At 64.7% G+C, this 230,686-nt stretch carries 200 protein-coding genes, 1 tRNA gene and 1 riboswitch (1 of these 202 cut by a window edge); of the genes, 135 read left to right on the top strand and 66 right to left on the bottom strand.

The genetic code is table 11. The features are described from left to right. From secA to B5F70_RS05100, 4 genes are all read left to right on the top strand, one after another. Positions 1–863 carry the 3' end of a preprotein translocase subunit SecA gene (secA, locus tag B5F70_RS05115; RefSeq protein WP_087204479.1) on the top strand. 2,047 nt of this gene lie to the left of the window's left edge, so only the last 863 of its 2,910 coding nucleotides appear in the window; its start codon lies off the left edge, out of view; the stop codon is at positions 861–863. 6 nt (positions 864–869) lie between these two features. After that, positions 870–2,009 (top strand): peptide chain release factor 2, encoded by a 1,140-nt coding sequence (gene prfB / locus B5F70_RS05110; protein ID WP_087204478.1) that lies wholly within the window; start codon positions 870–872, stop codon positions 2,007–2,009. A gap of 198 nt (positions 2,010–2,207) precedes the next feature. Further along, complete coding sequence (locus B5F70_RS05105) at positions 2,208–3,095, top strand: YitT family protein (RefSeq protein ID WP_087204477.1); 888 nt, start codon at positions 2,208–2,210, stop codon at positions 3,093–3,095. A 151-nt stretch (positions 3,096–3,246) separates the two neighbouring features. Continuing rightward, positions 3,247–3,801, top strand: coding sequence for an ATP-binding protein (locus B5F70_RS05100; protein WP_087204476.1), 555 nt, complete (start codon positions 3,247–3,249; stop codon positions 3,799–3,801). A 179-nt stretch (positions 3,802–3,980) separates the two neighbouring features. Here the strand turns inward: B5F70_RS05100 and B5F70_RS05095 are convergent, their stop codons facing one another. Beyond that, the gene (locus B5F70_RS05095) at positions 3,981–4,652 is read right to left on the bottom strand and encodes an ABC transporter ATP-binding protein (RefSeq protein ID WP_087204475.1); all 672 of its coding nucleotides are present in this window, start codon (positions 4,650–4,652) and stop codon (positions 3,981–3,983) included. Further along, positions 4,645–5,814 carry a hypothetical protein gene (locus B5F70_RS05090; protein ID WP_087204474.1) on the bottom strand — a complete coding sequence of 390 codons (1,170 nt, stop codon included), beginning with the start codon at positions 5,812–5,814 and terminating at the stop codon, positions 4,645–4,647. Before B5F70_RS05090 ends, B5F70_RS05095 begins: the two co-directional genes overlap by 8 nt. Before the next feature lie 556 nt (positions 5,815–6,370). Here B5F70_RS05090 and B5F70_RS05085 point away from each other — a divergent pair. Both B5F70_RS05085 and B5F70_RS05080 read left to right on the top strand, forming a co-directional pair. Beyond that, positions 6,371–6,616, top strand: a complete 246-nt coding sequence (locus B5F70_RS05085; RefSeq protein ID WP_087204473.1) for a helix-turn-helix transcriptional regulator — start codon at positions 6,371–6,373, stop codon at positions 6,614–6,616. A 229-nt stretch (positions 6,617–6,845) separates the two neighbouring features. Beyond that, entirely contained in the window at positions 6,846–8,159 is a 1,314-nt protein-coding gene (locus tag B5F70_RS05080) for a PQQ-binding-like beta-propeller repeat protein (protein WP_158094936.1), read from the top strand. A 108-nt stretch (positions 8,160–8,267) separates the two neighbouring features. Here the strand turns inward: B5F70_RS05080 and B5F70_RS10605 are convergent, their stop codons facing one another. Then, complete coding sequence (locus B5F70_RS10605) at positions 8,268–8,408, bottom strand: hypothetical protein (RefSeq protein ID WP_158094935.1); 141 nt, start codon at positions 8,406–8,408, stop codon at positions 8,268–8,270. 126 nt (positions 8,409–8,534) lie between these two features. On the opposite strand from B5F70_RS10605, the gene B5F70_RS05075 reads away from it, so the two are divergent. The 3 genes from B5F70_RS05075 (at position 8,535) to B5F70_RS05065 (ending at position 9,817) form a co-directional block, all read left to right on the top strand. Continuing rightward, positions 8,535–8,828 (top strand): PQQ-binding-like beta-propeller repeat protein, encoded by a 294-nt coding sequence (locus B5F70_RS05075; RefSeq protein WP_087204471.1) that lies wholly within the window; start codon positions 8,535–8,537, stop codon positions 8,826–8,828. Between the two features lie 21 nt (positions 8,829–8,849). Continuing rightward, on the top strand, positions 8,850–9,545 hold the full coding sequence (locus B5F70_RS05070; protein WP_087204470.1) for a hypothetical protein: 696 nt from the start codon (positions 8,850–8,852) through the stop codon (positions 9,543–9,545). Between the two features lie 77 nt (positions 9,546–9,622). After that, entirely contained in the window at positions 9,623–9,817 is a 195-nt protein-coding gene (locus B5F70_RS05065) for a hypothetical protein (protein WP_087204469.1), read from the top strand. A 98-nt stretch (positions 9,818–9,915) separates the two neighbouring features. Here the strand turns inward: B5F70_RS05065 and B5F70_RS05060 are convergent, their stop codons facing one another. After that, positions 9,916–10,311, bottom strand: coding sequence for a hypothetical protein (locus B5F70_RS05060; protein ID WP_087204468.1), 396 nt, complete (start codon positions 10,309–10,311; stop codon positions 9,916–9,918). Positions 10,312–10,480: 169 nt separating this feature from the next. Next, entirely contained in the window at positions 10,481–10,657 is a 177-nt protein-coding gene (locus B5F70_RS10600; RefSeq protein ID WP_158094934.1) for a hypothetical protein, read from the bottom strand. Positions 10,658–10,952: 295 nt separating this feature from the next. On the opposite strand from B5F70_RS10600, the gene B5F70_RS05055 reads away from it, so the two are divergent. The 10 genes from B5F70_RS05055 to B5F70_RS05010 all read left to right on the top strand — a co-directional run bounded on the left by B5F70_RS05055 (position 10,953) and on the right by B5F70_RS05010 (position 20,612). After that, complete coding sequence (locus tag B5F70_RS05055) at positions 10,953–11,852, top strand: transketolase (RefSeq protein ID WP_087204467.1); 900 nt, start codon at positions 10,953–10,955, stop codon at positions 11,850–11,852. Between the two features lie 3 nt (positions 11,853–11,855). After that, positions 11,856–12,782, top strand: coding sequence for a transketolase C-terminal domain-containing protein (locus B5F70_RS05050; protein ID WP_087204466.1), 927 nt, complete (start codon positions 11,856–11,858; stop codon positions 12,780–12,782). Positions 12,783–12,944: 162 nt separating this feature from the next. Further along, positions 12,945–14,081, top strand: coding sequence for a cell division ATP-binding protein FtsE (gene ftsE / locus B5F70_RS05045; protein ID WP_087204465.1), 1,137 nt, complete (start codon positions 12,945–12,947; stop codon positions 14,079–14,081). Then, positions 14,071–15,021 (top strand): permease-like cell division protein FtsX, encoded by a 951-nt coding sequence (gene ftsX / locus B5F70_RS05040; RefSeq protein WP_087204464.1) that lies wholly within the window; start codon positions 14,071–14,073, stop codon positions 15,019–15,021. Before ftsE ends, ftsX begins: the two co-directional genes overlap by 11 nt. Before the next feature lie 301 nt (positions 15,022–15,322). Beyond that, on the top strand, positions 15,323–17,395 hold the full coding sequence (locus B5F70_RS05035; protein WP_241145904.1) for an RNB domain-containing ribonuclease: 2,073 nt from the start codon (positions 15,323–15,325) through the stop codon (positions 17,393–17,395). A gap of 30 nt (positions 17,396–17,425) precedes the next feature. Beyond that, the gene (locus B5F70_RS05030) at positions 17,426–18,361 is read left to right on the top strand and encodes a hypothetical protein (protein ID WP_241145903.1); all 936 of its coding nucleotides are present in this window, start codon (positions 17,426–17,428) and stop codon (positions 18,359–18,361) included. Beyond that, complete coding sequence (gene smpB, locus B5F70_RS05025) at positions 18,354–18,824, top strand: SsrA-binding protein SmpB (protein ID WP_087204462.1); 471 nt, start codon at positions 18,354–18,356, stop codon at positions 18,822–18,824. Before B5F70_RS05030 ends, smpB begins: the two co-directional genes overlap by 8 nt. 18 nt (positions 18,825–18,842) lie before the next feature. Further along, positions 18,843–19,742, top strand: a complete 900-nt coding sequence (locus tag B5F70_RS05020; RefSeq protein WP_087204461.1) for an ankyrin repeat domain-containing protein — start codon at positions 18,843–18,845, stop codon at positions 19,740–19,742. A 76-nt stretch (positions 19,743–19,818) separates the two neighbouring features. Continuing rightward, positions 19,819–20,322 (top strand): flavin reductase family protein, encoded by a 504-nt coding sequence (locus B5F70_RS05015; protein WP_087204460.1) that lies wholly within the window; start codon positions 19,819–19,821, stop codon positions 20,320–20,322. Between the two features lie 146 nt (positions 20,323–20,468). Beyond that, positions 20,469–20,612: a rubredoxin-like domain-containing protein gene (locus B5F70_RS05010; protein WP_019129171.1), complete on the top strand. Its 144-nt coding sequence runs from the start codon at positions 20,469–20,471 to the stop codon at positions 20,610–20,612. A 127-nt stretch (positions 20,613–20,739) separates the two neighbouring features. On the opposite strand, the gene B5F70_RS05005 is transcribed toward B5F70_RS05010, so the two are convergent. The 3 genes from B5F70_RS05005 to B5F70_RS04995 form a co-directional block, all read right to left on the bottom strand. Further along, positions 20,740–21,432, bottom strand: coding sequence for a hypothetical protein (locus B5F70_RS05005; RefSeq protein ID WP_087204459.1), 693 nt, complete (start codon positions 21,430–21,432; stop codon positions 20,740–20,742). A gap of 265 nt (positions 21,433–21,697) precedes the next feature. Then, positions 21,698–22,177: a hypothetical protein gene (locus B5F70_RS05000; protein ID WP_206383504.1), complete on the bottom strand. Its 480-nt coding sequence runs from the start codon at positions 22,175–22,177 to the stop codon at positions 21,698–21,700. Positions 22,178–22,345: 168 nt separating this feature from the next. Continuing rightward, positions 22,346–23,185 (bottom strand): ATP-binding cassette domain-containing protein, encoded by an 840-nt coding sequence (locus B5F70_RS04995; RefSeq protein WP_087204457.1) that lies wholly within the window; start codon positions 23,183–23,185, stop codon positions 22,346–22,348. A 198-nt stretch (positions 23,186–23,383) separates the two neighbouring features. Between B5F70_RS04995 and ilvA the strand changes: the two genes are divergently transcribed. After that, positions 23,384–24,604: a threonine ammonia-lyase gene (gene ilvA / locus B5F70_RS04990; protein ID WP_087204456.1), complete on the top strand. Its 1,221-nt coding sequence runs from the start codon at positions 23,384–23,386 to the stop codon at positions 24,602–24,604. Positions 24,605–24,704: 100 nt separating this feature from the next. Here the strand turns inward: ilvA and B5F70_RS04985 are convergent, their stop codons facing one another. Further along, entirely contained in the window at positions 24,705–25,928 is a 1,224-nt protein-coding gene (locus tag B5F70_RS04985) for a DUF4143 domain-containing protein (RefSeq protein ID WP_241145906.1), read from the bottom strand. 1,440 nt (positions 25,929–27,368) lie between these two features. On the opposite strand from B5F70_RS04985, the gene ilvD reads away from it, so the two are divergent. The 8 genes from ilvD to B5F70_RS04940 all read left to right on the top strand — a co-directional run bounded on the left by ilvD (position 27,369) and on the right by B5F70_RS04940 (position 37,452). Further along, positions 27,369–29,027 carry a dihydroxy-acid dehydratase gene (gene ilvD, locus B5F70_RS04975; RefSeq protein ID WP_087204454.1) on the top strand — a complete coding sequence of 553 codons (1,659 nt, stop codon included), beginning with the start codon at positions 27,369–27,371 and terminating at the stop codon, positions 29,025–29,027. Next, positions 29,024–31,147 carry a biosynthetic-type acetolactate synthase large subunit gene (ilvB, locus tag B5F70_RS04970; protein WP_343283722.1) on the top strand — a complete coding sequence of 708 codons (2,124 nt, stop codon included), beginning with the start codon at positions 29,024–29,026 and terminating at the stop codon, positions 31,145–31,147. The genes ilvD and ilvB overlap by 4 nt, the downstream gene beginning before the upstream one ends. Positions 31,148–31,149: 2 nt before the next feature. Beyond that, positions 31,150–31,635 carry an acetolactate synthase small subunit gene (gene ilvN, locus B5F70_RS04965; protein WP_087204453.1) on the top strand — a complete coding sequence of 162 codons (486 nt, stop codon included), beginning with the start codon at positions 31,150–31,152 and terminating at the stop codon, positions 31,633–31,635. A gap of 199 nt (positions 31,636–31,834) precedes the next feature. Continuing rightward, the gene (gene ilvC, locus B5F70_RS04960) at positions 31,835–32,863 is read left to right on the top strand and encodes a ketol-acid reductoisomerase (RefSeq protein WP_256363448.1); all 1,029 of its coding nucleotides are present in this window, start codon (positions 31,835–31,837) and stop codon (positions 32,861–32,863) included. A gap of 593 nt (positions 32,864–33,456) precedes the next feature. Further along, positions 33,457–34,464, top strand: coding sequence for an ABC transporter substrate-binding protein (locus B5F70_RS04955; protein WP_087204451.1), 1,008 nt, complete (start codon positions 33,457–33,459; stop codon positions 34,462–34,464). Positions 34,465–34,505: 41 nt separating this feature from the next. Further along, positions 34,506–35,528, top strand: coding sequence for an ABC transporter substrate-binding protein (locus B5F70_RS04950; protein WP_087204450.1), 1,023 nt, complete (start codon positions 34,506–34,508; stop codon positions 35,526–35,528). 169 nt (positions 35,529–35,697) lie between these two features. Then, positions 35,698–36,654: an ABC transporter permease gene (locus B5F70_RS04945; RefSeq protein ID WP_087204449.1), complete on the top strand. Its 957-nt coding sequence runs from the start codon at positions 35,698–35,700 to the stop codon at positions 36,652–36,654. A 3-nt stretch (positions 36,655–36,657) separates the two neighbouring features. After that, the gene (locus B5F70_RS04940; protein WP_087204448.1) at positions 36,658–37,452 is read left to right on the top strand and encodes an ABC transporter ATP-binding protein; all 795 of its coding nucleotides are present in this window, start codon (positions 36,658–36,660) and stop codon (positions 37,450–37,452) included. Between the two features lie 143 nt (positions 37,453–37,595). Here the strand turns inward: B5F70_RS04940 and B5F70_RS04935 are convergent, their stop codons facing one another. Next, the gene (locus B5F70_RS04935; RefSeq protein ID WP_087204447.1) at positions 37,596–38,411 is read right to left on the bottom strand and encodes a tyrosine-protein phosphatase; all 816 of its coding nucleotides are present in this window, start codon (positions 38,409–38,411) and stop codon (positions 37,596–37,598) included. A 199-nt stretch (positions 38,412–38,610) separates the two neighbouring features. On the opposite strand from B5F70_RS04935, the gene B5F70_RS04930 reads away from it, so the two are divergent. Continuing rightward, positions 38,611–39,165 carry a PTS glucose transporter subunit IIA gene (locus B5F70_RS04930; protein ID WP_087204446.1) on the top strand — a complete coding sequence of 185 codons (555 nt, stop codon included), beginning with the start codon at positions 38,611–38,613 and terminating at the stop codon, positions 39,163–39,165. 160 nt (positions 39,166–39,325) lie between these two features. Next, entirely contained in the window at positions 39,326–40,765 is a 1,440-nt protein-coding gene (gene asnS / locus B5F70_RS04925) for an asparagine--tRNA ligase (protein WP_087204445.1), read from the top strand. 253 nt (positions 40,766–41,018) lie between these two features. Here the strand turns inward: asnS and B5F70_RS04920 are convergent, their stop codons facing one another. Beyond that, positions 41,019–43,160: a TIM-barrel domain-containing protein gene (locus tag B5F70_RS04920; RefSeq protein WP_158094933.1), complete on the bottom strand. Its 2,142-nt coding sequence runs from the start codon at positions 43,158–43,160 to the stop codon at positions 41,019–41,021. A 158-nt stretch (positions 43,161–43,318) separates the two neighbouring features. Here B5F70_RS04920 and B5F70_RS04915 point away from each other — a divergent pair, with 158 nt between their 5' ends. Both B5F70_RS04915 and B5F70_RS04910 read left to right on the top strand, forming a co-directional pair. Then, entirely contained in the window at positions 43,319–44,293 is a 975-nt protein-coding gene (locus B5F70_RS04915) for an AraC family transcriptional regulator (protein WP_158094932.1), read from the top strand. Positions 44,294–44,454: 161 nt separating this feature from the next. Then, positions 44,455–45,669, top strand: a complete 1,215-nt coding sequence (locus B5F70_RS04910; protein ID WP_087204443.1) for an aminotransferase class I/II-fold pyridoxal phosphate-dependent enzyme — start codon at positions 44,455–44,457, stop codon at positions 45,667–45,669. A gap of 268 nt (positions 45,670–45,937) precedes the next feature. Here B5F70_RS04910 and B5F70_RS04905 read toward each other — a convergent pair whose 3' ends face one another. Then, positions 45,938–46,561: an HAD family phosphatase gene (locus B5F70_RS04905; protein ID WP_087204442.1), complete on the bottom strand. Its 624-nt coding sequence runs from the start codon at positions 46,559–46,561 to the stop codon at positions 45,938–45,940. Positions 46,562–46,723: 162 nt separating this feature from the next. On the opposite strand from B5F70_RS04905, the gene feoB reads away from it, so the two are divergent. Together feoB and B5F70_RS04895 are read left to right on the top strand one after the other, a co-directional pair. Beyond that, the gene (gene feoB / locus B5F70_RS04900) at positions 46,724–49,081 is read left to right on the top strand and encodes a ferrous iron transport protein B (protein ID WP_087204441.1); all 2,358 of its coding nucleotides are present in this window, start codon (positions 46,724–46,726) and stop codon (positions 49,079–49,081) included. Positions 49,082–49,308: 227 nt separating this feature from the next. Then, complete coding sequence (locus B5F70_RS04895) at positions 49,309–49,680, top strand: hypothetical protein (RefSeq protein WP_087204440.1); 372 nt, start codon at positions 49,309–49,311, stop codon at positions 49,678–49,680. A gap of 21 nt (positions 49,681–49,701) precedes the next feature. Here B5F70_RS04895 and B5F70_RS04890 read toward each other — a convergent pair whose 3' ends face one another. Continuing rightward, positions 49,702–50,232 carry an isochorismatase family cysteine hydrolase gene (locus B5F70_RS04890; protein WP_087204439.1) on the bottom strand — a complete coding sequence of 177 codons (531 nt, stop codon included), beginning with the start codon at positions 50,230–50,232 and terminating at the stop codon, positions 49,702–49,704. Positions 50,233–50,442: 210 nt separating this feature from the next. On the opposite strand from B5F70_RS04890, the gene B5F70_RS04885 reads away from it, so the two are divergent. From B5F70_RS04885 to rplL, 3 genes are all read left to right on the top strand, one after another. Next, entirely contained in the window at positions 50,443–51,027 is a 585-nt protein-coding gene (locus tag B5F70_RS04885) for a uracil-DNA glycosylase family protein (protein WP_087204438.1), read from the top strand. A 306-nt stretch (positions 51,028–51,333) separates the two neighbouring features. Next, a complete protein-coding gene (gene rplJ, locus B5F70_RS04880) occupies positions 51,334–51,855 on the top strand; it encodes a 50S ribosomal protein L10 (RefSeq protein ID WP_087204437.1) in 522 nt (173 codons plus the stop codon). A 100-nt stretch (positions 51,856–51,955) separates the two neighbouring features. Then, positions 51,956–52,336, top strand: coding sequence for a 50S ribosomal protein L7/L12 (rplL, locus tag B5F70_RS04875; RefSeq protein ID WP_087204436.1), 381 nt, complete (start codon positions 51,956–51,958; stop codon positions 52,334–52,336). Positions 52,337–52,486: 150 nt separating this feature from the next. On the opposite strand, the gene B5F70_RS04870 is transcribed toward rplL, so the two are convergent. Then, positions 52,487–53,341 (bottom strand): MurR/RpiR family transcriptional regulator, encoded by an 855-nt coding sequence (locus B5F70_RS04870; protein WP_087204435.1) that lies wholly within the window; start codon positions 53,339–53,341, stop codon positions 52,487–52,489. A gap of 179 nt (positions 53,342–53,520) precedes the next feature. Here B5F70_RS04870 and B5F70_RS04865 point away from each other — a divergent pair, with 179 nt between their 5' ends. The 3 genes from B5F70_RS04865 (at position 53,521) to B5F70_RS04855 (ending at position 56,653) form a co-directional block, all read left to right on the top strand. Then, positions 53,521–54,921, top strand: coding sequence for a 6-phospho-beta-glucosidase (locus B5F70_RS04865; protein WP_087204434.1), 1,401 nt, complete (start codon positions 53,521–53,523; stop codon positions 54,919–54,921). Positions 54,922–55,195: 274 nt separating this feature from the next. Further along, positions 55,196–55,453: a hypothetical protein gene (locus tag B5F70_RS04860; RefSeq protein WP_087204433.1), complete on the top strand. Its 258-nt coding sequence runs from the start codon at positions 55,196–55,198 to the stop codon at positions 55,451–55,453. Between the two features lie 246 nt (positions 55,454–55,699). Then, a complete protein-coding gene (locus B5F70_RS04855) occupies positions 55,700–56,653 on the top strand; it encodes a hypothetical protein (protein ID WP_087204432.1) in 954 nt (317 codons plus the stop codon). Between the two features lie 165 nt (positions 56,654–56,818). Here B5F70_RS04855 and B5F70_RS04850 read toward each other — a convergent pair whose 3' ends face one another. Beyond that, positions 56,819–57,133: a zf-TFIIB domain-containing protein gene (locus B5F70_RS04850; protein WP_087204431.1), complete on the bottom strand. Its 315-nt coding sequence runs from the start codon at positions 57,131–57,133 to the stop codon at positions 56,819–56,821. Between the two features lie 140 nt (positions 57,134–57,273). On the opposite strand from B5F70_RS04850, the gene thpR reads away from it, so the two are divergent. Then, positions 57,274–57,810, top strand: a complete 537-nt coding sequence (gene thpR, locus B5F70_RS04845) for an RNA 2',3'-cyclic phosphodiesterase (RefSeq protein ID WP_087204430.1) — start codon at positions 57,274–57,276, stop codon at positions 57,808–57,810. Positions 57,811–57,953: 143 nt separating this feature from the next. Then, complete coding sequence (locus tag B5F70_RS10745; protein WP_206383503.1) at positions 57,954–60,569, top strand: Sau3AI family type II restriction endonuclease; 2,616 nt, start codon at positions 57,954–57,956, stop codon at positions 60,567–60,569. A gap of 100 nt (positions 60,570–60,669) precedes the next feature. On the opposite strand, the gene B5F70_RS04830 is transcribed toward B5F70_RS10745, so the two are convergent. Beyond that, a complete protein-coding gene (locus B5F70_RS04830; protein ID WP_158094931.1) occupies positions 60,670–61,713 on the bottom strand; it encodes an HNH endonuclease in 1,044 nt (347 codons plus the stop codon). Positions 61,714–61,882: 169 nt separating this feature from the next. On the opposite strand from B5F70_RS04830, the gene B5F70_RS04825 reads away from it, so the two are divergent. The 3 genes from B5F70_RS04825 (at position 61,883) to B5F70_RS04815 (ending at position 64,750) form a co-directional block, all read left to right on the top strand. Next, entirely contained in the window at positions 61,883–62,224 is a 342-nt protein-coding gene (locus B5F70_RS04825) for an HIRAN domain-containing protein (RefSeq protein WP_087204428.1), read from the top strand. 161 nt (positions 62,225–62,385) lie between these two features. After that, entirely contained in the window at positions 62,386–63,561 is a 1,176-nt protein-coding gene (gene dcm, locus B5F70_RS04820; RefSeq protein ID WP_087204427.1) for a DNA (cytosine-5-)-methyltransferase, read from the top strand. Beyond that, the gene (locus tag B5F70_RS04815) at positions 63,539–64,750 is read left to right on the top strand and encodes a type II restriction endonuclease (protein ID WP_087204426.1); all 1,212 of its coding nucleotides are present in this window, start codon (positions 63,539–63,541) and stop codon (positions 64,748–64,750) included. Before dcm ends, B5F70_RS04815 begins: the two co-directional genes overlap by 23 nt. Before the next feature lie 75 nt (positions 64,751–64,825). On the opposite strand, the gene B5F70_RS04810 is transcribed toward B5F70_RS04815, so the two are convergent. After that, complete coding sequence (locus B5F70_RS04810; protein ID WP_087204425.1) at positions 64,826–65,875, bottom strand: YeiH family protein; 1,050 nt, start codon at positions 65,873–65,875, stop codon at positions 64,826–64,828. Positions 65,876–65,986: 111 nt separating this feature from the next. Between B5F70_RS04810 and B5F70_RS04805 the strand changes: the two genes are divergently transcribed. Then, the gene (locus B5F70_RS04805; RefSeq protein ID WP_087204424.1) at positions 65,987–66,922 is read left to right on the top strand and encodes a LysR family transcriptional regulator; all 936 of its coding nucleotides are present in this window, start codon (positions 65,987–65,989) and stop codon (positions 66,920–66,922) included. Positions 66,923–66,942: 20 nt separating this feature from the next. Further along, positions 66,943–68,547, top strand: coding sequence for a DUF2130 domain-containing protein (locus tag B5F70_RS04800; RefSeq protein WP_087204423.1), 1,605 nt, complete (start codon positions 66,943–66,945; stop codon positions 68,545–68,547). A gap of 56 nt (positions 68,548–68,603) precedes the next feature. Here B5F70_RS04800 and B5F70_RS04795 read toward each other — a convergent pair whose 3' ends face one another. The 3 genes from B5F70_RS04795 to B5F70_RS04785 form a co-directional block, all read right to left on the bottom strand. Then, a complete protein-coding gene (locus tag B5F70_RS04795) occupies positions 68,604–71,288 on the bottom strand; it encodes a DEAD/DEAH box helicase (RefSeq protein ID WP_087204422.1) in 2,685 nt (894 codons plus the stop codon). A 65-nt stretch (positions 71,289–71,353) separates the two neighbouring features. Continuing rightward, positions 71,354–72,202: a methyltransferase domain-containing protein gene (locus B5F70_RS04790; protein ID WP_087204421.1), complete on the bottom strand. Its 849-nt coding sequence runs from the start codon at positions 72,200–72,202 to the stop codon at positions 71,354–71,356. 46 nt (positions 72,203–72,248) lie between these two features. Next, a complete protein-coding gene (locus B5F70_RS04785; protein WP_087204420.1) occupies positions 72,249–73,076 on the bottom strand; it encodes a class I SAM-dependent methyltransferase in 828 nt (275 codons plus the stop codon). A 188-nt stretch (positions 73,077–73,264) separates the two neighbouring features. Between B5F70_RS04785 and B5F70_RS04780 the strand changes: the two genes are divergently transcribed. Together B5F70_RS04780 and B5F70_RS04775 are read left to right on the top strand one after the other, a co-directional pair. After that, positions 73,265–75,292: a tRNA uridine(34) 5-carboxymethylaminomethyl modification radical SAM/GNAT enzyme Elp3 gene (locus B5F70_RS04780; RefSeq protein WP_087204419.1), complete on the top strand. Its 2,028-nt coding sequence runs from the start codon at positions 73,265–73,267 to the stop codon at positions 75,290–75,292. Further along, a complete protein-coding gene (locus B5F70_RS04775) occupies positions 75,279–76,262 on the top strand; it encodes a fused MFS/spermidine synthase (protein WP_241145902.1) in 984 nt (327 codons plus the stop codon). The genes B5F70_RS04780 and B5F70_RS04775 overlap by 14 nt, the downstream gene beginning before the upstream one ends. An 84-nt stretch (positions 76,263–76,346) precedes the next feature. On the opposite strand, the gene B5F70_RS04770 is transcribed toward B5F70_RS04775, so the two are convergent. From B5F70_RS04770 to B5F70_RS04745, 6 genes are all read right to left on the bottom strand, one after another. After that, positions 76,347–76,787: a hypothetical protein gene (locus B5F70_RS04770; RefSeq protein ID WP_087204418.1), complete on the bottom strand. Its 441-nt coding sequence runs from the start codon at positions 76,785–76,787 to the stop codon at positions 76,347–76,349. Then, positions 76,784–77,776, bottom strand: coding sequence for an oligopeptide/dipeptide ABC transporter ATP-binding protein (locus tag B5F70_RS04765; RefSeq protein ID WP_087204417.1), 993 nt, complete (start codon positions 77,774–77,776; stop codon positions 76,784–76,786). Before B5F70_RS04765 ends, B5F70_RS04770 begins: the two co-directional genes overlap by 4 nt. Further along, positions 77,773–78,870: an ABC transporter ATP-binding protein gene (locus B5F70_RS04760; RefSeq protein WP_087204416.1), complete on the bottom strand. Its 1,098-nt coding sequence runs from the start codon at positions 78,868–78,870 to the stop codon at positions 77,773–77,775. Before B5F70_RS04760 ends, B5F70_RS04765 begins: the two co-directional genes overlap by 4 nt. A 24-nt stretch (positions 78,871–78,894) precedes the next feature. Beyond that, the gene (locus tag B5F70_RS04755; RefSeq protein WP_087204415.1) at positions 78,895–79,854 is read right to left on the bottom strand and encodes an ABC transporter permease; all 960 of its coding nucleotides are present in this window, start codon (positions 79,852–79,854) and stop codon (positions 78,895–78,897) included. A 12-nt stretch (positions 79,855–79,866) separates the two neighbouring features. Next, entirely contained in the window at positions 79,867–80,826 is a 960-nt protein-coding gene (locus B5F70_RS04750; protein ID WP_087204414.1) for an ABC transporter permease, read from the bottom strand. Between the two features lie 138 nt (positions 80,827–80,964). Further along, positions 80,965–82,671, bottom strand: a complete 1,707-nt coding sequence (locus B5F70_RS04745; RefSeq protein WP_087204413.1) for a peptide ABC transporter substrate-binding protein — start codon at positions 82,669–82,671, stop codon at positions 80,965–80,967. Between the two features lie 332 nt (positions 82,672–83,003). Between B5F70_RS04745 and B5F70_RS04740 the strand changes: the two genes are divergently transcribed. The 3 genes from B5F70_RS04740 to B5F70_RS04730 all read left to right on the top strand — a co-directional run bounded on the left by B5F70_RS04740 (position 83,004) and on the right by B5F70_RS04730 (position 85,523). Further along, positions 83,004–84,287: a CapA family protein gene (locus tag B5F70_RS04740; protein ID WP_087204412.1), complete on the top strand. Its 1,284-nt coding sequence runs from the start codon at positions 83,004–83,006 to the stop codon at positions 84,285–84,287. A 214-nt stretch (positions 84,288–84,501) separates the two neighbouring features. Next, a complete protein-coding gene (locus B5F70_RS04735) occupies positions 84,502–85,032 on the top strand; it encodes a type II toxin-antitoxin system RelB/DinJ family antitoxin (protein WP_239463058.1) in 531 nt (176 codons plus the stop codon). Continuing rightward, positions 85,029–85,523, top strand: coding sequence for a type II toxin-antitoxin system VapC family toxin (locus tag B5F70_RS04730; RefSeq protein ID WP_087204411.1), 495 nt, complete (start codon positions 85,029–85,031; stop codon positions 85,521–85,523). The genes B5F70_RS04735 and B5F70_RS04730 overlap by 4 nt, the downstream gene beginning before the upstream one ends. Positions 85,524–85,601: 78 nt before the next feature. Here B5F70_RS04730 and B5F70_RS04725 read toward each other — a convergent pair whose 3' ends face one another. The 6 genes from B5F70_RS04725 to B5F70_RS04700 all read right to left on the bottom strand — a co-directional run bounded on the left by B5F70_RS04725 (position 85,602) and on the right by B5F70_RS04700 (position 93,255). Then, a complete protein-coding gene (locus B5F70_RS04725; protein WP_087204410.1) occupies positions 85,602–87,959 on the bottom strand; it encodes a DEAD/DEAH box helicase in 2,358 nt (785 codons plus the stop codon). Between the two features lie 17 nt (positions 87,960–87,976). Beyond that, positions 87,977–88,570 carry a pyridoxamine 5'-phosphate oxidase family protein gene (locus tag B5F70_RS04720; RefSeq protein WP_087204409.1) on the bottom strand — a complete coding sequence of 198 codons (594 nt, stop codon included), beginning with the start codon at positions 88,568–88,570 and terminating at the stop codon, positions 87,977–87,979. Between the two features lie 93 nt (positions 88,571–88,663). Continuing rightward, complete coding sequence (locus tag B5F70_RS04715) at positions 88,664–90,094, bottom strand: ATP-binding protein (protein ID WP_087204408.1); 1,431 nt, start codon at positions 90,092–90,094, stop codon at positions 88,664–88,666. Beyond that, entirely contained in the window at positions 90,091–91,908 is a 1,818-nt protein-coding gene (locus tag B5F70_RS04710) for a TerB N-terminal domain-containing protein (protein ID WP_087204407.1), read from the bottom strand. Before B5F70_RS04710 ends, B5F70_RS04715 begins: the two co-directional genes overlap by 4 nt. A gap of 126 nt (positions 91,909–92,034) precedes the next feature. Beyond that, positions 92,035–92,889 (bottom strand): LytTR family DNA-binding domain-containing protein, encoded by an 855-nt coding sequence (locus tag B5F70_RS04705; RefSeq protein WP_158094930.1) that lies wholly within the window; start codon positions 92,887–92,889, stop codon positions 92,035–92,037. Between the two features lie 90 nt (positions 92,890–92,979). Beyond that, positions 92,980–93,255, bottom strand: coding sequence for a hypothetical protein (locus tag B5F70_RS04700; RefSeq protein ID WP_087204405.1), 276 nt, complete (start codon positions 93,253–93,255; stop codon positions 92,980–92,982). A 355-nt stretch (positions 93,256–93,610) separates the two neighbouring features. Here B5F70_RS04700 and B5F70_RS04695 point away from each other — a divergent pair, with 355 nt between their 5' ends. Genes B5F70_RS04695 through B5F70_RS04685 form a run of 3 tightly spaced genes read left to right on the top strand, consistent with a single transcriptional unit; the run spans position 93,611 to position 97,276 of the window. Continuing rightward, a complete protein-coding gene (locus B5F70_RS04695) occupies positions 93,611–95,263 on the top strand; it encodes an FAD-binding oxidoreductase (protein WP_087204404.1) in 1,653 nt (550 codons plus the stop codon). Positions 95,264–95,267: 4 nt separating this feature from the next. After that, entirely contained in the window at positions 95,268–96,074 is an 807-nt protein-coding gene (locus tag B5F70_RS04690) for an electron transfer flavoprotein subunit beta/FixA family protein (protein ID WP_206383502.1), read from the top strand. Further along, positions 96,074–97,276 carry an FAD-binding protein gene (locus B5F70_RS04685; protein ID WP_087204403.1) on the top strand — a complete coding sequence of 401 codons (1,203 nt, stop codon included), beginning with the start codon at positions 96,074–96,076 and terminating at the stop codon, positions 97,274–97,276. The genes B5F70_RS04690 and B5F70_RS04685 overlap by 1 nt, the downstream gene beginning before the upstream one ends. A 48-nt stretch (positions 97,277–97,324) precedes the next feature. Here the strand turns inward: B5F70_RS04685 and B5F70_RS04680 are convergent, their stop codons facing one another. The 8 genes from B5F70_RS04680 to B5F70_RS04645 all read right to left on the bottom strand — a co-directional run bounded on the left by B5F70_RS04680 (position 97,325) and on the right by B5F70_RS04645 (position 107,635). After that, a complete protein-coding gene (locus tag B5F70_RS04680; RefSeq protein WP_239463560.1) occupies positions 97,325–97,651 on the bottom strand; it encodes an AzlD domain-containing protein in 327 nt (108 codons plus the stop codon). Beyond that, positions 97,648–98,412 (bottom strand): AzlC family ABC transporter permease, encoded by a 765-nt coding sequence (locus B5F70_RS04675; RefSeq protein ID WP_087204402.1) that lies wholly within the window; start codon positions 98,410–98,412, stop codon positions 97,648–97,650. The genes B5F70_RS04680 and B5F70_RS04675 overlap by 4 nt, the downstream gene beginning before the upstream one ends. A 76-nt stretch (positions 98,413–98,488) precedes the next feature. Then, the gene (locus tag B5F70_RS04670) at positions 98,489–99,241 is read right to left on the bottom strand and encodes a cyclase family protein (RefSeq protein ID WP_087204401.1); all 753 of its coding nucleotides are present in this window, start codon (positions 99,239–99,241) and stop codon (positions 98,489–98,491) included. Between the two features lie 90 nt (positions 99,242–99,331). Beyond that, positions 99,332–100,411 carry a hypothetical protein gene (locus tag B5F70_RS04665; RefSeq protein WP_087204400.1) on the bottom strand — a complete coding sequence of 360 codons (1,080 nt, stop codon included), beginning with the start codon at positions 100,409–100,411 and terminating at the stop codon, positions 99,332–99,334. Between the two features lie 226 nt (positions 100,412–100,637). Next, a complete protein-coding gene (locus tag B5F70_RS04660; protein ID WP_087204399.1) occupies positions 100,638–101,591 on the bottom strand; it encodes an HD domain-containing protein in 954 nt (317 codons plus the stop codon). Between the two features lie 174 nt (positions 101,592–101,765). Then, positions 101,766–103,163: a serpin family protein gene (locus B5F70_RS04655; protein WP_087204398.1), complete on the bottom strand. Its 1,398-nt coding sequence runs from the start codon at positions 103,161–103,163 to the stop codon at positions 101,766–101,768. 97 nt (positions 103,164–103,260) lie between these two features. Continuing rightward, on the bottom strand, positions 103,261–103,692 hold the full coding sequence (locus B5F70_RS04650; protein ID WP_087204397.1) for a DUF1810 domain-containing protein: 432 nt from the start codon (positions 103,690–103,692) through the stop codon (positions 103,261–103,263). 163 nt (positions 103,693–103,855) lie between these two features. Beyond that, positions 103,856–107,635 (bottom strand): phosphoribosylformylglycinamidine synthase, encoded by a 3,780-nt coding sequence (locus B5F70_RS04645; RefSeq protein ID WP_087204396.1) that lies wholly within the window; start codon positions 107,633–107,635, stop codon positions 103,856–103,858. 1,070 nt (positions 107,636–108,705) lie between these two features. Between B5F70_RS04645 and B5F70_RS04630 the strand changes: the two genes are divergently transcribed. After that, positions 108,706–110,181, top strand: coding sequence for a PTS transporter subunit EIIB (locus tag B5F70_RS04630; RefSeq protein ID WP_158094929.1), 1,476 nt, complete (start codon positions 108,706–108,708; stop codon positions 110,179–110,181). A 227-nt stretch (positions 110,182–110,408) separates the two neighbouring features. Here the strand turns inward: B5F70_RS04630 and B5F70_RS04625 are convergent, their stop codons facing one another. Further along, positions 110,409–111,755, bottom strand: a complete 1,347-nt coding sequence (locus B5F70_RS04625) for a homoserine dehydrogenase (RefSeq protein ID WP_087204392.1) — start codon at positions 111,753–111,755, stop codon at positions 110,409–110,411. Between the two features lie 282 nt (positions 111,756–112,037). Between B5F70_RS04625 and B5F70_RS04620 the strand changes: the two genes are divergently transcribed. The 19 genes from B5F70_RS04620 to B5F70_RS04525 all read left to right on the top strand — a co-directional run bounded on the left by B5F70_RS04620 (position 112,038) and on the right by B5F70_RS04525 (position 135,645). Next, positions 112,038–113,300, top strand: coding sequence for an ABC transporter substrate-binding protein (locus B5F70_RS04620; protein WP_087204391.1), 1,263 nt, complete (start codon positions 112,038–112,040; stop codon positions 113,298–113,300). A gap of 89 nt (positions 113,301–113,389) precedes the next feature. After that, complete coding sequence (locus tag B5F70_RS04615; protein ID WP_087204390.1) at positions 113,390–114,271, top strand: branched-chain amino acid ABC transporter permease; 882 nt, start codon at positions 113,390–113,392, stop codon at positions 114,269–114,271. A 9-nt stretch (positions 114,272–114,280) separates the two neighbouring features. Beyond that, the gene (locus tag B5F70_RS04610; RefSeq protein ID WP_087204389.1) at positions 114,281–115,378 is read left to right on the top strand and encodes a branched-chain amino acid ABC transporter permease; all 1,098 of its coding nucleotides are present in this window, start codon (positions 114,281–114,283) and stop codon (positions 115,376–115,378) included. Continuing rightward, positions 115,371–116,249 (top strand): ABC transporter ATP-binding protein, encoded by an 879-nt coding sequence (locus B5F70_RS04605; RefSeq protein ID WP_087204388.1) that lies wholly within the window; start codon positions 115,371–115,373, stop codon positions 116,247–116,249. Before B5F70_RS04610 ends, B5F70_RS04605 begins: the two co-directional genes overlap by 8 nt. Next, positions 116,250–116,951 carry an ABC transporter ATP-binding protein gene (locus tag B5F70_RS04600; RefSeq protein ID WP_087204387.1) on the top strand — a complete coding sequence of 234 codons (702 nt, stop codon included), beginning with the start codon at positions 116,250–116,252 and terminating at the stop codon, positions 116,949–116,951. It abuts the gene before it with no gap. 208 nt (positions 116,952–117,159) lie between these two features. Further along, positions 117,160–118,890: a VWA domain-containing protein gene (locus B5F70_RS04595; RefSeq protein ID WP_206383500.1), complete on the top strand. Its 1,731-nt coding sequence runs from the start codon at positions 117,160–117,162 to the stop codon at positions 118,888–118,890. Between the two features lie 9 nt (positions 118,891–118,899). Further along, the gene (locus tag B5F70_RS04590) at positions 118,900–119,568 is read left to right on the top strand and encodes a hypothetical protein (RefSeq protein WP_087204386.1); all 669 of its coding nucleotides are present in this window, start codon (positions 118,900–118,902) and stop codon (positions 119,566–119,568) included. Beyond that, on the top strand, positions 119,565–120,653 hold the full coding sequence (locus tag B5F70_RS10595; protein WP_158094928.1) for a substrate-binding domain-containing protein: 1,089 nt from the start codon (positions 119,565–119,567) through the stop codon (positions 120,651–120,653). Before B5F70_RS04590 ends, B5F70_RS10595 begins: the two co-directional genes overlap by 4 nt. A gap of 60 nt (positions 120,654–120,713) precedes the next feature. Beyond that, positions 120,714–121,895 carry a toxic anion resistance protein gene (locus B5F70_RS04575; RefSeq protein ID WP_143753920.1) on the top strand — a complete coding sequence of 394 codons (1,182 nt, stop codon included), beginning with the start codon at positions 120,714–120,716 and terminating at the stop codon, positions 121,893–121,895. Positions 121,896–121,980: 85 nt separating this feature from the next. Then, positions 121,981–122,664 (top strand): copper homeostasis protein CutC, encoded by a 684-nt coding sequence (locus tag B5F70_RS04570; protein WP_087204384.1) that lies wholly within the window; start codon positions 121,981–121,983, stop codon positions 122,662–122,664. A 9-nt stretch (positions 122,665–122,673) separates the two neighbouring features. After that, positions 122,674–123,984: a GNAT family N-acetyltransferase gene (locus B5F70_RS04565; RefSeq protein WP_087204383.1), complete on the top strand. Its 1,311-nt coding sequence runs from the start codon at positions 122,674–122,676 to the stop codon at positions 123,982–123,984. A gap of 180 nt (positions 123,985–124,164) precedes the next feature. Beyond that, positions 124,165–127,530, top strand: a complete 3,366-nt coding sequence (recJ, locus tag B5F70_RS04560) for a single-stranded-DNA-specific exonuclease RecJ (RefSeq protein ID WP_087204382.1) — start codon at positions 124,165–124,167, stop codon at positions 127,528–127,530. A gap of 11 nt (positions 127,531–127,541) precedes the next feature. Beyond that, on the top strand, positions 127,542–129,890 hold the full coding sequence (locus B5F70_RS04555; protein ID WP_087204381.1) for a bifunctional (p)ppGpp synthetase/guanosine-3',5'-bis(diphosphate) 3'-pyrophosphohydrolase: 2,349 nt from the start codon (positions 127,542–127,544) through the stop codon (positions 129,888–129,890). Between the two features lie 3 nt (positions 129,891–129,893). Continuing rightward, positions 129,894–130,574, top strand: coding sequence for an MBL fold metallo-hydrolase (locus B5F70_RS04550; RefSeq protein WP_087204380.1), 681 nt, complete (start codon positions 129,894–129,896; stop codon positions 130,572–130,574). A 45-nt stretch (positions 130,575–130,619) separates the two neighbouring features. Then, positions 130,620–132,116, top strand: a complete 1,497-nt coding sequence (locus B5F70_RS04545) for a family 1 glycosylhydrolase (RefSeq protein WP_087204379.1) — start codon at positions 130,620–130,622, stop codon at positions 132,114–132,116. Positions 132,117–132,236: 120 nt separating this feature from the next. After that, on the top strand, positions 132,237–133,103 hold the full coding sequence (fba, locus tag B5F70_RS04540; RefSeq protein ID WP_087204378.1) for a class II fructose-1,6-bisphosphate aldolase: 867 nt from the start codon (positions 132,237–132,239) through the stop codon (positions 133,101–133,103). Positions 133,104–133,324: 221 nt separating this feature from the next. Then, positions 133,325–134,755 carry a transglutaminase-like domain-containing protein gene (locus B5F70_RS04535; protein WP_087204377.1) on the top strand — a complete coding sequence of 477 codons (1,431 nt, stop codon included), beginning with the start codon at positions 133,325–133,327 and terminating at the stop codon, positions 134,753–134,755. Positions 134,756–134,799: 44 nt separating this feature from the next. Beyond that, positions 134,800–134,886 (top strand) — tRNA-Leu (locus B5F70_RS04530). A gap of 198 nt (positions 134,887–135,084) precedes the next feature. Next, the gene (locus B5F70_RS04525; RefSeq protein WP_087204376.1) at positions 135,085–135,645 is read left to right on the top strand and encodes a ferritin family protein; all 561 of its coding nucleotides are present in this window, start codon (positions 135,085–135,087) and stop codon (positions 135,643–135,645) included. Positions 135,646–135,779: 134 nt separating this feature from the next. Here the strand turns inward: B5F70_RS04525 and B5F70_RS04520 are convergent, their stop codons facing one another. Further along, entirely contained in the window at positions 135,780–136,958 is a 1,179-nt protein-coding gene (locus tag B5F70_RS04520; protein ID WP_087204375.1) for a cation diffusion facilitator family transporter, read from the bottom strand. A 155-nt stretch (positions 136,959–137,113) separates the two neighbouring features. Here B5F70_RS04520 and B5F70_RS04515 point away from each other — a divergent pair, with 155 nt between their 5' ends. Then, complete coding sequence (locus B5F70_RS04515) at positions 137,114–138,052, top strand: AEC family transporter (RefSeq protein ID WP_158094927.1); 939 nt, start codon at positions 137,114–137,116, stop codon at positions 138,050–138,052. Between the two features lie 412 nt (positions 138,053–138,464). Here the strand turns inward: B5F70_RS04515 and B5F70_RS04510 are convergent, their stop codons facing one another. The 3 genes from B5F70_RS04510 to B5F70_RS04495 form a co-directional block, all read right to left on the bottom strand. Then, entirely contained in the window at positions 138,465–139,340 is an 876-nt protein-coding gene (locus tag B5F70_RS04510; protein ID WP_275052097.1) for a YaaA family protein, read from the bottom strand. Positions 139,341–139,491: 151 nt separating this feature from the next. Next, positions 139,492–140,889, bottom strand: coding sequence for an aminopeptidase (locus B5F70_RS04505; RefSeq protein ID WP_087204373.1), 1,398 nt, complete (start codon positions 140,887–140,889; stop codon positions 139,492–139,494). Positions 140,890–141,289: 400 nt separating this feature from the next. Then, complete coding sequence (locus tag B5F70_RS04495; protein WP_087204371.1) at positions 141,290–141,571, bottom strand: hypothetical protein; 282 nt, start codon at positions 141,569–141,571, stop codon at positions 141,290–141,292. 302 nt (positions 141,572–141,873) lie between these two features. Here B5F70_RS04495 and B5F70_RS04490 point away from each other — a divergent pair, with 302 nt between their 5' ends. The 10 genes from B5F70_RS04490 (at position 141,874) to B5F70_RS04440 (ending at position 154,593) form a co-directional block, all read left to right on the top strand. Continuing rightward, the gene (locus B5F70_RS04490) at positions 141,874–142,248 is read left to right on the top strand and encodes a hypothetical protein (protein WP_087204370.1); all 375 of its coding nucleotides are present in this window, start codon (positions 141,874–141,876) and stop codon (positions 142,246–142,248) included. A 50-nt stretch (positions 142,249–142,298) separates the two neighbouring features. Further along, on the top strand, positions 142,299–142,766 hold the full coding sequence (locus B5F70_RS04485) for a hypothetical protein (protein WP_087204369.1): 468 nt from the start codon (positions 142,299–142,301) through the stop codon (positions 142,764–142,766). A 272-nt stretch (positions 142,767–143,038) separates the two neighbouring features. After that, on the top strand, positions 143,039–143,629 hold the full coding sequence (locus tag B5F70_RS04480; protein WP_087204368.1) for a hypothetical protein: 591 nt from the start codon (positions 143,039–143,041) through the stop codon (positions 143,627–143,629). Next, a complete protein-coding gene (locus B5F70_RS04475) occupies positions 143,626–146,853 on the top strand; it encodes an HsdR family type I site-specific deoxyribonuclease (RefSeq protein WP_087204367.1) in 3,228 nt (1,075 codons plus the stop codon). The genes B5F70_RS04480 and B5F70_RS04475 overlap by 4 nt, the downstream gene beginning before the upstream one ends. Positions 146,854–146,861: 8 nt before the next feature. Beyond that, positions 146,862–148,103, top strand: a complete 1,242-nt coding sequence (locus tag B5F70_RS04470; RefSeq protein WP_087204366.1) for a restriction endonuclease subunit S — start codon at positions 146,862–146,864, stop codon at positions 148,101–148,103. Positions 148,104–148,114: 11 nt separating this feature from the next. Then, the gene (locus tag B5F70_RS04465) at positions 148,115–149,767 is read left to right on the top strand and encodes an RNA-binding domain-containing protein (RefSeq protein WP_087204365.1); all 1,653 of its coding nucleotides are present in this window, start codon (positions 148,115–148,117) and stop codon (positions 149,765–149,767) included. Between the two features lie 28 nt (positions 149,768–149,795). Continuing rightward, complete coding sequence (locus B5F70_RS04460) at positions 149,796–151,382, top strand: type I restriction-modification system subunit M (protein WP_087204364.1); 1,587 nt, start codon at positions 149,796–149,798, stop codon at positions 151,380–151,382. Positions 151,383–151,483: 101 nt separating this feature from the next. Further along, positions 151,484–152,311: a GIY-YIG nuclease family protein gene (locus B5F70_RS04455; RefSeq protein WP_087204363.1), complete on the top strand. Its 828-nt coding sequence runs from the start codon at positions 151,484–151,486 to the stop codon at positions 152,309–152,311. Positions 152,312–153,011: 700 nt separating this feature from the next. Continuing rightward, the gene (locus B5F70_RS04445; RefSeq protein WP_206383499.1) at positions 153,012–153,506 is read left to right on the top strand and encodes a restriction endonuclease subunit S; all 495 of its coding nucleotides are present in this window, start codon (positions 153,012–153,014) and stop codon (positions 153,504–153,506) included. A 160-nt stretch (positions 153,507–153,666) separates the two neighbouring features. Next, positions 153,667–154,593, top strand: a complete 927-nt coding sequence (locus B5F70_RS04440) for a site-specific integrase (protein WP_087204362.1) — start codon at positions 153,667–153,669, stop codon at positions 154,591–154,593. A 70-nt stretch (positions 154,594–154,663) separates the two neighbouring features. On the opposite strand, the gene radC is transcribed toward B5F70_RS04440, so the two are convergent. After that, on the bottom strand, positions 154,664–155,308 hold the full coding sequence (radC, locus tag B5F70_RS04435) for a DNA repair protein RadC (protein ID WP_204573296.1): 645 nt from the start codon (positions 155,306–155,308) through the stop codon (positions 154,664–154,666). Between the two features lie 290 nt (positions 155,309–155,598). On the opposite strand from radC, the gene B5F70_RS04430 reads away from it, so the two are divergent. The 14 genes from B5F70_RS04430 (at position 155,599) to B5F70_RS04365 (ending at position 171,508) form a co-directional block, all read left to right on the top strand. After that, on the top strand, positions 155,599–156,081 hold the full coding sequence (locus B5F70_RS04430; RefSeq protein WP_087204361.1) for a MarR family transcriptional regulator: 483 nt from the start codon (positions 155,599–155,601) through the stop codon (positions 156,079–156,081). A gap of 90 nt (positions 156,082–156,171) precedes the next feature. Continuing rightward, complete coding sequence (locus B5F70_RS04425) at positions 156,172–157,080, top strand: transporter substrate-binding domain-containing protein (RefSeq protein ID WP_087204360.1); 909 nt, start codon at positions 156,172–156,174, stop codon at positions 157,078–157,080. Next, positions 157,080–157,865: an amino acid ABC transporter permease gene (locus tag B5F70_RS04420; RefSeq protein ID WP_087204359.1), complete on the top strand. Its 786-nt coding sequence runs from the start codon at positions 157,080–157,082 to the stop codon at positions 157,863–157,865. Before B5F70_RS04425 ends, B5F70_RS04420 begins: the two co-directional genes overlap by 1 nt. After that, entirely contained in the window at positions 157,849–158,583 is a 735-nt protein-coding gene (locus B5F70_RS04415; protein ID WP_087204358.1) for an ATP-binding cassette domain-containing protein, read from the top strand. The genes B5F70_RS04420 and B5F70_RS04415 overlap by 17 nt, the downstream gene beginning before the upstream one ends. Beyond that, positions 158,583–159,557 (top strand): hypothetical protein, encoded by a 975-nt coding sequence (locus tag B5F70_RS04410; protein ID WP_239463561.1) that lies wholly within the window; start codon positions 158,583–158,585, stop codon positions 159,555–159,557. Before B5F70_RS04415 ends, B5F70_RS04410 begins: the two co-directional genes overlap by 1 nt. Positions 159,558–159,705: 148 nt before the next feature. Continuing rightward, positions 159,706–160,389 (top strand): 4Fe-4S binding protein, encoded by a 684-nt coding sequence (locus B5F70_RS04405; protein WP_087204357.1) that lies wholly within the window; start codon positions 159,706–159,708, stop codon positions 160,387–160,389. Between the two features lie 625 nt (positions 160,390–161,014). Then, a complete protein-coding gene (locus tag B5F70_RS04400; RefSeq protein WP_204573297.1) occupies positions 161,015–161,842 on the top strand; it encodes a PRD domain-containing protein in 828 nt (275 codons plus the stop codon). A 183-nt stretch (positions 161,843–162,025) separates the two neighbouring features. Further along, positions 162,026–163,444: a PTS transporter subunit EIIC gene (locus B5F70_RS04395; RefSeq protein WP_087204355.1), complete on the top strand. Its 1,419-nt coding sequence runs from the start codon at positions 162,026–162,028 to the stop codon at positions 163,442–163,444. Positions 163,445–163,552: 108 nt separating this feature from the next. Further along, the gene (locus tag B5F70_RS04390; RefSeq protein ID WP_158094926.1) at positions 163,553–165,016 is read left to right on the top strand and encodes a glycoside hydrolase family 1 protein; all 1,464 of its coding nucleotides are present in this window, start codon (positions 163,553–163,555) and stop codon (positions 165,014–165,016) included. A 241-nt stretch (positions 165,017–165,257) separates the two neighbouring features. Continuing rightward, complete coding sequence (locus B5F70_RS04385) at positions 165,258–165,965, top strand: hypothetical protein (RefSeq protein WP_087204354.1); 708 nt, start codon at positions 165,258–165,260, stop codon at positions 165,963–165,965. A gap of 3 nt (positions 165,966–165,968) precedes the next feature. Then, entirely contained in the window at positions 165,969–166,589 is a 621-nt protein-coding gene (locus tag B5F70_RS04380) for an SOS response-associated peptidase family protein (RefSeq protein ID WP_087204353.1), read from the top strand. A gap of 115 nt (positions 166,590–166,704) precedes the next feature. Further along, positions 166,705–169,485 carry a DNA polymerase I gene (gene polA / locus B5F70_RS04375; RefSeq protein WP_087204352.1) on the top strand — a complete coding sequence of 927 codons (2,781 nt, stop codon included), beginning with the start codon at positions 166,705–166,707 and terminating at the stop codon, positions 169,483–169,485. Positions 169,486–169,529: 44 nt separating this feature from the next. Continuing rightward, positions 169,530–170,849: an MFS transporter gene (locus tag B5F70_RS04370; protein ID WP_158094925.1), complete on the top strand. Its 1,320-nt coding sequence runs from the start codon at positions 169,530–169,532 to the stop codon at positions 170,847–170,849. Positions 170,850–171,040: 191 nt separating this feature from the next. Then, positions 171,041–171,508 carry a GNAT family N-acetyltransferase gene (locus B5F70_RS04365; RefSeq protein ID WP_158094924.1) on the top strand — a complete coding sequence of 156 codons (468 nt, stop codon included), beginning with the start codon at positions 171,041–171,043 and terminating at the stop codon, positions 171,506–171,508. A 73-nt stretch (positions 171,509–171,581) separates the two neighbouring features. On the opposite strand, the gene B5F70_RS04360 is transcribed toward B5F70_RS04365, so the two are convergent. Together B5F70_RS04360 and B5F70_RS04355 are read right to left on the bottom strand one after the other, a co-directional pair. After that, positions 171,582–171,905, bottom strand: coding sequence for a type II toxin-antitoxin system RelE/ParE family toxin (locus tag B5F70_RS04360; protein ID WP_087204349.1), 324 nt, complete (start codon positions 171,903–171,905; stop codon positions 171,582–171,584). Next, a complete protein-coding gene (locus B5F70_RS04355) occupies positions 171,880–172,155 on the bottom strand; it encodes a type II toxin-antitoxin system prevent-host-death family antitoxin (protein ID WP_087204348.1) in 276 nt (91 codons plus the stop codon). The genes B5F70_RS04360 and B5F70_RS04355 overlap by 26 nt, the downstream gene beginning before the upstream one ends. Before the next feature lie 156 nt (positions 172,156–172,311). On the opposite strand from B5F70_RS04355, the gene B5F70_RS04350 reads away from it, so the two are divergent. The 10 genes from B5F70_RS04350 (at position 172,312) to B5F70_RS04305 (ending at position 184,153) form a co-directional block, all read left to right on the top strand. Continuing rightward, positions 172,312–173,025 (top strand): response regulator transcription factor, encoded by a 714-nt coding sequence (locus tag B5F70_RS04350; protein WP_087204347.1) that lies wholly within the window; start codon positions 172,312–172,314, stop codon positions 173,023–173,025. Continuing rightward, positions 173,015–174,343: an ATP-binding protein gene (locus B5F70_RS04345; protein WP_239463562.1), complete on the top strand. Its 1,329-nt coding sequence runs from the start codon at positions 173,015–173,017 to the stop codon at positions 174,341–174,343. Before B5F70_RS04350 ends, B5F70_RS04345 begins: the two co-directional genes overlap by 11 nt. A 176-nt stretch (positions 174,344–174,519) precedes the next feature. Continuing rightward, positions 174,520–175,362, top strand: coding sequence for a C39 family peptidase (locus B5F70_RS04340; protein WP_087204346.1), 843 nt, complete (start codon positions 174,520–174,522; stop codon positions 175,360–175,362). 421 nt (positions 175,363–175,783) lie between these two features. Beyond that, positions 175,784–178,006: an anaerobic ribonucleoside-triphosphate reductase gene (nrdD, locus tag B5F70_RS04335; protein WP_087204345.1), complete on the top strand. Its 2,223-nt coding sequence runs from the start codon at positions 175,784–175,786 to the stop codon at positions 178,004–178,006. A 103-nt stretch (positions 178,007–178,109) separates the two neighbouring features. After that, positions 178,110–178,709, top strand: a complete 600-nt coding sequence (gene nrdG, locus B5F70_RS04330) for an anaerobic ribonucleoside-triphosphate reductase activating protein (RefSeq protein WP_087204344.1) — start codon at positions 178,110–178,112, stop codon at positions 178,707–178,709. A 79-nt stretch (positions 178,710–178,788) separates the two neighbouring features. After that, a complete protein-coding gene (locus B5F70_RS04325) occupies positions 178,789–179,334 on the top strand; it encodes an HD domain-containing protein (RefSeq protein ID WP_204554967.1) in 546 nt (181 codons plus the stop codon). A gap of 136 nt (positions 179,335–179,470) precedes the next feature. Further along, positions 179,471–179,959: a dihydroneopterin aldolase gene (gene folB, locus B5F70_RS04320; protein ID WP_087204343.1), complete on the top strand. Its 489-nt coding sequence runs from the start codon at positions 179,471–179,473 to the stop codon at positions 179,957–179,959. A 106-nt stretch (positions 179,960–180,065) separates the two neighbouring features. Beyond that, on the top strand, positions 180,066–181,061 hold the full coding sequence (locus B5F70_RS04315) for a LacI family DNA-binding transcriptional regulator (RefSeq protein ID WP_087204342.1): 996 nt from the start codon (positions 180,066–180,068) through the stop codon (positions 181,059–181,061). 214 nt (positions 181,062–181,275) lie between these two features. Beyond that, complete coding sequence (locus tag B5F70_RS04310; RefSeq protein ID WP_087204341.1) at positions 181,276–182,694, top strand: PTS transporter subunit EIIC; 1,419 nt, start codon at positions 181,276–181,278, stop codon at positions 182,692–182,694. A 4-nt stretch (positions 182,695–182,698) separates the two neighbouring features. Further along, positions 182,699–184,153 carry a glycoside hydrolase family 32 protein gene (locus B5F70_RS04305; RefSeq protein ID WP_158094923.1) on the top strand — a complete coding sequence of 485 codons (1,455 nt, stop codon included), beginning with the start codon at positions 182,699–182,701 and terminating at the stop codon, positions 184,151–184,153. 54 nt (positions 184,154–184,207) lie between these two features. Here the strand turns inward: B5F70_RS04305 and B5F70_RS04300 are convergent, their stop codons facing one another. Then, a complete protein-coding gene (locus B5F70_RS04300) occupies positions 184,208–184,870 on the bottom strand; it encodes a SprT family zinc-dependent metalloprotease (RefSeq protein WP_087204339.1) in 663 nt (220 codons plus the stop codon). A gap of 207 nt (positions 184,871–185,077) precedes the next feature. Between B5F70_RS04300 and B5F70_RS04295 the strand changes: the two genes are divergently transcribed. Continuing rightward, positions 185,078–185,506, top strand: coding sequence for a peptidylprolyl isomerase (locus B5F70_RS04295; protein WP_087204338.1), 429 nt, complete (start codon positions 185,078–185,080; stop codon positions 185,504–185,506). A gap of 107 nt (positions 185,507–185,613) precedes the next feature. Here B5F70_RS04295 and B5F70_RS04290 read toward each other — a convergent pair whose 3' ends face one another. Genes B5F70_RS04290 through rnhA form a run of 3 tightly spaced genes read right to left on the bottom strand, consistent with a single transcriptional unit; the run spans position 185,614 to position 187,704 of the window. Continuing rightward, the gene (locus tag B5F70_RS04290; RefSeq protein WP_087204337.1) at positions 185,614–186,033 is read right to left on the bottom strand and encodes an acylphosphatase; all 420 of its coding nucleotides are present in this window, start codon (positions 186,031–186,033) and stop codon (positions 185,614–185,616) included. A 48-nt stretch (positions 186,034–186,081) separates the two neighbouring features. After that, the gene (locus tag B5F70_RS04285) at positions 186,082–187,173 is read right to left on the bottom strand and encodes a Gfo/Idh/MocA family oxidoreductase (protein WP_087204336.1); all 1,092 of its coding nucleotides are present in this window, start codon (positions 187,171–187,173) and stop codon (positions 186,082–186,084) included. A 42-nt stretch (positions 187,174–187,215) separates the two neighbouring features. Continuing rightward, positions 187,216–187,704: a ribonuclease HI gene (gene rnhA, locus B5F70_RS04280; protein WP_241145901.1), complete on the bottom strand. Its 489-nt coding sequence runs from the start codon at positions 187,702–187,704 to the stop codon at positions 187,216–187,218. Between the two features lie 188 nt (positions 187,705–187,892). On the opposite strand from rnhA, the gene B5F70_RS10935 reads away from it, so the two are divergent. The 9 genes from B5F70_RS10935 to B5F70_RS04240 all read left to right on the top strand — a co-directional run bounded on the left by B5F70_RS10935 (position 187,893) and on the right by B5F70_RS04240 (position 196,446). Beyond that, positions 187,893–188,024, top strand: coding sequence for a hypothetical protein (locus tag B5F70_RS10935; RefSeq protein ID WP_256363447.1), 132 nt, complete (start codon positions 187,893–187,895; stop codon positions 188,022–188,024). 91 nt (positions 188,025–188,115) lie between these two features. After that, entirely contained in the window at positions 188,116–189,306 is a 1,191-nt protein-coding gene (locus tag B5F70_RS04275) for an aldo/keto reductase (RefSeq protein WP_087204334.1), read from the top strand. A gap of 127 nt (positions 189,307–189,433) precedes the next feature. After that, entirely contained in the window at positions 189,434–190,153 is a 720-nt protein-coding gene (locus B5F70_RS04270) for a PAS domain-containing protein (protein ID WP_087204487.1), read from the top strand. Positions 190,154–190,267: 114 nt separating this feature from the next. Further along, positions 190,268–190,651 carry a Rid family detoxifying hydrolase gene (locus B5F70_RS04265; protein ID WP_087204333.1) on the top strand — a complete coding sequence of 128 codons (384 nt, stop codon included), beginning with the start codon at positions 190,268–190,270 and terminating at the stop codon, positions 190,649–190,651. Next, the gene (locus B5F70_RS04260) at positions 190,648–192,306 is read left to right on the top strand and encodes a PTS transporter subunit EIIC (RefSeq protein ID WP_087204332.1); all 1,659 of its coding nucleotides are present in this window, start codon (positions 190,648–190,650) and stop codon (positions 192,304–192,306) included. Before B5F70_RS04265 ends, B5F70_RS04260 begins: the two co-directional genes overlap by 4 nt. Positions 192,307–192,442: 136 nt before the next feature. Continuing rightward, positions 192,443–192,775, top strand: a complete 333-nt coding sequence (locus B5F70_RS04255; RefSeq protein ID WP_087204331.1) for a PTS lactose/cellobiose transporter subunit IIA — start codon at positions 192,443–192,445, stop codon at positions 192,773–192,775. Beyond that, complete coding sequence (locus B5F70_RS04250) at positions 192,772–194,217, top strand: 6-phospho-beta-glucosidase (protein ID WP_343283721.1); 1,446 nt, start codon at positions 192,772–192,774, stop codon at positions 194,215–194,217. The genes B5F70_RS04255 and B5F70_RS04250 overlap by 4 nt, the downstream gene beginning before the upstream one ends. Then, entirely contained in the window at positions 194,218–195,408 is a 1,191-nt protein-coding gene (locus B5F70_RS04245) for a pyridoxal phosphate-dependent aminotransferase (RefSeq protein ID WP_087204329.1), read from the top strand. 138 nt (positions 195,409–195,546) lie between these two features. Continuing rightward, positions 195,547–196,446, top strand: coding sequence for a deoxyribonuclease IV (locus tag B5F70_RS04240; protein WP_087204328.1), 900 nt, complete (start codon positions 195,547–195,549; stop codon positions 196,444–196,446). Here the strand turns inward: B5F70_RS04240 and B5F70_RS04235 are convergent. The 4 genes from B5F70_RS04235 to B5F70_RS04220 form a co-directional block, all read right to left on the bottom strand. Further along, entirely contained in the window at positions 196,443–197,675 is a 1,233-nt protein-coding gene (locus B5F70_RS04235) for a glycoside hydrolase family 3 protein (RefSeq protein ID WP_087204327.1), read from the bottom strand. The genes B5F70_RS04240 and B5F70_RS04235 overlap by 4 nt on opposite strands. 100 nt (positions 197,676–197,775) lie before the next feature. Then, complete coding sequence (locus B5F70_RS04230; RefSeq protein ID WP_087204326.1) at positions 197,776–199,020, bottom strand: iron-containing alcohol dehydrogenase; 1,245 nt, start codon at positions 199,018–199,020, stop codon at positions 197,776–197,778. Positions 199,021–199,094: 74 nt separating this feature from the next. Then, positions 199,095–199,415 carry a hypothetical protein gene (locus B5F70_RS04225; RefSeq protein ID WP_087204325.1) on the bottom strand — a complete coding sequence of 107 codons (321 nt, stop codon included), beginning with the start codon at positions 199,413–199,415 and terminating at the stop codon, positions 199,095–199,097. Next, positions 199,408–200,736, bottom strand: coding sequence for a DNA repair protein (locus B5F70_RS04220; RefSeq protein WP_241145905.1), 1,329 nt, complete (start codon positions 200,734–200,736; stop codon positions 199,408–199,410). Before B5F70_RS04220 ends, B5F70_RS04225 begins: the two co-directional genes overlap by 8 nt. Before the next feature lie 250 nt (positions 200,737–200,986). On the opposite strand from B5F70_RS04220, the gene pgi reads away from it, so the two are divergent. From pgi to B5F70_RS04205, 3 genes are all read left to right on the top strand, one after another. Then, entirely contained in the window at positions 200,987–202,681 is a 1,695-nt protein-coding gene (pgi, locus tag B5F70_RS04215) for a glucose-6-phosphate isomerase (protein ID WP_087204323.1), read from the top strand. Positions 202,682–202,863: 182 nt separating this feature from the next. Next, the gene (locus B5F70_RS04210) at positions 202,864–203,700 is read left to right on the top strand and encodes a Cof-type HAD-IIB family hydrolase (protein WP_087204322.1); all 837 of its coding nucleotides are present in this window, start codon (positions 202,864–202,866) and stop codon (positions 203,698–203,700) included. A gap of 3 nt (positions 203,701–203,703) precedes the next feature. Beyond that, positions 203,704–204,381, top strand: coding sequence for an HAD family phosphatase (locus B5F70_RS04205; protein ID WP_087204321.1), 678 nt, complete (start codon positions 203,704–203,706; stop codon positions 204,379–204,381). A 27-nt stretch (positions 204,382–204,408) separates the two neighbouring features. On the opposite strand, the gene B5F70_RS04200 is transcribed toward B5F70_RS04205, so the two are convergent. Beyond that, positions 204,409–205,194, bottom strand: coding sequence for a TatD family hydrolase (locus B5F70_RS04200; protein ID WP_087204320.1), 786 nt, complete (start codon positions 205,192–205,194; stop codon positions 204,409–204,411). 5 nt (positions 205,195–205,199) lie between these two features. Next, on the bottom strand, positions 205,200–205,997 hold the full coding sequence (locus B5F70_RS04195; RefSeq protein ID WP_087204319.1) for a tRNA threonylcarbamoyladenosine dehydratase: 798 nt from the start codon (positions 205,995–205,997) through the stop codon (positions 205,200–205,202). A gap of 351 nt (positions 205,998–206,348) precedes the next feature. Between B5F70_RS04195 and B5F70_RS04185 the strand changes: the two genes are divergently transcribed. The 3 genes from B5F70_RS04185 (at position 206,349) to B5F70_RS04175 (ending at position 209,734) form a co-directional block, all read left to right on the top strand. Further along, positions 206,349–206,723 (top strand): hypothetical protein, encoded by a 375-nt coding sequence (locus tag B5F70_RS04185; protein ID WP_087204317.1) that lies wholly within the window; start codon positions 206,349–206,351, stop codon positions 206,721–206,723. A 190-nt stretch (positions 206,724–206,913) separates the two neighbouring features. Beyond that, positions 206,914–208,593, top strand: coding sequence for an energy-dependent translational throttle protein EttA (gene ettA, locus B5F70_RS04180; RefSeq protein WP_087204316.1), 1,680 nt, complete (start codon positions 206,914–206,916; stop codon positions 208,591–208,593). Between the two features lie 244 nt (positions 208,594–208,837). Continuing rightward, complete coding sequence (locus B5F70_RS04175; protein WP_087204315.1) at positions 208,838–209,734, top strand: ROK family protein; 897 nt, start codon at positions 208,838–208,840, stop codon at positions 209,732–209,734. A 176-nt stretch (positions 209,735–209,910) separates the two neighbouring features. Here the strand turns inward: B5F70_RS04175 and B5F70_RS04170 are convergent, their stop codons facing one another. Beyond that, positions 209,911–211,188, bottom strand: coding sequence for a hypothetical protein (locus tag B5F70_RS04170; protein WP_087204314.1), 1,278 nt, complete (start codon positions 211,186–211,188; stop codon positions 209,911–209,913). A gap of 112 nt (positions 211,189–211,300) precedes the next feature. After that, complete coding sequence (locus tag B5F70_RS04165) at positions 211,301–212,296, bottom strand: hypothetical protein (protein WP_087204313.1); 996 nt, start codon at positions 212,294–212,296, stop codon at positions 211,301–211,303. Positions 212,297–212,522: 226 nt separating this feature from the next. On the opposite strand from B5F70_RS04165, the gene B5F70_RS04160 reads away from it, so the two are divergent. The 5 genes from B5F70_RS04160 to B5F70_RS04140 all read left to right on the top strand — a co-directional run bounded on the left by B5F70_RS04160 (position 212,523) and on the right by B5F70_RS04140 (position 219,495). After that, positions 212,523–214,619 carry an NAD(+) synthase gene (locus B5F70_RS04160; protein ID WP_087204312.1) on the top strand — a complete coding sequence of 699 codons (2,097 nt, stop codon included), beginning with the start codon at positions 212,523–212,525 and terminating at the stop codon, positions 214,617–214,619. 30 nt (positions 214,620–214,649) lie between these two features. Continuing rightward, on the top strand, positions 214,650–215,813 hold the full coding sequence (locus tag B5F70_RS04155; RefSeq protein WP_087204311.1) for an aminotransferase class I/II-fold pyridoxal phosphate-dependent enzyme: 1,164 nt from the start codon (positions 214,650–214,652) through the stop codon (positions 215,811–215,813). A 165-nt stretch (positions 215,814–215,978) separates the two neighbouring features. After that, complete coding sequence (locus tag B5F70_RS04150) at positions 215,979–216,929, top strand: L-lactate dehydrogenase (RefSeq protein WP_087204310.1); 951 nt, start codon at positions 215,979–215,981, stop codon at positions 216,927–216,929. A gap of 99 nt (positions 216,930–217,028) precedes the next feature. Beyond that, complete coding sequence (locus B5F70_RS04145) at positions 217,029–218,381, top strand: Mbeg1-like protein (protein WP_087204309.1); 1,353 nt, start codon at positions 217,029–217,031, stop codon at positions 218,379–218,381. Between the two features lie 109 nt (positions 218,382–218,490). After that, positions 218,491–219,495: a nucleoid-associated protein gene (locus B5F70_RS04140; protein WP_087204308.1), complete on the top strand. Its 1,005-nt coding sequence runs from the start codon at positions 218,491–218,493 to the stop codon at positions 219,493–219,495. A gap of 261 nt (positions 219,496–219,756) precedes the next feature. On the opposite strand, the gene dapD is transcribed toward B5F70_RS04140, so the two are convergent. Genes dapD through B5F70_RS04120 form a run of 4 tightly spaced genes read right to left on the bottom strand, consistent with a single transcriptional unit; the run spans position 219,757 to position 223,511 of the window. Beyond that, positions 219,757–220,485, bottom strand: a complete 729-nt coding sequence (gene dapD / locus B5F70_RS04135) for a 2,3,4,5-tetrahydropyridine-2,6-dicarboxylate N-acetyltransferase (RefSeq protein ID WP_087204307.1) — start codon at positions 220,483–220,485, stop codon at positions 219,757–219,759. 12 nt (positions 220,486–220,497) lie between these two features. Continuing rightward, positions 220,498–221,247, bottom strand: coding sequence for a 4-hydroxy-tetrahydrodipicolinate reductase (gene dapB / locus B5F70_RS04130; protein ID WP_239463565.1), 750 nt, complete (start codon positions 221,245–221,247; stop codon positions 220,498–220,500). Continuing rightward, positions 221,240–222,130, bottom strand: coding sequence for a 4-hydroxy-tetrahydrodipicolinate synthase (dapA, locus tag B5F70_RS04125; RefSeq protein WP_087204306.1), 891 nt, complete (start codon positions 222,128–222,130; stop codon positions 221,240–221,242). The genes dapB and dapA overlap by 8 nt, the downstream gene beginning before the upstream one ends. A gap of 4 nt (positions 222,131–222,134) precedes the next feature. After that, complete coding sequence (locus B5F70_RS04120) at positions 222,135–223,511, bottom strand: diaminopimelate decarboxylase (RefSeq protein ID WP_087204305.1); 1,377 nt, start codon at positions 223,509–223,511, stop codon at positions 222,135–222,137. 9 nt (positions 223,512–223,520) lie between these two features. Next, positions 223,521–223,686: riboswitch (Lysine riboswitch) on the bottom strand. A 166-nt stretch (positions 223,687–223,852) separates the two neighbouring features. Here B5F70_RS04120 and B5F70_RS04115 point away from each other — a divergent pair. The 4 genes from B5F70_RS04115 to B5F70_RS04100 all read left to right on the top strand — a co-directional run bounded on the left by B5F70_RS04115 (position 223,853) and on the right by B5F70_RS04100 (position 228,937). After that, entirely contained in the window at positions 223,853–225,022 is a 1,170-nt protein-coding gene (locus tag B5F70_RS04115; RefSeq protein ID WP_087204304.1) for an amidohydrolase, read from the top strand. Positions 225,023–225,532: 510 nt separating this feature from the next. Beyond that, positions 225,533–226,726 (top strand): CDP-glycerol glycerophosphotransferase family protein, encoded by a 1,194-nt coding sequence (locus tag B5F70_RS04110; RefSeq protein WP_087204303.1) that lies wholly within the window; start codon positions 225,533–225,535, stop codon positions 226,724–226,726. A 9-nt stretch (positions 226,727–226,735) separates the two neighbouring features. Beyond that, positions 226,736–227,275, top strand: coding sequence for a glycerol-3-phosphate cytidylyltransferase (tagD, locus tag B5F70_RS04105; RefSeq protein ID WP_343283720.1), 540 nt, complete (start codon positions 226,736–226,738; stop codon positions 227,273–227,275). A 183-nt stretch (positions 227,276–227,458) separates the two neighbouring features. Continuing rightward, positions 227,459–228,937, top strand: coding sequence for a family 1 glycosylhydrolase (locus tag B5F70_RS04100; protein WP_087204302.1), 1,479 nt, complete (start codon positions 227,459–227,461; stop codon positions 228,935–228,937). Between the two features lie 377 nt (positions 228,938–229,314). Here the strand turns inward: B5F70_RS04100 and B5F70_RS04095 are convergent, their stop codons facing one another. Together B5F70_RS04095 and B5F70_RS04090 are read right to left on the bottom strand one after the other, a co-directional pair. Beyond that, positions 229,315–230,046 (bottom strand): DUF6198 family protein, encoded by a 732-nt coding sequence (locus tag B5F70_RS04095; protein ID WP_206383498.1) that lies wholly within the window; start codon positions 230,044–230,046, stop codon positions 229,315–229,317. Between the two features lies 1 nt (position 230,047). Further along, entirely contained in the window at positions 230,048–230,497 is a 450-nt protein-coding gene (locus B5F70_RS04090) for a MarR family winged helix-turn-helix transcriptional regulator (protein WP_087204301.1), read from the bottom strand. Positions 230,498–230,686: the final 189 nt, after the last annotated feature.

Genomic DNA, 230,686 nt, shown 5'->3' with positions numbered 1-230,686 from the left:
TCTCCATGCGCAAGAACGTGCTCGAGTACGACGACGTCATGAACAAGCAGCGCCAGGTCATCTACGCCGAGCGCAACAAGATTCTGGACGGCAAGGACCTTACGGCGCATATCGCCGAGGTCGTGGACGACACGGTGGCGCGCTGCGTGGCCGAGTTCTGCCCGGCGGACGCCCGCGCCGGAGAGCGCGACCTCGACGGGCTCCACAGCTGGGTGGTGGGCCTCACGGGCCGCGCCGACGCGCCGCGCTTTGAGGACAAGCCGTTCGAGGAGCTCAAGGCGGAGGTGCTCGCCTACGTGAAGCGCTGCTACGACGAGCGCGTCGAGAGCCTCGGCGAGGAGCTCATGGCAAAGCTCAACCGCCAGGTGATGCTGCGCGTGATCGATACCCGGTGGATGACGTACCTGCAGGAGATGGATTACCTCAAGCAGGGCATAGGTCTCCGCGGTTTTGGCCAGCGCGACCCCTTGGTGGAGTACAAGGGCGAGGCCTTCGCGGCGTTCCGCACGCTTGTGGACACCATGTACGAGGACTACCTGCGCACGGTGCTGCGCATCGAGGTGCGCCGCGCCCCGGCTGCGACCGAGCGCCAGCCGGAGGGGCCCGCGCTCGAGCGCGCGACGTACTCCGGGCCCACCGAGGTCGACGGCGCCCAGGCGGCTGCGACCTCGACGCTTCGCCAGCAGGCGGCAGCCCAGGCAGCGGGTGCCGCGGGAGGCGCCGCGCCGCAGCCGGCGGCGGGCCCCGTGCGGCCGTACGTCAAGGCGGAGAGCGGCGACCCCTATGCCAACGTGGGACGCAACGACCCGTGCCCCTGCAACAGCGGCAAGAAGTTCAAGAACTGCCACGGCAGGAACCGGTAGGCGCGCATGGCAGATACCACCGAGAAGACCGTCGTGACCCCCGAGGAGCTCGATGCTCTGGAGGTGCGTCTCGACGAGGTAGAGCAGTACCTGCATCTGGACGAGAAGCGCGGCCGCGTGGCCGAGCTCGAGCGCGAGAGCGCCGCACCCGGGTTTTGGGATGACGGCGACCGCGCCCGCGCGCTCATGGCCGAGCTATCAGCGGCGCGCGACGACGTGCATTCCGTGGAGAACGCGCGCACCGCGCTCGACGATGCACGCACCGCGCTGGAGTTCGCCGCGGAGACCGAGGGTGCGGAGGCCAACGAGTTCGCAACGGAGGCCACCGCGTCCGCCCGCGCCCTCGAGCGCGCCGTCGATGAGCTGGAGCTCTCGAGTTGGTTTACCGGCGAGTTCGACCACGGCGACGCGATTCTCACCATCAAACCCGGTCAGGGCGGCCTTGAGGCGCAGGACTGGACGTTCATGCTCTTCAAGATGTACATGAAGTACTGCGCGCGCCGCGGGTGGAAGGTCACCGTCAACGACTGCCCCGCTGCCGAGGTCATCGGTATCGACCGGGCGACCATCACCGTCGAGGGCAAGGACGCCTTCGGCATGCTTCGCGCCGAGGCGGGGGTGCACCGTCTGGTGCGCATCTCGCCCACCGATGCCAAGAAGCGCCGTCAGACGACGTTCGCCGGCGTGGAGGTCATCCCCGTGCTGCCGGACGACATCGATATCGAGATCGGCCCGGACGACATCCGCGTGGACGTGTACCATGCGAGCGGTCCCGGCGGCCAGGGCGTCAACACCACGGACTCCGCGGTGCGCGTGACGCACCTGCCCACGGGCATCGTGGTTACGTGTCAGAACGAGCGCAGCCAGATTCAGAACAAGGCCGCCTGCATGCAGATCTTGAAGGCGCGTCTGTATGAGCTGGAGCTCGAGAAGCGCGCCGAGCAGCTGGACGAGATTCGCGGCCCCAAGACCGAGATCGGCTTTGGCAACCAGATTCGCAGCTACGTGCTCTATCCCTACCAGATGGTGAAGGACCTGCGCACGGGCGTGGAGACGGGCAACGTCGACGCGGTGCTCGAGGAGGGCGATCTCGACCCGTTTATCATCGGTTATCACCGTTGGGTCACCGGTAACGCGGACGCGTAGGCGACGTGATCGGGTATTTGGGATAGTTCGCGCGAACTCAAGGCCCGGCGCTGCGCGGGGGAGGGCTGCGGCCGCCCCGAGCGCCCGTGTTACAATACATGCGATCAATTCATCGACCATGCGCCTGTTAAGGTTCGGCGTCGTGCGGGCGGTTCTCGGGGCGGGAGCCGCGTGCGGCGTGCGCAGAAGGGACGGGCCATGGTAACCCGGAGCATCAGCACTATCATCCGCTCGCAGTTCGTGCGCGATCTGCCGCTCGTCATCTTTGGCTGCGCCGTCGCCGCCCTCGCGACCGATATGTTCCTCATCCCCAACGGTCTCGCTGCAGGCGGGGTGACCGGCATCGCCACCATCATCAATGAGCTTGCGGCGCGTCAGGGCATCAACCTGCCCGTCGGCTTGCAGACCATCGTCATGAATGCGGCTATCATGCTTCTGGTGGTGCGCTCGGGCGGCGCGCTTTACGCCATCCAGACGGCAACGGGCTTTCTGCTCTTTGGCTTCTTCACCGACCTCTTTGCCCCCTTCGTGGTGCCGCTTGCCCATGCGGAGCTTCTGGTGCCCGCACTCTGGGGCGGCATCATCATGGGTCTCGGCCTTGGCTTCTCGTTTCGCTGCGGCGTTTCGACGGGCGGCTCCGATACCGTTGCGCAGATCATCGCGCGTAAATTCTCGCTGCCGCTCGGCACCACGGTCATGGTGATCGACTGCCTGATCTGCGCCGCATCCGCACCGGTGTTCTCGGTGGACAACGCGCTCGCGGCGGCGCTCTCCATGGTGGTTACGGGCATTGTGGTCGACCGCGTCATCGACGGCGGCAACACGCAGCGTGCGGCCTTCATCATCTCGGAGCGCTACGAGGACATCGCGCACGACGTGCTCCACGGACTCGACCGCGGCGTGACGCGCATCCAGGCGCGCGGCGAGTGGACGGGGGAGGAGCGCCCCATGCTCTTCATCATCCTCGACAAGCGCGAGATTCAGCTGCTCAAAGCCGTCGTCGCCGAGCACGATAAGGATGCCATCATGGTCATCACCGATGTGAACGAGGCGCTGGGCGAGGGCTTTGGCGAGCTCGGTGCGTAACGGAACGGCGCCTTTTCTGACGCCGCCCGCGCGTTACTGTCGGCCGTGCCTTGCAAGCTCGGGGAAACCTAGAACTACTTAGAAGTCCGTCCTCATCACGCTACGCTGGACCTAGCGACAAAACTGGAGTCGTTGCTTGAGGAGGTGCCCCATGGAGCTCGAAAACCCCTTCACTCCTTCGTTCAGCGAGATTCCCGCTCACATGACGGGACGCCGAGATATCGTTGCGTCCCTTGAGCGGGCGTTCCGTAGCGAGCGTAGGCGCCCTGAGCTCACAACGCTCTTTTGCGGAGCGCAAGGCATGGGCAAGACCTCGCTCATGACACTGCTCGCCCACAAAGCCGAGGCGCTCGGCTGGATTGCTGTAAGCGTGACGGCGCTCCCGGGCATGTTGGCCGACATCGAGATTGGGACACGCCGTGTCGCCCGGCATCTTCTCCCCGAGCGAGAGGGCCGACATGTGTCGGGCATCGGGATCGCATCGGTGGGGAGTGTGCGGTTCACGCGTGAAGAACAGGCGGGAAACAACTGGCGCTATCATCGCGCTTCGGTTGCCGACGGGGTGCTCGGTGAGCCTAAGCTGGTCTTCGACGATGAGGGCCGCAATCGCGACGTGTGGGAGCAGCGGCTACTTACCGCATACGATATGTTGTTTTTTACGGGTGGCCCCTACGGCGAGCGACGTCTATTTACGGTGGGCGTGTAGCCTTCTCCGCCTGCGTATAAAAGCTTTGGACTACGGTCCACGCAACAGGTTCTTGTCACGGTGGAGACTCAAACCGATGCTAGGACCTGATTGAATATCTGCGGACGTATGGCTACACCTTCGCACTAAGGGTTCAATGACTCGTGACTTTGCTCACATATGGTTAGTTACCTGATCTTTTATTCGTAATACTGCAGAAAGAGATTCCGAGTCGAATCGTCAATGCGGGTCTCATTGAGTCGCTTGTCTTTAATGAGAAGAACGTTATCGCAAAGGGTGTCGAGATTTTCAAGGATGTGGGACGAAATCAAAATGCCTGTTCCCGTGCAAGACATCTCCTTCAAAAGGTCGGTGGTAGCTTGAACGTTGATGGGGTCGAGCGCGTTAGTAGGCTCATCAAGGAGCAGATAGTGTGGGGAGCAAAGATAGGCGATAGCGAGCGTCACCTGCTGCTTCATGCCTTGCGATAGATGCGCAACGCGTTTGTGCATAAACGCTGCGATGCCGCATCTGTCTGCGGCGGAATCGATGTCCGTCGGCGTGTTCCAAAGAGATGCTGCGAAGCGCAAATGATTAGCTACAGTGAGATACGGATAGAGAAACGAGGAGTCGCCGGGAACGTAGAGCACCTCGGGGGAACGGAAATCACTCTGATGCGCGGCGCCATCGATGCGAACAATACCGCGCTTCAGGGGGCCGAGTTCGCCGGCGAGAATGCGCATAACCGTTGTTTTCCCGTAGCCATTGGGAGCAACAAATCCCTTAATCGACCCTCTTCCAAGGGCAAGGTTCGCATCGCGCAGGAGGAGATGGGATCCGAATCGGATCGTTGCGTGCTCCAACTTAAGCATCGTAATTCACCCTCCTGTGTGCTCGATAGGCGCTTACAAGGTGCGAGGCACTGAGGGCAATAGCTACGACGACTGCGGCGCTGACGAGTAAAACAGCGACGCCTGTTTGAAACGACGCTCCCTCAAAAGGCAAGATGTCGAGCGATGGAAATGCTCCCGGGTAGCCTGCGATGTGCCCAAAGGAAAGGTAGGTAAGTGGCAAGAACGTTTTGAGTTGTGCCGTCATATCGTTTTGATAGAGAACATTAAAGTACGAATCCATAGTGGGCAGCAGGCAGAGGCACGCTGTAACTACCAGAGAAAAGACAGCGTTTTGCGAGACTTGCGAAAGCAATAGGGTAACCGAGGAGATAAAAACGCAGGCACAGAAAAAGAGGGACAACTGACAAAGCAGGGTCGTTCCCACTGTCGTTTGAATGACCTGACAATTCTGAACAAAGACCACAGGATACAGGGTTGATCCGAATCCTTCCCTGCTCCCCACAAATAGAAAAGCTGGAAGAAGCGCAACCATAAGGAGAGTAGGAGGCAGAAGGGAGGGGACTGCTAGATCGGCTATAGTTGCCTCTGGGGTTGAGACGGGGGCGCCGCCCAGTAAGTGGGGTCGTTTGGTGATGGCTTGAATAAAGGCGGCACATGTTAGGGGCAGTATGAGCCAGATGATGGGCGATATTTGAGCAAATACGTAGCACGTATAGGGAAGCGCGGGCATCTCAGAGGAGTCGTGGTATAACTGCGGATCGTCGAGCTTCGAAAGCGCGCTATACAGGTTTTTTTCTGCTACTAGTGACTGTCGATCGGTTCCAACAAGGTTGCCGTTGTCGTAGGTTGCGATGAGGGTGTCGGTGTACTGCGCTATGCCCGCGTAATACGCTTGCGAGTCAGATGCGTTTACGACGGAATCGAGCGCCCGAGTTTGCTCGCGAGTGATCTCTTGAAGATATGCGGGCATATCGTCAATGAGTCCGGTTTCAATGTAGTCCTGTTGTTCTTGATAGAGCTCTTGATAGTAGTCAGGCTCTTCCGCCGAAAACGAGACAATGGAATGTTGAGGAAAAGCGGGTAGCAGGGAGCTGATTGCCAGAATGAGGAGCACAACGGGTGCGATGCCGCTTTTGAAGTAAGCGACGACCAAGTGCAGAGAGAATTTGCCCGCTTGCATATCTGCCCCTTCCTTAATGTAAAAGCCGCCCGTCGAGAGCCAATGGGCGGCCTGGTAAGTGCTGAGGCTTTTCTAGTAGATTGTATAGATATTCTGATAGATGTAGACCGTGCCCGAACCGCATCCACACAAATCTGCTGGCCATGAATTGAGAGTTCGACGGCTGCTTCGCTTGTAGCCATTTTGGAAGGTCAAAAGCTTGTAAGTATAATTGTAGTCCATGTTGTGCGAGCTATTCTTGGAACAAGCATAGTGATAATAAGTGTCTACAACCTGTTCGCTTTTAATTCGGGCAGGGGAGATTCCTGGTTCTGCAAATGCGGTTGCGGGTGCCATTGTAGAAAGGGTAACGGCGAACAGTGCCACCCCCAACAGGCTCGCGAACACGCGGAATCGTTTCAGTGCTCGCATCGCTTCTCCTCTCCACGAGGAATACCTTGATATAATCATAGATATAGTAAAGACAAAATAAAATATTGTTCTATAGACGGTTAATTTTCTTTCGCAAACGGCGATTCAAATTCAAGGATTGCAAAATGTCCAATGGAGGACGTCTGTGCCCATCGTCATGCGTCTCGATAGAGCTATGGCAGATCGCAAGATGTCCTCCCTCGAGCTGGCCGAGAGGGTCGGCATCTCGCCCGTGAACATTTCGCGTATCAAGACGGGCCGTCTGAAAGGCATCCGCTTTTCTACGCTGACCGCCATGTGCGAGGCTCTTCATTGCAAGCCGGGCGACATTATTGACTGGATGGACGACGAATATCTTGAGGCGTTTGGCAAGCTCCCCGACAAGGAATAAGCGCGAGCTAGGGTCGCGCGTTATTGGGCTTTCCGCCTCGTGACAATATGTTTTGAGATTGCTCTGAATCTCATGCTGATGATTAGGGTGGTGCGATATGGGTGGGGTCATCGAACTGAGTCGCAGGGGTCTGATCTGCACGGCGTTTGCCGGCCTGTCGGCATGCCTTATGGGCTGCGATGGAGTTGCGCGGGAAGAGGCTGTCTCTGCTGCGCCCGGGGCCCGCGCTGTGTCGAACTTTCCAACCGGCACGATCGTGTGGCAGGTCGATGCGGTGGAGAGCGCGTCGGAGACCGACGCCGCGGAATCTCTGCCTGTCGCTATCGCTCATTCGGCCAACACCTCTAACCTCGTTTGTACGGATGATACGGTCTATGTGGGAGCAGGATGGTCTGTCTGCTCCCTCGACCGTGAGACCGGAGCCTTTGTGGCACGGGGCACCGAGGGCAATGCGTACTCGCCCCTCGTGCGCTCATTGGCGTTTGTGCAGCGTTCGGGGGAGGGGGACGAGGGCATCGTGCTTGCGGCCCGTGCAGACGGGACGCTGACTGCCCATGGGGCAGGAGACCTCGCCCAACGGTGGAGCGTTGCCTGCGCGTCGGGCGAGCATGTGGTCGGGCGGCGGGAGAGCCTGCAGGAGGACGGTTCTTGGGATGTGACGTACTCGTACGCACCCACCAAGTGGCAGGCGACCGATATCGTCGTGCACGACGGCTTCGTTTACGCAGGCTTTTCCAGCTACGCGACGGACGAGCCCCGCTCGCGCCTAGTCTGCACGAACCTCGACACCGGCGAGCTGGCGTGGACCGTCCCCTACAACGGCTGCTTCTCGTTCACCGGCGGCGCCTGCCATCCCGCTCTTGCGGCAGACGGTTTGGTTGTCCCCGTTCCCGAGGAGCCCGCTGTGGCGCTGCTCGACTATGCGACGGGTGAGGAGCTCGCGCGCTGCGCCCTCGATGCCCCGGCGGGATCCGGCTTTACCACGGTGCCGGAGGGGGTGCCGGGCGCGGGAGGCCTGCTCGTGCTCTCGCAGGCGGGAACCCTCCATGCTCTCGATGTGCACGAGGGGGCGTTGGACGTTCGAGCGTCCTCTGCGGTCGCCGCCGCAGGTTCGACGGTGCGGGACGAGGGCGCGACGGGCGATGCCGCGGCGCTTCCCTCCTGCGCGCGACCGGTCGTCGTGGGCGGGACGGCTTTGGTGAACCAAGCCGTGTCGGAGGGCGGCGAGTGGCATCTCATCGCTGTGGACCTGGAGACGTTCGAAGCGCGGGACACCAATACCGCGTTTGCCTTTGGTTCGACCCCGGTGGTGCTCAGCACTCCCGAGGAGGAGGGCATCGTGCTGGTTACCGTGGCGAGTGACGGTCTGTGGCGGCTCGGCGTTTCCGCGGACGGCTCAAAGATCGGTTCAACCGTTCTGCTGACCGACGAGGTGACACTCACGACCCCCGCCGTGGATATGCCCCCTGTGGTAGATGAGGCGGGCAGGCTGTACATCGCCTCGGGGACCAGCGAGGTGCAGAGCGTGTTCTGCATCGCGTAGCGAAGTCGCTCTCGGGGGTACGGCCGAGACAGATGCCTGCGCTTCCGAGGGTGAAGTTACCCGATCGGGCAAACGCCAGATAGGCTCTATGTCGAGATGCCCGAGCGGCTACCGACCGCTCTTCTTGAGCTCGTCTCTCACGGCCTTGCGCACCACGAGATAGGTGATCACCAGGAACACGAGCGCGAAGACGATTCTGGGCAGGAGGAGGAACAGGATTGCGTAAAGGTCCATACCGGTAGGCGCCATGGCATCCTCCCATCACTAAACGATATAGAGGTAACGTAGCACATATCAGATGCGGGGATTTGCGGGGAGGTCGCGCATCAGTTTTCCGTCGTAGACAGCGATGAGGAAGATCCCGTAGGGGATATCATGAGCATTGCTGCATCACAGGATGTGATGTATGCGGCAACGTCGGGAGGCTATGTCGTTGCGTTCGATCTCGCCTCGGGCGCGCAGCTGTGGGCGACGCTTTGCTGCTCGACGCGTTCGCCGGGCATTACGTCATGGGGCGGTGGCGAGACGCTGTACTTTTCCGATGCTCCTTGGCGTTGCACGAGCTTGGCGATGGACGGCACTGCGATTGTTGTCGGCTATTCGAGCTATCAGTTGCATAATATGTCGTTGCTTGCCTGCGTTGAAGCGTCTACGGGTGCGGTACGCTGAACCCGCCAGCTCGAGGGTCGCTTGGATACGGCCGGCGGACTTGGGTATCCCGTTGCGGTTGATGCGGGCCTTCTCCTGCCCATGCCGGATGGCTCCGGTTTCGGTCTGCTGAGCATGCAGACAGGCGAGACGCTCGATTTTCTTGAGACGGACAGTCTTGTTTACATGGGCCTCACTATGAGCGACGGGGGTGGGCTGCCGTGTTTCTTCCAGTCTAAGCTCAGTACGCTCTATCGCGTGGATGCGGAGGGTAGCGTTCTAGTTGCCACGAGCGCGCAAGACGCTTGCACGGATTCCGCCAAACGCGTTCCCTCGGGCGCGCGACCGCTTCTTGCGGACGGACACGTGATCATGAACGCGGCAACGCAGGATGAAGACGCGAAGCGCTTCGACGGGGATTACAATCCGTCGGCAGGGGAGTGCGTGGTCTTTGATGCCGAGACGCTCGTGGTGCTGGAGCGCCACGATGCGCCGGAGATCGAGTCGACGCCTGTGCGCGTGGGCGAGGGGATGTACTACCTTGGCCGCGCCGGCATCTATTACGCAGCACTAGAGGGCGGCGTGCCGGGCGAGCCAGAGCTTGTGATTGATGCCGAGGGGCGCGATCGCGACGTATGGGAGCAGCAGCTACTCGCGGCGGACGGCATGCTCTACTTTGTGGGTGGGCCCTACGGCGAGCGGTGGCTGTACGCCATCGGCCCTGCGGATGATGCTTAAGAGAAGGCAAAGGCCTGAAAAAAGGGAGAAGGGCATCGAGATAAAGGGGAAACCTCGGGACGTATATGGGAGCTGCCATGGAGAAGGATAAGCGTTTTAAGGTGTTCGACGTGGTCGCAATCGTCTGCGGGCCTATCGGTGGGGAAGTAGCGGCGATGCTCTTTGCCCCAAACGGTCCCACGATCTCGCGCGTTATTGCTTGGCTAATCGGTGCGTTTGTTGTTACCACGCTGATAGTCGTTGTCGGATCGCTGCTTCGTCGCGAGTCGTAGGCTAAGGCCGTATAAGACAAACCGAGCCCGTAGCTGTGGTGGCTCAGTGAACGCGTCTCTTGTGCCGCCGGTCTCTCGCGCTGCCGCCCCGAGCATTTCTATCGTTTGGTGCGCGTCCAGTACACCGCTGAGAGGCCGAGGACGATGCCAAAGGCCAGCGCGCACATTTGGCCGAGCAACATGCCGGAAGCAATGTAGAACACGCATAGGGCGGCAGATAGAACGGCAAGCACCGCGCCGACCATTTGGCGTGCACGCTCCGGGAGCCGACCGACTACCAGGACGGCGAGGACGAGGGCGAGCGCGGCGCCGAGGAGATTTGTGGCTAGAATCGCCTCGAGGCTGTACGCCTCGTTTGGTGGCTGGAAGTACCAGACGGTCCACCGCACCGCCACCGGCTCGGTGGCAAAGGGCACGGCAAGGCAGACGTATCCCCAAGAAAGCGCAATGGTAAAGGCCTGAGCGGTGCGTTTAAGTGAGGTCGGGAGCTTCATGGCAAGCCTCTATTCTTCCAGTATGATGGCCCACTTATGGTTATTCCCAAAGGCTAGATACTCGGATTGCGTAGACAAAAACTAATCGCGAGACGCCGAGCCGCAGGAGCGCCCCCGTTGCGGTTAGGTGTTCGTGTTGAGTGGTAGATTGGCGCTGAGAGCGTAACGGCTAGTTTTGAGGGTCATGAGGTGGCTGACGTTTCACATCCTTGAAGGCGTCACGCACCGCTTTACGGATGACGAAGTAAAGCGCGGCGAGGAAGACGATTGCCGGAATTGCTCTGAAAAGAATAAGGTTGTAAACGATTGCAACGATCTCTGCAGAACTAGGGTACATGACCTCCATGGTGCCTCCCAACAGTCGCAACGTAACCTTATCCGGCTCCTACCCAGCGCGATAGAAGCCATGCAACGATCCATCGGATAATTCGGCGAGTGCGGGGGGTCACCGGTAAACGGTTGCCGTGACGGTTCTGTGAACGCGCCGCACACGCCCCTCGCGCACCACGCATGATGAAACGTTATATCGCGCACTGCGACCATTAAAAGTTGGGCGATATGGGATGTGTTTACTAAACATGGCGTCTGAGCTGCTATGATGAGTTGGCTTTGCCCCAGACCTAACCCAGAGAGGGATGTTCATGGCAACAGATGCACTGAGACAGGCCAGCGCGCGGAGCGACGCGGAGATCGCGCTCATCGCCAACCGCATGCGGCACGACATCATCGAGATGCTGGGGGCTGCGGGCTCCGGTCACCCCGGCGGTTCGCTCTCGGCGACCGATATCATGGCGACGCTCTTCTATTCGGGGCTGTTTGCCGCCGACCCCGCCGATCCCGAGAACCTCGAGCGCGACCGCTTCGTGCTCTCCAAGGGCCATGCGGCGCCCGCGCTCTACGCGCTTTTGGTGCAGCTCGGCTACATCCCCCACGATGAGATCCTCACGCTCCGCCAGGTGGGCAGCCGCCTGCAGGGCCACCCCGACCGCCACGCCTGCCCGGGCGTGGAGGTCTGCACGGGCTCGCTCGGCCAGGGGCTCTCGGTGGGCGCCGGCATGGCGCTCGGCCTTCGCCTCGACGCCGAGCGCGACGGCGAGGATCCCCGCCGCGTCTTCGTGCTCCTCGGCGACGGTGAGATGCAAGAGGGCGAGAACTGGGAGGCCGCTATGTTTGCCGGCAACCAGGCGCTCGACAACCTCGTCGCCATCGTCGACCTCAACAATCTGCAGATCGACGGCCATGTGACCGACGTCAACAACATCGAGCCCGTGGCGGACAAGTTCCGCACCTTCGGCTGGGAGACGTTTGAGGCCGACGGGCACGATATCACGAGCGTGCGCGCCGCGTTCGAGGCCGCGGTTGCCTGCGAGGGCAAGCCAGCTGTCATTGTCGCCAAGACCATCAAGGGCAAGGGCGTTTCGTTCATGGAGGACCAGGTGAGCTGGCACGGCAACGCACCCTCGCCCGAGCAGACCGAGGTCGCCCTCGCCGAGATCGATGCCGCGTACGAGGCGCTCCTCGCAGCGCAGAAGGAGGCCTAAGACATGGCTAAGGCAACCCGCGCCGCTTTTGGCGAGACGCTTATCAAGCTCGTTGACGAGGGTCAGGACATCATGGCAGTGGACGCGGACCTCTGCGGCTCCACCACCACCGGCGCTTTTGGCAAGGCGTATCCCGATCGACTCGTTGATGTGGGCATCGCCGAGCAGAACATGATCGGAGTGGCGTCCGGCCTCGCGCTCACCGGCCGCACGGTCTTTACCGGCTCATTTGCTGTCTTTGGTACGGGGCGCTGCTGGGAGCAGATTCGCAACACCGTCTGCGACTCGGGCCTCGACGTCAAGATCTGCCCCACGCACGCCGGCATCACCGTTGGCCCCGACGGCGCCACCCATCAGGCGCTCGAGGACATCGCGCTCATGCGCGTGCTCCCCGGCATGCGCGTGCTCGTGCCGGCGGACTACGCGAGCGCCTGCGCCGCGATCCGTCTGGCCGCCACGACGCCGGGGCCCTTCTACGTGCGCTTGGGCCGCGAGCCCCTGCCCGAGATCTACGATGACGGCTTCACCTGCGACGTCGCCTTCGCCAACGTGGTGCGCGAGGGCGCCGACATCGCGATCATGGCGTGCGGCGTCGAGGTGGCGCATGCCCTGAAGGCGGCCGAGGAGCTCGCCCGAGAGGGTATCGACGCCGAGGTCGTCGACGTCATGAGCGTAAAGCCGCTCGACGAGGAGGCCATCGTCGCCTCCGCCTCAAAGTGCGGGCGCGTTCTCACGGTAGAGGAGCACAGCGTCTATGGCGGCATGGGCTCCGCCGTGGCCGAGCTCCTCGGCGAGAGGTGCCCGATGCCCGTGACGCGCATGGGCATGACCGGCTTTGGCCAGTCGGGAACCGCCGCCGAGCTCCTCGCGTACTACGGGCTCGACGCGCCGGCTATCGCGCGGCGCGTGCGCGAGGTCCTCACCAAGTAACCGGGCTGCAGAGAATCATCGCGCGCCCGCGCAGCCGCCGTGCTGCGCGGGCGCTTGCATACCGCGGCGAGGTGTCAGTCTGTGCCGCTTGTGTGCAGGGCCGCCGACGCTGGTAAAATACAATCCGACTGTAGTTTAAACGTACGATTTGAAGGAGCGCTTGTGGCCAACCACTTCCGCAAACCAGAAGACGGGCAGGACGAGTTCGTAACGCCGTCAGCGGAACCCGTCGCAGCTTCGCATTTCGCCCTTTCACCCGATGCCGCTCCGGCGCCCGCAGCGCCGGCGGATGCCGACGGGTCGCTGTTTGACGCGGCGACGCCCGCGCCGGCCCCGGCAGCGCCCGCGGCGTCTTCGCTCGATCCGGGCGATACCGGCGCCTTCCTCGCGAGCGCCGGCGTCACGACGGTTCCCGCGGCGCTGAACGTGCCCGAGGTGCCCGCCGTCCCCGAGGTCTCGGCGGAGCCCGAGTCCGAGGTGACGCCCGACCAGGCGGAGGAGATCGCCGACCTCAACGCGGCCCTCGCCGACCCGGGCTTCACCACGGTCTTCGCCCCGGTCGAGTCGCCGCGCAAGCAGGCGCGCGAGGCCGGTGTCGAGCCCGTCATCCTCTTCGAGCACGTCACCAAGGTCTATCCGGCGCAGCCCAACAAGCCCGCGCTCGATGACGTCAACATCGAGATCTATCCCGGTGAGTTCGTCTTCCTCGTCGGCCACTCCGGCTCCGGCAAGACGACGCTTCTGCGCACCATGACGCGCGACGTCAAGCCCACCTCCGGCCGCGTGCTCGTGGCGGGCCAGGACCTCATGAAGCTCAAGAACCGCAAGGTCCCGTTCTTCCGTCGCCAGATCGGCACGGTGTTCCAGGACTTCAAGCTGCTGCCCGGCAAGACGGTGTACGAGAACGTCGCCTTCGTGCTGCAGTGCATCGGCAAGCCGCGCGGCGTCATCCGCACGCAGGTGCCCGAGGTGCTGCGCCTCGTGGGCCTCGGCGATCAGATGGATTCCATGCCCGACCAGCTCTCCGGCGGCGAGCAGCAGCGCGTGTCCGTCGCCCGCGCCATGGTCAACCGCCCGCCGCTGCTCATCTGCGACGAGCCCACGGGCAACCTCGACCCGGCGATCTCGCTCGGCATCATGAAGCTGCTCGAGCGCATCAACCGCACGGGCACCACGGTCATCGTGGCGACGCACGACCGCGAGATGGTCGACTCCATGCGCCGCCGCGTCATTTCGCTCGAGGCGGGCCATGTGGTCCGCGACCAGGAGAGGGGAGGCTACGGCAACTATGGCGCCTAGCAATCTTGGGTATTCGCTAAAGGAGGCGGGAAGCCACTTCTTCCGTAACTGGACGTCCTCGCTGGGCGCGGTCTTTACCATCTTCCTTTCGCTCTTCATCATCGGTCTCTTCATCATCGGTTCGGCCATGATCACCTCGATCATCGGCGATGTTGAGCAGACGGTCACCATCACGGCGTTCATCTCGGACGATGCGTCCGATGAGGATGTCCAGGCGTTCCGCGACGAGCTCGAGACCTGGGACAACGTCGCCAGCATCGAGTTCAAGACCAAGGAGGACGCGCTCGCCGATTACCGTGCGACCATGTCCGACCATGCGGAGGCCACCATCAGCGCGCTCGACGGTGAGAACCCGCTGCCGCGCTCCTTTGTCATCCAGATGGAGGATTCTTCGCAGGTGGAGGACACCGCCAACCGCATCAAGGAGGACCCGCTCTTCCGTCAGATTGTCGACGATGACGACCCCGAGGTGGACGATGTCGACGCCGATGTCAACGCCGGCGTGCGCTGGGGCCAGGAGGAGGTCTCCGTCCTCTTTGAGGTGACGGGCTACATCCGCATCGCTGCCGTGGTGCTCGTGGCGCTCCTCACCTTCATCGCGTTCATCTTCATCAACAACACCATTCGTCTGTCCATCACGGCGCGCCGTCGCGAGATTGCCATCATGCGCCTGGTGGGCGCCTCCAACGGCTTCATCCGCGGGCCGTTTGTGACCGAGGGCGTTATCCAGGCGATTCTGGGCGCGATCCTCGCGGTGGGCGCGCTCGAGCTCATGCGCAACATCCTGGTGCCGACAGCCCAGGCCGCGCTCGGCTCGCTCTTCAACATCACCATCCCGCTCGATGTGTACCTCGCCACCTACGGTGCGCTCGCGCTCGTGGGCGTGGTGATCGGCCTCTTTGGCTCGGCCATCGCGATGCGTCGCTACCTCAAGGTATAGCCGCAGCACTCAGACGGGTTTATAGATCGCTTGCGGGGTCGGGGGCCGTTTCGCCCTCGGCCCCTTTGCGTTGAGCAGGACGACGGCCGCTCGGGCGGCCGTTTGAGGCACATTTGGGGACGGGGTCAAAATGTGCATCCTTGCCAGCGTGTTGTTTGCTGCCTTTACCCCATAAGACCCGTCGGAGGGGAGGTGCGCCGTGGGGCGCCGACGTCGACATAGATCTCATCGCGGGCCGGCGCGCAGCGTTCGTCGCCCGAGCCTTACCGGTACCGTGGTCCTGCGCGAGCACGGTGCCCTGGTGGAGACGGCCGAGGGTTCGTTCAGGTTGGCTGGCCGCTCTCTGCGCGAGGTGATGGGCGGCGACACGGTTGCCGTGAGCCTACACCGCGGCCAGCGCGGCGAGCGTCGTGCCGTGGTGGAGAGTGTGATCGAGCGCGCCGCCGTGACGGTGGTGGGCACCTATGCCGCCGCTGGCCCGCTCGGGGCGATCCGCCCGCTCGACACGCGCCTGCATGCGGACTTCTTCGTCTTGCCCGGCGACCTCTCCGCGCAAGATGCGCATGTTGCGGAGGGCGACGTGGTCCTCGCGCGCATTGTCTCTTACCCTACGCGCTACGAATCCGGCGTGGTGACCATCGAGCGGAGGCTCGGCGGCGCGGATGCTCCCGACCTCGGCGTTCAGTGCATTATGGCGCGCTACGACCTTGTGGAAGGCTATCCCAAGGCTGCGGAGCGCGAGGCCGAGGGGCTTGCGCTCGACGTGGAGGCGGCGCTTGCAGATCCGCTGCGCCGCGATTTGCGCGACCGTTTTGTCCTCACCATCGACCCGGTCGACGCGCGAGACTTTGACGACGCCATCTCGCTCGCGCGTACGACAGACGGCGGCTACGCCCTCGGAGTGCACATTGCCGACGTGTCCCACTACGTTGCCTGGGACGGTTCGATCGACCTCGAGGCGCGCCGCCGCGGGACCTCGGTCTATCTTGCTGATCGCGTGCTGCCGATGCTGCCCGAGCGCCTCTCGAACGAGCTCTGCTCGCTTGTGGCGGGCGAGGACCGCTTAGCGTTCACGGTGGATATGGAGCTCGACCGCGCGGGGCGTCCGCGTCGCGTGCGCATGTATCCGAGCGTCATTCGCTCGCGCGTCCGTTTGTCCTACGACCAGGCAGATGCGCTGTTGGAGGGCGCCGCTGCGAGCCGGGACGACGAGGCGGGCCAGGGCGCCGCTACGGGCCAAGACGCTGCCGCGGGCCAAGGCGCCGCTGCACACCGCTCGGAGCCGCCGTGCCCGCACGGCGGCCTGTCGCTGTCGGAGCAGATTACCCGCGCTGCGGCCGAGGGCGTGGACCTTGCCGCGTTTCTCGCCTTGGCGCACGAGCTCGCCCAGAAGCGCACAGCAATTCGCCTCGCGCGCGGCGCCATCGACTTCGACACCGTCGAGGTGCATGCGCTCATGGGCGAGGGCGGTGTGCCGCAGGCGCTCGTCTCGCGCGAGCGCACCGCTGCGACCTCGCTCATCGAGGAGGCGATGCTGCTTGCCAACGAGTGCGTGGCGGAGCGCCTGGCCGTCCTGGATACGCCGTGCGCCTATCGCGTGCACGAGCCGCCTTCGCCCGACCATCTCCACGCCGCGGCGGAAACCTTAAGCGAGCTGGGCGTGATCGACCGCGCCGGTGCCCGCCGGATCGAGGTAGGCGACCAAGCGGCCATGCGGGCCGCGCTTGCGCATGCGGAGCGCACCGGAGCGGGCGAGATTGCCAACGCGCTTCTCCTCCGCGCCATGCAGCGCGCCCTCTACAAGCCCGCTAACGAGGGGCACTATGCCCTCGGTGCTCCTGCGTACTGCCACTTCACAAGTCCCATTCGCCGCTACCCGGACCTCATCGTCCACCGGGTCCTCAAGCAGGTTCTGGCAGCGGAGCAGCTCGGCGCTCGTGAGGCCCGCTCGCGTGCCGCGCATCTTACCGGTAGCGGGCGCGACGCGCTCGAACGCGTGCTGCCACAAATATGCCGGGGCGCGAGCGACCGCGAGCGCATGGCGGACGCCGCCGCGCACGCCTCGCAAAAGGTCATGGTGGCAACCTACTACGCCTCGCGCGTGGGCGAGCGCGCCGCGGGGCGCATCGTCTGGATGGACCAGATGGGCCTTTTTGTGCGCCTCGACGACACGCATGCAGAGGGCCTCGTCCGACTGTCTGCCGTGGGCGACGAGTGGTTCGATTTTGACGAGCGAACCCTCTCCATCACCGGTGCCTCGACGGGTCGCGTGGTACGCGTGGGCGACCGCGTCATCGTAGAGGTCGCTTCCACCAACGTGCTGCGCGGCCACCTCGATCTCAAGCTCGTGCACGTCGTGTGTGCGCTACACTAGGGGCCTGACCGAATGGGAGGACATGCGAACATGGACCAGATGAGGGACCTTCCCTTTACGCTCGACGACCTCGCCCATGCCGAGAACTTCCTCGCGCAGGGCGACATCGACCGCGCCCTGCCGTACCTGCAGGATCTGCGCGATGCCGCCGAGGAGTACATAGCGAGCGCCTGCGTCACCACCGACGAGGTGCAGTACTTTAGCTTTGCCGATGAGTTCGAGTGGCTTGCGTACCGCCGCGTCGAGCGCGACCCGCGCCGCCTCGTGCCGGCGCCGCTGCCCTTCGACCGTCTCTACGCCGCCCTCGGCTTTGCCTATATCCGCCAGAACGAGTACACGCTTGCGCGCGACTCCCTCATGCAGGCGGTCCGCTGGGACCCCATGAACTGCGCGCACCGGCTGAACCTCGCCGGCGTCTTCCGCACGCTCGGCAATGCGCAGGAGTGGGCGTCGCTCTCGCACTCGGTTATCGAGCGGGCGAGCGACCCGGTCTCGGCTGCACGCGCCTACGTGAACCTCGCCCTCTTCTTTATGGACGAGGAGAACGCCGCCGCTGCCGAGGGCTGCGTGCGCGCCGCGCGTCGCCTGGCCGAGGACGACGCCCTTGTTGCGCAGGCGGCGGACCGCATGGCTGCAGAGCATCCCGAGGCTGCCGAGCTCACCGATGCCGAGGCCGCGGGCGCCCTGGAGAGCGCGGGCGTTTCCGCCGAGCCCAACGCCGAGATGGCGGTCTGCCTTATCATGTGCGCGACCGATGCGGCCGCCCAGGGCAAGACCGACGAGGCCACGCGCTTCACCATCCGTGCGCGCGACCTGGTGGGTGCACCTGCTGCCAAGGCCCTCATCCAGCTTGTGCGCGAGGCCGATGCCGAGCTCCGCGCGGAGCGCGAGGGTGCCGCGCCTGCTGGCGCAGCCGGCGTTTCCGCGACCGATGGCGCTGCGGAGGAGGGGAACCAGGATGCCTAGCCGCCGCGAGCGCAAGACCATCGCCAAGAATCGCTCCGCGCGCCACGAGTACACCATCGAGGAGACGTTTGAGTGCGGCATCGAGCTTGCCGGCACCGAGGTCAAGAGCCTGCGCGAGCGTGCGTGCCAGATTACCGACACGTTCGCCCTCATCCGCCAGGGGGAGTGCTGGCTCGTGGGCGTGCACATCCATCCGTACAGCCATGGGTCTATCTTCAACCGCGACCCGGATCGGCGCCGCAAGCTGCTGCTGCACCGCAAGGAGATCGACTACCTCGACGCGAAGCTTCGCAACCGCGGCTACGCTCTCGTCCCGCTCGAGCTCTACTTCGATACCAACGGGCGCGTGAAGCTCACGCTGGGTCTCGGCCGCGGCAAGAAGCTCTACGACAAGCGCGAGGACATGGCGCGCCGCGACGTCGACCGCGAGATCGCCCGCGCCCTCAAGGAGCGCAGCCGCTAACGGGAAGGGACGTGCCGTATGGGAGGATGTTCGGTTCTTGTTTTGCTGAGCGCCCTGTTTGCGGTGGGTGCGGCGTTTCTCGCCATCTTTCTGGGCGCTCTCGGCCTCTTTCTCGTGGCGGTCGTCCTCACGATCGTGTTTGCCGTGCGCACGCCCCGACGCCGCGCCGCCGGCAAGAAGCTCGGACCGCTTATCGCCATCCCCATCGTGCTCTACGTCATCAGCGTGCCGGTGCTGGCGCTTTCGCTCACGCAGGTCATCGTGCCTGCCGCGGTGGACTACACCACGGCAAGTTACGTAGACGCCTGCGACGCGGTGCGCCACGACAACCCCGACGAGCTTAAGCGCTGCCTCTCGGCAACCACCTTCCGCTTTGATGAGGATAGGGGCGACACGCCCGAGAACCTGCTTGCGCTCGCGTTTGAGTACCGCGCGGCGCGCGTCGTGGGGCCGCTTCTTGACATGCTCGATAAGCTCGGCCTATCGATAGACGTAAACGCGCCGCTCGACCGCACCGATGCCGCGGGAGATGCCTATCGCTCTCAGTATCCGCTGCTTTGGGTGTGCGAGGAGGGCAATGCCGAGCTCGAGTCGGTGCAAGCCCTTGTCGAGCGCGGTGCGGATATCAACGTGCGTGACGACGCCACGGGCTGGACGCCTCTTATGTGGGCGTGCTCGGGCGCCTTTGAGGGCTACTGGGACGCGTATAAGGGGGACGACGCTGCTCGCCTTGCTCAGACGGAGGAAGCAATCGACTACCTGCTCGATATGGGGGCGGACCCGGGCATCGTAAGTGTGGAGGGCGACACGGCGTGGTCGCTTTTTGAGGTCTACGTGGGGGACCGCACGATCGGGGACCTTTCTGAAGACGCTGCTGCCGAGGCTCTCTCTACCTACGAGTCCCGCCTCAATCCGTAATCTCCGTCTCATCTGCCGGGCCTGGCTCCGCGCGGGTATAAGGGCCTCAACAACCCTTCGATGAGGGGAGAGCCTCATGGATATGACTGCGTTTTTCAAGATGAGCTACGGACTTTACGTGGTGTCCGCTCAGGCAGATGGCGAGCGCGCTGGCTGCCTCATCAACACCGCTGTGCAGGTGACGGCGGAGCCGCCGCGCATCTCGGTCGCCGTAAACAAGGAGAACGTTACGGCGGATGTGATCGCGCGCGCGGGCGCCTTCGCCGTCACGGCGGTCGATATCACGGCCGACATGCCCTACATCGGCAACTTTGGGTTCCGTACGAGTGCGGGTTACGACAAGTTTGAGAAGTATGGGTGCGAGGTAACCGAGCTGGGAAGCCCGTATGCACCCGAGCATGCCTGCGCCGTGTTCTCCTGCCGCCTCATCGACACCGTCGACGTGGGTACGCACTATCTCTTTATAGGGGAGGTCGTCGACGCGCAGAAGCTCTCCGACGAGGAGCCGCTCACCTACACGTACTACCACACGGTTCTGAAGGGAAAGACACCGCCCAAGGCGAGCTCGTACCAAGGGTAGTCGCAGAGAGCCACGGGTGCTCATGATATGCAACCATATTTGTAGCAATTATGATTCACACATGATTTCACGGGCACCTGTTTGAGATGTTGACGGTTTGGCTATACTAGCGATACCGATTCATCGCCTGTGAAAGGACGGTTGTCATGAGTGACGAGAAGAAGACCTACAAGTTCGTGTGCGTCGTGTGCGGCTACGAGGTCGAGGTCGATACCCCCGAGCTTCCCGAGGACTACGTCTGCCCCGTGTGCGGCGTCGGCCCGGATCAGTTCGAGCTCGTCGAGGAGTAGGTTTCCCCTCACATAGCAGCGAACAGCAGCAAAGAGCGCCCCTCCCATCGGAGGGGCGCTCTTCGTTTGTGCAGAAGCTCTTTTCGTGGGGCTCATCCCCGCGTTCTACAGCGTTGCTTATGCGCACTTACGGCATCGCCTGCGCTACCCCATATGTCGCGCCTGCGCGATAGCGCCCCTCCCTTCCGGCGATATCGCGCACAAGACGCAGGTAAAACCCCAGATATGCCCCTTCGGGCTTGCGCGTTCGGTCCTCGGGGTGAAACATCCCCGGGCCATCCTCGTCGGTGGCCTCGTGTGGGGCGCGGTCGTACAGGTGGACCCGGCCGATGCCCCGCCACATGCCATCGACGCGTGCGATTCGCTCGGCGATGGTGCCCGTGTTCCAGCGCTCCACCGAGCAAAGGTAGGGGTCGTAGACAGCGTAGCGCGCGTTGTCGCACACGTCGCGCAGCGTGCAGATGAGGCGCTCGGTGTCCTTGCCGAGGATCTCGAAACGCGAGAAGAACTGCGTGTCGGCGATAGCCGTGAGCCGCTCCTGCGTCTCGGGGCTGAGATGGGGCTTGCCTGCGACGTGGTGCCGTACAAAGTGCTCGAAGGGCGTTTTGCCCGCGAAGTACGGAAACTCGAAGAGCGCCCATTCGGCAAAGAGGGGGAGAAGCGCCCCCTCGTCGAGCGGCGCATCCGGTTCCGTGAGATAGGCGGGCTCGACGTATCCCATGAAGACGGTCTGCGCGGCCCACGCAACCTCTTCTTGATGATCTTGCCAGTAGGCGCGTACCTGCGCGATTTCCTGCTCGATGATGTGCTCGTCTACCATGGTGCCTCCCCGTGCCCCGGGGCGCCTCCCTGCGCCCGCCTGTCACTAACGGTAGAGGCCGCATCTCACCGTCCGCTGACCGGAATCCAGCCCGAGCGCATGCGGGGCCGACCGATTTCCACGTGCAGCGAACCGCGCTGGTAGGTCCTACTAAGGAAAAGCCCCGTTTAGCCGAGGGGCCAAACGGGGTGTGCGTCAATCTCCACAGGGTCTCTAGATTGCCAGGCGGGTGAGGGATGTCGCTGGGCTGCCGCCTGCCGAGCGGTTACGACTTTGTCTCCATGCGGGCGTGGCATTTGGGGCAGGTGACGATGATCTTGCCCTTGCCGCGCGGGACGGAGAGCATGGTGCCGCAGTTGGGGCACTTGAGGAACGCCTTCTCCTTGCGCTCCTTCCACATCTTCTTGGCCGTGCGGGCCTGGCGCTTGAAATCGGCCGTCGCCGTCCCCGCCGCGGAGCCCGTCCCGCTGCGCCGCGCGCCCGCGTTTGTCTGGCGGTTGCGCGCAAACGAGCCGCCGCCGGGGAGCTTCGCCATGACGGAGTGGAACCAGTCGTTCTCGCGCTCGCGCGCGGCGAGGTTCTTGGAGAAGGCGCGGAACAGCGCCACCAGAAGGATAGCGAGGGCGATGTAGGACGCGATGCGCCAGGTGAAGATGGTGCCGAGGAGCGCGAGCACGACGCCTATGCCGCCGAGCGCGGCGGAGAGGTCGTCGACGCCGTTGCGGCCGTTCATAAAGTTCTGCATGAAAACCTGCTCTTTCGCTGGCTGGAATGCCACGGTGTCCAACGTTGACCAGAGCATCTTACCCATAAGAGCGCGGGGAGTGCGCGCGGTTTGAACAGGTAGGGAAAACAGCGCGGAGTGTCCATGCGCGCTTGTGCGGCGGATGGGGTGCCCCCTGCGCCCGCTTGCTCAGTAGCGTCCCCTCAGAGCGTACCAGCCCTCGCGCTCCTCCACCTCGAGCGGCACATCAAAGAGGTCGGAGAGCGTGTCGCTCCTTAAGAGCTCAGCTTTGGGCCCGTCGGCAAAGACCTCGGCGTCCTTTATCAGCATCACGCGGTCGATGGCGGGGATGATGTCCTCGGGGTAGTGCGTCACGAGCACGACGGAGCGGCCCTCTGCCGCCAAGAGGCTCATGGTGCGGCGGACGTGGTACATACCCTCGGGGTCGAGGCCCGTGCAGGGCTCGTCGAAGATGAGAACCTGCGGGTCGCTCATGAGCTCGCGTGCGACGAGCACGCGCCGCACCTGGCCGGTGGAGAGCGTCATGACGTCGCGGCGGGCGAGGTCGGCGATGCCCAGGCGGTCGAGGGCGTCGAGCGCGCGCGGACGCGCGTCTTTGGGCAGGGCGGCGTGCTGAGGGAGCCCGAGCGTGCCCGAGATGCCGCCCATCACGATCTCCTCGACGGGCAGGTGTACGCGCACCTGGTCGTGCATGGTGGCGGAGACGATGCCGAGGGCCCGCTTGATGTCGCTCAAGAGCGGGCGCGCCTGCCCGCGAAAGCGGACGGGCGGCTCGTCGCGGTGGAGCGGGAAGACCTCGCGCGTGAGGAGCTGGATAAAGGTCGACTTGCCGGCGCCGTTGGGCCCGAGAAGCGCCACATGCTCGCCCTCGGCCAGGTCGAACCGGTCGATGGCGAGGATGGTGCGCCCGGCGCGGACGACGCGCGCGTCGCGAATTTGAAAGAGCGGTGCGGGGGAGGATGTCGACGTTGCGGGTGTCGATGGTGTGGATTGTTGGGGATCGGCCATGATGCCTCCGGGGTCGTACGGGTTGCCGATACGGTACTACGCTTCGCCCGCGCGCCCGCGCAGGGTGCGCGTTTGTTTCGAACCTTTTACCGGTCGCGCACGGTATCTGCTAAGATGCTACTTTAGTCTACTGGAGTATATCGCGGTGTTTGCGGGCTATCTGCCCGAGCGCCCGAGGGTATAGGGGAGGGCTGCGCCATGACCGAGATGCTGACGCTCGACGCGTTTGAGGAGGCCTCGCAGAAGGTCAAGGAGGTCACGCAGGAGACCAAGCTCGTCGAGAGCCCGTACTTCTCGGCGCAGTGCGGCAACCGCGTATGGCTCAAACCCGAGAACATGCAGCGCACGGGCGCCTACAAGGTGCGCGGCGCGTACTACAAGATCTCGACGATGAGCGCCGAGGAGCTCGATCGCGGCATCATCACGGCGAGCGCCGGCAACCACGCGCAGGGCGTCGCCTTCGCCGCCACGCGGGCGCACGCTCGGTCGGTGGTCGTCATGCCCACGACCACGCCGCTCATCAAAGTCGAGCGCACCAAGGGTTACGGCGCCGAGGTCGTGCTCTCCGGCGACGTGTACGACGAGTCGTGCAACTTTGCCCTCGAGCTCGCCGAACGCGAGGGGATGACCTTCATCCACCCCTTCAACGACCCCGTGGTCGCAACCGGTCAGGGCACCATCGCGATGGAGATCGTGCAGGAGCTGCCGCTCGTCGACACCATTCTCGTCCCCGTGGGCGGCGGCGGTCTCTCCTGCGGCGTGGCGACGTTCGCGAAGCTCTACAATTCCAAGATCCGCGTCATCGGCGTCGAGCCGGCGGGCGCGCCGAGTCTCACGGCGGCGCTCGAGGCGGGGAGCCCCGTGAAGCTTCCCGGCGCGAACACCATCGCCGACGGCACCGCGGTGCTCGAGGTCGGCGACAAGGTGTTTCCGTATCTGCAGCAAAACCTCGACGACGTCATCACCGTGCCCGACGACGAGCTCATCGTGGCCTTCCTCGACATGGTCGAGAACCACAAGATGATCGTCGAGAACTCGGGGCTTCTCACCGTGGCCGCCTTGAAGCATCTGCCCGCCGAGAACCGCCGCGTGGTTTCGATTCTCTCGGGCGGCAACATGGACGTGATCACCATGAGCTCGGTGGTGCAGCACGGTCTGATCCAGCGCGGGCGCATCTTCACGGTGAGCGTGCTGCTGCCGGATCGGCCGGGCATGCTCGTGAAGGTCGCCTCGGCTATCGCCGATGAGAACGGCAACGTCATCAAGCTCGAGCACAACCAGTTTGTGAGCACGAACCGCAACGCCGCGGTGGAGCTGCGCGTGACGATCGAGGCGTTTGGCGAGGACCACAAGCGGCAGATCGTGACGGCGCTCGAAGCCGCCGGGTTTGCCCCCGAGCTCGTGCAGACGGCGCTCTAGGGGAGCGTGGCGGCGCGGTTTGTGCAGACGCGGGTTGAGGATATGCCGAGACTCGGGTTCAGTCTGATGTGTCTCCCCGAGCGCCACGGCAGGTTGCATATCAGAGGAAGCGAGCCATGTACGTAGGGATGCACACCACTTCCCTGTCCTTTCTCATATTTTTGGTGTATACGAGATATTGCCTTCCGATTCGAGAGGAAAACTTGTCAGCAAAGGCATCGAGAGAGGCGTGCGTCTTGTATCTCGACGCTTTCACCTCGATGGGGCAGATTTTCTTGCCGTCGGGAAGGATGAAATCAATTTCGTAGTTGTGGTTTGACGTCCCTTTTGGCCACGTGTGGTAAAAGAGGCCGTATCCGTCAGCAGTCAGCTCCTGAGCGACCACGTTCTCGTAGATCATTCCAAGGTTGACGGGCAGTTTGTCGGCAAAAAGTTTCTCATACACGATATTTTCGGTAAATGCCGCATCTTTGAACATGAGCGTGACGAACAGCCCGGTGTCTGCCAAATAGAGTTTGAACTTCTCCAGATCGACGCTTGAGGACATGCCGACATTGGGGTCGTTTGCATGATATGCCATCAGCACCGTTTTGGACTCCCGGAGCTCGGCCAGCTCCTCGCGGATGTCTGAAGCTTGGCGATTGGCAAGCACGCTTGAGACGTGGAAGCGCGACGACTTGTTTGCGAGCTGGGCTGGGATGGCATCGAACAGCATCGAGAGGGCGCCCGAGGGGTCCAGTTTGTAGAAGTCCTCCTCGTAGAGGTTGATGATTGTTCGTTTGACATCGTCGACTACCTGTAAGTTGTTTGCGCTCAGATAGGCATCGACCGCTTGGGGCATCCCCCCGACGAGCATATAGAGCCTGAAGTCGCGCATCAGCTTTCTATTGAGGTCATCTCCGAGGCTAGTTCCTGTTGCAAATGCGGACCGGAGAAGAGGGATAGTCGCTTCGTCCCCACAAGCCCAACGGAACTCTTCGAAGTCCATGGGGCGCATCTGCACGCGCTCCTCCTCGCTCGGCATGAGGATGCCTGCGGTGTTCTTGCGAATCGAGATGAGCGACCCCGTCTCGATATAGTCGTAGCGCCCATCCTTCACGAGTGTCTTTATCGCCTGTCTGGCAAGCGGACACAGCTGGACCTCATCGAAGATTATGAGAGACGCGCGCTTGTGGAGTTGCGTCTGGTAGCGCAGCTGAAGCTGCAGGAACAGGTAGTCGAGGTCGGACACGTCATCAAAGAGACGTCGAACGTCAAGCGGCGCCTCTGCAAAGTCAACGCGGATGTAGCTGCGGTACTCCTTCTTGGCGAACTCCTCTTCGATGGTTGACTTGCCTACACGGCGAGCTCCCTCGAGAAGCAGGGCGGTATCGCCGTTGGATTATTCTTTCCAAGCGAGAAGTTTGTCGTAGACCTTTCTCCTGAACATCTCATCCTCCGAAATCCGCATTTTTAATAAGGCTAGTATTACCGAAATCCGCACATTCTAATATCGCTGATTAGCCGAATCCCGCATCTTTTGCATGACAGTGGGGGAGGCTTTCTTTAATCCGGTATGACAGGATGTCTATAGGGACGGAGGGACAACTTGGGCACCATTGGTCTGTGTGAGCTGCTGGGCGAGCACGATCGGCGGACGATCCGCGCGGTGGTGCAGAAAATGCAGGACATTCCCTTGGAGGCGTGCACGGCATGCCGCTATTGCTGCGAGAGCTGCCCCGTGGCGATCGCGGTTCCCGACATCTTCTGGACGCTGAGCACCGCGCGACTCTACCCGGGGACAGCCGTCCCAAGATGTGGTTTCAGGTGAATCTCGCATCTCCAGCGGGAAAGCTCGCACGGGAACGGGCGACAGCATTTCTCGATCGGTTCTGCCCGAGCTTGGGGTACGGGCGTCGCAGGACCCCATAATGCACGGGGGCGGCGGGTCCATATCCGGGCTGTTACCTAGTCCTTCCTCCTCGGTATACACAACTTTGCGTTTTATGTATACCGGGCTGACTTGTGTATACCTAACCAGGGGGTTAGTTCTATCTCGCTTTAACGTTCCCGCAGGTACAGGGCTTGTGTGGTTTCAGCGGGTGTTCGGGAGGGGGAGTTAGGTATACACAAATCAGTTTGGTATACGCAACTCTCGGATTTGCGTATACCTAAGTTGGCAAAGTATACGCAAACGGGGGAATTGCGTATACCCAGCTCGGTCGGGTATACACAATTGGGAGATTCGCGTATACCCGAGTTGCTCGGCATACACAAACGGGAGAATTGCGTATACCCAAGGCGACGGCCGGAGGCGGCGGGGCGCATCCTTGCGTCGCTGTTCTGTTCACCGGATGCGGTCAGACGCGCCCGCACCGCTTACCGGTCGAGGGAGCGCTTTCGCCGACTAAAGCGTTTCCAGTCTGTTTCGTCTTCGTTCTCTCCTAGGGCGGCGAGCCGGCCCGCGCGATACTAGCCAGACTCAGCAAATGCGATGACAGGGCGAGTACCCGCCTGCCGTCCCCCAGCGAGCGGGGAGCGTGAGAACCCGCGGCGGCCGGTGGAGAACATACCCTCGAGCAGCTCGGCTGAACGCGAAGTGCCGCGCGCGGGAGACCCCCGTGAAGCGGCGCGCGCCAGTACGCCGCGCCGGATCCCCCGTTACGGGCATCGAAGATCGAGGGGCAGACCACCCGTCCCACCTCGCATTTCTCGGGTACACCGCCTGCACGGGGCGCACCGCTCAGGACGCGCTCCATCCGCCGAGGGAAAGCGAGGTTCGCCTATGAGAAGCGATGCCGTGAAGAAAGGGCTGGCGCGCGCTCCGCACCGCAGCCTGCTTAAGGCCGATGGACTCACCGACGAGGAGCTCGACCGGCCGCTTGTCGCTGTCGTCTCCGCACAGAACGAGGTCATCCCCGGCCACATCCACCTCGATAAGATCGCCGACGCCGTCAAGGCGGGCATCCGTATGGCCGGCGGTACGCCGCTGCAGGTCAACACCATCGGCGTATGCGACGGCATCGCCATGAACCACGAGGGTATGCGCTACTCGCTCACGAGTCGCGAGGTCATCGCCGACTCTGTCGAATGCGCGATCCAAGGGCACCAGTTTGATGCGATGGTGCTCATACCCAGCTGCGACAAGATCGTGCCCGGCATGCTCATCGCCGCGGCGCGCCTGAACATCCCCACCATGCTCGTGTCGGGCGGCCCCATGCTCGCCGGGCACGACAAGTGCGGCAACCAAACCGATCTCAACACGCTCTTCGACGCCGTGGGCGCCGTCACCGCCGGCACCATGACCGAGGAGGAGTGCGCTTGGCTCGAGAGCACGGCCTGCCCCACCTGCGGCAGCTGCTCGGGTATGTTCACCGCAAACTCCATCTGCTGTCTGGCCGAGGCACTGGGGCTCGCGCTGCCCGGCAACGGCACGGTGCCCGCCGTCTACTCCGAGCGCATCCGCCTTGCCAAGCGGACGGGCATGCAGGTGATGAAGCTCCTCGAAGAGGGTACGACCGCGCTCGACATCTTAAACGAGGCCTCCGTCTACAACGGCATGGTGCTCGACATGGCCTTCGGCGGCTCCACCAACACTATGCTCCATCTCACGGCCATCGCTCACGAGGCGGGCTGCGACATCTCGATGCGGGATTGGGACGAGGTCTCGGCGCGCACGCCCAACATCGTGCGGATCGCGCCGGCCTCGAACCTCCATATCGAGGACCTGAACGCCGTCGGCGGTATCTCCGCCATCATCGGCGAGCTCGGCCGCGCCGGGCTTCTGCGCGATGATGCGCGCACCTGCCAAGGGACGATGGCGGAATGGGTCGCCGCATGCCCGGAACCGGACGGAACCGTGGTCCGCACCGTGGCGAACGCCTACTCTCCCACGGGCGGCCTCAAGGTCATGCAGGGCAACCTCGCCCCCGACTGCGGCGTCGTCAAGAAGAGCGCCGTTGCGCCCGATATGTGGCGCTTCGAGGGGACGGCGCGCGTGTTCGACAGCGAGGAGAGCGCGTGCGAGGCGATCTTCGGCGGGCAGATCCATGCGGGCGACGTGGTGGTCATCCGCTACGAGGGGCCTGCCGGCGGTCCGGGCATGCGCGAGATGCTGACGCCCACCTCTGCCATCTGCGGCATGGGGCTCGATCATTCCGTCGCCCTTATCACCGACGGCCGCTTCTCCGGCGCGAGCAAGGGCCCGTGCATCGGCCACGTCTCGCCCGAGGCGGCGGCGGGCGGCCCCATCGCGCTGGTGGAAGAAGGGGACCGCATCGCCATCGACATCGAGGCGGGCACGCTCGAGCTGCGCGTTTCCGACGAGGAGCTCGCACGCCGCCGCGCCGTCTGGCAGCCGCCCGCACCCAAGTACACCCGTGGCGTGCTCGCGCGCTACGCCAAGCTCGTTACCTCTGCCGACAAGGGGGCGTATCTCCAATGACCGACCAGATGAATGCGGCAGCGCGCGCCGGCAGCCCGCGCACGGCCGATATGCCCGACGATATCCGCCAGCACCGCTGCGCGAGCGCCGCGGCGCGGGCGCCCAAAGACGGTAAGGGCGACGGCACCACCCGTGCCGAGCGCCTGGCCCTGAAGGAGCGCGCCGTTTCGGGCAGGCCCTTCGGCCCCGGGAGCGCGACCGAGCATGAGGGCAAAACCATAACGGGCGCGCAGGCGGTCATCGCCTCGCTCGAGGCTGAGGGCGTCGATGTGCTCTTCGGCTATCCCGGCGGCCAGGCCATCAAGATCTACGACGCGCTGTACGACTCGACCAAGATCCGCCACATCCTCGCCCGCCACGAGCAGGCGGCCGTGCACGAGGCCGACGGCTACGCCCGCGCGACGGGCAGGGTCGGGGTGGCCCTCGTGACCTCGGGCCCCGGCGCCACCAATACGGTGACGGGCATCGCGACGGCCTACATGGACTCCGTGCCGCTCGTGATCATCACCGGCCAGGTCACCCGCGGCGTCATCGGTACCGACGCATTCCAAGAGGCGGACATCGTGGGCATCACCATGCCCGTGGTGAAGCACAGCTTCCTCCTTCAGAGCAACGACGACCTCACGCGGACGTTCCGCGAGGCGTTCTATATCGCCTCGACCGGCCGGCCCGGCCCCGTGCTCATCGACATCCCGAGCGATCTGGCGGGCGAGGAGATGGTCTTCCACTATCCCGACCAGGTGAACATCCCGAGCTACCGGCCCACCTACCGCGGCAACGCCAAGCAGGTGCGCCAAGCGGTCGAGCTCATCCGGGCGGCCGAGCGCCCCGTGCTCTACGTGGGTGGCGGCGTGGTGACGAGCCATGCGTGCTCCGAGGTGGTCGAGCTCGCCGAGAAGATGCGGATCCCCGTGGTGACGACGCTTCTGGGCAAAGCGGCCGTGCCCTGCTCCAACCCGCTCAACCTGGGGCCCGTCGGCATGCACGGCTCGAAGTACGCCAACATGGCCATGACCGAGGCGGACCTCATCATCGCCGTGGGCGCGCGCTTCTCCGACCGCGTGACGGGCAAGCTCTCCGAGTTCGCCCCGCACGCGACGTTTATCCACATCGACATCGACCCCGCCGAGATCGGCAAGGTGGTGGATCCCAAGGTTCCTATCGTAGGAGACGCGCGCAACATCGTGGCCGCCATCAACGAACGGCTCGACCGCGTGGGCGCCGAGCCGCAGGACGAGGCGTGGGTCGAGACGGTGTTTGCCTGGCGCGAGCGCTGGCCGTTCTACACCGAGGATTTTGCCGACTACCCCGACCGCATCGCGCCCGAGCAGGTGCTCGAGGCGCTCTCGGCCAAGCTCGACCCGCACGCGAGCGTGGTGACGACCGAGGTGGGCCAGCACCAGATGTGGGCGCACCAGCACATCCATCGCGAGGAGTCGCGCACGTTCATCAGCTCCGGCGGCCTCGGCACCATGGGCTTCGGTTTTCCGGCGGCCGTCGGCGCCAAGATCGGGCGCCCGGGCGCGCAGGTGGTCTGCATTGCGGGCGACGGCTCGATCCAGATGAACATCCAGGAGATGGCGACGGCCATCGGCAACGGCATCGCCGTGAAGGTCCTGCTCATCGACAACAACGCACTGGGCATGGTGCACCAGTGGCAGAGGCTTTTCTATCATGAGCGCTACAGCTGCACCGAGTTCACCGCCAACCCCGACTTCGTCAAGCTCGCCGAGGCGTACGGATGGGACGCCGCGCGCATCACCCGGCCGGACGAGGTCGATGCGGCGCTCGACCGCATGCTCGCGAGCGACAAGCCCTATCTGCTCGACGTCATCATCCCCACGGCGCAGACCGTCTACCCGATGGTCGCGCCCGGCGCCGCCATCGACGACATCATCGGCGCCATTGACGTGACCCTGGGCGGTGTCCGCGTGACGGAGAAGGGCATGAGCCCCGCCGGCGAGACGGCGGGTGCCATCGCCGAGCCGCTGCCGCTCAACGCCCGCACCGACGGCGCGGCGCGTACGGGAGGCGCGACCCGGCAGTCGGCGCCCGCGATGGGGGCCGAGGCGCACCCACAGATCGCTGCCGACGATGCGGACCGAAAGGGAGGCGAGTGACGATGAAGTACATTCTCTCGGTCCTCGTGGAGAACAAGCCCGGCGTGCTCAGCCGCGTGACGGGCCTCATCAGCCGACGTGGGTTCAACATCGACTCGCTGACCGTCGCGCCCACCGAGGACGTGACCATGAGTCGCATGACCATCATCGTCAACGCCGACGAGGTCGCCTACGAGCAGCTCACCAAGCAGCTCCACAAGCTCGTGTCCGTCTACAAGATCTCGGACCTCACGGAGGAGGACGCCATCGAGCGCGAGCTCGTGCTCTTCAAGGTGGTGGCTCCGCCCGACCGCCGGCACGAGATCATCGAGATCGCCAACATCTTCCGCGCCAACATCGTCGACGTGGGCAAGAACTCGCTCACCGTGGAGGCGACGGGCACGGCGAGCAAGCTGGATGCCATGGAGGACCTCTTCCGAAGCTACGGCATCCGCCAGCTCACGCGGACGGGCAAGATCGCGATGAGCCGCGGTGCGCGCGACGCATAAATCGCAGCGAGGCTGTCCGCGGGCTTGTCGTCACCCGCTGCGGACAGTCCTGACTCGCGCGGAGGCGCCACCGGCGCCTCCGGCTCGTGCGGAACTTGCGGGTGATGACAAGCCCGCGGACAGCCGGCCACGCCGAGTGTTCTCCGCAGGGTAACAAGACAGGGTTTAACCGCGCTCGGCGCGGTGACCATACAAGACAGTGTTCTATAACCGCAAGGTAAGGAGTACGAACATGGCAGTAACCATCTATTACGAGAGCGATTGCAAACCCGAGGTCATCCAGAACATGAAGGTGGCCGTCATCGGTTACGGCAGCCAGGGTCACGCGCATGCGCTGAACCTGCTCGACTCGGGCTGCGACGTGCGCGTCGGCCTGCGCGAGGGTTCCAGCTCCTGGGCCAAGGCCGAGGAGGCCGGTCTCAAGGTCATGAGCATGGACGACGCCGCCGAAGAGGCCGACCTCATCATGATCCTCACGCCCGACGAGACCCAGCCCAAGGTCTACGAGGAGCACATCAAAGACCACCTCAAGCCGGGCAACACCCTCGCCTTCGCCCACGGCTTCAACATCCACTTCGGCTACATCGTGCCGCCTGAGGACGTCAACGTCATCATGTGCGCGCCCAAGGGCCCCGGCCATATCGTGCGCCGTCAGTTTACCGAGGGCTCCGGCGTGCCCGACCTCGCCTGCGTGGCGCAGGATGCGACCGGCAATGCGTGGGACATCGCGCTCGCGTACTGCTGGGGCGTGGGCGGTGCCCGCTCCGGCATCATCAAGGCCACCTTTAAGGAGGAGACCGAGGAGGACCTCTTCGGCGAGCAGGCCGTGCTCTGCGGCGGCCTCGTGGAGCTCGTGAAGGCCGGCTTCGAGACCCTCACCGAGGCGGGGTATCCGCCCGAGCTCGCCTACTTCGAGTGCTATCACGAGATGAAGATGATCGTGGACCTCATGTACGAGAGCGGCATCCACTTTATGAACTACTCCATCTCCAACACCGCCGAGTACGGCGAGTACTACGCCGGCCCCAAGGTGATTAACGCCGAGAGCCGCGCGGCCATGAAGCAGATTCTGGCGCGCATCCAGGACGGCAGCTTTGCGCAGGAGTTTGTGGACGACTGCAACAACGGCCACAAGTGGCTCCTCGAGCAGCGCGAGAAGATTAACGAGCACGAGATTGAGAAGACGGGCGAGAAGATCCGCTCGATGTTCACTTGGATCAAGAAGTAGCCCGCTCGTTTTTTGTCGTTTGGTCAAATCGGTGCGCGAGGGGGCAATCGCGCGCCCGGAAAAGCGTCCTCTGCGGTTGGCGGAGGACGTTTTTCTTCTGGCGATGGGGCATATGGGGCGTGCGTTTGAGGCAAAATGCGCACCTCGGCCGGTTCGCCCTCGTGGGAAATGCCCTCTCGCGGGGTGATTTGACCAAACAGGCGCCTGCGAACGCGCGCTGTGGCGGTAGACAGGGAGCAGGACAGACGGAGGGGGAGCGGCTCGTTGCGGCCCGCGCTGCGTTTGCCGAGCGGTGTGCTCCCCGGCAGCCGTCGTACCGCATTTGAGCGGGGCGCAAGAGGTCCATACCTCGCTATTGGGTATCGATGGCGCAAATTCGGCGAACGGTATCTTGGGCGCGCGGAGCGTGCGCGCTAGGTTAACACTTGGTGACACCCCCGGCGACGCCGGGGGCTTGTCTATTATGGACAACACCCGGCAAGAGCGCGCGCCGGCCTTTGGCCGATGAGCGCGTGCAGACGGCGGCTCGCATATGCACGGTGCCGCACGGAGCCGGTGGGAAGTATTCGTCTTCGAATGAAGGAGCTCGCACCATGAAGCGACTCAAGACCTTTGGCGCGGCACTTGCCACGGGGGCCCTTGCTCTCGCGCTTGCTGCCTGCGGCGGAAACGGCGGTACGGTAGGGGGCTCGTCCGCGGCATCGGACGACGCTGCTACCGGTACTACGTATAAAATCGGCGTCCTGCAGCTCACCGAGCACGCGGCGCTCGACGCGGCCAACGAGGGCTTCGTCGCCGCGCTCGACGACTCCGGCATCGACTACACCATCGACCAGCAGAACGCGCAGAACGACCAGCCCACCTGCCAGACCATCGCCTCCAAGCTCGTGAACGATGGCGACGACCTCATCCTCGCCATTGGCACCCCGGCGGCCCAAGCGGTGGCTTCCGCCACGACCGATATCCCCATCATCGGCACCGCCATCACCGACTTCGCCGAGTCCGGCCTCGTGGCCGACAACGAGGCGCCCGGCGGCAACGTGACTGGCTCCTCCGATCTGACGCCCGTGGCGGACCAGATCGACCTTCTGCAGGAGCTCCTGCCCGACGCCCAGACCGTCGGCCTCCTCTACTGCACGGCCGAGGCGAACTCCGAGGTCCAGATCGCGATGGCCGAGGAGGCGCTCGACGCCGCCGGCATCGCCCACGAGCGCTACACCGTCTCGAGCTCCAACGAGATCCAGCAGGTCGTCGAGTCGATGGTGGGCAACGTCGACGCCATCTACACGCCGACGGACAACACCATCGCCGCAGGTATGGCCACCGTCGCCATGGTCGCCAACGAGCATCAGCTGCCCGTCATCGTGGGCTGCGACACCATGGTTGAGGACGGCGGTCTTGCCTCCTACAGCATCAACTACTACGATCTTGGGTACAAAGCCGGCCAGATGGCCGTGCGCATCCTCACCGAGGGCGCCGACCCGGCCGAGATGCCCATTGAGTACCTCGAGGCCGAGGATTGCCAGCTCATCGCCAACCAGCAGACGGCAGATGAGGTCGGCGTCGATATCTCGGGTCTTGAGGGCGCAGAGATCGTCTAGCGCACCCCCGCCCTTTGGGGCTTCCAAGAAAGGATTTCACCATGGCTACGATTATCGATCGCCGCATGTTTGCTAAGGGTTTTGCCGCTACCGCCGTAGCGACGGGCGCCATCGCGCTCGCCGGTTGCAGCGGGGAAGAGGCGCCCGCAGGTTCCGGCGCCGCCTCCGGCACCTCCTACAAGATCGGCGTGCTGCAGCTCACCGAGCACAGCGCTCTTGATGCCGCCAACGCCGGCTTTGTGAAGGCGCTCGACGACTCCGGTATCACCTACGAGATCGAGCAGCAGAACGCGCAGAACGACCAGTCCGCCTGCCAGACGATTGCGCAGACGCTCGTGAACGACGGCTGCGACCTCATCCTCGCCATCGCTACCCCCGCCGCCCAGGCGGTTGCGGGTGCGACGAGCGACATCCCCATCATCGGCACCGCCATCACGGACTTTGCCGCCTCCGACCTCGTTGCCGACAACGATGCGCCCGGCGGCAACCTCACCGGCACCTCCGACATGAACCCCGTTGCCGATCAGATCGACCTGCTCCAGAAGCTCGTCCCCGAGGCAAAGACCGTCGGCCTGCTCTACTGCACCGCCGAGTCCAACTCCGACATCCAGATCGCCATGGCTAAGGAGGAACTCGAGGCTATCGGTCTCACCGGGGTCGAGTTTACCGTCTCGAGCTCCAACGAGATTCAGTCCGTGGTGGAGTCCATGGTTGGCCAGGTCGACGCCATCTACACGCCGACGGACAACACCATCGCCGCCGCGATGACGCAGGTTGCCTCCATCGCCAACGAGGCCAAGGTGCCCACCATCTGCGGCGAGGTTGGCATGGTGGAGAACGGTGGCTTGGCATCGGTTTCCATCAACTACGAGGAGCTCGGTTACCGCGCCGGCGAGATGGCTGTCGAGATCCTCACCGAGGGCGCCGACCCGGCGGAGATGCCCGTCGAGACCATGAGCGCTGCCGAGTGCGACCTCGTCTTCAACCAGGTGACGGCTGATGAGATCGGCGTCGATGTCTCGGCGCTCGTGGACGAGGGCGGCGAGGACGTGAGCGCGGCGTAAGGCGCCTGAGCGTTTCCACTCCATTTCGCGACGAGCTCCGGTGGCAGGCTCCCGCGGTCCCTGCTACACTGTCACATTATCTGCGCCTCGACGGGAACTCCCCCGTCGAGGCACATTTGGCTGAACGGAACGGACGGGGCGTCCGTGCAACGATAGGGAGGCTTTCGCTATGGGACTCGCGCTTCTGGGTGCCGTATCCCAAGGTATTCTCTGGGGCATCATGGTGCTCGGGGTGTTTATCACCTATAAGCTGCTCGACATCGCGGACTTGACGGTCGACGGCAGCTTTGCGCTCGGCGGTTGCGTGTGCGCCGTCATGGTGGTCGGCGGGATGGACCCGTTGCTCGCCATCGTGGTCGCCATGGTCGCCGGCATGGTCGCGGGCGCCGTCACGGGCTTTCTGCACACCGTGTTTGAGATCCCTGCGATCCTCGCGGGCATCTTGACGCAAATCGGCCTGTGGTCCATCAACCTGCGCATCATGGGCAAGTCCAACACGCCGCTGCTCAAGAACGAGACCATCTTCAGCTCCGTGACCGATGCCACGGGTCTTTCCACCAACGTGGGCGCCATCATCGTGGGCGTTGTCATTGCGGTGGTCATCATCGTGGCGCTGTACTGGTTCTTTGGCACCGAGATTGGTTCGGCCTGCCGCGCCACCGGCAACAACGAGGCCATGGTGCGCGCGCTCGGCGTCAACACCAAGATCACCAAGATGATCGCGCTCACGCTCTCCAACGGCCTCGTTGGCCTCTCCGGCGCGCTCATCTGCGAGAGCCAGAAGTATGCCGACATCGGTATGGGCACGGGTGCCATCGTCATCGGCCTTGCCGCCATCGTGATCGGCGAGGTGCTCTGGCGCGTGCTGCCGGGCGCCAAACTCCACGCTTTCGGCGGCCGTCTGACCTCTGCCGTGGTCGGCTCAATTGTGTACTTCCTCATCCGCGCTATCGTGCTTCAGATGGGTATGGACGCCAACGACATGAAGCTGCTCTCCGCCATCATCGTGGCGCTTGCGCTCTGCGTGCCCGTGGTGTGGGAGAAGTACCAGCTCCGTCGCGCCTACGCCCGCGCCTCGCGTGAGCTGCCCGAAACCGAAGGCGCCACCACCGAAGGGGGGCGATAGGCGATGCTGACACTCTCTCACGTCTCCAAGACTTTCAACGCCGGCACCATTAACGAGAAACGTGCCCTTGTGGACTGCAACCTCCACCTCGCACCCGGCGACTTTGTGACGATCATCGGTGGCAACGGCGCCGGCAAGTCGACGCTCATGAACATGGTCGCCGGCGTCTACCCCATCGACGCGGGCACCATCACGCTCGACGGCAAGAACATCTCGCGCCTGTCTGAGCCGGCGCGCGCCAAGTACCTCGGCCGCGTGTTCCAGGACCCGATGATGGGCACCGCGGCTGACATGCAGATCATCGAGAACCTCGCCATGGCCAAGCGCCGCGGGCGCGCCCGCACGCTCGCCTGGGGCGTCACGCGCGCCGAGAAGGAGGAGTACGCCGACCGTCTGCGCGAGCTCGGGCTCGGGCTGGAGAAGCGCCCGACCGCCAAGGTGGGCCTGCTCTCGGGCGGCCAGCGCCAGGCACTGACGCTTCTTATGGCTACGCTCACCGAGCCCAAGCTGCTGCTGCTCGACGAGCACACCGCCGCGCTTGACCCCAAGACGGCGGCCAAGGTGCTCGACCTCACCGAGAAAATCGTGGCCGAGAAGAACCTCACCACGCTCATGGTCACACACAACATGAACGATGCCATCCGCATGGGCAACCGCCTCATCATGATGCACGAGGGCCGCATCATCTACGATGTTCGCGGTGACGAGAAGCGCTCGCTTACCGTGAAAGACCTGCTGCAGAAGTTCGAGGAGGTCTCGGGCGGGGAGCTCGCCAACGACCGCATGCTGCTGTCGTAGCCCGGCTTTCACCAAGGACGTAGACAACAAACGGCACCCCGCGGGGTGCCGTTTTTTTGCCGACAACCGCGCTTGAGCGGCTGCCTACCACCGCTGGTACCGGGGACGTGGGGCGGGTAAGGCCGGCTGCGCGCAAGAAGCCGTTACTTCTCGAGGTAACGGTTCCGCAGCGTGGCGCGGTCATCCTCCGTAACGCCGAGCGCCTGCTTGAGGTAGCCGTCGATGCCACCGTACTCGCGCTTAAGGAAACGGACGGCAGAGTTTAGCGCCGCCATGCGCGCAGCGAAGTCGATCGAGTACTCGAGCGGCGCGAAGAGGTTCGTGGCGAGGTAGTCACTCTCAATCTGGTCCCAGGACACGCCGAGCACCCACTCCACGAGCATGGACGCCATGCCGCAACGGTCGCGCCCCACCGAGCAGTGCCAGAGCGCTGCGCCCTCCTCGCAGGCAAGAAGCGCTTCGAAGAACTGCCGGTATCCCTCAAGACCGCCCGGACCTGCCAGGATAAAGGGATAGAACGCCTCCATAAAGGCATCGGGGTTCTGCGACGCCTGTGCCTTTTGCATGGCGACGGTCGCTTTGGTGGCACGTTCCTGCGTAATGCCCGCCGCCTCCTCGGGCAGGATGTTGGCGTGCACATAGCGCACACCGGGGAAGTAGCGGACGGGGTCGGGGAGCTCGGAGAGCTCGATGTCGTTGCGCAGATCGACGATGAGGGAGAGGTGGTAGTCGTCGCGCAGGCGCGCGAGGTCCCCGTCGCTCGCAAAGCCGAGCGCGCCCGAGCGCAGCAGCAGGCCTGGCTTGACGCGCCGTCCGTCGGCACCAACGAGCTCACCAAGGTCGCGTGTGTTGGGGAGCACCTCAAAATCAATGCGTCCGTAGCCCTCGCGGCCAGCGGGGCCGGGCAGCGCCGGGCGTTCGACGTAATCGGGAAGGTTCTCGGTCAGACCGGTTATCACGCAATGCTCCTTTGACGGTTCCGCGCGGGCGCTGCCGGGCGCGGTGGTTTCTCACGGTTATGTATTGTGCCACCACCGTCCGCCGCGAATGTTAGGGAACTGTATGGAATAGCGTCTAGAGCTTGAGTAAGATAGAGGCGAGCAAAACGCTCAGCGACAACGAGCGGCTCAACCGCTCTGGTATGGCGAGGAGGCCTCCATGAAGCTGTGGGACAAGATCAGAAAGACCGGTACGTCCGAGGAAGCCTATCGCCCCGAGCAGGCGACGTTTGCCGTGCGACCGGATACCGTGTACGCTCCGGTCTCGGGCGTGCTCGTGAGCATCGAGGAGATTAACGATGAGATCGTCTCCTCCAAGTTGCTGGGCGAGGGCTACGGCATCCTGCCCGTCGGTGACGCTATCTACGCGCCGGCAGACGGCCGTGTGGTCATGACGACCGTCACCAACCATGCCATCGGCCTTCTTACCACGACCGGCGCCGAGGTTATCATCCATATCGGCCTGGGTACCGTGGCGATGAACGGCAAGGGCTTCACCAGCTATGTCAACCAGGGCGACGAGGTCCGTGCCGGCACGCCGCTCATTGGGTTCGATTCCGCGGCGATCAAGGACGCCGGTTTTGAGGATGTGGTGACCGTGGTGGTGTCCAATGCACCCCAGGTGGGGCACATCGAGCATGCCGCCGTCTCCAACACGCTCATCGGCGACCGTTCCCTCGTAAAGATCGGCGACCCGCTGCTCGTCATTCGCTAACGGCGACAGCGCTCTTTACCCTGAACCCTGGCGCCCCGACGGCACGTCTCCGTCGGGGCGCCGTGTTGTCACGCGCGCTTCGGTCGCGCCTTGTCGGTCGCACCTGCTATCATGGTGTGCGCACAACATCGCCCGCACGGCGGGCTCGGAAAGGAATCGTATGGATCGCACCAAGATCGCGCAGCTCTACGCGGATGCCGAGGAATTTGGCGGTAAAAGCGTCACCGTCGCCGGATGGGTCAAGTCCGTCCGCGACATGAAGAACTTTGGGTTTGTCACCATCAACGACGGCAGCTGCTTCCGCGACCTGCAGGTCGTTATGAACCGCGATGCGCTCGCCAACTACGACGAAATCGCGCACCAGAACGTCTCGGCGGCGCTCGTCTGCACGGGCACGGTCAAGCTCACGCCCGAGGCGCAGCAACCCTTTGAGCTCACGGCGGAGACCATCCGCGTAGAGGGTCCCTCGGCGCCGGACTACCCGCTGCAGAAGAAGCGCGCCACCGTCGAGTTCCTGCGCACCCAGCAGCACCTGCGTCCCCGCACGAACCTCTTCCGCGCGGTGTTCCGCGTGCGCAGCGTCGCTGCCGCCTCGATTCACGCGTTTTTCCAGGAGCGCGGCTTTGTCTACGTCAACACCCCCATCATCACCGCAAGCGACTGCGAGGGTGCGGGCGAGATGTTCCGCGTGACCACCATCGACCCGGCAAACCCGCCGCGCGTGACGGCCGAGCAGGCCGCCGCCTCGGGCGGCACCCTCACCGAGGGGGATGTTGACTGGAGCCAGGACTTCTTTGGCGTGCCGGCCTCGCTTACGGTCTCCGGCCAGCTCAACGCCGAGAACTTTGCCATGGCCTTTGGCGACGTCTACACCTTTGGCCCCACGTTCCGTGCCGAGAACTCCAACACCACCCGCCACGCCGCCGAGTTCTGGATGATCGAGCCCGAGATCGCCTTTGCAGATCTTGCCGACGATATGGACCTTGCTGAGGCCATGCTCAAGCGCGTCATCCGCGACGTACAGGCGAAGTGCCCCGATGAGCTCGGCATGCTCAACCGCTTTGTGGACAAGGGCCTGATCGAGCGCCTGGAGCACGTGGCGAGCTCCGACTTCGCCCGTGTGACCTACACCGAGGCCATCGAGATTCTGGAGGAGGCCGTCGCTGCCGGCCACAAGTTCGACTACCCCGTGAGCTGGGGCATCGACCTGCAGACCGAGCACGAGCGCTTCCTCACCGAGCAGCACTTTAAGAAGCCGACCTTCGTGACCGATTACCCGGCCGAGATCAAGGCCTTCTACATGCGCCTGAACGACGACGGCAAGACGGTCGCCGCGGCGGACTGCCTGGTGCCCGGCATCGGCGAGATCATCGGTGGCAGCCAGCGTGAGGAGCGCTTGGACGTGCTCGAGCGCCGTATCGCCGAGCTCGGTATGGACGCCGAGCAGTACAAGTACTATCTGGACCTGCGCCGCTTTGGCACCTGCAAGCACGCGGGCTTTGGCCTTGGCTTCGAGCGCCTCGTGATGTACCTCACGGGTGTGGGCAACATCCGCGACGTCATTCCGCATCCGCGGACCGTCGGTAACGCCGAGTTTTAAACTCCCCTCAACCAGAACGGCCCCTCTAGGCACCGTATCTTCGTCCTCAATCGTCGGTCGCCGCCCTAAGGCGTGCTCCCTCCTCTTTCGGACGAATCTACGGCACCTGGGGGCCGTAACTTTGGGCGGGATGAGAATGGCCTCCCCGGCGCTGTGCCCTTGTGGGCGGCGCCGGGGAGGCCTGTTTTCACGGTCGGGCGTGGCCGCGTTCGCAACCGGGCGTGGTCGCGTTGGCTAACGGGTGCGGTCGCGCCTAGCCGATGAGCTCGACCTGCTTGGTGGCACAGCGGGCGCCGCTCGCGGTCACCTCGATGGTATGGAAGTGCTCGGGCGCGTCGATATCGGTGGTGTAGCCGTCATCGTCGTAGAGCGTGTAGGTGATGCGCTCGGCGTCGCCCGGGTTGGCGAGCACGCGCAGATGGTCGAAGTCCATCGCCTGCGTACTCGGCGCGGGCTTTGCAACGGGCACCGCGTGCCCGGGGCGGATGAAGAAGACCATCTCGTTGAGGTCGGCGCTCACGTAATGGTCGCCCGCGGCGAGGTTCTCAGTGTCGTAGTCATCAAGCGCGCGGTAGCGCACCATGCGCATGGGCTCGGGTAGGTACACCATGCGGCCGCGCGCGTTCTCCTCGATCACGGGCGCGATCATAAGGGACTCGCCCACAAGCAGCTGGTCCTCGACGCGGCGTGCGCGCTCGTCGCCTGCAAACTCAAAGGCGAGCGGCTTGAAGTAGAGATCATCGGCAAGCGATGCCTTTACAAACTCGCTGTAGAGGTAGGGGAGAAGCGCGTAGCGCAGCTCCACGATGTGGCGCATGGTATCGACGTGCTTGAACGTGTCGAGCTCCTGTGCGCGGCGGCTCGCGGAGTGGTTGCGCATAAGCGGGGTGAAGACCGAGAACTGCAACCAGCGCGTCATGAGCTCCTCGTTGGTATCGCTGCCAAAGCCGCCGAGGTCGGGGCCGCAGTAGAGGAAACCGCACATCTGGATGCCCGGCATCTGGCAGACGGCGAGCCTCAGGTGCGACCACCATGCCATGTTGTCGCCCGTCCAGATGCCGCTCACGCGGTGCATGCCGATCATGGAGCTGCGCGAGAAGAGCAGGATACGCTTCTCGGGCGAGAGACGGCAGAACGCCTCGCCCGCGGCGCGCGAGAGGTTCGAGCCATAGAGGTTGTGCACGCGGTCGTGGCGCACGCGCTTGCCGTCGATGGTGTGGTAGAAGAGCTCGTAGTCGGCGGGGTTGTTGGAAAGGCCAGAGAAGGTGGCGACCATGTCAAAGAACGTGTTGAGGTCGAGCTCGCCCTGGCGCAGCTCGTCCACCTTGGCGTACGCCTCGGCGAGGCGTTCCTCGGTATAGAAGATTGAGGGCTCGTTCATATCGTTCCAGAAGCCGTCGATCCCGAGGTCGAGGAGCTTCTTGTACTGGTCGCCAAACCAACGGCGGTTGTCGGGGTCCATGACGTCGACCAAGTGGCAGTGGCCGGGCCACACGCCGAGGGTGAAGTCCTCGCCGGCGGCGTTCTTGCAGAAGCGGTTCTCGGCCACGCCCTCCTCGTACACGTCGTAGTCCGGCTCGACCTTGAGGCCCGCGTCGATGATGGGAACGAGGTGGATGCCGTCGCCCTTGAGCTCGGCGGTGAGCTTCTCAAAGTGTGGGAAACGCTCGCGGTCGACGGTGAAGCTCTTGTAGCGCTCCATGTAGTCGATGTCCATGTAGATGGCATCGAGGGGGATGCCCGCCTCGCGGTAGCGGCGCGCGATGTCACGGAAGTCATCCTCCGTCTTATAGGCCCAGCGGCTCTGCTGGTAGCCGAAGGCCCACTTGGGCGGGATGTAGCTTCTGCCCACGAGCGCGCGGAACTGGCGGACGATGTCGGTGGGGTCCTCGCCCTCGATAAGGTAGAGGTCGCAGTCGGGGTATTCGAGCGCGACCTGGATGCGATCAATGTCGGTCTCGCCCATGTCGAAGGAGATGATGCCCGCGGTGTCAAAGAAGGCGCCGAAGGTCTCGCGCCCGCTCACGATAAAGAAGTTGTGGGCGCTGTAGAGGCTGTGGCGGTCCTCGGTGTGGCGCGCGTTGTCCATGCAGCGCGAAACGTAGGTAAAGTTGCGCTTGTTGATGCCGCGCACCTGCTCGCCAAGACCGTAGACGATGTCATCGGGATCCATCGTGTAGGTGAAGAAGAGCAGATCGGTGAGGTTGCTGGCGTCGAGCGGGTTTCCCTCCACCTCGCCGGGGTTGCTTACCTCGGTTGAGCGGTCGTGCTCGTGCTCGACGGGCTCGCCGGGGCGATGCACGGTGAAGCGGCGCACCTCGCCTGTCTCGGCCGCAGGCTTTGTAAGCACGGCATCTGTCTCGATGGGTTGTCCAAAACGATAGCGAACGATCATGGCCGCCACACCTTTCTTGTCTCTGCGCCTCGGCGATGCGCCTTGGCTGTACGTGGGATGTTGCGCCACAAGATACCCCAGAGAGCCGGGTGGATTCTTGCGTGATTCGGCGGTATAACTATAACGATTATGACTTTTTGGCATGGAGGACGGTGCATATGCTCGCTCGCCTCAAAGAGGGTAGGGAACACGGGTCGGACCTTTTTCCGCTTGATACCTTTGACCAGCGTGCCCAAGCGGGGTGCGACATCGGCTACATCCACTGGCACGATGAGGTGGAGTGGGTCTATGTAGCCGAGGGTGCGATTGACGTGTTTGAGGACGGCAGCACGCGCCGCGTGGGCGCCCGCGAGCTCTTTGCCGTTGAGCCCCGCACCCTTCACCGCTACAGCGCCGTGAGCGACTGCCACCTCTTTGTGATTGTATTTGACGGTGGGCTTTTGGAGTTTGCGCAGGCAGACGTTGCATCGCGCCGTTATATCGACCCGTACCGCGCTGGTACCCTGACGGTGAGAAACCCGGTGCGCGACGAGGGCGGCGCCATCGGCGCGGCGTTTGAGCAGATTCTCTCCGACTGCCGCGATCTACCCCCGTGTTTTACGCTTGACGTGCGGATTTGCCTGCTGCGCATCTTCCAGGAAATCGTCCGCACCGGGAGCCTCGTGGAAAACGAGCGCGACCGTCACAGCCTCGCGGCAGCGGAGCGGGCGGTTCGCTACGTGCAGGACCATTACGCCGAGCAGATATCAAGCGCCACGCTCGCCCAGGTGAGCGGTTACCAGCCGCAGTACTTCTCGCGCTTCTTCAAGCGTGCGACCGGTCTCACTCCCACGGCCTTTATCAACCGCTATCGCATCGAGCGAGCCTGCGACGAGCTGTTGGATACCGACCGCTCGATTATCGATATCGGCCTTTCGTGCGGGTTCCAGTCCACGAGCTACTTCATCAAGAAATTCAAGGAGTTCAAGGAGGTCTCGCCCCAGCGGTACCGTAAGACGGTGCTCGGGAGCTACCGGGCGAACCACGAGCATTACCAGGCAATCGAGGTCGGCAGATTGCGCGTGGAGGACACGCTTGCGGTGCCGGATGAGGCGGACGCGACCGGTACCCTGCAGGTTGCCGGCGGCAGGTAGATAGAGGACGCCCGGCAAACGGCTGGCGCTCGGTGGGTCACCGACGCCCCTGCGGCTGCTTTCTTGAAGGCGTTGACTTTGCATCACTGGCTGGCAAAAATAGCGTTTGTGTCGCACGAAGACTTGCCGCCCGGTGCGGCTAGGTACGGAAGAGGGAGCGCATGAAGTACGATTTCACGACCATCATGGACCGCCGCGGGCAGGATGCCGTTGCGGTGGACGGCCTGACCGACACGCCGGCCGGCATGGCACCCACCAAGCCCGCCGAGGGCTTCGACGCCATCCCCATGTGGGTCGCCGACATGAACTTCCCTGTGGTTCCTACCGTGCCCGAGGCGCTTATCGAGCGCGCCCGTCAGCCGCACTTCGGCTACTTCGAGCCGCGTGACGAGTACTTCCAGTCCATTATCCGCTGGCACGAGACCCGCAACGGCGTCACCGGCCTACGCCCTGAGCATATCGGCTACGAGAACGGCGTGCTCGGCGGTGTGGTGTCGACGCTCCAGGCGTTCGCACGTCCGGGCGATGCGGTGCTGCTGCATAGCCCCACCTACATCGGCTTTACCGGCAGCATCGAGAACGCCGGCTTCAAGATCGTGCACTCGCCGCTCGTGCAGGACGAAGCGGGCGTTTGGCGCATGGACTACGCCGACATGGAGCGCAAGCTCGCCGAGCACAAGATTCACGTCGCGGTGATGTGCTCGCCGCACAACCCCTGCGGACGCGTATGGGAGCGCACCGAGCTCGAGCAGGCGATGGAGCTCTACCGCAAGTACGACTGCGTGGTCATTTCGGACGAGATTTGGTCCGACATCATTCTTCCCGGGCACACCCACACGCCCACCCAGTCGGTCTCCGAAGACGCACTCCAGCGCACGGTTGCCCTCTATGCGCCGAGCAAGACCTTCAACCTCGCGGGACTTGTGGGAAGCTACCACATCATCTACAACGACTACCTGCGCGATCGCGTGGTCGCCGCCTCGTCCAAGGCGCACTACAACGAGATGAACGTGCTCTCCATGCACGCCCTCATTGGCGCCTACAAGCCGGAGGGCTACGAGTGGGTCGATGAGCTGTGCGAGGTGTTGGGCAAAAACGTTGACTGGGCGTGCCGCTATATCGACGAGCACTTCGAGGGCGTGCGCGTAACCAAGCCCGAGGGCACCTACATGCTTTTCCTCGACTGCACCGAATGGTGCGCCGCACATGAGCGCGACGTCGACTGGCTGCTTACCGAGGGCTGGCGCGTGGGCGTCGACTATCAGGACGGTCGCCCCTTCCACGGCCCCTGCCATATCCGCGTGAACCTCGCGCTGCCGCTTTCGCGCGTGCAGGAGGCGTTCGAGCGCCTCGACCGCTACGTGTTCAACGCGTAGGGGCGTTCGCGATCGGGGTAGGATGTGCCGCGCGGAGCGAATGACACCCCTCTGCGCAAAATGCGTTTGCTGACCTCCCGTGAGCCCCAATGAGCTGGGATTTCTTTAGTGCCCTTTCGCCCCGGTGGGCAAAGGGCACTCTTTTGGGTAACAAAAGCCCAGATAAGCAGGGGGTTATTTTATAGATAGAGCCTTCAAAAGGGTCAGCAAATCAATTTTTGCGCAGAGCGACCACGGCCCACCGCGCGCCAAGCCTCGTTTGAAGGTTTTATCGTTGCGGTGACACGCCGATCGCCGCAGCGAGCGCCGCGACATCGCCCGTGAAGTGGAACGCCTGCATGCCCACCACCTTGGCGCCCACACAATTGTCCGCGTTGTCGTCGACAAAGAGGCATTCCGCCGGTACGAGCCCGTAGCGCTTGCAAAGCAGCTCGTAAATGGCGGGGTCCGGCTTCATGAGCTTTTCCTCGGCGGAGACCACACGCCCTTTCATGAGAGGGTAGGCGGGGCAGTGGTCGAGCTGCTCATCGATACGGGTGCCAGCATTCGAAAGCAGGTAGAGGTCATAGCCTTGCTCGTAGAGGCGCCGGGCAAGGTCGTTTACCTCAGGGATAGGTTCGGAGTAGCGTGCCCAGTGCGCCGCCATATCGTGCAGGTTGGGCCAGAGCCGCTCCGGCAGGTGCGCCTCGGCGATGCGCATCATGGTGGGGTAGCCGATGACACCCGCGTCGAGGAGCGCCCATTCGCCGCGGCCAAAGTATGCCGCCTGCAAGAGCGCGGCGTCCTGGTCGTTATCAGAGAAGCGCGTCGCAAAGTGCGGCCCGTTGAAGGTCATGAGCACGTTGCCCATGTCAAAGACGATGTTTTTGATGGGGCGAGCGGCTGCGTTCATGGGCTCCTCCTGAGGGCGTGTTGTCCCGTACAAAAATATGATAACGATTGGCGAGCGCCGTCGCGAAAGTTTGCCTAGGTGTGTATAGTAAGGCGGAATCACGTGATACTGATACCCGGCGCACACGCGGCTGGGGCAATTAATAGGGATGGGGGACCGAGCATGACGCTCGATGAACTCGAGATTGGCAAGGATGCCATCGTTGCGTCCGTGGACTGTGACGACCCGTCGCTTCGACAGCATATCTTCGATATGGGCCTTACGCCTGGTATCGAGGTCACCATGATCAAGCTTGCCCCTATGGGCGATCCCATGGAGATTCGCTTGAGGGGCTACGAGCTCACGCTCCGGCGCGACGACGCCGCCCGCATCAGCCTGCGCGACGTTCACGATGCACACGACCTGCCCGCCCGGGGAGCCGCGCCTGCGCAGACCGCGCATCCGGCGCTTGGCGAGGAGCCGGCGCGCCCGCGGCGCGAGGGCGCGGCGCTCGCCGAGGGCGCTCCGCTCAGCTTTGCGCTCGCCGGCAACCAGAACTGCGGCAAAACCACGCTTTTCAACCAGCTCACCGGCTCCAACCAGCACGTGGGCAACTTTCCCGGCGTCACCGTCGACCGCAAGGACGGCCAGATCCGCGGGCACACCAACGCCACGGTGACCGACCTGCCCGGCATCTACTCGCTCTCGCCGTATACGAGCGAGGAGGTGGTGAGCCGCCGGTTCATCTTGGAGGAGCATCCCAACGCGATCATCAACATCGTTGACGCCACCAATATAGAGCGCAACCTCTACCTGACGCTCCAGCTCATGGAGCTCGATTGTCCCATGGTGCTCGCGCTCAACATGATGGACGAGGTCTCGGCCAACGGCGGCACCGTCGACGTGAATGCGCTCGAGGCGGCGCTGGGCATTCCCGTCGTGCCCATCTCGGCCGCCAAGAACCAGGGTATCGACGAGCTTGTCGAGCACGCCCTTCACGTTGCGCGCTTTCGCGAGCACCCGGGCCGCATCGATTTCTGCGCCGAGGACGGACCCGACGGCGGCGCGCTCCACCGCTGCATCCACGGTCTTATCCACCTCATCTACGACCATGCGGCGGCCGCAAAGATTCCGGCGCGCTTTGCCGCAACCAAGCTCATCGAGGGCGACCGGCTCGTCACCGAGGCGCTTGCGCTCGATGAAAACGAGCTCGATGCGATCGAGCACATCATTTCCCAGATGGAGGACGAGGCGGGCGTCGACCGTCTGGCGGCACTCGCGGACATGCGCTTCTCCTTTATCGAGAGCGTCTGCGAGCGCTGTGTGGTGAAGCCGCGCGAGAGCCGCGAGCACAAGCGCAGCGTCGCTGCCGACCGTATCCTCACCGGCAAGTACACCGCTATTCCCGTCTTCCTCGGTATCATGGCGCTCGTGTTCTGGCTTACGTTCGACGTCATCGGCCAGCGCCTATCCGACCTGCTCGCCGCGGGGATTGACTGGTTTACCGGCGTGGTCGACGTGGCGCTCACCGATTTTGGGACCAACCCGGTGGTGCACGCCCTCGTGATAGACGGCGTCTTTGCCGGCGTGGGGAGCGTGCTCTCGTTTCTGCCCATCATCGTCGTGCTGTTCCTGCTGCTCTCCATCCTCGAGGACTCGGGGTATATGGCCCGCGTCGCGTTTGTGATGGACAAGCTGCTGCGCAAGATCGGCCTTTCCGGCAGGAGTTTCGTGCCCATGCTCATCGGGTTCGGCTGCTCGGTGCCCGCCATCATGGCCACGCGCACCCTGCCCTCCGAGCACGACCGCAAGATGACGGTCATGCTGACGCCCTTTATGAGCTGTTCGGCAAAGCTCCCGGTCTACGCCCTCTTCGCAGGGGCGTTCTTCCCCGAGGCGGCGCCCGCCGTCATGCTCGCGATGTATGTCATGGGCATGGTCGTGGGCGTGGTGGTGGCGCTCGTGCTCAAGGGGACGGCCTTCCGCGGCGATCCGGTGCCCTTTGTGATGGAGCTCCCCAACTACCGCCTGCCGAGCGCCAAGACGACGCTTCGTTTGGCGTGGGACAAGGCTAAGGGCTTCGCCACCAAGGCGTTTACCATCATCTTTGTGGCGAGCGTGGTCATCTGGGTTCTCCAGACCTTCGACATCCGCTTCAACGTGGTGGCAGACCAGGCGGATAGCATGCTCGCCGGCGTGGGGGCGCTGCTCGCCCCCGTCTTCGCCCCGCTCGGCTTTGGCAACTGGATGGCTGCGGCGGCGCTTGCGGCCGGTTTTGGTGCGAAGGAGAACGTCGTTGCGACGCTTACCGTCCTCATGGGCGGCTCGACGGCGGCGCTCGTGGGGCTGTTCACGCCGCTCACCGCGTTTGGCTTCCTCACGTTCACCCTGCTCTACACGCCGTGCGTGGCGGCGGTTTCGGCGGTAAAGAACGAGCTCGGCACCAAGATGATGTGGGCGGTCATAGCCATGCAGTGCGGTGTGGCGTGGGTGGTCGCGCTTCTGGTCCGCCTCGTCGGGATGGCGCTCGGCCTCGCGTAGGCGCGCCCCTCGCCTCAGGGGCACCGGCGCGCCCGATGCCCCGCGTGTCCGTGCCCCAAGGCAGATGTCCTCTTCCTGCCGTTCACGGAGTATCTCCTACCGTTTGCACGGTCGTTACACACCGGTTCTCTGTTGGAAATAAAGGGCGGTAACGATAGATACAAGCCTGCGGTGCATGTTCGCCGATGCGGGCCGCCGTGGGCGGTGTGCTCGAAAGGAGGGCAATCATGATTCGTCTTGCTACTTCTGCCGATGGCGCTCGTGTGTTCCGACTGGTGTGCTGTGCCAAGGGGACACAATGCCCGTACCCGACTTTCGAGCGTGCCTACGGGGCGCTTCTCGGCTCGGCGCGCGATGTCAATCTCGTGGCCGAGGATGCCGAGGGGCGGGTCTGGGGGTTCATCTCGCTGCACGCGCAGAACCCCGAGGACGCCGATGACCCTATGGCCATTTCGCAGATAGTGGTATCGCCGCAGATGCACGGCATGCACGCGTGGCTCGTCGCCCGCTCCTACCGGCTCGTCCATGCGCTGCGCCACTACGCGCGCGCCCTGGCGGCGGACGGCGGGCTCGATGGCCGCGAGCTCCTCACCGCATAGCCCCCTCTGGCCCGTGATCGCCTACTTGACGGCGACCTGACAGCTTCGCATGGTTGCGAGCGCTGCGTCGTGCGCCGCCGGTGTCACGCCCGCGCAGAGCGCCGCATCCACGCTCACGGGCACCTCGGGGAGGACCGCCTTGATGAGAAGCGCGTTGGAGACGACGCAGATGTCGGTGCACACGCCGACGAGCTCGATGCTCTCGATGGGGTCCGCCTCGTTTTGCGCGGCGAGCCAGCGCGCGAGCTCCGTCGAGCCAAACGTCGGCTTCTCAAAGGACCGCGCCTCCCGTTCGCGCCGGACGGTGTCGAGGGCGGGGATGAGCTCCCAGCCCCGTGTGCCCTTGATGCAGTGGGGGACGGGCAGGTTCGCGCCCTCCTGCGTGTCAAGGTAGTCCTGCCCGTGCGTGTCGTAGGTAAAGACGACCTCGCCGTCGAAGGCACGGGCCTTCTCGACCACGGCGTCGGCGATCGAGGCCGCCTCGGGTGTGCCGAGGGCACCGTCCACAAAGTCGTTCTGCATATCGATAACGATGAGATACCGGTTGGCCATAAGGTCCTCCAAAGACGGGGGAGCGCGCCGCGGCCGATGCGCATCCCGTGAATTGATGCCGCCGAGCGCGGCCGTTACCGCCATTCTACGGTACCGCGGGACACTTCGCGCTAAGATGGCGGCATGGCAAAGCGGCGGTAACCGGAAAGGCTGGCGCGCATGCGGCGCCGGTGCGCCGTGTGCGGCGAACGAGGGCGAGGGAGGGGCGGCATGGCGGTGTATCAGCACATCGAGCACGGTTTCGAGCCGGTGTTCGACGCGCGTGCGCGCATCCTCATCGTGGGCTCGTTTCCATCGGTGCTCTCCCGTGCGAACAGCTTCTATTACGGCAATCCGCAGAACCGCTTCTGGCGTGTGATCGCGGCGGTTGTGGGGGAGCCGGTGCCGCCCCGCGAGGGGGAGCCGCAGGGGCCAAAGGGCACGCCGTCGACGCTCGCGGAATCCATCGGGGCCAAGCGCAGGCTTCTTATCGAGCACGGCATAGCGCTGTGGGACGTGATCGAGAGCTGCGACATCAAGGGCTCGTCCGATGCGAGCATCAAAAACGTGGTGCCCGCGCGCATCGAGCGCATAACCCGGGCGGCGCCCATCGAGCGCGTGTTTGCCAACGGCGCGACGGCGGGCCGTCTCTGGCACAGGTATCTGGAGGGGCGGACGGGGCTCGCGGCAGAGGTGCTGCCCTCGACGAGCCCTGCCAACGCGAGCTGGAGCACCGAGCGTCTGGTAGAGCGCTGGACGGCGGCGCTCGCGGTGTCCGACGGGCCCGGCGGCGCGCGCCCCGGCTGCCGGCGCTAGCCGCGTTTTTTGGCTCGCCCGCACTCCCGTGGAGATGTGTGCACCCCGTGCGGCCCTTGACACGGCCCGCGTCATTTCCGATACTATGTCGCGTTAACGCACGATTCCGCTGCCAGAGACAGCCGGTGCCGCGGGGCCGCAAGGTTCCAACGCTCAAAGGGGCAACCCGCCAGCCGAGGTGGTTGAGAGCCAAGACTTGCTTCTCGCCCCCGTCGCTCTTGCAGCACGGGGGTTTCTTTTTTCGAGGCATCCCCGTCACGTCCTGCACGGGTCGTGCCCGGAAAAGAACGAGAAGGAGGTGTACCCATGCCCGCAGCATACAAAATCGAGAAGGTTGCCGAGATCGAGCAGCGTGTCGAGGCCAACAACGGCGTGTTTGTGGTGAACTACCGTGGTCTTACGGTCAAGCAGTCCGAGGACCTGCGCCACAAGCTCCGTGAGGCCGGCGCCGAGATGAAGGTCTACAAGAACAACCTCGTCCGTCTTGCCCTCAAGAACCAGGAGCAGCCGGAGATCGACGATATCCTCGTCGGCCCCGTCGCCTATGTGTTCTATGAGAACGAGCCGGTGGAGTCTGCCAAGGTCCTCAAGGAGTTTGCGCAGAAGTCCAAGGGTGTTCTCGAGATCCGCGGTGGTATCTCCGAGGGTAAGGCTGTCACGGCCGAGGAGGTCAGCGCTATCGCCGACCTGCCGACCAAGGACCAGCTGCTCGGTCAGATCGCCGGTCTCATCAACGGCTTCGCCCGCGACATCGCCGTGTGCGTCAACGGCGTCTCTTCGGGTCTTGCTCGCCAGATTTCCCAGATCTCCGAGCAGAAGGCCGCCTAACAGGCGTCCCGCGCGGGCGACCGCGCACGTGGCATTCGTGCCGCACCGTAGTTTTTAAGCTCCGCGCCACGGAGGCGCGGGAACCGAAAGGATTTGCACCATGGCTAAGCTTACCAATGAGGAGATCATTGAGGCCCTCAAGGAAATGACCCTTCTCGAGGCTTCCGAGCTCGTCAAGATGATCGAGGACACCTTCGGCGTGTCCGCTGCTGCTCCGGCTGCCGTCGTGGCCGCTGGCCCGGCTGCCGGCGCCGCCGAGGAGGAGGAGAAGACCGAGTTTGACGTCGTGCTCGAGGGCTTCGGCGACAACAAGATCCAGGTCATCAAGGTCGTCCGCGAGCTCACCAGCCTTGGCCTCAAGGAGGCCAAGGAGGTCGTCGAGAGCGCTCCGAAGGCCGTTCTCGAGGGTGTCAAGAAGGAGGACGCCGACGCTGCCAAGGAGAAGCTCGAGGCTGCCGGCGCTGCCGTCTCCATCAAGTAACTTCTTGCGGGTCTGGTACCTGCTCGCGGCCGCATAACACCGGCGGTCGTATACAAGGGGCCGAAGGCGATTGCCTTCGGCCCCTTTCTGCTGCCGAGCGAACGCACATTTGGGGACGGGGTCGTTTTATGCATGCGCACCCCCGCGCGGTTAACGGGAGCGCAGCGCCGTATAGGGGAGCGAGCGTTGCAGAAACGCCATGTTCTTGCGGTAGTCTCGCGCAAACACGCAGCAAAAGAGCGAGTCGAGTACAAACTGCACGGCGATATGGCTCGCAAACTGCGTGATGCGGTGCTGCAGGCTCTCGCGATCGCTCACCATGAGATAGGCGTCGAGGCTCGGCAGCGCCCGGCGAGCCCGCTGCGAGCCCACGAGGATGATGGGCGTGCCCTGTTCCCTCAGCACCGAGATGATGCGCCGATAGCTCGCCTGCAGGCCCGAGTAACTGATGATGATGGCCGCATGCGTCTTATCTGAGGCGAGGGCGAGCCTGCTCATACGCTCACCCGAAAGCGGGCAGACGGCGCGTTTGCCGGCCGAGAGCAGCCGTTCCTCAAACATCTGCGCCGGGTAGACATTGTGCGAGCCGGTGTACATCTCTACGCTCTTTGCCTGGGAGACAAGGCGAGCGGCCCGCTCGAGCTCGCTGGGCTCCAGGAGCTTTACCGTGTCGGCAACCGTGGTCTCGTAGAGCGTGGACATGTTGGCGACGATGGTGCGCTGCGTATCGCCCGGGGCAAAGGGGAAGTTCACGTCGACCGTGGCAATGGGCTCGGGTCGCGCGGCTTGAATCTTTCCCATCTCCAGTTTGAGCGCCTTAAAGCCGGAGAGGCCGAGCTTCTTGCAGAGGCGCTGGATGCTTGCCTTTGAGGTCGAGGTCGCCTGCGCGAGCTCCTCCAGCGTGTAGCCACCAAGGCGTGCCCCCAGGTCCAACACCGCGTGGGCGAGCTGGAGCTCGGTGGGGGTGAGGTTCTCCGCTTGGGCGATGCGCTCTTCGATGGTCATGGGCGTCCCTCTCAGAAATACCAAAACGATTCAATCTGAGTATAATCTAAGGCAATTCTGCCCTAAAAAGATGCAGAACATCTCAGACTTGCTGCGCCGCGTGCGAGCGACAGGCACACTGGAGATGTTCGGAAACGCGCGGCGCCACACGGTGCCGCTGGGGCAGAAAGGACACCCACATGGCAGACAAGCAAGGCGTAAAGATCGTAACGATCGGCGGCGGCTCGAGCTACACGCCCGAGCTCATGGAGGGCTTCATCAAGCGCTACGACCGCCTGCCGGTGCGCGAGATCTGGCTCGTTGACATTGAGGACGGCCGCGAGAAGGTCGAGACCGTCGGCGCCATGGCGCAGCGCATGTGGGATGCCTCGCCCTACGACGTCAAGGTACACATCTCCTTCGACCGCCGCGAGGCCCTGCCGGGCGCCGACTTTGTGACCACGCAGTTCCGCGTGGGTCTGCTGTATGCTCGCATCAAGGACGAGCGCATTCCGCTGTCCTACGGCATGCTCGGCCAGGAGACCAACGGCGCCGGCGGCATGTTCAAGGCCTTCCGCACCATTCCCGTCATCGGCCAGATCATCGCCGACATGCGCGAGCTCTGCCCGGATGCCTGGCTCATCAACTTCACCAACCCCTCCGGCATGGTGACCGAGGCCGCCATCAAGCACTTTGGCTGGAAGAAGACCATCGGCCTTTGCAACGTGCCCGTGGGCTCCATGATTAACGAGCCCAAGCTCATTGGCTACGAGGAGAACGACCCGCGCCTCACCTTCCGCTTTGCCGGCCTCAACCACTTCCACTGGCACCGCGTGTGGGACGAGAACGGCCGTGAGGTCACCCACGACATCATCAGCCACCTGAACGACCGCGACAACGGCATGCCCGCCAACATCGACGAGGTCGAGCTGCCGCTTGAGATGCTCCACTCCATGGGCATGATCCCTTGCGGCTACCACCGTTACTACTACATGCACGAGGAGATGCTCGCCCAAGAGGTTCGCGACTTTGGCAAGGGCGAGTGCCGCGCCGAGGTCGTGAAGAGGACCGAGGACGAGCTCTTTGAGCTCTACAAGGACCCGGAGCTCGACCACAAGCCCGAGCAGCTCGCCAAGCGCGGCGGCGCCCACTACTCCGATGCCGCCTGCGAGACCATCGCCGCCATCTACGGCGACACCAACACTCACATGGTCGTCTCCACGCAGAACAACGGCGCGGTGCCGGACCTCGCCCCCGATTCGATCGTCGAGGTCTCCGCGCTCATCGGCCGCCACGGTGCCGAGCCGCTCGCCTGGGGTCCCATGCCCAGCCAGGAGCGCGGTTGGCTGCAGTGCATGAAGGCTATGGAGGAGTGCGTCATCGAGGCCGCCATCACGGGCGACTACGGCAAGGCACTCGAGGCGTTCTGCCTGAACCCGCAGGTGGAGAATGGCAAGAAGGCCCAGTGCGTCCTGAACGAGCTCCTCGTGGCGCATGAGAAGTACCTGCCGCAGTTTGCCGAGAAGATCGCGGAGCTCAAGGCTGCTGGCGTGACGGTCACCGACGAGACCGCCGCCCGTCTGGTTGCCGAGGGCAAGTAGCGGCTGCGCGGGGCACGCTGGTGCCCTGCGCCCCGACATAGCGCATCCCTCTTCTGGACGCGTCCGTCACTTAGACGGGCGCGTTTTTCATCACCGCCGGGTCCTGAGCGGCGGTGGACGGTTGCTCGGGCGTGGTGGATGGCGGCGACCTTACCCAATCCTGATGGTGCGCTCACACAAACCGGTGGGTTGCGGGGTAATCCTGATACCAAAGAGGGGGTTACTTGGAAGGCCCGCGACGCCCGGGGCGCCGCGTCCGAGGGAAGGAGCGACCATGAGCTGGTTCGATAATCTGGTTGGTGAGCGCGAGAGCGAGTTCACGGGGCTCAAGGGCGCCATCCTCCGGTATGCGGGCAACGCCTACACGCTCGTACTCGTAGGCCTCTTCTTCCTGGCGTTCGCCGAGGCGTACCCCGGTGCGGCCGTGCCCCTGCGCATAGCCGCCGGCATCTCCTTCGTGCTCGCGGTAATCATCCGTCCCCTCAAGACATGGCTGCGCGACCGCCAGAGCGTTGGCGCCTCGCGCGGGTGATCTATCGCGCGGCTGTGACGGCCCGAATTCCCGCCATGTGTCTTGCCGGGCATGGTTGCGAGGGCGCACGTCCCCATGACGTGCGCCTTTTGTGCGCGCCGAAGTTCTAGCGGTCCGGCGCGGCTAAAGCCCCTAAACTGAATGGTCGCCGCCGGAAGGCGGCTTGTTTGAGAAGGCCGGAAGGCCCCGATGGCGCGGAAGCGCCCAGATGACGCGCCGAGGCGGCGCAGAAAGTGGAAGGTCTGTATGGACGAGATGAACGAGACGATGAACGAGACCGTAGACGAAGCGATCGAGACGCCGGCTGCCGAGGTTGAGGCCACCGAGGTTGAGGCTGCCCCGGCTGAGGTCGCTGCCGAGACCGTGGTTGCCGAGGCGGATGACGCCGAGGCCGATGATGCCGCCGAGGATGCGGATAAGAAGGACGTTCCCGAGGACCTGGACGGCCAGCTCCTCGATAAGCTCAACCGCGCTGCGCGCCTGATGCGCAACCGTCGCAGCGCGCTCGAGCAGGAGGCCGAGGTCGATCGCGAGCGCAACGACAACCTCATGCGAGCCCTCAAGCTTCTGGAGCTCAAGCCCCGTATGGAGCAGAAGGAGATGGCCGACCTCATGGGCATGCGCCTGCGCGAGCTCAACGGCATTCTCGCCGAGGCTGAGAAGCACGACATCGTGGGCCGCATCGAGCCCGAGGACAACGATATGCGCGCCGTGGTGGTCTTTGCGAGCGAGGACGCCGAGGAGCTTGCCAAGGCGCAGGGCGAGAAGCGCAAGAAGTACATCCCCACGCTCTCCTCTGAGGACGCCATCGCGCTCCTCGAGATGCTCGATAAGGTAATCGACCCGCTCGTGGGCATGGGCCTCGATGAGGATCGCGGTCCGCGCGGCGGCTTCGGCGACCGCGGCGGCCGCGGTGGCGACCGCGGCGGACGTGGCGGCTTCGGTGACCGCGGCGGGCGCGGCGGCGACCGTGGCGGCCGCGGCGGCTTCGGCGGTGGCCGTAGCGGCGATCGCGGCGGCCGCGGCGGCTTCGGCGGCGGCCGTGGTGGCGACCGCGGCGGCTTCGGCGGTCGCGGCGGCGATCGCGGTGGCCGTGGTGGCTTCGGCGACCGTGGCGGTTCGCGCGGCGGTTTCGGTGGCCGTGGCAACGATCGCGGCGGCCGCGGCGGCTTCGGCGATCGCGGTGGGTTCCGCGGCTAAACGCACAAGACCTCGAGCGCTCGCAATGAGCGCGCTCATCATCCAGATGGAAAAGAAAGGCGCCTTACGGGGCGCCTTTCGCATGATACGCGGAATACGGTGCGGGCGGATGGACTGCATCGCGACGCAGCGCTCTGCCATGGGCGAGCGGCGCCGCGCTACATGCTATTCGCCGCCAAAGATCTCCATGATGTCCGACAGCGCGGAGATGGGGCTCGACTTCTTCTTTTTATGCTCCTTGTAGTAGCGCTCCTCCTCGCGCTTGCGGTCGTAGGAGCGCTCCTCGCGCCGACGGTCGTCTGCGTGCTCACGGCGCTCTTCCTCATAGTAGGCGCTGCGGGCGCCCTGTGCGCGCTCGATGATCTTGTCGAGTTCGCCGCGGTCGAGCCAGATGCCGCGGCATTCGGGGCAGTAGTCAACCTCGACGCCGTTCTTCTCGGTCATAAGCAGCGTCACGTCTTTGCAAACCGGGCATTTCATGGGTGCCTCCTGTTCGTAGGGCGGATGTGCATGTGTTCGCATATGCCCCAGCTGCGCGCGGGCTATTCCTCGCTCGGCAAGCGGTGCCAAACGAGCGGGGAGCGGGTATCATCGGGTCATCGTCTATGTGGAGGTGGCCTGTGAGAACCTTTATCGCCATCGAGGTACCTTGCGATTTTAGAGACGAGCTGGCGCGCCTGTCGCGGCAGCTGGCCTGTACGGTCCCCGGGCGCTTCATGCGACGGGAGACCTACCATCTCACGCTTGCGTTTCTGGGCGAGATAGGCGAGATGGAATCGCATCTTGTCATCGAGGCGATGGACGAGGTGGCAGGGGACGGGCGCCTCCTCGGGCTCGCTCCTACGGGCTTGGGCACGTTCGGCAAGCCTGCCGACTGCACGGTTTGGCTCGGCATATCGCCCGCACCGGAGCTGATGGGGACGGCAGCGGACTTGCGCCGTGCCCTCACCGAGCGCGGTATCGCCTTCGATACAAAGCCGTTCCGCCCCCACATCACGCTGGTGCGCCGCGCCAAGTTGCCGCGAGGTGCCCTTCCAGCGCTCGATTTTCCCGCGCCCGCACAGGCTCAGTACATGACGTTCTACAAGAGCACGCTTTCCGCGGAGGGTGCAACCTACAAGCCGCTCTACAGCGTGGACCTAGCTTCCGAGAGCTGAGAGACAACGGGGGCTCGTGCTGCATGACGCCGATGGCAAGTCGCTCCGTCGGATGCTTGATATATGGCGCGTGATCCACAGAGAACATATGATCGATCGGTACAATCGCGCTGATCGAACTCATGTTCTTTGGGGAGGGCGCGATGCCGGCTCAACAACGTGATTACGATGCCTCGTCTTTGGCGTCAATTGCGGCGTACGCCAAGCAGCTGGAAGGTACGACTCTGCGTAATGCGTGCCACATCGACGCATTGACGGATCCTCACGTGCGGCGCGGCGCCTTCGGCAATGCGGTCGAGCAGTACTTCTTCCATTATGCCCCCAACTCAAAAAGCGCTCCGGATTTTGAAGAGGTGGGGACCGAGCTCAAGACGACGCCGCTTAAGCGTCGGAAGAACGGTGGATATTCAGCCAAGGAGCGCCTCGTTATCAGCATGATCAACTACATGAAGGTGGTTGATGAAACGTGGGAGAGCAGCTCTCTGCTCAAAAAGCTCCATAAGATTCTGCTTATTGCCTATCAGTACGACAAGGACCTCAATCCGGTTGATTATCTGGTCAAATTGGTTGAGCTCTGGCATATTCCGCCAGAGGACGTTCCAACGTTCAAGAAGGATTGGGATACCGTTGTTGGTAAGATTCGCGCAGGTCATGCGCACGAGCTTTCCGGTTCGGACACGCTCTATCTAGAGGCTGCAACTAAGGCGTCATCCTCAAAAGCGCGAACACCGCAGCCGTATTCAACCATTCCGGCAAAACCACGAGCGTGGGCGCTCAAATCATCGTACATGACAGCGACGTTCAATCATTTACTCGATGCGCAGCGAATACAGCGCAAGCGTGGCGAGGCGCAACTTGATTTGTTGGAACTTGTGCGGCATCGCTTCGAACCGTATATCGGACTTACCGAGGAGGAGCTTGCATCCTGCTGTGGATATCATGTGGCTCACGGTAGGAAGCCGAAGAACCTGTGCGCCCTTATCACTCGTTCGCTCCTGGGCGTTGATGAAAAATCCAAAATTGCCGAGTTTGAAAAGGCAGGGATAAAACCCAAGACCATCCGGTTGAAATACGACGGCATACCGAAGGAGTCCATCTCATTTCCCACCTTTAGCTATATGGAGTTAGCACAACAGGAATTTGAAGAGAGCGATTTCTACGACTATCTACACCAGAAGTATCTGTTTGTCATATTTAGGGAGTCGTTCGAACATCGCGGACGCTATCAGTTGGCTGAAGTGCTGTTTTGGCAAATGCCCGACAAGGATCTTCTAGAGGCGAAGCGGTGCTATGAGGAGATGCGGCGCCGTGTACGAGCGGGGCGGGCCGATCGGTCTGTCAGATCGACGGAGAATCGCTGCTGCCATGTGAGACCGCATGGAAGGAACAAAAACGATGTCCTCCCTACGCCGTATGGATCCTTCGAAACAAAAAAGTGTTTTTGGCTCAATGCGCGCTACATCGGTCAGGAGATCGATAGAGTAAAGCGGGAACTTTGGGCCTCGACGTCGAGGGCGATTGAGGAAAAGATTGATCGGAGCAGCGTGTCGGGAAACGTAATTCGAGTAGCAGAACTGTTCGCCGGTGTGGGTGGTTTTCGTTTGGGTCTTGAGGGATACAACCGAGCGGACCATCCCGAGTTCTCTCTACCGGCAGCGGGGCCTTTCGTGACGGTTTGGGCTAATCAATGGGAGCCACAGGGTTCTCCTGCTAAGCAATTTGCCGCCCGCTGCTACGAGACGCGCTTCGGATACGGTTCAGTGGTTAATGAAGACATTCACCGCGTGCTGGATGAGTACGAGGCGGGAAAGATTGACATTCCAGACGTTGATATGGTGGTCGGAGGCTTTCCGTGCCAAGATTACTCGGTTGCAAAGCCGCTAGCCCAGGCAAATGGCATCGAGGGCAAGAAGGGCGTGCTCTGGTGGGATATTTACCGGTTTCTCCGGCTTAAGAACTGTCCCAAATACGTACTACTGGAGAATGTGGACCGGTTACTTAAGAGCCCGGCAAGCCAACGCGGCCGCGACTTCGCCATTATTCTTTCCTGTCTGGCCGCGCTTGGCTACGCGGTCGAGTGGCGTGTTATCAACGGTGCGGATTACGGTTTTCCTCAGAAAAGGCGACGGGTATACATTTTTGCTGAGAAGACTGAAGGGCAGTGGGATCTTGAAACGCGTCTCGAGGACGGTATCTTTGCCGATGCGTTCCCCGCTGAGGTGACGGAGGACGCCTCGTCGTTCTCGTTGTTTGCAGATCCTTACGAGAACTCCGAACACTTTGGCCTCGGCCTAAAGAAATCCCCCTTCATGCGCGCCGGTGTGATGCAAGATTGTCGGGTTTTGACGGCTGAAGTTCTGCCACGTTACGTCGGTGCGCATCACGTGCTGGGAGATGTTCTCGTTCCCGATGAGGAGGTTCCGGAATCTTTCTACGTGGAGGACGAGAAGCTCGAAAAATGGCGTTACCTCAAGGGCGGGAAAAATGAGCCGCGCGTTAACAGGAGCACGGGTTTCACCTATACCTATTCTGAAGGTGCTATGGCTTTTCCCGACCCCGTAGACGCGCCGGCAAGAACAATCCTTACAAGTGAGGGGGGGGGTCTGCTTCTCGGAGCAAGCATATCGTGCGGACTGCCGACGGCAGGTATCGCCGGCTGGTTCCCGACGAGCTCGACCAGCTGCAGGGGTTCCCGAAAGGCTGGACGGATACCGGGATGTCAGATATCAACCGAGCATTTTGTATGGGCAACGCGCTGATCGTCGGCATTCCCCATCGCGTGGGCATGGCAATTGCTAGGCGACTGTAGAGCCCATTCAAATGCGGTGGTCTTTGCCTCGTGGATGCAAAACGCAGTTCTTATGGGGTGCCGTCTCGTTCTAGGAACTCAGCGTAGTGCGCAGCGAGTCTAGAGTATGAGGGTAGCTTCTTTTTGTCGGCGGGAAGGAGCAGCGACCTTCCGTTGAGGTTTCGATATTCGCTTTGCATGAGAGGCAAAGAGACCCGTACGGTTAGGTGCTCGGGATTGATTGAAAGAAGGTGGCGGTCAAAGAGCTGTCGAATATCAGCGCGCAGGCAGAGACCGTTTGAGGGGCGGTTACTGGCTGCCCCCAAATAGGATACGATGCGTCCCGCCTGCAGCGCATTGCCCTCGCAGCATCCTGTGATTGCGCAGCGGCTTTGATATGTTTCAAAGAGTGCATCGCGATACTGGCGTTGGCGAGCGGCGCGAACGAGCGGTATGAGATCGCCCTTGTCATCGTTAAGCTGGCCGGTAGTGAGAGCTCGATCTATCTCATCGGCAAGTACTCCGTTGACGCTTCCGTTATACGCAATCAGAACATGTTCGATTGTGGGTCTATTGATCGATTCGGAAACGATGGGCGATAGTGCTTTGCCGGTTTCGGTGGTTACGGGACCATGTAGCAGAAACGCTCTCGCCTCGTTGTCGTAATGTTCAACGAATGCCAGTCCAAGGCAGAGGAATGACCCATAGTTCTGCTTGATGAAGATCCCGACGGGAAGCCCGTCGTGCAGGCAATTGTGCAGTGCTTCGTTATATACCGTATTGGTGTCGCTGCTTCCATCGTTTTGACGCTGTTCACTATAGGAAACCACCCAAGTGTCGCCATCGAGCCGATGGATCCTATCGGTGCTGTAGAACGGATTGGCAGTTGAGGTTATCGATAGAGCATAGCGAAATTGACCTTTCGGTTTGTGTATGCCGCGTTGAGCGCACAAGGTGATGCCCACATCTTTTGGGGCGTTAGTCCCATAGGGGCGTGGTCCTATCTCGCCGGCATGCTTCATGAACCAGTCGTAGGCCTTAGAGTAGTCAGTTGGGGCGATACGCTTTGCTCTCTCTAGACTGAGAGTGGGGCCTTGAAAAAACTGAATAGTCATATACGCTCCCAACGACTCTTTCATTAGATCACGGCTGTGTTTCCTGATCAAGTGAACAATGGCCAAACGACATATTCTGGGTGCACATTCTTTGTCCGCACGACGCCATATGCTGTTTATAGGCAGGAAGGCGCGGCAAAAGCCGCGCTGGAATTACGAGGAGGCAGCTATGTATGAACCGTCGCGCGTGTTGGCAACGTTTTATATCGCAGGGTTCCAGTTTGGCGAGGGTGCTCTTGTGCTTGACGCACTCAAGCCCGGGATGCGCCTTCAGATGGTCGCCGAGCCTGACAACCCGCACGATTCCTCGGCTATCGCATTGTATTTCGAGGGAAAGCGTCTCGGCTATATTCCGGCAGACCATAACGAGCTGTTCGCCGTTATGATGCATTACGGGCATGCAGATGCGTTCGAGTGCGTCGTACAACAAGTTGCGCCGGAGCGGAGCCCATGGCATCAGGTGCGCGCTGCTGTGTATGTCGCCGACTCGCGTTCGTCCACCGGACGATAATCCAAAAGACCACCTCGTTTCTGATTGCGTTCCTTGGGGTGATGGTTTTGAGTACGGGCATTTCTGCAGCGGTCTTGCCGCCTATTTCGCCGCACGATACACTACTCTCTGGGTTAATAGGAGGACATAATGTCCTGCAATCGTTCCAGAGACTGAGGACCATGGCAGAAGATTCGAATGAGATTAAGGCGAAACGCATCGAGCTTGGCCTTACGCAAAAAGAGTTTGCCGCTGCACTGGGGCTGGGGCCGCATGGGGACCGTACAGTGCGTCGCTGGGAGCTTGGCGAGTGCAGGCCGACCGCTGCAGACTTGAAGCTGATAAGGTCACTTGGCTACACGGCTCCCTTTGCATCGGACTGCTCTGATGACGCAGCTTTTACGTTTATCGATTTGTTTGCGGGCATTGGGGGCATCCGCCTTCCTTTTCAGGAGCTCGGTGGCCGTTGCGTCTTTTCGTGTGAGTGGGACAAGTTCGCTCAGAAGACCTATCGCATGAATTTCGGTGAAATACCCGCAGGCGATATTCGAAGCGTCTCTTCACGGGATATTCCGGATTTCGATATCCTGCTTGCAGGCTTTCCCTGCCAGCCGTTTTCTCTAGCGGGCGTTTCAAAAAAGCGCTCCCTAGGTAGGGCAACGGGTTTCGAAGATAAAACCCAAGGTACGCTTTTCTTTGAAGTTGCCCGCATCATTAGGGACAAAAGACCGCGCGCCTTTCTACTGGAGAACGTCAAGAACTTGACAAGTCACGACAAAGGGAAGACGTTCCGTATCATTATGCAGACGCTGCAGGATGAGTTGGGCTATGATGTCCATTACAAGGTCCTCGATTCGAAGCGATGGACCTGTCAACATCGTGAGCGCATCTACATTGTGGGGTTTAGGGAGCCGACAGACTTCTCTTGGGATGACCTCGAGATACAAGATGTCGAACATACGGCGGCGGAAATATTGGAAGCCGAGGTTGACGACCGTTATACGCTTTCGGATAAGCTTTGGTCATATCTTAAAGCTTACAAAGCCAAGCACGAAGCCGCCGGCAACGGATTTGGCTATAGCGTTATCGGCCCGGGGGACACCACACGCACGTTGTCAGCTCGCTATCACAAGGACGGCAGTGAGATTCTCGTCTCACGCGGAGAGGGGGAGAACCCGCGCAAGCTGACACCGCGCGAGTGCGCTCGGCTCCAGGGATTCCCGGAGCGCTTCATCATTCCCGTGTCTGATACGCAGGCATATCACCAATTTGGCAATTCCGTTACGGTTCCGGTCGTTCGATCTGTTGCAAAACTCATGTTGGAGGCGCTTCACGATGGATTACGGAACGCTGAATAAGTACTTCGACGGCGTGGCAGCAAAGCGGCTCGCCGCCGTAGACGTCGATCCAAAGAAGAGCAACCAGCACGAGTTCAATGGGGTCTCCGTCTTGCGCTCCCTGTTTGGTGACGACGACATCAAAGATATGCCCGCGAGGTTTGTGTACTTAACCGATGACGCGGATCCGCTTTTTGACAGCGGGTTAATGACTTGGTACGACGCTCGCAGGAACATACCCAATCGAACCGAATACCGTCTGTACTACAAGGACAACGCCGTTATCGAGCAGGCGCGTGAGGGTGATTTGATGGTAGTTGCCCTCACGGGGCGCGGAGAAGTCCTCGTTGCGATTACCCGTGCGGAGAGCAATATGGCATCTCAGGTATGCTGGCTCTTTGGGCTTGATGGTGCTACCACGTCGTTTGCACTCTCACAGGCTGATGAAGCCCGTGTTGGCTCACTTGCTGCCGACTTGCTTGAATGCATGGGCGTAAAGATCGATCTGCCCATTGCTGCCGATGCATACCTTGACGGACTTATCGAGACGTTTGGGAATCATTTTCCCCGAAGCGCGGAATTCTCTCGCTACGCTGCTGAGACACTGGGTGAGCTTGACTGGCACAGTCATCCAGATGAATCTCTGCTTGCCTGCTATGAACGGGAGGAGATGCTCTTCCGTCTCTTCGAGCGCTATCTTGTTGCCGGTGAGCTCGAGCCGTTTATAAGGACGGACGATATCGATGGGATTTTGCGCATTGCCATGTCGACATTCCAGCGTCGCAAATCGCGCGCCGGCTCAGCTTTTGAGAATCAGCTACGCATGCTATTCGATGCAAGGCGGATTAGCTACTCTGCCCAGAGTTATACGGAGGGAAAATCTAAACCCGATTTTATTTTCCCTTCAATAGAGGCGTATCACGACACCGCGTTTCCTGTAGAGGCTCTTACCATGTTGGGTGCCAAGACAACCATCAAAGAGAGATGGCGGCAAGTTCTGGATGAGGCAGACCGAATTGCGGAAAAGCATCTCATTACGCTAGAACCTGCGGTGAGCGAGGCATATACCAAGGCGATGCAGAAAGACCACCTGCAATTGGTGGTGCCCAGGTCTCTCTTTGCAACCTTTACGGCAGTCCAGCAACATTGGCTCATGGACGTGGCCGATTTCTGCGCCCTTGTTGAAGGCAAACAGAATAAGGTGTGCTGAAAACGAGGCGGTGTTCTCAGCACACCTTCAAGGGGTTCATAAAGTTGCTCGTAGCGGTGTGACGGGCATGCTTTCTTACCAGATGCCCAACAGGTGCTGCATGCCCAGGCTCACGGCTGCGATGCCGACCCAGCAGCAGAATCCCATGAGGATGGGCTTTCCACCCGTGCGGACGAGCTTTACGAGGTCGGTATTGAGGCCGATGGCCGCCATCGCCATTACGATAAGGAACTTCGAGAGCTCCTTCACGGGTGCAGTGACTTCGGCGGGCAGCGCAAACACGGTGGTAATGACGCTTGCGAGCACGAAGAAGAGGATGAAGACGGGGAAGATCTTTGCCAGGTTGAACGAGCCGGCGCCCTCGGTGCTCTCTCCCGCCGCTGCCGCCTTGCGAGCGCTGCGCACCTGCAGGAATGCGAGGACAAGCGTGATGGGGATGATGGCGAGCGTGCGCGTCAGCTTGACGATGGTGGCGGTATCGAGCGTGTTGGCGCCGGGGTGCATACCGTCCCAAGCCGCCGCGGCCGCAGTCACCGATGACGTGTCGTTCACGGCGGTGCCGGCAAAGAGCCCAAAGCCCTCGTTCGTGAGGCCAAGCATGCCCCCGAGGGCGGGGAAGATGAGGGCGGCGACGATGTTGAAGAGGAAGATGACCGAGATAGCCTGAGCGATCTCCTCATCATCGGCATCGATCACGGGCGCGGTTGCGGCGATGGCGGAACCACCGCAGATGGAGGAGCCCACACCGACGAGCGTCGAGATCTTCGCGGGGATCTTGAGGGCTCGGCTGAGAACGAACGCGATAACCAGCGAGGTGGTGATGGTGGAGATGATGATGGGGAGCGACGTAGCGCCAACCTGGGCTATCTGTGCAAGGTTAAGACCGAAGCCCAACAGGATGACGGCGTATTGAAGCACTTTCTTTGAGGTGTAGGCAATGCCGGATGCAAACGCGGACGTATTGCGGGAGCGGAGCATGGCGGCGGCTGCCATGCCGATGAGGATGGCGAAGACCGGGCCGCCGATGATGTCAAACTGCCTACCGAGAAGCCAGGCAGGCAATGCGATGGCGAGGCAAAGAGCGATGCCGGCGCCGTTATCTTTGATGCGTTCGAGTGCGGTCATGTCGATCTCCTCATACTGAGTGGCAATGGTGACATCGTAAAGCGCATGAGTCATAATGAATAGCCACATAACACTTATATACACATCACAATCTGTTATGAGAGGTGCTGCATGCTCGATTATCGCGTGAAGAGCTTCTTGGCCGTGTGCCGGACGGGCAGCTTTACGCGCGCCGCCGATGAGCTGCACATCACGCAGCCGGCTGTTACGCAGCACGTACGTGCGCTGGAGTCCCATTATGGCTGCGCTCTGTTTGAGCGCGAGGGAAGGGCGATGCGGCTTACGGCTGCGGGCGAGGTCGCGTATCGGCGATTGGGGGCGTTTGCCAACGATGAGGCGCGTCTGGGGTCCGAGCTTCGCTCCGCTCAAGGCGAGCCCGAGCGGGAGCTCCGGCTCGGATGCACGCGCACGGTGGCCGACTACCTGGCGCCCCTTCTGCTCACGCGGGAGCGAGGCGCCGGCGCGCTGGTAGATGTCGCGTTGACCGTGGGGAATACCGCCGAGCTAACGCGCGCCCTCACCGCGGGGGAGCTCGATCTCGCACTGGTGGAAGGGTTTTTCGACCGCGCGCTGTTTGAGGCGGAGGTGGTGGCTCGGGAGCCGTTCGTCGCCGTGGCGCGTGCGGGCAACGGCGCCCTCTCCCCGGGGGCGCGTACGCTGGAGGACCTGCTGCGATGCGAGCTCGTGGTGCGCGAGCGGGGTTCTGGTACGCGTGAGATCCTGGAACGGTTGCTCGCGGCGCGCGATCGCCGTATTGGGGATTTCGCCCGTGTGACGGAGCTCGGCGGCATTCCGGCAATCAAGGCGGTGGTGCGCGCGAGCGATGCCGTAACCTTCATCTACCGCATGGCGGTTGCCGACGAGCTCGCATGTGGTGAGCTCGAGGACGTGACGCCGGATGGTTTCGCCGTGAGCCACGATATCTGCGGCATCTGGCAGAGGGGGAGCATCTATGAGGACGACCTGCGCGCTCTTGTGGGGAGATGGCGCACTTTTTTGTCCGCACGATGTCGTAAGCTTCTGACAGGTGAAGACGAGGCGCGGTAGCGCGGCGAGGAGCGTGAGCGATGAACGAGATCAAGTGCCCCAAGTGCGGGACGGTTTTTACGGTTGATGAGTCGGGGTACGCGGACATCGTGCGTCAAGTGCGCGATGAGCAGTTCGCTGCCGAGCTGCATGAGCGCGCCGAGGCGTTTGAGCGCGAGAAGGCGCAGGCGGTTGCGCTGGCAGAGACGAAGGCGCGCAGCGAGAGCGAGCGTGCCCTGGCGTCTGCACGACAGGAGAGCGAGAGCGCGCTGGCTGCGCGTGAGGCAGAGATTCGCGAGCTGACGGCAAAGCTCGACGCCGCGGACCGCGAGCGCGCGCTCGCGCAGGAGAGCGCTGCCGCCGCCGCGCGCGAGGAGGCCGCGAAGGGCGTTGTCGACCTGCAGCGCGAAATCGATCGTCTGACGGCGGAACTCAAGCAGCGGGATGATGCGGCGGCGCTGGCGGCGGCGTCTGCCCGACAGGAGCTTGAGCGGGAGGTCGCTGCCCGCGACCAGAAGATTGCGACGCTGACGGCGGAATCCGAGGCGGCTGCCCAGAGGCAGCAGTCTGTGCTTGCCGAAGCGTCTGCGCGCGCCAAGGTTGAGCTTCACGAGAGCGTGGCGGCGAAGGATGCGGAGATCGCGGCGCTCAAGGAGAAGCTTGCCGGCGAGGGCGCGGCGCGCGAGCTGGCCGTCACCCAAGCGGTCGAGGCCGTCAGGCGGGAGCGCGACGAGGCGAGAAGCGCCCTCGTGCACGAGAAGGCCCTGTATCAGGCAGAGCGGCAGCAGATCGAGGCGACGCATAGCCTGGAGCTCGAGGAGGCCAAGAAGACCGCAACAGAGCTCATTCGCTACAAGGACGAGGAAATCGAGCGCCTGCGCGACATGAAGGCGCGCCTCTCCACCAAGATGGTGGGCGAGACACTCGAGCAGCACTGCGAGACGGAGTTCAACCGTCTTCGCATGACGGCGTTTCCGCGCGCGTACTTCGAGAAGGATAACGATGCGAGCGAGGGCACCAAGGGGGACTTCATCTTCCGCGAGTGCGATGAGGCGGGCAACGAGGTCGTCTCCATCATGTTCGAGATGAAAAACGAGAACGACGAGACGGCGACCAAGCACAAGAACGAGGACTTCTTCAAGAAGCTCGACCAGGACCGCACCAAGAAGGGCTGCGAGTACGCCGTGCTGGTGACGCTGCTGGAGCCCGAGAGCGAGCTCTACAACACGGGTATCGTCGACGTCTCCTACCGGTACCCCAAGATGTACGTCATCCGCCCGCAGTTCTTCATCCCGCTCATCACGCTGTTGCGCAATGCCGCGATGAACGCCCTCGCGTACAAGCAGGAGCTCGCGCTCGTGCGGCAGCAGAACATCGATGTGACCAATTTCGAGGCGAAGCTCGAGGATTTCCAGGGTAAGTTCCAGCGCAACTATCGCATCGCGAGCGATAAGTTCAACACGGCTATCGACGAGATCGACAAGACCATCTCGCATCTGCAGAAGGTGAAGGAGAACCTGATCTCGAGTGAGAACAACCTGCGACTTGCCAACGATAAGGCGCAGGACCTCACCATACGCAAGCTCACGCGCGGCAACGCGACCATGAAGGCGGCGTTTGAGGCGGCGCGGGAGCAGGGGGAGTGATGGGCGGGGCGCTTCGCCGCGTGTTGACGCATGGAGAAGCGCCCTCCCTCGTAGCGCTATGCGAGGAGATCCTCGATAAAGCCGACGCGGTAGTTGGTGAAGACCGCTGCGCCCTCGTCCTGAGTGGCATCGAGGTCGACGTCGGCCATGATGCCGAAGTCACGGTCGCCGGCATCGTCCGAGAAGATCTGGTGCACGTGCCAGATGTGCTCGGCCTGCTCATCGGTCTCATCGATGGTGAGAAATGCCGTTGAGCGGGCGTCGGCATCGGTGAGAATCTCCTCGTGCGCCGCATGGTAGGAATCGAGCGCGCGCTGCCAGCGCATCTCGCCCATGCCCCAGGCCTCGTCCAGCTCGCCGAGCTCGCGCACATGCCCGCGCGCCGCCAGGCGGACGCGCTGGAAGAGGGCGTTGCGCACGAGCAGCGTGACGCCGCGGCGGTCGGCAACCACCTGGTCGGCGGCCGCCGGCGGTGCGGCGTCTAGGGCTGCGGGGTCGCCGGCGGCGGCCCACTCGTCCACGAGGCTGGAATCGATGGAGCGCACCATGAAGCCGAGCCAGCTGATGACCTCGTCGAGCTCGGGCGTGCGCTTGGATGTGGGGACGGTGCGGTCGAGCGCGCGGAACGCTTCCGCCAGATAGCGCAGGAGGATTCCCTCGGAGCGGGCAATCTTGTAGCGCTGGATGTATCCCTTGAAGTCCGATGCCGTCTCGAGCATGTCGCGCAGGACCGACTTGGGGCTGAGCTCGTAGTCGTTTGCCCACGGCACCTTCTGGCAGTATTGGGCAAAGGCGGCTGCAAGCAGATCCTCGAGCGGTTTGGGGTACGAGACCTCGGCGATGCGCTCGAGGCGCTCCTCATAGTCCACGCCCTCGGCCTTCATGGCCGCCATGGCGGCATCGCGCGCGGCGCGCTCTTGGGCGCGCAGTACCTGCTTGGGGTCCTCGAGGGTTGCCTCGACCATCGAGATGAGGTCGAGCATGTAGGTCTCGCTCTCGGGGTCGAGGAGCTCGAGAGCGGCGAGCAGGAACGGCGAGAGCGGCTGGTCGAGGGCGAAGTCCTCCGGCAGGTCCACGGTGAGAGCGTAGTCGCGCTCGGGCTCGGCGTCCGCCGGGGCGCCCGGCGCGGGAGGGACGTCCGCCACCACGACGACGCCGGAATCGATAAGCGTGGCGAAGATCTCGTCGGCCCGGGCCTCGAGCCGCACCTTTTCCTCCGGGGACTGAAGGCTGCCCGCGATGAGCTCGGACACGCGCCGCCGGGCATCTCCTCCGCGCTCCACCATCGAGAGCACCATCGAGTGCGTGATGGCGAGACGGGGCTTTAGCGTTTCGGACGCCGCCTCGCACAGGCGCTCGAACGTCTGCTTGTTCCAGGTGACGAAGCCCTCGGGCGGCTTCTTGCGCTTGATCTTGCGGAGCTTTTTGGGGTCGTCGCCCGCTTTGGCGACGAGCTTGGCGTTCTCGATCTCGTGCTCGGGCGCCTCGGCGATGACGAGCCCCTCGGTGTCGAAGCCCGCGCGGCCGGCGCGCCCCGCGATCTGGTGGAACTCGCGGGCGCGGAGGCGGCGCATTTTATGGCCGTCGTACTTGGTGAGCGCCGTTAAGACCACCGTGTGGATGGGCACGTTGATGCCGACACCGAGCGTGTCGGTGCCACAGATAACCGGGAGGAGCCCCTGCTGGGCGAGTTTCTCGACGAGCAGGCGGTAGCGGGGGAGCATGCCCGCGTGGTGCACGCCGACGCCGCAGGAGATGAGGCGCTTCAAGATCTTGCCGAAGGCGGTGGAGAAGCGGGTGCCGCGACTGACCTCCTTGATGCGCTCGCGCTGCTCCTTGGTGGCGACGCCGAAGTTTGCGAGCGCCGTTGCCGAGGCGAGGGCGGCGTCCTGTGAGAAGTGCACGATGTAGAGCGGCGCCTCCCCGCGGCGGAGGGCGAGCTCGACCGTTCCCTCGAGCGCGGTGTCGACGTACTCGAAGGCGAGGGGCACGGGGCGGGGCGCGTCGGCCACGGTGTCGACGGCGCGGTCGGTCTTCTCCTCGAGCGCGGCGGCGATGACGGAGGTGTCGCCGAGCGTGGCGCTCATGAGCATGAACTGCGTATGGGGCAGGGTGAGCAGCGGCACCTGCCAGGCCCATCCGCGGTCGGGGTCGGCGAAGTAGTGGAACTCGTCCATGGCGACGGTGCCCACGTCCGCCTCGTCGCCCTCGCGGAGCGCTTGGTTGGCGAGAATCTCGGCCGTGCAGCAGATGACGGGCGCGGCGGTGTTGATGTGCGTGTCACCCGTGATCATGCCGACGTTCTCGCGGCCGAGCACCGCGACCAGGTCGAAGAACTTCTCGGAGACGAGCGCCTTGATGGGGGCGGTGTAGTAGGCGCGGTGTCCCTGCGCCATCGCCATAAAGAGCTGGCCGAGCGCCACCAGCGACTTACCCGAGCCGGTGGGCGTGCCCAGGATAACGTGGTCACCCGCGGCGAGGTCCATCAGCGCCTCCTCCTGATGCGGCCACAGGTCGATGCCGCGCCCCTCGCACCACGCGAGGAACCGCTCGAAGGCCTCGTCGGCCGTGAGCCAGGGCTCGGGCTCCGAGCCGTCATCGGGTTCGAACCAGCTGGGCGAGAGCGCGCCGAGCGAGCCGGGTGCGGCGGGCGCGGTGGCGCCGGCGGCAAACGAGCTCGCGGCGGCGCGGGCGTTGTCGCCGCAGATGGTATCGAGGTGCGGAGCGGGGGTTTCTGGCATGCGCGGGGCTCCAATCGAGATGGTGTGTCGGGTCCATTATGGCAGACCGCCGCGCCACGGCGGTATTACGCGCGCTCTCTGGCGGCCTCGCGCCGGCGGCGGTTGATGAGGTTGGTGACGGCCGCCTCCATGCCGAGCGGAACATAGGGGAGGCTCTCGAGGTCATCGGGGAGATAGGCCATGAGGCTCTGCTCCGCCGCGCGCCCTTGGGCGATCTGATCTCGTGTGGGCTCGGCCCCCGGGGTGGCGCAGACGCCCCAGACCGTGGCGCCCTGGGCGGCGAGTCGGCTCTCGTACTCCGATGCGGGGGTGTCCGGGTGCTCGCGGCGCACGTCGTCTGAAGACCAGAGAACCTCGTAGCCCGCGGCGGCGAGCTGGATGAGCGTGTAATCGCGCAGCGGCTGGCTGTCGGTGCGAAGGGTAAGGGTCCCGCCTGCGGCGATGATGCGCCGGTAGGCGAGGAGATGGTCGACGGTGGTGGTGCGCCTCGGGGCGAAGTGCCGCTTGGGATAGGGCGTGGGGAAGTTGAGCGTTATGGCCGCGATCTCGCCGGGGGCGAAGATGCGTCCGAGCGCACCGGCGCCGCGCGGCAGGACGAGCGCGTTGGTCAGACCGTCCTCGACGATGCGCTGCGCCGCGTAGGCGATGCAGATGGGCTCGATGTCCATACCGATGAAGAGGTCCTGCGGCGCGCGACGAGCGCTCTCGGCGAGAAAGGCGCCCTTGCCGCAGCCGAGGTCGAGGTGGACCGCGTCAAAGTGTGCCCCGCCCGCATGTCCGGACCCCAGCGGCCAGCACGCCTCCGCCCAGCGCCCGGCATAGGCCTCGGGGCGCTCCTCGATGGCGGTGCCGAAGCGCGCGAGGCGCTCCTCGAGCACGAAGTTCTTGGGTGTGCGGATGTGCGTGAGTCCCATGGGCGGTCCTTGCGGGTTGCGGGCGGTCGGGTGCGCTGCTGGGTTGCTAGCGCTTGCGGAGAACAAGATAGCGGTTCAGCTCGCCGCTCCGGCCGTCAGCGGAAAAGCGCGCACATTCTTCAGCGTGCCTGGCGGGGACGGACGCCACGAGGCGGTCGAGCTCCGCCTCGTCGGTGTGATGGCAGAAGCGAAGCGCGCCGCCCTCATCCTGCCATCCGAGAAAGTGATCCCCCACCTCGAGGTCGACGGGGTCATAGCCCTCCCAGGGAGGTGCCGCGACGGCACCATGGTCGGAAACCGCCGCCTTTCCCGCAAGGCGCGCATCGTCCATAAAGCGCCAGAACGACACGGCGACGATGCCGCCGGGCGCGGCCTGCGCCACGAGTTCGCGGAGCAGGGCGGCGCGCAGGGCCTCCCCGGGGACGTGGTGCATGAAACCGAAGCAGGCGACGAGCTCGCCGGCGGGGAGCTCGCGTCCTGTTGGCGAGAGGGTCCGGGTGCCGGGGGCGAGCAGGCGCTCTAGGATATCGGCCTCGTGGAAGGCGATGGACAGCCGATCGGTCGCGTCCGGGGTCTCGGCGGACTGCGCGAGCGGCGCACAGCGGTCGATCCCGTGATAGGCGATGCGCTCTTGGGAAAGAGCCTGTGCGAGGAACCGTGCGAGGCGCATGTTGCCGCAGGCGACGTCGAGCACGTGCAGCGATGTAGGGAAAGCCGCTGCGCCGTCCGTCTTCCCACGTGCCGCCTCTACCAGCCGCGCGACCTTCTCCCAGCCCGTCCACGGGGTCGAGCGGGTGGCGGAGAAGGATGCCGCGTGCGAGCGGTAGAAGCGGTTGTTGAGGGCAATGAGCTTGCGTGCAACGGCTTGGTCCATAGGTTCCTCCTCCGTTTCAGTCTAGCGAACCCTTGCAGCGAGCGCGGGGCTTATTTCTCGCGTGCGCACTTGCTGTTTGCAGCGCGCCGGGCCGATTGAGGTCTATCGTGCGCGCACGGTGTGAGGCTTCGCCGGACGTGTGCGCGCCCGGGGGAGCCGCCCTGCGGCGACTCGGCTACAATCGAGGCATGGAAGAGATCATCACAGAGATTTTGCGGCGCCTGCGGGCGGGCGAGGCGGTGAACGACCGTGCGCTCGTCAAGCTCATCCATGCTGCGGCGAAGCGTGCGGGCGGGGACAAGCGGGCCTTTGCCAAGCGGCGCCTACTGCCTTTCTACCAGCGCGTGAAGCGCGAGGAGCCCGAGCGTTGGCGCACATGGGGCGTGACCCCCGCGCTTGAGCAGCGGCTGCTCGGGGTACTCCGCATGAAGCCGCGCCGCTCCGCCTCGGGCGTCGCCACCATCACGGTCATCACCAAGCCCTGGCCGTGCTCGGGCGCATGCAGGTTCTGCCCGAGCGACCTGCGCTGCCCCAAGAGCTATCTGGCGGACGAGCCCGCCTGCGAGCGTGCGGTGCAGAACGCCTTCGACCCGTATCTCCAGGTCTCGGCACGGCTCACCGCGCTTGCGCAGATGGGGCATGCGACCGACAAGATCGAGCTGATCGTGCTCGGCGGCACGTGGAGCGACTACCCCGAGGGCTACCAGACGTGGTTCATGACCGAGCTGTTCCGTGCCCTCAACGACGACGCCGTTGCCGGTGTGGCCGCAAATCCGCTCCTGCGCGGATTTGCGGATGAGGGCGGCAGCCCTGCGGGCGGAGTCGGCGGTGCGGCGGGCAGGGATGCTCCGGGCGGAGCCGACGCGGCGGGGTGCGCCCCCGCTGCGGCCGACCCCGTGCCACCGGGCGTGCGCGCTCGCCGGGCGGAGCTCGCGGCGCTCGGCATCCTGCCCGCCGGCGCGGCCTCCGATGCGTTTCTCGGTATCGACGCGAGCGACCTCGCGCGGTCGCAGGGCGCGGTCGCAGCGGGTACCCTCAGCTATAACGCGGCCGTGACGAAGCTCTTCGGCACGCGCGATCCCTGGCGCCGTCTCGCCGCAACGCAGACGGCCGCTATGGCAGATCTCGTGCGCGAGCAGCGCCGCAACGAGGACGCGCGCCACCGCGTGGTGGGGCTCGTGGTCGAGACGCGTCCGGATGCCATCACGCCCCGGCGCCTCGACCTCATCCGCCGCATGGGCGCCACCAAGATCCAGATGGGCGTGCAGAGCACCTGCCAGCACGTCCTCGACGTCAACGGGCGGCGCACGCGGGTTGCGGATATCGAGCGGGCGTTCGCGCTGCTCAGGCTCTTTGGGTTCAAGATCCATGCCCATGCGATGGTGAACCTGCTGGGTGCGGACCCGGTGTCCGACAAGGCGGACTATCGGCGCCTGGTGGAGGACCCCGCCTTCTGCCCCGACGAGATCAAGCTCTACCCCTGCGCCCTGATCGACGGCACGCCGCTCGCGCGCGATTGGCGCGCCGGCAGGTGGCGGCCCTATACGGAGGCCGAGCTCGTCGACGTGCTCTGCGCCGATGTCGCGGCGACGCCCGCGTTCTGCCGCGTGTCGCGCATGATCCGCGACTTCTCGACGGGCGACATCGTGGCGGGCAACAAGAAGCCCAACCTGCGTCAGCTCGTCGAGCAGCGCCTGGCCGGCGAGCCCGTCCGCGAGATACGCTTCCGCGAGATCGCAACCGACGACGTCGACCTCGCGACGCTCAGCCTGGACGAGGTCGCGCAGCGCACCTCCGTCTCCAACGAGCGATTCCTGCAGTGGGTGACGCCCGCGGGGCGCATCGCGGGTTTCCTGCGCCTGTCGCTTCCCGATCCCGCCGCGGTCGCTGCCCTCGCAGAGGAGATGGCCGCCGCAGGGCTCGCCTGCCCCATAGCGCCCGGTGAGGCCATGATCCGCGAGGTGCACGTGTACGGCATGGCGGCGCGCGTGGGCGAGGCGGGCGGCGAGGCGCAGCACCACGGGCTGGGGCGCCGCCTGGTCGAGCGCGCCTGCACCATCGCCCGCGCCGCGGGGTATATGCGGGTAAACGTCATCAGCGCGGTGGGTACGCGGGCCTATTATCGTCGGTTGGGTTTTGTCGACGGCGATCTCTACCAGTGTCGCGACCTTGCCGTTGCGCCGGAGCGGAGGGGAGATTCCCATGAACATGCGTGATGCCTACCGGATGCTCGGCATCGTCGCCCTCATCCTCGTTATCGCGTTCGCCCTGCAGCTGGCGACGCTCCCTCCGGCGGGCATCGCGCTCGTTCTTGTGGTGGTGGCCGTCGTGTTCGCGGCGCTGTTCGCGAGCCGCCGCCGCGCTCGCGCCCAAGCGCGCCCGACGAGCGACGTGCGGGTCCGTACGCTCACGGCGCCCACGGGCGAGGAGGTGCGCGTGCTCGAGAGCGGCGGCGTGTACCAGTCGGCGACCTATGTGGGGGAGCGGCGCTTCGAGCCGGTTTTCGCCTACCAGCGCGCCTTCGAGGTGCTGTTTGACGCCGATGGGCCCATGCGGGCGGCATGCGGGCACGGCATCGAGCGCGCGCTCGCCCTGGGCGGGGGCGGCTTCGCCTGGCCCAAGTACACGCTCCTGCGTCATAAGGACCTCGCGCTCGATGTGGTCGAGCGCGACCCGGACGTCATCGAGGCGGCGCGGCGCTGGTTCTATCTGGACGACCTCGCTGCGCGCGTCGACGGGCGCCTGCAGGTTATGGAGGTCGACGGCCGTGAGCTCATCGACGAGCTCGCCGACGGTATGGAAAACGCTTCGACGCCCTTGGCCGTGCACAGCCGCGCACCCTACGATGCCATCGTGAACGATACGTTTGCTGGGAGCGAGCCGGCGCACTCCCTCGCCACGGTGGAGGCGGCCCGCTCGATGCGCGCGGCGCTCAACCCCGGCGGCGTGTATCTCACCAACGTGGTATCCCGCGACGAGGGGAGGGACCTCGCTTTTCTGCGCGATGAGGTGGCGACGCTCTCCGCGGTGTTCGCGCACGTGCACATCATCCCCGCGACCGACGAGGACTGGGGCGGCGAGGACAACTACCTTGTGATCGCGACGGACGGTCCCTACACCTTCTCGGGGTCGATCCCCTTCGACGAGGACTTCCTCGGCACGCCGCTCAGAGACGACGCGACGTAGGGACCGATTGCCCTCAACGGGAACGGCCCGCCCGCGCACGGGACACAGCGCGGGCGGGCCGAGGCTCAGCGGGTGCGACGCGCGCTAGCGAAGCGCGAACTGCAGGTAATCGACGGCGATGGCGGCGATCACCACGCCGGCGGCCATCGCGCCGAGCACGCTTTTGGGGCCGATGACGGCAAAGTGGCGGCGCCATCCCTCCATATCGGCGAGGGGCCGCTCGCCCTTCTTCCCCTTGAGCAGCAGCATGCCGGCGAGTACGAAGAGCATGAGGGCCGCTACGAAAAGGAGTGCGTCCTTGGCCGCCTCGAGGCCCGAGGAGAGGCCGGCTCCCCCCAAGAGGGCGCCCAAGATGCCGGCGACAAGACCGAGAAGGATGCCGCCGGCCATCCCGAGGCCGAGGGCCTTGAGGACGTCGCGGGCGCCGGCCGCCTTCCCCGCGGTCTCACGGGGCGCGGTCGCGGCGGCGGTATTTTGCGAGACGGCGCCGCCGCCCGCGCGCTCGGTCCCCCGCTTCTTGCTCATCGTGCCGTTCCGGCGAGCGCGAGCGCGCGCGGGCAGGCGACAAAGTGCCCGGGCGTGACCTCGGTGAGCGGCGGCTGTGCGTCGCACGCGCCCTCATGGTACTTGCAGCGGCCCTTGAAGCGGCATCCCGGCGGCGTGTTGATGGGGCTCGGAACGTCGCCCTCGAGCTTGATCTTCTTCTTCTCGCGCTCGCGCTCCACCTCCGGGTCGGGGACGGGGATGGCGGAGAGCAGCGCCTTGGTGTAGGGGTGCAGCGGGTTGGCGAAGAGCTCCTCGGAGGGTGCGAGCTCCACGAGCGTGCCGAGGTACAGGACGGCGATGCGGTCTGAGATGTGCTTCACCATCGAGAGGTCGTGCGCGACGAAGAGGTAGGTGAGGCCCATCTGGCGCTGCAGCTGGATGAGCAGGTTGACCACCTGCGCCTGGATGGAGACGTCGAGGGCGGAGATGGGCTCGTCGAGCACGATGAACTCGGGGTCAACGGCGAGCGCGCGGGCGATGCCGATGCGCTGGCGCTGTCCGCCGGAGAACTCGTGCACAAACCGGTTGGCGTGCTCGCGGTTCAAACCGACCATCTCGAGGCAGCGGAAGATCTTGTCTTGGCGCTCTTGCTTGGTCTTGCAGAGCCCGTGGATGTCGATGCCCTCGGCCACGATGTCCGCCACGGTCATGCGCGGGTCGAGCGAGCCGTAGGGGTCCTGGAAGACCATCTGCACCTCGCGCTTGAACGCCTGGCGGTCGCGCCCGGAAAGCGCGTGCACGTCCTTGCCCTTGTAGCGCACCTCGCCGTCCGTCTTGTCATACAGGCCGATGCAGGTGCGGCCGCAGGTGGTCTTGCCGCAGCCGGATTCGCCCACCATGCCGAGCGTCTCGCCCTTGTAGATGTCGAACGACACGTCGTCCACGGCTTTGAGGATGGAGCCGCGGCCCACGTTGAAGTACTTCTTCAGGTGCCGCACCGAGAGCAGCACCTCCTTGTCAGCGCTCATCGCGACACCTCTTTCTCGGTCGGGGCTCCATCGGTTGCGGCAGACGCCGCCCCGGTGCCCGGGGCAACGGTCGTCGGGGAGTCATGGTCCGGCATGTCCACCTTGGGGGCCATGGGGTGATGGAGCCAGCAGGCGGCGGTGTGCCCGTTACCAAAGTCGGTGAATGCGGGCATCTTCTCCTTGCAGATCGCCATGCAGTACTTGCAGCGCGTCGAGAAGGGGCAGCCGGCGGGCGGGTTCAAAAGATCGGGCGGCATACCGGGGATGGAGGCGAGCTCCTGCTTGTTCTTGAGGTCCAGGCGCGGCACGCTCTCGATAAGGGCCCAGGTATAGGGGTGGCGCGCGCGGTAGAAGATATCCTCGCTCGTGCCGCGCTCCACGATGACGCCGGAGTACATGACCGCGATGGTCTGCGCGATGTTGGCGACGACGCCCAGGTCATGCGTGATCATGATGACCGAGGTGTTGTGCTCGCGCTGCAGGTCCTTGATGATGTCCAGGATCTGGCTCTGGATGGTCACGTCGAGCGCCGTGGTGGGCTCGTCGCAGATGAGGAGGTCGGGGTCGCAGGCAAACGCGATGGCGATCATCACGCGCTGGCGCATGCCGCCCGAGAACTGGTGCGGATACTGCTTGAAGCGCTTCTCCGGCTCGGGGATGCCCACGCGGCGGAGCATCTCGATCGCCTCGGCCTTGGCCTCGTCTTTGGACATGTGGCGGTGGGCGATGAGGTTCTCCATAATCTGCTTGCCCACGCGCATGGTGGGGTTGAGCGCGGCGAGCGCGTCCTGGAAGATGATGGCGCAGTCGTCGCCGCGGTAGGCCTGCCACTGCTTGCTCGTATAGTCCAGAATGTTCTCGCCGTTATAGAGGATCTCGCTGCCCTGTTTGATCTCGCCCTGGGGGCCCTTGATGAGGCCCATGATGGCCTTGGCGGTGACGGATTTTCCGCAGCCCGACTCGCCCACGATGGCGATGGCGCGGCCGCGCTCGACGTCGAACGACACGCCCCGCACGGCTTTGACCTCACCGGCGTAGGTATGGTAGGAGACGCGCAGGTCGCGCACCTTGAGGATGGTAGGGGATTCAGCCATGATGCACCCTTTCTTTCGTGCCGGCTAGTCGCGCAGCTTCGGGTCGAGGGCGTCACGCAGACCGTCGCCCAGCAGGTTGAAGGCCATGACGATGATGCACAGGATGAGGCAGGGGAACAGCAGCTGCGACGGGTAGAAGTCGAGCGTCTGCTGGCCCATCGAGATGAGCACGCCCAGGCTGATCTCGGGCGAGGTGAGGCCGATGCCGAGGAAGCTCAGGCCCGCCTCGGTGAAGATGAAGTTGGGGATGGCCGTCGATGCGTCGAGGATGAGGATGCTGATCATGTTGGGCACGTAGTGCTTGAGGATGATGCGCAAAGGGCTCGCGCCCAGCACCTCGGCAGCGTAGACGTACTCGGATTCCTTGAGCTGCTTGATCATGCCGCGCACCTGGCGGGCGGTGTTGCACCATGCCGTGATGCTCAGGGCGACGAGCAGTGCGAAGAGGTTGTTGCCCAGAACCATCATGATGAGGATCACGAGCAGGAGGTTGGGCAGCGAGTTGATGACCTCGATGAAGCGCATCATGAGGTCGTCCACCCAGCCGCCGAAGTGCGCCATGATCGCGCCGTAGAGCGTGCCGAAGACGAGCTTCACCGCGGTGGCCACGAGCGCGATGATGACCGAGGCGCGGGCGCCCATCCACACGCGGCTGAACAGGTCGCGCCCGAGGCTGTCGGTGCCAAACCAGTACTCAGCGCTCGGGCCGAGGTTGCGGTCGGCGGTGTTCATGTCGAGAAGCGAGTAGCCGCGCATATAGGGGCCCACGATCACCATGACGCACAGGAGGCCGAGGACGACGAGCGCCCCCATGGCGACGGGGTTCTTGCGCAGGCGGCGCCAGGCATCGGCCCAGTACGAGATGGTGGGGCGGTCGATGCGGTTCGCCTCCTCCTGCGTGAAGCCCACGACGCGGAAGTCATCGGGCGTGAGCTCGGCTTGAGCGCCGGCGGCGGTTGTAGCGGCGACGTTGCAATCTGCCATCGGTGTCCCTCCCTAGCGGCTTTCGGAGCCCGGCATGGAGATGCGCGGGTCAACCAAGGCGTACAGGATGTCGGTGATAAAGAGGACCACGATGTAGATGAGCGAGAGGAATACCGTGAGGCCCAACACGATCGAGAGGTCCTGATTGTTGACCGAGGTGACGAAATACTGGCCGATGCCCGGGATGGCGAAGATGCTCTCGATGAAGAACGAGCCGGTGATGCACATGGCGACCGACATGGGCAGCTGCGTCATCACGGGGATGAAGGAGTTGCGCAGGATATGGCGGCGCACCACCTGCGCGCGGCTGAGCCCCTTGGACTCGGCGGTGAGGACGTAGTCCTGGTTCACCACGTCGAGCATCGAGGACTTGAGCAGGCGCGAATAGGTCGCCACATACGTGAAGCAGCCGGTGAGCGTGGGGAGCACCGTGTACTGCCAGCCGCCGAACCACAGCTGGGAGCCGGAGGGCCAGCCGATGCTCGGGAAGATGCGGAGCTCGCCGGCGAACACCTTCTGCAGCAGCAGGCCCAAGACGAAGTGGGGGATGGATATCAGGAGCACCGACAATCCCACCACGAGGTAGTCGGGGAGCCTGCCGCGCTTCGTCGCGGCGAGGATGCCGAGGCCGAGGCCCACGGTCACGCCGAGCAGCATCTGCTGGATGCCGAGCCGCGCCGATACGGGCAGGCGGTCGTGCAGAAGGCCCTCGACGGTCTGGCCGGCGTAGACGAAGGACTCGCCGAAGTCGCCCTGCGCCATGTTGACCATCTGCGTGACGTAGCGCTCCATCATGGGCCGGTCGAGGCCGTAGCGCTCGTAGAGCTGGGCGCGGGTTTCGACGGGGAGCTTGTTGGCGCGCTCGGTCAAAGGATCGCCGGGAACCGCCTCGAGCAGGAAAAACGTTGCCGTCGCGATGAGGAAGAGCGTGAGGATCATCTCGAAGAACCGGCGAATGGTGTACTTGACCATAAGACTGCCTCCATAGGCGGGGAAGGAGCCCGAGGGCTCCTTCCCAGTGAGACGGGCATGTAGGAGAAGCATACCGCAGCGCTATCGGCGCGGCCACCCCTCTCAGTCGGGGGCGTGCGTGCGCCCCCGGTGGGTGCCTCAGTTACCGCGGCCCTCGATGGAGGTGTGATAGAACTCCTGGCTCGCGCCAAACGAGGACCAGCAGAAACCCTTGACCCAGTTCTGGAGGAAGTACTCCTTCTCGGCAAAGTAAATCGGGACGACGGCGGCGTCCTCCATAAGCAGCGTCTCCGCCTTGGTGTAGAGGTCCAGGCGAACGGCGTTGTCCGTCTCGCCCTCGAGCGCGTCGATGTAGCCGTCGAACTCGGCGTTGCTGTAGCCGCCGCTCACGCTCTCAAACTCGCCGGTGTAGAAGCAGTTCAGGTAGTCCAGCGGATCGTTGTAGTCGCTGTACCAGCCGTTGTAGTACGCATCGTAGTTGCCGGCCTCGCGCTCGGCCTCGAACAGCGTGTAGTCGCCCACGGTGTTGAGCTCGACGGTGATGCCGAGGACCTGCTGCCACATCTGCTGCACGTACTCGCGCAGGGAGTTGACCTCGGTGGTGCTGCCCTGGGTCAGAAGGGTGATGGTCACCTGCGAGAGGTCGGTGTCCATGCCGAGCTCGGAGAGGCCCTCCTGGAAGAGCTCCTGCAGCGCCTCGGCATCGCCCACGTACTTGTCGTACTCATCCTTGAGCGGCTCGTCGACCTGGTCGCGGTAGGAGCTGCCGTCAAACTGGATGGCGGGGGAGATGATGGAGTAGGCGGGCTTGTAGCGGCCGAAGACGACCTCGATGATGTCGTCGCGGTCGAGGGCGTAGGAGAGGGCCTTGCGCACCTTGGCGTTGCCGATCACGCCGGACTTGCCGCCGTTCTTGTTGTCGAAGACGAGCCACTGGGTGCCGGGGTAGTCGGTGACGAGCCGCTGGATCTCGCCGGCCTCCGCCTTCTCCGCGTACTGCACGGAGTAGTCGCCGGAGGTCTGCAGGACGTCGAGCTCGCCGTTGTCGAACATGCCGGCTGCCGTGGAGTCCTCGTCGATGAGGTTCCAGGTGACGCTCTCGAGCTTTACGTTGTCGGCGTCCCAGTACTCGGGGTTCTTGGTCCAGACCATGCGGTTGTCCTCAACGAGCTCGCTCATGCAGAACGGGCCGTTGTAGACGCACAGGCTCCAGTCCTTGCCCCATTGGTCGCCCGCCGCCTCGGCGATGTCCTGACGGGTGGGGTAGAGCGGGGTCGCCACGAGCTTGGCCTCAAAGGTGGCGTCGGGCTCGGTGAGGGTGACTTGGAAGGTGTAGTCGTCAAGCGCGACGAGCGCGATGTCGTCTGCCGAGCCGGTGCCCGCCTTGTACTCGGTCACGCCAACCACGTTGTCGATGTACCAGCTGTAGCTGTAGCCGTACTCGGGGTTGACGAGGCGCTTCCAGCCGTAGACGTAGTCATGGGCGGTCACGGGCTCGCCGTCGGACCATTTGGCGTCCTGGCGCAGGTGGAAGGTGTAGACCGTCTGGTCGTCCGAGATATCGATGCTCTCGGCGCCGTCGAGAATGAACTGCTCGCCGTTCTCCTCGTCGGCCACGTCACGGTAGATGCCCGCATAGCAGGCTGCCATCATCCAGCGCCAGCCCATGTCCTGCACGTCGTAGTTGTTGCCAAAGCTGGCCACGCAGACGTTGAGGTTCTGGGTGTCGCCCTCGACGGGGCCCGAACCCGCCGGCGCGCTGTCGCCGCCGGTGCAGCCGGCGAGCGCAAACGCTCCCGCCGCCACGGGGAGGGATGCCAAAAACGTCCTTCTGTCGAGTACCATGAGGTCAACTCCTTCTGTCGACTTCGGTTAGTAAATACACAGCATAATGACTACGCTACTGTATTTCTACGTCGGGGTGAAGGGAAACATTCTGATTATCGATTAGTAATAAGTAAGTGGTTGCCAGGGCGCTCTGAGCGGCAAAATGTGCCGAGTGACGGTGGTTTGCGTTACCGATACCGTCCGGGGTGCCGCGGCAAAAGGCTTGTCGCTTTGACCGTTTGCTGGCGCAACCATACCGTTAGCCCGTGACGGGGCCGCTCTCGCAGCGTTTGCGCCGGGGCAGATGGCACCATCTTGTGGGGACGGGGAGTGCGACAGGGAGGGTGCATATGCTGCAGCAGCGAGGCGACGGCGCGCCGCCGTGCGCGGCGTCCGCGCCGGTGGTTTCGCGTCGGGCGCTGCTGGCGGCGGCGGGCGCCCTGGGGCTGTTCGGCGCGCAGGCGCTCTCAGGATGCGCGCCCGCGGGCAAGGCCGATGCGGGGCGGGCTGCCGATGCGCGGCAACCGGGCGTAACGTCGCCATCCGGGCTCGCCACCGTGTTCGACGCCGAAGCCGCGCCCCGGTCGCTCACGCTGTGCATGGTGGGCGATATCCTGGTGCACGAGGGCGTGTGGATGAGCGGGGAGTCCGATGGGCGGCGCAGCTACGACCATCTTTTCGCCCAGGTGAAGCCGCACCTGCGAGCGGCGGACATCGCCATCGTCAACCAGGAGACGATACTTGCGAGCACCGCGTTCGATCTCTCCGGCTACCCTACGTTCAACGGGCCGGTGGAGATCGCCGATGCCGAGGTAGCGGCAGGTGTGGACGTCGCCCTGGCGGCGACCAACCACGCGCTGGACATGGGATTCGCGGGTATCCAGGCAGAGCTCGCCTACTGGCGCGAACACCATCCCGAGGTCGTGTGCACGGGCATCGCCGACAGCCAGGCGGACTACGACAGCGTCGCCATGTTGGAGCGCAACGGCATCAAGGTGGCGGTCCTCAACTTCACCGAGAGCACCAACGGCATCCCCGTGCCGGCCGCCGCGCCGTATTGCGTGCGCCTGCTCGACCGGGCGAAGGTGGAGGCGGACTTCGCGGCGGCGCGCGCGGCGGGTGCCGACATCACCGTCGTCTGCCCGCACTGGGGAAGCGAATACGCCTTGGAGCCCAATGCGGCGCAGCGCGCGTGGGCGCAGGTGTTTTGCGAGTTGGGCGCCGACGCCATCATCGGCACGCACACGCATGTGATCGAGCCGGTCGAGCTGCTCTATGGCGCCGACGGCCGGCGGATCCCGGTGTTCTGGTCGCTGGGAAACTTCATCTCGTGGCAGAACCGCAAGGACACCATGGTGGGCGGTATGGCGGAGCTCGCGTTCGAGAAGCCGGCGGACGGAGCGGTGCGGGTGACGTCCGCGCGCCTCACGCCGGTCGTCTCGCACCTGGCGCTGAGTCCGCAGATGTCCGCGTACCCCATCGCCGGCTATACTGAGGACCTCGCCCGCGCCAACGCCGTGCGCAGCGAGCCCGGCTGCGAGGACTTCAGCTTGAGCTGGTGCCACGACTTCTGCCGCAGGGTGCTCGGCGACGGCTACGATGCCGCCGCCGGCGTCTACCGTCTCACGATGTAGATAGCGTTTGGCGACCTCCCTCCTGCTGCGTTGCACCCGTTGTGCGCGCAGCGAGGCCTAACGCGATTTCCCGTGTGTTTCGCGTCGAACGTTGCCAGATACCTGATTCGGATCCTGACGCCTATCAGTCAGGTTGCCTCCTATGATGCTTTACATGCTTTACACCTTCTAGCTGTTTCGTTACCATGGAAGAAAGCGATTCGAGGAGGCGGCTATGACTCAAACGGGCGTCGCGGTAAAGAGGCCGATGCAGAAGAGCGCGGCGAGCGCGAGCGCGAAGGCGGTTGCGGATGCGACGGCGAGTCTCCGGACGGCACGCTCCGCGTATTCGGAGCGCCCGCAGGGGGAGCATGCGGCGAAGAGTAAGCATAAACCCGCCCAATCTCAGGTAAATGCGCGCATCGACGCAAAATTGAAGGCGGAGGGTGATGCCGCTCTCGCTTCGGCAGGGTTCACGCCCACGCAGGCCGTGCGCATGCTGTGGACGCTCGCCGTCCGCTGTCAGGGGGAGCCGGAGAAGCTCCGCGCAGCGCTTGATCCGGATTCTGCCGAGCCGTCTGAAGACGAACGTGCCGAACGGCAGCACAAGGTTGAGGCATACCATTCATGCCTTTCGCAGGGGCAAAACGTTCGGGCTGCATTGGGCATAACCGGGGTGGATCCGGATCGGGAGGGGTTGTCCGATCAGGAGTATACCGACCTCCTTAGGGGGGAGCATTTCCGGGAGAAGGGCTATCTGCTATGAAGAACCCGCTGACACTCCTTCTCGATACGAATGTCTGGATCGACGCTTTTGATGGGGGTCGGGAGCAGCATATGCGCGCTCACGCCTTGCTCGACACCGCGTTTGAGCACGGTGTATCGTTGGCGTTCGCTGTGAGCAGCTTGAAAGACGTCTACTATGCGCTCTCGAGTGCCTTGAAGCGCCAGAGCCGAGCGGTACATGGAGTGCTGAGTGAGGAAGACGCGCGATCGGCGGAAGTATATGCATGGGCGTGCGTCCAGAACATGCAGGAGATCGCAACGCCCGTCGCGGTAGATGTCTCGGACGTGTGGCTTGCGGGGAAGTTCCGCAATCAGGTGCATGACTTCGAGGACGCGCTCATAGCGGCGGCAGCATCGCGCTGCCATGCCGAAGCGCTCGTCACGAACGACGAGCGCTTCTTGCGGCACAGCCCGGTGAATGCAATGGACGCGGCGGATGCGCTCAAATATGTGATGCTGTCGACGTTGTAGCCCTTGGCATGCTGAAAACCCTAAGAGTCATTTGACGTGGGAATGGGCTGAACGGCGCACGTCCCCAATCAACCCTTTCTAGCGGAGTCTCCACTCCCGCACGCGGCGGCGCATGCCCTCGACGTCGAGCACGCCCTCGGCGAAGCCCTTGCGCACGAGCTCGGCGGGCAGCAGTTCGTCGTACTTGTCGAAGTACGGCACCTCGCTGGGGTAGACGAGTTCGATGGGGTTCTCGAGGGCGTCGGCCTCGTCGGCGAGCACGCGGAAGAACGTCTCGGCGTCAGCCTTCATCTTGAACTGCAGGAAGTACGGGCGCGATGCGTCCACGCCCGAGATGCCGAGCTCCTTGGCGCACTTGATCTTGATGAGGCGCTCGAGCGCGAGGAAGGCGTAGCTCCCGAGCCAGGGGATGAGGACCCAGGTGTCGCCGCCTAGGTTGATGAGGGGCTCTGCCGCCGCACCCGAGAGCTCGGCCGTGCGCCGCGCCTGCGCGAGGCGCGCCCGCGCGTTGGCGAGCAGGTACGGATAGGTCTCGTGCGTGGCGAGCACGCGGCGCATGCGCTCGAGCACGTGCGTGTGGATATCCCCCGGGCAGTCGCCAAAATAGGCGGGCACGCGCCCCTTCACCTGCGTGCAGTAGACGAGGTGCCGCTTCCAGTCGACCTCCTCCACCACCCAGCACGCGCCGGCGATGGCGATGCGCTCGCCCGGGGGCGGCGGGTTGACGATCGTGCCGAGCTCGGCGGATTCGGAGCGCACCGTGAACTCCTCGTTCTCCTGGAAGACGGCGTAGAACTTGAAGCTCGTGGTGTAGCGCTCGCCGGCAAGTCCCACGATGAGGCCGCCGCCCTCGGTCTGCTCGATGTGGTCGGTCTTGATGAGGTGGCGGAGCAGCACGCGGAAGTCGTCCGCCGAGACGCGATGGAAGTAGGAGAGCGTGAGCACGCGGCTCGCGAGGGCCGCCGGGCTGAGCTCGCCCGTCGATGCGAGCGTCGCCATGGTCTGATGGTAGAGCAGGCTGTAGGGGAGCCGATCGAGGCGCGGGGGCTCGACCCACTTCTCCTCACGGTAGAGCTCTACGAGCGCGATGCCCTGCAGGAGCTTCCAGGGGATGGTCTCGGGCATGGTGGTGCGGGGCTCCGGCTGCTCCTCGCGCATGACGAAATGCATCTCGGGCGGGCTGCCGCGTCGGCCCGTGCGCCCCATGCGCTGCAGGAAGCTCGACACCGTAAAGGGCGCGTCGATCTGAAAGGCGCGCTCGAGGCGGCCGATGTCGATGCCGAGCTCGAGCGTCGCGGTGGTGACGGTGGTGTCGAGCCGCTCGTCATCGCGCATGACCTCCTCGGCCGTCTCGCGGATGGCGGAGGAGAGGTTGCCGTGGTGGATGAGGAAGCGGTCCGGTTCGTGCACCGCCTCGCAGTAGGCGCGGAGCATGGTGCAGACGGCCTCGGCCTCCTCGCGGGAGTTGACGAAGACGAGGCACTTGGCGCCGCGCGTGCGCTCGAAGATGTAGCCGATGCCGGGGTCGGCGTCGGCGGGTGCGCGGTCGTCTGCAGCGAGGAGCGCCCGTTCGTCGACGCGCGGGATCGTGACGGCGTCGTCCGTTCCGCCATGGCCCGCGCGATCGACCCGCTCCACCGCCACCACGTCGGCTGCGATGGTGCCGTCGGCGCGCAGGGCCCCTGGCGCGCCGCCCTGCGAGAACTCGTCGCGGGCGCGCTCTGTTGCCTGCGGGCCCGTGATGTAGAAGTGCTCCATGGAGAGGCGCCAGGTGCGGCGCGGCTCCTCGAAGCGCGGGATGATGCAGCCCCGCCCGGTGCCGGAGGCGAGGAAGGAACCCACGTGCTCCGGGTCGCCGATGGTGGCCGAAAGACCGATGCGACGGGGGTCGACGCCCGCCATGCGCGAGAGCCGCTCGATGAGGCAGAGCGTCTGCCCGCCGCGGTCGCCGCGCAGAAGGGAATGGACCTCGTCGATCACCACGAAGCGGAGGTCGCCGAAGAGCCGGGGCACGGCCGCATGCTTGTGCATGAGGAGCGCCTCGAGTGATTCGGGCGTGATCTGGAGGATGCCGCTCGGCTCCTTCATAAGCTTGCGCTTGTGGGAGGCGGCGACGTCTCCGTGCCAGTGCCAGACGGGGATGTGGGCCTCCTCGCAGAGGTCGCCCAAGCGCAGGAACTGGTCGTTGATGAGCGCCTTTAAGGGGCCGATGTAGAGAGCGCCGATGCTCGCGGGTGGGTCCTCGTCAAAAAGCGTGAGGATGGGGAAGAACGCCGCTTCGGTCTTGCCCGAGGCCGTCGATGCGGTGAGGAGCACGTGGTCATCGGTGTTGAAGACGGCGTCTGCGGCCGCAACCTGGATGGAGCGCAGACCCTCCCAGTCGTGGTCGTAGATGAAGTCCTGGATAAACGGCGCGTAACGGTCGAAGACGCTCATCGCATACCTCCTGGATGCTACTGGGCGCGGCCGCGCACGAGCTCGATGGCCTCTTTGCCGCTCAGGTGCTCGACCGCCAGCTCCAACATGGTGAGGGTCTGCCAGAACCGGTCGATCTCCGCCTCGTGGCGCTCGAGGGGCACCTCGGGCGCGAAACGCTGGGAGAGGAGCTCGGCGGCAGCGCGCTTCTCGGCGTCCCGCTCGATGACGCGCACGCGCCCGAAGGCGATGACGCTGCGAAAGTAGGTGGTGAACTCCTCGGGGACGACCCTGTCCTGGTCGACGACGCAAAACGATGCCCGTCCGTCGCGGAGGATCGCGTCGATCTTGTGGCCCTCGCGTGCGCTATGGAAGAGGAGGCGTCCGAGCGGGGGCTCCTGTTGGGCGGGGGTGCCGCAGGGGAGGTCGTGCTGCAGCGGCGCGTCCCCGCCGGAGGCGACGGGCCCCGCCGGGACGTAGACGTAGCTCAGCGGGACGGCATAGGGGTAGCCTCCGTCGCCGGCAAGTGCGAGCACCCCAGAGGTGTTGCGCTCGAGTATCTCGGCGCACGCGGCATAGCTGAGTTCCTGGCGTCTGCGGCGCAGGGGGCGGAAGGGCGCGGTCTGGTTCATGCGGGTCTCCTCGTGATGGGGCCGGCGCGTCGGGGCGGGCAGGATGCTCGAGGCTGCGGCGGCGCCTGCGCGCATCGAGCGCGGCGGCGGGTGCTAGATGGTGAACTCAGCGAACTCCGCGGCGTCGTGCGGGACGGCGCCCGGCGCGACGCGGGCTGTGCCGTCCGCTGCGCTCGCGCGGGGGGCGGCACTTTGGTTCCCGTGTGCGAGATCTCCGCTCTTTGGGGTTGCCGAGGGGCCGAAAGCGGCATTCCCGCACATGGGAGAGACGGGTTGCGGCGCCGCGCCCGCGGAGGCGGGGTTCGCGCCCACCTCGCTCAACAGCTCGCCTGTCGGCAGCGCGGGGTTTTGGTAGGCGATGTCCAGAAGCTCGATGAAGTCGCGGATGACCTCGCGCGGCGTGAGGTGCGTGTCGGCTCCCACGCGCCCGAACTCGATCTTGAGGAACGAGACGAGGTCCGCCTCGGTGAGGCGCGGTTCGTAGGCGAAGTAACCGGAGTGGATCTGCTGCAGCTTCTCGATGAGGACGAGCAGCTCCTCATAGGTGAGCGGATGCAGGGTGATGATGGGCGCGAGCATGTCGCGCATGTCCTCGCGGGCGAAGCGTCCCTGCGTGAGGCGGCTGCGCAGCGCCTCGTAGCTGAAGACGCCGCGGCGCCGGTCCTCGATGGACTGCGGCGTGCCGCCCATGATGATGCCGAGGTGGTGCGCCTTGCCCTGCAGCGTGTCGTTGTACATCGTGAGGATCTTCTCGTAGTTGTACTGCCGCGTGACGGTGTTGGGGATTTTGAAGAGGTTGACGAGCTCGTCGATGAGGACGAGGAGCCCCTTGTAGCCCGCGCCCACGAGGAACTGCGCGAAGAGCTTCACGTAGTCGTACCAGTCATCGTCGGTGATGATGGTCGTGGTGCCGAGCTCGCTGCGCGCCTCCGTCTTGGTGCGGTACTCGCCGCGGAGCCATTTGATGACGCAGCTTCTGGTCTCGTCGTCGCCCTCGCGGCAGGCGGTGCGGTAGCGGCGGAGCATGCGGGCGAAGTCGAAGCCGTGGACGAGCTCCTCGAGAGGGGCGAGCTCTGCGGTGAGGGCGCCCTCGTCCGCCTCGTCCATGGCGGCGACCCAGCGGTCGAGCACGAGCGTGAGCCCGCCGCCCTCGGGCCGCGTCTTGGTGGAGAGGTTGCGGATGAGCTCGCGGTAGGTGGCGAGGCCCTGCCCCTGACCGCCCTGCAGGCGCCGCTCGGGCGAGAGGTCGGCATCTGCGACGACGAAGTTCTCACCCATGGCATGGGTGCGGATGGTCTGCAGCAGGAAGCTCTTGCCCGCGCCGTAGCGGCCCACGAGGAAGCGGAACGAGGCGCCGCCGTCGGCGATGAGGTCGAGGTCGGTCAGCAGCGCGCGAATCTCCACCTCGCGCCCGACGGTGATGTAGGGGAGGCCGATGCGCGGCACGACGCCGCCCTTGAGCGAGTTTAAGATGACGGCGGCGACACGCTTGGGTACGCGGGGCGCGGGTGCGGTGGCGGTCATGGGCAAATCAACTCCCGGATATCGTCTCGGTAGTCTTCGATGAGGCACGGCCCGGCGGCACCGAACTCGATGGCCGTGTCGCCGAGCAGGTCGAAGAGCTTCTCGTTGATGGTGTCGACCATCAGGTCCTCGGATGCGCCCGCAGGCGCCTTTTCCGGTTTCCCCTCGAGAAGGGCGGCAATATAAGCGGTCTCCTCAGCCGTGAGCGGGCCGCCCGTCGCCGTTTGCCGCGCCGCCGCTTGAGCGGGTGCTGCGGCACGGACGGGAGCCTCTCCGTCCGCGAGCCCTGCACGAACGGGGGGCGACGGCTGCGTCTCGCGCAGGGCAGTGCCGCCCGAAGCGGATAGCGGGGCTCCCGCCCCTTTTGCCTCGCCCCGGGCGGTCGGGGAGGCCTCGACCGGCCCCTCGTCCCGCTCCTCGTCGATGAGCAGGGCCTCCCGCGTCTCGGCCGCCGCGCTGCGGATGCCCGAGAGCTTGGAGAGGTCGATGTCGATGACGCGCGGGGCGTGGGCGCGTTTCCAATCGAGCCAGGACGCTATCTCGCGGTCGATGATCTTAGCGAGGTATTTGGGGCACTTGGGTTCCTTGAGCTGCGGCTCGAACGAGAGGGCGGCGCGCAGGCGGTAGTCGGTCGCCCGGGCGATCTCGCCCCAGGCTTTGCTGCGCCCCTGTCCGCCGTAGATGCGCCGGCAGGTCCAGAGGCCGCGGCGGCAGCGGTAGCGGTGGATGGGGTCGAGCGCGTAGTCGGCGTCAGCGTGCGCGTGCTCCTCATAGAAGACCGCCGACCCAAACATCGTGTAGCCCATCTCCGCCTCCTCGCCAAACGAGCTTTCAACCAAGCCGCGCGAACGGTGCTTGCGATAATAGGCGAGCATGCGGACAAAGACGGCGGCGGTCACGTGGCGGAGGTCGTCGGGGTGCGCGTGGTAGAGGCGCGAGGACCGGGGCCGATACGAGGCGTGGCGCTCGATGGCGTCCAGGATGCGCTCCTCGCCGGCGGCGTCGGGCGGTAAGGGGAGCGCCCGCTCCGTCGAGCGCTCCGCGCAGGGTGCGGGGCGCGCGGCAGGGGGACGGGTGCCGGTTGGGGGGACGCCGACGGCGCCGCCCGTGTGCGACGCGGGACCCTCGTCGAGCCCGAGCCAGGTGGCGAGGGCGGGGTCGAAGGGCATGAAGGTGCGGGCGATGGCGATAAGCTCGAGGTCGAGGGTGCGGACCGGGTCGTCCGCCAACAGCTCGGCGTCGAGGCCGTGGTAGATGACGTAGTCGTGGAGCCAGGTGCGGACATTGCGGTCGATCTCGGGTGCGAAGGCGCGGTAGGCATCCCAGAACGCGCGCAGCTTGCGGTAGCCGTCCAAGGGGTCCGCCACGCCGATGCCGTTGATGAGCTCGTAGAGGTAGACGTAGGCGAACGAGGTGGACGTTTGGGCGACCTCGCCCCGGCGCACCGCGGCGCGCCAGGTGAAGTAGCCGCGCAGCTGGCGGTCGCTCATGTTGTTGTACGTGGGGTAATAGGAGACGAAATTGCCCCGGTACGGGCAGTCGTCTTCAAAATCCTCCATATAGCGCGCCTGGCGGTAGAAGAGCTCCGCCTCGGAGAGCCAGCGACCGCGCGCGCCGCCCGGCTGATCCTGCCAGCGCGAGATGGCGCGCATCTTGCGGTATCGATCGGGCAGGTAGGTTGCCATCTGGCGCCCGGTGCGCACGATGGGCTCGTCGCGGTAGACGCCGCAAGAGAAGTGCGCGCTCTGGCGAATACGCTCGTTGGCGTTGAGCCGAGCGATGAGCTCGTGGATATCGACGTCGTGTCCCGCCATGCGCGCACCTCCTTCTGCGGTAGGGGTAGCCATACATCATACCACAGTAACAAACAGATGTTCGTAATGAGGAGGTACGGTGACGGCGCCGTCAAAGGGGGAGACCCGGGAAGGCGGGTTTGGCGGTTAGGGGCGGCGGGTGCGCCGCGATATCTCCTGACGTATGGCCGCCGTGGTGCGCTTGGGGAGCGGCAGCCGCACGTCGCCGGCGAGCTCGACGGCGTCGGGCGACACGCTGATCACGTAGTCGCAATTGATGAGGTGCTTGCGCGAGATGCGGAGGAACGTGGGCGGCAGGAGTTTCTCGAGGGCGGCGAGCAGCTGACGCACCTCGACCGTTTCTTCGACGAGGTGCAGCTTTGTCGCCTTACCGTCCGCCTCGGCATAGATAAGCTGCTGCGGATCCAGGTAGACGGTGGAGCTGCCCGAGGGGATCTCGATACGCTCGCCCGCGGCCTGCTTGCCCGTGCCCGCCTTGATGATTGCGCGCACGTATTGATAGGTCTGCTTGCTTACCTCAAAGGGGAAGTGGTAGCTGCCGTCGGGCTGAACGTCGTCTTTGGAGAAGTGAACCAAGTAGAAGCGCCAGACGCCCCCGTCGCGTCGCAGGCCAAAGCTGGCGTTGAGATGCTCGGCGGCAACGGCCTCTGTAGTGGAGAAATCCGAGTAGATCGCGAACGAGCCGACCACCATCACGTTATCGGGCGCCGTCACGCTGGCGATGCGAAAGCTGGCGTCGCGGATGAGAAAATCGGGAAGGTCGGGATTGTTGCCGAGGTTCGCACGCATGTCCGCAAGACCGGAAAAGAGGGGGCCGCAGGCGCTGATGAGCGTGCAGTCATCCGTCGCGTGCGAGAACAAAAGGGAGTAATCGTGGTGGAAGGACCCGGCGACCATGCGGCCGACGAGGTCGAGAAGCTCGTCTTCGGTGGGGCCGTCAAGGCCGACGGGGGTTGGCGTATCGATGCTGTTCGCGTCCATGACGACTCCTCTCCGTCGCATGCTGGCAGGGGCGCCGCGCGAACGGCGCCCCTGCATCTTAGCACCTTGCCATGAAGCGCATGTGCGCGTCTAGGCGGCGTCGCTTGAGGGCGGGTACGCCGTGGCGAGGAACCGCTGGAGCTGCGCCTGCGCCGTAAGGGAGCTCAAGGCCCCCGGCGCGTGCGAGCCGCGGGCCTCCCGGGCGAGGCGCTCTGCCACCTGACGGCGCAGCGCGGGGTTGCGGAGTTCGGCGCACGTGGCGGAAACCACGCGGATATGGGGAAACGCGTCTGTGTCGACGGGCATGCTGTGCGGGTCGTCCGTAACGTCGAGTGCAACATTGCTGTGGGGCCAATACAGTGCCATGCTCTCCTCCCATCCTCTGCGCGGAATGCGCTTGATGGGGGAAGCGTAGCGCGGCCGTCTTACCGTCCCCTGACAGCCGCCTGAAGGGCGTCTCATTCGGGCAGCTTACGGGTGTCGGGAGAAGGGTCAAAATTGTTGCGGTGCCAGCGGGGCGGCAGCATGGTCTGCGCACCGAGGTGCCGCGCGGTATCTTGCGCGGGCCGTATTCTTTCGGGAGCGTTACGAGGCGCGCATGGGGCTCGACAAGAACGGTTAAGACCGTAAAATGGGCAGCACGCACTTTTGTGTACTAAAGCGCAGCCATGAATCGCTTCTGAGCAGTGGCTGAAACCGAATCGGCAGAGGAGGGCGTGCGATGGCGAGAGGCGCGGTCGCAGAGGGGCTCATCCGCCCGTTTGAGGCGGAGTATGAGGACTACGTGCGCGATGAATCGCGCAGCCGCGGGCATGCCGAGTCCATCTCGTTTCCCACGTCTGAGGAGGAGGTGCGCGAGGCCTTGCGCGCCCTTGCCCCGGAAGCGGTGCCGGTAACGGTCCAGGGCGCGCGCACGGGCTTGGCGGCGGGCGCGGTGCCCGCGGGCGGCCACGTGATGAACCTGTCGCGCATGAATCGCTACCTCGGGCTCCGGCAGGATGAGGAGGGCCGCTTCTACCTACGCGTGCAGCCGGGCGTGGTCCTGCTCGACCTGCGCCGTCACCTCGCCGCCCGCGATATCCCCGCGGCCGGTTGGGACGACGCCTCGCTTCGCGCGCTCGAGGCGCTCTCCGCCGCGCCCCTGCAGATGTTTCCCACCGATCCCACTGAGACCTCGGCCTGCTTGGGCGGCATGGCCGCCTGCAACGCCTCGGGCGCGCGGAGCTTTCGCTACGGCCCCATGCGCGGGCACGTGAGCGCGCTGCGCCTCGTGCTCGCCGACGGCGATGTGCTGGCCCTTCGCCGCGGCGAGGCGCGTGCCCGCGGCCGTGCGCTCGCGCTTACCACCGAGGGCGGGCGCGCGCTTGCCATCGACCTGCCGACGTACGAGATGCCCGCATGCAAGAACGCCTCGGGCTATTATGCGGCGGACGACATGGATGCCCTCGACCTCATCATCGGCTCGGACGGGACCCTCGGCATCATCACCGAGATCGAGCTCGCCCTCATGCCCGCGCCGGCGATCACGTGGGCGGTGAGCTGTTTTCTTGCCGACGAGCGTCAGGTGCTCGATGCCACCTGCCTTCTGCGTCGCAGCTTGGCGCATGCGAGCGCGCTCGAATACTTTGACGAGGCGGCGCTCAGGATCCTGCGCGCCCAGCGCGCGGCCGGTGCGGCGTTTGCCTCGCTGGTGGAGCCGCCCGCAGGGGCGCGCGCCTGCCTGTACGTCGAGCTCGCCTGCGATACGGAGGACGAGGCCATGGAGGACCTCGCGCGCGTGGGCGCCGCGCTCGAGGAGGTGGGCGCGAGCGAGCGGTCGACGTGGGTGGCGCGCACCGATGTGGATCGCGAGGCGCTCACGTTCTTCCGCCACGCGGTGCCGGAGAGCGTCAACATGCTTATCGACGAGCGCCGGCGGATCGACCCGTCTGTCACCAAGCTGGGGAGCGACATGGCGGTTCCCGACGAGCGTCTGCACGATGTGGTGGCTCTGTACCGCACGACGCTGGCCGAGGCCGGGCTCGAAGCCGCGGCGTGGGGGCACATCGGCAACAACCATCTGCATGTCAACGTGTTGCCGCGCGATGCGTCGGATTACGCGGCGGGCAAGCGCCTGTTTGCCCGGTGGGCGCGCGAGGTGGCCGCCATGGGCGGGGCGGTTTCCGCCGAGCACGGTGTCGGCAAGCTGAAGCGGGACTTTCTGCGGGAGATGTACGGGAGGCGGGCGCTGGTGGAGATGGCGCGCGTCAAGCAGGTGTTTGACCCGCAGGGTCAGTTGGGCCGCGGCAACCTGTTTGACGAGGCCTTGCTCGCGGGCGTGCCCGCGGTGCCGGGCGCGAGGGCCGGTGCGGCTGCGGGCGAAGGGGGTGCCTAGCATCATGCATATCGTGGTCTGCGTAAAGGCGGTGCCGGGTTCCACCGAGGTCAAGATGGACCCCAAGACCCACACGATCGTGCGCGACGGCGGCGCGGCGGTGGTGAATCCGTTCGATGCGACGGCGCTCGAGCTCGCGCTCCGCCTGTGCGACGCCCGCGTTGCGGCGGGCGAGCCGAGCCGGGTGAGCGTGCTCTCTATGGGGATTCCGGCGACGGAGGCGCTGCTGCGCGACTGCATGGCGCGCGGGGCGGACGAGGCGCTGCTGCTTTCCGACCGGGCGTTCGCCGGGGCGGACACGCTGGCGACCACCTATGCCCTCACCTGCGGGATTGCGCGGTTGGCAAAGGGCGCGGGCGAGCCTGCGCTCGTGCTCTGCGGCAAGATGGCGGTCGACGGGGACACGGCGCAGATCGGGCCGGAGCTTGCCGGGGCGCTCGGCGCCGCCTGTGCGACCGATGTGCGGGAGATTCTGGCGTGCGACGAAAAAGCCGTGTTGGTGCGCGCCGCGGTAGATGGGGGGATGGCGGAACTCGAGCTGCCGTTGCCCGCGGTGCTCACGGTCGCCAAAGAGGCGGCGCAGCTGCGCATGCCGAGCATCGCGGGGGTGCGCGCCGCTGCCACGGCGCCGGTGCCGGTCGCTACCGCTCAAGCGGTGGGGGCGGATACGACGCGTATCGGCCTTGCCGGCTCGCCCACGCAGGTGGTGCGCTCGTTTGTCCCCGAGCAGCGCTCGCGCGCCGTGCCGGTGGTCGGTGCGCCGGCAGAGCAGGCGGCGCGCCTCGTCCAGATCATAGCGGAGGTGTCCTGATGGCGGGTTTGGTGGTCGATGCGGCGCGCTGTGTGGGATGCGGCCGCTGCGTGCGCGCCTGCGGCAATGCGGGGATCGAGGTGCGGGATCGTCTGGCATATCCGACCGATGGCTGTCTCTTGTGCGGGGCGTGCGTGGACGCCTGCCCGGTGGGCGCGATCGCCATCGAGCACTCCCAGGTGGATGCGGCGGACCTCGCCTCGTGGCACGATGTGTGGGTGTTCGCACAGGTTGAGCGGGAGGGCGGTCTTGCACCGGTTGCGATAGAGCTCGTGGGCAAGGCGCGCGAGCTCGCCTGCGCGCGCGGGTGCCGCGTGGTCGCGCTTTTGGCTGCTGCCGAGTCCGAACCCGGCGCCCTCGCCTCCACCCTTATCGCCTGTGGGGCGGATGAGGTGCGGCTCGCCCGCGATGAGCGCTTCGCATCTGCCGACCCGGAGCTCTTGGCTGGTTGGGTGTGCGCCGAGGTGCGCGCCGGGCGCCCCGAGATCGTGCTCTTTGGTGCGACGCCCCTCGGCCGCGAGCTCGCACCGCGCGTGGCCGTGACGCTTCAGACGGGCCTTACCGCCGATTGCACCGTTCTCGCCATCGATCCCCAAACGGGCCTTCTCCAGCAGACGCGCCCCGCCTTTGGCGGCAACCTCATGGCGACCATCGTCTGCCCGACGCATCGCCCGCAGATGGCGACGGTGCGCCCCGGTGTCTTTGCGGCGCCCGAGCCCGACCCGTCGCGTATGGGAGCGGTGGTCGCCGCCCCGCTGGCCCCCGGTGCCGCGTCGCGCGTGCGCCTGCGCGCGCTCGCGCCGACGTCTGTCGGCGCGTCCCTTGTGCAGGCGCGGCGGCTCGTGGTGGTGGGGCGCGGTATCGGGTCGCAGAAAAACCTTCCCTTGATGCGGCGCCTGGCAGAGCTTCTGGGGGCGCAGCTCGGCTGCACGCGTCCGCTTGTCGAGGCGGGCTGGCTCGACTATCCGCACCAGATCGGGCAGACGGGCGTTTCCGTGGCCCCGGAGCTCTTGGTGAGCGTGGGCGTATCGGGTGCGGTCCAGCATCTAGCGGGCATCGGCGGCGCCAAGACGGTCATCGCCATCAACGAGGACGCGGGCGCCCCCATCTTTGGGGCGGCGCACTACCGGGTGGTGGGCGACGCCATCGCCGTCGTGCGCGCCCTTGTGGAGCGCCTCGAGGCGGATGCTGCCGCTCGTTAGGGAGGCCCCTCCACGGGGCGTCGCGGTTGGTCTGCGGCCCGCGCGGTCCTAAAACGCGAGGTTTACCAGGAGCATGTAGACCACGGTGCTCGCCACGATGGAGAGCAGCATGTTGTGGCGCTTCAGATAGAGGCCGCCGGCGATGAGGACGCCCACCGCCTCGGGGATGCCGTGGCTTTCTGAGAAGATGCTGACGTCCTTGAGGCAGTAGACCACGAGGAGTCCAAACACGGCGCCCGGCAGGGCGTTGCCGAGGTAGCGCACGAAGGCCGGCGTCTCGCGCCCGGCGGGAAACGCGATAAAGGCCGCGGCGCGGGTGAGGACGGTGGCGGCGCCCGCGGCGCCGATGGTGATGAGCATCTGCAGGGTCGTCATGCGCGGCCCTCCCCGTCGTCTTCTGTCGCGCTCTTGGCGTAGGCGGGCTCGATGCGACGCCTCGTGCACGCGATGCCGATGAGGATGAGCGCCATGGCGGGAATCATAAAGTTGTCCGCCCCCATGATGCATAGCGCTACGGCGGCGGCAGCGATTCCGATGACGGCGCTCAAGTGCTGATGGTCCTTCTCCCATTGGTCGAGAAAGATCACGACAAACAGGGACGTCATGGCAAACGACACCCCCTCGACCGTGGTGGCGACCAGCGTTCCAAACAGCCCGCCGAGCGTACAGCCAGCAACCCAGTAGAGCTGGTTGAGCGCCGTCACCCACGTCATGAACCAGCCGCGGTCGATGCCCTCGGGCGGCTCGGTGGCGTAGTTGATGGAGAACGTCTCGTCGCACATACCGAAGATGAGGTAGGGGCGCTTGCGGCCGAGCCCGCGGAAGCGCTCGAGCATGGAGAGGCCGTAGAACAGATGGCGCGCGTTGATGATGAGGACGACGGCGAACGTGGTGAGCGGGTCAAACGCCCCGGCGAGCTGCGACGCCACCACGAACTCAGCCGACCCCGCAAAGATCACGATGCTCATGAGCACAGGCACCCACCAGGGGAGCCCGAGCGATCCGGCATAGATGCCGCAGGTGATGCCGAGGAAGACGAACCCGGCGAGGATGGGGATGGTTAAGGGGAAAGCGGCGCGCAGCGCTGCGAGGCGCGCACCGGGCGCAGCGCCGGTCGTATCGGTCGTTTCAGTCACGGGCGGCTTCCGGGGGCAGGCAAGAGAAAGCGGAGCGCACGCGGCGCTCCGCTCAACGGGCGGGGATAGGGGTGCGTTAGGCAAAGACGGCCGCGACGCGCGCGGGCAGGCCCGTCGCGCCCTCGATGTGCGGCCACGATACGAAGACGATAGCGCCCGTCGCGGGGACCTTGTCGAGGTTTGCCATGACCTCCACCTGGAGGTGGCCGTGATCGAGCACCCAGCGCTCGCAGGCGAGGTCATCAGCCTCTGCCGCGAGGAACGAGGCGTCGGTGTCGAACGTCTCGTGGCCGTTCATCTGGATGCGGCGCTCCTCATACAGGAACTGGAGCGCGGGCAGCGACCAGCCGGGGCAGTGCTCGCCGCCCTCGGCATCGAAGTTGTTGAGGGCGTCGTTGTCCGGCCAGCGGGTGTACCAGTCGGTGCGGAGCGCCACAAAGGCGCCTCCGGGGATGCGCCCGTGCTCGGACTCCCAGGCCTCGATGTCCTCGACCGTGACGGCCGTGTCCGGGCCCTCGGCCGCAATCTTAGGCGTGAGGTCGATAACGCAGAGCGGCATGGCCATCTTGTCGACGCCGTAGGCCTCGGAGCCCGGCTTGCCCGGCGTGAAGTGGCTCGGGAAGTCGACGTGCGTGCCGAACTGTCCGGGGAACTTGTAGGTGTGGATGCGGCAGGAGAGCATCTCCTCGTCGTAGTCAAAGACGGTGCGGCAGAGTTCGACCGACCCCTCCGGAATGCCCGCCCAATACGGGCTCTCGTTGGTGAGCGGATGGGTAAGGTCGACCCAGGTGCAGCGCTTCAGGTTCTCGAGTTCGGGCCAAAGGCTCATCGCAATCCCTTTCTCTCGCGTCGGCGTTCGTGCCAGTGCTTTTCATGGTACGGCACCGGGTCGATGCGCGTCAAAGGGAGGTGCGCCGCGTCAGTCGTGCTCGGCGTTGCGCGACCGCTCGCCCGCCTGGCAGAGCGTCGTTATCGCCGCGGGGGCGCCGGAGAGTCCCTCGGGAGGCCTGCACCACGCGAGCAGCGCATCGAGGGATCGGTTACGCCTCGCTTCGGCCGTGGAGGCCGCCTCCGCCGCCTCCTCCACGATGTTGCCGGCGCACTCAGCGCCCTTCATCGCCACCAGGGCCTTGAGCGCATGCGCCCACGCCTCCTGGTCACGCGGCGCCCGCCCGAGCTGGGCGAGGTCCGCGATCCGCCTGCGATCCGCCCATGCCGCCGCCTTGAGCTCCTCGCCCGCCGCCGTGAGGCGTGTCGCCCTGGGTAGGATCCCCAGGCACGCGATCAAGAGCGCGATGAAGGAGGCGATCAGGATGAAGAAGCCCAGGCGCGGCATGATCCCGATGAAGAGCCATATCTCGAGGGCGTAGAAGATCCAGCCCCTCATGTGGCCGCAGAGCGCGGGCTCGCGCTCCACGAGGTCGAGGGCAATCGCCTCCTCAAGCAGCGCCTCGTCGAAGGCCTTCCGCTCCTGTTGGAAGGACGCGCCCCTCTGCCGCTTTGCCCGGGGGTCCTTCTCGGTGTCCGCCCATTCCCCGAAGTCCAGGGGATAGAGCATGCGCCGCGCGGCCTGGTCCAGGGGAAGGTCGGGCTCGCGCGTGTAGCGGAAGCGATAATGCCTCCTTCTCAGGGAGTTGAGCAGCGCTCCCGTGGAGCCGTTCGCGTCGATCGGGTCGTCATCGAAGAACCTGAGCTCGACGATGCCCTGCTCCGCCATGTGAAGCAGCGATGCCGCCGCCTGGTCGAAGAGGCCGCGGTTCAGGGTGTTGTCCCTGCCGTAGCCCTGGTCCAGGGCGACCGAGCCGATCACAGCGGGGTGCACGGACGGGTCGAGGCGGGAGGCGTCGGCGCTCACCGCCGGAGCGGGCCTCGTCGCCATGCTCCTGATCCGAAAGAGGATGCTGAGCGCTATGTAGACGATGACGGGCGCGAGCGCGAGGTACGACGAGGGCGTCACGAGGGACAGCTCGAGTTTGACCAGCTCGATCATCTCCGCCATCTTGCGTCCTTTCACTCTAGCCCCCAGATGGGTTTCGTTGCCCTCTGTCCATGGTATGTCTTGGGGGTGCGGAAAACCGGATCGCACGGGATATCTTACGCAGTTCTGACGTTTCTCCCATTGCCTCGTCCGATGGCTGATCAAAGGTAACGTCCAAGGATAAAGCCGTTTCCATGGCGATGGGAGCCGGTTGCGGAGCCGCCTGGGGCAAGCGCTGCGGTTGCGCCTACAATGCAGGTGTCCGCGCCCCGCTCGCCTCGGTGCGCTCGTCCACCCAGGCGCGCAGGTGGCCGTCCATGCGGTTCATGAGGTGCGCCGTCGCGCGGTTGGTGAAGGCGCGGCGGATGCCGAAGGGCCGCTCGAACGGTTGGAAGATGAAGCCCTGGTCGAGCGCGATCTCGAGGCTTGCAGGGTAGACGAGCTCGTAGGTGAAGCACGCGAGACCCACAAGATAGTCCGCCGGCTCGCGACGCTCGTCGCGCCGCACGCAGCGGTGGGAGAAGAACGCATCCTCGGCCGCGGGCGAGACGTCGCTCGCGAGCAGCTCGTCCTCGGTGATGCCGAGTACCGTCTCGACATCGTCGGTGCAGGTCACGCGCAGAATGTCGATCTTGTCCGCATCGCGCACCACATCGCAGACGGCGCGGGTGCGCACATCGAGCGCATCGGGTAGGCGAAAGGCGCTGTGGTAGCCCACCGCCGCGCGGATGATTTCGGCGCCGGCGGGGTCTGCCGCCGTGCCGGGGGCAAACGCGGCGAGCGCGCCCGCTTCGTACGCATGGGCGGCAAAGGCATCGTCATCGGGCCGAGATGCGGGTACAGCGTGTACGAGCGCCGGGTCGTCGAGGTGCGTCGCCCCCTCAAAGAGCACGTCGACGCCGATGGCGGCATGGTCTGCCGAGTCGTCATCGCGGAAGGTGTCCCAGCGCCTCAGCTGCTCAAAGCGCCCGATATCGTGCAGAAGACCTGCCAGCCAGCAGATATCGATACCCACCGGGGTAAAGCCCGCCCCCTGCGCGATGCGCTGGGCGAGCTCGGCCACGCGCAGGGTGTGCTCGACCTTGAGCGCAATGCACGGGTTATCCGCATCGTACGGAGCCACGTAGGCGTCGAAGGTCGCGCGCGCCCGCGCGCGGTCGATTGCGGCCGGGGCCTCGGCCGCCCCCTCGCTGTGTGTCATCGGACCACCTCAAAGCTTGTCTCAAGCGAAATCTGGCCGGCGCGCGGCGGTCCGCGCGATGCCGTACCCATGCTAGCCGTCTATTGTATCGGTTCTGCTCTCCGCCGCGCAGGGCGGCGGCGCGCAAGGCCCGAGCAGGCGCGCCGTGGCGCCTTAGGGCGGGTGCCGGGCGCGCTATGCGTCCGGTATCGCCTGCATGGTGCCCGCGAAGACGGGGATGCCGAGCTGGTAGTCGATGATGAGATAGGCGAAGGGCCGGTCGAGGATGACGTCGTAGACCACGGGCTCCTCCATCGGCGCTGCGGCGCTCGTCTCTATGCCGACGGACGTCGCCGCTGCGGCGCGCGTCCCCTCCTCGTTCACGTCGATGAAGGTCTTGTGCAAAACCTGCCCGATGTAGAGCGGCCCCTCCTCATCGGTGCCCATGGGAGTGAAGTCGGCTTGAAGGGCATCGAAGGCGGCGTCCATGCCGAGCGCGCGCAGCGCGTCGGTGAGCTCGGTGCCGTAGGAGAGCCGGAATTTGGGCAGGCCGGCGTTGGCCTCGGCGTTAGCCAGGGGCTGCAGCAGCGCCTCGAGCGCGGGGCCGTCGAGCGCGGCGACCGCGTCGGCGAGGGCGCCGCGCTCGCGAGGCAGGAGGCCCACAAAGGCGAATCGATAGTCCGTATAGGGCTTGATGAAGCCTTGGAACTGCTCGTTCTCTAGATATGCGCCCTCGCGCGAGCGCATGAGACGGATGTCCTGCTCGAGGCCGTCCTCGCAGGTAAACGTGTCGTCCTCGACGTCCGCATCCTCATAGGGGTCCTCCCAGGCGTCCTCAAAGGCGAGGGCGTTGATAAGGTAGAGGCGCGCGCCATCCGGAATCTCGTTGATGAGCCGGTCGATCATGTGCGCGGTGTGCTCGTCCACCCAGGCGTTGATGTCGTCGACGGTGGACCCGTCGAAGGGCGCCGAGAAGACGGAGGCGTCGAGCTCGCGGGCACAGGTGGTGAGGTAGTCGTCTCGCACGTCCAACGTGTCCGACTCCCGCATCCAGACGGAGTTCGCGAGATGGAGGGGCATGGCGCCGTCGCTTGCGGCGCTGCTCTCGTCTCCCCATAGGTCGCCCGTTTGGAGGTAGCGCGCATAGGCGCCCAAGAAGGCGTTGAGCTCGTCGGTCGCAAGGCCGGTTACCCGCTCGATCTCATCGAGGGTGGTGCCCGTCGCGCCGTTTTGGGCGAGGGCGAGGGCGTAGGCGATCGAAAGCGGGGAGATGAAGGTGTTGGCGCCGGGGTCCCGGGAGCGGTCCTTAGCCGAGCACGCTTGGATGAGGCGCGCCGTGAGGGTGAACGACGCGGCGCGCGCATCGTCGTTGCCGAGGGTCTCGAAAGCGTCTTCAGCAGATACGGAGCGGGACGCCTCGCGGGCGGAGGCGGTCAGGTCGGTCGCGGTGAGGGCGAGCGTCGGCGCGCCCCCGCATCCGGCAAGCCAGGCGGGCAGCACGGCGGCCCCTCCCGCCAGCGCGGCGAGCTGCACGAGGCGGCGTCGGCCTATGGCGGGTGCGGAGACGCGGGGGCAAGAAGGAAACGCGCGCATGGGGCCTCCTTGGGAGCAACGGTGCACGCTCTCATCATACCCGTCAACGCTGCGTATGCGAGGGGCGCATCGCGCGTGGGGCAAAGGCAAGGGGCGGCTAGAGCCAGGTGCGCTCTACGATGCGCAAGGTGAGCGCATCGCGCCGCCCGGCGTAGAACTTGTCGAGAACCTGGCCAAAGACGGGGTCGGCCCCAGTGAGCTCAAAGAGCGTCATGCTGGACCTGACTTTGAGGGCGTCGACATCGCCCAAAATGGCAACCGGATCGCTGCCTGGCAGCTCGAGCAGCGCATGCGCGATCTCAAGCAGGCGGCGGTGCAGGAGGGGATGGGCGAGGTAGGCCTCCAGCTCCGCGCGGCTCCCGATGCCGTAGTAGGTGGCAGTCGAGCTTCTGCCGAGCCCCTTGAGCTGCGGAAAGATGAACCAGATCCAATGTCCGAGCTTTCGCCCCGCGCGAATCTCGGCGAGCGCTCGCTCGTACACGCCGCCGTCTTGCGCGCGCACGAAGCGCTCGATGTCGAAGGTCGTCATCTTTTGTCCACCCTTCTCGGTAGCAGTGCGGCAGGCGGTTCCTCGCACGCTCGCTGTGCGACGCGGGAGGAACAGGGCGTAAAGCAGGCGCCCCCGGGAAGGCGCCGCGGACGAGGGGTCGCGGGCGTTCCCGGGGGCGCTCAGCCGTTCTGTGCGGGCGCGGTTAGGCGAAGTAGCTCACGCCGCCCTCGAAAAGCGGCATGAACGTCTCGCCCGGCACGTTCTGGTACAGGCCCGCGCCGCGGCGCTCTGCATGGCCCATCTTGCCAAAGACGCGCCCGTCCGGAGAGGTGATACCCTCGATGGCCATGACGGAGCCGTTGGGGTTGACGTCGAGGTCCATGCTCGGCGCGCCGGCCTCGTCCACATACTGCGTGGCGATCTGGCCGCCTGCGACGAGCTGACCGAGCACCTCGTCGTTGGCGACGAAGCGGCCCTCGCCGTGAGAGATGGCCACGGTGTAGGCCTCGTCCACGGCGCAGCGGGAGAGCCAGGGCGAGAGGTCGCTGGCGATGCGCGTGCGCACGAGGCGGCTCTGGTGGCGGCCGATGGTGTTGAACGTGAGCGTGGGGGCGTCTGCCGTGGCGTCCACGATGTCGCCGTACGGCACGAGGCCGAGCTTCACGAGCGCCTGGAAGCCGTTGCAGATACCGAGCATAAGGCCGTCGCGCGCCTGCAGGAGGTCGCGCACCGCCTCGGTCACCTCGGGGGCGCGGAAGAACGCCGTGATGAACTTGGCGGAGCCGTCCGGCTCGTCGCCGCCGGAGAAGCCGCCGGGGATCATGACGATCTGGCTCTCGCGGATGCGCCGTGCGAGCTCGCGGGTGCTCTCGGCGACGGCCTCGGGCGTGAGGTTGTTGATGACGAAGGTGTCTGCCACGGCGCCGGCGGCACGGAAGGCGCGCGCCGTGTCGTACTCGCAGTTGTTGCCCGGGAAGACGGGGATGATCACGCGCGGGCGCGCGAACTTCTCGCCGGCGTAGACCGCGCGGATGCGCCCGGTGTCGGCGCAGCGATAGCTCACGGGTTCCACCGCAGGCAGATGGGCGGCCTCAGATGCGGGCGTGCGGTAGGGGAAGACGCTCTCGATGGCGCCCTCCCACAGCTCCTGCAGCTCGGCGAGATCGATGCTCTCGGCCTTCTCGCCCTCGTACGTCATGGTGTAGCCCTCGGTGGTCTCGCCCAGCTCGTAGATGGCGAAGGCGTCGCCGTACGGTGCGAGCTCAGCCGTGTCGGCGAGCTCGACCACAAAGCTGCCGTAGTAGTAATCGAGAAGGTCGAGCCCGTTCTCGTCCTCGATGCCCGGGGTGTACGCAAAACCGATGCGGTTGCCCACGCACGCCTTGAACACGGACTCCGCCACGCTGCCGAAGCCCGGAGTGGACACCGAGAGCGCGCTGCCCGAGCGGATGAGCTCCTCCACATAGCCGAAGACCGCCTTCAGGCTCTGCGGCTCGGGCAGGATGCCCGCCCACTCGTAGGCGGGGGCGATGAGCGCCACGCGGTGACCGGCGCCTTTGAACTCGGGGGAGACGATGCGGTCGAGCGAGCCCGTCGCCACGGCGAACGAGACGAGGGTGGGCGGCACGTCGAGGTCCTCGAACGAGCCGGACATGGAGTCCTTGCCGCCGATGGCGCCGATGCCGAGGTCGACCTGCGCCATGAGGGCGCCGAGCACGGCTGCGGCGGGCTTGCCCCAGCGCTCGGGCACGTCGCGCAGGCGCTCGAAGTACTCCTGGAACGAGAGGTAGGCGCGGGTATGGTCGAAGCCCGTCGCCACGAGCTTGGAGACGCTCTCCACCACGGAGAGGTAGGCGCCGCGATACTGATCGGCGCTCATGAGGTAGGGGTTGAAGCCCCATGCCATGCCCGAGACCGTGGTGGTCTCGCCGTCGACCGGGAATTTGGCGACCATCGCCTGCGCCGGGGTGAGCTGCGTCCTGCCGCCGTAGGGCATGAGGACGGTCGCGGCGCCGATGGTGGAGTCGAAGCGCTCGGCGAGTCCCTTGTTGGAGGCGACGTTCAGGTTGGTGACGAGGGCGCGCATGGCGTCGGCGAACGTCGCCTCGTCCTCGCCGGGGATCTTGGGAAGGCCGTCTGCGCCCTGCTCCTCGATGTGGACGCTCTGGTGCTTGGGCGCGCCGTTGCTCGCCAAAAACGCGCGGCTGAGGTCGACGATCACGTCGCCGTCCCAGGCCATGCGGACGCGCTTCTCGTGCGTGACCTCGGCGATGACCGTCGCCTCGAGGTTCTCCTCCTCAGCGTAGCCCATAAACTCGTCCACGTCGTCCTCGGCTACGGCAACCGCCATGCGCTCCTGGCTCTCGCTAATCGCAAGCTCAGTGCCGTCGAGGCCCTCGTACTTCTTGGTCACCTGGTCGAGGTCGATGTAGAGGCCGTCGGCGAGCTCGCCCACGGCAACCGAGACGCCGCCCGCGCCAAAGTCGTTGCAGCGCTTGATGAGCCGGCACGCGTCGCCGCGGCGGAAGAGGCGCTGCAGCTTGCGCTCCATGGGGGCGTTGCCCTTCTGCACCTCGGCGCCGTCCTTCTCGATGGACTCGACGTTGTGCGCCTTGGAGCTACCCGTGGCGCCGCCGATGCCGTCGCGACCGGTGCGACCGCCGAGCAGGATGATCTTGTCGCCGGGCTGCGGCTCTTCGCGGCGCACGTGGCTCGCGGGCGTGGCGCCCACGACGGCGCCGATCTCCATGCGCTTGGCCACATAGCCGGGGTGATAGAGCTCCGAGACCTGCCCGGTGGCCAGTCCGATTTGGTTGCCGTAGCTCGAGTAGCCGGCGGCCGCGGTGGTCACGATCTTGCGCTGGGGGAGCTTGCCGGCAAGCGTCTCAGAGACGGGGACGGTGGGGTCAGCCGCACCGGTGACCCGCATGGCCTGGTAGACGTAGCTGCGGCCGGAGAGCGGGTCGCGGATGGCGCCGCCGATGCAGGTGGCCGCGCCGCCGAAGGGCTCGATCTCGGTCGGGTGGTTGTGGGTCTCGTTCTTAAAGAGGAAGAGCCAATCCTGATCCTCGCCGTCTACGTCAACGGTGACCTTCACGGTGCAGGCGTTGATCTCCTCCGACTCGTCGAGGCCGGTGAGCTTGCCGGTTGCTTTGAGGTACTTGGCGCCGATGGTGCCCATGTCCATGAGGCAGACGGGCTTTTCGTCGCGGCCGAGCTCGTGGCGCATGGCCAGATAGCGGTCGAAGGCAGCCTGCACGACCTCGTCGTCAATCTCGACCTCGTCGAGCACGGTGCCGAAGGTGGTATGGCGGCAGTGGTCGGACCAGTAGGTGTCGATCACGCGGATTTCGGTGATCGAGGGGTCGCGGCCCTCCTGGGTGAAGTACTCCTGGCAAAACGACAGGTCGGCGTCGTCCATCGCGAGCCCGCGCTCGGCGATGAACGCGGCGAGGCCCTCCTCGTCGAGCTCGCGGAAGCCGTGGAGCACCTCGACCGGCTCGGGGTCGGGAATCTCCACCTCAAGGGTCTCGGGCTTCTCGAGCGAGGCGATGCGCGACTCGACGGGGTTCACCACGTAGTGCTCGATGGTGGCGATGGCGTCGTCGGTGAGCTCACCTTCGAGGATGTAAACCTTTGCGGCGCGAACGGTCGGGCGCTCGCCCTGGCTGATGAGCTGAATGCACTCGCTCGCGGAGTCCGCGCGCTGGTCGAACTGCCCGGGCAGCGACTCGACGGCAAAGACGTGCGCGCCGGCAACCTCGGGGAGCTCGTCGTAGGCGTTGTCCACCTGCGGCTCGGAGAAGACCGTCGTGACGCAGGTGCGGAAGAGCCCTTCGTCGATACCCTCGACGTCATAGCGGTTGATGAGTCGAAGTCCCGTCAGTCCCTCGATGCCAAGGGTGCCCGTGAGCTCGCTCTTGAGCTGCTGCGCCTCGACGTCAAAGCCCGGCTTCTTCTCAACGTAGATGCGAGAGACCATTCAAGCCTGCCCTTCTGTTGGGTGTGATGCATACCGTCTCTATGATACGACAGCACTGCCTCCGATTCTCCCCGTCGTTTGCATAGACATAATAGAACATATGTTCTAAGATAGCAAGAACAATAGTTCGATATTTGTAGAACGCTTCTAAAGTACTACAAATATATGGTATTCTGGAGGTCGCCATGTGGGAAATCGACCTGTACGGTATCTGGGATTGGCTGACGGAGCAGGATGAGACAACGGTGGCGGGAGTGTATGCAGCTCTGGACGTTTTGGAGCGCGAGGGGCCGGCACTGGGCAGACCTCTCGTGGACACCTTACGACATACCAACATCCCCTCTTTAAAGGAGTTGCGCCCTGCTTCTCCTGGGAGGTCTGAGGTGCGCATCATCTTCTCGTTCGACCCCAGGCGTCGCGCTGTCATGCTGCTTGCAGGCGATAAGGCGAGGGGTGGGAAGCGATTCTCGTGGAGCAATTGGTATAAGCGGGCGATTCCCGAGGCGGAGCGAAGGTATCGGGCATATATGGAGCAGTCGGATCGAGGTTGAGCTTATGGGGACGTCATATCGAGAATTCAGACAGATGCATCCCGTGTCTGACGAGGCAATGAATGCGGCTCGGGCGGCCACCGAGGAGAAAATCCGGGCGTATGAGCTGCGCGAGGCCCGAAAGGCGTGCGGGCTCACGCAGGAACAGGTCTCGGAGCGCATGGGCGTTGGGCAGAAACGAGTCTCTGCGGTCGAGACGGGTAAGATCGACACGCTAAAGGTTGACACCTTGCGACGCTATGTTGCCGCGCTAGGGGGGACGCTCTGCATCACGGCGGAGCTCCCGCATGGGGCAGTGCGCCTTTCGCTCTGACTGAGTGGTGCTGATGCTGCCGGTACGTTGCCGCGAGGCATGGGCGGAAGCGTCTCCGCATGTGTGGCGCTTGGCTTTTGCAAGGTTGGACTGAGTTAAACCTCATGCGGAGGAGGGGGTTGAACGATAATCGGTTCGATTGTTTGCATGGGCACTGTTCGGGTATTGCTTGGGGTGCGTTTGTGGAGCGAGAAAGAGGGGCGATATTGGCTTCTGATGAAGTTGAGGCGCTGGCCCGTGCGGTGCTTGCGGGCGCGGGCGGGGCGGAGAACGTTGCCTCGGCAACGCATTGCATGACGCGCCTGCGTCTGGTGCTTTGCGATGAGGGGGCGGCGGACGAGGCTGCCGTGAAGGAGATCCCGGGCGTGCTCGGAGCAGTGCGCCAGGGCGGGCAGTTTCAGGTTATTATCGGGCCCGACGTGGCGCGGGTCTCTGATGCGCTCGAGAGCCTGCGGGCGACGTCTGGCCAAAGCGCTTCAGTCGGCTCGGCCGAATCGGCGGCCGGTTCGGCGCCGGTGGCGGCTGGGGTGCCGACGAAGGATACGCCCAGTTTGCACGATGTGGACGATGCGGGCGGACGGTCCGGCGCCGCCGATACAAAGCTTCTGCCCCTTTGTACCGCGCGCGGGGCGCTTGAGCTTCTGACCGCCTCGGTGGTGCCCTGCGTGGATTACCTCGGTGCCGCGGCCATCCTTCGCGGGGCGCTGTGGCTGGTCGCGAGCTGTGGGGTCGGCGCCGAGCAGGGGAGTGTGCTCGCCTTGCTCATCGGCCTGGCAGACGTCTCGTTCTATCTGCTTTCGGTCTTGGTTGCCTTCTCTGCCGCCCGTAAACTCAATGTGAGCGTTTGGCCGCCGGTCGGTATAGCCGCCGTTCAGGCCTACGCGTTTGCGGTTGCGCCGGGATCGGTTCCGGGTCCGCTTGGCGGGCTGCCTTTCTTGGAGCGCGGTGCCGGGCTCGTCTTCTCGGCCGTGGTCACCGCCTGGCTTTGCGCGCTGGTGGAGCGCGCCGTGGCGCCCCGGGTCCCCACCGTTACCCGTAGTGTGCTTGCGCCGCTTGCGGTACTCACGGTAGTTGGCGCTGGCATGGGCTTTGTTGTTGGTCCGCTTGTCATGAGCGCCTGCGGAGCCGTCTCGTTTGCCGTGCACACGGTCTTTCTCTGCTGGCCCGTGACAACGGCGCTGGTTATTGGGGCTGTTTGGCAGCTTGTGGTTGCGCGCGGCCTCCATTGGCTTTTTACGCCGCTTCTGCTGGGCGAGCTCGTTGCTCTGGGGAGCGACCCCATCATGCTTGTCACCGTTATTCCGCAGCTAAGCCAGGCGGGCATTGCCCTTGGTGCCGCCCTGGTAGCATCCGACGCTGCGCGCCGCCACCAGGCGCTCGCCACGACGGGTCAGGCGCTCTTTGGCAAGACGGAGCCTGCGCTCTACGGCTTTACGCTTGCGGTGCCACACCTGCAGGCGGCTGCGAATGTTGCTTCTGGCCTTGCGGCGGCTGCAGCCATCGCACTCGGCGGAACGTTCTATGGGGTGACGGGCGGCGTCTTGGGCATCTTGGGCACGGTTGGCCCGGAGGGCGCGGGTGCCCCGACGGTGGCGTATCTTGCGGCTGCGGCAGTGGCCCTGATCTGTGCCGGCGTCTCTGCGGCCGTTGCGTTTCGGATGCGGCGCGGCGTCTCAAAGTAGGTCGTACGCTGCGTTCTGGCAAACTGCTAGGTAACGAACTGCGGCAATGACGGAATGCAACCTCCGCCATTGCCGCAGTTTGACATGTACTGGGTGTTTTCGAGCGCCTTACAGGTTAATCTGCGGCAACGGTGAATTCTTATGGTTGGGGCTGCTGGAGGAGTCGGTCCGTCGGGTTTCGCCCATGGGTCCGATACCCGGTAACCCGCCAGCGGCCATCCCTCTGCCTAGTTCTCCTCCACGCCGTCCGTCCAGGCGGCAACATCTTCAATGCGAATGACGCTCGCCACGCCCTCGACCTCGTCCATCGCCTCGAAGATCTTGATGGCGGCGTGCACGTCGCGCTCGAGCGCCCGGTGCGTCAGGAACACGACGGAGCAGCGGGTACCGTCGCCGTCTTTCAGTTGGTGGATGGTTGAGATGGAGATGCCCGCGTCGGCAAAGGCCGTCACCACCGGGGCGAGCGCGCCCACGCGGTCGGCCACCATCAGGCGGATGTAGTAGCGCGTCTCGAGCTCCTCGATGGAGCGCAGGCGCAGCACGCGGTCATAGGGTTCGGTCTCGGGCATGGGGCCCTCGCCGCGCGCGATGGCGTCGGCGAGCTCGAGCACGTCGCCCACCACGGCGCTCGCGGTGGGGAAAGAGCCCGCGCCCGCCCCGTAGAACATGGTCTCGCCCACGGCGTCGCCCACCACAAACACCGCGTTCATGGCGCCCGAGACGCCGGCGAGCATGTGGTTCGCGGGGATCATCGTGGGGTGTACGCGCACGTCGACGCCCTTCTCGGTGTTGCGGGCGACGCCGAGGAGCTTCACGCGGTAGCCGAGCTCGCGCGCCTGCGCGATGTCGGCGGCCGATACGTTGCGGATGCCCTGCATGTAGACGTCGTCGGTGGTCACGCGCGTGTGGAAGGCGATCGACGAGAGGATGGCCACCTTGCTTGCGGCGTCGAAGCCGTCGACGTCTGCCGAGGGGTCCGCCTCGGCGTAGCCCAGGCGCTGCGCGTCGGCCAGGACCTCGTCGTAATCGAGCCCCTCGGTCTCCATGCGGCTGAGCATGTAGTTGGTGGTGCCGTTCAGGATGCCGGCGACCGTGAGGATCTCGTTGCCGGTGAGGGCGTGCTCCAGCGCGTTCACGATGGGGATGCCGCCCGCCGCCGCGGCCTCGCATTTGAGCTGGACGCCGTGCTCCGCGGCGAGGCGGGCGAGCCGCTCGACGTGGCGGCCGAGGAGCGCCTTGTTGGCGGTCACGACATGCTTGCCCGCCGCGAAGGCCGCCTCGAAGATCTCGGTCGCGGGGTGCTCGCCGCCGATGAGCTCCACCACGATGTCGACGGCGGGGTCGGCCACGAGCTCGGCCCAGTCGCCCGTGAGCGTGCCGGGCGCGAGCCCCAGCTCTGCCTCGCGCTCGGGGCGCATGTCGCAGACGCGCGCGATGTGCAGGTCGATGCCGTAGGCGCGCAGGTACTCGTCGCGGTGGCGCAGGATGGTGCAGGCGGTGCCGCCGCCCACGGTGCCGAGGCCGATGATGCCCACGCCCACGGTTCGGGCGCCGGTGGTCGCATGTGCGGTCATGTGAGGTCTCCTTCGTCGTTTTTGGGCGCAGCCCTGAAACCAAGATGTAACACGGTATCTACGCTGCGGCTTGTTGCTAAAGCGCAGGTAGACTTTACCATACTGGTGTGCCGGTGCGCCCGGCGCGTGCCGGGAGCGCCGCCTTAGGGGTGTTTCACCTTACCAAACCCCCCAAAAACGAGTAAGGTTTACCTCACCGCCAACATATCTGCAAGCGGTATACGACCGACACGCGCCTTGAGGTCCGGCAGGAGATCGGCGCGCTTAGGGAAGGAGCATCTCATGTCCTCTATTAATCTCAACCCCCAGATGAGCCGCCGCAGCCTTATCGCGGGTGCCGCGGCATTGAGCGCCGCCGGCGTGCTTGCCGGCTGCTCGGGCGGCGACGAGGCCCCGGCGGGCTCCGGCGCCGCTTCCGGCGCCGCGGTCTTTAAGCTCGGCAGCATCGGCCCCACCACCGGTGACGCGGCCATCTATGGCAACGCCGTCAAGAACGGCGCCCAGATCGCCGTGGACGAGATCAACGCCGAGGGCGGCGACATCCAGTTCGAGCTCAACTTCCAAGACGACGAGAACGACCCCGAGCGCTCCGTCAACGCCTACAACAACCTCAAGGACTGGGGCATGCAGATCCTCGTGGGCACCGTCACCACGGCTCCCTGCGTGGCCGTGTCCGCCGAGACCAACGCCGACAACATGTTCCAGATCACGCCCTCCGGCTCCTCCACCGACGTCATCGGCGGCCAGCCCGATGCGGACGGCAACATCTCCACGCCGCGCAAGGAGAACGTCTTCCAGATGTGCTTCACCGACCCCAACCAGGGCGCGGCGTCCGCGCAGTACATCTCCGAGCAGCAGCTCGGCACCAAGATCGCCATCATCTACAACAACTCCGACACCTACTCTACCGGCATCTATCAGAGCTTCCTTTCCGAGGCTGCCGACTTGGGGCTCGAGGTCGTCGCGGAGAGCGCGTTTACCAACGACTCCGCCACCGACTTCTCCGTCCAGCTGAACGACGCTAAGAACGCCGGCGCCGACCTGGTCTTCCTGCCGATCTACTACACGCCCATCTCGCTCATCCTCACGCAGGCCAACCAGATGGGCTATGCGCCCAAGTGGTTCGGCGTCGACGGCATGGACGGCCTGCTCACGGTCAAGGGCTTCGACACCGCGCTCGCCGAGGGCTGCATGCTGCTGACCCCGTTTGTCGCCACCGCCGAGGACGAGGCGACGAAGGCGTTCGTCGAGACCTACGAGGGCGCCGACTACGGTAACGGCGAGACCCCCAACCAGTTCGCCGCCGATGCCTACGACTGCGTCTACGCGCTCAAGCAGGCTATCGAGGAGGGCGGCATCACGGCCGACATGGACCCGTCCGACATGTGCGACGCGCTCGTGGAGACGTTCACGTCGTCCGACTTCTCGTTTACCGGCCTCACCACCGCCGGCGAGGCGGCTACGTGGTCCGATACCGGTGAGATCTCCAAGCAGCCCACCGGTATGGTGATCGAGGGCGGCGTGTACATGCCGCTCGACGCGTAATCGTCCGCGTAACGGAAGGTTCCGTTTGCGCTTGAGCGGAGGCCACCGCACACCCGGTGGTCTCCGCTTTTACCATGGAAGGAGGGGACATGGAGTTTCTCGCCAACATCATCAACGGCATGAGCCTGGGAAGCGTCTACGCCATCATCGCGCTCGGCTACACCATGGTGTACGGCATCGCCAAGATGCTCAACTTCGCGCACGGCGACGTCATCATGGTGGGCGCCTACATCTGCTTCTGCTCGATGACCTATCTGGGGCTGCCCGTCATCGCGGGCGTCGTCCTGTCCATCATCGGCTGCACGGTCCTCGGCATCGTGATGGAGCGGCTCGCCTACAAGCCGCTGCGCAACGCGCCGAGCCTGAACGTGCTCATCACCGCCATCGGTGTGAGCTACTTCTTGCAGAACGCAGCGCTCATCCTCATGGGGTCAGACCCCAAGAGCTTCTCGTCCATCATCAGCCTGCCGGCGCTCAGGCTCTTCGACGGCGCGCTCACCATCTCGGCCACGGCGGTCATCACCATTCTTGTGTGCGTCGTCATCATGGTGGCGCTGACGCTCTTCACCACCAAGACCAAGATGGGCAAGGCCATGCGCGCCTGCTCCGAGGACCGCGACGCCGCCCAGCTCATGGGTATCAACGTCAACGGCACCATTTCGATGGTCTTCGCCATCGGCTCGGGGCTCGCGGCCATCGCCGGCGTCCTCATGTGCTCGGCCTACCCCACGCTCATGCCCACGACGGGCTCCATGCCCGGCATCAAGGCCTTCACGGCGGCGGTGCTCGGCGGCATCGGCTCCATCCCGGGCGCCGCGCTCGGCGGCATTCTGCTCGGCGTGATCGAGATCTTGGCGCGCGCCTACATCTCGACCCAGCTCGCCGACGCCGTGGTCTTCGCCGTGCTCATCGTCATGCTGCTCATCCGTCCCGCCGGCCTTCTCGGCAAGCCGGTCAACGAGAAGGTGTAGGGAGGAGCCATGGGAATCAAAACGCTCAAACCGCAGACGCGCTCGACGATCATCACCTATGCCATCGTCATCGCTGCGTTTCTGGTCGTGACCGTGCTCGACGGCCTCGGCCTCATCTCCAATTCGCTCTCGGGCCAGCTCGTGCCCATCTGCGCCTATGTGTCGCTCGCCGTGTCGCTCAACCTCGTCGTCGGCGTCTCGGGCGAGCTCTCGCTCGGCCACGCGGGCTTCATGAGCGTCGGCGCCTTCACGGGCGTCGTCGTGGCGGGGTGCCTCGCGCGCATGGGTATCGATAACGAGCTTATGCTCTTCGCGGGCTCCGCCGTGGTGGGCGCCATCGTCGCCGGCATCATCGGCTTTCTGGTGGGTATCCCCGTCATGCGCCTGCGCGGCGACTACCTCGCCATCGTGACCCTCGCCTTCGGTGAGATCATCAAGAACCTCCTCAACAACTTCTATATCGGCGTGGACGATGCGGGCCTGCACTTCTCGATGACGGACTCGTCGTCGCTCGGCATGACGCAGGGCACCATCCTCATCAACGGCCCCAAGGGCGCCGTCGGCATCGACAAGATCTCGACGTTCGCCCTCGGCATCTTGCTCGTGCTCATCACGGTCGCCGTGGTGCTCAACCTCATGCACAGCCGCGACGGCCGCGCCATCATGGCGGTGCGCGACAACCGCATCGCGGCCGAGAGCGTCGGCATCAACACCACCAAGTACCGCCTCATGGCGTTCACGGTGGCCTCCGCCCTCGCCGGCGCGGCGGGCGTGCTCTACGCCATGAACTACTCGACCATCACGCCCTCGCAGTTCGATTTCAACCAGTCGATCCTGATCCTCGTCTACGTGGTGCTGGGCGGCATGGGCAACATCTGGGGCTCCATCGTCTCGGCGGCGTTCCTGACCGTCCTGCCCGAGGTCCTGCGTCCCATCAACCAGTACCGCATGCTGCTCTACGCCATCGTCCTCATCCTCGTGATGGTGGTCCCGCACCTCAAGATCTACCAGCGTGCGGCTGAGGCTCTGCGCCGGCGCTTTGGCCGGGGCGAGGCGGACGATGCGACCGAGTCCGTTGCCACCGAAGGAGGCGAGGCGGATGCCTAAGCTCTTCAGCGACTTTGCGAAGGCGCGCCGCGAGAACACCCGGATGGTCCCCGTGCCCAGCCAGGCGCTCATCCCGGACCGCGACATCTACGCATCGCCCGTGCTCGAATGCGTGCACCTGGGCATCGATTTCGGTGGCCTCAAGGCGGTCGATGACTTCAACCTCACCATCGGCAAGACCGAGATCGCCGGTCTCATCGGCCCCAACGGCGCGGGCAAGACCACGGTCTTCAACCTGCTCACCAAGGTCTACACGCCCACGCGCGGCACCATCATGGTCGACGGCCACGATACGGCCGGCCTCGACCCGGCGCGCGTGAACCGCTTGGGCGTGGCGCGCACCTTCCAGAATATCCGCCTCTTCAACACGCTCACCGTTGAGGAGAACGTGATGGTTGGCCTGCACAACCAGCATCATTGCGGCATGGCGACCTCGATTTTGCGCCTGCCGCACCACTGGAAGAGCGAGCGGTACTATCACGAGCGCGCCCTCGAGCTGCTCGACATCTTCGACATGTGCGGCTTGGCCGACCATGAGGCGGGCAGCCTGCCCTACGGCGCCCAGCGCCGTCTGGAGATCGTGCGCGCGCTCGCGACCAACCCCAAGCTGCTGTTGCTCGACGAGCCCGCCGCCGGCATGAATCCGTCCGAGACGGCTGAGCTTATGGAGAACATCGTCAAGATCCGCGACGAGTTCCAGATCGCCATCATGCTCATCGAGCACGACATGAACCTCGTCATGAATATCTGCGAGGGCATCTGTGTTCTCAACTTCGGCAAGATCATCGCCAAGGGTACGCCCGAGGACATCCAGCAAAACGATGCCGTTGTCGAGGCGTACCTCGGCAAGCAGAAGAAGGAGGTGGCCTAGGTGCTGAGCGTGTACAACATCAACGTGTGGTACGGGGCGATCCACACCATCAAGAACATCTCGTTTGAGGTGAACGACGGCGAGATTGTGGCCCTTATCGGCGCGAACGGCGCGGGCAAGTCCACCACCTTAAAGACGCTCTCCGGCCTTCTGCGCTCGCGCACCGGCTCCATCACCTTCATGGGCGAGGACCTCATGCATATGAGCGCCGAGAAGATCGTCGAGCACGGCCTTGTGCACGTGCCCGAGGGCAGGCGCATCTTCCAGCAGATGACGGTGGAGGAGAACCTCGACATGGGCGCGTACACGCAGCCCAAGGAGACCATCGCCGGCAATCTTGAGCGCGTCTACGCGCAGTTCCCGCGCCTGAAGGAGCGCCGCCGCCAGATCGCCGGCACGCTCTCGGGCGGCGAGCAGCAGATGCTCGCCATGGGCCGCGGGCTGATGGCGAACCCCAAGCTGCTGATGCTCGACGAGCCCTCGATGGGTTTGGCGCCCATTCTGGTGGAGCAGATCTTCGATATCATCAAGGGCCTGCACAAGGACGGGACCACGATCCTTCTGGTCGAGCAGAACGCGCAGATGGCGCTTTCGGTCGCCACGCGCGCCTACGTGCTGGAGACCGGCCGTGTGACGCTCGCCGGTACGGGCGAGGAGCTCCTGCATAACGACGACGTGCGGAAGGCGTATCTCGGCGGCTAGGCCGAGGGTTTGGGCGAGAGCCCGGGCGGAACAGCAGCGTTGCGGCGCCGCGCGGCGCCGCGCATCCACGGGCGCCCCGCGATCGCGCGGGGCGCCCGCCCCATAAGGTACCGGGGGCGCAGCTTACATTCAGCTGACACGCGTTTGCTAGAATGGCCCAATCCTGTCCGGCCGCCGCCCGGCGGCCCTCGTCGTTGGGAGGCTCGCCATGCACGCCCGACTCTCGCGCCTCGCGCGGCGCATCGTACCCGCCCTCGCGGTCCTCGTGCTCGCCGCAGGTCTCGCCGGTTGCATGGGCGCGGGGGCTCCCGAGGTGGAGCCGGCGCCGGACGGGGGCGCGCCCGCGCAGGCGGCGGTCGACATCCAGGAGGTGGACGGCGCGCAGCGCTTCGTCCCCGCGGGCGGCACGGACCTCACCCTGAAGATCGCCTCGGGCTCCGAGAACAAGGAGGCGGCAGAGGCCATCGCCTACGCCGCCGGCGAGGCGGGTGTGACGGTCGAGATGCACTACATGGGCTCGCTCGAGATCCGCTCCGTCCTCGAGGCGGGCGGCGCCGACTACGACGCCGTGTGGCCCGCGTCCTCGATGTGGATATCGCTCGGCGACACGGGGCACATCACCCGAAACGCCCAGAGCACCTCGACCACGCCCGTGGTCTTCGGCATCGCGCGCGGCCGTGCCGAGGAGCTCGGCTGGGTCGACGCGTCCGGCGCCACGGCGTCGCCCACCACGGCGGAGATCCTCGATGCGGTGGAGACGGGCGAGCTCTCCTTCGCCATGACCTCGGCCACGCAGTCCAACAGCGGCGCATCCGCCTACCTGGCGTTCCTGACGGCGCTCTCGGGCTCGGACGGGCCCCTTACCGCCGACGACCTCGCCGATGCCGAGCTCACCGGCCGCGTGGCGGCGCTGCTCTCGGGCGTGGACCGCTCGTCGGGCTCGTCCGACTGGCTGAAGGAGATGGTCGTCGCCGACCCGGGCGCCCATCAGGCCATGGTGAACTACGAGTCGCTCGTGTCGCAGGCTGACCGTGAGCTCGAGGAGGCCGGTGCCGAGCCCCTCATGGCCATCTACCCCGCGGACGGCATCGCCGTCTCCGACAGTCCGCTCGCCTACGTGGACCGCGGTCAGGACGCGGCCGTGGAGGACGCGTTCCTCGCCTTCCAACAGGCGCTCGCCGACGACGAGGCGACGCTCGCCATGGAGCGCGTGGGGCGCCGCTGCGGCCTCGGCGGCAAGATCCTGCACGCGGACGACCCCGAGGTGCAGGCGGCGTTCTCGCCCGACTGGGGCATCGTGGACGACGCGAGCGTGCTGAAGTCGATCCCGCTCCCCGCGGGCGAGGTGATCGGGGAGGCGCTCACCCTCTACCAGACCGCGCTCAAGAAGCCCTCGTACTCCATCTGGGTGGTGGACTACTCCGGCTCGATGTACGGCGAGGGCAAGGACGGCGTGGTCGCGGGCCTCGAGCAGGCGCTCGACCCCGCCCTCGCGGCGGCGTCGCTCATCCAGCCGACGGAGGGCGACGTCAACGTGCTCATCCCGTTCGCTGACGGGCCGGGGGAGGCCGTCGTCGCCGAGGGTGCGGACACCGCGCCTGTGCTCGACGCCGCGCGCTCCCGGGAGCCCGTGGGCGGGACGGACATCTATGCGGCCCTCGAGGCGGCTCTCGAGCTGGCTGAGCAGGCCGAGGCGGAGGGACGGTGGACCGTGGCGATCGCGCTCATGTCCGACGGCCAGTCCGAGACGGAGAACCGCGCGCGCTTCGAGGGGGCCTACGACGCCTCCGGGACCGACGTCCCCGTGTTCTCGATCATGTTCGGCTCCGCCGACCCCGCGCAGCTCGACGACCTCTCCGCGCTCACCAACGGGCGCACCTTCGACGGCAGGACGGGCGACCTCGCCGCGGTCTTCCGCCAGGTCAAGGGCTATAACTAGGGGCGCGCGATGGGGTACGTTCTCGGGGCGGTCATAGGCGTCGCGGCGGGCGTGGCCTGCGTGGTCGCGCTCGGCGGGGTGGCGGGCATCGTCGCCGGCCTCGCCGCCGCGGCCCTCCTCTACCTGGGGGTGGGTCAGCTCCTCAAGCCCGAGCGCAAGCTCGGCGGCGTCATCGCGAGCATGCTGCCCGACGGCGAGGCAGCGACGCGGCGGATCGACGAGGCGCGCGACCTCATGCGCGCCGTGTCCGCGCGGCGCGAGAGGATCTCGGACGCCGCGGTGCTCCGCGAGATCGACGACCTGCTGCGCGACATCGAGGCGCTCGTCGCCTGCGTGGAGGCCCAGCCCTCCACCTACCGCAGGCTCGCGCACTTCCTCTCCACCTACCGCGACCAGTGCGTCCGCATGCTCGACGGCTACCTGGGCGTCGAGCGCCTGAGCACGCCCGAGCTCGTGGCGGGCGCGCGCGAGGACGCCATCGAGGGCCTCTGCGCGCTCTCGGGCGCCGCGCAAGGGGAGCTCGCCCGCGCGACGGGCGCCAAGGCGACGGAGGTCGAGGCCTCGTCCGAGGCCATCCAGCGCCTGATCGAGATGGACGGATACGCGCCCGACGCGCCCGCCGACGCCGCGGCGGCGCCGGCTGCGGGCGACCCGGCGCGGGGGAAGGGGAGACGATGAGACTCTCGAAGGGGAAGATCATAGGCCTTCTGTGCGTGCTCGCGGCCGTGGCCGTGGTGGGCGGCGTGCTCGTCTTCCGGGCGGCGCAGCCCGAGCCCGCGGCCCCCGTGGACCCGGTCGAGGTCACGGGCTATCTGGGTGGCGAGAAGATCTCGCTCTTCGAGGACGAGGAGTTCGGCCGCCTCGCCGCCGAGGCGGGGCTCGACGTGTCCTACCGCAAGGCCGGCTCGCTCGCCATGATGGAGGCCTCCACGGAGGGCATGGACTACCTCTTCCCCTCGTCGCAGGCGGCCGTCGCATACGGCGGGGAGCGGGGAATCGAGACCCTGAGCGAGGAAATCGCGCTCAACTCGCCCATCGTCGTCTACACGTACCGCGACGTGGCGGAGGCGCTCGTGGGCTCCGGCGTCATGTCCCAAGACGGCGACGTCTACCTCCTCGACGTCGACGCGGCCGTGCAGGCGATGCTCGCCAGCAAGACCTGGGCGGACCTCGGCTACACCGCGGGCTACGGTCAGTTCCGCATCGACAGCACCGACCCCGCGCAGTCCAACTCGGGCAACGAGTGGGCGGCGCTCATCGCCAACTCGCTCGCCGGCGGCCAGCCCGCGACCGTGGAGACCGTCGAGCGCGATGCCGCGCAGATCCAGGCGATCTTCCAGAAGTCGGGCTGGATGGAGACGAGCTCCGAGGACTCCTTCCGGCAGTTCCTCACCCTGGGCGAGGGGTCCAAGCCGATGATGGTGGGCTACGAGAGCCAGGTGCTCGACCTCGCCGTGAACGAGCCCGACCTGTTCGCGCAGGTCGCCGACGACCTCGTGGTGGCCTACACGACGCCCACCGTCTGGTCGACCCACGTGGTCATGGCGCTCACGGAGAACGGCGAGCTCCTGAGCGATTTCATAACGTCCGACGAGGTGCAGAGGCTCGCGTGGGAGCGCCACGGGTTCCGCGGCGCCTCGCAGCTGGGCACCGACAGCGCGACGCGCTTCGGGGTCGCGGGCATCGCCGAGCGCGTGCCCGCGGCGGTGGAGCTGCCCGCGCCCGCCGCCATGCAGCGCCTGATAGAGGTCGTGGGCGGCTGACCGCCCGTCGACCGGCAGATACCGACACCGCGTGCAAACGCCAAGCGAGAGGAGTCCGAGATGACCGAACCGAACGAGGTACCGACCGAGGTCGTCGCGCCCGAGGAGGCCGTGCCCGCGGCGCGCATCCCGAGCCTCGCCGACATCGCCGCCTCGCAGGGGGCGACGCTCGCCGCCGCCCCCGCAGCCGCCCCCGCCGAGCCCGAGGCGCCGGCGGTCGCGCTGAGCCCCGAGGACCAGCGGCGGGCGCAGGAGATCGCGCGCACCATCGACTTCACCAAGGCCGGCATCGAGAGCACCTACGCGCGCGACGCGCAGCGCTCGCTCTCCGACTTCGCCGACAACGTGCTCGCCCACACCTCCAACAAGGCGACGGGCGAGGCGGGCGAGCTCCTGCGCGAGCTTCTGGCCGAGGTCGAGGGCGCCGAGCTCTCGGGCATCAAGGAGATCCCCATCATCGGCAAGGTGGTGGTGGGCATCGACAAGCTGCGCCGCACCTACCAGAAGGTCGCCCCGCAGGTGGACGAGGTGGTGGAGAAGCTCGAGCGCGCCCAGGCGCAGATGGTGGCCGACATCGCCATGTACGACACCATGTACGAGCGCAACGTCGAGCAGTACCGCGCCCTCAAGGTCTACATCGCGGCCGGCAAGGACGCCCTCGCCCGCTTCCGCGCCGACGCGCTGCCCGCGCTCGAGGCCGAGGCGGCCTCCTCGGGCGACGCCATGGGCGCCCAGGTGCTCAAGGACTTCAAGGACAAGCTCGACCGCTTCGAGAAGCGCCTCGACGACCTCGACCGCGTGAGCGTGGTGAGCCTGCAGCTCGCGCCGCAGATCAAGCTCCTGCAGAACGCCGACAAGAGCATCTCCGAGAAGATCGACACCACCATCTCGACGACCATCCCTCTCTGGAAGTCCCAGATGGTGATCGCCCTCGGCCTCGCCAACCAGCGCGCGGCCCTCGACCTCCAGAAGAGCGTGGACGACACCACCAACAAGCTCCTGCGCGCGAACGCCGAGGCGCTCCAGCAGGGCGCCGTTGCGGCGGAGGAGACCACGCAGCGCGGCAGCGTGGACATCGAGACGCTCGAGGAGGTCAACCAGCGCCTCATCGACACGCTGCACGAGACGATCCGGATCCAGCAGGAGGGCCGCGCCGCCCGCGCCGACGCCGAGGGGCGCATGCGCCGCATCGAGAGCGACCTCAAGGCGGCGCTCCTGGAGCAGGCGGGCACGCTCTCGTAGGGGATATCGGTGGGCGCGCAGGCGCCGCGCGCGCGTTTTGTGCCACAATGGGCAGCGTGAACCGTACGCGACGTTAGGAGCGCCCATGTCCGACCTTCTGCGCGAGTTCTGCGCCGAGAACTACACCAACGTGCCCGCCGCCATCGAGGCGGGCGCGCGCCGCATCGAGCTCTGCGACAACCTGGCCGTCGGCGGCACGTCGCCCTCGATGGGGGTCATCGAGGCCACGGTCGAGTACGCGCACGCCCGGGGCGCCCGCGTGATGGCGATGGTGCGCCCGCGCGGCGGCGACTTCGTGTACGACGAGGTCGAGGTCCAGATGATGGAGACCGACGCGCGCATCGCGCTCGCCCTCGGGGCGGACGGCATCGTGCTCGGGTGCCTCAAGAGGGACGCCGCGGGCGCGCTCGGGCTCGACGAGGCCGCGCTCGAGCGCATCTGCGCCATCGCCCGCGAGGCCGCCGCGGAGCGCGGCGAGGCCGTGGACATGACCTTCCACATGGCCTTCGACGCGCTGCCCGAGGAGCGCCAGCTCGACGCCATCGATGCGATCGCGGCGCTCGGCTTCACGCGCATCCTCACGCACGGCGGCGTCGCCGGCACGCCCATCGAGGGCAACCTCGACCGCCTCGCCGCCTACATCGAGCGCGCCGCGGGGCGCCTCATCATCCTGCCCGGCGCGGGCATCACGTGGGAGAACGTGGACGCGGTGGCCGAGCGCCTCGGCGTGGGGGAGTGCCACGGCACCAAGATCGTCAAGGTTGCGTAGGGGGCGCGCGTGACCGTCATCAATACGCAGCGTCTCGTCCTGCGCCCCTGGGAAGACGCGGACGCAGAGGCGCTCTTTGCGCTCGCGAGCGATCCGGCGGTGGGGAGCGCTGCGGGGTGGCCCGCCCACGCGAGCGTGGAGGAGAGCCGGGATGTCATCCGCGACGTGCTGCGCGGTAAGGAGAGCTTTGCCGTCTGCCTGCGCGGCACCGGCGAGGCGGGGGAGGCCGCGGGCACGCTCGTGGGCGCTGTCGCCCTCACGGACGCCGCGGCGAGCACGCATGCCGCGGCGGCGGACGAGCGGGAGCTCGGGTATTGGACGGGTCGGCCGTTCTGGGGGCGCGGCTATATGCCCGAGGCCGCCCGCGCCCTCATCGGCCATGCGCGTCGCGCGTGGGGCGTGCGGACGGTCTGGCTCGGGTTCTATGTGGGAAACCGAGCGTCCGCGCGCGTGGCGACGCGCCTGGGCTTTCGCTACGTGCGCTGCGACCGAGGTATCGACGTACCCCTTTTGGGCGAGGTGCGCGACGAGGCCGTCATGCGGCTCGACCTCGCCGCTGCGCCGGCTGAGGAGGAGCTCGCCCGCCGTGTGCGGGAGCTGCTCGCCGGCGACCCCGAGCCGGCGCGCTTCCTGAGCATCACCGAGCCGGTCAAGCTCGGACGCGTGACCGTGCTCGCGGTGGGCGACGACCTCGGCGCGCTCGTGCGCTTCAAGCGCAACGGCGCCTATTTTGCCGCTCCGGTGGACGGCTGCGCGGCCCGCATCATGGCGAGCATGGTGCCCGACGGCGCACTGGTGAGCCTGTGCGATGAGCAGTACCTCGAGGTCTTCGCCCCCGGTGCCGCCTTTGAGGGGCTCGACCCCGGCCGCTATGAGCTCTGGGCGTATGGCGCGGACGCCTCGCCGCTCGCAACGGGCGCCATTGCCCCGCCCGAGGGCTTCACCATCGCTCCCCTCGGGCCGGGGGACATCGATACGGTGGAAGCGCACTACGCGCTGCTCAGCCATGGGGAGATCGAGGACCATCTCGAGCGCGGCTGGATATACGGCGGATTCGATGCCTCCGGGGCGCTCGTCGGGTTCATCGGCGAGCACGACGAGGCGTCGATGGGCATGCTGGAGGTCTTTCCCGAGGCGCGCCGCCGCGGCTATGCGCAAGCGCTCGAGGCGGCCCTCATCGACACGTTTATGGCGGCAGGGCGTATCCCGTACTGCCACGTAGCGCTCGACAACGAGGCGTCGAAGGCACTGCAGCGCAAGTTGGGGCTTCGGCGGATCGACACCGTCCAATGCTGGTTTGGCATGCCGCCGCGCCGTTAGCCGGACCTGCCGCCGAGCCATCTTCGACCGAGGCGGCTCCCGGGGCGCCGCGCGGGGCGAGGTAGAGGCGACGCCCGGGTTGTCCACTCGCGCTGTAGGGATGCGCCGCGAACGGTATAATGGGAGGCGTTCAACTTCTCAGCCCGCCGCAGCGGGCCCTAACAACAAGGACGTCCTCCTATGGCATCGCTCAAAACGAGCCACCGCTGGTCGGTAGCTCCCCAAAACCCCGCGCTCGCCACCGAGCTCGCGCACGCACTCAACATCACTCCGCTCGTCGCCCGCATCATGGTGGCGCACGGTATCGCCTCCGTCGAGGAGGGACGGCGCTTCCTCACCCCCTCGCTCGAGCGCGACTGGGCCGACCCCCTTATCATCCCGGGTATGTACGAGGTCGTCGCGCGGCTCGACCGCGCGCTCGACGCGCACGAGGCAATTGCGGTCTTCGGCGATTTCGACGTGGACGGCATCACCTCGACCTGCCTGCTTACCGAGGCCCTGCGGGCGCTCGGCGGTAACGTCACCCCGTTCATCCCGCATCGCTTCGACGAGGGCTACGGACTCACCGAGGCCGCGCTCGACCGCGTCATCGCCGCCTGCGCGCCCGACGTCATCGTGACGGTGGACAACGGCATCGCCGCCCGCGACGAGGTTGCCTACCTCACGGCGCGCGGCATCGACCTCGTGGTGACCGACCACCATGAGCCCGCCGACATGGTGCCCCGGGGCGTGCCCCTGACCGACCCCAAGCTCGCGGCCGAGGGCCCCTCGCGCGAGCTCGCCGGTGCCGGCGTGGCGCTCAAGCTCGTGCAGGCGCTGGGAGAGCGCCGCGGCGCCCCCGATCTCTGGCGCGGTCTGACCGAGGTGGCGGCGCTCGGCACCGTGTCGGATATGATGCCGCTCACGCCGGAGAACCGCGCGCTCGTGGCAGACGGCATCGCGCACATGCGCGCCACCGCGCGCCCGGGCTTCATCGCGCTGGCGGCGCTCGCCCGCGCGGACCTCGCCACCATCACGGCGGACGGCCTCTCGTTCTCGCTCATCCCGCGCCTCAACGCCGCCGGGCGCATGGCCGACCCCGCCCTCGCGCTCAACCTGCTGCTCGAGCGCGACCCCGTGGAGGCCGGGCGGCTCGCCGCGGAGCTCGAGGCCATCAACCAGGAGCGCCGCGACATCGAGGCCGCGCTCACCGAGGATGCGCTCGCCCGCGTGGGCGAGACGTATGCGGGCGGCCGCGTCATCGTCGTGGGCGGCGAGGGCTGGCACGAGGGTGTCAAGGGTATCGTGGCGAGCCGCATCGTCAACCGCTACCACGTGCCCACGCTGCTTTTCTCCATCGAGGGCGACGTCGCGCGCGGCTCGGGACGCTCGGTGGGCACGGTCAACCTGTTTGAGGCCGTCGAGCGGTGCGCCGACCTCACCACGCGCTTCGGCGGGCACGCGGGCGCGGTGGGCGTCGCGCTGCCCGCGGCAAACCTGCCGGCGCTGCGCGAGCGCCTCGACGAGGTGCTGTCCGAGCTCCCGGAGGAGGCCTTCGAGGACACGGGCGAGATCGCCGCGACGGTGGACCTGGGCGAGCTCACCATCGAGACCATCGAGGAGATCGCGCGCCTCGAGCCCTTCGGCCAGGGCAACCGCGTGCCGCTGCTCGCGGCGACCGGCGTGACTATGGCGGACCGCTCCTGCGTGGGCCGCACGGGCGACCATGTGCGCTTCACGGCGACCGACGGCATCTCGAGTGTGGCGGCCATCATGTTCCGCGCACCAGACGCCGATGCGCTCTGCGCATGCGACAGCGTGGTCGACATCGTCTTCGAGGCGGTGGCCGAGCGCTGGCAGGGCCGCGTCAAGCCCAAGCTCATGGTAAAGGACGTGCTTCGGCACGACGCGGCGGATGCCGAGGGGCCGGCTGGGCCGGTGGGCGCGCCCGTGGCGGCTGCCGTGGACGGCGCCGGTGCCGCCCCCTCGTCGCCCGCCCCGGCCGCAGCGCCGGACGAGCCCGCCGCGATCTTCACGCCCGCCGCCGCGGGGCGCCGGCGCAGGGCGACCCTCGCGGGCCTTTCGTACACCGAGCTCACGCGCTCGCTCATCCACGCCCTCATCGGGGGCAGCTCCCCGCATCCCGCCCAGACAGACGCTCTCGACGCCCTCGGTCGGGGCGAGAGCGCGCTCGCCGTCATGGGGACGGGTCGCGGCAAGTCGCTCGTATTCCAGGTGCACGCCGCCCGCGAGGCCGTCCTCAACGGCCGTGCGAGCATCTTCGTGTACCCCCTGCGCGCCCTCATCGCCGACCAGGCCTTCCATCTGGCGCGCCTTCTGGGTGCGTGGGGCATCGGCGTGGGCGTGCTCACGGGCGATACCCCCCAGCCGACGCGCGCGCAGATCTTCGGCGCGCTCGCCGAGGGCGCGCTCGACATCGTGCTGACGACTCCCGAGTTCCTCTCGATCCACCGCGAGCGCTTCGCCGCCGCCCGGCGTGTGGGCTTTGTCGCCGTGGACGAGGCACACCATATCGCTGCCGCGCCCGCGGGCGAGCGCAGCGCCTATCTCGACCTACCCGAGGTGCTCGCCGCCCTCGGCCGCCCGACGGTGCTCGCCGTCACTGCCACGGCCGATGCAGCGTGCGCGCACCGCATCACCGAGACCCTCGGCACCGCCCGCGCCATCGTGGACGATGCGGACCGACCCAACCTCGACCTCGAGGACGACCGCAACCTGCCCAGTCGCGAGAACCGGCTCGTCTCCATCGTGGCGACGGGCGAGAAGTGCGTCGTGTACGTCAACTCGCGCGAGCAGACGGTCGCGCTCGCCCGCACGCTCCGCCAGCGCGTGCCCGAGCTCGGCGGCGCCATCGCCTTCTACAACGGGGGGCTCGCCCGCGCCGACCGCACGCGGGTGGAGGAGGCGTTCCGCGCGGGCGACCTCACCTGCATCGTGTCGACCTCCGCGTTTGGCGAGGGCGTCAACCTGCCGGACATCCGGCACGTGGTGCTCTACCACATGCCGTTCTCGGCCACGGCCTTCAACCAGATGAGCGGGCGGGCCGGGCGCGACGGGGCGCCCGCCCGGATCCACCTCATGTACTCGGCGCGCGACGCCCGCATCAACGAGCACCTGCTCGAGGCGGCCGCCCCCGAGCGCGGCGAGCTCATCGTCATCTACCGCGCGCTCCAGACCATGTGGCGGAGCCATCGCGGCAGGACGGGCGAGGGGGCCTTCAGCGCGAGCGACCTCGACATCGCGAGCATGTGCCGCGCCATCGACGCGCGCGAGCAGGTGGACGAGCGTGCCGTCGCGAGCGGCATCCGCATCTTCGAGGAGCTCGGCTTCACCCGCGTGACGGGGTTTGAGGATACCCGGCGCATCGAGATGTGCGAGAACCCCGGCCACATGGCGCTCACCGCGTCGACCCGCTACCTCGAGGGCCTGCGCACGCGCTGGGCGTTTACCCAGTTTAGAAGCTGGGCGCTCGATGCGTCCGCTCGTGATATGCTTAGCCGAATAGCCCGTCCCATCACCCCGGCGGGCGGCGAGATCGCGCTCTGAGGAGGTCTGCCATGGATGCTGCCACGCGCGCGGCGCACGACGCGTCGCTCACGTCCTCTGCCCTGATGGTCCACTACACGCATGCCGACGACCTCCCGCCCGAGATCTGCGCCGACGATTACGACGAGCTGGCCGGGCTCTGCCGCAAATACATGAGCGAGGCGGACTGCGCGCTGGTGGAGCACGCCTATTGTTTCGCGGCCGAGAAGCACGCCTCCCAGCGCCGCCGCTCGGGCGAGCCCTACATCAACCATCCCGTCGAGGTCGCCGTCATCTTGGCCGAGCTCAAGATGGACTCCGACGTGGTCTGCGCGGCGCTGCTGCACGATACGGTGGAGGACACCGAGGTCTCGCTGGCCGACGTGCGCGACATCTTTGGCGACACCATCGCGCTTCTGGTGGACGGCGTCACGAAGCTCACCAACATCGAGGTTGACAGCATGGACGAGAAGCAGGCGCTGAACCTGCGCAAGATGTTTCTCGCCATGTCGAAGGACATCCGCGTCATCATCGTCAAGCTCGCCGACCGCCTGCACAACATGCGCACGCTCGCCGCGCTGCGCGAGGACCGCCGCCGCTTCAAGGCGCGCGAGACGATGGACGTGTACGCGCCGCTGGCCGACCGTCTGGGCATGAGCTCCATCAAGTGGGAGCTCGAGGACCTCTCGTTCTTCTATCTCGAGCCCGAGGCCTATCAGCGCATCGCCCGCATGGTGGCCGAGAGCCGCGAGGTGCGTGAGCGCTATCTCGCGGAGACCATCAAGACGCTCACCGACGAGCTCAAAGACGCCGGGCTCGAGGGCTTCCAGATCAACGGGCGCTCGAAGCACTACTGGTCCATCTACCAGAAGATGCGCCGCAAGGGCAAGGAGTTCTCCGAGATCTACGACCTCGTGGCCATGCGCGTCATCTGCCATACGGTGGGCGACTGCTATTCGGCGCTCGGCGCGGTGCACGCGCTCTGGCACCCCATGCCGGGCCGGTTCAAGGACTACATCGCCAACCCCAAGCTCAACAACTACCAGTCGCTCCACACGACGGTCATCGGCCCCACCGCCCGCCCGCTCGAGATCCAGATCCGCACGTACGAGATGCACGAGCAGGCCGAGTACGGCATCGCCGCGCACTGGCTCTACAAGCGCTCGGGCGGCTCCTCGGCCACCAAGTCCGGCGACCAGCAGCGCCTGGACGAGCAGATCAACATGCTCAAGCACACGCTCGACTGGGCGGCGTCCGACGAGATCGACGACCCCAAGGAGTTCCTGCACTCGCTCAAGGTCGATCTCTACGACCAAGAGATCTTCGTTTTCACCCCCAAGGGCGAGATCATGAGCCTGAGGGCGGGGTCGACGCCGCTCGACTTCGCCTACACCATCCATACCGAGGTGGGCAACCACTGCGTGGGCGCCAAGGTCAACGGCGTGGTGGCGCCGCTCACTCACGAGCTCCAGATGGGCGACCGGGTGGAGATTCTCACCAACAAGAACTCCAAGCCCTCGCGCGACTGGCTCTCCATCGTCAAGACGCCCTCGGCCCGCTCGAAGATCCGCCACTACTTCGCCGCCGTCACCAAGGACGACGATGCGGCCGCCGGGCGCGAGATGCTCGCGCGCGACCTGCGCAAGCGCGGCTACGGCATCTCGACCCCGCGTTCCACACGCGCGCTCAACCAGGTGTGCGACGAGCTCAACTACAAGCGGCTCGAGGACCTCTTCGCCGCAGTGGGCGCGGGCAAGCAGACGCCCCGGCTCGTGGGTAACCGCGTGCAGCAGATACTCGACCCCAAGCCGGAGCTGCCGGCGATGGCGGCCACCGCTGTGCCCGTGGCGCCCGCCCGCGGGAGCAACCGCCGGCCGCAGGCGAGCGGCAAGGGCGGCTCGGCCGTGGTGGTCAAGGGCTCGTCCGACTCGGGGCTCCTCGTGCGCCTCGCTCACTGCTGCAACCCCGTTATGGGCGACGACATCGTGGGCTTCATCACGCGCGGCCGCGGCGTGTCGGTGCACCGCGCCGACTGCCCCAACGTCAAGGGCCTGATGGAGCACCCCGAGCGCATGATCGAGGTGGGCTGGGACGCGCGGGCCGACACCGCCTTCCGCGTGGAGATCGTGGCCGAGTGCCTCGACCGTATGGGCCTGCTCAAGGATGTCACCATCGCCATCGGCGAGGCCGGGGCGAACATCCTCTCGGCGGCGACCTCGACCAACCGCGACGGCGTCGCCATCCTGCGCTTCCTGGTCGAGATCTCCGATGCGAGCGGGCTCGACCCGCTGCTCGCGGCGATCAGCCGGGTGGAGAGCGTCTACGACGCGCGCCGCCTGAAGCCGGGCGAGGGCGCGAGCCAGATGAAGCGGATAGGGTAGACCATGCAGCTTGATTTGACGCCCTGCGGTCCGGTCGACATTTCCTATGTGGTGAACGGGCCCATCGAGACCAACACGTACTTTGCGATCTCGGGCGACGAGGCTGTCGTTATCGACCCGGCGTGGGAGGGCGAGGAGCTCGCCCAGAGCTTCGCCGCCGCGCACCCCGGAGTGCGGATCGTCGCCATCGTGTGCACGCACGGGCACGCCGACCACGTGGGCGGTGTGGCGGGTATGCGCCGCACACTTGGGCCCGAGGTGCCCTATCTGCTGCCGGCAGACGACGCCCAGATGCCCGCGGTGAACATCGCGCACCAGCGTAGCGCCTGGGGCATCGAGACCGAGGACCCCGGCGCGCCCGACCGCCTCATCGGCGAGGGTGACACCATCCCCTTCGGCACCGCCGCACTCCAGGTCATCGCCACCCCCGGGCACACGCCGGGCGGGGTCGTGCTCTTCTGCGCTGCCGAGGGCGGTGCGATAGCCTTTGTGGGCGACACGCTCTTCCCGGGGAGCCACGGCCGCACCGACCTCGCCGGTGGCGACGAGCGCGCCATCGTGGCGTCGCTTGCGCGCTTGGGCGAGCTTTTGCCGCGCGAGACGCTCTGTCTCGTGGGGCACGGTCCTTCCACCACGGTCGAGCGCGAGCTCGCCACCAACCCGTTCATGGGCGCCGCCTGGTAGGGTGCGGCGCAGCAGGACGTATGCAAACGCGCGATAGGAGAGGCCATGGCTGACACGCATCACGGTACGGCGTTTCCCGAGGGCTTTCTCTGGGGCGGCGCCACGGCGGCAAACCAGTGCGAGGGCGGTTGGAACGAGGGCGGCAAGGGTCTCTCCGCCGCCGACGTATTTGCGTTTCGCGACCCCAACAACGCTACGAGCGGGGCGGATATCCACGCCAACTGTGACGTGACCGACGCCGATATCGACGAGGCGCTCGCCGCAGACGATGACACGCGCTACCCCAAGCGCCGCGGTGCGGACTTCTACCACCGCTATGCCGAGGACATCGCCCTCTACGCCGAGATGGGCTTCAAGGTCTATCGCATGTCCATCGCCTGGAGCCGCATCTTCCCGCGCGGTGACGAGCAGGAGCCCTGCGAGGAGGGCCTCGCCTTCTACGACCGCGTCTTCGACGAGTGCGCCAAGCACGGCATCGAGCCGCTTGTCACCATGAGCCACTACGAGCCGCCGCTCGCCTTCTGCCGCGAGTACAACGGCTGGTACAACCGCCGCTCCATCGAGTTTTTCTGCCGCTACGTCGACGTGATCACCCGCCGCTACGCCGACAAGGTCAAGTACTGGCTCACTTTCAACGAGGTGGACTCGATTCTGCGCCACCCCTTTATGACCGGCGGCCTCATCGAGAGCCGCTGGACGCCCGAGGAGTTCCCCGCCGTGGTGCGTCAGGCGATGCACCACCAGTTTGTGGCGAGCGCGCGGGCGACCAAGATCTGCCACGAGAACATCCCCGGTTCCAAGGTGGGCTGCATGCTCACCAAGGTGACGTTCTACCCGTATACCTGCAAGCCCGACGACGTTCTCGCCGCGCAGCGGCGCATGCGCGAGACGTACTGTTACGGTGACGTGCAGGTCTTTGGCGCCTACCCGCACTACCTGCTAAACGATTACCAGAACCGCGGGATCGAGATTCACCAGGAGCCGGGCGATGCGCAAGTGATGCGCGAGAACCCGGTTGACTTCGTATCGTTTAGCTACTACATGTCGAGCTGCGCCGCAGGTGACGCCGCGGGTCTCGACGTCACCGAGGCAAACACCACCACGGGCGTCAAGAATCCGTATCTGCCTTCGTCTGAGTGGGGCTGGCAGATCGACCCGGTGGGGCTGCGCGTGTCGCTCATCGACCTCTACGACCGCTACCGCAAACCGCTGTTCATCGTAGAGAACGGCATCGGCGTGCGCGAGGAGCCGGATGACGAGGGCCGCATTCACGACGATTACCGCATCGACTACCTCTCGGCACATCTGGCCGAGGCCAAGAAGGCGATTTTGGAGGACGGCGTCGAGCTTATGGGCTACACCTCGTGGGCGCCGATCGACTTGGTGTCAAACTCCACCAACCAGATGTCCAAGCGCTACGGGTTTGTGTACGTGGATGCCGACGATCACTGCCAAGGCACCTACGACCGTCTGCGCAAGGACAGCTTCTGGTGGTATCAGAAGGTCATCGCCGCCAACGGGGCGGACCTCTCGGCCGAGTAGCACGCTCGCGTCCACCGCTCGGATTACCACTCGCGGAATGGGACGCCTTGCCGCCGAGAGGCCCCCACGCCGTGGTACACTAATAGCGTCTTTGGACAACCCTTAGTTTGGGAGGTTTGTATGCTCGTCAATGCAGCAGAGATGCTCAAGAAGGCGGAGGCCGGCAAGTACGCGCTCGGCGCCTTCAACACCAACAACCTGGAGTGGACGCTCGCCCTTCTCCAGGCCGCTGAGGAGGCCAAGAGCCCGCTGATCATCCAGTGCACCGCCGGTGCCGCCAAGTGGATGGGCGGCTTCAAGGTCTGCGCCGACATGGTCAAGGCCGCCGTCGAGGCGACCGGCGTGACCGTCCCCGTGGCGCTCCACCTCGACCATGGTTCGTATGAGGACTGCTTCAAGGCCATCGAGGCGGGCTTCACCTCCATCATGTACGACGGCTCCCACGAGGAGACCTTCCAGCTCAACCTCGACCGCACCAAGGAGCTCGTGGAGCTCGCCCATGCCAAGGGCCTCTCCATCGAGGCTGAGGTCGGCGGCATCGGCGGCACCGAGGACGGCGTGACCTCCTCCGGCGAGCTCGCCGATCCGGCCGAGTGCAAGCAGATCGCCGATCTGGGCGTCGACTTCCTCGCCTGCGGCATCGGCAACATCCACGGCGTGTACCCCGAGGATTGGGCCGGCCTTTCGTTCGAGCGCCTCGGCGAGATCAAGGAGCAGGTCGGCGACCTGCCGCTCGTCCTCCACGGCGGCTCGGGCATCCCGGTGGACCAGATCCAGAAGGCCATCTCGCTCGGCGTCTCCAAGATCAACGTCAACACCGACCTCCAGCTCGTGTTTGCGGCCGCTACCCGCAAGTACGTCGAGGCGGGCAAGGATCTCGAGGGCAAGGGCTTCGACCCGCGCAAGCTCTTGAAGCCCGGTCGCGACGCCATCGTCGAGAAGACCAAGGCCCTCATGGAGGAGTTCGGCTCCGTCAACAAGGCGTAAGGTCTGACTGAAACCCTCGGTGGAATCCCCCGAGAGTTCCCACGCGAACGTCCTCGGCCTTTGGCCTGCGGAATGTTCGCTTAGGGAATCTCTCGGGGGATTCCCGCGTTTCAGGAGACCGGTTGCGGTAGGCTAGAAAAGACGCTGCCTGCGAAGGAAGCCCTGCGGGGTCCTTCTGTGTTGCGGGCGACGGCGTTATGAGTGAGAGGGGAGAGGCTGCTGTGGCGGTTGAGACGGTTTATCCCGAGGCGGGCGAGCTTGTCTGCGAGGGACCGGTGGGGTGCACCGATGAGGTGTCCAACGACGATTTCCGCTATCTCGATATCGGGCTTCCGCCCGAGATCGCGCGCCTAAAGGCGGCCGGACACCTTACCGAGGCTCGCGATGCGTGCACGCGCCTGCTTGAGGCGGGCTGCGAGCGCGAACTGGCGGCGTGCCTGCGCGCCGAGCGCCACCGCATGGGCCGCCTTGCCGAGGACTTCTGCGTGCCGCGCGCCTCGGCCATCGCCCAGATCCGCCGCGAGTGGCCCGACTTTACCGAGCAGGCCTTCGACGACCTTATCGCCCGCGGCCGCATCGACTGGCGCTACGTAGACGGCGAGCTCTGCGTACTCGGAAACTTCCTCGATTCGCTGCGTGTCTACCCCGCCGAGGTGCCCGGCCTCGCACCCGAGCCGCCGCTCGACACCGCTACGCGCGACCGCATGCTCGCTTCCATGCGCGCGGAGGGTGCTGCCGAGCGCGAGATAACGCTTCGCGCAATCCTCGAGGTGCCCGCAGCACTGCCGTGCGAGACCGTTCGCGCCTGGTTGCCGCTTCCCGCTGCTTGCGCACTGCAGGGCGACATCGAGATTCTCGACGCCACGCCCGGCGCACGCATCGCGCCCGCGACCGCACCGGCGCGCACGGCCTTCTGGGAGTCCGATACCCTTCGTTCGTTCACGGTCACCTACCGCTACCGCGCCCGTGCCCCCTACGTTGACGCCTGGGCGGGCGACGTGCGACAAACGGAGCGCATCGGTAGCGACCCCGAGCCCACGCCCGAGGACCTCGCCGAGTTCCGCCCGCACATCGCGTTCACGCCCTATCTGCGTGCGCTCGCCGCGTCGCTCGTGGAGGGCATCGACCGTCCGCTCGACCGGGCGCGCGCCATCTACGACTACGTGACCCGCCACGTCGACTACCGCTACCAGCCGGCCTATGCGCAGCTCGATGCCATCGCCGACGCCTGCGCCAAGTCGCGGCGCGCCGACTGCGGCATCTTTGCCCTCACGTTCATCACGCTCTGTCGCATCGCCGGGGTGCCGGCGCGGTGGGAAAGCGGGCTCTACGTTGCCTCCGACCACGTGGGGCCGCATGACTGGGCGCGCTTCTACACGCCGGAGACCGGATGGCTCTGGGCGGACTGCTCGTTTGGCTCGTCGGCCCGCCGCGCCGGTGACGAGGCCCGGCGGCGCCATCACTTCGGCAACCTCGACCCGTGGCGCATGGTCGCCAACCGCGCGTTTCAAGCGGAGCTCACCCCGCCGGCCGACGGTGTGCGCTGGGACCCGTACGACAACCAGATGGGGGAGGCGAGCGTCGACGGCCGCGGGCTCGACGCGTGCGAGATGCGCCGCTCGATCGCCCTCGTCGAGATGCGCGCGGTTTGACGCCCGGGAAAGCGCGACGGGTGTGGTACTATAGTTCGCGCAATGCCTGAGTGGCGGAATTGGCAGACGCAGTGGACTCAAAATCCACCGATGGCGACATCGTGAGAGTTCGAGTCTCTCCTCAGGCACCACGCAATCCCAAGGGCCCTCCGGGGCCCTTTTGCGTGAGGTCGGCCGTGGCTAACCATGGTCGGATAATGGTTACAAAATAGGTAACGTATTCTCGCCGGCGCTGTCCGCCCGATGTGCTAAGCTATGCCACGCACCCCAAGAGGGCCCGCAAGGGAGGGGTGCGCATCGTCTGGTACCTGCAACCAAAGGAGTTCAACATGAAGTTCGTGTGCCCCGTCTGCGGTTACGTCGAGGAGTTCGACGGCGAGGAGCTCCCCGCCGATTTCAAGTGCCCCCAGTGCGGCGTTTCCGGCGACCGCTTCATCAAGCAGTCTGAGACCGAGATGAGCTGGGCTGCCGAGCACGTCGTCGGCGTCGGCAAGCTGCCCGAGGTCTCCGAGGACATCGTGGCCGACCTCCGCGCCAACTTCGAGGGCGAGTGCTCCGAGGTCGGTATGTACCTCGCCATGGCTCGCGTCGCCCACCGCGAGGGCTATCCCGAGATCGGCCTCTACTGGGAGAAGGCCGCCTACGAGGAGGCCGAGCACGCCGCCAAGTTTGCCGAGCTCCTCGGTGAGGTCGTGACCGACTCCACCAAGAAGAACCTCGAGATGCGTGTTGAGGCCGAGAACGGCGCCACCGCCGGCAAGACCGACCTCGCCAAGCGCGCCAAGGCCGCCGGCCTCGACGCCATCCACGACACTGTGCACGAGATGGCGCGCGACGAGGCCCGTCACGGCCGTGCCTTCAAGGGCCTGCTCGACCGTTACTTCGGCTAAGGGCAGGCGGGACGTCTGCGTCCCTCGCACATAACCGTGCCCAACGTTGCAGGGCGCGCCCCGGTTCATCCGGTGCGCGCCCTGCTTGCGTTTGGAGGCCTGTGTCGGCGCGGAGCGCCTTGAGAAGCAGCCGGCTACTGCGCGGAGCTCACGTAGCTCTCGTCGATGGTGATGACGCAGCGGCAGCGCGGGTAGTGGTCGCGTACGATCTGGTCGATGCGGCGCTTGAGCTGGCTCGCGGGCATGGCGAGGTCCTGCGGGCGCACGCAGTCGAAGATGACGTTCGTGTGCGTGGGACCGACCACGGTGCGCAGGTCGTGGATGGAGAGGCGCGGGTCGATGATCTTCACGGCCTGGTTGATCCAGTTGCGCATGTCGTTCACGGCCGGGTCGTCGGTGACGATGGGGTCGTAGTGGAGCGTCACGATCATGCGGTCGTCGGTCTTGAAGTCCTGCTCGATGTTGTCGATCAGGTCGTGGCTCTCGAGCGGGTCGGCCTCAGCGGCCATCTCCACGTGCGCGCTCGCAAACTGCCGCCCGGGGCCGTAGTCGTGCACCATGAGGTCGTGCGTGCCGAGGACGCCGGGGTAGCTCATGATCTTGGTGCGGATATGGTCCACCAGCTCAGGCGACGGCGCCTGCCCCAGCAGCGGGTCCACCGTCTCGCGCACGAGCCCGATGCCGCTCCAGAGGATAAAGAGGCCGACGGCGCAGCCGACCCAGCCGTCGAGGTCGAGACCCGTCAGGTGGGCGATGACGGCGGAGGCGAGCACGGCGCCCGTCGAGATGACGTCGTTGCGCGAGTCGACGGCCGTGGCCTCGAGGGTCTCGGAGCCGATGCGCCGCCCGATGGTCCGGTTGAAGACGGCCATCCAGAGCTTGACGGCGATGGAGAGCGCGAGTACGACGACGAGTGCGCCGGAGAACTCGACCGGGGTGGGGGAGATGATCTTCTCGATGGACGACTTTACGAGTTCGAAGCCGATGGCAAGCACCAGCGCCGCCACGATGAGGCCGGACAGGTACTCGTAGCGCCCGTGCCCGTAGGGGTGCTCGGGGTCGGCCGGGCGACTCGCCAACTTGAAGCCGAGCAGGCTGATGACGTTCGATGAGGCGTCGGAGAGGTTGTTGACGGCGTCTGCCACGATGGAGACGGAGCCGGCTATAAGGCCGACGGCGCCCTTGGCTAGGCAGAGCGCCACGTTGCAGATGATGCCGACGGTGCCGGCAAACTGCCCGTAGCGCGTGCGCACGGCGGGGTCTTGGACGTTGTCGGCGCCTGCGACGAAGCGCCGGATGAGCCAATCGATCATAGGGGTCCCTCCTTGGGAGCAAGGTGCCATGCTACGATAGTTGACTGGCGGCTCGTGTTCAAGGGCCGCATGGGGAGACGTTTTCATGGTGCTGAGAGGTTTGCGACGCCGTATGCTGCGGATACCTCCAGCCGTTGCGGGATAAGGGGATGCGCATGGGTTTCGGTTTTGTGGCGACGCAGATCCTCGCGGTCTCGCTGCCCATCCTGTTGGGCTGGGCGCTTAACAAATTGGGCATCATCGGCGGCGACCTCGATAACCGCCTTTCGACGCTCGTCCTCAACGTCGCCCTGCCGTGTTCGATCCTCGCCTCTATCGATGGGGCGGAGGCCCTGCCCGACGCCGGCACGCTCGCCCTCCTTATGCTCGCGACCGGTGTCACCTATGTCATCGCGATCGCGGTCGCGCTCGTGATGGCGTTTCTGCTGCGCGACACCGAGGATGCCCGCGTCTCGTACCGGTTTGCCATCGCCTTCGGCAATTGCGGTTTCATCGGGCTTCCGGTGGTGGGCGCAATTCTGGGTGCCGAAGCGGTGCTCTATGCGGCCATCGCCCTCATTCCCGCCAACGTCATCCTGTTTGCGGTGGGCCCTCTCTTCTTCATCGACGCCACGGCCGATGCGGGCCGTCCCGCCGATCGCCTGCGCGGCGTGCTCGCCTCGCTCAAGACCCCCACGCTCGCCGCAAGCGTGGCGGTGCTCGTGCTTGCGCTCGCGGGTGTGAACCGGCTGGGCGTTGCGGGTCAGGCGCTCGGCATCGTGGGGCAGATGGCCACTCCGCTCGCCCTGCTCATCACCGGCTCATCGATGGCGCATTACCGACCGCTCGAGATGCTCGGCAACCCGCGCGCCTACGTGGCCGCCGCAGGCCGTCTTCTCATCGTGCCCCTCGCGAGCCTCATTGCGGTCAACCTGTTTCCCCTGTCTGCTTTTCTGCGTGCCGTCATCGTGCTCGACGGCGCCATGCCCGTCGCTACGTTGGGCGCGCTCTACTGCCTCAAGAGCGGCCGCGACACCAAGCCCATGATGCAGGTGACGTTTCTCTCGGTTGTGTTCTCGGTGGTGACGATCCCGCTCGTATCGCTAGTGCTGTAGGACGCGGAAAACCGCACGCTCTCGCGCCGGCGCCTGGCCGCGTCCATGATCTGCTGCGCATTCCAGAGGTTTCCATGTCCTCGGTGGGCGGTTTGGGCGTCGTTGAGCGAAACGGGGCGGGTGTTTTCGCCCAACGAGGGGTGACATGTTCGGCCAACGGTAACAAACTGGGCTGGCTTCCCTCTCAAAAGAGGGGGTTATTCATTCTAGTGCCTACTTTAGCGGCATCTCTCAAAGTAGCCGGTTTTTCCACACTTCGCATTTGCCGAGGTAGACGGCTTGGACGATGACGATGACGGCGCGTTGCTACTTGGCGGGACCTGCGTAAAGTAGGCACTAGAATTACTAACCCCCTCCTCATGGGTACGGTTGCGCTCGCAAACCCCTCGTCGCGCGTTCGCATTCCGGTCCATTACGCACGCATAAACACGAGGACCTCGCTGGAGGCGGGCGTGCGCGGTGCGGCGGCCGTGGCGGAGAGCTCGGGGTCGAAGCGATAGCCTATATCGAAACCCTTGAGCTCGCGGGCATCCTCGATGTGGTGCTCAGCCATCCAACGTACCATCGACCCGCGTGCGATTTTGCTTGCCGTTGCGCGCTGGACCGGTTTGCCGGCACGGAGATCCTCGCCAAAGATGCAGGTTACGACACGGTCGGTCGCGCGCAGGTGGGGTAGCACGGCGCGGGCGTATTCCGCGCTGGCGAGGTTTACGACAGTGCAGCCCGCATCGGAGGCCGACGGCTGTCCGTCAGATCCCGCGTCCGACGGCGCGATCGCTCGCGCAAGCTTATCGCTCCAGAACCCGTAGAGGTCGCGCGCGCCGTCGACGGCGAGCTTGGCCCCCATCTCGAGCCGATAGGGTTCTACGGCATCGAAGGGCCGCACGCAGCCGTAGAGCGCGGAGAGTATCCACAGGTGGTCCTGAATCCAGTCGAGCGCGCCGAGGTCCATAACCTCAGGCGCCATGCTGCGGTATTGAATGCCCACGTAGGAGAAGACGGCAGCAGAGGCGACTGCGGCGACGGCGGGCTCGTCGAGCGCGCGCTCGTCCGCTACGGGGATAAAGGCGTGCAGCCGCTCGATGTTCTCGGCGAGAAGCTTGTCGTTCACGTTCCAGAGCGCCTTGAGGCCGGCTGCCCCCGTCTTGCGCTCGATGGCGCACAGTGCACGCCACAGCCGCTCCGTCTCGGTGGGATACGGGGGAATCCCTTTAGGGGAGAACGCATCGCGCGCGATGCGCATCTGCTTCGCGGGGGAGATGATGACCTCGAGCACGGTGACCTCCAACGGTTGCGCCTCCGGGGCGACTACCTTGTATCGTAGCCGAATGCATGTGGTCCGGTTAAAAAGACAGGGCCCACCGGCGTAGCGGAGCGAGCAGCGCGCGGCGGATCGTCCGTTTGTGCCGATGGGCCCAGATTCAAAGAGGTTGCGTTCGCTACGCGCGCTTGATGAAGGCCTGGTAGCCCTTGTAGGCCTCGTAGACGTCGGCCTTGTTGGAGACCTCCCACAGCGAATGCATCGAGAGCACCGCCACGCCGGCGTCGATGACGTCCATGCCGTACTCGGCGAGGATGTAGGCGATGGTGCCGCCGCCGCCCGCACCGATGCGCCCGAGCTCGCAGGTCTGGAAGGCGACGCCTGCCTCGTCCATGATGTCGCGCACGAGCGCCATGTACTCGGCATCGGCGTCGTTGGAGCCGCTCTTGCCGCGCGCGCCGGTGTACTTGTTGAAGCACAGGCCGTGACCCATGAAGGCGGCGTTCTTCTTCTCGAAGCGGTCGGCGTAGAGCTGGTCGAAGCCGGCAGAGACGTCCGAGCTCAGCATGCGTGAGCTGGCGAGGCAGCGGCGCAGCGCCAGGCTCCCGCCCTCACCCGCGAGCTCCAGCACCTCGGCCATGGTGTTCTCAAAGAAGCGGCTCGTCATGCCGGAGGCGCCCACCGAGCCGATCTCCTCCTTGTCCACGAGCAGCGTGACGGAGGTGCGCTCGACCTCGGGCACCGCGAGCTGCGCGGCGAGCGAGGTATAGGCGCACACGCGGTCGTCCTGCCCGTAACCCAGGATCATCGAGCGGTCGAAGCCCATCTCGCGTGCGGCGCCGGCAGGCACGATCTCGATCTCGGCCGAGAGGAAGTCCTCCTCGGCGATGGCGTACTTCTCGGCGAGGATATCGAGCAGCAGCTGCTTGACGGGCTCCTTGGACTCGCCGTCCTTGGCCTCGTCGATCACGACGGGGCGCCCGCCCACGATCACGTCGAGGTTCTCATGGTCGACCGCCTCGCCCGCGGGTTTCTTCATCTGGTCGCTCGCAAGGTGGATGAGCAGGTCGGACACGCAGAACACGGGGTCGTCGGCGTTCTCTCCCACGCAGACGTCCACGGTCGTGCCGTCCTTCTTGCACACCACGCCGTGGATGGCGAGCGGGGTGGCGACCCAGTGGTAGGCCTTCACGCCGCCGTAGTAATGGGTGTCCAGATAGGCCATGTCGCCGGCCTCGTAGAGCGGGTTCTGCTTGAGGTCGAGGCGCGGGCTGTCGATGTGCGCGCCGAGGATGTTCACGCCCTCCTCGAGCGGCTTGGTGCCGAGGTTCACGAGCATGAGGGTCTTGTTGTGGCTCACGGCGTAGATCTTGTCGCCGGCGGTGAGGGCGCGGCCGAGTGCCGCCGCCTCGTCGAGCGAGATGTAGCCTGCCTCGCGGGCCATGGCGACGCTGGTGCGCACGCACTCGCGCTCGGTCTTGTTCTCGGAGATGAAGGTGCGGTAGTTGCCGCAGAGCTCCTCGAGCTGAGCGAGCTCGGTGTCGTTGTAGGACTTCCAGGCGCAGGGACGCTCCATAGATGGATCCTTTCTTGTTGCGGATAGGTGCAGACGCCATGGTAGCACGACGGCAGGGACGCGGCAGCATACGTGTGCTGGTTTGAGGTGGCCAGCATAGATGCCCGTATGGGCAACGTCTTGTCAGCGGTAGAAGCGCGGCGTCTCGGCTCCGAAGGCGTTCGCCCACGCCTCGCAGATGAGTCCGTGGTTGTACGCGATAAAGGTCGCCAGTTTCCGAAGTTCTCTCACAGGAAGGTTGCTTCCGTTGCTCGCTAGGATGCAGCCACCATCTGCCGTCAGCCAGAATTTTGTGGCATGTTCCGTCGGCCTACGAATGGCGACGTGGATATGGACGGCTCATCTGATTCGCAAAGCCAGAAGAATAGGACGTAGCGTCCAAGCGTAAGGATGGTGGGCATCAGGCGGCTCTCCATCCACTATTTGGGTCGTTCGCAAATTCAAAGATCAGCGGGGCATTGTTGCGCAAAAACAATTCGAAGCCTGCGAGGTCCTTATCGGAGAAGCCGTCGATATCAAACCAACGATATGCGGGCATCAGGCAGCGGGCACTATCAAAGCCCCAGTCGCGGGGCCGCTCGATGGCAATTTCTACCGTTTGGTCTTCGCGTATATCGCTGTATGCGATGACCGTTTCATCGGGGAATTGGGCATACGGGCGTAGCACTGTTACCTCCAGCATTTGGCTTCCGTATCATCCATTTTACCCATGAAGGGTGTGTCCATGAGGTGCTAAGGGGACCAGTCGCCCAGTTATGTGCTCTCCTCGCGCGGGTGGAATATCGATTGAGCGCCCGCAAGCTTTTCAACAGCATGAGTGAGGCGGATGTGCGTTATGACGCTGTCGACAGCTACGAGAGCTTGCTCGAGCTGGTGAGGGGTTAGCGTTTGGGGACGAACGGCTGGCTCGCGGAAAACGGCGCTCATGATCCAAGGGCGTGCCGCTTAGAATGATGGAGTAGTTCGACGAGGGGAGGGCTGCCCGTGGGCTGCATCGAGGCGCCGAGCTTATATACCGTTCGCACGTATGACTCCTGGGCAAGCGAGCGGAGCCTGAAGCGGGCCTTGGAGGACGTTTCCCCCACAAGGCGCGCGCAAGCCGTGCGCGCCGAGGACCGCCGCGGTCTGCCCGGGCGCCTGCCCGATGCGTACCGCGCCGAGCTCATGGAGGCTGCCCGTGGGCATCTTCCGCTGGGCGGCAGCGTCTCTCGCTCCGCCCTCCGCAAGCACTTGGTGCCCATCGAGGACCAGGTCTCCTCGCAGAGCTACTACGCTCTTTGGGACGGGCGTGTGGCGGAGGGGGCGCTCCAGGCGGCGGCGTACCAGATACCCGCGTCCCACATGATGAGGGGGTTGTGATGGCAACAAGGGTACGGAGGCGCGGACGTAGGCGCGGGCGCAGACGTAGGATGTTTGAGAACGGCGAGTTTGTGCGCAACAAGTTCTACGTGTTCTGCGTGGGCTGGATGCTGGTGCTTGCAGCCGTGCTTTACGAAGAGGTGAGCAAACTCGACCCGTATTCTGAGGTCGTCCGCTCGTACCAGATGCAGAGCATCTACGTCATGGCCATCTTGATAGGTATCCATGCGCTGGTGTGGCTGGTTGGCAACCGAATCAAGTTTGGATCCGAGGCGATGCGGGCGCTGGGTGTGCAACTGGGGGTGTTGGTGCTGGCCGCGGTACTCACGGCGGTCGGCTACTTGGTGGTGATGTTTATCCTCAACGTGATAGCACCGGCGGTCAGGGCGTTTGTTGTCGACATCGCCACCTTCGTGTTCATGTTGGTCATCCTGCCGATGATCCTGCTCGGCCTCTCGGCGCGCGATGTGTACGACGCGGCGGCGCTCTACAAGGTGCTGTTCAAAGACGACGAGTAGCCCGCGGCATAATCCGAGCGCGTTCTCTGGAGTGCCAGCGAGTCGCTGTTTGTTCAGCACTGTTGTGTCTGGGAAGCGAGTATGCCGCGGCCTGCCAAGGCGGACCGCGGCATTCTCTCCTTATCTCTCCATATTGCAGTTCATTCAAGGTTGAATAGCTCGCTCGAAAAAGTAATCACGCAAAGGCACAAAATAATATTGACTTGTCGATAAATCTGAGTATCCTACCAATTAAGTTGCAATATCGTAATTTTTGGGAGGCACAGATTCTGATGCTCCTACAAGATGCAATCGGCTTTGTCAGCGGCACGCCGCAGTTCCGCATAACAGAAAGCGGGCTCGCGGCTGCCCCGGCCTACGTTCTGTATTCCCAGTCTGACCTTGAAGAGGATCTTAGCGGACTGGTTGATGAGGGCGATCGGGACACATTGGACGAGAAGAGGCGACGCATCAAAACGGCCGATTCTGTAGTTACGGCGGCAGCGGGTGATGTGGTGTTCAGCCTTCTCTCCGGCACAGCTGCCCTCGTGCTGCCCGAGCACGGCGGCTACTTACTGACGCAAAACTACGTGAAGCTTATACCTCCGGAGACAATCGATCGTCGCTACCTTGTTTACCTGATCAACGAGAGTCGAGAGATTAGACGCCAGCTGCGTTTGGGGCAGCAGGGGTCTGTAACCATGAAGTTCACGCTCAAACAACTAAAGACCCTTGAGTTGCCCGCACTTGCTCCGTGTGAGAGGCAGGGGCGTATCGGTGAGCTATATCTCAGCGTGCTGAGGCTCAACGCGCTCAAGAAGCGTGCGGCAGAACGAGAAACCACCATGATGCTTGGGATTATGAGAGAGGCGGACCGGTCATGATTTTCACAACCGACAACAGCGAGTTGCAATTTGAATCCGATCTGATCCAATACATGTGCAGCGGCTCCGTTACACAGCCTGCTTCCACCGTGTGGGGAGTCGTGCGTGAAGAGCCAGTGGATTACGTGGTAAAAACCAAGCTGTGGACGTACGAACCGTCCATTAAGACTACCGAACAGCTTTGGGACAACTTCAAGCAGATTTTGGAGCGCCACAACCAGAGCACGCTTGACCATCCTTTGAGCGCCGGAGAGTTTGCCCAAGTAAAGAAGGCCATCTCTGACCTTCAAACGCCTTATCAGGCCGGCCAGTTCCTCTACGGTCTCAATGGTGTGTCGCAGATCGAGATTGACCTCGATGATGGGCGCCATGTGTTTCTCACCGTCTTCGATCAAAAGCAGATCGGCGCAGGGGACACCATCTATCAAGTGGTGAATCAGATTGAGCGCCCTGCAAAGATTCCTGGCAAGCAGAACCGCCGCTTCGACACCACGCTCCTCATTAATGGCCTTCCCATCATCCAGATTGAGGAAAAGCGCGATGCGCACGATGTGGACGAGGCCCTAAACCAGATGCACCAGTACATCGACGAAGGGCAGTATCGCGACATCTTCTCAACGCTGCAAATTCTTATCGGTATGACGCCCCATGATGCCAAATACATGGCCAATACCACCAGCGAGAAGTTCAACAAAGACTTCGCTTTTCGCTGGCAGCGCAAGAGCGATAACGCCGTCGTGCACAATTGGAGGGAGTTCGCCGACTCGATGCTCTCCATTCCCATGGCGCACCAGATGGCGACGAACTACATGATTTTGGACGGCACCAAGAACAAGCAGTGCCTGAAGGTCATGCGTCCGTATCAGGTCTATGCCACCCAAGCGGCCACCAATGCTGTGAAGCATGCGGACTTTGATTTGGGCCTTAATAAGCTGGGATACATCTGGCACACCACCGGATCGGGTAAGACCATCACCAGCTTCAAGACCGCATGGCTCGTCAGTCGCTTGCCCCGTGTGGATAAGGTGGTGTTTCTGGTAGACCGTATCGCGCTCACCAGACAGACGCTCGAGAACTATCAAGCATATGACCCCGACGCCGCAGGCGACGAGCTCGGCGCTGTCCGCAACACCGAGAACACCTCTGACCTCAGCCGTAAGCTCAAGGCCAAGGGCAGCGACATCATCGTAACTTCGGTGCAAAAGCTTGAACGACTCATCAAACGCGCTTCGTTCAAACCGCCCGAGAAAAACATCGTGTTCATCGTGGATGAGGCGCATCGCTCGACGGGTGGCGAGGCGTTCGAGAATATTCAGAAAGCCTTCAAGCACGCAGCGTGGTTGGGCTATACCGGTACGCCCATGTTCGATGACACCACATCGGGTCTGCGCACCGAAGACATCTTTGGCCCTCTGCTGCACGCTTATACCATTCGTGAGGCAATTGCTGATCGGAATGTTCTAGGTTTCAAGGTGGATTTCGAGACCACCATTTCCGAACAGGCGCTGAAGGAGGACTATCTCCCGCAGTTCTACCGCAGTCAGCATCCCACTTGGTCGGAACAGCAGATCGAGCGCAAAATTGCCCATCTCACATCCGAGGATATGGACGATCTGATCGAGCCGAGCGTCTACGATATGAACGAGGATCATGTGCACGAGGTGGTGCGCGACATCTTTGACAACTGGCGTAACCGCTCTGCCGATGGGAAGTACAATGCACTGCTCACCACGCACGTGGGCGGCGGCAAGGCATCCACGCCCATGGCGATGATGTACTTCCGCGAGTTCCAACGCGTGAATGCCGAGCGTCGTGCCGAGGGTAAACCAACGCTCAAGGTGGCGGTGACCTTCAGTCACAACACGACTAACAACGATTCCATGCTTGAGACCAACACGGGGCTCTACGACGCCATCATGGCGTACAACCAGGAGTTCGGTACAGCGTGGGGTATGGACGATGTTTCCGGTTATACGCAGGATGTCATGGCGCGTCTCAACAAGACGGCTGATGACGGAGCGTTCCTCGACCTCGTCATTGTGGTGGACCAGCTTCTCACTGGCTTCGATGCGCCTGAGCTCAACACGCTCTACGTGGACCGTACGCTCAAGGGCGCCAATCTGATTCAGGCGTACTCGCGCACGAACCGCATCGCCGACATGCAGGAAAAACCTTGGGGACGCATCGTCAACTACCGCTGGCCGACGCACAACGAGAAGCTCATGAACCAGGCACTCGCTATCTACGCTAACCGGGATTCGGCCAATCTTACCGACGAGCAGCGTGGCAGACAGAACGTGCTTGATGGCATCACCGCTCCCGCGTTTGAAGAGGTGTTCCAGCAGGTGAAGCAGAAAGTTTCCAAGCTGGCTGACCTCACTGACGAGTTTACGCAGCTTCCCCCGTCGGAGAAGCAGAAGGAGTTCATGCTCGATCTGCTTCGTGAGTACAATGCCGGAATGGCAAAGCTCAAGCAGTTCAAGCCCGAGGAGACCGGTGGCAAGATGGCCGGCTTTGATTACGACAGTCCCGACGGTTTGTTGCGCGCCCTTGGTATGGAGCCAGAGCAGGAGGTTATGCTCACCACCACGTTAGCAAACGAGCTCAAGGAGCACCTGGCCGCCGTGCAGCATGTCCCGGTCTATCAGATTGAGCTCCGCATGACGCACGTCAAGGAAGTCAAGGTGGACTACGACTACCTGACGGAGCTCATTGAAGAACTGCTTAACGCGGTGCACGAGCAGAAGACGAGGCGGGTTGAGGAGGCTCGCGCCAAGATCGAGCAGTTTGCCAACGGCCTCGCCGACCGTGGCTATGCTGGAAAGATTATGCGTGCCGTGGGCGCCATTGTGAGGGGCGACTATCCGCCAGCGGGATCCGGGGTGACCTATCCCGTCAAGCTGGATACGCAAAACGATGGCGAGCGCGTCATCTGGGCAGCGAGCAATGCGAGTCTCGATCGAGCTCTGTTGGAGTTCAGGCTGAAGTGGGGCATCACCGAAGTCGTAAAGAGCGTCGAACTGCGCGAACTGTTTAGCCGTCATCGCTATGGGCAACAGGACCTTGATGATACGGGTGCCATTACAAAGATTGTGGCAGAAGCATCGGGTGAGTATAAGACGATGGCAACTGACGAGGCGGTGCAAGCGCTCTCGCGCATCAAGTATCGTAACGCTCTGCGCGAAGCACTTTATGATATGGCTGATGAGTTGGCAGAGAGCTAGGGGATATCATGAGTGAATCAAAACCAAACGTACCCAAGCTGAGATTCCCCGGTTTCACTGACCCTTGGGAACAGCGTAAGCTGGGGGAGGTTGCTAGGAGAGTGACGCGGAAGAACAGCGGGCTTGAGTCCGACCTTCCGTTGACCATCTCCGCCCAGTACGGTCTTGTTGACCAGAGGTCATTCTTCAACAGGCAGGTTGCGAGTAAGGATCTTAGTGGGTATTACCTTCTACGCAGAGGGGAGTTTGCCTATAACAAGAGCACCTCGTCGGATAGTCCTTGGGGCGCGGTCAAAAGACTGACGGCATATGATAAGGGCTGCGTATCGACCCTGTATATCTGCTTCGAGCCTTTCGGTGTCGATGCTGACTGGCTCTGCGTGTATTACGAAACTGAGTATTGGCATCGGGGCGTCAGTGCCATCGCAACCGAGGGAGCGAGGAACCACGGATTGCTCAATGTATCGCCTGCGGACTTCTTCCAAACATCAATCGCCATACCCCAATCGAAGGCGGAACAGCGCCTCATCGGTGCCTTCTTCCGCGAGCTCGACGACCTCATCGCACTTCACCAGCGTAAGTTGGATCACCTCAAGTTGCAGAAGCGTGGATTGCTACAAAAGATGTTTCCGAAAAACGGAGCCAACGTACCTGAGGTCCGCTTCCCCGGTTTCACTGACCCTTGGGAACAGCGTAAGCTCGGAGAAATTTGCTCCTTTTCGAAGGGCAGAGGCTATTCGAAGGACGACTTGCGTGAGTCGGGGACCCCGATAATCCTCTACGGACGTCTCTACACGCAATACGAGACAAGGATCAAAGAGGTCGACACCTTCGCGACGGAGGGGTATGGTTCTATGTTTTCTGTCGGTAACGAGGTCATCGTCCCCGCGTCCGGGGAGACTGCAGAGGACATCGCAGTTGCTTCGTCAGTTCGCTCAGCAGGCATTATTCTAGGCGGCGATTTGAATATCGTCAGGCCGGATCGTCGAGTCGATCAAGATTTCCTCGCTCTCGGTATCACGTACGGACGCACGCATCGGGAGCTGTCCAAGAGGGCGCAGGGCAAATCTGTCGTTCACCTCCATGGAACCGATATTGCTGAGGTAGATTTCGCCTTCCCATCGAGGGAGGAACAGAGTGCCATAGCGTCAGCAATCCTTGCCTTTGACGACCTCATCGCCCTTCACCAGCGTAAGCTCGATCACCTGAAGTTGCAGAAGAAGGCCCTGCTCCAGCAGATGTTCGTATGAGGTGAGGCACCGTGTCTTTCATTGATCAACTTAGCGTATGGCGTGAGAACAATCGCCTTGAGTTCAAGAGTGCCCGAGGCGGCTTGCCCCGAAGCCTCTGGGAAACGTATTCTGCCTTTGCCAACACGAACGGCGGCTTGATCGTCCTCGGCGTTGATGAGACGTCCGAGGGGCCCAAGGTGACCGGCGTGGCAGATGCTGCCGCGCTTGTCCAAGACCTGTGGAACGGTCTCAACAACCAGCAAAAGGTGAGCGCTAATCTGTTGCTCGATTCGGACATCATCATTCAGCAGGTGGATGGTGCTGAAATCGTTGCGGTTAAGGTGCCCCGCGCCGACCGTACGCAACGACCCGTGTACATCAACAACAACATGAGTGCGGGGGCGTACCGGCGCAACGGCGAGGGTGACTACCATTGCACCATGGAGGTCGTCCGCGCCATGGTCCGCGACAGCTACGATGGCGCGCTCGACCGCGACGTCCTTGATGAAATTGATGTCGACGCATTGAATGCGGATTCTGTGCGCAGGTATAGGAATGAGTTTTCTGCAAATCGACGTAATCATCCGTGGATTGACTTGGTCGACGAAGAGTTTCTCTTGCGTTTGGGCGCCATCGGGCGCTCAGATCGTGATGGCGAGCTCCATCCGACAAAGGCTGGCTTGATAATGTTCGGCGAAGCGTGGCGAATCGTGGATGCGTTCCCTAATTACTTCTTGGACTGTCGGCTTATCAGCGGCGAACGCCGATGGGACGATCGCATCACGTCCGACTCTGGGGACTGGAGCGGTAACGTCTATGACTTCTGGGGCAAGGCCTACCGCATGCTCAGCGATGGGTTGCCCCGACCATTCAAGCTTGGGCCGGACATGGCACGCATTGATGATACACCCCAGCACAAGGCCGTGCGCGAGGGGCTTACCAATGCGCTCGTGCATGCCGATTACTGTGGGCGAACCGGCGTAGTTGTTATTCGGCGGCGCTCGGCGGTGGAGTTCTCCAACCCCGGCTGCCTGCGCATTCCTGTTGAGGTGGTAGAAGGTGGCGGCGTCTCCGATCCACGCAATAAGACGCTTATGACCATGTTTAATCTTATCGGTAGGGGCGACAAGGCGGGGAGCGGTTTCGATGTGTTTCGTGACGCGGCGGCATATGCAGGTGTTGCGGAACCGGAGCTGGTCGAGTATCTAGAACCCGACCGCACGAAGCTGATGCTTTGTGTGGAGGTCGATGGGTCCAAGCTTGTCGATGATGACAATGTGCTGTTTGGCGGCGACGATGTCGTAAGCAGTGACGTAGAAGTCGTAAGCGATAGCGGTAATGGCGGGATAGATGTCGGTATAACCGACAATAATGGCGGATTAAATGACAGTAATGGCGGAATAAACGATGCTGATGGCGGTTTAATTGGCGGAATAACCAACAATGCTGGCGGTATAACACGCAATGGCTCTGATGTTGAGGCGGAAGAGAGGCCTGCCGTAGCAGAGGAGGTAGTTCTTCAAATCGTACAGAAGAACCCCAATTTCACGGTATCTCAGATGGCGGCAGCGCTTGGTACGAGCAAGAGAAGCATGGAGCGCCTCGTTTCGAGTTTGAAGTCCCAAGGTCGACTTGTGCGCGTAGGGGCGAAACGAAACGGCCATTGGGAAGTTCGCGGTTAACCGGAATATCGATTGAAAGGAACCCCTCATGAACGATCTTCAATCCATCCAGTCCAAACTGTGGGCGATGGCAAACGAGTTGCGTGGCAACATGGACGCTGCTGAGTACAAGAACTACATTCTGGCCTTTATGTTCTATCGCTACCTGTCCGAGCATCAGGAGCAGTACCTTATTACCAGCAAAGCGCTGGATTTTGAGGAGGGCAAGTCGATCAACCAGCTCTACCTCGAGCAGGCGCTGGGAGACGATTTGCCCGAATACCTGCAGGACATCTCGTCAAGTCTTGGGTATGCTATCGCTCCTCTCGACACGTGGGCATCGCTGGTGCACAAGATTGAGGAGAGTATGATCGTTCCCAGCGACTACCAGACCATGTTCGACAACTTTAACAACAATGCGGCACTCAACAAAGAGGGCGCGCGGAACTTCAAGGGTGTGTTCAATGACGTGAACCTGGGAGATTCGCGCCTGGGCTCCACGACCAACGAGCGCGCCAAGTCGCTCAACCGCATCGTAAAGCTCGTTGACAGCATCGAGTACAAGAGCGACGACGGCAAAGATATTCTCGGTGCGATCTACGAGTACCTCATTGGGCAGTTCGCGGCTTCTGCGGGCAAAAAGGGCGGCGAGTTCTACACGCCGCACGAGGTGAGCGAGATAATCTCTAGAATCGTCACCTTAGGGCGCAAGGAGACGGACGCGTTCTTCACCGTGTACGACCCCACGATGGGCTCGGGATCGCTGCTGTTAACCGTCGGGCAGAATCTGCCGGAGGGACAGCCCATCAAGTACTACGGGCAGGAGCTGAACACCACCACCTACAACTTGGCGCGCATGAACCTCATGATGCACGGTGTGTCGTTCAACAACATGTATCTCTCGAACGCGGACACTCTGGAGAGCGACTGGCCGGACGGCCCGGATGCCAAGGGCATCGATCAGCCCAACTGTTCCTTTGATGCGGTGGTAGCAAATCCACCTTACTCCGCGCACTGGGATAACAGCGAGACCAAGCTCAAGGACCCGCGTTTCAAAGAGTACGGCAAGCTGGCTCCTCGGACCAAGGCGGACTACGCTTTTGTCCTGCATAGCATCTACCATCTGGGACCTGAGGGGACCATGGCCATCGTTCTGCCGCACGGCGTTTTGTTCCGCGGCGCGGCGGAGGGCGTTATCCGCAAGACCATCATCGACAAGAACTACCTCGACGCGGTGATTGGCCTGCCGGCCAACATTTTCTACGGTACCGGCATTCCCACCACGATTTTGGTGTTCAAGAAGAACCGGACCACCAAGGATATCCTGTTCATCGATGCGTCGCGCGAGTTCGAGAAGGCCAAGAACCAGAACCGCTTGACCGAGGGGCACATCAACAAGATTGTCGAGACGTATCAGAAACGCGAGGATGTCGAGAAGTACGCACATGTTGCAACGCTCGACGAGATTCGCGAGAACGACTACAACCTCAACATTCCTCGCTACGTGGACACCTTTGAGCAGGAGGAGGAGATTGACCTCGCCGAGGTGCGGCGTCTCCTCGAGCAGGATGAACGAGAGATTGCCGAGTTGGAGGCGAAGATTGCCAATACGCTGCGCAATCTGGGTGTGGAGTAGCGACGCGTTGGTTTTCAGCTGCTTTATGAGCGCGGGGACGCCTCCCTCGGCATCCCCGCGCAGTTGTACAATGGTTTCGTTGTAGCGCGAAAGGCAACGAGATGATTAACCTTACCACGATGACCATTCAGTTTATCGACTGTGAGCCGGACGGCATTCGAATCTGCCGTATTGAGGGCGAGTCGCTGGTGACGGTCGTGGTGCCGAGAGGCCTTCTTTCTCAGGCGAGTCGGCTTCCGCAGATGCCAAGACGCGGTATCTACTATCTTCTCGATGAGGATCATGGTGTTTTGAGTCGCGTGTATGCAGGCCAGACCATTCAAGGGATTTCGCGTTTGGATAGCCACAAGACAAAGAAAGACTTTTGGAACAAGGCGGTGATGTTTCTTGATGAAGATTGGAACATTGACCGCGACGTGCTAGATGCTCTTGAGGCGCAGGCGATTGAATATGTGCAGAAGCACGGGTCGTACGAAACCGACAACAAGCAGGTTCCCAGCCCCCGCCTAAGCCCCTACAAAGAACAGCGTGTCGAGGAATTGCATACGAAGATATTGTTTCGCATGAGGGCTCTTGGCTATGACCTTGATCGTACTGATGGCGTGACCATTTCTGCACCTGCTGTCTTTCACACGAAGAGGAACGGGGTGCACGGCAACGGTTCGTGGAACCCTGAAGACGGTCGATTTACCGTTTTAGCCGGTTCAGAGGTCGATCTCGACAAACCTATTATTAAGAGCCGGATCGCTCAGAATATGCGGAATCAACTATTCGGCACCGCGACAGGCAAGAGATCGCTTCCCAGAGATGTCATCTTCTCGAGTCCTTCGACTGCCGCCGTTTTCGTGCTCGGCGGAAGCGTTAACGGATGGGTTGAATGGTTCGACGAATGCGGGCAACCGCTCGATGCATATCGAACTCATGAGTAGAGAATAGAAGTATTCCTCTCGTTTTGGATGTTCCTGTGCGTCATGGTCCACAACCACGGCGAGTGTCGGGCAAAACAGGGACGACTTTTGCTGAATTGGCTTACGCTGGTGAAGTGCGATGAGGTCGTCCAGGTCGCGGAAGAAGGTGCCGATGAGGTGCTGCTCTCCCTTGACTGGCACGAATGCTTTGACCTCTTTTAATACCCCAACAGCCAATCCGGGCTGTGCGGACTGCCCAGAAAACTGTCCAAGATTCAACTCGCTCAAAAGGTAGGCAAGAAAGCCTGTGTCATTGGTGTCGTTGGCCTGAACCGCAACGGCATGCTCCGTGAAGTAGGCCTTCCCATCTGCGATGTTTATATTTCCACATTGCGCTCCTTGACGACCAATGAGCACGTAGAAACCTTCATGATTGTAGCGTTCCGCATATCCTCTCAAGCCATTCCCGCCATAAACGGGGTAAGGCCCGCTTTCTGATATGTCATTCGCCGGGATAAACTCCCCGCTTCGGAATTCGCAAGCAAGCTCCCCAAGCTTACGCTGTTCCCAAGCATTCGCGGCCGCGTTTTCCAAACGTACGCTGCCCCCATTGTGTTTGCATGCAGGGGAGGCACACCAGTCATAGTCACATGCTTGGGAACAGCGTAAGCTGGGGGACGAGTTCACCTTTCTGCGAAACAATACTCTTTCGCGGGCTGAGTTGAGCGATTCCGATGGCGCAGCCTACGACGTTCATTATGGTGATTTGCTTGTTAAGTTCGGAGCCGTTTTGAATCTTGGCTGGGAGAATCTCCCGCGCGTTGCCGACGATGAAGTCGTCGCCAAGCTGAGGTGCGATGAGCTTAGAGACGGTGACGTGGTCGTTGCTGACACAGCGGAGGACTTAACTGCCGGTAAATGCTCTGAGCTGCGCGGAGTCGGAGGATCTGTGGTCTATTCCGGCCTACACACGATTCCGTTTAGACCTCTGCGCGATTATGCCCCGGGGTACCTCGGCCACTATTTGAATGCGCCCGCTTTTCGAAGACAGCTCGTGCCTCTCATGCAGGGGATTAAGGTTATCTCTATATCACGGGCAGCTATATCCGGAGCAATCATGAGCGTGCCTCCGATCGATGAACAGAGCAAGATTGCTGCGCTGTTCTCGTCTATGGACGACCTCATCACCCTTCACCAGCGTAAGTTGGAAACATGAAATTCCGGCCGACGGACACAATAGGCTTCAATCAATATGTGGGTTGCGACTGATCATTGGTTTCCGAGGAGCTACCTCTATATCAATTGCAGTTCGCTCGCCCTCTTATCGTTTTTCCTTTGTCAGTGCGGGTCGGCTCGACTAGAAGGAGGCTTTGCATATGACGGGTATAAGCCGACGTACCGATGCGTTTTGCGACTACTATCGCCAGTGGATCAGCGTCTACAAAGAAGGAGGAGTGCGCAAGGTCACCCTCAAAAAGTACTTGCTCACACACGGCTGGCTGGAGAAGCTGATACCTGGTTTAGCGATGCGGGATTTCGACAGGATGGCCTATCAACAACTCTTGAACGCTTATGCGGAAACCCATGAGCGGCAAACGGTTATGGATTTTCACCACCAGCTGAAGGGAGCTATTCTCGATGCGGTCGATGAGGGGCTGATGGATCGCGACCCGACAAGAAAAGCAATCGTGAAGGGCAAGGCTCCTCGTGAGAAAAAGAAGCAGTATCTCAATCAGTTCGAGTTGCACAAGCTTCTCAGCACTCTTGATTTAACACCTCGGATTACATGGGACTGGATGATTCTGCTTATCGCTAAGACGGGATTGCGGTTTTCTGAGGCTCTCGCAGTGACGCCCAAGGATTTCGATTTCGCACACCAGGTGCTCTCGGTTGATAAGACGTGGGATTACAAAGAGGGGACAGGCTTTCTTCCAACAAAGAATCGGTCTTCTGTGAGAAAGGTGGCGATAGACTGGCAGCTTATCGTGCAGTTCTCTGAGTTGGTGAAGGGGCTTCCCAAAGATCAGCCAATTTTTGTGCACGGTAGGGTGTACAACTCAACGGTAAACAGCTTGCTGGCACGGCACTGCGTAGAGGCCGGGGTGCCAGTAATCTCTGTGCACGGGCTGAGGCACACGCATGCCTCGCTTTTGTTGTTTGCGGGTGTGTCGATCGCAAGCGTTGCTCGACGTTTGGGCCATTCCAGCATGAACACAACGCAGAAGACCTATCTTCATATCATCCAAGAGCTCGAGAACAAGGACGTTGATCTTGTAATGAGATCGCTGTCTGGCCTTATGTAGCATGTGATTGCCGGTCCGCACTGACAGGGGTGTTGAAGGACGGCGGCTGCGTGGTTGGACCAATGTTTGTTTATAGCGTCGGTTGTTCACTGCCTATGTTGCAATAACCGTGCTTTGTCACGATAAGATGGTCCAGGACCTTGATGCCAAGCAGTTCCCCGGCCTCCATGAGGCTGTGCGTGATGCGCTTGTCGTCTGCCGATGCCTCGAGGTTGCCGCTGGGGTGGTTGTGCGCGAGGATGATGGATGCGGCGCGGTCTTCGATTGCTTTTGCGAATATCTCCCTGGGATGAACGAGGCTCTGGTCAAGTGTTCCCTGGAAGATGATGGTGTTGTCGATTAGACGACTCGCGCCGTCCAGCGTAATCACGGCGATGCATTCCTGCTTCTTGTCTCGGAGATATCCAAGTTGGGCAAATGCATCTTCTGCGCTGGCAATAATGGGCCTATCGGGGGGAATGAGGTAGCGTCGGCCAAGTTCGAAAAGAGCGATGACCTCGCAGGTCTTTGCCGGGCCCATCCCCGGGATATCGCGCACCTCTTGGTAGGTGACTGCGTCGCCATGCGTTCTCAGGAGCTTGAGTAGTCGCCTAGCAATCTGTTCTGCAGAAGACTGCTTGTTTCCGCTACCTATGATGATGCGCAGCAGCTCAACATCTGAAAGACGCTCGGCGCCAAACCGTTCCAGTTTTTCACGTGGCATGAGCTCGTTCACGTCGGCACCCCAATTCTCGACGGCTGCGCGCAGCATCGCAGCGAATAGGATTCATTATCCGTCAATATGCGGGCGCATTGTTGATATGAAGCGAATTGGTTGGAGCGATTTTGCCTATGCAGGATTGGAGGATTGAGTCGATTTGGCCTGCTGGACAAACGGGTTGCACCAAGGCTGCATTAGCTCCGCTGGCGACCATGCCGGCAATGACCAAAAAGATATTTGGATATCAAACTAAATATGCTATACTGAAGCTATGTCACACGATCCGATAGGGGAGGTGCTCAATCATGCAGGACTTTGCCTCGGAGATTTCGCGCACGCGCGCGCTCGTCAACCAGTTTCTTACCGGCGAGCTCGCACGGCGCGGCTACGCGGGCCTCGCGCCCTCACATGGCGACATCTTGGCGCAGCTCTGCTCTGAGGACCGGGTGCGCATGTCCGAGCTCTCGCGGCGTATCGACCGCGACCCCTCTACGGTCACGGCGCTGGTACGCAAGCTCGTTAAGCTCGGCTTTGCCGAGACCGCGCGCGACGAGACCGACGGCCGTGCCACGGTGGTCTCGCTCACCGACCGGGGTCGCGCCCTCGAGCGCGACTTCGGCGAGATCTCCGCGTTGCTCCGCGCAACGTGGGCGGATGGGATCGTCGAGGCCGATCTGGCGACGGCGGCGCGCGTGCTCGCTGCGATGCGGCGCAACCTGCACGCGGCGATAGAGCGCGGCGCGCCCGTTCAAGGCGCCGCGCCTGACCGCGACGTCGACGCCGCGTGAGCCGTTGGCGCCGCATCGGGCGCTGATGCCGACCCAAGCGCTTTTCTGCATCACTTTTCCGCATAACCCCAACCTGAAAGGACGCTCATCATGACCAACCGGCTTCAAACCTCCATCACCCGCCGCGGGCTTATCGCAGGCGCGGCAACCATGGCGGCGGCCCTCACGGGCTGCTCGGGCGGCCAGGGCGCGGCGGGCGGCTTGTCCGCGGCGGCGGGCTCGGCATCCGACGGCGGCGCGCGCACGCTCCGCGTCGCCATGGAGCTCGCCTACCCGCCCTTCGAGACCAAAGACGACGCGGGCAACCCCTCGGGCGTCTCCGTCACGTTCATGCAGGACTTCGCCGACGCGTACGGGTACGACCTCCATATCGACAACATCAGCTTCGACGGCCTCATCCCGTCGCTTCAGACCGGCAAGGCCGATTGCGTGATGAGCTCGATCACCATCACACCCGAGCGCGAGGAGGAGGTCGACTTCACCGACCCCTATGCCATGGCGCAGCTCGCGATCCTCGCCGGCGCGGACTCGGGCGTCGGGCAGGCCGAGGACCTCAACCAGGCGGACAAGACCGTCGCCGTCAAGACCGGCTCTACGGGCGACGTCTACGCGACCAAGAACCTCGCCAACGCGCAGATCCTGCGCCTCGCCGACGAGAGCGCCTGCGTGACCGAGGTCGCCCAGGGCCGCGCGGACGGCTTCCTCTACGACCAGCTCACCATCTACCGCAACAACCTCGCCAACCCCGATACCACGCGCGCCGTCTTCATCCCCTTCCAGGATCCGGAGGCGTGGGGCATCGCCGTGGCCTCGGGCAACGACGAGCTGCGCGAGGAGCTGAACGCCTTTATCGCCGAGAGCAAGGAGAACGGCGAGTTCGACCGTCTGACCGAGCAGTATCTGGCAGACGAGAAGGCCGCCTTTGACGAGCTCGGCTTCCGCTGGTTCTTCGACTTCGACGACGCGGATGCCGAGGGCACTGCCGAGGCGGATGCGTAATGCGCAACCCCTTTACCGTGCGCCCCGGTGAGCGGCCGGGTCCCGTCAAGGCGGCGGCGAGCTACCTCATCGTCTGCGCGCTCGTGATCGGCTTCTTCTGGCTTTCGCTGCTTCAGGTGGGCGTCGCGCTCGACTTTGGCTTTGTGGCGCAGTACCACGTGCGCATCCTCGACGGTCTGCTGCTCACGGTGCAGATCGCGGTGGGGAGCCTGGTAGCGAGCCTCGCTATCGGCTTGCCCGTCGCGGTGGGGCAGGGGAGCCGCATCCTGCCCGTGCGCTACCTCTGCGACGTCTACGTCAAGCTCATGCGCGGCACGCCGCTCCTCGCGCAGATCTACCTCTTCTTCTACATCGTCGGTACGGCGTGGGGTGTGGAGAACCGCCTGGTGGCGGGCATCATCATCCTGTCGATTTTCTCGGGCGCCTACATTGCGGAGATCGTGCGCGGCAGCCTCACTTCGCTCGACGCCAGCCAGCTCGAGGCGGCGCGCGCCGTGGGCTTTACGCGGCGGCAGACCCTGCGCTACGTGGTGGTGCCGCAGCTCGTGAGCCGCACGCTGCCGGCGCTCACCGGGCAGCTCGCGAGCATGATAAAGGATTCGTCGCTGCTCTCGGTCATCGCCGTGATCGAGCTCACCCAGACCATGCAGGAGATCAGCTCGGCCACGTTCAACCTGTTTGGGACGTATCTCTTCCTTGCGGGGGCGTACCTGGCGCTCACGCTGCCCCTCATGTTTGTGAGCCGCTACTTTGAGAGGAGGCTCGACTATGCGCATGCAGATTGAGGGACTCGCGCAGCGCTTCGGCGACCGCGCGGTGCTCGAGGGCATCGATTTTGACGACGAGGTCACCACGCTCGCCATCATCGGCCCCTCGGGCGGCGGCAAGTCGACGCTGCTGCGCATCCTGGGTGGCCTTCTCGCACCGAGCGCGGGGCGGGTCGCCTTGGACGGCGAGCTGCTGCCCGCAGACGAGCCCGGTCTCGAGCGGTACCGGGCGAGCCTCGGCTTTGTCTTTCAGGACGGCGGGCTCTTCCATCACCTCTCTGCGCGCGAGAACATCGCGCTGCCGCTGCGCGCCGTGCACGGCATGGGAGAGGTCGATGCCGCCGCGCGCGCCGACGAGCTGCTCGACCGCTTCGGCCTTGCCGGCGAGGGCGACAAGCGCCCGGCTCAGCTCTCGGGCGGCCAACGCCAGCGCGTCGCCATCGCCCGCGCCGTGGCGCCGCGCCCGCGGATGCTTTTGCTCGACGAGCCCACGAGCGCGCTCGACCCCGAGTACACCACCGAGGTGCTGGACCTGCTTGCCGACCTCAAGCGCGAGGGGACGCGCTTCATCACCGTCACGCACGAGATGGGCTTTGCGCGCCACGCGTGCGACAAGGTGGCGTTTCTTTGCGGGGGCGCCCTCATGGAGTACGGGCCGGCTGCCGAGGTCTTCGCCGCGCCCAAGACGCCCGAGCTCAAGCGCTTCTTGGGCAAGCTACTGGAATGGAGCGTGTGATGGAGCGGACGGTGCAGACAGGCGCGGGCGCGATGCGGGATGTTGCGACGGGGCGGGAGCTTGCGGCAACGCGGGTCGCCTATGTTGCCGACGGGCCGGCGGCGGACGCCCCCTGGGTGGGCGTGCTCTATGAGTCGAGCGAGTGGTCCGATTTCAAGCTCGCCCAAGAGCTTGCGGCGCGCGACCTCCCGGTACGCCTCATCGATATGGAACGGCCGGATGCCGTCCGGGCGGCGCTCTCGTGCCGGCTGCTCGTGAGCCGCGTGTTCGCCAGCGCCCTCGCGCGCGGGCACGCCGCATCGCACGCACGCATGGCAGAGGTGGTCGCCCGGGCGGGGGAGCGCGGCATCGCGCTCATCAACCCCGGTCGCGCCCACGCCTTCGAGATCAGCAAGCGCGCCGCCACCGAGGCGCTCGGGCAGGCGGGCATCGCGGTGCCTAAGGTGTACGCGTGCGACGAGCCCGGCGCCATCGACCCGGCGGCGCTTGCGTACCCCTGCCTCATCAAGCCCGATTGCGGCGGGCGCTCGGCGCGCACGGCCGTGCTCCACAGCGCGGACGAGGCACGGGCGTTTCTCGCCGAGGCGCCGGCGGAGACCGCGTTCATCGTCGAGTCGTTCGAGCGGGCGCGAGCCGGCTATCTCACCCGCATCGAGATCGTGAGCGGAAGGGCTGCCCACGTGCATCGCCGGAGCATCGCCGCCAACGGTCTTTCGTCCTATCACTTCGGCTCCACGTACGAGCCCTATGACGACTGCCCGGAGCCGGTCGTGGCGGCGGCTGAGCGCGCGGCGGCGCTCCTCGGTTTCGAGGTCGGCAGCTTCGATGTCATCGAGACTGCCGAGGCCGCCGTCTTCATCGACGCCAACGCGGTCTCCAACGTGTCGGCGGACTGCGAGGAGCTGCTGGGTTACGACCTCATGGCGGAGCACGCCGCCTACATCGCCGGGCGGTACCGCGCACTGTTTGGATGATGGACGTACGCAGGACGGGGACGCCGCGCGTGCGGCGCCCCTCGCAACGGAATGGACGTGCGTGCGGCGCCCCTCGCGGTGCGTGCTGGATCTGGTTGCAAGGTGCCCCGACGCCATCGCCTGCCGGGGCAAGAGAGAGGAGAGGGCCATGAAGACCATGCAGGAGGTATACGAGCTGTTCAACGAGGTGGGTTGCTGCAGCTTCGCCACGCTCGACGGCGCGGGCGGGGTCGACTCGCGTATCGCGCACTTCTTCGCCTACGACGACGAGGGCCTCTACCTGCGTACCATGCGCGTCAAGCCGTTCTACCGCCAGCTCAAGCTGGGTGCGCTCACCGCCTCAGCGGAGAAGACCGCCGAGCACTGCACTTGGGACGAAGACAACCTGCCGCATTTCCAGCCCGGCTACATGGTGCGCGTGTCGGGTACGGTCCGCGAGCTCGCGCAGGCCGAGGTCGACGCCAAGGCGGAAGCGAACCCGCTCTTCAACGTTGCGGTCTACGACATCAACAAGTACCCGGAGACGGTCGTCTTCGTGCTCGAGCGCTTCCACGGGGAATACTACGACTACGACTTCAACATGGTGCACCGCGACCACAAGATCCTGCGCGAGCGCTTCGCCTTTGGGGGAGACGCGTTCGAGGAGCCCGGCCTCACCATCGACCCGGATTTCTGCATCGCCTGCGGCGCCTGCACGGAGGCGTGCACCCATAAGGCGATTTTCCCCACCGCAGGCGGTGCGGCGTATGAGATCCACGGGGAGCGCTGCGACGAGTGCGGCAACTGCTATCACGCGTGCCCGGCGGGCGCCGTCATCTCCAAGGGCTGCTGAGCGCACAGGCAGCGGATGGCCCGAGTCGGCGCCGCGGCTCCGCCCCGCAGCCATGCCTCGCGAAGGAACTCGCGTTAAGGCCCCCTACAGGGACGGAAAGGTGGCCTAAACGCGGGTTCCTTGGAGTCGGGATTCGCTGTCCCGTCGACGGATGGTACGATGGAGAGCTCGTCGGTTATTGCACAAGGAGAGCTGGAGGGATGGGGTCAATCTCAATCTCCGACAATATCAGCAAGGTGTGAAACCGGGGAAGGACCCAGCTGCGCTGCTCACGGAATTCTTCGCACGAAAGGCCATGCCTCATGTGCTACAGACCGCTTGCCGAGCGATCATGGCCGTTCACCGGGTCTGCCCCGTGCGCAACTCTGGAGTTGTTGACCGGTGCGGTAGCCTTTATATCGGTGATTGGACTGTCACTCCCTCAACGGAGGCATAACCAATATTGATAACGGTATTATCATTATTGCCTGCCTTACGTTGAGGTATTTTTTTTGCTTCCCCGTGTGCGGGAATCAGCTGTCTAATGACAAGGGAATATGTCTCAAGTGTTCGTTTGCGGTTCTGGACTGCTGACGTTGCTCATGCCGGCAACCATGAAAGGGGGGGGGATACCAGAATGAGACTCATGAAGAAGATCAACAACAACTTCGCCTTAGCTCAAGATTCGAGTGGGGAGACAATAATAGTCGAAGGGCGTGGCATTGGCTTTCGGCCGATGCCATGCGAGCTTGATGATTTATCCAAAGTGAAGCGAACGTACTATGGCATTAAGCCAAATAGCGTCAGCATGCTGGAGAATGTTCGCGAAGATGTGCTACAGGTTGCGAGTGATACATATGAGTACGCGTCGCGGAGATTGCCTTCCAAACTCAATCAGAATCTAACGTTTATTCTCGCGGACCATATTCAGTTTTGCATCGATCGCATCGAACAGCACATCAATGTGAAAATGCCGATTTACTACGACATCGAGCATCTTTATCCCGTCGAATCAGACATTGCTCGTTTCGCGATGAGGCTGATACGTGAGCGATTGCACATTGTTTTACCGGTTGCAGAAAAAACGGGTATTGCGTTGAATATCATCAATTCGGAAATCGATCAGAGCGCGGGCGCCATCAAAACCCAGGAAATAATCAGCCTTTGCACATCGATTATCGAAACGACCATGGGCTTCACTATAGACCGGACATCCTTCAGCTATTCGCGTTTCGTGACGCATTTGGAATATCTGTTGAAGCGAACGGGAGATAAGTCCGATTCTGTCTCAGAAAAAGGACTGGACATAGTAAAGATGCTTACAGGTTCGCTTGATAATATGGGCCCGGAATTCGAAACGTGCTTGAGCACCATGGAGATAGAGCTAGAACGACGTGGGTATCCGTTGAACGATGAGGAGAGAATGTACCTCATTATGCACCTGGTTCGCATCTGCGATAGGTCGAAACCCTAACATCAAATCAACTCGCATCGCAACATGTCTTTTTGAAGAGCGGTCGCTCGGGTGAAGGCCCGCTGTCTACTTCATGGTCGCATGCGTTGGGAAGCAAGATAACTCGCGTTACGACAGTGCAGATAATGCCGTACATCACCATTCAGAAAACGTCCGCACTAGGACACTCGGAAGGGGATTGCGATGGCAAACCTAAATAACTACACCGAAGTCATTACGCAATGCGTAGACCTTGTTGGCGGCAAGGAAAACATTAGCCAGTTTCTGTATTGCACAACGCGGCTCCGCTTTAATGTCAAAGATAAGGGTCTTGTCAAGACCGATGAGCTTGGAAGGCTGAAGGGCTGTTTAGGAACGCAGTGGACGGGAAACCAACTCCAGCTCATCATTGGTCAGGATGTGGCTGAGGTATATAAGACAATCTGCAAAACGTATGGTATCGATCGTGAGGACAAGGTCGACGAGAACCTTGACGCCGACCTTTCCGGTGGAGAGAAAAAGAAGGTTCCGCTGAAGGACCGCATTTCTATCCAAGGCTTCTTTACTGCCATGTCCGCTTGCATCGTGCCGATTATCCCTATGCTTGTAGCTGGCGGCATGGTCAAGTCGATCCTTCTGATTCTGAGCCAGCTCGGTCTTCTTGCCACCGACAGTGGGACGTATGTGACCTTGTCCTGGATGTGCGACGCTTCGACGTACTTCATTCCGGTTGCACTTGGCTATACCTGCGCGAAGCGATTTGGCATGGATCCGAGCATGGGTATCTATTTGGGTGCCATCCTCATATCTCCTACGCTTATTTCCATGGTGTCCGAGGGCTCAGCTGGCTCCATCTACGGCCTTGCAATTCCCGCCAAGTCCTACACATCGTCAATCTTCCCGGTCTTCCTTACGATCTTGGTGGCAAGTTATGTATGGCGTTTCTTGAATCGCTATATTCCGACAGCGGTGCGAAGCATGTTCGCGCCGATTCTGACCCTGTTGATCATGGCACCCATCTCCTTGTGCGTTACCGCTCCCTTGGGGTCGACGCTCGGTACGTATCTCGGCGTGGCCATCAAGTGGCTCTATGACGTCTTTGGGCCCTTTGGAACCGCGATTTATACGGCAATCTCTCCGTTCCTGGTGATGACTGGCATGCATGCCTGCCTTTCGGTGTACTCGACAAATGCCATCGCGACGACGGGAAAAGACATCTTCGTCGGCGCCGCTTCGTTCATTCGCAATTTGAATCAGGGCATTGCCGCGCTCGTTGTCGCTCTTAAGGCAAAAGACCCCGACCAGCGCGCAACTGCTTGGTCTTGCGCCATTACAGCCATCGTGTCGGGCGTGACCGAACCGGCTCTCTTTGGCGTGAACCTTCGTTACCGTAAGCCGATTTACGCTGCATGCATCGGAGGATTCTTTGGAGGTTTGTACGCAGGGTTTATGGGTGTCGCCCGTTACGTCTACGGAGGAATCGGCCTGTTTGGTCTGACCGTATTCGTGGGAGAGGATCCCAGCAATTTGATCAACCAGGTGATCGCCATGGCTATTGGCGCAGCCGTGACCTTCATTGTCGGCTGGATCATCGTTAAGCCTGAGGACCTCGCCGCGAAGTGACGCGGCTCTGTTACAGGTGCGGGCCGCTTGCCAAGAGACCTATGCGTGCGGCCCGCGCTTCCGATTTTGATTACGAGGTTCATTGGCTAACGTGTTGTTAGGAGATAAATGATGGCTCACAAGGGATTTCCCGAGGGATTCTATTGGGGTGCCGCAACTGCTGCGAACCAGTGTGAAGGGGCTTGGGATGTTGATGGAAAAAGTCCAAGTATCGCCGACTGTCTTGTGAAAGGTGGAGTAAACGAGGCCCGGCGTATCACGTTGGATATCGATGAGGGCAAATACCTGTATCCGTCGCACCAGGCAACCGATTTTTACCATCACTACAAGGAGGATATTCGTCTACTCGCCGATATGGGCTTGAAGATGTTTCGTATGTCCATCAATTGCACGCGTATTTTCCCGACTGGGGATGAGGACGAACCCAACGAAGCGGGTCTTGCGTTTTACGAAAATGTCTTTCGTGAGCTCAAAAAGTACGGTATAGAGCCTCTGGTTACGCTATGCCACAATGACATGCCTTTAGCATTCACGCGAGAGTTTAACGGCTTTAAAGACAGGCGTACCATTGACTACTTTGTCAGATTTGCTGAAGTGGTCTTTATGCGCTACAAGGAGTACGTGCGCTACTGGCTTCCCTTCAACGAGATTAACTGCACCATGCGCCCAACGGGCAACTGGCATCACGCGGGGATTCTCAATCCGGGCACTACGACTTTTCGCAATCAGGTGGATGACCCTCAGGCACGATTCCAGGCGCTGCACCATCTGTTTGTTGCGAGTGCGCGGATGGTGAAGTTGGGTAGGTCGATCTGCCCGGATTTCCACTTCGGAAGCATGATTGCCTACGGAACTGTCTATCCGGGGACGTGCAATCCCGAGGACGTGCTTCTTGCACAGCGAGAGGACAAGATTAAGAACCATTTTTGCGGAGACGTTTTGGTGTTCGGTAAGTACCCGTACTACGCAAAGCAGTACTTCGATGATTTGGGCATCGAGATCGAAATGACCGATGAGGACCTCAAGGATTTGCGCGAGGGGACGGTCGATTTCTTCACCTTCTCGTATTACAACAGTAACTGCTTGGGGAGTACCACGACTGGCGAGATTGTGCACGGCAACTACGTCGATGGGGTCAAGAACCCTTATCTGGAGTACACGCCTTGGGGATGGGGTATTGATCCGATCGGCTTGCGCTACACGCTTAACAATGTCTACGACCGCTATCAGCTGCCGATTATCATTACGGAAAACGGCCTCGGAACGGTCGACGAGCCAATTCGCAACGAGGATGGCAGCGTAACTGTTGAGGACGACTATCGGATCAATTATCTCTCACAGCATATCGCCCAGATGAAGCGTGCCATCGTTGAAGATGGTGTCGATTTGATCGGCTATACCGCTTGGTCCGCAATCGATATGATTTCCCTCTCAACGGGAGAGTATAAGAAGCGGTACGGATTCATCTTCGTTGATGTGGACGATGAGGGCAACGGCAGCATGAAGCGTTATCCAAAGAAATCGTTCGGTTGGTATAAACACGTTATCGAGACCAATGGTGAGGAGCTCTAGCTTCAACGGGAACTTTTGGAGCAAACGTGACGGCGCATTATACGATGCAGGTATGAATGCGCCTTCACGGTAATACTGCCGGGCGAACTCGTAAACGCTCTGCATGTGGGTGCGGATGACCCGGTAGACTCCATGAGGGGCTGCGCCGGGTCGGATGTCGCGGGTAGGGAGCGCCGTGGGGTACTATGGGGGTCGGTAGTAAAACGGTGCGCATGCCGGTGCGTGGGGGGAGGAGCGGTTCATGGGCGGCAAATCGTACAAGCTCATCGAGCCGGAGCGGTATCAGGAGCGCGTTGCGGAGGCCATCGCTGCGCGCAACCGCTTTCCCCAAGGGTGGCTCCGCGACAGCGACGCCCTCAAGCCCCTCCCCTTCGCGGGGGTAGCGTTGGCCGTCATCGCGGTCTGCCTCTGGGTTGGCGTGCAGAACGGGTTCGTGCTGCCGTACGTCATCATCATCGCGGTCTGCGCCGCCATCGCTGCCGTGCTTATCGGCTTGTCGCTCGTACTTTACCGACGGCATGTCAAGGAGCCCGTACGCTGCGACCTCTTTGTGGCGGACGGCGTGCTCTTTGCGCCCTCGTGGGTCGAGCATCGCAAGAAAAACGGTACCAGCGGCAAGGGCATCGTGCGGATTTCCGCGATTTCCCTCGAAGATGCCCGAGGGTATCACAACAAAAAGGAAGGCATCGTGTGGATTATCCCCCAGCGGCAGGGCGCTTTGCGCGATGTCTGGCGCCAAGGGCATCGCTGGGACGAGTGCCGCGCACTTTGCGAGAAGCTCATCCAGGGCGGTATCCAGGGCAAGGGCGATGCGGACCCCTTTATTGGTGTGGAGGACGTGTTTCTCGACTTCTTGGTCGAGATCGGCATCCCTATTGAGGAGGCGACCGCGCCGGTCGACTTTCTTGCCGGGACGGCTCGGGGTGTACTGGCGGGGGACGGAGACTAGCCTATGTGCCAGCGAATGTGTCCGCTCACGGTTGAGGAGGCCGAGGAGGCGCTCGAGGCGCGCCGCCGCAGTGGCCGTGCGCGGCTGGAAGGGGAGGACGAGGGCTTCGACCCCGCGCGCGACGCCTGGCCGGGGTCGCTCGTACCCGCCTACGTGCCCGGAGAGGATGGCGAGCTCATCACGGTGTCGCTCCTGTGGGGCTTCGACTCGCCGCGGGACGGGCGGCCCGTCTTCAACACGCGACTCGATACGGCGCTCTCCCAGCTCGAGCGCGGGCGCGGCCTGTGGCTGGACGCGATTGCGCACGGGCGCTGCCTCGTGCCGGTGCGTGCGTTTTACGAGGGTCACCAAACCGAGCGCGTGCCGAGCGAGCGCACCGGCAAGCCCGTGCGGCGGCAGTACCGCTTTCGCCTGCCCGGCGCCCGGGCATTTCTGCTCGCGGGCGTGACTGCCGAGGGGCGCCTCTCCATCGTGACGACGGAGCCCAACGCGACGGTTGCGCCCGTGCACAACCGCATGCCCCTCGTGCTGGGGCCGGGCGAGTCGGCGCGCTGGCTCTCGGGCGATTTCGCGGCGCTCGCGGACCGCGGGCGCATCCGCTTGACGGCGACGCCCGAGCGGTAGGGCCGCGCTATCTCGAGACTTTCGTGTCGCGGCCGTCCTGCGCGCACCGCGCGGTGTGGCGCATGTCCGCGCGGGCGGGTAGACTGGTGGCAAGCAAACGTCGAGAGGATGCCCCATGTCAGACACCACCGCGCCCGAGGCTCGCCGCACCTTTGCCGTCATCGACGGCAACTCGCTCATGCACCGCGCGTTCCATGCCGTGCCGCCCACCATGAACGCGCCGGACGGCCGGCCCACCAACGCGGTCTTCGGTTTTCTCAACATGTTCCTCAAAATGGTGGACGCGTTCCATCCGGACGGGGTTGCCGTTGCCTTCGATAAGGGCAAGCCGCGCGTGCGCATGGAGATGCTCCCGCAGTACAAGGCACAGCGCCCACCCATGGACCCAGACCTGCGCGTGCAGTTCCCCATGATAAAGGACCTGCTCACCGGTCTTAAGGTGCCCATTTTGGAGGCCGAGGGCTGGGAAGGCGACGACATCTTGGGCACGCTCGCCCGCACGGGCGAGGCGGCTGGTTGCGACATGTACCTCATCACGGGCGACCGCGACATGTACCAGCTCTCCACCGACCACGTCAAGATCGTGGGCACCAAGAAGGGCCTCTCGGATGTGCAGATCATGACGCCCGAGACGGTGGAGGACCTCTACCACGGCATCACGCCCGAGCTCGTGCCCGACTTCTACGGTCTTAAGGGCGACACGTCTGACAACATCCCGGGCGTGCCGGGCATCGGCCCCAAGAAGGCGAGCGCCCTCATCGCGCAGTACGGCTCGCTTGACGAGGTCATCGCGCACGCGGACGAGGTCAAGGGCAAGATGGGCGAGAACCTGCGCGCACACATCGACGACGCACTGCTCTCGCGCAAGGTTGCGACCATCCAGACGAATGCGCCCGTGGAGCTCGACTTTTCCGGCACGGCGTTTCCTGCGTACACGGCAGACGACGTGACGGCGGCGCTCGGCGCGCTCGGCATCATGGCTATGCAGAACCGCTTCTTAGCGCTGCTTGGTGAGGACGGGGCGGCTGCTTCCGGCCCCTCGGAGCTCACGTTGCCCGAGGTCCTGCGCGCTGATGTGGCGGACGAGGCGGCCTTTGAGGCGGCGTTCGCCGAGCTCGACCGCGCCATCGCGGCGGGCGAGTGGCTGGGCGTGACGCTCGACGACGACCGCGAGGAGGGCGCGCTCTTTGGTCTTACGCGCACACTCTGGGTCGCCACGTCGCGTGCGCTCGTGGCGGTGGACGAACCCGCGGACGGCCCGACGGCGATTGTTGCGACCGGCCCCGTCGCCGGTTTTGCCTTTGAGGGCGGTCTTGTGGCGAGCGTGCTTACGCGCCTGCTGCGAGAGGGGCACGTTGCTTCGCCAGATGTGAAGGCGCTTCTGCACGAGCTCTCGCCCGTGGACTCTGCCGAGGCGGAGCTTCTCGACCCGCTTACGCTCGACGCGTCGCGCCTCTTCGACACCGTGGTGGCGGCATATCTCCTCGACTCGGTGCGCTCGAGCTTTGACGACGCGTACCTCGCCGATACCTACCTTGCCCTCTCGTTGCCCGTGGCGGCAGGGGAGGAGGGCGCCGGTGACGACGCGCCCTCGGCTGCCGCACGTGGCGCTGTCGTTGCCCGCGCATGCCAGGAGCCGCTTGCCGCCGCACTCGATCGTGACGGCGCGCGTCCGCTCTTTGACCAGATTGAGATGCCGCTTGTACCGGTGCTTTGCGCCATGGAGCGCACGGGCATGTACGTTGACCCCGAGCGCCTCTCCGCTCTTGCCGAGGACCTGGGGGCAGAAATCGACGACCTCGCCCGTCGCATCCGCACCCTCGCCGGTGACGAGACCTTCAACATCGCGAGCCCCATGCAGCTCTCGCACATCCTCTTCGACGTGATGGGCCTGCCGACCCGCGGCCTCAAGAAGACCGCGCGCGGCTACTACTCCACCAACGCCCGCGTGCTCGAGGAGCTCGCCCGCGACAACGAGTTTGTCCAGCTCGTCCTCGAGTACCGCGAGAAGACCAAGATCAAGAGCACCTATCTCGATACGCTGGGGGCGCTCCGCCGGCAGGACGGGCGTGTGCACACCACGTACAACCAGACCATCACCGCGACGGGCCGCCTGTCGTCCTCCAACCCCAACCTGCAGAACATCCCTACGCGTTCCACACTCGGCCACACGGTCAAGACCGCCTTCACGGTTGCGCCGGGCAGCGTCTTTGTGGCGGTCGACTACAGCCAGATCGAGCTCAGGCTCCTCGCGCACCTCTCGGGTGACGCGCACCTTATCGCCGCGTTCAACGAGGGTGAGGACTTCCATGCCGAGACCGCCGCGCGCGTCTTTGACGTGCCGGTGGACGAGGTCACGCCCGCGCTCCGCAGCCGCGCGAAGGCGGTTAACTTTGGCATCGTGTACGGCCAGCAGGCTTACGGCCTTTCGCAGTCGCTCGACATCCCGCAGGCCGAGGCGCGCGAGATGATCGACCGCTACTTTGAGGCGTACCCGGGCGTGCGGACGTTCCTCGACCGCACGGTGGCGGACGCCAAGCAGACGGGTTACGCCGAGACGCTCTTTGGGCGCCGGCGCCCCATCCCCGAGCTCAAGATGCGCGTGCCCTCGCAGCGTGCCTTTGGCGAGCGCACCGCCATGAACCACCCCATGCAGGGCACCGCGGCGGACATCATCAAGATCGCCATGGTGCGTGTGGCGCACCGTCTGGAGGACGAGGGCTTTGCCGCGCGCATGATCTTGCAGGTGCACGACGAACTTGACTTCGAGTGCCCCGAGGACGAGGTCGAGCGCCTCATCGCTATGGTCCGCGCCGAGATGGAAGGCGTGGTCACGCTCGCCGTGCCGCTCGTGGCGGATGCCTCGGTGGGCACCACCTGGGCAGACGCGAAGTGACACGTCGCACGCGCACCGGCCTGCCAGCGGGAACGTTCCTTTTGGTGGCGACCCGTTTTCTCGTCTACCTCGGCGTGCAGGCGGCCTACTTCATAGGCATCATCGGGACGCTCACCTATGAGGTGGGTGCCTCCACCTGGGCACTCGCTGGGGCGGTGGGCTTCTTCAACCTGTTCATCATCTTTGGCAACGCCGCCGGCGGGACGCTTCTCGACGTGCGCGGTCCCCGGCTGCATGCCGCGGTGACGCTTGCCGTGGCGGTGGCGACGAGTGTGCTTTTTCAGCTCGCGCCCCCTGATGTGGCAAACGTGCTCGCCATGAGCTGCGCCTTTGGATTTGCGACGGGGCTCGGCTTTGCCTTCCTCTCGGCGTACCCCGCCTACCTGACTGACGACGCCGACGAGCTCAAGCGCGTGAACGCCCTGCTTGCGGTGGTATCCAACGTTGCGGTGGTGGTGGGGCCCGCGGTGGGTGGCCTCATCGCCACGGTGCTGCCCGCCCAGCGCGTCTTTCTGGCCGCGGCGGTGTTCTCCGCCGCTGCAGCGCTGCCCGCCTACCTGCTTGTGGAGCGGGTTTTGCGCGTTCGTGCGGCGCGGGTGCGCTCGCGCGTGCTCGATGCAAGCGAACCCATGCCCGATGCCCCCGGTGCCAACGCGCCCGGCGCTGCCGCATCCGATGACCCCGGTGCCACCGCGCCCAGTGCCGCCGCGCCCGAGCCCGCCCCTGATGCTCCGTCGGCGACGTTTGCGGACTCGGTGCGAACGGTCTTTACCGTGCCCTCGCTCGCCTTGCTCTTTGGCGTGGGCGTGCTCGCCTACACCGGCTACGGTGCCTTCGACCCGCTTGAGTCGCTCTTCTACCGCGATGTCCTGCATGTGGGCATTTCCTGGATGGGATGGCTCTCGAGCGCGGCGGGGGCTGGGAGCGTCATTGGGTCGCTTCTGGCGATTCGCGTGCCGCGCGCCCACGTGAACGTGCTCACCCTCATCCTCCTTATTGCCTTGCAGGGCGTGGGTTGCTTGCTCTACGTGGGCACGCCGTATGTGGCGTGCGCGCTTGCGGGGCAGATGGTACTCGGCTGCGCCTTTGGTATGGTGACGCCGCTTCAGAACACGCTCGTGCAGATGCACGCCCCCATCGAGGTCCTCGGTCGCGTGAACTCGGTCATGAATGCCGGGTTCAACGGCGCGGGCGCCCTGCCGCTCTTTGCCGCGCCGGCGCTCGCCGCCATCTTTGGCGTGCAGGGCGTGCTCGTGGGGGCGAGCCTGGTGGTGCTCGCTGTTCCTCTTGTCTACCTCGTCGTCCGCCGTCGCACGGTCGCACGCATCGTGGCAGAGGAGCGCAAACGAGGACAGGAGGGATAGCTTCGGAACCGGTTTTAATGCCCTTTCGTTTTCAGTTTTTCAACTATTCAACAATCTGAGGGCGCACAGGCAGATAGGCAGCTCATTGACGACCGCTCTACCTCGGGTTTCTCTCTTTAGGATGTATGGGATACCCGGTGATGCTTGGTAGCATTGTTGAATACTTGCATTTTTGCGAAAGGAAGCGTTCTATGGATCAGATTTCCCAGTCTTCAGGCACGAGCATCGCAGCGATTAATCCCGCGGACAGCCTGTGGAGCACGGCGCTCGCGTTCGTGGACGCGTGCCCGTGGCGCGGTGCCCGCTCGCTCGCCCGCAAGATGCGCGAAGGCTACTTCACCGGCTGGCAGTGTGTCATTTTGGCGATGGTCGATGGGGAGCCGGCGGGCTTTTGCGCGCTCGCGGCGGAGGATGGCCTGGTGGACGACGATCGCACGCCCTTCATCGGCTACGTGTACGTAGGCGAGCGCTTCCGCGGCAGGCGCCTCTCCGAGCGCATGATCCGCGTGGCGGAGGACCGCGCCCGCGCGGCGGGCTTCACCTGCATGTACATCCGCTCGGGCGAGGAAGGGCTCTACGAGAAGTTTGGCTATGAGCCCTGCGGAGTCGGTCGCGACCGTCACGGCGAGGTCGAGACGGTATTCTCGCGCGAGCTCTGATTCCCACGTCGCCTCAGGGCTGCCCGCGCATGCGCCTACGCAAAGAATCGGGACGAGGCGCCGGCTCGTTGCATCAGCGGATGAGCTCCTCGATATTGCGCGCTCGGTACAGCATGCGTCTGACTTCCATGGTGTTACCGTCCACGACGTAGAACACCCGGTAATTTCCGACTCCAAAATAGTAATAGGGGAGAGGGCGCTTTCGAGTGGTGTGATACGTTGCCGCCATGGTTGAGTTTCGGAGATGCGCAAAGATGCCCTTCTCCACGTCGTCTACCAAGCGTTTGGCAGCGGAGGGATTGTGAAGGTCATGAGCGATATAGGTAGCCGCTGCGCTTAGGTCTTCCCAAAAAAGCGGCAGATAGCTCAGCTTATAACGCGGTTGCTTCTGAGTCATGGCCGAGCATCTCCCTTACCGAACCGAAGACCTCATCATGCGTGTAGCGTAGGCTCATGCTTCTGGCCTGCCGGTCGGCGGCGTCAAGGGCGTTTTCCACGGTCTCACTTGCTCGTTGATACTGCTCGAAACTCATGACAACCATCGAGCCCCGACCGTTTTTTGTCAAAAAGACAGGACCATTCTCTGCGACGTCGCGCTCGATGTCGGTGTAGTTGTTTCTAAGGTCGGAAACAGGTCTGATGTTCATGACATCACCTCATCTCTCAGAATACTATCAATATTATCAGATGCTTTTGCGCCGAGCGTGGCAGTTGCGATGAGCGGGCGGCGTCTTAGGATTTCCTTCATGTTCGCCGGCTGCGCCCGCGCTATGCTGCGTGGGGGATGAGAGAAAGGGGCACGCGTGGCGGAGCGGATTCTCATGGTCGACGACGAGCGCGAGATCGGCGACCTGGTACGGGTCTACCTCGAGAACGAGGGGTTTATCGTCGAGGTGTTCGTCGACGGCGCCCGCGCCCTCGCGCGTACCGAGGACGCGGCGGCGCCCCCGTTCGACTTGGCGCTCCTCGATGTGATGCTGCCCGGTGTCGACGGCTTCGCCCTCTGCCGCAAGATCCGCGAGCACCACACCTATCCCGTCATCATGCTTACCGCCAAGGGCGAGGAGGTCGACCGCGTCACGGGGCTCACGCTGGGGGCCGACGATTACGTTGTGAAGCCCTTCTTGCCCCTCGAGCTCGTCGCGCGGGTTAAGGCGCAGCTCAGGCGGTATAAAACCTATTCTGCATCGGGGGCTTCCGATACGCGCCGCGGCGAGGTCCTCACCTATGCGGGGCTGGTGCTCGATGTGCCGGCGCACGCCTGCACGCTCAACGAGCGCCCGCTCGCGCTCACGCCCACGGAGTTCTCCATCTTGCGGATCCTGCTCGAGGCTGAGGGCGCGGTCGTCTCGGCGCGCGACCTCTACTGCAAGATCTTCGGCGATGCGTACTACGAGAACGGTTCCGGCTCTATCACGGTGCACATTCGCCATCTGCGTGAGAAGCTCGGCGACTCGTTCGACGACCCAAAGTACATCAAGACCGTCTGGGGGTGCGGATACAAGATTGAGCGCTAGAAACCACCACGAGGGACCGACCCCGCCCGTCGCGCCGGCACCCGCGGCATCGCGGCAGGCTGCGGCGGCATCCGCAGGTACGCCGGGCACGCAGCCTCTCGCCGCGCCGCCCATCGCCTCTGCGGCCGACGGCGCCCGCCGCGGCCGCCTGCGTCTCGCTGTCGTTCTCATTGCGGGCGGCGCGGTGGCCGTCATGCTCTACATCCTGCTCTTCCGCTTTGTCGACGACGGCATGAACGGCGCCTTCGTCGAATGGTTCTTCTCGACCTTCGTTTCCACGTGGGAGGTCGACTACCAAACGGGTGTCACCTATAACCTCGTCTTCAATCCCACGGGCGCCAAGGAGTTCTTCCTGCGGCTCGGACTTGTCTTTGTACTCGTGCTCGTGGCGGTCTCGGCCGTTGCCGCGCACCTCTACGCCCACCGTCGGTCGCGCGCCACGGCCGAGCGCTCCGCGGAGCTGCTTGCGTTCTACATGCGCCACGACGCAGAGGCGAGCGAGGTCTTTCCCGAAGGATTCGGGGCGCTTGCGCTCACGGCGACCGAAGTCAAGGGTACGGCGGAGGCGCACGAGCGGGCGCTGCGCGACGAGGCGCAGCGCCGAAGCGACCTCATCACCTACCTTGCGCACGACCTCAAGACGCCGCTCACCTCGGTCATCGGCTATCTGTCGCTTCTGGACGAGATTCCCGAGATGCCGCGCGAGCAGCGCTGCCGCTATGTGGGTATCACGCTCGACAAGGCAAAGCGCCTGGAGCGCCTCATTAACGAGTTTTTCGATATCACGCGCTATAACCTTTCGCACATCGAGCTTGAGACCGAGCCCGTCGATCTGAGCTATCTGCTCGTACAGATGGCAGACGAGTTCTATCCGCTGCTTGAGGCGCATGGAAACACCGTCTTGCTTACCGTTGAGGGCGCGCCGGCGAGTGTGGAGGCGCCGGGAGCGGAGCTGTGGATCACGGCGGACCCCGGCAGGTTGGCGCGCGTGTTCAACAACATCCTCAAGAACGCCATCGCCTACAGCCGCGAAGGGACCGAGATCGCCGTTGCGGCGGAGCGCTTCGAGCCCGAGGATGCGCCGGGCGCGCCGTGGGTGCGCGTGACGGTGACGGACGAGGGCGCGACCATACCGCCGCACAAGCTCGAGGCCATCTTCGATAAGTTCTTCCGTCTGGACGAGGCGCGCGCCACCTCCACGGGCGGCGCCGGGCTCGGTCTTGCCATCGCGCGCGAGATTGTGGAGCTCCACGGCGGCACGATCGCCGCGGCGAGCGAGGCGGGTATCACGACCTTCACCGTCGAGCTGCCGGCCTAGGGAAGCGCCGATTCACTCCGGCATGCCGGCTGGTGCGGGCGGCCGCGGGCTTGCAAGTCAGCGTTTCTCTAGGGCGCCCGCGGCGGCGTTAACCAAAGCTTAGGGTTTCCCTCAAGACTCGTTATGCGGGCCCTCCCTATGGTGGATGCAGGTCATCCCCGAGAGAAAGGACACGCATGAACGGCAGCTCTTATCGCTTTGCGGCAGGCGGGCGCGGGTACGCGGCGGAGCCTATCGGCAACACGGCCCCCTTGGGCGCGGCGCACGCACCGGTGCCCGCAAGGCGGCGCCCCGCGCGCGCCGCATCGGGTGGGCGCCGAGGGGTCTTGAGGAGGGCGCGGCGCAGACGCGGGCCCCGTCTCGGGCGGCGCTTGCTCGCAGCGGCGCTCGCCCTCGTGGCGCTCGGGCTTGCGGGCGCCGTCGCGCTGGGCGCGGTTGCCGACGGCGGCGCGTGGGCGGCGGCCGGGGACGCGGTGCTCTCCGGCCTCGCGGGCTCGGGTCCTGCCTCCACGCCCCGCTCCGCATGGCGCGCCGGCGAGGTTCCCGAGCTCTACCAGACCGACCCCGCATGGGCCGCCGAGCCCTATGCCGGCGGCACCGTGGGCGAGAACGGCTGCGGCCCCACCTGCCTCACCATGGCGTACGTTGCGCTCACGGGGCGCGACGACATGACGCCTGCGGACATGGCCTCCTTCGCGGAGCGCGGCGGCTACACGGTGGACGGCATGACGGCGTGGTCGTTCATGACGGAGGGCGCAGCCCAGCTGGGGCTCACAAGCGAGGAGCTGCCGGCAGACGCATCGCAGGTGCGCGCGGCACTCGAGGCGGGCTCCGTGGTCATCGCGAGCGTCCGGCCCGGAGACTTCACCACGACGGGGCACTTCATCGTGCTCGCGGGCCTCGCTGAGGACGGCACCGTGATCGTGCACGACCCCAACAGCGCCGAACGAACGCATACCACGTGGGATATCGAGCGCGTGCTCGGCCAGGCGAGCAACCTATGGGCGCTCGGTTCCTGATGCGGCCCCGCACCGGTACGCGGAGGGCCCGTCCACAACATCTAGGTCAAGAGATTTTTTCATCCGTTTGCCGATGGGCGAGCGGTCGGACTTGTGGAACTATTCTGAGACCCAAAAACCTCAAAATCCAAACCCCTGCAGGTGAGGGCGCCGGGGTGCGAGCGCAGGCGCCCCGCTATCAACCAAAAGGTAATGTGTCCGTAATTCCACCAATTGCTCTCACCTGCAGAAACACAACATGTAGTGTTAGGAAGATAAAAATCCTCAGCATATGGTGAGCTCCGGTAGCCTAATATGGATACCACGCTCTCGCGCCACATATCCGTTGCACCGTGCTGCCTCACCCGCTGGGGCCCGGGCGGCGGGCTTCGTGCGGCCCGGGGCCCGACCCAGAAGACTTGCGACAGATACGAGGATTCGCATGAAGATCATCAAGCGCAGCGGTACCGAGGTAGCCTTCGACATCACCAAGATCGAGAACGCCATCCGCGCCGCCAATCTCGACGTTCAGGAGAGCGATCGCCTGACGGAGCGTCAGGTGATCTACGCTTCGCAGAACGTGACGGAGGCGTGCGAGAACGCCGGCCACACCGTTTCGGTGGAGGAGGTCCAGGACCTCGTCGAGGACGAGCTCATGAAGCTCGACAAGTTCGAGGTCGCGCGCAAGTACATCATCTACCGCTACGTGCAGGGACTGAAGCGCCAGAAGAACACGACCGACGACAAGATCCTCTCCCTCATCGAGTGCAACAACGAAGAGGTCAAGCAGGAGAACTCCAACAAGAACCCCACCGTCAACTCCGTGCAGCGCGACTACATGGCCGGCGAGGTCTCCAAGGACCTCACCCAGCGCGTGCTGCTGCCGGCCGACGTGGTGGAGGCCCACAACGAGGGCATCATCCACTTCCACGACTCCGACTACTTCGCCCAGCACATGCACAACTGCGACCTCGTGAACCTTGAGGACATGCTGCAGAACGGCACCGTCATCTCCGGCACGCTCATCGAGCGCCCCCACAGCTTCTCGACGGCGTGCAACATCGCCACGCAGATCATCGCCCAGGTGGCGAGCTGCCAGTACGGCGGCCAGTCCATCTCGCTCACGCACCTCGCGCCGTTTGTGGAGGTCAGCCGCCAGAAGATCCGCCGGCAGGTCGAGACGGAGCTCTCCGAGCTCGGTGTCGACGCGCCCCAGGATAAGATCGCCGAGGTGGTGGAGGAGCGCCTGCGCGACGAGATCCGTCGCGGCGTGCAGACCATCCAGTACCAGGTCGTCACGCTTATGACCACCAACGGCCAGGCGCCGTTCGTGACGGTGTTCATGTACCTCGGCGAGGCCCGCTCGGAGGCCGAGAAGCACGACCTCGCGATGATCATCGAGGAGACGCTCCGTCAGCGCTACGAGGGCGTGAAGAACGAGGCCGGCGTGTGGATCACGCCCGCCTTCCCCAAGCTCATCTACGTGCTCGACGAGGACAACGTCTACGAGGGAAGCCCGTACTTCTACCTCACGCAGCTTGCGGCCAAGTGCACCGCCAAGCGCATGGTGCCCGACTACATCTCGGCCAAGAAGATGCGCGAGCTCAAGCTGTCGGCGGGCGAGAAGCCGGGCGAGGGCGACGTCTACACCTGCATGGGCTGCCGCAGCTTCCTCACGCCCGACCGCTCCGGCAACGGGTACGGCAACGTGGCGCGCGCCAAAAACTACGAGCCGGGCAAGCCCAAGTATTACGGCCGCTTCAATCAGGGCGTCGTCACCATCAACCTCGTGGACGTGGCGTGCTCCTCGGGCCGTGACGAGCAGAAGTTCTGGGAGATCTTCGACGAGCGCCTCGAGCTCTGCCACAAGGCCCTGCGCTGCCGCCATGAGCGTCTCAAGGGCACGCTCTCGGACGCCGCGCCTATTCTCTGGCAGTACGGCGCGCTCGCCCGCCTCGACAAGGGCGAGACCATCGACAAGCTCTTGTACGGCGGCTACTCGACCATCTCGCTCGGCTACGCCGGCCTCTACGAGTGCGTGCGCTACATGAAGGGCGTGAGCCACACCGACGAGCACGGCAAGGACTTCGCGCTCGCCGTCATGCAGCACATGAACGACAAGTGCGCCGCGTGGAAGGCCGCCGAGGACATCGACTACTCGCTCTACGGCACCCCGCTCGAGTCGACCACCTACAAGTTTGCCAAGTGCCTGCAGCGCCGCTTCGGCATCATCCCCGGCGTGACGGACAAGGGCTACATCACCAACAGCTACCACGTGCACGTGTCCGAGAAGATCGACGCCTTCGACAAGCTCAAGTTCGAGAGCGAGTTCCAGGCGCTCTCGCCGGGCGGCGCCATCTCCTACGTCGAGGTGCCCAACATGCAGGATAACCTCAAGGCCGTCATCCGCGTCATGCAGTACATCTACGAGAACATCATGTACGCCGAGCTCAACACCAAGAGCGATTACTGCCAAGTGTGCGGCTACGACGGCGAGATCAAGATCGTGGAGGACGACGGCAAGCTCGTGTGGGAGTGCCCCAATTGCGGCAACCGCGACCAGGAGAAGCTGAACGTCGCTCGCCGTACGTGCGGCTACATCGGCACGCAGTTCTGGAACCAGGGGCGCACCGAGGAGATCCGCGACCGCGTGCTGCACCTGTAAGGTGCTCGTTTGGGGACGGGGTCGTTTTGACGCATCCGCCCCTGTGGGGCCGTGCCGTTTCGACGCATCTGCTTGCATTCGGTAAGGGGAGAGGAGGCTGGCGATGAACTACGCCGAGATCAAATACTCCGACATCGCCAACGGCGAGGGCGTGCGCACGTCGCTTTTCGTCTCCGGCTGCCGGCGCGGGTGCCCGGGGTGCTTCAACTCGGGTGCGTGGAGCTTTGCAGCGGGGGAGCCCTTTACCCGTGAGGTGGAGGACCGGATCATCGAAAGCCTCGACCATCCGTTTGCCGACGGTCTCACCGTGCTGGGCGGCGAGCCCATGGAGCCCGAGAACCAGCGCGGACTCGTGCCGTTTCTCGAGCGGGTGCGCGCGCGGTTCCCGCGCGGGGTGCACGCGGACGGCAGCCCGGCGAAGTCCATCTGGTGCTTCACGGGCGATGTGCTCGACGAGCTCATGCCCGGCGGCCGTCACCATACCGAGGTGACCGACCGCGTGCTCGATACCATAGACATCTTGGTCGACGGCCCATGGATGCAGGAGCTCTACGATATCAGCCTGCGGTTTCGCGGCTCGTCCAACCAGCGCCTGATTGACCTCAACGCCACGCGCCGCGCAGCGGCGGCGCGTGGCTGCTCGCTTGCCGAGGCCGTGGTGCTCTGGCGCGACGAGGAGGTCTATTCGACGCATTCGATGTAGCGGCAAGCGCGGCGGCGCGCTGGGGCGGCGTCGGGCGGCGGCCCGGCGCGGGCGCGACGCGGGAGAGGGGAGCGCGATGATGACGGAGACGCATGTGAGGTATCCGCACAAGCAGGGCCTTTCCCCTATGCCGCGCGTCGATGCGATTTGGCTCCATCCTGCCTATCAAACCGCATACCGCTGGCTTGCGCGCCTCGAGTGCGACCGCCCCTTCTGCCGGCACCAGCTGCGCCATCTGCTCGATGCGGCGCGCCTCATGTGGATCGCAAACCTCGAGGAGGGCTGCGGGCTCGACCGCGAGGTGGTCTATGCGGCGGCGCTCTTGCACGACATCGGCAAGGCAACGCAGTACGCCATGGGGGCGCCGCATGAGCTCACGGGCGCGCGCCTTGCAGGCGATATCCTGGCGAGCCTCGACGGGGACGTCGCCTTCACCGACGCGGAGCGCCGTGCCATCGTGACGGCCATTCGCGGGCATCGGCGCCTGCGCGCGGATGCCGAGCCGCTCGAGCGGCTGCTCTGCCGGGCGGACAAGGCCTCGCGCCCGTGCTTCTCCTGCCCAGCGGACGTGCGCCGCGCCTGCTCGTGGCCCGATGCCAAGAAGAACCTCTGCATCCAGATTTGACGCTCTTTTGCCACGGCCCGTTGCGGGCTCGTGCCGTGCGGGTATAGAGGTGGTCGAACGACGACGGGGTCACCCGACGCGGACGCGGGCGCTGTCGCCCCGGCGCGCCGGAGACCCCAGGGGAAGGATGATTGCCATGACCGATAAGCATCTGCCGGAAGACACCTCGCGCGGCGAGGAGACCACGCTTGCGCAGCGCGACCGGGCGGGGTTGCCCGTCGCCCGCCGCGAGCTCGCCAAGCTCGACCCCGCGGCGCTCGAGCACGCCGACAAGATCTTGATCGAGGGTCTCGAGGTCTTTGCCAACCACGGCGTCTACCCTGCGGAAAACGAGCTCGGGCAGAAGTTCGTCGTCTCGGCAACGCTCTACACGAGCCTCGCGCACGCGGGCACAACCGACGACCTCGACGCCTCGATCAACTACGGCGAGGTGTGTCACACCATCGACGCGTACCTGCGCGCGCACACGTTCAAGCTCATCGAGGCCGCTGCCGAGGCCACGGCAGAGCGCCTGCTGGCAGACTATCCGGCACTCATAGCGGTGCGCCTGCGCATCGCGAAGCCGTGGGCGCCCATCGGCCTGCCGCTCTCGAGCGTGGCCGTCGAGATAGAGCGCACGCGGTAGCGCTGCCACGCGCTTGCGCGGCTCGGGCTCGTTAGGGCGATGGGGCCCGGGGTTGCTTGCCACCTGTGGCGGAAGTCCTCTAGACTGATGTCCGAGGAGGTCGCCCATGGATATCAATCAGGTCGCCCAGATGGCGGGGGTTTCGCGCGCAACGGTCTCGCGGTACTTCAACGACGGCTACGTGTCGCAGGAGAAGCGCGCTGCCATCGCGCGGGTGGTCGAGGAGACCGGCTATGTGCCGTCACGGCAGGCAAAGACCCTGCGTACGGGCAAGTCGGGTCTGGTGGGCATCATCATCCCCAAGATCAACTCCGCGTCGGTGAGCCGCATGGTCGCGGGCATCACGGGCGTCCTGAACGAGGTCGGCTATCAGGCGCTTCTCGCCAATACCGATAACGACGCTGCGCGCGAGGTCTCCTTCTTGCGGCTCTTCTCCGAGCGCAGCAAGGTGGATGGCGTCATCTTGATGGCGACCGTCCTTACGCCCGCGCACGATGCGGCGATAGCGGCCCTGCCGGTTCCGCTGGTGGTCCTCAGCCAGAAGCTCGAGGGGCGCTCGTGCGTCTACCAAGACGAATACGGTGCCCTGCGAGCGCTCACCGAGCGGGTGCTCTCCGCGGGAGACCGGCCCGCGTACATCGGCGTCCTGGAAGAGGATGTGGCGGCGGGCCGGCGTCGGCGAGAGGGCTTCTTGGCGGGCTGCGCCGCGCGCGGTGTCGCCGTCGAAGAGGGTGCCTGCGTCATCGCTGACTTCTCGATAGAGAGCGGCTACGCCGCTTGCGAGCGCCTGATGGAGCGCGGCGTGTCCTTCGATACGCTGGTCTGCGCCACGGATTCCATCGCCTACGGCGCCATGGCGTGCCTTGCCGACCGCGGCATCGCGGTGCCCGCCGACGTGCAGGTCGCCGCCGTGGGAGACAGCGATATCTCGCAGGTGGTGACGCCGTCGCTCACCTCGGTGCACTACCACTACAAGACCTCCGGCGCCGAGGCGGCCCGCATGCTGGCGGAGTCCATGGCGGACGAGGACGCCGTCGCGCGTGAGATCAAGATGGGATACGACGTCGTTGTCCGCGATTCGACGCGTCAAAAACGGATGTAAAAAAAGAGAACGTTCCCATAACTAAATACGTAAGCCCTCGCTCTGCTTCACGAGAAGGATACCGTCTACCGTCGAATTTCTATCGTTTACAGACGTGAGAACGATTACATAACGAATCAGCCTTATTACTAAGACGTGAGAACGATTCCACAACCACGGGCGTGAGAAGCGGGTGGCGGGGAATCGGTGCAGGCTCACTCGAGGGAGGTATACGGTGGCACTCGATTATCGGCAGGCCGCGCAGGAGATCCTCGATGCGATCGGCGGGGCGGGCAACGTGGTCTCGGCGGCGCATTGCGCGACGCGTCTGCGCCTGGTGATTGCGGACGACAGCAAGGTGGATCAGGCAAAGGTGGATGCGGCGACCGGCGCCAAGGGCAATTTCAAGGCGGCAGGCCAGCTGCAGGTCATCTACGGCACGGGCACGGTCAACAAGGTGTACGACGAGTTCGTCTCGCTCGGCAACATCACGGCCGCCTCTAAGGAGGAGGCGAAGGCCGCCGCGGCCGATCAGCAGAAGAACCCCCTCATGCGCGCCATCAAGCTGCTGGGCGATGTCTTCGTCCCCATCATTCCCGCCATCGTGGCCTCGGGCCTTCTGCTGGGCATCATGAGCGCCCTCTCGTTTATGGATACGAACGGCTTCATCGCGCTCGACACCGATAACGCGTGGTACCAGATCCTGAACCTCGTGTCCAACACCGCCTTCACGTTCCTGCAGATCCTGATCGGCTTCTCCGCCGCCAAGGCGTTCGGCGCCAACCCCTATCTGGGCGCCGTGGTGGGCATGCTCCTCATCAACCCCGGTCTCCAGAACGCCAACACGGTGGCGACCGAGGGCGTGGCGCAGACCTATGCCGTCATCCCCGGTATCTACAGCATCGAGTGGGTGGGATATCAGGGTCACGTCATCCCCATCGTGATCGCGGCGGGCATCCTCGCCTTTATCGAGAAGCGGCTCCATAAGATCGTGCCCGAGGCCTTCGACCTCTTCGTCACGCCGCTCGTATCGGTGGCGGCGACAGCCTACCTCGTCATGATCGCCGTGGGCCCCGTCTTCGTGTGGGCGGAGAACGCGATTCTCGGCGCCATCCAGTTCCTCTTGACGCTGCCGCTCGGCATCGGCTCCCTCATCATGGGCGCGCTCTACGCACCCACCGTGGTCACGGGCATCCATCAGATGTACACCACCATCGATCTGGGTCAGATCGCCGCCTACGGCGTGACCTATTGGCTCCCGCTGGCGAGCGCCGCCAACATCGGCCAGGCCGGCGCCGCCCTCGCCGTCGCCCTCAAGACGCGCGACGTCAAGGTCCGCTCTCTCGCGCTGCCCTCGTCGCTCTCCGCGTTCATGGGCATCACCGAGCCGGCTATCTTCGGTGTCAACCTGCGCTTCGTGAAGCCCTTCGTGGCGGGCTGTATCGGTGGCGGTCTGGGCGCCATGTTCGCCTCCGTCGCAGGACTCGCCGCCTCGGGCACCGGCGTCACCGGCATCTTTGGCATCCTGCTCTGCCTCGCGCAGCCCGTGCAGTACCTCATCATGTTCGCCATCGCCGGTCTCGTGAGCTTCGGCATCTCGTACGTGCTGTACCATGATGCCGACGCGGCAACCCAGGCGGAGCCTAAGGAGTAGCGATATGGGCATGACGAAGGCGACCTCCCCCTCGTCCTGGCGGTGCGGGTTTCATCTCATGCCGCCGGTGGGCTGGCTCAACGATCCCAACGGCCTCTGCCAGTTCCGCGGCGTCTACCATGTATTTCACCAGTACAGCCCTGCGTGGCCCGAGCCCAACGCCCCACGCGGGTGGGGTCATGCGACGAGCTGCGACCTCGTGCATTGGGAGCATCACGGCATGGTGATCGCGCCCGATACGGACGACGAGACGCACGGTTCGTATTCGGGCTGCGCCGTGGTGCTGCCGGGCGCGGCGGCGGATGGCGGAGACGCCCTGCGCCTCTACTACACGGGCAACGTCAAGGAGCCCGGGGACTACGACTACATCCGTTCGGGCCGCCGTGCGACGCAGCTTATGATCGAGACCGACGACGGCTTCGCCCTCGGTCCCAAGCGGGTGCTCATGCGCAACGGGGACTATCCCATCACCTGCTCGTGCCACGTGCGCGACCCCAAGGTGTGGCGCGAGGGCGGCGCGTGGTGGATGATCCTGGGTGCGCGCGACCTCTTCGACCGGGGCTTCGTGCTCGTCTACCGGTCGGACGACGGCGTCGCGTGGGCATTCCACGGGCAGGTGCGCACGCGCGATGACTTTGGCTACATGTGGGAGTGCCCGGACCGCATCGCACTCGACGGCCGCGAGTACCTCTCGTTCTGCCCGCAGGGGATGGAGGAGAGGCCCTGGGCCTGCGGGCTGCGCGACCAGGCGGGCTACATCCCGGTGCCCGATGGCGTGTGCCTTGTCGAAGCGCCGGCGCTCGATGCGACCGCGTTCCGCCGGTGGGACGCGGGCTTTGACTTCTACGCCCCGCAGACGTTTACCGATGATGCCGGCCGCACGATCCTTATCGGGTGGATGGGCCTGCCGGAGCCGCCCTACGCGAGCGCGCCGGCGGGCATGGACTGGTGCCATTGCCTTACGGTCCCGCGCGTCCTCTCCCGTGCGGCAGGCGGCGCCATCACCCAGGCGCCGGCACCCGAGCTCGAGGCGCTGCGGGGCCCTGAGCGGGAGCTGGAGCCGGGAGGTGCGCTCAAGCTCGCCGACCATCGTGCCGACATCGTCCTCGCGGGCGTAGGCGAGGGCACCGTGCTCACGCTTGACGGGGTGCTCGAGGTGCGGTGCGAGAACGGGGGCGTGACGCTTTCGTTCGCCGACGCGGCGGCGGGCGAGGCGGGGGTCGGCGGCGGCCGCGCGCGGCGCTCGTGCGCTGCCGATGGCGGCCGCGCGGTGCGCGATCTGCGCGTGCTGGTCGACGGCTCAGCTGTCGAGGTCTTCGCCGACGGCGGGCGCATCGTGTTCGCCACGCGCTGGTTCCCCCGCGCAGACGAGCTCACCGTCACGCTCGCCGGCGCGTGCGAGAGGGCGCGCCTGTGGGCGATGGGGGACGGCATGGCCGCGACCTGGGGCGCCGCATAGGCCCTCCGACGCGCGGCGTCCATCCGCCCGCCGGGTTCAAGCGGGCAGCGCCGCTCAGCGGGAGTCGGCGGGGCGCCCCGAGAGGGCGATATCGCGTGCCGGGCGCCTGAGCAGCGCCCGGCACGCGTCGCTCTCGGGGCAGAAGCGGTTCACGAGCGCATGGAAGCGGGCGTTGTGGCTCGGCTCGATCAGGTGCACGAGCTCGTGGATGACGACGTAGGTAAGGCATGCGCGCGGATAGGCGGCGAGGGTGCTGCTGATGCGGATGGTCCGCCGCGCCGGCGTGCACGAGCCCCAGCGGCTCGTCATGCGGCGCACCTGCCATCCCGCCGCATGCACGCCGACGAGTTCCTCGGCGCGCCGGACCACCTCGGGCAGCGCGCGTGCCACCTCGCGGCGGTACCGCTCGTCGACGGCGTCGGCATCGCCCGGTGCGGGCACGAGCGCGCCCCAGAGCGGTACGGCGGCATCGGGTGCGGCCGCCTGCCGCGCCGCCTCGGCCGCCCGCGCGGTGCTGCGCGCCACGTGCGCGGCGATCCAGGAGCTCCGCCGATCGAGGAAGTCCTGCGCCCGCGCAAGGGGGACGCGCTGAGGGATGCTCAGGCTCACGCTGCCGTCCGGATGGACGCGTAGGTTCAGGTTCTTGACGCGCTTGCGGGTAACGGTGACGGGGATGCGCCCCAGAGCGGTCATGACGACGAGCTCGGTTGTGGACATCGGGTCTCCTCTCGCCAAACGGCGCGGCCTGGCCGTTGCACCCCGGAGCATGCGCTCCGCGCATCCTAGGGCGGGCTCCAATTGTAAGGGATTGCCGGTCCTGCGCCTGACAAAACGCTTACTCAGGTAGAATAGGCGGCGTTGTATCTACCGAACCGGCGGCGCCGCGGCATGCCCGCACGCAGGCCGGCACGAGGGGAGACTCCCATGTCCAACCAAGGCAAGAAGGTGCGCGCCCACTACCGCGGCACGCTCGATGACGGGACGCAGTTCGACAGTTCCTACGACCGCGGTGAGCCCATCGAGTTCACGTGCGGTGCGCGCCAGATGATCGCCGGCTTCGATGCCGCCGTGCTCGATATGGCGGTCGGCGAGAAGAAGACCGTCCACATCCCGGCAGCAGATGCCTACGGCGAGCGGCGCGATGACCTCGTGCTGCGCTTCCCGGCGGCGCAGGTGCCCAACATCGACCAGATCGGCATCGGCGACCGCCTGTTCCTTTCCGGCCCGGGCGGTCAGCCCGTGCCCGTGACGGTGACCGCGGTCGACGCCGACGGCGTCGAGCTCGATGCCAACCACGAGCTTGCGGGCAAGGACCTCAACTTCGATATCGAGCTCGTCGAGGTCGTCGAGTAGCCCTCCAGCCCTCAGACGGTTCTCCTCCAAGCCTAACGACGCGGCCGCTCCGGATTCCTCTTTAGCATCCGGAGCGGCCGCGTTTTGCGCTGTATGCGTCCAAGCGCTCAGTTTGCCATGCTGAAGGTCTTCTCGTCGAGTTTGGGCGGTTCCTCGACGAGCTCCTCGAGCCAGATACGGCAGCGCATCCGCCGATAGTTGTCGTGCAGCGTGTCGAGGTGCCGGATGATGCCCGCCGGCGTGCCCTGTATCTCCATGTCGACCGAGCCGTCGTCGAGGTTCTTGACCCACCCGGCGAGGCCGAGGTCGCTCGCGATGCTCATGTTGGTCCAGCGAAAGCCGACGCCCTGCACGCGGCCGGTGAAGCGGAGGTAGAACCTGAGCGTGGGCGGCGTCGCGGCTTCAAGCTCGCCCTGCAGGCGCTCGATGAGCCCGCGCTCAAGTGGGCTGCGCTCGAGTGCGGGGTTGGCGCCGTCGGACGAGCCCGCGTCGCCCGCCGTCGCGCGAAAACGATCCCAGAATCCCATAGGATGACCTCCCGTCACCGTTTCTGTCGTCCGTGCGATGGGCGCGCCTCAAGCCGCGTCGGCGGGAAAGACGATACCCGTCTGCCGCCTTGCCTCGTCCATGAGCTCGAGCGCGGCGAGGGTCACGTCGCGGAAATACCCCACCGTGCCAAAGGGGCCCGCCGGCGCGTCCTCGGGCATCGCGCCCGCGCGGACGGCCTCCACCGCTGCGATGAAGTCGGCGAGCTCGTAGGCCATGGTGTTCTCGCAATGCGGCAGGTCGAGGGACACGCTGCGCGCGCCCTCTTCCACGCGCACGGCCTTGGCGGCGCCGCGCCCCGTGACGCCGCGGTAGTCGATGCGCGCCTCGGTGGGGACGGACACCCCTGCGAACGTGAGGGTGGCAGCTTCGCCCTCGACCTGGCAGGGCAGGTTGTCGTTCATGATCTTGGCGTAACTCAGGGTCGCCGCCATGTGCGGGTAGGAGGCGACGATGACGCCGGCGCCGTCGAGCTGGCCGTGCGTGAGCCCGCGCGTCTCATCGTCGAGCAACACCGAGGTCGCGCTGAGCGATACGGGGGCGCCGAAGAGGCCGATAAGCGCCTCGACGCAGTAGACGCCGATGTCCATGAGCGCGCCCGACGCCATGGCGCAGTCGAAGATGTTGGTGTGCCTGCCGGCGAGGACCTCGTCGTAGCGCGAAGAGTACTTGCCAAAGCGCAGGTCGGCGCGGCGGATGCGGCCGAGCTCGGGCAAGGCGTCGCGCACGGCCCAAAACGCCGGGTCGTGCAGCGGCCGCATGGCCTCCATGGCGACGACGCCCGCCTCCGCGGCGGCTTCGAAGATCTCGCGCGCCTCGCGCTTGTTGGCGCCCATCGGCTTCTCGATGAGCACGTGCTTGCCGCCCGCGATGCAGGCGAGCGCCTGGGCGGCATGGCAGGCGTTGGGGCTTCCGAGGTAGACGGCGTCGACCTTATCGCTCGCCGCGAGGTCCGCGATCTCGGTGAACGCGTGCGAGCCGCCGCGCTCCTCCGTGAACGCCCGGCCGCGCCCGCCGTCGCGCGAGAGCGTCCCCACAAAGGTGGCGCCCGCCTCGGCGGTGACGGCCTCGATAAAGTCGCTCGTGATCATGCTGGTGCCGATGGTGGCGATGCGAAGCATGGGCGCCCCTTTCGTCGCGCGGGTGCGGCGGCGCTGGCGACGTCAGTCGGCGTCGCCAGCGGTAAAGCCGGTGTCTTCGCTCAGTCTACCCGAATCCGCGGCGGTCGTTGCAAGCTCATCGCACCGCTCGTTGAGCTCGTGGCCGGCGTGGCCCTTGACCCAGATGAAGGTCACCCGGTGCGGCTCCTTGGCGGCGAGCAGTCGCTTCCACAGGTCGATGTTCTTGACGGGCTTTTTGGCGGCGGTCTTCCAGCCGCGGCGGATCCAGCCCTCGATCCAGTGCTGGTTGAAGGCGTTGACCACGTACTGCGAGTCGGAGTGCAGCTCCACCTCGCAGGGACGGTTGAGCGTCTCGAGCGCGGCTATCACCGCCATGAGCTCCATGCGGTTGTTGGTTGTCTGGCGGTAGCCGCCCGAGAGCTCGCGCACAAACGTCTCCCCGGCGCGGTTGGTGTAGGAGAGCACCGCGCCGTAGCCGCCGTTGCCCGGGTTGCCCCGTGCCGAGCCGTCTGTGTAGATGGTGACCTTCACGTCGCATTCCTCCTGCCCCGCCGCGGGCGTGCCCCGCGCGAGCGTCCGCTTTCGTCCGGTGTGCGTTGGCATTATCCCAGAGGCGCGCCCCCGCGCCAACGCCCGGCTTTGCACGCGCCTTACGTTTTGCTTGCGCGCGCCTGTTGGTCCCGCGGTAGGCTGTGGTGCAGCGACAGGAAGGGGAGAGCATGACGGTTGTGGCCACGTGTGCGCTGGTTATCGGCGGTATCGCGGCGCTTTTGGCGTCGGACTGGGTGCACGCGCGCGAGAGCGAGGCCGAGGAGGCGCTTCTCGACGAGGTCTCCGCAACGCTCGAGTAGGGGCCGCGGCGGCGCGCTTGTGCCGCCCGGCGACTCCGCGGTACACTGGCGGCGCCATACCACGAGCCCATTTTCGCGCCTGAGGTGACCCATGCAGTACCGCATCGACCCTAAGACTCAGCATCGCCTGTCCGCCTTGGGACTCGGGTGCATGCGGTTTCCCGGGGCGGTACCGGGGCGTCCCGATGCGCATGCCGCCGAGGCCATCATCGCCCGTGCGGTGGAGCGGGGCATCAACTATCTCGATACGGCGTACCTCTATCCCGGCAACGAGGCCTGCGTCGGCGCGGCGCTCGAGCGGCTGGGGCTGCGCGACCGCGTCTACCTCGCGACCAAGCTGCCCCACGGCTCCTGCCGGCGCCCGGAGGACTTCGACCGCTTCTTCGATGAGCAGCTGCGGCGCCTGCGGACCGACCGCATCGATTACTACCTCATCCACAACGTGACGAGCCCCGCGCAGTGGGAGCGCCTCGTGGGCCTCGGTATCGAGGGGTGGATCGCGCGGCAGAAGGCGGCGGGGCGCATCGGGGCCATCGGCTTTTCCTACCACGGGAGCACTGACGATTTCCCGCTCCTCCTCGACGCGTTCGCGTGGGACTTCTGCCAGATTCAGTACAACTACGCGGGCGAGCGCTACCAGGCGGGAACGGCGGGGCTGCGCGCAGCGGCCGCGCGCGGGCTCGCCGTGTTTGTGATGGAGCCGCTGCTCGGCGGACGGCTGGCGGGCAAGCTCCCGCCCGAGGCGCAGCGGATCTTCGCCGAGGCCGCGGCGCCGGCGCTCGCCACACCCGCCGCGTGGGGGCTTGCCTGGGTGTGGGACCATCCCGAGGTCACGCTGCTCCTCTCGGGCATGACGTCGCCCCAGCAGGTGGACGAGAACGCGCGTGTGGCCGAGCGCGCCCTGCCCGGGTCGCTCACGGTGGCGGAGCACGAGGTGATAGCCAGGGTGCTCGCCGTGTTCGAGAGGGCGAACCGTGTGCCGTGCACGGGGTGCAACTACTGCATGCCCTGTCCGCAGGGCATCAACATCCCCGGCTGCTTTGCGGCCTATAACGCCTCGTTCGCCCACAGCTGGTTCACCGGTGTGTCGCAGTATTTCACCGCGTCGGCCATCAGGAGCGGGCACCCCAAGCTCGCGACCAACTGCGTGCGCTGCGGAAAATGCGCCGCGCACTGCCCCCAGCACATCGCGATTCCCGATCGGTTGGACGACGTCCGCCGGCGCCTCACTCCGGGCCCCGTCGGCGCGGCGCTCGCGCTGCTGGCCCGTCGCGACCGCTAGCATCGATACCTGCTGCTGCGTGGACATGGTTGCGACGCGATGGACCCCTTCCGATGAAGTGCTCCATTCTGGTATCGTTTTAATTCATTCTTTTAAGAATTGTGAAAGTCGGATGGGAATGTGGCCCATGAGTAAGAACAGCCCAGAGCGCATCGTGTTGAGTGACGGTGATAAAGCGATACTTGAGTCCTACGGATCTGTGCTGGATGGCTTTGCTGAGTATCTTGGCCCCGCTTTCGAGATGGTTCTTCACAGCGTCGAGGATCCCGAGCACTCGGTGATAAAGATTGTGAACGGCGCCCACACAGGTAGAAAAGTTGGCGACCCTATGACTGCGCTTGCTCGGGAAATGCTCTCGATTGTGCAAAAGAATCCCGAGTACGATCATCTGTGTTATACCACCACCAACGCTAAGGGCGAACCGCTAAAGTCAGCGACCTTTGCAATACGGGGTATCGGTGGCAGGGTGATTGGACTCTGGTGCATCAATATGTACTTGAACACGCCGCTGAGTGACATTATTGATGTGTTCCAGCCTCGCACCATGCTTTCCGAGGACTATCATCCTCAACCCTTCGACGTGATGACGACCGCCGACGTCCAAGATCGCGCCGTTTTTGCTCGCGCGGCGACCGATGGCATTGCTGCTGCAATCGATCGCGCCAGAATCTCAGTGAGCGCCGATCGTTCGATTAAGCCGTCTCAGTACAACAAGGAGATAATCGAGCTTCTGTACGAGCAGGGTATATTTCAAATCAAGGATAGCGTTCCGATTGTTGCAACTGCCTTGGGCATTTCCAAGAACACGGTCTATCTCCACCTGCGAACGGTTCGTAGTGACGGCTGAACGGTAGTTTAGTATCACAAGAAACGTCCGTCGTTGACTGAATAAAAGTTTAGTGTTGTACTGTAGCCAGCGCCAGGCCTGGCATAGCAGTACGCGCTAAACGAAAGGTTCGGTATGAAGCGGATTATCGCTACCGACGCCCCTGCGGCGATCGGGCCTTATTCGCATGCTATGCAGGCGAATAAGTTCGTGTTCGTTTCCGGTCAGTTGCCGGTCGATCCCGGTACCGGAGAGATGCCTGAGGGCATCGAGGAACAGGCACGAATGAGTTGCGAGAACGTCGAGGCCGTGCTTCGGGCGGCGGACACCGACTCCGCCCATGTGCTCAAGACGACCTGCTATCTCGCAGACATGGCAGATTTTCTGGCATTCAACAAAATCTACGCCGAGCACTTCACGGCATGTCCAGCGCGAAGTTGTGTTGCCGTGCGTGAGCTTCCTAAAGGCGCGCTCTGCGAAATCGAAGCCATCGCTATTGCGGAAGAGAGGCTGTCATGAAAATTTTACTGATGTGCGGCGCGGGGGCATCAAGCGGCTTTATGGCGCAGAGCATGCGCAAAGCCGCCAGTGCGCAGGGTCTCGACATCGAAATCATTGCGCGCAGTGATGCTGAGCTCAAGAATAACATCGCTGGTGCCAACCTCGTCATGGTGGGCCCGCATCTTGAGTACAACCAGGAGGCCATTTCCAAGAGTCTCGAGGGCACGGGCGTTCCCTTCATCTTCATCGATAAGGAGGCGTACGGTGCGCTCGACGGTGCGGCTGCTCTCAAGCAAGCGCTCGATTTCATCGGGTCGAACGAGGTGGTTCAGGCGAACACCTCTGTCCCCGCCGAATCCTCGGTTGCGACCAAGAAGAAGGGGCAGAAGGCACCCGAGAACGCCGAGGACCCCGCTGACCAGAAGGGTGTGGTGGGATGGGTGAATCGAGCCCTCGCACCGACGCTCAACAAGATCTGCGCCAATGATTACGTGGCGGCGATCCAGGAGTCGATCATGAGCGTGCTTCCCATGATCATGGTTGGCTCCGTAGCATCGATGGTGAGCGTGTTCCGCAACTTTGAGATCCTTGCATGGCTCCCCGACATCTCGCTGCTTAACACCTTCTCCTTCGGTCTGGTCGGCCTCTTCCTCTCCTTCATGCTCCCCATGAAGATTATGGAGAAGAAAGACAACCTCAAGCTCAAGAACTCCGCCTGCCTCACGGGCATCGCCCTGTTCCTCGTGGTATGCGTTCCCACAATCGACGGCGACGCGGGGACCATGGCGCTAATGACGAACAAGATCGGTGCGAGCGGCATGCTCGTTGCTGTTGTGACCGGTATCTTCACTGCAGTGGTGTTTGGGTTCGCATCCCGGCACTCGCTGTTCAAGAAGGATACGATCATGCCCGACATCGTGGTCAACTGGGTTGACTCCCTTATCCCGGTTGCAGTGTGCATTCTCGTCGGTCTTGCTTTCTACTGGAATGGCTTCGACGTCAGCCTTGTCATCCAGAGCTTGTTCGAGCCCATCCAAGCGATCGGTCAGACGCTGCCCGGCATGATTCTGTGCAGCTTCCTTACCATGTTCCTGTACTCGTTCGGCTTCACGTGGATTCTGTCTCCCATCGTGATGACCATCTGGTATGCGGGCATCGATGCCAACGCATTGGCGGTTGCTGCTGGTGGAGTCGCTACGAATATGAACCTCATGGAGACCTTCCATGGTCTGCAGTACATCGGCGGTCAAGGTGCGACGCTCACGCTATGCCTGCTGCTCATGTTCTCCCGCAGTCGCCGCCTCAAGGCCATCGGCCGCGTGACCATCGTTCCCTCGATCTTCAACGTGAACGAGCCGATCGTCTTCGGTGCTCCTGTTGTGTGGAACCCGATTCTCATGATCCCCATGTGGATTATCTCCATCGTGCTTCCCATCGTCACCTGGCTGGCGCTCACCATCGGCTTTTGCCCCGTGCCTTCGGCACCGTTCCAACTGTGGTTCCTGCCCATCTATATCCAGGCCTACTTCGCGACCGGAAGTGTCATGGGTGTGGTGCTGTGCCTGATCAACACCGCGATAAGCCTGCTTATCTGGCTGCCATTCTTCAAGGTCTACGAGAGTCAGGAGTATGCGAAGGAGCTTGCCGAGGAGGAGGCGAAGGGGCTCATCTAAGCCGGCGCCTCTCGTGTCAGGAAGAATCCTGTTGCATATATCAATGGGGGGGGTGCCCGAAGGGTCCGTCGAGGCGGGTGCCCCCTCTGTAACTAATTCGCACATGCTTTCCTTTCGAGAATGACGAGGAGTGAACATGGAACAAGACGAGCTCTTGCTTAAGAGCGGTTTCAAGATGGTGATGCACGCGGGCGATGCGCGCGTGCTCGTTCGAAAGGCACTCGACCATGCCGCGCGCTTCGAGTTCGATTCGGCTCGCGAGGCGCTCGCGAAGGCAAACGAAGAGCTCTTGCACGGTCATGAGGTCCAAACCGAGGTGCTCCAGAAGGAGTGCTCCGGAGAGCCGCAGGGGTACAACGTGCTGTTTTGCCACGGCATGGATACGCTCATGACTGTGAAGTCGGAGTACGAGCTCGCCGAGAAGCTCACCGACATGATGCAGGCAATTAACCAGAAGCTGGAAGGGTGATCGAAGTGGGCATGCTCCCGAATGATTTTTTATGGGGCGGTGCTATTGCCGCGCATCAGTGCGAGGGCGCCTACCGTGAGGGCGGTAAGGGTTTGACAATCGCCGACGTGCTCACCGCTGCGGGATACAACCGCGATCGCGAGATTCATGATGACGTGCATGAGGGTGTCTATTATCCCAGCCATAACGCCATTGATTTTTATCATCGTTACCAAGAAGACATCGCTCTGTTCGCCGAGATGGGCTTCAAGTGCCTGCGACTGTCGATCTCATGGGCTCGAATTTTCCCTGAGGGTGATGAGGAGCAGCCTAACGAACAGGGCTTAGCGTTTTATGACCGTCTTTTTGACTGCATGCACGAGCATGGTATCGAGCCAGTTGTGACGTTACTGCACAACGATACTCCGCTTGGCTTGGTGAAGAAATATGGCGGATGGTCCAACCGTAGGGTCCTCGAGTTCTTCGAGCGCTATTGCGTTGCCGTCATGACGCACTTCAAGGATAAAGTTCGCTACTGGATTACGTTCAACGAGATTAACAACATGCTCAAGTATGAGTTTCAACTTCTGACTTGGGTCTCCGGCGGTGTTATCCTGCCTGAAAATCTGGAGAATCAGAGTGCGGTTTTCCAGGTCATGCATCATCAGTTTTTAGCGAGCGCTCGAGCTGTAATTCTTGGCCACGCGATCAACCCGAACTTCCAGATGGGCTGCATGACCGGGTTTATCATGAACTACCCGGCGACCTGCAATCCCGATGACACCATCGAGTCGAACAAAACCTACAAGCGACTCTACTTTTGCTCTGATGTTCAGTCTCGCGGCTACTATCCTTCCTATATGCTTGCCTACTGGCGTGATAACGATATCAAGGTTGAGATGGAGCCTGGCGACGAGGAGATACTGCGCGCGGGCACCGTGGATTACGTTGCGTTCAGTTACTACATGAGCGAGACCGTTTCGGCGGATCCCGAAGCCACGTCTTCCGGCGCGGCGCAAAAGATTCTGAAAGGCATCGATAATCCCTATCTTGAACGTTCCGAGTGGGGTTGGACGATTGATCCGGTTGGGCTACGTATTGCGCTGAATAAACTGTATGGCCGTTATCAGAAACCGGTCTTCATCGTTGAGTGCGGTTTGGGTGCACATGACACTGTTGATACAGACGGTGCCATTCATGATTCCTATCGTATCGATTACCTGCGTAAGCATATCTCAGAGCTCAAAAAGGCCGTCTACGAGGATGGAGTCGACCTTATGGGCTTCGCCTCCTGGGGGCCCATCGACCTTGTTTCGGCGTCTACAGGCGAGATGTCCAAGCGTTACGGCTATATCTACGTCGACCTCGATGATGAGGGTAAGGGAACGGGAAATCGCTATAAGAAGGATTCTTTCTACTGGTATAAGCAGGTTATCGCAAGTAACGGAGAGGATTTGGGTTAGATGGGCTATTTCGACGACAGCTCTGTGAACCTTGAGGTGCTCCACAAGCGTGCGTTTAACTACCGGTGGGCTGAGGTCGATCCCGACGTCATCCCGCTTACCGCTGCCGACCCTGATTTTCCCTGCGCTCCAGTTATCAGACGGGCAATGCTCGACTACGTTAAGGACGGGTATTTTTCGTATACCCCGAAACTCGGCTACCAGAGTTTCAGGGAAGCTATCGCGCAGGCGTTGCTTGAGCGCAAGGGGGAGCGAATCGCCCCAGACCACATCCTTCCTATTGATAGCGCCGCGCGCGGTATGTTCACGGTTGCCAAAGCGTTTCTAGAGCCTGGGGATGAAATGATTGTTTTCGATCCCTGTGATTTCCTATTTCGTGAGTCTGCGCTGGCCGCGGGCGCCACTCCGGTTATGTATCCGGCGCGGCTGGTTGACGGACGGATCGACCTGAGCGATCTTGAGGATTACGTCACGCCGCGCACCAAGATGCTCGGCTTGTGCAATCCGCACAACCCTTACGGCGTTGCGTTCAGCAAGGCCGAGCTCGGCTACATCATGGACATATGCGAGCGTCATGATCTCAAAGTCATGAACGACGAGATATGGTCGGATATCGTGTATGCGGACGCAACCTATACGAGTATCTACGCCTTGGGAAACGACCGATGCGAACGGGTCTACTCGGTTTTTGGGTTCTCTAAAAGCTTCGGTCTCGCGGGTTTGCGTATAGGCTGCGTCTACACGGTCGACACGGATGGTTTTAAGAAGATCGTCGACGCATCCGATGTTATGTCGACCGCGGGAGGTATCGCTTCAATCTCGCAGGTCGCTGGAGAGGCGGCATGCCGCGAGGGCTACGCATGGGTTGACGAGTTCCTCGTCCATCTCAAAGGAAATCGAGATCTGGCTGTAGAGCGCATCAATGCTATGCCGGGACTCAGGGCGTATCGTCCCGAGGCGACCTACCTACTCTACGTAGATATCTCATCTTTCCGCATGACCGGTGCCGAGTTCGTTGCTGCGATAGAGCGGGAAGAGCGGTTGGCGCTCATACCAGGCGGTCGTGAGTTCTTTGGTGACCTGTCGGAGGGGCATATTCGCATTTGCATCGCGACGAGTAGGAAGATTCTCGTTGAGGCACTCGATCGTCTCGAGCGCGGAGTGAGAAAGCTTGCGCGAGCAGTAGACTAAGCTGTTTGGTCTGACACTTCTGATGATCGGGCGCTTCGCGGTATGGTGGAGCGCCCGATCGTCACGAGAAGGGGAAACATGCCAGTCTGGAAGCTGCTATCATGCGACATGTTTAGTTGTTCATAGTGAAGGAAACCCATGCTCACCATAGGATGCCATCTTTCTGTTGCCCAGGGTTTTGCGGCCATGGGGCGCACCGCGCTCTCTCTTGAGGCCAACACGTTCGCGTTCTTCACCCGCAACCCGCGGGGCGGTAGCGTGCGCGCCCTCGACGAGGACGACGTTGCAAAGCTGCGCCGCCTTATGGACGAGAACGGTTTCGGCAAGCTTGTGGCCCACGCCCCCTACACCTACAACCTCTGTTCCGCCAAGGAGCGGGCGCGCGCGTTTGCGCTTGAGGCCATGGCCGAGGACCTCCGCCGCATGGAGGCGCTGCCGGGCATGTACTACAACTTCCATCCCGGTGCGCACGTGGGGCAGGGTGCGGAACGCGGCATCGAGCTCATCGCCTGCGGGCTGTGCCAGGTGATGGAGCCCGATCAGACGACGCGGGTGCTCCTCGAGACCATGGCGGGCAAGGGTACCGAAGTGGGCCGCACGTTTGAGGAGCTTGCCGTCATCATCGCGCGGGTGGAGGAAGCCCGCCCCGAGCTCGCGGGGCTTCTCGGTGTCTGCCTCGATACCTGCCATGTGAGCGACGCCGGCTACGACATCGTCCACGACCTCGACGGGGTGCTCGAGACGTTCGATGAGGTGGTGGGCCTCGATCGGCTTTGCGCGGTGCACCTCAACGACTCGCTCAACCCGTGCGGCGCGCACAAGGACCGTCATGCGCGGCTGGGCGAGGGCTATCTCGGGAGCGAGGAGCTGGGCGGGGGTTGGGACGTCCTGCGTGCGGTGGTGACGCACCCGGCGCTCGCGGGCCTGCCCTTCATCTTGGAGACGCCCAACGAGTTAGATGGCTACGCGCGCGAGATCGCGACCATGCGCGGTCTTGCGGATCGAGCTGAAACGCGCGCTGCGGAGGGCACCCGCTAGGCGAGAAGCCCCGCCTCATCCTTAGCGGTGAGGATGCGGAGCACGCTTTTGTCGACACGCTCCTCGGTGAGGGTTCCCGCATGCACGGCGTCGAGCACGCCCTGGTAGGCGGCGCGCAGGTCGGCGGGCATGAGCAGCATGTCGCCGCCCGCTTGGAAGAAGCGCACGGCCGCGTCTGCGGGGCTGTAATTCTGCGTGATGGCGCCCATGGCGAACGAGTCGGAGATGACGATCCCCTCGAAGCCCAGGTCGCCGCGAAGCACGTCGGTCATCATGATGGGCGAGAGCGAGGCGGGGAGCCCGTCGCCCGCGAAGTTGGGCGTCTCGATATGGCCCACCATCACAAAGGGGCAGCCGCTCTCGATGGCGGCGCGGAACGGCGCGAACTCGCATGCCTCGATGTCGACGCGCAGGCGCTCCGCGTAGACGGCGCCCGTGTGCGAGTCCCCCGCGGTGTCGCCGTGGCCGGGGAAGTGCTTCACGCAGGGCAGGGTGCCCGTCTCGCGCATGGCCTCCACCTCGGCGGCGACCATCGACGCCACGAGCGACGGGTCCGCGCCGAAGGACCGTGCGCCGATGGCGGTGTTGCTGGGGTTGGTGAGGACGTCGGCATCCGGGGCGAAGTCGACGTTGAAGCCGATGTCGTGCAGATAGGTGCCGATGGCCGTGCCCACCGCGGCCGCTTGGGCGGGGTCGCCCGTGGCGCCGATATCGGCCATGTTGGGAAAACGGGGCACGTCGAAGAGGCCCGAGTTGGCGATGCGGGCGACAAGCGGGCCTCCCTCCTCGTCCACGCCGAGGAAGGGCGCGATGCCGGCGCCCGCGTCCCGGCAGAGTGCGGCGGTGCCGCTCAGCAGGTCCCGCACCTGCTGAGCGCTCTCGAGGTTCTGCGAGAAGTAGACGAGGCCGCCCACGGGGATCTGCGCGAGGGCGTCTGCCGTGAGGGTGCCGGCGACCGTCGCCACCGACGCCCCCGTGAGCCCCTCGGGGGTGACGAAGAAGAGCTGGGCGACCTTCTGCTCGAGGGTCATGCGGGCGAGCGCCTTCTCGGCGGGCGTCGGCTCCGGATCCGGATTCTCGACGACGGGGGAGGAGCCGGGGCGGTCCGTGATCTCGGGCGCGTCGGCGATGCCGGGCGCCTCGAGCGCGGCGTCGCAGCCGGAGAGCAGCGCGACGCCCATGACGCCGGCGGCGACGGCGTGGCGGCGTGAGATGACGATGCGGTCCATAAGGTCCCCTTCCCCGAGGCAAATGTCCCCTTACGCTCTCATAACGCTTCTAACGGGACAAGGGCATCAACATATCGTTGCTCCTCCCGTTCGCGGGGCGCTAGAGCGCGCTGCGGTAGATGGCGCGCGCGTCCTCGAGCGTGAGCTTCCGGAACGTGCCGAAGCGCTCGCCGCGGGTGACGCGCAGGCCCTCCAGAAGGCGGTCTATGTCCTCTTCGGTCACACCGAGCTCACCCAGGGTACGGGGCATGCCGAGCGAGACGAAGAAGTCCTGCACCTCGTCGATGGCGCAGGTCACGGCGTCGTGCACGGCGCGCTCGGGCGTGATCTCCTCATCGATGCCGGCAAGGTCGTCGTCCGCCGGATCGACCGGCTCGATGCCAAAGACCTCGTAGGCGAACGCGAGGAAGCGCTCCGGGTGCGCGGTCCAGACGTAGCGCATCCATGCGGGGAAGATGACCGCAAGGCCCGCTCCGTGGGTGATGCGCGTGTCGAGGGCGGAGAGCTCGTGCTCCATGCCGTGGCACGTCCAGTCGCCGTCGCGGGCGCCGGGCACGTTGAGACCGCAGCCGGCGATGCCGTTGTGGGCGAGCGTCCCCACCCACATCAGGTTGGCGCGCGCATCGTAATCGGCGGGGTCGGCCATGACGCGCGGGGCGGCCTCCATGGCGGCGCGGATGAGGCCGCAGGCGATGTGGTCGGTCACCGGCACGCCCTTCTCGCCGGAGAAGAAGCGCTCCATCACATGGCTGATCATGTCCGTGATGCCCGCGGCGGTCTGATAGGAGGGCAGGGTAAACGTGAGCTCGGGGTCCATGATGGCGAGTGCGGGGCGGTTGAGGTCGGTGTTGACGCCGCACTTCATGCCGAGCTCGTCGTTAGAGATGACACAGGAGTCGGACGCCTCGGAGCCGGATGCGGGGATGGTGAGCACGCTGGCGACGGGGAGGGCGGCGGCGGGCACGGCGCGCTTGCAGAAGAAGTCCCAGACGTCGCCATCGTAGGGGACGCCGAGGGCGATGGCCTTGGCGGTGTCGATGACCGAGCCGCCCCCGAGCGCGACGATCGCGTCGACCCCTTCCGCATCCCGTGCAAGCTCGATGCCCGTGCGGACGAGCCCGACCTCGGGGTTGGGGCGCGCGCCGCCGAGTTCGCGGTAGGCGATTCCCGCGGCGTCAAGCGAGGTGCGCACGCGGTCGAGCGTGCCGGTGCGCACGACCGAGCCCTGCCCGTAGACGAGCAGCACGCGGGCGAATCCCGCCTCGGAGAGCGCGGAGCCAGTGCGGTCGCAGGCACCGCGCCCAAAGACGAAGCGGGTGGGAGAGTAGAAGTTGAAGTCGTTCATCGGTTCCTCCTTCAGAGGGCGGCTGAATTGAACAGCGCTCGGGTGACGGATAAGAAGATACCCCATGCGGCGCGTCAGGCGACGATGGCAAGGTCGCGCAGATCATCGAGGGGGATGGTCGCGTCCACTATCGTGATGGTCCTCAAGATGAGGTCGATGCGCGCCACGCACCCCGTGCGCTCCACATAGGCGTCGCCGTCGTAGTACACCGCGCGCACCACATCGCCGCGGCGCACCTCGCGGGCGACGGCGGAAAGCTCGCGCGCCTCCTCCTCGGTGAGCTCGTGGCGCGGCTCGGGCACGCGCTCCTTGGTGCGCAGGAGGTCGTAGTAGCCCCTCAGAGCGGCAAACGGCATGAACTGCGCGGCGCGATCCGCGCGCGGTCGTTTAGGCATGATGGCCCCCCACCTGCTCGTTGCGCTCCCGGGCGGTGCCCGCCTCGGTGAGGCTGATACCGCGGACGAGGGCGTTTTTCCCAAACTTGCTCTTTACCGCGATGACGGCGCTCGCGAGGTCGTGCTCGCGCGCGTCCGCCTCCGTATCGGTGAAGAGGTCGACCGTGGCGAACTCCTCGGGCATGAGGTTGCCAAGACCGACGTTGATGCGCCTGATGGGGCGCGCCGGGTCGACGGTCTCCCGCCACAGGCGCTCGAAATGTGCGAGGAGCTTCTTGCGCGAGTTGGTGTGCTCGCCGATCTTGCGCGACCCTCCGGCGGACGCCGCTGGGTCCCGCCGGTCCAGGCGCCGGGTGCCGTGCTCGCCGCGAAAGAGGTCGGGCTGCCTCGCCTGCGCGCCGCCCGCGTCCGCCGCCGCGCCGCCGTAGGCGTAGCCCACCATGAGCGAGATGTGGCCGGCAACCTCGCCGCGCTCCACGAGCTCGAGCGCCGAGGCGTCCACCATCTCGCGCAGCACGAGCAGCGCCTCATCGTGGCAATAGTCGCGCGGGAGCACCTGGCCGTTGACGTAGGAGCTTTCCTCGGGGCGGTAGGCCTGGATGTCGGCTATGGTCACCGGCTCACGCCCGAAGGCGTGGTCGATGAGGTACTCGGCATTGACGCCGAACTCGCGGTACAGGATTTCCTCGTCGAGCGCCGCCACGCCCATGAGGTCGTATACGTGGTAGGCAGCGAGGCGCCGGGCGATGCCGGGCCCGATGCCCCAGATGTCCGTGATGGGCCGGTGCGGCCAGATCTCGTGCCTGAAGCCCTCCTCGTCGAGCATGCCGATGCCGTCCGGCACATGCTTGGCGGTGATGTCGAGCGCCACCTTGGCGAGAAAGAGGTTGGGGCCGATTCCCGCCGTCGCACATATGGAGAACCGGTCGCGCACGCGGCCCATGAGCAGCTCGGCGAAGGCGCGCGCGGAGAGACCGTAGCGCGTGAGATAGGGCGTCGCGTCGATGAAGCACTCGTCGATGGAGTAGGGGTGGATGTCGGCGGGGCTCACGTACTCCAGGTAGGTTCCGTAGATGTCGGCGGAGACTTCCATATAGTGGCGCATGCGCGGCCGCGCCATGATGGTGGTGGCGAGGATGTTCTCGGGTATCTCGAATACGCGGCAGCGGTTGCGGACGCCGAGCGCCTTGAGCGCAGGCGTTACGGCAAGGCAGATGGTGGTGCTGCCGCGCGCGGGGTCTGCCACCACCAGGTTGGTGGTAAACGGGTCGAGCCCGCGGTCGGCGCATTCGACGCTCGCGTAGAACGTTTTGAGGTCGATGCAGAGGTAGGTGCGCGCGGCGCCCGCGCCTTCTGGCGCAACAGGGGCGGGGACGGGGAGAAACGGGGCCTCGGTCACGGTGCACCTCCTAACATGAAACGTATGTTCGATAGTATGACGTACGGACCCATCCGTCAAGTGGCAATGACGGTGTCCGCGCCGCGCCGCTGCGCTAAGATAGCAATAGCTATGTCGCGGGGTGGTGGACCCTGCGCAAGGCAGCAGAGACCCGTTGCAAAGGGAGGATCCCATGTCCTGTGTTCCCGCACCGATCGATGCCACTCAGACCCCTGCCTGGGCGGCGCTCAAGAACCATTACGATGCCCTGCAGAGGGAGGGCATCAGCCTTAAAAGCTGGTTCGCCTCAGACTCCGCCCGCGTGGAGAAGCTTACCTTTGACGTGAACGATCTGCGCTTCGACCTCTCCAAGAACCTGGTGACCGATGAGACGGTCCAGCTCCTGTGCGACCTTGCGCGCGCCGTCAACCTCGAGGAACGCCGCGACCAGATGTATGCTGGCGTGCACATCAACACCACCGAGGACCGCGCCGTGCTGCACACCGCGCTCCGCCGTCCGGCGGAGGAGGCCGGCACCATCATGGTCGACGGCCAGGACGCCGTGGCGGATGTCCGCCACGAGCTCGACCGCATGTACGCCTTTGCCGAGAAGGTCCGCTCCGGCGAGTGGAAGGGTGTTACGGGCAAGCGCATCGAGCATCTCGTCTCCATCGGCATCGGCGGCTCCGACCTCGGCCCGGTCATGGTCTACGAGGCCCTCAAGCCCTTTGCGGACGCCGGCATCGATTGCCGCTACATCTCCAACATCGACCCCAATGACATGGCCGAGAAAGTCAAGGGCCTCGACCCCGAGACCACGCTCGTGATCATCGTCTCCAAGACGTTCACCACGCTCGAGACCCTCACCAACGCGCGCGAGGTCAAGGCGTGGATGCTCGAGCACCTGAAAGAGCAGGGCGCCATCGACGGGTCCGATGCGCAGAACGCCGAGGCCATCGCCAAGCACTTCGTCGCCGTCTCCACGGCGCTCGACCTGGTGGCCGACTTCGGCATCGACCCCGAGAACGCCTTTGGCTTCTGGAACTGGGTCGGCGGCCGCTACTCCGTCGACTCCGCCGTGGGCCTCTCGCTCATCGTCGTGTACGGTCCCGAGCGCTTTGAGGAGTTCCTCGCTGGCTTCCACGCCATCGACGAGTACTTCCAGAACACCCCGCTCGAGCAGAACGCCGTTGCGCTCATGGGCCTCATCAACGTGTGGTACCGCAACTTCTTCGGTGTGGCGAGCCACGCGGTGCTGCCCTACAACCAGTATCTGCACCGCTTCCCGGCTTACCTCCAGCAGCTCACCATGGAGTCCAACGGCAAGCAGGTCCGTTGGGACGGCACGCCGGTTACCTGCGATACGGGCGAGATCTTCTGGGGCGAACCCGGCACCAACGGCCAGCACGCCTTCTACCAGCTCATCCACCAGGGCACGGCCATGATTCCGGCCGATTTCATCGCCTTCGTGAACACCGAGAACCCCGCGACCGACGGCGGCCAGGATGTGCACGAGCTGTTCCTCGGCAACTTCCTCGCCCAGACCAAGGCGCTCGCTTTCGGCAAGACCGCCGACGAGGTCCGTGCCGAGGGCACGCCCGAGGAGATCGTCCCGGCGCGCGTCTTTACCGGCAACCGCCCGACGACCTCGATCTTCGGCGACCGCCTGACCGCGTTCTCGCTCGGTGAGCTCATCGCCGTCTACGAGCACATCACCTTCGTCGAGGGCACCGTGTGGGGCATCGACTCCTACGACCAGTGGGGCGTCGAGCTCGGCAAGCAGCTCGCCAAGCAGATCACCCCGGCCTTCCACGACGACGCGGCGCTGGCCGATCAGGACGCCTCCACCAAGTCGCTCATCGAGTTCTATCGCGCGCACCGCAAGTAAGGTGGTTCGGCATCTCGTATGAGGCATTCCGGCGGCGGCATCCTTTGGGTGCCGCCGCCTTATTGTTGTGCGCTGAGCGTTCTATGAAAAGCGCGGGTAAGCTCTCGCCCGTACGGCGCCCGGATGCTTTCCGGCGTGGTACCATGGCCCTCGTGTGAAAGCTCGCGACGAAAAGGAAGGCCATGGCAATCAAGGCGATCGCGCTCGATATTGACGGAACGCTTACCAACGACGAGAAGGTCGTGACCCCGCGCACCAAGGAGGCGCTGTTTGCCGCCCAGCGTGCGGGCATCCGCGTCATCCTCGCCTCGGGGCGCCCGGTGCAGGGCCTGCGCGCGCTTGCTCGCGAGCTTGAGCTCGACCGCTACCACGGCCTGCTTGTCGCCTTCAACGGTGCGCACGTGGTAGATGCCGAGACCGACGAGGTCCTCTTTGACCAGCCCATGGCGGTGGAGGACATGCGCGCGCTTCTCGACCACCTGCGCGACTTCGACGTCATCCCGTGGGTGACGGAGGGCGAGCACCTCTACGTTGAGGACGCCTACCGCTGCGAGATTCTCCACAAGGGTCGCCCCATCAACATCGTCAAGTACGAGCGCGACGCGTGCGACCTCAAGATCTGCGAGGTGCGCGATCTTGCCGAGGTGCTCGACCATCCGCAAGACAAGATCCTGACCGCCGGCACGGATACCTACCTCGCCACCCATTGGGAGGAGATGTACGCACCCTTCCGCGACCGGCTCTCCGGCATGTTCACGGCGGACTTCTACTTTGAGTTCATGGCGCCCGGCATCAACAAGGCGCATGCCCTTGCCGGCGCGCTTCCCAAGCTCGGCATCGACGCCACTGAGGTCGCGGCGTTTGGCGACGGTCAGAACGACGCGGCCATGATCGCATGGGCGGGCACGGGCGTTGCCATGGCGAACGCCATCGACGAGACCAAGGCGGTTGCCGACATGGTCACCGCTTCCAACAACGAGGACGGCATCGCACTCGCCCTCGAGAAGATTCTGGGGTAGGGCATGAGAGACGACTTTCCGTTTGCCGCTGTCATCTTCGACATGGACGGCGTGATCGTCGACACGGAGCGCTATTACTGGGACGAGCTGCGCATCTTTGCGGACGGCCTGGGTATCGATGTGACCGATGAGGAGCTCGACGCGCAGGTCGGCCAGTCCACGCAGGCGTTTTTGCGCATGCTCGTCGACTGGTACGAGCGCGCAGGTCGAGGTCGTATGACCGTTGACGAGGCGTCCCGCACCTATGACGCATGGGCCCAGACGCAGGAGTGCGACTACGCTGCGCTGCTGAACCCGGGCGTGCACGAGGGCATCGCCGGCCTCAAGGAGCGCGGGGTGCGCGTGGCGCTCGCCTCGTCGTCGCCTCTCGACAACATCCGCACGGTGCTGGCGGCGTGCGGGCTTTCTGACGCGTTCGAAGTGATTGTCTCGGGTGTGGACTTCACCGAGAGCAAGCCCGACCCCGACATCTACCTCCATACGCTCGCCAAGCTCGGCCTCCCTGCCAAGGCGTGCTGCTGCATCGAGGACTCGGTCCCGGGCATCACCGCCGGCAAGCGCGCCGGTCTCACCGTGTTCGCCAAGCGCGAGGAGCGCTTCGGCTTCTCACAGGACGCGGCGGACGCCATCATCGACCGCGTGGACGACATCCTGGAGGCGGCGCCGCGCCTGTTCGGGTAGCTGCTGTTCCTGCAGGCAGGTTGCCTGCTAACTGAGGTTTAGAAGAGATGCGCTCGTTGCGGCGATGATGCTGCCGAGCGCCTCTTGCGATGTGCCGCGAATCTCTGCGATGGCTGCAAGCGCTCGTGTGAGGGAGGCCTCGAGGGCGTCTGCGCTGTAGGGGGCGTCGAGCCCCGGCGGGGCGTCCGTTTCAAGCAGAAGCCTGCCTTCCGGCAGCTGCCGGGCGTACTCGCGCCCGCGCTTGCTTTTGAGCATGTGCTCGCTTACCGAGAAGTAACAGCCGAGCCGCCGCGCCCGGGCAAACTCCTCAGAGCTTCCGCTGAACCAATGGAAGATCACCGATGTGCCGGGGCGCGCATCCACTCCCGCAACGCCCGTGCGCTCGAGGATATCGAGCGCTGTCGTTGCGGCGTGGATAGCGTGGACGGATATGACGCGGTGGGGGAGCGGGTGTTTTGCGATAGCGCGGCAGATGCCCTCGAACGCGGCGATCTGCAGCTCCTGCGTGTTGCCCCCGCGGCGCCCAAAGTCGAGTCCCACCTCACCTATATAGGCGAGCTCGCCCGCAAGCTCTGCCGTGAGGTCGGCGTCGGCGGCGCCGCACCGGCCGTCGGCGAGCCACCAGGGGTGCAGGCCCGCGCCCACGCGCACGTTGGTGTGCGCGCCGAGGCGCTCTTGGGCCGCGAGCGTGTCAGCAGGGGTAACCGGCGTGTCGAAAATGGCGATGCCGTGCGCCGCCGCGTCGCGCGCGACCTCGTCCGCGTTACTCATGCGGTCGAGGTGGCAGTGCATGTCCACAAGGCGCCAGGTCATGGCTCTCACACGCCCTGGACGAGGTTGCGGATAACGTGTCCCGCGATCATCTGCCCCATGATGGGCGGCAGGTACGAGGCGGTGCCGAGGGTGGGGCGCTGGCCCTCGCTCAGTGAGTCGGTGGCATCTGCGTCTTCTGCGCCTGTTACCGGCAGCGCACGCGGTTTCTCAAAGGACGAGAGCACCGTGAGATGTCGGATGCCGCGGCGGCGACACTCTTTGCGCACGATGCGCGCGAGCGGGTCGTGCGAGGTCTGCGCGATGTCGCAGATGCGGAGCTTCTCGGGGTCGAGTTTGTTCGCTCCACCCATGCTGGCGATAAGCGGCGTTGCGGTCCGCTCCGCCCACTCGGCGATAGCGAGCTTGGCCGAGACGGTGTCGATCGCGTCAACCACGTAGTCGATACGTCCGACACCGGCAAGCGCCTCGGCAAAGAGACCCTCGACGTCGTCTGCGCGCACAAACCGGTCGAGCTCGATCACCCGTGCGACGGGGTTGATGGCGTGCACAAGTTCTGCGGTCACCTCGACCTTGCGACGGCCGACGGTTGTGGTGTAGGCGATGGCCTGCCGATTGATGTTGGAGGGTGCAACCGCGTCGCCGTCGACCACGACGAGTGTGCCTACGCCGCCGCGCGCGAGCGCCTCGATGCAGTTGGAGCCCACGCCTCCGCAGCCGAGGACCATGACGGTCGAGGCGGCGAGACCCGCGAGCCCGGGAGCACCCCATACAAGCTCGAGGCGCGAGGTGGGTGTCTCATGGGCATCCGTCGATAGCGGCGTCTCACCCTGCTCAAGATTCATGACCGGCCCTTTCGGTTGCAGTTTCTGGCATTGTAACGCACCGGGTTTTGTCCGCACGACATGAGAACATACGAACACACGTTCAGCTGACGGATTTAGTTCTGATGGGAGGTATCACTTTTGTAAATGGCCATTGACTTATGCTATCAATAGGGATGGATATGAAGTACCGCATGCTACGGAAGCGCATTCGAGACCTTGCTCGCAAACAGGGTTTGCCAGTGATTTGGAGCGAGGGCTCCAGTCACGCGAAAGTTTCGGTTGGTGGACGGACGACGACCATACCTCGGCATAACGAGGTGAATGAGATTACGGCTCGGGCGATTCTTACGTATCTGTTCGGAGGTAACGATGGCAATTGATGTTACGGCGCGCGTTACGAGGTCAAATGGCTGGTGGGCGATTTCTGTCCCCGAGATTCCCGGTCTGTTCACGCAGGCGAAGAGGCTTGATCAGGTCGAGCGGATGGTCTTGGATGCTGCCTCCCTGTTGAACAAGGATGTCTCGCATGTCGAGGTGGTTCCCGTCTTGGACGAGGACGCCCAGATAATGTTGCGGGAACTGGGGGAGACGCGTGCGAAAGCCGAAGCGCTACAAAAAGAATCCTCTGACATGACCAAAAGGGCTATCAGGTTGTTTCAGGCGGAAGGATTGACGCTGAGAGATATCGCCTCGTTGATCGGGCTCTCGCCCCAGCGCGTATCGGTCATTGCGAGAGAGGGATAGTCTTCTGCGAGGAGGGTCCGCATCAGCCTCTGGTTTCGTGATGGAGACAGCCGGGCGCACTCGCGTTTGCGCGCGCTACCTGAGAGTATGGTGCGGAGCAAAAGAGTGCGGGAGCGCGTGTGCGCCGCCGGCGGATGCTAACTGGCTGGGTGCGCGTGTGCGGTCCCGTGCAGTAGGACAAGGAGTTTCAATGGCAGAGTTCATCTACCAGATGTACCAGGCGCGTAAGGCCCATGGTGACAAGGTCATCCTGGACGACGTGACCTTGAGCTTCTACCCGGGCGCCAAGATCGGCGTCGTGGGTCCCAACGGTATGGGCAAGTCGACGCTCTTGAAGATCATGGCGGGCATCGAGGAAGTTTCCAACGGCGAGGCGCGCCTCACGCCCGGCTACACCGTTGGCATCCTCGAGCAGGAGCCTCCGCTCGATGACGACAAGACCGTGATCGAGAACGTGCGCATGGCTTTTGGCGACCTGCTGGCAAAGGTGGACCGCTTCAATCAGATCGGTGAGGAGATGGCCGCGCCCGACGCGGACTTTGACGCCCTCATGGCCGAGATGGGCAAGCTCCAGGATGAGATCGATGCAGCCGACGGCTGGGATATCGACTCAAAGCTCGGCCAGGCGATGGACGCGCTCCAGCTGCCCGACTCCGACATGCCGGTCTCGGTCCTCTCCGGAGGCGAGCGCCGTCGCGTGGCGCTCTGCAAGCTGCTGCTCGAGGCTCCCGACCTGCTGCTGCTCGACGAGCCCACCAACCACCTCGACGCGGAGTCGGTGCTGTGGCTCGAGCACTTCCTCAAGAACTACCCCGGCGCCGTGCTCGCCGTCACGCACGACCGCTACTTCCTCGATAACGTGGCGGAGTGGATCTGCGAGGTCGACCGCGGGCACCTCTACCCCTACAAGGGCAACTACTCCACCTATCTCGAGACCAAGGCGGCCCGCATCGCCGCTCAGGGCCAGCGCGACGCCAAGCTCGCCAAGCGCATGGCCTCCGAGCTCGAGTGGGTGCGCTCTTCCCCTAAGGCCCGTCAGGCCAAGAACAAGGCGCGCCTCGCCCGCTACGAGGAGATGGAGGCGGAGGCGCGCGCGAGCCAGAAGCTCGACTGGACGGACATCCGCATCCCCGTGGGCCCGCGCCTGGGCGCCAAAGTGCTCGAGGTCGAGCACCTGCACAAGGAGTTCGATGGCCGCGTGCTCATCGACGACCTCAGCTTCACGCTGCCGCGTGCCGGCATCGTGGGCGTCATCGGCCCCAACGGCGTGGGCAAGTCGACGCTCTTCAAGATGATCATCGGCGAGGAGGAGCCCACGAGCGGCTCCATCACGCTCGGCGAGACCGTGAAGATCTCCTACGTCGACCAGAACCGCGCCGGCATCGATCCTGACAAGACGCTCTGGGAGGTCGTCTCGGGCGGCACCGACAAGATGCTCGTGGGCGAGACCGAGGTCCCGAGCCGCGCCTATGTGGCGAGCTTCGGCTTCAAGGGGTCCGACCAGCAGAAGCGCGCCGGCGTGCTCTCCGGCGGCGAGCGCAACCGCCTGAACCTCGCCCTCACGCTCAAGCAGGGAGGCAACCTCCTGCTGCTCGACGAGCCGACGAACGACCTCGACGTCGAGACGCTCTCGTCGCTCGAGGCGGCGCTTCTCGAGTTTCCGGGGTGCTCGGTGGTGATCAGCCACGACCGCATGTTCCTCGACCGCGTGGCGACCCACATCCTCGCATGGGAAGGCACCGACGAGAACCCGGGTAACTGGTACTGGTTCGAGGGTAACTTCGCCGCCTATCAGGAGAACCGCGTGGCGCGTCTTGGCGAGGACGCCGCGCAGCCGCACCGCATCCACCGCAAGCTCACGCGCGACTAGGATGCGACGGCGGAGGTGGCACTGCGTCGTTGTGGATGCCGCGGCCGTTTCGATGGGCGCGGCGAGCACGGCTGTCCGGTGCCTCGTGGCGCCCATTGCGCCGCCTTGCCATGGAACCCCGCGCGCATGTGGGTAGCAAATACTACTAAATGAAGTCAGAGACGGGCCCGTCGGCAAGTGTCGGCGGGCCCTGTGCTATTCTGGCAGCAATTTTCCTTTTAGTACTCCGGTGAGGGGAGAGACAATGGCGGAGAAGGTTCTTCTGGGTTCGCTCGAGGCGGGCGGTACCAAGATGGTGTGCGCCACGGGCTATGCGGACGGCACGATCGTCGAGCGCGGGCGCTTCGACACGACCACACCCGAGGAGACGGTGCGCGCGTGCGCCGACTGGTTTGCCGAGCGGGGCGTGGCGGCGCTCGGCGTGGGCGCCTTCGGCCCCACGGCGGTCGATCCGGCGTCGCCGCGTTACGGTCAGATCCTCACCACTCCCAAGCTCGCGTGGCGCGACTTCGATCTGCTCGGTACGCTCAAGAGCCGCTTCGACATTCCCATGGGGTACGACACGGACGTCAACATCGCCTGCTTGGGTGAGGTCACGTTCGGCTGCGCCCAGGGGCTCGAGGACGTCTGCTACCTCACCATCGGCACCGGCGTGGGCGCCGGCGTCATGGTGGGCGGCAAGCTCATCCACGGCATGATGCACCCCGAGAGCGGCCACGTCCTGCTCACGCGCGACCCGCGCGACCCTATGCCCGAGGGTGAGTCGGGCTGCCCGTTCCACGCCAACTGCCTCGAGGGCCTCATCGCCGGTCCGGGCGTGGCGAAGCGCTGGGGCGGCGTGCGGGCGAGCGAGCTCGCGACCGACGACTTCGCCATGGACCTTCTGGGCGGCTACCTCGGCCAGGCCCTCATGGACTTCATCCTCTGCTATGCGCCCAAGAAGATCATCATCGGCGGCGGCGTGGCGGACCACACGCCCATCGTCCAGGTGGCCCGCAAGAAGGTGGCCGAGTACCTCAACAACTACCTGGTGACGCCCGAGATGGACGACCTGGATAACTACATCGTCAACAACTCGCTCGAGGGCAACCAGGGAATCCTCGGCGGCCTCGAGCTCGCGCGCCGCGCACTGGAGGCATAGCTCGCAGCGTCGTGCGTCGCGAGCGCTCTGCGCGGCGTCTCACGGCGATGGAACATGGCTCCCCCGTGCGGCGGGCGCGGGGGAGCAGATGAAAAAACCGTTCTTACGATCGCGGGAAGGATGATCGTAAGAACGGTTTTCCCGTAGCGGGGCTTGCCGGAGGTGCGGGCGGCGCGCTAATCGTCGTGCTCGACCGAGGCGACCGCCCACGCGGCGCCGTCTGCCGAGACGGCCTTGGCGCCGCGGCGCTTGATGGTAACGAGGACCTCGCGGCGTGCGCCCTCGCGGATGTAGGCGACGGGGAAGGTTGCGCGGGAGCGGGCGCCGACCAGGGTGCCGTTGAGACGGGCGATGTCGAAGTACGAGCTCAAGATCCCGAGCACGTCTGCCCCGTAGGGGAGGAGGTGCGTGAGGGCGAGCAGGAGGTCGCCGGGGCAGTAGACCTCACGGGCAAAGTCGAGCGGGTAGTCTGCCGCGGGCGGCTCCGGCGTCGCCGTGACGGATGCTGCGGGCTCGGATGCGGATACGGGTGCGGGCTGGGGGGCCGGTCGGAGCGCCGGCTCGGGCGCGGGCTGAGGGGTCGGTGCGCCATCGGCGGCGCTGCCCTCGCCGGTGGCCGGCGCGCCCTGGGTGCTGTCTGCCGTCGGGGCGGCCTCTACCGCTGCGGCGCCGGCCTCTGCCGGGTCGTCGGCAGCCGATGCCGGCTCGTCCTCAGTCGGGTCGTACACGATGGTGAGCGAGATGCGGGGCTCCGGCTCAGGCGGCTGCGGCTGCCCGGGCTCCGGTGAGGCGCCGTCTTCTGCCGCATCGGTGTTGGCGGCGGCAGCCTCGGCGACAGCAACGGGCTCCGGTTCGTCCTCGGCGCGTCCCTCGGGCTCCGGCTCGATGGGGGACGCCTGCTCGGGGGCGGTACCGCCCGGCGCTGACACCGCGTCCTCGTGGGACGCGGTTTCGGCTGCCGTTTCGGGCGTGATCTCAGCCCTGGTTTCGGCTTCCGCCTCGGCGGCAGCGGTCTCAATCTCCGTCTCCGCCTCCGCCGCGGGTGCTGTCTCGGCTGGGGCCTCGGGTTCGGGGCGCTTCACGCGGCGCGGCTTTACGGCACGGAGCGTCTTGTCCGCCTTCTTGCGCTTCCACGACTTGCCGCCCGCCTTCGCCGCATCCTTGGGCGCGTCGCCGGCGGCGAGCGCCTCGTCCCAGGCGGGCTGTGCGATCACCGTCGCGTAGATGCGGTTTCCCTTGAATACCTTGAGGGAGATGAAGTCGTCCAGCTCTTCCAGCAGCTCGCGCGTGGTCGCAAAGCCCAGGTCGGCCGCCTCGAAGTGCTCGGCGGCGAGCGCTTCCTCAACGGCGGGCAGAAACGTCTGCTTGCCGGCGCCGAGGGCGTCGCGCAAAAGCCGGTAGAGGTAGATATGGTTGCCCGGCGTCAACGCCGGGGTCTGCGCGCGTGTGCTCATGGGTGTCCCTTCGCCAGTTGTCCGTGCTCCATCTTAGCATCAGCGCGCCCCGGCTGGGGACCGACGCCCGCCCCGCACGGGGCCCGTCGCGCGGGACAGCGCGGCGTCGGGCCTAGGACGCGGCGGACGCGCCGCCCGTGCCGGTGCCGCCGGTCGTGCCCGTTCCCGAGGTGGAGGAGTCGGAGGACGTGCCCGTCGAGTCGCCCGTCGGGCCCTCGTTGCCCGTGCCTGTACCTGAGCTGCCGCCTGTCGTGTCTCCGGTGCTGCCCGTCGCGTTGTTGCCCGTACCCGTGCCTCCTGTATCTGGTGTGGTCGGCGTCGTTGCCGCGCCGCCGTCGCCTGTGGTGCCGGTTGCGGAAGAGGGGGTTTCGGGCGAGACTGCCTCGGTATCGGGGCCGCTATCGTCTGCGGGGGCGCTGTTGGTGCCGGTGCCGGTAGTCGGCGCCACCGACGAGGCGTCTTCCACCGTCGCCGGCGCGAAGAGCGACGTCGTCTTGGTGCCGATGCCCGCGCCCGCGGTGGTGAGCAGGATGACCGCGGCGCAGAGCGCGACGGCCGCGACGGCGACGGCGGCGGAGAACGCGACGACCTTGTGCTGGGTCGCGGCGCGCTCCGCGGCTGCGCGGGCCTGCAGCTTGCGCGGCGCCACGCGCGCCCCGCGCACCGGCGTATCGCCTGCCGTCTGCGTCATCGGCATCACGCGGGTGGCGTCATCAGTCGGAGCCCCCGTCGCCTGCGTCCCGCGTCGCGCACCCGGCAGGACCTCGTCGCGCACGACCGCCCCGCCCCGCTTGAGCTTCTCGGCGCTCGCATCCAGAAAGCGGCGGTAGAGCTGCGAGGAGACGACGGTCACAACCGAGCTCACCGCCGCGCCGATGACCGAGCCGCCGATACCGATGTGCGAGGCGAGCACCATCGAGGTGGCTGCCGCCGCCGCGCCGGCGATGATCTGCGCGAGCGAGATCCCCTCGAAGAGTCCGGGCTTCTCCCGGGGGATGAGCTGGGTGTTGCCGATGGAGCTGGCCTGCGTGGCCGCGGGCGTATCGCCATCTGCGCGCGGGACTACCCGCGTGCGCTGCCGGTCAAGGTCGGTATATGAAGACGCCATGTTCTGAAACCTCCGCTCATGGCTGTGATGTGCATCGTTGCGCGCGTGCCCCACGGTAGCGCGCGGCGGCGCTCCCGTGCGGGGCGTATCGCTGATTTCACAGAGGTCTTACCCGCACGGCGGGATGCCCGCGCATGTCCGCGCCAGACGGTACAATATCCTCAGAAGAAATCGGGCGCCGCACCTTCGCGCGCGGCGCCTTGTGCGCACGGCGAGAGGGGTTCATATGGAGGAGCTGTACGAGACCGGGGCGGCGGGGCTCGGGGCGAGCGTGTGCCATGAGCGGGCAGGGGACGGGTTCTTCCGCATCGCCGCCGCCAGCCCTAAGATCCGCGTGGCCGATGTCGAGGGCAACGCCGAGGCCGTGCTCGCCGAGGTGCGCCGTGCGGCAGAGGCCGGTGTGGGCGCCCTCGTGCTGCCCGAGCTCACGCTTACCGGCTACACCTGTGCGGACCTCTTTTTCGATCGCGTGCTTTTGCGTTCGTGCGAACGCGCCTTGGAGCGCATCCTTACCGAGACGCGCGAGCTGCCCCTCCTCTTTACCGTGGGCCTGCCCGTCCCCTGCGGCGAGGCCCTCTACAACTGCGCCGCTGTGTGCTGCGCGGGTCGGCTCCTCGGTCTCACCGTAAAGAGCAATCTGCCTAACTACAGCGAGTTCTACGAGCGCCGTTGGTTCACGCCGGCACCGGTAAACCCGGTGAGGTTCGTCTCGTTCGCCGGGCAGGATGGCGTGCCGGTCGGCGCGCGCATCGTTTACCGGTGCGCCGACGCCGGCATGGAGGACGTGCGTATAGGCGTCGAGATCTGCGAGGACCTCTGGGTGGCCGCCCCGCCCTCGACCGACATGGCGACCGTGCAGGGCGCGACCATCATCTTGAACCTGTCCGCCTCGGACGAGATCATCGGTAAGTCCGCCTACCGGCGCGAACTCGTGCGCACACAGAGCGCTCGGCTCTTCTGCGCCTACGCCTACGCCGATGCGAGCGAGGGCGAGTCCACGACTGACCTCGTGTTCGCCGGCGAGAACCTCGTGGCGGAAAACGGCAGCCTGCTGGCGCAGACCCCGCTTTTCTCCTGCGCGGCGGCGGTGGCCGACGTCGACCTCGACCGCCTCATGGCGGAGCGGCGGCGCACCACCACCTGGCAGCGTCCGGCCTTTGCCCGCGGCGGCATGCAGGAGGTGCACTTCTCCTTTGCGGGGGCCTGCGGAGCGGCGGGGGAGGGCGTCGAGGGCGAGGCTGCGGCTCGGTGCGGGGCGGCTGATTCCGCTGAAGGCACGCTCGCGACGCCCGCGCTCATGCGCGATGCCCTTGCGATCGATCGCGTCTTTCCGCCCGCGCCGTTTGTGCCGGCCGATGCCGGCGACCTCGCCGAGCGCTGCGAGGAGATCTTGAACCTGCAGGCCCACGGCCTCGCCACGCGCTTAGGCCACACCGGCACCAAGCGCGCCGTCATCGGGCTCTCGGGCGGGCTCGACTCCACCCTCGCGCTGCTCGTGACGGTGCGCGCCTTCGACCTCACCGGGCTCGACCGCACGGGCATCACCGCGGTGTCCATGCCGGGCTTCGGCACCACGACGCGCACTAAGACCAACGCCCAGACGCTCGCGGAGTCCCTCGGCGTCGATTTTCGCGAGATTTCGATTCACAAGGCGGTCGAGCAGCATTTCGCGGATATCGGGCACGACCCCGCCGTCACCGACGTCACCTACGAGAACAGCCAGGCGCGCGAGCGCACGCAGATTCTCATGGACCTCGCCAACAGCCGGGGCGGCTTCGTCATCGGCACGGGGGACCTCTCCGAGCTCGCCCTCGGGTGGGCGACCTACAACGGCGACCATATGAGCATGTACGCCGTCAACGCGAGCGTGCCCAAGACCCTCGTGCGCCATCTGATGGACTACGCCGCAGGGGCCTTTGGCGGCACGATCGAGGCGACCCTGCGCGACATCCTCGCCACGCCGGTGTCGCCCGAGCTTCTGCCGCCCACGGGCGACGGCGAGATCGCGCAGCGGACCGAGGACCTCGTGGGTCCCTATGAGCTGCATGATTACTTCCTGTACTACCTGCTGCGCTTTGGCTTTGCGCCGGGCAAGATCTTCCGTATGGCGTGCCGCTCGTTTGCGGGCGCGTACGACCGGGAGACGATCCTCGCCTGGCTCCGCGTGTTCTACCGGCGCTTCTTCGCGCAGCAGTTCAAGCGGAGCTGCCTGCCGGACGGTCCCAAGGTGGGCTCGGTCACGCTTTCGCCCCGCGGCGACTGGCGCATGCCGAGCGACGCCTCGGCTCGTATCTGGCTCGCCGAGATCGACCGCCTTGCATAGCCAAGGGCTTTATCTGGAGGAGATGACGTCATGGAGTTCTCGAAACGACTCGATCAATTTGGCGAGGAGGTCTTCGCCGCGCTCAACCAGAAGCGGCTCGCGCTCGAGGCGGCGGGCCGCACGATTTACAACCTGTCGGTGGGCACACCCGACTTCGCGCCGTACCCGCACGTGATGGCGGCGCTTGCCGATGCGGCGGCGGACCCGGCGGCGTGGAAGTACAGCCTGGGCGACCTGCCCGAGCTCAAGCAGGCCGTCTGCTCGTATTACGAGCGGCGCTTCGGCGTGGCGGGCATCACGCCCGCCATGGTGACATCGTGCGCGGGCACGCAGGAGGGGATGGGCCAGCTCGCGCTCACGCTCCTCGACCCCGGCGACACGGCGCTCGTGCCCGACCCGTGCTACCCCGTGTTCGCGGGCGGCGTGAAGATCGCGGGAGGGGAGTGCGTGTACTACCCGCTTTCAGCCGAGCACGACTTCCTGCCCTATGTGGCGGGCATCGACCCGGCGGCGGCGGACCGCGCGAAGTACCTCGTGGTATCGCTTCCCGCGAACCCGGTGGGGAGCGTGGGCACGTCGGAGGTCTATGACGAGGTCATCGCCTTCGCCCGCGCGCACGACCTCCTCGTCGTGCATGACAACGCCTACTCGGACATCGTCTTCGACGGCCCGCGCGGAGGAAGCTTCCTCGCGCACCCCGGCGCGCTCGATGTCGGCGTGGAGTTCTTCTCGCTCTCCAAGTCGTTCAACGTCACGGGCGCGCGCGTGAGCTTCTTGGTGGGGCGCCCCGATGTGGTCGCCGCCTTTGCCAAGCTCCGCGGGCAGACGGATTTCGGCATGTTCTACCCCATCCAGCGGGCCGCCATCGCCGCCCTCGAGGGGCCGCTCGACGAGGTCGAGCACCAGCGGCATCTCTACCAGGAGCGTCGCGACGCCCTCTGCGACGGCCTCGAGCGCATCGGGTGGGAGCGCCCCAACGCGCACGGCACCATGTTCGTATGGGCGAAGCTCCCCGGCGGCCGCACCGACAGCCTTGCGTTCTCCGAGGAGCTCATGGAGCGCGCGGGCGTGGTGGTGACGCCCGGGGCGAGCTTTGGGCCGCACGGCGAGGGCTACGTGCGCATGGCGCTCGTGCTGCCCCCTGAGGGCCTTGCTGCAGCGGTGTCCGCCATCGAGCGCGCGGGCATCCGCTAGGCCGCCCGCACCCGGGGGCGGGCGCCCCGCCCGTGAGGCCCCGCCCCGCCAGGGCGCCCGCCGTCTGCGGGACGGGCGGGCTACACCGGGGGCGGTTGGGGTAAGAACCGGTACACTAGGGATATATCGCGCCGGCGCGGTGCCGGCAGCCAAAAGGAGGTCAACATGATCAACGATCGTAAAGTCGCCGTCGTGGGGTGCGGGTTCGTCGGCTCCTCGTCCGCGTTCGCGCTCATGCAGAGCGGTCTGTTCTCCGAGATGGTCCTCATTGACGTCGATAAGAACCGCGCCGAGGGCGAGGCGCTCGACATCGCGCACGGCGTTCCGTTTGCGAGCCCGATGAAGATCTACGCGGGCGATTACTCCGACGTGTCGGATGCCGCCATCATCGTCGTCACCGCCGGCGCCGCGCAGAAGCCCGGCGAGACCCGCCTCGACCTCGTCAACAAGAACGTCTCCATCTTCAAGACCATCATCCCCGAGATCCGCAAGAGCGGCTTTGCCGGCGTGCTCCTCATCGTCTCCAACCCCGTCGACGTGCTCACCTACGCCGCCATCCGCATGTCCGGCCTCCCCGAGGGCCAGGTCATCGGTTCCGGCACCGTGCTCGATACGGCGCGCCTCAAGTACATGCTCGGCGCGCACGTGGACGTCGACCCGCGCGACGTGCACGCCTACGTCATGGGCGAGCACGGCGACTCCGAGTTCGTTGCCTGGTCGAGCGCCATGGTCGCCGGTGTGCCGCTCTCCACGTTCTGCGAGCTCCACGGTCACCTCAACCATCGCGAGGCCGAGGAGCGCATCGCCGAGGACGTCAAGAACAGCGCCTACCGCATCATCGAGAAGAAGCGCGCCACCTACTACGGCATCGCCATGAGCGTGAAGCGCATCTGCACCGCCATCATGCGGGACGAGGGGTGCGTCCTGCCCGTCTCGAGCCTCATGGTGGGCGAGTACGGCTTGTCGGACCTCTGCATCTCGCTGCCGACGGTCGTGGGGCGCGACGGCGTGGTCTGCCGCGTACCCGTGTCGCTCAACGACGCCGAGATGGCGCAGCTCAAGGGCTCTTCCGATGCCCTCAAGGCCATCATCGACCAGGTCGATTTCGAGGCCTAGGTGCCGTCTCGCGAGGAGGGGCGCCCGGCGCGTCCCCCTCTGATACCGCCCGCGCAGGCGCCGGGCGGCAAGCACGCGTCCGGCGCGGGGGATGCCTCCGTGCCGGACGCGGCCGCTCAAGAGGGGAACTTCGTCACGTACGCCCAGACGCAACTCGATACGCTCGGCGAGCGACCTCTCTGCGCGGTCGATAGCCTCGTGCTCTCGTGGCTCGCGTACTTCCGCCTGCCGGAGGGCGACCCGGCCTACGCCGGCTTCGCCACCTGGGAGGGGCTGCCCTTGCGAGACCTGCTGCGCGCGGAGGATTTCGGTGCGCTGTTTGGCGACAGCTGGGACCCCGAGGGCAGCCGCGACCTGCTGTTCGCCGTCTGCTCGAGCCCACGTTTTCGTGAGATGCGGGTCGCAGGGTACCGGACGAGCTTCTCGGAGGTCTCCGAGGAGCAGTTCGCAGCCGTCACGTTCCGCCTGCCTGACGGTTCTGTCTACGTGGCCTTCCGGGGGACGGACTCCACGCTCGTTGGGTGGAAGGAAGACTTCAACATGGCCTTCCAGAGCCCCGTGCCGGCTCAGACCTCGGCAGCCGCCTACCTCGCCGAGGCGGCGCGCCGCCTTGCGGGCCCCCTGTACGTGGGCGGTCATTCCAAGGGCGGCAACCTCGCCGTCTACGCCGCCATCATGTGCCCGCACGCGCTGCAGGACCGTATCGTGCAGGCCTTCTCGCACGACGGTCCCGGCTTCAACGAGAACTTCCTGCGCGGCAAGGGCTTCGCTCGCATGCGCGACCGCATCGACAAAACGCTGCCCCGCTCCTCCATCTTCGGCATGATCTTCGAGGATCAGGAGGATTACGCCATCGTCGACAGCACGAGCTTCTCGCTTCTGCAGCACAACCCGTTCTCCTGGGTGGTGGAGGGCGATGACTTCAAGCGGGTCGAGCGCATCTCGGCGGGCGCGCGCTACCTCGATACGACGCTCGCCGCCTGGATGGCGCGCATCACGCCCGAGGAGCGCGGCGAGGTGATCGACACCATCTTCTCCATCTTCGGCGCGACGGACGCGACCTACTTCGCCGATATCCGTGACAACTGGCAGGAGAGCGTGCCCAAGATGCTCGCCGCGGCGGGCTCCGTGCCGCCGGAGACGCGCGACCTCATCAAGCGCGTCATCGGGGCGCTGGTGCGCGCGGCGACGGTGGGCAAGGTCGCCGGCGCGGCGAGCCGGGCGGCGGGCGCCGCAGAGCACTTCTTCGAGGCGGCGTCGCAGGCGGCGAGCGAGCTCTCGCAGCAGATGCCCGGCCCCGGCAGGACCGAGGGACCCTCCGAGGAGGCGCATGCCTCCGCATCCCGCGGCGACGCGTACCGGCGCGCCCTCGTGCACGACCCGACCGTCCCCTTCGACGAGGCGGCCCTCCAGCGCCTCGAGCGCCTGGCGGAACTCTATCGCAAAGACTGACGGCGCCGCGGGCAACCGCGTATACTAGGTTGCCGTTGCATCGCCGCGCGCGGCCCTCTCCGCCACCCGCGGCGCCCCTCCGCCCCCGACCATGGCAAAGGACCCGTATATGCAGATCAACCATGCCATCTTGCACGTGCTCGACTTCGACTCCTCCGTGAACGTGTTCTCCGAGCGCGAGCTCGCCCTCGACACCCGCGCCGTTCGCTCGTTTGTGACCAAGCACCTCGCGCGCGCCCGCTCCGCCGCCGACAACCGCCGCGGCGCGTTCGCGCCAGATAGCGCCTTCGCCGGCGAGCTCAAGGGTTATTTCTTCGGCGAGCGCGACTTCCTCGACCTGTCGCAGCAGGTGGCGGAGTTTCTCGCCGGAGAGCTCTCGCGCGCCGAGAAGCTCGAGTCGACCGACGTGCTCGTGGCGGATTTCGACGATGACGACGACGTCCGGTGGTTCGCCATCCTTCTGCTGACGAGCCGCATGGCCTTCATGCACGAGGTCGAGAACGGGGGAGGAGCGCCCTCCTGCGACATCGCGCGCCACTACGCCATCCTGCCCGCCCCGTCGCAGAAGCTCACCTCCTATGCGCTCGTGCGCGCGAGCTCGCTCGAGGTGTTCTACCAAGACAAGCCGCGCACCATCGCCGGCGCCGAGCGCATGCTCATTCCCGAAGGGCTCCTCCAGTGCAGCGAGGGGGTCTCGAGCAAGCAGGTCATCGACACCGTGGCGCGCGTGGTGGCCGAGGTGGCGGAGGAGCACGGCGCCAACACGGCGACGGCGCTCGCCGCGGCGAAGGCCGCTATGGTGGAGGCGGTCGAGGCCGACGAGGAGCTGCCGCCCTGGGATGTGGTGGATGAGGCGTTTGAAGACGAGCCGGTGCTCCGCGACGCCGTCAAGCAGGCGCTTCGCGAGGAGCAGGTACCCGAGCGCGTGCCGGTGGAGCGCGCCCAGGTCGAGCGAGCTGCCGTGCGCAACGTCAAGATCCGCACGGACACGGGGATCGAGATCACGATTCCTGCCGAGATGGCGAATAACGCCGAGTACGTGAATTTCGTCAACGAGCCCAACGGTCTCATCTCCATCGAGCTCAAGAACATCGGGAGCATCCAGAACCGGTAAGGTCCGAACAGGCTCGGGCGGCTGCGGGGTGCGGACGATTTCCTGGGAGGCGCGGGCGGCCCGCATGCCCCCTTGGGGCCCTGGGGAGGGGATGGGCCGCCGGCTGGGCGAGGTCTTCCAAAAGACGGCGCCCCGGCCTGCGCGTTGCCAGGTCGGGGCGCCTCGTCGACGCATCGCGGTGCGCCGGTCGTTCCGGTGGAGCGGCTGTCTCGCGCGTCGAGCTGCCTCCGGCACCGGCTGGCGGCACCGGAGGCAGGCCGGTTACAGCTGGCGGAGACCCTCTTCGAGACCCGTCTTGCTGTCCGTCTTCTCGTCGCGCTCCTTGATGACGCGCGCGGGCACGCCGGCGACGACCATGCCGTCCGGCACGTCCTCGGTCACCACGGCGCCGGCGGCGACGACGGCGCGCGCACCCACGCGCACGCCTTCGAGCACCACGGCGTTGGCGCCGATCATGACGTCGTCTTCGATGATCACGGGCGTGGCGCTCGCGGGCTCCACCACGCCGGCGAGCACGGTGCCGGCGCCGATGTGGCACCGCTTGCCCACCGTGGCGCGGCCGCCCAGCACGGCGCCCATGTCGATCATGGTGCCCTCGCCGATGACGGCGCCGATGTTCACGATGGCGCCCATCATGATGACGGCGTTATCGCCGATCTCCACCTGGTCGCGGATGATGGCGCCGGGCTCGATGCGGGCGTTGACGCCCTTCAGGTCGAGCAGCGGCACGGCGGAGTTGCGGCAGTCGTTCTCGATCTCGACGCTCTTGATCTTCTTCTTGTTGCGCGCAAGCACGGGCTCAAGATCGGCCCAGTTTCCAAAGACGAGGCGGCACTTGCGGTCGCCGTAGACGCGCACGGGGTCCTGGGCGCCCTCGCCCGCTCCCGCGGCCCAGTCGATGGTGGCGCCGCGCTTCTCGCGGACGGTGAGCTTGACGGGCGTCTTCTTGGGGGCGCTCGCAATGAAGTCGATGATCTCCTGTGCGTTCATGGGTGAGGTCTCCTAACCGAACATGATCTGGTCGAACGTGTAGAACCCGGGGTCGCGGCCGATGAGCTTCTGCGCGGCGGCAAGTGCGCCGTGGACAAAGATCTCGCGGCTCTCGGCGCGGTGCGTGAGGGTGAGCTCCTCGCTGGGACCGAAGAAGTGCACCTCGTGCACGCCCGCGACGGTGCCTCCGCGCAGTGCATGCACCCCCACCTCGCGGGCATCGCGTGCGCCGCACATGCCGGAGCGCCCGTATACGGGGGCGTATACGCCGTCGCCTGCGGCCTCGTGGGCGCCCACGACCTCGTCGAGGAGCATCTTGGCGGTGCCGGAGGGGGCGTCGGCCTTCTGGTTGTGGTGCGTCTCCACGATCTCGACGTCAAAGGCGGGAAGCTCGCGCGTCGCCTGCGCGACGAGGTGGCGGAGCGCCGCCACGCCGAGGGAGTAGTTGCCGGACCAGAGCACGGGCGCGCCCTCGCCCAGCGCGCGCAGCTCGGCCATCTGCGCCTCGCTATAGCCCGTGGTGCCCGAGACGAGGGCGCAGCCGCAGCGGCGCACGTAGGCGGCGACGGCCTCAAACGTCGCGACGTTGGAGAAGTCGATGAGCGCGTCGGCGGCAGGGGCGCCCTCGAGCTCCGTCAGGTCGAAGCCGATCTGCGCTACAACCTCGAAGACGGGCTCGCCAGCCTCGTCGCGCGCCGCCTCGGCGAGACGGCGGATGAGCGAGCCCATGCGGCCCGCCCCCATGATGACGATCTTATGCAAGGATGCCAGCTCCCTTCATGGCCTCGACCAGCTGGGCGCGCGTGCCCTCGGCCATGGGGCAGAGCGGCAGGCGGTAGTTGCGTCCTATCATACCCATCTGCGCCAGAGCCTCCTTGACGGGGATGGGGTTCACTTCGCTAAAGAGCGCGTGCACGAGCGGCAGGCCCGCGATCTGGATGGCGCGGGCGCGCGCGACGTCGCCGTCCGCAAAGGCGCGCACCATGTCGTGCACGAGCGCGGGCTGGACGTTCGCCCAGACCGAGATGACGCCCGAGGCGCCGAGGCTCATGAGCGGCACGACCATGTCGTCGTTGCCCGAGAACATCTTGAAGTCGGGACCGAGGGTGTGGGCGATGTCCGCCGCGTAGGCGATGGAGCCCGAGGCCTCCTTGATGGCCATGACGTTCTCGTGCGCGGCCAGGCGCTCGACGTTTCTCACGCTGATGGAGCAGCCCGTGCGCCCGGGGATGTTGTAGAGGATGCACGGCACGTCGACGGCGTCGGCCACCGTGGCGAGGTGGCGGTAGATGCCCTCCTCGTTGGCCTTGTTGTAGTAGGGCGTGATGATGAGGAGGCCGTCGGCGCCGAGTCGCTGGTAGGAGAGCGACTTCGCGAGCATCGTCTGGGTGGAGTTGGAGCCCGAGCCCGCGATGACGGGTATGCGGCCGCTCACGCGCTCCACCACAAAGGCGCAGACGGCGTCGTCCTCCGCGTCGGTCATCGTCGAGCTCTCGCCCGTGGTGCCGAGGGTGAGGATGGCGTCGGTGCCGGCTTCGAGGTGGAAGTCCACCAAGCGGCCGAGCGCCTCGAAGTCGACGTCGCCGTCGGCGGTGAACGGCGTCACGAGCGCGACGATCGAGCCCTCCAGGTTGCGGATGTCCATAGGGTTACTCCTTTCCGTCTGTCGGCGCGCCCATGGTGCGGTGCCGCGCGGCGCAGGCGATCACGGCGCGGCCGTCTGCGGTCGCGTCCAGGGTTGCGAGGTAGTCGAGCGGCGTCTCCGCCCGACGTATGAGTTCGCTCGTGCCATCGGTGTGGAGGAGAACCTCGGCCGAGCGCAGGCGCGCGTTGTAGTTGTAGCCCATGGAGTGGCCGTGGGCGCCGGTGTCGTGGATGACGATGAGGTCGCCGATCGCTGCCTCGGGCAGGTGCCGGTCGATGGCGAACTTGTCGTTGTTCTCGCATAGGCCGCCCGTCACGTCGTAGACGCGCGTCGCGGGCGCGTGGGTCTTGTCCGGCCCGCCCGCTTGGCCCACCACAGTCACATGGTGGTAGGCGCCGTACATGGCGGGACGCATGAGGTCGGCCGCGCAGGCGTCGACGCCGAGGTAGTCCTTGTAGATGCGCTTCTCGTGCAGCACGCGCGTGACGAGGCAGCCGTACGGTCCCGTCACAAAGCGGCCCATCTCGGTGAAGATGGCGACATCGCCCATGCCCGCCGGCACGAGGATGTCCTCGTACGCCCGGCGCACGCCCGCGCCGATCACGCGGATGTCGTTGCCCGCCTGGCCGGGCTCGTAGGGGATGCCCACCCCGCCCGAGAGGTTGACGAAGGCGACGTGCGCCCCCGTCTCGCGCTCGAGGCGCACCGCGAGGTCGAAGAGAATGCGCGCGAGCGCGGGGTAGTAGTCGTTCGTGACCGTGTTGGAGGCAAGAAACGCGTGGATGCCGAAGTGCTCGGCGCCGCGTGCCCTGAGCATCCGGAACGCCTCGAAGAGCTGCTCCTCGGTCATGCCGTACTTGGAGTCGCCCGGGTTGTCCATGATGCCGTTGGCGAGGCGGAAGAGACCGCCCGGGTTGAAGCGGCAGCTCACAGTCTGGGGGACGGGCCCCGCGACCTCCTCGAAAAACGGGATATGCGAGATGTCGTCGAAGTTGACGATGGCGCCGAGCTCGCGTGCGAGGCGAAAGTCGGCGGCGGGGGTGTCGTTGGAGGAGAACATGATTCCCGGACCCGTCACGCCCACGCCCTCGGCGATCATGAGCTCGGTTGCGCTCGAGCAGTCGAGCCCGCAGCCGAGGCCGGTGAGGATTTTGATGAGGGTGGGGTTGGGGTTCGCCTTGACCGCGAAGTACTCCTTAAAGCCCGGGTTCCAGCTGAAGGCCTCGTGGATCGCCTCGACGTTGGCGCGGATGCCCGCCTCGTCGTACAGGTGGAAGGGGGTGGGGTAGCGCTCGGCCAGGGCGACGAGTTGGTCTTTGGACACAAACGGCTGCTTGGCCGTATAGGCGGCGGTGGCCGCGTCGTTGGCGCACTCAGACATGCGAGCTCCTTCTCGAGTAGCGCTCCTGCAGATGGCAGACAGTCCCGCGGGTGTTCCCCGCGGGCCCACCCGGTGCCCGCGCCCGGGCGCCCGAGTTCGGCGGGGTCGCCTCGCCGCGGGGTCGCTGCCTGCCGGCTCGCCCGCGATTCATCTCGCCCGCTCCTCTATCGAGTTTAGCCACTGTAGCACACCGTGTCGCGCGCACTCAAGCGGCAGGCGCGTCCGCACCGGCATGTTTCCGCAGGATTTCCCCGTCCGACGCCGTACAATGGAGGACCGTAGAGCCTCATGTTCCGTTTGAGCGGCACGACTGCCCCGTGCCCGTATCCAAGGAGAGCCCCATGTCCCCGAAACCCGTGTTCCTGCCGCCCTCATTCCCGCAGGGCGCCCTAGACGAGGTCACGCGCTACCGGCGCGACCTTCACCGCATCCCCGAGCTGGACGACGACCTGCCCCGGACCATCTCCTATATAAAGGGCGTGCTCGGCGCGCTCTCGTGCACGGTCACCGAGCCCTGCCCGAGCGCCGTCGCCGCATACTTCGACCTGGGGCGCGCGACGACGGTGGCCATCCGCGCGGACATGGACGCACTGCCCGTCACCGAGGCGACCGGCCTGCCGTTTGCGAGCACCCATGCGGGCTGCATGCACGCCTGCGGGCACGACGGCCACATGGCCATGGCGCTCGCGGCGGCGACGTGGGTCGACCGCGTCGTCGCCGGCGCGGAGCCCGGCTGCCCGTCCGATTGCCTGCCCAGAAACGTCCTCTTTATCTTCCAGCCCGCGGAGGAGACGACGGGCGGCGCCAAGCGCGTGTGCGAGAGCGGCGTCTTCGAGCGCACGGCGACCGAGCGCATCTTCGGCTTCCACCTCTGGCCCGATCTGCCCACCGGCACGGTCGCATCCCGCCCCGGCGCGCTCCTCGCGCGCTCGAGCGAGACCACGCTCGCGTTCCACGGGGTATCCAGCCACATCGCGAAATGGCGCGAGGGGCGCGACGCGCTCGGCGCGGCGGCGCGCTTCGTGGTGGGGTCCAAGTGGCTTGCCAACCGGCTCGCGCAGGACGAGCCCATGACGGTGCGTTTCGGGCGCCTCGAGGCGGGGACGGTGCGCAACGCCGTGGCGGCCGAGGCGCGGGTCGAGGGGAGCCTGCGCGTGTTCTCCGATGCGATGTTCGACCGGGCGCGCGCCGAGCTGCGCGCCCTCGCCCAGACGGCGGCGGAAGAGGAGGGCGTGACCTTCGACCTGACGTTTTCGGAGGGGTATCCGCCCGTCGTCAACGATGAGGCGCTGTACGCGCAGGTCGCGCGCGCCCTACCCGATCTCGGGCGTGTTCCCGAGCCGTTGCTCATCGCTGAGGACTTCGCGTTTTACCAGCGCCATCTCCCGGGGGTGTTCCTGCTTCTCGGTACGGGCACGGGCATCCCGCTCCATGCGGACACGTTCACGTTCGACGAGTCGGTGCTGCTCGCCGGCGTCGCCGTTTACCAGCGCCTTCTCCAGACGGCATAGAGCTCGCCGGCCATGGATGGAGAAGCGATTGGAGAGGCGATCCCCTCCCCAGAGAGGGGGTTATTAATTCTAGTGCCTAGTTTGAGGAGGGTAGGGCGAGTAGCCGAGAAATCATGCGACCTTCCTACCTGCGCTTTTCTTAACGCACCGCATCCGGTGTACTTTGGGAGGGGGCGCTAAACTAGACACTAGAATGAATGACCCCCCGTTCCCCTGTGCGGGAGGGTGAGATGTGCCGCTGCGGACGGGGCGCCCTGGTTTCAGGTTGCGGCCCCTTGGGGCGCGGCTCCGCTGCCGGCCCCTCTTCCCGGCAGGGGACGGGCCGGCGCGCTGTCCGTCGCAGGTCGCGTTGCCGTCGCGCCTTCATCTCGTGGATTTGCCTTTCTGCGGGAGATAGCGCCCTGCGGCGCCCGCGCCCTCCAATTGCGCGTATCATAGGCTCGTTTGCAGGTATCGACGCGCCCCGGCGCGTCGAACCGCGTGTGAAGAAGGGGACGGAGGCAAAAGGCCATGGTCATGAAGCTCGCGGCGTTCGTCATCTCGGGCATCTACCGTCTGTTTGCGCTCTTCCCCCAGCGCAAGAAGATCGCGCTGCTCTCGCGCCAGTCGGCGCGGCCCTTCGATTTCGAGCTGCTCGAGCCGGCGCTCGCCAAGGCGGTCCCCGGCTACCAGATCGTATGGTGCTGCGTCGCGCACGGCGGCGAGATGACCGTAACGCTCATGCTCAAGCAGCTCTGGCACGTCGCCACGGCAACGATCTGCCTGGTCGACGGCTATGTGCCGGCCGTTTCCATCCCTAAGGGGCCGCGGCGCAGCTCGTGCATCCAGCTCTGGCATGCGCTCGGCGCCGTCAAGAAGTTCGGCTTCCAGTCGCTCCACACCGCCGCGGGCCGCTCGCCCGAGGCGGCGCGCGCCTTCTCCATGCACGCGGGCTACGACTGCATCGTGGCGGGCTTCACGGGGGCGGTCCCGGCATTTGCCGAGGCGTTCGGCTACGGCGAGGACGCCTTTCGCGCCATCGGTCTGCCGCGCTGCGACTACCTCCTGCGCGCCCAGTACGCCGACGAGCGCGCTGCTCGGAGCGCGCACCTGGCAGCGAGAATCGCGGCTCTGCCGGCGCCGGCAGCCGATGCGGCCCCGGCGGGGGAGCGCGCCGGCGCCGCGGAGCGCCCCGTGGTGCTCTACGCGCCGACGTTTCGCAAGAACAACGCCAACGCCGCCTGGCTGGCCGACGCCGTGTGCGCGCTCGATGCGGCGCTGCCCGCCTCCGCCGTGCTCGCCGTATCGGCCCATCCGCTCGACGTGGAGCACCTCGAGGGCCGCGCGCTCACCGACCGCGTGCTCGTGGTGCACGACACGGCAACCATCGACGCACTCGCCGTGGCGGACTACGTGGTGACCGACTACTCTGCCGTGGCTTTCGAGGCCCTGCTCGCCTCCAAGAAGACCTACTTCTACGTGCCGGATATCGAGGAGTACCGCATTTCGCCCGGCCTTAACGTCGACCCGCTGACCGATGCGCCGACAATCTCGACCGCAGACGCGGCCGATCTTGCGGCTCGCATCGCGGACGATATCCGGACGGGCTCGTACGACGCGGCGGGTGCCACGGCGTTCGCGCGCTCCTACGGCATCGAGCCCGACCCGACCTACTGCGCCGTCGACGCCATCGTCGCGGTCATCCGTACCTACATCGAGAAATAGAGGACCGCCATGGCCGAGCTGATGACAACAGGGACGATCGCCGGGGGTGAGCGCGCCTCCGCCTCCGCACTCGCACCGGCGGGGGCTTCCCTCGAGGGGCCGCGCGTCCTTATCGAGCAGACGCCCGGTTTTGCGGCAGCGCACCCGCATGTGGGCGTGCGCCGCGTCCTCACCTACGGCACGTTCGACCTTCTGCACTACGGGCACATCCGCCTGCTGCAGCGCGCGGCGGCTCTCGGCGACTACCTCATCGTGGCGCTCTCCACCGACGAGTTCAACGCGAGCAAGGGCAAGCGGAGCTTCTACCCCTATGAGGTGCGCCGCGAGATGCTCGAAGCCATCCGCTACGTGGACCTCGTGATCCCCGAGAGCTGCTGGGAGCAGAAGCGCTCCGATGTGGAGACCTATCGGGTCGATGTCGTCTGCATGGGGAGCGACTGGTCGGGCGACCCGCGTTTCGAGGACCTGCGCGACCTGTGCGACGTCGTGTATCTCGACCGTACGGACGGCATCTCCACCACCGATGTAAAGAGCCGCCTCAAAGGCTAGGCCACCCAAGGCGTCCTCGTTGCGACCCCGCTCGCGCGCGTGGTGTCAAAACATGTCAAAGCGCCTCCGCCTCTGCCCGCCCCGTGCAAAAAACGTTTCCGACTGCGCGACCGCATGCAACGCCCGCGCGGATCGCGGGCATACTGGGATATGTCTGTTGCAACCTAGCGAGAGGAGCTATACATGGCATTTCCTGAGGGTTTCCTGTGGGGCGGAGCTACTGCTGCCAACCAGTGCGAGGGCGCATGGGATGTTGACGGCCGCGGACCGGCCGAGACCGACATGCTCACGGGCGGCACGGTCGACACCCCGCGCATGCTGACCTACCGCATGCCCGACGGCACCGAGGGCGCCGTGCCCCAGTGGGATGGCCTGCCCAAGGGCGCCAAGCTCGCCGTGCTCGACGGATATCTCTATCCCAACCACGACGGCATCGACTTCTACCATCACTACAAGGAGGACATCGCGCTCTTTGCCGAGATGGGCTTCAAGCAGTACCGCATGTCCATCTCCTGGAGCCGTATCTACCCCAAAGGCATCGAGGACGAGCCCAACCGGGCGGGCCTCGACTTCTACCGCAACGTGTTTTTGGAGCTCCAGAAGTACGGCATCGAGCCGCTCGTGACCATGTGGCACTTCGACACCCCCAACTATATCGAGGAGGAGCTCGGCGGTTGGGAGAACCACGACACGATCGCGCTCTTTGACAAGTACGCCAAGACGATCCTGACCGAGTACAAGGGCCTCGTGAAGAACTGGCTCACCTTCAACGAGATCAACAACACTATCTCGTTCCTCGGTATGATGGCCCCCGCCACCGACGAGCAGTTCCAGGGCGCCTACCAGCACCTGCACAACAAGTTCGTCGCGAGCGCGCACGCCGTCAAGATGGCGCACGAGATCGACCCCTCCTACAAAGTGGGCTGCATGATCTGTGGCATCGTCGACTACCCGCTCACGCCTGACCCCGACGACGTGATTGCCAACCGCTACATGTGGGAGAAGAGCCTCTTCTACTGCGGCGACGTTCAGTGCAAGGGTAAGTACGGCACCTATGCCAAGCGCCTGTGGGACGAGCACAACGTGAAGCTCGAGATCACCGATCAGGACCTCAAGGATCTCGCCGAGGGCCCGGTGGACTTCTATACCTTCAGCTACTATCAGTCCGCCTGCGTGACCACGCACACCGATGCCGAGACCACCAAGGGCAACATGACCATCGGCGCCAAGAACCCCTACCTCACGGCATCCGATTGGGGCTGGCAGATCGACCCCAAGGGTCTGCGCTACTTCCTCGAGCTCATCTACGATCGCTACGAGAAGCCGCTCATGGTCGTGGAGAACGGCCTTGGCGCGTACGACGACCTCGTTGAGGGCGAGAACGGCGAGATGACCGTTCACGACAAGTACCGCATCGACTACCTGCGCGAGCACGTGAAGGAGATGGAGATCGCCATCGAGCACGGTGTCGACCTTATCGGCTACACCACGTGGGGCTGCATCGACCTCGTCTCCGCCGGCACCGGCGAGATGCGCAAGCGCTACGGCTTCATCTACGTCGACAAGAACGACGACGGCACGGGCACCATGGCGCGCTACAAGAAGGACTCGTTCGCCTGGTATAAGAAGGTCATCGCCTCAAACGGCGCCGACATCGCCTAACGGCGTCTGCCAGCACGCATCCAGACGGCAATAGAGGGACGGCAGCCGGGCCCCGGCATTTTTCCGGGGCACGGCTGCCGTCTCCGGTGTAAGCGCCTGTCTGCGTTCCAGCGCCTTTCGACGTAGGGCTGGGGGCTATGTCGACGGCGAGGCCGTGCCGCTCGTGTGGTGACGCCTCGTTCCCGTGTGCGGATGCGCCACTTTTGCGTGTCTGGAGATGGGCGGAAGTGGCTTTCTCGCACACGGGAACGGCGCTTCGGGAATGGCGCTTCGGAACGCCGCTGGGCCCGTACCCCGCGTGACGAGGGCGCCTGCCGACTACAGCGCACGGGTTGTGGCATGAGGGCGGCATGGGCTCGCCGCCCCCTGCACACGAGTTACAGCGCCTCCTCGGGCGCGCCTGCGTCCGAGCGCGTGAGGTGCGCGATGTGGGCGAGAAGGGGCAGGTGGCGGTTCAGCACGTTCACGATGCGCCCCACGATGACGGCGGAGACCACGGTGCCCACACCGACGCCCGCGACGCGCCCCAACAGCAGAAGCGAGAGCGCGAGGGCGATGACGACGAGCGAGGTGTCGAAGGCGGCCTTGCACGAGCCGAAGGGCTTCTGCGTGACGGCGTTGATGGCGCGGACGATGCCCTCGCCCGGCACGAGGATGACGTTGGGCGCGACCTCGATGGCGATGCCGAGGGCGAGAAGCGCGCAACCGATGAGCAGCGCCGCCGCCTGCGCCGCGACGTTGGGGAGGGCAAGCGCCGTCAAGAGCGCGGAGCTCACATCGATGAGCGAGCTGAACACGATGTTGACGACGACCTGCAGAAACTGGATCGGGCGAAAATCGCGCCGCAGCAGCGCGACCTGCGCCACGATGAAGAGCATGTTGACGATAAAGGTGAAGGCGCCGAACGAGAGGCCGGTCGCCTCGGCGAGGACGTAGGCCACGCACGAGATGGCGCCGACGCCGAGGTCCGACTTGGCGATGAGCGCGATGGCGAACGAGTTGATACTGACGCCGAGCACGAACCACAGGTAGCGCTGGACGAGGTGCTCGCGGCGGATGGCCTCGCGGCGCGAGCGGGCGGCGGGGCGCGATGCGTTTCGGGCGGTCATGTTACGCGGCACCTCCCATCGCCTTGAGGTTGCGAATGACGCGCGCCATGAGGTCGGAGAGCTGCGCACGCTCCTCGGGCGAGAGGCCCGCGAGCGCGACCTCGTCCACCTGCGCCGCGTTGTCGGCGGCGGTGTGCGAGAGAGCGGCCCCGCGCTCGGTGAGGAGCACGCAGGCCTCGCGACGGTTGTCGGTGCGGACGCGGCGGACGATCAGGCCGTCTGCCTCCATGCGGGAGAGCAGGCTCGCGATAGTCGATTTGTCGAGCGCGCAGCCCTCGCCGATCTCTTTTTGCGTGCAGCCGTTGTGCGTGGTGAGGTATTGCAGGATCTTCGGCTGGCCGGGGGTGAGGCCCGCCGCGCGGGTGAGATGGGTGATGGCGCGGTTGGAATGGGCGAACGCAATCATAAGCTGCCAGTCGATGTTGCGCTCCCAGGGGTCGATGGTGGGCACGGTCCTCCTCTATATAGTTTGTAATAAAACTGTTTGAATACAAACTATAAGGGATGGCGCTGTCTGTCAAGAGGGGAGCGCGCAGACGATATGAGCTGAACATTGGGCCCTCCCCCTGTCGCGGATCCGTGGGTCGGGCGACAATGGTCGTACCACCAACCGTGGCCGCGCGCCACATGCGACGGAGGA

Source organism: Collinsella sp. An268, from assembly GCF_002159765.1.
In the GTDB taxonomy this organism is placed as follows: domain Bacteria; phylum Actinomycetota; class Coriobacteriia; order Coriobacteriales; family Coriobacteriaceae; genus Coprousia.
Note: the sequence above shows the minus strand (reverse complement) of the source record. Positions and strands in the feature narration are given on the sequence as shown.

Excerpts from the sequence above, each read along its gene's own strand:
- prfB (WP_087204478.1), top strand. The coding sequence starts at position 870 with ATGGCAGATACCACCGAGAAGACCGTCGTGACCCCCGAGGAGCTCGAT.
- B5F70_RS05105 (WP_087204477.1), top strand. The coding sequence starts at position 2,208 with ATGGTAACCCGGAGCATCAGCACTATCATCCGCTCGCAGTTCGTGCGC.
- B5F70_RS05100 (WP_087204476.1), top strand. The coding sequence starts at position 3,247 with ATGGAGCTCGAAAACCCCTTCACTCCTTCGTTCAGCGAGATTCCCGCT.
- B5F70_RS05095 (WP_087204475.1), bottom strand. The coding sequence starts at position 4,652 with ATGCTTAAGTTGGAGCACGCAACGATCCGATTCGGATCCCATCTCCTC.
- B5F70_RS05090 (WP_087204474.1), bottom strand. The coding sequence starts at position 5,814 with ATGCAAGCGGGCAAATTCTCTCTGCACTTGGTCGTCGCTTACTTCAAA.
- B5F70_RS10605 (WP_158094935.1), bottom strand. The coding sequence starts at position 8,408 with ATGGCGCCTACCGGTATGGACCTTTACGCAATCCTGTTCCTCCTCCTG.
- B5F70_RS05075 (WP_087204471.1), top strand. The coding sequence starts at position 8,535 with ATGAGCATTGCTGCATCACAGGATGTGATGTATGCGGCAACGTCGGGA.
- B5F70_RS05065 (WP_087204469.1), top strand. The coding sequence starts at position 9,623 with ATGGAGAAGGATAAGCGTTTTAAGGTGTTCGACGTGGTCGCAATCGTC.
- B5F70_RS05060 (WP_087204468.1), bottom strand. The coding sequence starts at position 10,311 with ATGAAGCTCCCGACCTCACTTAAACGCACCGCTCAGGCCTTTACCATT.
- B5F70_RS10600 (WP_158094934.1), bottom strand. The coding sequence starts at position 10,657 with ATGGAGGTCATGTACCCTAGTTCTGCAGAGATCGTTGCAATCGTTTAC.
- B5F70_RS05055 (WP_087204467.1), top strand. The coding sequence starts at position 10,953 with ATGGCAACAGATGCACTGAGACAGGCCAGCGCGCGGAGCGACGCGGAG.
- B5F70_RS05050 (WP_087204466.1), top strand. The coding sequence starts at position 11,856 with ATGGCTAAGGCAACCCGCGCCGCTTTTGGCGAGACGCTTATCAAGCTC.
- ftsX (WP_087204464.1), top strand. The coding sequence starts at position 14,071 with ATGGCGCCTAGCAATCTTGGGTATTCGCTAAAGGAGGCGGGAAGCCAC.
- B5F70_RS05030 (WP_241145903.1), top strand. The coding sequence starts at position 17,426 with ATGGACCAGATGAGGGACCTTCCCTTTACGCTCGACGACCTCGCCCAT.
- smpB (WP_087204462.1), top strand. The coding sequence starts at position 18,354 with ATGCCTAGCCGCCGCGAGCGCAAGACCATCGCCAAGAATCGCTCCGCG.
- B5F70_RS05020 (WP_087204461.1), top strand. The coding sequence starts at position 18,843 with ATGGGAGGATGTTCGGTTCTTGTTTTGCTGAGCGCCCTGTTTGCGGTG.
- B5F70_RS05015 (WP_087204460.1), top strand. The coding sequence starts at position 19,819 with ATGGATATGACTGCGTTTTTCAAGATGAGCTACGGACTTTACGTGGTG.
- B5F70_RS05010 (WP_019129171.1), top strand. The coding sequence starts at position 20,469 with ATGAGTGACGAGAAGAAGACCTACAAGTTCGTGTGCGTCGTGTGCGGC.
- B5F70_RS05005 (WP_087204459.1), bottom strand. The coding sequence starts at position 21,432 with ATGGTAGACGAGCACATCATCGAGCAGGAAATCGCGCAGGTACGCGCC.
- B5F70_RS05000 (WP_206383504.1), bottom strand. The coding sequence starts at position 22,177 with ATGCAGAACTTTATGAACGGCCGCAACGGCGTCGACGACCTCTCCGCC.
- B5F70_RS04995 (WP_087204457.1), bottom strand. The coding sequence starts at position 23,185 with ATGGCCGATCCCCAACAATCCACACCATCGACACCCGCAACGTCGACA.
- ilvA (WP_087204456.1), top strand. The coding sequence starts at position 23,384 with ATGACCGAGATGCTGACGCTCGACGCGTTTGAGGAGGCCTCGCAGAAG.
- ilvD (WP_087204454.1), top strand. The coding sequence starts at position 27,369 with ATGAGAAGCGATGCCGTGAAGAAAGGGCTGGCGCGCGCTCCGCACCGC.
- ilvB (WP_343283722.1), top strand. The coding sequence starts at position 29,024 with ATGACCGACCAGATGAATGCGGCAGCGCGCGCCGGCAGCCCGCGCACG.
- ilvN (WP_087204453.1), top strand. The coding sequence starts at position 31,150 with ATGAAGTACATTCTCTCGGTCCTCGTGGAGAACAAGCCCGGCGTGCTC.
- B5F70_RS04955 (WP_087204451.1), top strand. The coding sequence starts at position 33,457 with ATGAAGCGACTCAAGACCTTTGGCGCGGCACTTGCCACGGGGGCCCTT.
- B5F70_RS04950 (WP_087204450.1), top strand. The coding sequence starts at position 34,506 with ATGGCTACGATTATCGATCGCCGCATGTTTGCTAAGGGTTTTGCCGCT.
- B5F70_RS04945 (WP_087204449.1), top strand. The coding sequence starts at position 35,698 with ATGGGACTCGCGCTTCTGGGTGCCGTATCCCAAGGTATTCTCTGGGGC.
- B5F70_RS04940 (WP_087204448.1), top strand. The coding sequence starts at position 36,658 with ATGCTGACACTCTCTCACGTCTCCAAGACTTTCAACGCCGGCACCATT.
- B5F70_RS04930 (WP_087204446.1), top strand. The coding sequence starts at position 38,611 with ATGAAGCTGTGGGACAAGATCAGAAAGACCGGTACGTCCGAGGAAGCC.
- asnS (WP_087204445.1), top strand. The coding sequence starts at position 39,326 with ATGGATCGCACCAAGATCGCGCAGCTCTACGCGGATGCCGAGGAATTT.
- B5F70_RS04920 (WP_158094933.1), bottom strand. The coding sequence starts at position 43,160 with ATGATCGTTCGCTATCGTTTTGGACAACCCATCGAGACAGATGCCGTG.
- B5F70_RS04915 (WP_158094932.1), top strand. The coding sequence starts at position 43,319 with ATGCTCGCTCGCCTCAAAGAGGGTAGGGAACACGGGTCGGACCTTTTT.
- B5F70_RS04910 (WP_087204443.1), top strand. The coding sequence starts at position 44,455 with ATGAAGTACGATTTCACGACCATCATGGACCGCCGCGGGCAGGATGCC.
- B5F70_RS04905 (WP_087204442.1), bottom strand. The coding sequence starts at position 46,561 with ATGAACGCAGCCGCTCGCCCCATCAAAAACATCGTCTTTGACATGGGC.
- feoB (WP_087204441.1), top strand. The coding sequence starts at position 46,724 with ATGACGCTCGATGAACTCGAGATTGGCAAGGATGCCATCGTTGCGTCC.
- B5F70_RS04895 (WP_087204440.1), top strand. The coding sequence starts at position 49,309 with ATGATTCGTCTTGCTACTTCTGCCGATGGCGCTCGTGTGTTCCGACTG.
- B5F70_RS04890 (WP_087204439.1), bottom strand. The coding sequence starts at position 50,232 with ATGGCCAACCGGTATCTCATCGTTATCGATATGCAGAACGACTTTGTG.
- B5F70_RS04885 (WP_087204438.1), top strand. The coding sequence starts at position 50,443 with ATGGCGGTGTATCAGCACATCGAGCACGGTTTCGAGCCGGTGTTCGAC.
- rplJ (WP_087204437.1), top strand. The coding sequence starts at position 51,334 with ATGCCCGCAGCATACAAAATCGAGAAGGTTGCCGAGATCGAGCAGCGT.
- rplL (WP_087204436.1), top strand. The coding sequence starts at position 51,956 with ATGGCTAAGCTTACCAATGAGGAGATCATTGAGGCCCTCAAGGAAATG.
- B5F70_RS04870 (WP_087204435.1), bottom strand. The coding sequence starts at position 53,341 with ATGACCATCGAAGAGCGCATCGCCCAAGCGGAGAACCTCACCCCCACC.
- B5F70_RS04865 (WP_087204434.1), top strand. The coding sequence starts at position 53,521 with ATGGCAGACAAGCAAGGCGTAAAGATCGTAACGATCGGCGGCGGCTCG.
- B5F70_RS04860 (WP_087204433.1), top strand. The coding sequence starts at position 55,196 with ATGAGCTGGTTCGATAATCTGGTTGGTGAGCGCGAGAGCGAGTTCACG.
- B5F70_RS04855 (WP_087204432.1), top strand. The coding sequence starts at position 55,700 with ATGGACGAGATGAACGAGACGATGAACGAGACCGTAGACGAAGCGATC.
- B5F70_RS04850 (WP_087204431.1), bottom strand. The coding sequence starts at position 57,133 with ATGAAATGCCCGGTTTGCAAAGACGTGACGCTGCTTATGACCGAGAAG.
- B5F70_RS10745 (WP_206383503.1), top strand. The coding sequence starts at position 57,954 with ATGCCGGCTCAACAACGTGATTACGATGCCTCGTCTTTGGCGTCAATT.
- B5F70_RS04830 (WP_158094931.1), bottom strand. The coding sequence starts at position 61,713 with ATGACTATTCAGTTTTTTCAAGGCCCCACTCTCAGTCTAGAGAGAGCA.
- B5F70_RS04825 (WP_087204428.1), top strand. The coding sequence starts at position 61,883 with ATGTATGAACCGTCGCGCGTGTTGGCAACGTTTTATATCGCAGGGTTC.
- dcm (WP_087204427.1), top strand. The coding sequence starts at position 62,386 with ATGGCAGAAGATTCGAATGAGATTAAGGCGAAACGCATCGAGCTTGGC.
- B5F70_RS04815 (WP_087204426.1), top strand. The coding sequence starts at position 63,539 with ATGGATTACGGAACGCTGAATAAGTACTTCGACGGCGTGGCAGCAAAG.
- B5F70_RS04810 (WP_087204425.1), bottom strand. The coding sequence starts at position 65,875 with ATGACCGCACTCGAACGCATCAAAGATAACGGCGCCGGCATCGCTCTT.
- B5F70_RS04805 (WP_087204424.1), top strand. The coding sequence starts at position 65,987 with ATGCTCGATTATCGCGTGAAGAGCTTCTTGGCCGTGTGCCGGACGGGC.
- B5F70_RS04800 (WP_087204423.1), top strand. The coding sequence starts at position 66,943 with ATGAACGAGATCAAGTGCCCCAAGTGCGGGACGGTTTTTACGGTTGAT.
- B5F70_RS04795 (WP_087204422.1), bottom strand. The coding sequence starts at position 71,288 with ATGCCAGAAACCCCCGCTCCGCACCTCGATACCATCTGCGGCGACAAC.
- B5F70_RS04790 (WP_087204421.1), bottom strand. The coding sequence starts at position 72,202 with ATGGGACTCACGCACATCCGCACACCCAAGAACTTCGTGCTCGAGGAG.
- B5F70_RS04785 (WP_087204420.1), bottom strand. The coding sequence starts at position 73,076 with ATGGACCAAGCCGTTGCACGCAAGCTCATTGCCCTCAACAACCGCTTC.
- B5F70_RS04780 (WP_087204419.1), top strand. The coding sequence starts at position 73,265 with ATGGAAGAGATCATCACAGAGATTTTGCGGCGCCTGCGGGCGGGCGAG.
- B5F70_RS04775 (WP_241145902.1), top strand. The coding sequence starts at position 75,279 with ATGAACATGCGTGATGCCTACCGGATGCTCGGCATCGTCGCCCTCATC.
- B5F70_RS04770 (WP_087204418.1), bottom strand. The coding sequence starts at position 76,787 with ATGAGCAAGAAGCGGGGGACCGAGCGCGCGGGCGGCGGCGCCGTCTCG.
- B5F70_RS04765 (WP_087204417.1), bottom strand. The coding sequence starts at position 77,776 with ATGAGCGCTGACAAGGAGGTGCTGCTCTCGGTGCGGCACCTGAAGAAG.
- B5F70_RS04760 (WP_087204416.1), bottom strand. The coding sequence starts at position 78,870 with ATGGCTGAATCCCCTACCATCCTCAAGGTGCGCGACCTGCGCGTCTCC.
- B5F70_RS04755 (WP_087204415.1), bottom strand. The coding sequence starts at position 79,854 with ATGGCAGATTGCAACGTCGCCGCTACAACCGCCGCCGGCGCTCAAGCC.
- B5F70_RS04750 (WP_087204414.1), bottom strand. The coding sequence starts at position 80,826 with ATGGTCAAGTACACCATTCGCCGGTTCTTCGAGATGATCCTCACGCTC.
- B5F70_RS04745 (WP_087204413.1), bottom strand. The coding sequence starts at position 82,671 with ATGGTACTCGACAGAAGGACGTTTTTGGCATCCCTCCCCGTGGCGGCG.
- B5F70_RS04740 (WP_087204412.1), top strand. The coding sequence starts at position 83,004 with ATGCTGCAGCAGCGAGGCGACGGCGCGCCGCCGTGCGCGGCGTCCGCG.
- B5F70_RS04735 (WP_239463058.1), top strand. The coding sequence starts at position 84,502 with ATGACTCAAACGGGCGTCGCGGTAAAGAGGCCGATGCAGAAGAGCGCG.
- B5F70_RS04730 (WP_087204411.1), top strand. The coding sequence starts at position 85,029 with ATGAAGAACCCGCTGACACTCCTTCTCGATACGAATGTCTGGATCGAC.
- B5F70_RS04725 (WP_087204410.1), bottom strand. The coding sequence starts at position 87,959 with ATGAGCGTCTTCGACCGTTACGCGCCGTTTATCCAGGACTTCATCTAC.
- B5F70_RS04720 (WP_087204409.1), bottom strand. The coding sequence starts at position 88,570 with ATGAACCAGACCGCGCCCTTCCGCCCCCTGCGCCGCAGACGCCAGGAA.
- B5F70_RS04715 (WP_087204408.1), bottom strand. The coding sequence starts at position 90,094 with ATGACCGCCACCGCACCCGCGCCCCGCGTACCCAAGCGTGTCGCCGCC.
- B5F70_RS04710 (WP_087204407.1), bottom strand. The coding sequence starts at position 91,908 with ATGGCGGGACACGACGTCGATATCCACGAGCTCATCGCTCGGCTCAAC.
- B5F70_RS04705 (WP_158094930.1), bottom strand. The coding sequence starts at position 92,889 with ATGGACGCGAACAGCATCGATACGCCAACCCCCGTCGGCCTTGACGGC.
- B5F70_RS04700 (WP_087204405.1), bottom strand. The coding sequence starts at position 93,255 with ATGGCACTGTATTGGCCCCACAGCAATGTTGCACTCGACGTTACGGAC.
- B5F70_RS04695 (WP_087204404.1), top strand. The coding sequence starts at position 93,611 with ATGGCGAGAGGCGCGGTCGCAGAGGGGCTCATCCGCCCGTTTGAGGCG.
- B5F70_RS04690 (WP_206383502.1), top strand. The coding sequence starts at position 95,268 with ATGCATATCGTGGTCTGCGTAAAGGCGGTGCCGGGTTCCACCGAGGTC.
- B5F70_RS04685 (WP_087204403.1), top strand. The coding sequence starts at position 96,074 with ATGGCGGGTTTGGTGGTCGATGCGGCGCGCTGTGTGGGATGCGGCCGC.
- B5F70_RS04680 (WP_239463560.1), bottom strand. The coding sequence starts at position 97,651 with ATGACGACCCTGCAGATGCTCATCACCATCGGCGCCGCGGGCGCCGCC.
- B5F70_RS04670 (WP_087204401.1), bottom strand. The coding sequence starts at position 99,241 with ATGAGCCTTTGGCCCGAACTCGAGAACCTGAAGCGCTGCACCTGGGTC.
- B5F70_RS04665 (WP_087204400.1), bottom strand. The coding sequence starts at position 100,411 with ATGGCGGAGATGATCGAGCTGGTCAAACTCGAGCTGTCCCTCGTGACG.
- B5F70_RS04660 (WP_087204399.1), bottom strand. The coding sequence starts at position 101,591 with ATGACACACAGCGAGGGGGCGGCCGAGGCCCCGGCCGCAATCGACCGC.
- B5F70_RS04655 (WP_087204398.1), bottom strand. The coding sequence starts at position 103,163 with ATGCGCGCGTTTCCTTCTTGCCCCCGCGTCTCCGCACCCGCCATAGGC.
- B5F70_RS04650 (WP_087204397.1), bottom strand. The coding sequence starts at position 103,692 with ATGACGACCTTCGACATCGAGCGCTTCGTGCGCGCGCAAGACGGCGGC.
- B5F70_RS04645 (WP_087204396.1), bottom strand. The coding sequence starts at position 107,635 with ATGGTCTCTCGCATCTACGTTGAGAAGAAGCCGGGCTTTGACGTCGAG.
- B5F70_RS04625 (WP_087204392.1), bottom strand. The coding sequence starts at position 111,755 with ATGACCGCACATGCGACCACCGGCGCCCGAACCGTGGGCGTGGGCATC.
- B5F70_RS04620 (WP_087204391.1), top strand. The coding sequence starts at position 112,038 with ATGTCCTCTATTAATCTCAACCCCCAGATGAGCCGCCGCAGCCTTATC.
- B5F70_RS04615 (WP_087204390.1), top strand. The coding sequence starts at position 113,390 with ATGGAGTTTCTCGCCAACATCATCAACGGCATGAGCCTGGGAAGCGTC.
- B5F70_RS04610 (WP_087204389.1), top strand. The coding sequence starts at position 114,281 with ATGGGAATCAAAACGCTCAAACCGCAGACGCGCTCGACGATCATCACC.
- B5F70_RS04605 (WP_087204388.1), top strand. The coding sequence starts at position 115,371 with ATGCCTAAGCTCTTCAGCGACTTTGCGAAGGCGCGCCGCGAGAACACC.
- B5F70_RS04595 (WP_206383500.1), top strand. The coding sequence starts at position 117,160 with ATGCACGCCCGACTCTCGCGCCTCGCGCGGCGCATCGTACCCGCCCTC.
- B5F70_RS04590 (WP_087204386.1), top strand. The coding sequence starts at position 118,900 with ATGGGGTACGTTCTCGGGGCGGTCATAGGCGTCGCGGCGGGCGTGGCC.
- B5F70_RS10595 (WP_158094928.1), top strand. The coding sequence starts at position 119,565 with ATGAGACTCTCGAAGGGGAAGATCATAGGCCTTCTGTGCGTGCTCGCG.
- B5F70_RS04575 (WP_143753920.1), top strand. The coding sequence starts at position 120,714 with ATGACCGAACCGAACGAGGTACCGACCGAGGTCGTCGCGCCCGAGGAG.
- B5F70_RS04570 (WP_087204384.1), top strand. The coding sequence starts at position 121,981 with ATGTCCGACCTTCTGCGCGAGTTCTGCGCCGAGAACTACACCAACGTG.
- recJ (WP_087204382.1), top strand. The coding sequence starts at position 124,165 with ATGGCATCGCTCAAAACGAGCCACCGCTGGTCGGTAGCTCCCCAAAAC.
- B5F70_RS04555 (WP_087204381.1), top strand. The coding sequence starts at position 127,542 with ATGGATGCTGCCACGCGCGCGGCGCACGACGCGTCGCTCACGTCCTCT.
- B5F70_RS04550 (WP_087204380.1), top strand. The coding sequence starts at position 129,894 with ATGCAGCTTGATTTGACGCCCTGCGGTCCGGTCGACATTTCCTATGTG.
- B5F70_RS04545 (WP_087204379.1), top strand. The coding sequence starts at position 130,620 with ATGGCTGACACGCATCACGGTACGGCGTTTCCCGAGGGCTTTCTCTGG.
- fba (WP_087204378.1), top strand. The coding sequence starts at position 132,237 with ATGCTCGTCAATGCAGCAGAGATGCTCAAGAAGGCGGAGGCCGGCAAG.
- B5F70_RS04525 (WP_087204376.1), top strand. The coding sequence starts at position 135,085 with ATGAAGTTCGTGTGCCCCGTCTGCGGTTACGTCGAGGAGTTCGACGGC.
- B5F70_RS04520 (WP_087204375.1), bottom strand. The coding sequence starts at position 136,958 with ATGATCGATTGGCTCATCCGGCGCTTCGTCGCAGGCGCCGACAACGTC.
- B5F70_RS04515 (WP_158094927.1), top strand. The coding sequence starts at position 137,114 with ATGGGTTTCGGTTTTGTGGCGACGCAGATCCTCGCGGTCTCGCTGCCC.
- B5F70_RS04505 (WP_087204373.1), bottom strand. The coding sequence starts at position 140,889 with ATGGAGCGTCCCTGCGCCTGGAAGTCCTACAACGACACCGAGCTCGCT.
- B5F70_RS04495 (WP_087204371.1), bottom strand. The coding sequence starts at position 141,571 with ATGCTGGAGGTAACAGTGCTACGCCCGTATGCCCAATTCCCCGATGAA.
- B5F70_RS04485 (WP_087204369.1), top strand. The coding sequence starts at position 142,299 with ATGTTTGAGAACGGCGAGTTTGTGCGCAACAAGTTCTACGTGTTCTGC.
- B5F70_RS04480 (WP_087204368.1), top strand. The coding sequence starts at position 143,039 with ATGCTCCTACAAGATGCAATCGGCTTTGTCAGCGGCACGCCGCAGTTC.
- B5F70_RS04475 (WP_087204367.1), top strand. The coding sequence starts at position 143,626 with ATGATTTTCACAACCGACAACAGCGAGTTGCAATTTGAATCCGATCTG.
- B5F70_RS04470 (WP_087204366.1), top strand. The coding sequence starts at position 146,862 with ATGAGTGAATCAAAACCAAACGTACCCAAGCTGAGATTCCCCGGTTTC.
- B5F70_RS04460 (WP_087204364.1), top strand. The coding sequence starts at position 149,796 with ATGAACGATCTTCAATCCATCCAGTCCAAACTGTGGGCGATGGCAAAC.
- B5F70_RS04455 (WP_087204363.1), top strand. The coding sequence starts at position 151,484 with ATGATTAACCTTACCACGATGACCATTCAGTTTATCGACTGTGAGCCG.
- B5F70_RS04440 (WP_087204362.1), top strand. The coding sequence starts at position 153,667 with ATGACGGGTATAAGCCGACGTACCGATGCGTTTTGCGACTACTATCGC.
- B5F70_RS04430 (WP_087204361.1), top strand. The coding sequence starts at position 155,599 with ATGCAGGACTTTGCCTCGGAGATTTCGCGCACGCGCGCGCTCGTCAAC.
- B5F70_RS04425 (WP_087204360.1), top strand. The coding sequence starts at position 156,172 with ATGACCAACCGGCTTCAAACCTCCATCACCCGCCGCGGGCTTATCGCA.
- B5F70_RS04420 (WP_087204359.1), top strand. The coding sequence starts at position 157,080 with ATGCGCAACCCCTTTACCGTGCGCCCCGGTGAGCGGCCGGGTCCCGTC.
- B5F70_RS04415 (WP_087204358.1), top strand. The coding sequence starts at position 157,849 with ATGCGCATGCAGATTGAGGGACTCGCGCAGCGCTTCGGCGACCGCGCG.
- B5F70_RS04410 (WP_239463561.1), top strand. The coding sequence starts at position 158,583 with ATGGAGCGGACGGTGCAGACAGGCGCGGGCGCGATGCGGGATGTTGCG.
- B5F70_RS04405 (WP_087204357.1), top strand. The coding sequence starts at position 159,706 with ATGAAGACCATGCAGGAGGTATACGAGCTGTTCAACGAGGTGGGTTGC.
- B5F70_RS04400 (WP_204573297.1), top strand. The coding sequence starts at position 161,015 with ATGAAGAAGATCAACAACAACTTCGCCTTAGCTCAAGATTCGAGTGGG.
- B5F70_RS04395 (WP_087204355.1), top strand. The coding sequence starts at position 162,026 with ATGGCAAACCTAAATAACTACACCGAAGTCATTACGCAATGCGTAGAC.
- B5F70_RS04390 (WP_158094926.1), top strand. The coding sequence starts at position 163,553 with ATGATGGCTCACAAGGGATTTCCCGAGGGATTCTATTGGGGTGCCGCA.
- B5F70_RS04385 (WP_087204354.1), top strand. The coding sequence starts at position 165,258 with ATGGGCGGCAAATCGTACAAGCTCATCGAGCCGGAGCGGTATCAGGAG.
- B5F70_RS04380 (WP_087204353.1), top strand. The coding sequence starts at position 165,969 with ATGTGCCAGCGAATGTGTCCGCTCACGGTTGAGGAGGCCGAGGAGGCG.
- polA (WP_087204352.1), top strand. The coding sequence starts at position 166,705 with ATGTCAGACACCACCGCGCCCGAGGCTCGCCGCACCTTTGCCGTCATC.
- B5F70_RS04365 (WP_158094924.1), top strand. The coding sequence starts at position 171,041 with ATGGATCAGATTTCCCAGTCTTCAGGCACGAGCATCGCAGCGATTAAT.
- B5F70_RS04360 (WP_087204349.1), bottom strand. The coding sequence starts at position 171,905 with ATGACTCAGAAGCAACCGCGTTATAAGCTGAGCTATCTGCCGCTTTTT.
- B5F70_RS04355 (WP_087204348.1), bottom strand. The coding sequence starts at position 172,155 with ATGAACATCAGACCTGTTTCCGACCTTAGAAACAACTACACCGACATC.
- B5F70_RS04340 (WP_087204346.1), top strand. The coding sequence starts at position 174,520 with ATGAACGGCAGCTCTTATCGCTTTGCGGCAGGCGGGCGCGGGTACGCG.
- nrdD (WP_087204345.1), top strand. The coding sequence starts at position 175,784 with ATGAAGATCATCAAGCGCAGCGGTACCGAGGTAGCCTTCGACATCACC.
- nrdG (WP_087204344.1), top strand. The coding sequence starts at position 178,110 with ATGAACTACGCCGAGATCAAATACTCCGACATCGCCAACGGCGAGGGC.
- B5F70_RS04325 (WP_204554967.1), top strand. The coding sequence starts at position 178,789 with ATGACGGAGACGCATGTGAGGTATCCGCACAAGCAGGGCCTTTCCCCT.
- folB (WP_087204343.1), top strand. The coding sequence starts at position 179,471 with ATGACCGATAAGCATCTGCCGGAAGACACCTCGCGCGGCGAGGAGACC.
- B5F70_RS04315 (WP_087204342.1), top strand. The coding sequence starts at position 180,066 with ATGGATATCAATCAGGTCGCCCAGATGGCGGGGGTTTCGCGCGCAACG.
- B5F70_RS04305 (WP_158094923.1), top strand. The coding sequence starts at position 182,699 with ATGGGCATGACGAAGGCGACCTCCCCCTCGTCCTGGCGGTGCGGGTTT.
- B5F70_RS04300 (WP_087204339.1), bottom strand. The coding sequence starts at position 184,870 with ATGTCCACAACCGAGCTCGTCGTCATGACCGCTCTGGGGCGCATCCCC.
- B5F70_RS04295 (WP_087204338.1), top strand. The coding sequence starts at position 185,078 with ATGTCCAACCAAGGCAAGAAGGTGCGCGCCCACTACCGCGGCACGCTC.
- B5F70_RS04290 (WP_087204337.1), bottom strand. The coding sequence starts at position 186,033 with ATGGGATTCTGGGATCGTTTTCGCGCGACGGCGGGCGACGCGGGCTCG.
- B5F70_RS04285 (WP_087204336.1), bottom strand. The coding sequence starts at position 187,173 with ATGCTTCGCATCGCCACCATCGGCACCAGCATGATCACGAGCGACTTT.
- B5F70_RS10935 (WP_256363447.1), top strand. The coding sequence starts at position 187,893 with ATGACGGTTGTGGCCACGTGTGCGCTGGTTATCGGCGGTATCGCGGCG.
- B5F70_RS04275 (WP_087204334.1), top strand. The coding sequence starts at position 188,116 with ATGCAGTACCGCATCGACCCTAAGACTCAGCATCGCCTGTCCGCCTTG.
- B5F70_RS04270 (WP_087204487.1), top strand. The coding sequence starts at position 189,434 with ATGAGTAAGAACAGCCCAGAGCGCATCGTGTTGAGTGACGGTGATAAA.
- B5F70_RS04265 (WP_087204333.1), top strand. The coding sequence starts at position 190,268 with ATGAAGCGGATTATCGCTACCGACGCCCCTGCGGCGATCGGGCCTTAT.
- B5F70_RS04260 (WP_087204332.1), top strand. The coding sequence starts at position 190,648 with ATGAAAATTTTACTGATGTGCGGCGCGGGGGCATCAAGCGGCTTTATG.
- B5F70_RS04255 (WP_087204331.1), top strand. The coding sequence starts at position 192,443 with ATGGAACAAGACGAGCTCTTGCTTAAGAGCGGTTTCAAGATGGTGATG.
- B5F70_RS04245 (WP_087204329.1), top strand. The coding sequence starts at position 194,218 with ATGGGCTATTTCGACGACAGCTCTGTGAACCTTGAGGTGCTCCACAAG.
- B5F70_RS04240 (WP_087204328.1), top strand. The coding sequence starts at position 195,547 with ATGCTCACCATAGGATGCCATCTTTCTGTTGCCCAGGGTTTTGCGGCC.
- B5F70_RS04235 (WP_087204327.1), bottom strand. The coding sequence starts at position 197,675 with ATGGACCGCATCGTCATCTCACGCCGCCACGCCGTCGCCGCCGGCGTC.
- B5F70_RS04230 (WP_087204326.1), bottom strand. The coding sequence starts at position 199,020 with ATGAACGACTTCAACTTCTACTCTCCCACCCGCTTCGTCTTTGGGCGC.
- B5F70_RS04225 (WP_087204325.1), bottom strand. The coding sequence starts at position 199,415 with ATGCCTAAACGACCGCGCGCGGATCGCGCCGCGCAGTTCATGCCGTTT.
- pgi (WP_087204323.1), top strand. The coding sequence starts at position 200,987 with ATGTCCTGTGTTCCCGCACCGATCGATGCCACTCAGACCCCTGCCTGG.
- B5F70_RS04210 (WP_087204322.1), top strand. The coding sequence starts at position 202,864 with ATGGCAATCAAGGCGATCGCGCTCGATATTGACGGAACGCTTACCAAC.
- B5F70_RS04205 (WP_087204321.1), top strand. The coding sequence starts at position 203,704 with ATGAGAGACGACTTTCCGTTTGCCGCTGTCATCTTCGACATGGACGGC.
- B5F70_RS04200 (WP_087204320.1), bottom strand. The coding sequence starts at position 205,194 with ATGACCTGGCGCCTTGTGGACATGCACTGCCACCTCGACCGCATGAGT.
- B5F70_RS04195 (WP_087204319.1), bottom strand. The coding sequence starts at position 205,997 with ATGAATCTTGAGCAGGGTGAGACGCCGCTATCGACGGATGCCCATGAG.
- B5F70_RS04185 (WP_087204317.1), top strand. The coding sequence starts at position 206,349 with ATGGCAATTGATGTTACGGCGCGCGTTACGAGGTCAAATGGCTGGTGG.
- ettA (WP_087204316.1), top strand. The coding sequence starts at position 206,914 with ATGGCAGAGTTCATCTACCAGATGTACCAGGCGCGTAAGGCCCATGGT.
- B5F70_RS04175 (WP_087204315.1), top strand. The coding sequence starts at position 208,838 with ATGGCGGAGAAGGTTCTTCTGGGTTCGCTCGAGGCGGGCGGTACCAAG.
- B5F70_RS04170 (WP_087204314.1), bottom strand. The coding sequence starts at position 211,188 with ATGAGCACACGCGCGCAGACCCCGGCGTTGACGCCGGGCAACCATATC.
- B5F70_RS04165 (WP_087204313.1), bottom strand. The coding sequence starts at position 212,296 with ATGGCGTCTTCATATACCGACCTTGACCGGCAGCGCACGCGGGTAGTC.
- B5F70_RS04160 (WP_087204312.1), top strand. The coding sequence starts at position 212,523 with ATGGAGGAGCTGTACGAGACCGGGGCGGCGGGGCTCGGGGCGAGCGTG.
- B5F70_RS04155 (WP_087204311.1), top strand. The coding sequence starts at position 214,650 with ATGGAGTTCTCGAAACGACTCGATCAATTTGGCGAGGAGGTCTTCGCC.
- B5F70_RS04150 (WP_087204310.1), top strand. The coding sequence starts at position 215,979 with ATGATCAACGATCGTAAAGTCGCCGTCGTGGGGTGCGGGTTCGTCGGC.
- B5F70_RS04140 (WP_087204308.1), top strand. The coding sequence starts at position 218,491 with ATGCAGATCAACCATGCCATCTTGCACGTGCTCGACTTCGACTCCTCC.
- dapD (WP_087204307.1), bottom strand. The coding sequence starts at position 220,485 with ATGAACGCACAGGAGATCATCGACTTCATTGCGAGCGCCCCCAAGAAG.
- dapA (WP_087204306.1), bottom strand. The coding sequence starts at position 222,130 with ATGGACATCCGCAACCTGGAGGGCTCGATCGTCGCGCTCGTGACGCCG.
- B5F70_RS04120 (WP_087204305.1), bottom strand. The coding sequence starts at position 223,511 with ATGTCTGAGTGCGCCAACGACGCGGCCACCGCCGCCTATACGGCCAAG.
- B5F70_RS04115 (WP_087204304.1), top strand. The coding sequence starts at position 223,853 with ATGTCCCCGAAACCCGTGTTCCTGCCGCCCTCATTCCCGCAGGGCGCC.
- B5F70_RS04110 (WP_087204303.1), top strand. The coding sequence starts at position 225,533 with ATGGTCATGAAGCTCGCGGCGTTCGTCATCTCGGGCATCTACCGTCTG.
- tagD (WP_343283720.1), top strand. The coding sequence starts at position 226,736 with ATGGCCGAGCTGATGACAACAGGGACGATCGCCGGGGGTGAGCGCGCC.
- B5F70_RS04100 (WP_087204302.1), top strand. The coding sequence starts at position 227,459 with ATGGCATTTCCTGAGGGTTTCCTGTGGGGCGGAGCTACTGCTGCCAAC.
- B5F70_RS04095 (WP_206383498.1), bottom strand. The coding sequence starts at position 230,046 with ATGACCGCCCGAAACGCATCGCGCCCCGCCGCCCGCTCGCGCCGCGAG.